General features: G+C 29.9%; 197 protein-coding genes, 19 tRNA genes and 1 other RNA gene (2 of these 217 only partly in view). 33 read left to right on the top strand and 184 right to left on the bottom strand.

What is annotated here, in order from left to right:
- From AACL07_RS01380 to AACL07_RS01360, 5 genes are all read right to left on the bottom strand, one after another.
- On the bottom strand, positions 1 to 2,376 hold the 5' portion of the coding sequence (locus AACL07_RS01380) for an ABC transporter permease (RefSeq protein ID WP_338983996.1). 1,980 nt of this gene lie to the left of the window's left edge; only the first 2,376 of its 4,356 coding nucleotides appear in the window; its start codon is at positions 2,374 to 2,376; its stop codon lies beyond the left edge, outside the window.
- 46 nt (positions 2,377 to 2,422) lie between these two features.
- The gene (locus tag AACL07_RS01375; protein WP_338983994.1) at positions 2,423 to 4,114 is read right to left on the bottom strand and encodes a DAK2 domain-containing protein; all 1,692 of its coding nucleotides are present in this window, start codon (positions 4,112 to 4,114) and stop codon (positions 2,423 to 2,425) included.
- A 19-nt stretch (positions 4,115 to 4,133) separates the two neighbouring features.
- The gene (locus tag AACL07_RS01370) at positions 4,134 to 4,442 is read right to left on the bottom strand and encodes a hypothetical protein (protein ID WP_338983993.1); all 309 of its coding nucleotides are present in this window, start codon (positions 4,440 to 4,442) and stop codon (positions 4,134 to 4,136) included.
- Positions 4,443 to 4,566: 124 nt separating this feature from the next.
- Positions 4,567 to 9,954, bottom strand: coding sequence for an ABC transporter permease (locus AACL07_RS01365; protein ID WP_338983991.1), 5,388 nt, complete (start codon positions 9,952 to 9,954; stop codon positions 4,567 to 4,569).
- Between the two features lie 142 nt (positions 9,955 to 10,096).
- On the bottom strand, positions 10,097 to 12,430 hold the full coding sequence (locus AACL07_RS01360; RefSeq protein WP_338983989.1) for a hypothetical protein: 2,334 nt from the start codon (positions 12,428 to 12,430) through the stop codon (positions 10,097 to 10,099).
- Between the two features lie 93 nt (positions 12,431 to 12,523).
- Here AACL07_RS01360 and AACL07_RS01355 point away from each other — a divergent pair, with 93 nt between their 5' ends.
- Positions 12,524 to 13,006 carry an isochorismatase family protein gene (locus tag AACL07_RS01355; RefSeq protein ID WP_338983987.1) on the top strand — a complete coding sequence of 161 codons (483 nt, stop codon included), beginning with the start codon at positions 12,524 to 12,526 and terminating at the stop codon, positions 13,004 to 13,006.
- Positions 13,007 to 13,065: 59 nt separating this feature from the next.
- Positions 13,066 to 13,263, top strand: a complete 198-nt coding sequence (gene rpmB, locus AACL07_RS01350; RefSeq protein ID WP_338983985.1) for a 50S ribosomal protein L28 — start codon at positions 13,066 to 13,068, stop codon at positions 13,261 to 13,263.
- Between the two features lie 98 nt (positions 13,264 to 13,361).
- Here rpmB and AACL07_RS01345 read toward each other — a convergent pair whose 3' ends face one another.
- Positions 13,362 to 16,052, bottom strand: coding sequence for an HAD-IC family P-type ATPase (locus tag AACL07_RS01345; protein WP_338983983.1), 2,691 nt, complete (start codon positions 16,050 to 16,052; stop codon positions 13,362 to 13,364).
- A gap of 46 nt (positions 16,053 to 16,098) precedes the next feature.
- Here AACL07_RS01345 and AACL07_RS01340 point away from each other — a divergent pair.
- Positions 16,099 to 16,183, top strand: a tRNA-Leu gene (locus AACL07_RS01340).
- Between the two features lie 37 nt (positions 16,184 to 16,220).
- On the opposite strand, the gene AACL07_RS01335 is transcribed toward AACL07_RS01340, so the two are convergent.
- The 9 genes from AACL07_RS01335 to rsmD all read right to left on the bottom strand — a co-directional run bounded on the left by AACL07_RS01335 (position 16,221) and on the right by rsmD (position 23,972).
- Entirely contained in the window at positions 16,221 to 16,883 is a 663-nt protein-coding gene (locus tag AACL07_RS01335) for a ribulose-phosphate 3-epimerase (protein ID WP_338983981.1), read from the bottom strand.
- 1 nt (position 16,884) lies between these two features.
- Positions 16,885 to 17,736, bottom strand: a complete 852-nt coding sequence (gene rsgA / locus AACL07_RS01330; protein ID WP_338983979.1) for a ribosome small subunit-dependent GTPase A — start codon at positions 17,734 to 17,736, stop codon at positions 16,885 to 16,887.
- Positions 17,729 to 18,817 carry a serine/threonine-protein kinase gene (locus AACL07_RS01325; RefSeq protein ID WP_338983977.1) on the bottom strand — a complete coding sequence of 363 codons (1,089 nt, stop codon included), beginning with the start codon at positions 18,815 to 18,817 and terminating at the stop codon, positions 17,729 to 17,731. The genes rsgA and AACL07_RS01325 overlap by 8 nt, the downstream gene beginning before the upstream one ends.
- A gap of 83 nt (positions 18,818 to 18,900) precedes the next feature.
- Positions 18,901 to 19,395, bottom strand: coding sequence for a hypothetical protein (locus AACL07_RS01320; protein ID WP_338983975.1), 495 nt, complete (start codon positions 19,393 to 19,395; stop codon positions 18,901 to 18,903).
- A 93-nt stretch (positions 19,396 to 19,488) separates the two neighbouring features.
- Entirely contained in the window at positions 19,489 to 19,884 is a 396-nt protein-coding gene (locus AACL07_RS01315) for a hypothetical protein (RefSeq protein ID WP_338983973.1), read from the bottom strand.
- Between the two features lie 90 nt (positions 19,885 to 19,974).
- The gene (locus AACL07_RS01310; protein WP_338983971.1) at positions 19,975 to 20,742 is read right to left on the bottom strand and encodes a PP2C family protein-serine/threonine phosphatase; all 768 of its coding nucleotides are present in this window, start codon (positions 20,740 to 20,742) and stop codon (positions 19,975 to 19,977) included.
- Positions 20,743 to 20,837: 95 nt separating this feature from the next.
- Positions 20,838 to 22,427 (bottom strand): ABC transporter ATP-binding protein/permease, encoded by a 1,590-nt coding sequence (locus AACL07_RS01305; protein WP_338983969.1) that lies wholly within the window; start codon positions 22,425 to 22,427, stop codon positions 20,838 to 20,840.
- Between the two features lie 105 nt (positions 22,428 to 22,532).
- A complete protein-coding gene (gene gmk / locus AACL07_RS01300; RefSeq protein WP_338983967.1) occupies positions 22,533 to 23,405 on the bottom strand; it encodes a guanylate kinase in 873 nt (290 codons plus the stop codon).
- A 12-nt stretch (positions 23,406 to 23,417) separates the two neighbouring features.
- Positions 23,418 to 23,972 (bottom strand): 16S rRNA (guanine(966)-N(2))-methyltransferase RsmD, encoded by a 555-nt coding sequence (rsmD, locus tag AACL07_RS01295; RefSeq protein WP_338983965.1) that lies wholly within the window; start codon positions 23,970 to 23,972, stop codon positions 23,418 to 23,420.
- 65 nt (positions 23,973 to 24,037) lie between these two features.
- On the opposite strand from rsmD, the gene def reads away from it, so the two are divergent.
- From def to AACL07_RS01265, 6 genes are all read left to right on the top strand, one after another.
- A complete protein-coding gene (def, locus tag AACL07_RS01290; protein WP_338983964.1) occupies positions 24,038 to 24,622 on the top strand; it encodes a peptide deformylase in 585 nt (194 codons plus the stop codon).
- Between the two features lie 60 nt (positions 24,623 to 24,682).
- Positions 24,683 to 24,838: a hypothetical protein gene (locus AACL07_RS01285; protein WP_338983962.1), complete on the top strand. Its 156-nt coding sequence runs from the start codon at positions 24,683 to 24,685 to the stop codon at positions 24,836 to 24,838.
- Between the two features lie 115 nt (positions 24,839 to 24,953).
- Positions 24,954 to 26,318, top strand: coding sequence for an alanine--tRNA ligase-related protein (locus AACL07_RS01280; RefSeq protein ID WP_338983960.1), 1,365 nt, complete (start codon positions 24,954 to 24,956; stop codon positions 26,316 to 26,318).
- A 308-nt stretch (positions 26,319 to 26,626) separates the two neighbouring features.
- A complete protein-coding gene (locus AACL07_RS01275) occupies positions 26,627 to 28,408 on the top strand; it encodes a ribonuclease J (RefSeq protein ID WP_338983958.1) in 1,782 nt (593 codons plus the stop codon).
- Entirely contained in the window at positions 28,392 to 29,954 is a 1,563-nt protein-coding gene (locus tag AACL07_RS01270) for an APC family permease (RefSeq protein ID WP_338983956.1), read from the top strand. Before AACL07_RS01275 ends, AACL07_RS01270 begins: the two co-directional genes overlap by 17 nt.
- Positions 29,955 to 29,977: 23 nt before the next feature.
- Positions 29,978 to 30,625, top strand: a complete 648-nt coding sequence (locus tag AACL07_RS01265) for a nitroreductase family protein (RefSeq protein WP_338983954.1) — start codon at positions 29,978 to 29,980, stop codon at positions 30,623 to 30,625.
- 51 nt (positions 30,626 to 30,676) lie between these two features.
- Here the strand turns inward: AACL07_RS01265 and AACL07_RS01260 are convergent, their stop codons facing one another.
- Entirely contained in the window at positions 30,677 to 30,811 is a 135-nt protein-coding gene (locus AACL07_RS01260) for a hypothetical protein (protein WP_338983952.1), read from the bottom strand.
- A 26-nt stretch (positions 30,812 to 30,837) separates the two neighbouring features.
- Entirely contained in the window at positions 30,838 to 31,221 is a 384-nt protein-coding gene (locus tag AACL07_RS01255; RefSeq protein ID WP_338983949.1) for a hypothetical protein, read from the bottom strand.
- Positions 31,222 to 31,421: 200 nt separating this feature from the next.
- On the opposite strand from AACL07_RS01255, the gene AACL07_RS01250 reads away from it, so the two are divergent.
- Complete coding sequence (locus AACL07_RS01250) at positions 31,422 to 32,333, top strand: hypothetical protein (protein ID WP_338983947.1); 912 nt, start codon at positions 31,422 to 31,424, stop codon at positions 32,331 to 32,333.
- Positions 32,334 to 32,506: 173 nt separating this feature from the next.
- On the opposite strand, the gene AACL07_RS01245 is transcribed toward AACL07_RS01250, so the two are convergent.
- The 13 genes from AACL07_RS01245 to AACL07_RS01185 all read right to left on the bottom strand — a co-directional run bounded on the left by AACL07_RS01245 (position 32,507) and on the right by AACL07_RS01185 (position 52,872).
- On the bottom strand, positions 32,507 to 34,462 hold the full coding sequence (locus AACL07_RS01245) for a DEAD/DEAH box helicase (protein ID WP_338983945.1): 1,956 nt from the start codon (positions 34,460 to 34,462) through the stop codon (positions 32,507 to 32,509).
- 1 nt (position 34,463) lies between these two features.
- Positions 34,464 to 36,032, bottom strand: coding sequence for a site-specific DNA-methyltransferase (locus AACL07_RS01240; RefSeq protein ID WP_338983943.1), 1,569 nt, complete (start codon positions 36,030 to 36,032; stop codon positions 34,464 to 34,466).
- Between the two features lie 74 nt (positions 36,033 to 36,106).
- Positions 36,107 to 36,835: a hypothetical protein gene (locus AACL07_RS01235; protein WP_338983940.1), complete on the bottom strand. Its 729-nt coding sequence runs from the start codon at positions 36,833 to 36,835 to the stop codon at positions 36,107 to 36,109.
- Positions 36,836 to 36,837: 2 nt separating this feature from the next.
- Positions 36,838 to 38,898 (bottom strand): ABC transporter ATP-binding protein/permease, encoded by a 2,061-nt coding sequence (locus AACL07_RS01230; protein WP_338983938.1) that lies wholly within the window; start codon positions 38,896 to 38,898, stop codon positions 36,838 to 36,840.
- A 96-nt stretch (positions 38,899 to 38,994) separates the two neighbouring features.
- Positions 38,995 to 41,577: a DUF262 domain-containing HNH endonuclease family protein gene (locus tag AACL07_RS01225; RefSeq protein WP_338983936.1), complete on the bottom strand. Its 2,583-nt coding sequence runs from the start codon at positions 41,575 to 41,577 to the stop codon at positions 38,995 to 38,997.
- 1 nt (position 41,578) lies between these two features.
- The gene (dcm, locus tag AACL07_RS01220; protein ID WP_338983934.1) at positions 41,579 to 42,901 is read right to left on the bottom strand and encodes a DNA (cytosine-5-)-methyltransferase; all 1,323 of its coding nucleotides are present in this window, start codon (positions 42,899 to 42,901) and stop codon (positions 41,579 to 41,581) included.
- 155 nt (positions 42,902 to 43,056) lie between these two features.
- Entirely contained in the window at positions 43,057 to 46,095 is a 3,039-nt protein-coding gene (locus AACL07_RS01215) for a DEAD/DEAH box helicase family protein (protein WP_338983932.1), read from the bottom strand.
- Between the two features lie 140 nt (positions 46,096 to 46,235).
- Positions 46,236 to 47,012, bottom strand: a complete 777-nt coding sequence (locus AACL07_RS01210) for an MIP/aquaporin family protein (protein ID WP_338983930.1) — start codon at positions 47,010 to 47,012, stop codon at positions 46,236 to 46,238.
- Positions 47,013 to 47,114: 102 nt separating this feature from the next.
- The gene (locus AACL07_RS01205; RefSeq protein WP_338983928.1) at positions 47,115 to 48,221 is read right to left on the bottom strand and encodes a hypothetical protein; all 1,107 of its coding nucleotides are present in this window, start codon (positions 48,219 to 48,221) and stop codon (positions 47,115 to 47,117) included.
- Between the two features lie 18 nt (positions 48,222 to 48,239).
- Positions 48,240 to 50,003, bottom strand: coding sequence for an AIPR family protein (locus AACL07_RS01200; protein ID WP_338983926.1), 1,764 nt, complete (start codon positions 50,001 to 50,003; stop codon positions 48,240 to 48,242).
- A gap of 331 nt (positions 50,004 to 50,334) precedes the next feature.
- Positions 50,335 to 50,751, bottom strand: coding sequence for a hypothetical protein (locus AACL07_RS01195; RefSeq protein WP_338983924.1), 417 nt, complete (start codon positions 50,749 to 50,751; stop codon positions 50,335 to 50,337).
- A gap of 245 nt (positions 50,752 to 50,996) precedes the next feature.
- Complete coding sequence (locus tag AACL07_RS01190) at positions 50,997 to 51,548, bottom strand: nucleoside 2-deoxyribosyltransferase (protein ID WP_338983922.1); 552 nt, start codon at positions 51,546 to 51,548, stop codon at positions 50,997 to 50,999.
- Positions 51,549 to 51,660: 112 nt separating this feature from the next.
- Complete coding sequence (locus AACL07_RS01185) at positions 51,661 to 52,872, bottom strand: AIPR family protein (protein WP_338983921.1); 1,212 nt, start codon at positions 52,870 to 52,872, stop codon at positions 51,661 to 51,663.
- A 285-nt stretch (positions 52,873 to 53,157) separates the two neighbouring features.
- Here AACL07_RS01185 and AACL07_RS01180 point away from each other — a divergent pair, with 285 nt between their 5' ends.
- From AACL07_RS01180 to murQ, 4 genes are all read left to right on the top strand, one after another.
- Positions 53,158 to 53,934, top strand: a complete 777-nt coding sequence (locus AACL07_RS01180) for a MurR/RpiR family transcriptional regulator (protein WP_338983920.1) — start codon at positions 53,158 to 53,160, stop codon at positions 53,932 to 53,934.
- A gap of 94 nt (positions 53,935 to 54,028) precedes the next feature.
- Positions 54,029 to 54,514 carry a PTS transporter subunit EIIB gene (locus tag AACL07_RS01175; RefSeq protein ID WP_338983919.1) on the top strand — a complete coding sequence of 162 codons (486 nt, stop codon included), beginning with the start codon at positions 54,029 to 54,031 and terminating at the stop codon, positions 54,512 to 54,514.
- 24 nt (positions 54,515 to 54,538) lie between these two features.
- On the top strand, positions 54,539 to 55,723 hold the full coding sequence (locus AACL07_RS01170; RefSeq protein ID WP_338983918.1) for a PTS transporter subunit EIIC: 1,185 nt from the start codon (positions 54,539 to 54,541) through the stop codon (positions 55,721 to 55,723).
- Between the two features lie 18 nt (positions 55,724 to 55,741).
- Positions 55,742 to 56,644, top strand: a complete 903-nt coding sequence (murQ, locus tag AACL07_RS01165; RefSeq protein WP_338983916.1) for an N-acetylmuramic acid 6-phosphate etherase — start codon at positions 55,742 to 55,744, stop codon at positions 56,642 to 56,644.
- A gap of 254 nt (positions 56,645 to 56,898) precedes the next feature.
- On the opposite strand, the gene AACL07_RS01160 is transcribed toward murQ, so the two are convergent.
- The 6 genes from AACL07_RS01160 to AACL07_RS01135 form a co-directional block, all read right to left on the bottom strand.
- On the bottom strand, positions 56,899 to 57,534 hold the full coding sequence (locus AACL07_RS01160) for a hypothetical protein (protein ID WP_338983914.1): 636 nt from the start codon (positions 57,532 to 57,534) through the stop codon (positions 56,899 to 56,901).
- Between the two features lie 449 nt (positions 57,535 to 57,983).
- A complete protein-coding gene (locus AACL07_RS01155) occupies positions 57,984 to 58,184 on the bottom strand; it encodes a hypothetical protein (protein WP_338983912.1) in 201 nt (66 codons plus the stop codon).
- 94 nt (positions 58,185 to 58,278) lie between these two features.
- On the bottom strand, positions 58,279 to 59,091 hold the full coding sequence (locus tag AACL07_RS01150) for a hypothetical protein (RefSeq protein WP_338983910.1): 813 nt from the start codon (positions 59,089 to 59,091) through the stop codon (positions 58,279 to 58,281).
- An 85-nt stretch (positions 59,092 to 59,176) separates the two neighbouring features.
- Entirely contained in the window at positions 59,177 to 59,722 is a 546-nt protein-coding gene (locus AACL07_RS01145) for a nucleoside 2-deoxyribosyltransferase (RefSeq protein ID WP_338983908.1), read from the bottom strand.
- 31 nt (positions 59,723 to 59,753) lie between these two features.
- Positions 59,754 to 60,713, bottom strand: a complete 960-nt coding sequence (locus tag AACL07_RS01140; protein WP_338983906.1) for an ROK family protein — start codon at positions 60,711 to 60,713, stop codon at positions 59,754 to 59,756.
- A 230-nt stretch (positions 60,714 to 60,943) separates the two neighbouring features.
- Entirely contained in the window at positions 60,944 to 62,008 is a 1,065-nt protein-coding gene (locus AACL07_RS01135) for a glycosyl hydrolase family 18 protein (protein ID WP_338983904.1), read from the bottom strand.
- 123 nt (positions 62,009 to 62,131) lie between these two features.
- Here AACL07_RS01135 and AACL07_RS01130 point away from each other — a divergent pair, with 123 nt between their 5' ends.
- Positions 62,132 to 62,965: a hypothetical protein gene (locus AACL07_RS01130; protein ID WP_338983902.1), complete on the top strand. Its 834-nt coding sequence runs from the start codon at positions 62,132 to 62,134 to the stop codon at positions 62,963 to 62,965.
- 94 nt (positions 62,966 to 63,059) lie between these two features.
- Here the strand turns inward: AACL07_RS01130 and AACL07_RS01125 are convergent, their stop codons facing one another.
- Genes AACL07_RS01125 through AACL07_RS01105 form a run of 5 tightly spaced genes read right to left on the bottom strand, consistent with a single transcriptional unit; the run spans position 63,060 to position 69,808 of the window.
- Entirely contained in the window at positions 63,060 to 64,481 is a 1,422-nt protein-coding gene (locus tag AACL07_RS01125; RefSeq protein WP_338983900.1) for a glycoside hydrolase family 1 protein, read from the bottom strand.
- Positions 64,471 to 65,364, bottom strand: coding sequence for a hypothetical protein (locus AACL07_RS01120; RefSeq protein ID WP_338983898.1), 894 nt, complete (start codon positions 65,362 to 65,364; stop codon positions 64,471 to 64,473). Before AACL07_RS01120 ends, AACL07_RS01125 begins: the two co-directional genes overlap by 11 nt.
- The gene (locus AACL07_RS01115) at positions 65,339 to 66,286 is read right to left on the bottom strand and encodes an ROK family protein (protein ID WP_338983896.1); all 948 of its coding nucleotides are present in this window, start codon (positions 66,284 to 66,286) and stop codon (positions 65,339 to 65,341) included. Before AACL07_RS01115 ends, AACL07_RS01120 begins: the two co-directional genes overlap by 26 nt.
- A gap of 1 nt (position 66,287) precedes the next feature.
- Entirely contained in the window at positions 66,288 to 67,166 is an 879-nt protein-coding gene (locus AACL07_RS01110) for an ROK family protein (protein ID WP_338983894.1), read from the bottom strand.
- A gap of 11 nt (positions 67,167 to 67,177) precedes the next feature.
- A complete protein-coding gene (locus tag AACL07_RS01105; RefSeq protein ID WP_338983892.1) occupies positions 67,178 to 69,808 on the bottom strand; it encodes a glycosyl hydrolase-related protein in 2,631 nt (876 codons plus the stop codon).
- A 100-nt stretch (positions 69,809 to 69,908) separates the two neighbouring features.
- Between AACL07_RS01105 and AACL07_RS01100 the strand changes: the two genes are divergently transcribed.
- Positions 69,909 to 70,742, top strand: a complete 834-nt coding sequence (locus tag AACL07_RS01100; protein ID WP_338983891.1) for a hypothetical protein — start codon at positions 69,909 to 69,911, stop codon at positions 70,740 to 70,742.
- A gap of 7 nt (positions 70,743 to 70,749) precedes the next feature.
- Here the strand turns inward: AACL07_RS01100 and AACL07_RS01095 are convergent, their stop codons facing one another.
- The 6 genes from AACL07_RS01095 to AACL07_RS01070 all read right to left on the bottom strand — a co-directional run bounded on the left by AACL07_RS01095 (position 70,750) and on the right by AACL07_RS01070 (position 78,046).
- Positions 70,750 to 72,882: a fructose-specific PTS transporter subunit EIIC gene (locus AACL07_RS01095; protein ID WP_338983889.1), complete on the bottom strand. Its 2,133-nt coding sequence runs from the start codon at positions 72,880 to 72,882 to the stop codon at positions 70,750 to 70,752.
- A 208-nt stretch (positions 72,883 to 73,090) separates the two neighbouring features.
- Complete coding sequence (locus AACL07_RS01090; RefSeq protein WP_338983887.1) at positions 73,091 to 75,118, bottom strand: PTS transporter subunit EIIC; 2,028 nt, start codon at positions 75,116 to 75,118, stop codon at positions 73,091 to 73,093.
- 30 nt (positions 75,119 to 75,148) lie between these two features.
- On the bottom strand, positions 75,149 to 75,697 hold the full coding sequence (locus AACL07_RS01085) for a hypothetical protein (protein ID WP_338983884.1): 549 nt from the start codon (positions 75,695 to 75,697) through the stop codon (positions 75,149 to 75,151).
- The gene (locus tag AACL07_RS01080; RefSeq protein WP_338983882.1) at positions 75,685 to 75,954 is read right to left on the bottom strand and encodes a hypothetical protein; all 270 of its coding nucleotides are present in this window, start codon (positions 75,952 to 75,954) and stop codon (positions 75,685 to 75,687) included. The genes AACL07_RS01085 and AACL07_RS01080 overlap by 13 nt, the downstream gene beginning before the upstream one ends.
- A 2-nt stretch (positions 75,955 to 75,956) precedes the next feature.
- A complete protein-coding gene (locus tag AACL07_RS01075) occupies positions 75,957 to 77,108 on the bottom strand; it encodes an SIS domain-containing protein (protein ID WP_338983880.1) in 1,152 nt (383 codons plus the stop codon).
- A gap of 134 nt (positions 77,109 to 77,242) precedes the next feature.
- Positions 77,243 to 78,046: a hypothetical protein gene (locus AACL07_RS01070; RefSeq protein WP_338983878.1), complete on the bottom strand. Its 804-nt coding sequence runs from the start codon at positions 78,044 to 78,046 to the stop codon at positions 77,243 to 77,245.
- A gap of 106 nt (positions 78,047 to 78,152) precedes the next feature.
- Between AACL07_RS01070 and AACL07_RS01065 the strand changes: the two genes are divergently transcribed.
- Complete coding sequence (locus AACL07_RS01065) at positions 78,153 to 79,001, top strand: class II fructose-bisphosphate aldolase (RefSeq protein WP_338983876.1); 849 nt, start codon at positions 78,153 to 78,155, stop codon at positions 78,999 to 79,001.
- A 56-nt stretch (positions 79,002 to 79,057) separates the two neighbouring features.
- Here AACL07_RS01065 and AACL07_RS01060 read toward each other — a convergent pair whose 3' ends face one another.
- From AACL07_RS01060 to AACL07_RS00965, 20 genes are all read right to left on the bottom strand, one after another.
- Positions 79,058 to 79,636, bottom strand: coding sequence for a hypothetical protein (locus AACL07_RS01060; protein WP_338983874.1), 579 nt, complete (start codon positions 79,634 to 79,636; stop codon positions 79,058 to 79,060).
- Position 79,637: 1 nt separating this feature from the next.
- On the bottom strand, positions 79,638 to 80,225 hold the full coding sequence (locus AACL07_RS01055) for a hypothetical protein (protein ID WP_338983872.1): 588 nt from the start codon (positions 80,223 to 80,225) through the stop codon (positions 79,638 to 79,640).
- 129 nt (positions 80,226 to 80,354) lie between these two features.
- On the bottom strand, positions 80,355 to 81,551 hold the full coding sequence (locus AACL07_RS01050; protein WP_338983870.1) for a phosphoglycerate kinase: 1,197 nt from the start codon (positions 81,549 to 81,551) through the stop codon (positions 80,355 to 80,357).
- A gap of 134 nt (positions 81,552 to 81,685) precedes the next feature.
- Positions 81,686 to 82,696 (bottom strand): hypothetical protein, encoded by a 1,011-nt coding sequence (locus AACL07_RS01045; RefSeq protein WP_338983868.1) that lies wholly within the window; start codon positions 82,694 to 82,696, stop codon positions 81,686 to 81,688.
- Between the two features lie 2 nt (positions 82,697 to 82,698).
- The gene (locus AACL07_RS01040) at positions 82,699 to 84,954 is read right to left on the bottom strand and encodes a glycoside hydrolase domain-containing protein (RefSeq protein ID WP_338983866.1); all 2,256 of its coding nucleotides are present in this window, start codon (positions 84,952 to 84,954) and stop codon (positions 82,699 to 82,701) included.
- Positions 84,947 to 86,122, bottom strand: coding sequence for a hypothetical protein (locus AACL07_RS01035; protein WP_338983864.1), 1,176 nt, complete (start codon positions 86,120 to 86,122; stop codon positions 84,947 to 84,949). The genes AACL07_RS01040 and AACL07_RS01035 overlap by 8 nt, the downstream gene beginning before the upstream one ends.
- Before the next feature lie 173 nt (positions 86,123 to 86,295).
- Positions 86,296 to 87,096, bottom strand: a complete 801-nt coding sequence (locus AACL07_RS01030) for a glycerophosphodiester phosphodiesterase family protein (RefSeq protein ID WP_338983862.1) — start codon at positions 87,094 to 87,096, stop codon at positions 86,296 to 86,298.
- 198 nt (positions 87,097 to 87,294) lie between these two features.
- Positions 87,295 to 87,660, bottom strand: coding sequence for a hypothetical protein (locus tag AACL07_RS01025; RefSeq protein ID WP_338983861.1), 366 nt, complete (start codon positions 87,658 to 87,660; stop codon positions 87,295 to 87,297).
- 128 nt (positions 87,661 to 87,788) lie between these two features.
- Entirely contained in the window at positions 87,789 to 89,066 is a 1,278-nt protein-coding gene (locus AACL07_RS01020) for a phosphatase PAP2 family protein (RefSeq protein WP_338983858.1), read from the bottom strand.
- Positions 89,067 to 89,158: 92 nt separating this feature from the next.
- On the bottom strand, positions 89,159 to 90,979 hold the full coding sequence (typA, locus tag AACL07_RS01015; RefSeq protein WP_338983856.1) for a translational GTPase TypA: 1,821 nt from the start codon (positions 90,977 to 90,979) through the stop codon (positions 89,159 to 89,161).
- A 33-nt stretch (positions 90,980 to 91,012) separates the two neighbouring features.
- On the bottom strand, positions 91,013 to 91,825 hold the full coding sequence (locus tag AACL07_RS01010) for a hypothetical protein (protein ID WP_338983854.1): 813 nt from the start codon (positions 91,823 to 91,825) through the stop codon (positions 91,013 to 91,015).
- A gap of 12 nt (positions 91,826 to 91,837) precedes the next feature.
- On the bottom strand, positions 91,838 to 92,752 hold the full coding sequence (locus tag AACL07_RS01005) for a J domain-containing protein (protein ID WP_338983853.1): 915 nt from the start codon (positions 92,750 to 92,752) through the stop codon (positions 91,838 to 91,840).
- Positions 92,753 to 92,758: 6 nt separating this feature from the next.
- Positions 92,759 to 93,427, bottom strand: coding sequence for a M48 family metallopeptidase (locus AACL07_RS01000; RefSeq protein WP_338983852.1), 669 nt, complete (start codon positions 93,425 to 93,427; stop codon positions 92,759 to 92,761).
- 105 nt (positions 93,428 to 93,532) lie between these two features.
- Entirely contained in the window at positions 93,533 to 94,939 is a 1,407-nt protein-coding gene (locus AACL07_RS00995; RefSeq protein WP_338983850.1) for a glycoside hydrolase family 1 protein, read from the bottom strand.
- A gap of 9 nt (positions 94,940 to 94,948) precedes the next feature.
- Positions 94,949 to 97,549, bottom strand: coding sequence for a glucose PTS transporter subunit IIA (locus AACL07_RS00990; RefSeq protein WP_338983848.1), 2,601 nt, complete (start codon positions 97,547 to 97,549; stop codon positions 94,949 to 94,951).
- 73 nt (positions 97,550 to 97,622) lie between these two features.
- On the bottom strand, positions 97,623 to 98,420 hold the full coding sequence (locus AACL07_RS00985) for a hypothetical protein (RefSeq protein WP_338983846.1): 798 nt from the start codon (positions 98,418 to 98,420) through the stop codon (positions 97,623 to 97,625).
- A gap of 356 nt (positions 98,421 to 98,776) precedes the next feature.
- Entirely contained in the window at positions 98,777 to 99,271 is a 495-nt protein-coding gene (locus AACL07_RS00980; protein ID WP_338983844.1) for a phospho-sugar glycosidase domain-containing protein, read from the bottom strand.
- A gap of 166 nt (positions 99,272 to 99,437) precedes the next feature.
- Positions 99,438 to 100,220 (bottom strand): ABC transporter permease subunit, encoded by a 783-nt coding sequence (locus AACL07_RS00975; RefSeq protein WP_338983842.1) that lies wholly within the window; start codon positions 100,218 to 100,220, stop codon positions 99,438 to 99,440.
- A 1-nt stretch (position 100,221) separates the two neighbouring features.
- Positions 100,222 to 100,929: an ABC transporter ATP-binding protein gene (locus AACL07_RS00970; RefSeq protein WP_338983840.1), complete on the bottom strand. Its 708-nt coding sequence runs from the start codon at positions 100,927 to 100,929 to the stop codon at positions 100,222 to 100,224.
- On the bottom strand, positions 100,930 to 101,523 hold the full coding sequence (locus tag AACL07_RS00965) for a hypothetical protein (protein WP_338983838.1): 594 nt from the start codon (positions 101,521 to 101,523) through the stop codon (positions 100,930 to 100,932). It abuts the gene before it with no gap.
- 92 nt (positions 101,524 to 101,615) lie between these two features.
- On the opposite strand from AACL07_RS00965, the gene AACL07_RS00960 reads away from it, so the two are divergent.
- Positions 101,616 to 101,810 (top strand): hypothetical protein, encoded by a 195-nt coding sequence (locus AACL07_RS00960; protein ID WP_338983837.1) that lies wholly within the window; start codon positions 101,616 to 101,618, stop codon positions 101,808 to 101,810.
- Between the two features lie 26 nt (positions 101,811 to 101,836).
- Here the strand turns inward: AACL07_RS00960 and AACL07_RS00955 are convergent, their stop codons facing one another.
- From AACL07_RS00955 to rbsK, 11 genes are all read right to left on the bottom strand, one after another.
- Positions 101,837 to 102,931, bottom strand: a complete 1,095-nt coding sequence (locus AACL07_RS00955; RefSeq protein WP_338983835.1) for a MupG family TIM beta-alpha barrel fold protein — start codon at positions 102,929 to 102,931, stop codon at positions 101,837 to 101,839.
- Between the two features lie 164 nt (positions 102,932 to 103,095).
- Positions 103,096 to 103,899, bottom strand: a complete 804-nt coding sequence (locus tag AACL07_RS00950) for a hypothetical protein (RefSeq protein ID WP_338983833.1) — start codon at positions 103,897 to 103,899, stop codon at positions 103,096 to 103,098.
- Between the two features lie 47 nt (positions 103,900 to 103,946).
- Entirely contained in the window at positions 103,947 to 104,072 is a 126-nt protein-coding gene (locus AACL07_RS00945; RefSeq protein ID WP_338983831.1) for a hypothetical protein, read from the bottom strand.
- A 156-nt stretch (positions 104,073 to 104,228) separates the two neighbouring features.
- A complete protein-coding gene (locus AACL07_RS00940) occupies positions 104,229 to 106,511 on the bottom strand; it encodes a PTS sugar transporter subunit IIC (protein WP_338983829.1) in 2,283 nt (760 codons plus the stop codon).
- A 39-nt stretch (positions 106,512 to 106,550) separates the two neighbouring features.
- On the bottom strand, positions 106,551 to 106,856 hold the full coding sequence (locus AACL07_RS00935; protein ID WP_338983827.1) for a PTS sugar transporter subunit IIB: 306 nt from the start codon (positions 106,854 to 106,856) through the stop codon (positions 106,551 to 106,553).
- Between the two features lie 300 nt (positions 106,857 to 107,156).
- Positions 107,157 to 107,780 carry a hypothetical protein gene (locus AACL07_RS00930; protein WP_338983825.1) on the bottom strand — a complete coding sequence of 208 codons (624 nt, stop codon included), beginning with the start codon at positions 107,778 to 107,780 and terminating at the stop codon, positions 107,157 to 107,159.
- Positions 107,781 to 107,847: 67 nt separating this feature from the next.
- A complete protein-coding gene (locus AACL07_RS00925) occupies positions 107,848 to 108,165 on the bottom strand; it encodes a PTS lactose/cellobiose transporter subunit IIA (RefSeq protein WP_338983823.1) in 318 nt (105 codons plus the stop codon).
- A gap of 38 nt (positions 108,166 to 108,203) precedes the next feature.
- The gene (gene lepA / locus AACL07_RS00920) at positions 108,204 to 110,009 is read right to left on the bottom strand and encodes a translation elongation factor 4 (RefSeq protein ID WP_338983821.1); all 1,806 of its coding nucleotides are present in this window, start codon (positions 110,007 to 110,009) and stop codon (positions 108,204 to 108,206) included.
- A gap of 75 nt (positions 110,010 to 110,084) precedes the next feature.
- Complete coding sequence (locus AACL07_RS00915; protein WP_338983819.1) at positions 110,085 to 110,357, bottom strand: HPr family phosphocarrier protein; 273 nt, start codon at positions 110,355 to 110,357, stop codon at positions 110,085 to 110,087.
- A gap of 1 nt (position 110,358) precedes the next feature.
- A complete protein-coding gene (locus AACL07_RS00910) occupies positions 110,359 to 111,936 on the bottom strand; it encodes a PTS transporter subunit IIC (protein WP_338983817.1) in 1,578 nt (525 codons plus the stop codon).
- A 13-nt stretch (positions 111,937 to 111,949) separates the two neighbouring features.
- The gene (gene rbsK / locus AACL07_RS00905; protein WP_338983815.1) at positions 111,950 to 112,864 is read right to left on the bottom strand and encodes a ribokinase; all 915 of its coding nucleotides are present in this window, start codon (positions 112,862 to 112,864) and stop codon (positions 111,950 to 111,952) included.
- A gap of 108 nt (positions 112,865 to 112,972) precedes the next feature.
- Between rbsK and AACL07_RS00900 the strand changes: the two genes are divergently transcribed.
- Positions 112,973 to 113,743, top strand: coding sequence for a MurR/RpiR family transcriptional regulator (locus AACL07_RS00900; protein ID WP_338983814.1), 771 nt, complete (start codon positions 112,973 to 112,975; stop codon positions 113,741 to 113,743).
- 36 nt (positions 113,744 to 113,779) lie between these two features.
- Here the strand turns inward: AACL07_RS00900 and AACL07_RS00895 are convergent, their stop codons facing one another.
- The 3 genes from AACL07_RS00895 to proS all read right to left on the bottom strand — a co-directional run bounded on the left by AACL07_RS00895 (position 113,780) and on the right by proS (position 116,790).
- The gene (locus AACL07_RS00895; protein WP_338983813.1) at positions 113,780 to 114,298 is read right to left on the bottom strand and encodes a DUF402 domain-containing protein; all 519 of its coding nucleotides are present in this window, start codon (positions 114,296 to 114,298) and stop codon (positions 113,780 to 113,782) included.
- A gap of 113 nt (positions 114,299 to 114,411) precedes the next feature.
- Positions 114,412 to 115,353: an alpha/beta fold hydrolase gene (locus tag AACL07_RS00890; protein ID WP_338983812.1), complete on the bottom strand. Its 942-nt coding sequence runs from the start codon at positions 115,351 to 115,353 to the stop codon at positions 114,412 to 114,414.
- Between the two features lie 9 nt (positions 115,354 to 115,362).
- Positions 115,363 to 116,790 (bottom strand): proline--tRNA ligase, encoded by a 1,428-nt coding sequence (proS, locus tag AACL07_RS00885; protein ID WP_338983810.1) that lies wholly within the window; start codon positions 116,788 to 116,790, stop codon positions 115,363 to 115,365.
- A 117-nt stretch (positions 116,791 to 116,907) separates the two neighbouring features.
- Between proS and AACL07_RS00880 the strand changes: the two genes are divergently transcribed.
- Both AACL07_RS00880 and AACL07_RS00875 read left to right on the top strand, forming a co-directional pair.
- Positions 116,908 to 117,438 (top strand): hypothetical protein, encoded by a 531-nt coding sequence (locus AACL07_RS00880; protein ID WP_338983808.1) that lies wholly within the window; start codon positions 116,908 to 116,910, stop codon positions 117,436 to 117,438.
- Positions 117,439 to 117,508: 70 nt separating this feature from the next.
- Positions 117,509 to 118,264, top strand: coding sequence for a hypothetical protein (locus AACL07_RS00875; RefSeq protein WP_338983807.1), 756 nt, complete (start codon positions 117,509 to 117,511; stop codon positions 118,262 to 118,264).
- A gap of 30 nt (positions 118,265 to 118,294) precedes the next feature.
- Here AACL07_RS00875 and AACL07_RS00870 read toward each other — a convergent pair whose 3' ends face one another.
- Together AACL07_RS00870 and AACL07_RS00865 are read right to left on the bottom strand one after the other, a co-directional pair.
- The gene (locus tag AACL07_RS00870) at positions 118,295 to 118,546 is read right to left on the bottom strand and encodes a hypothetical protein (RefSeq protein ID WP_338983805.1); all 252 of its coding nucleotides are present in this window, start codon (positions 118,544 to 118,546) and stop codon (positions 118,295 to 118,297) included.
- 75 nt (positions 118,547 to 118,621) lie between these two features.
- Positions 118,622 to 118,710 (bottom strand) — tRNA-Ser (locus tag AACL07_RS00865).
- Between the two features lie 141 nt (positions 118,711 to 118,851).
- Here AACL07_RS00865 and AACL07_RS00860 point away from each other — a divergent pair.
- Together AACL07_RS00860 and AACL07_RS00855 are read left to right on the top strand one after the other, a co-directional pair.
- Entirely contained in the window at positions 118,852 to 120,783 is a 1,932-nt protein-coding gene (locus AACL07_RS00860) for a hypothetical protein (RefSeq protein WP_338983803.1), read from the top strand.
- A gap of 69 nt (positions 120,784 to 120,852) precedes the next feature.
- Positions 120,853 to 121,245, top strand: coding sequence for a hypothetical protein (locus AACL07_RS00855; RefSeq protein WP_338983801.1), 393 nt, complete (start codon positions 120,853 to 120,855; stop codon positions 121,243 to 121,245).
- Positions 121,246 to 121,268: 23 nt separating this feature from the next.
- On the opposite strand, the gene tsaB is transcribed toward AACL07_RS00855, so the two are convergent.
- The 4 genes from tsaB to AACL07_RS00835 form a co-directional block, all read right to left on the bottom strand.
- Positions 121,269 to 121,817: a tRNA (adenosine(37)-N6)-threonylcarbamoyltransferase complex dimerization subunit type 1 TsaB gene (tsaB, locus tag AACL07_RS00850; RefSeq protein ID WP_338983799.1), complete on the bottom strand. Its 549-nt coding sequence runs from the start codon at positions 121,815 to 121,817 to the stop codon at positions 121,269 to 121,271.
- 67 nt (positions 121,818 to 121,884) lie between these two features.
- The gene (locus AACL07_RS00845; protein WP_338983797.1) at positions 121,885 to 124,317 is read right to left on the bottom strand and encodes a fructose-specific PTS transporter subunit EIIC; all 2,433 of its coding nucleotides are present in this window, start codon (positions 124,315 to 124,317) and stop codon (positions 121,885 to 121,887) included.
- Positions 124,318 to 124,459: 142 nt separating this feature from the next.
- Positions 124,460 to 126,532, bottom strand: coding sequence for a fructose PTS transporter subunit IIA (locus AACL07_RS00840; protein WP_338983795.1), 2,073 nt, complete (start codon positions 126,530 to 126,532; stop codon positions 124,460 to 124,462).
- Between the two features lie 97 nt (positions 126,533 to 126,629).
- Positions 126,630 to 127,436, bottom strand: coding sequence for a MurR/RpiR family transcriptional regulator (locus AACL07_RS00835; protein ID WP_338983793.1), 807 nt, complete (start codon positions 127,434 to 127,436; stop codon positions 126,630 to 126,632).
- Between the two features lie 70 nt (positions 127,437 to 127,506).
- Between AACL07_RS00835 and AACL07_RS00830 the strand changes: the two genes are divergently transcribed.
- Complete coding sequence (locus AACL07_RS00830; RefSeq protein ID WP_338983792.1) at positions 127,507 to 128,427, top strand: type I phosphomannose isomerase catalytic subunit; 921 nt, start codon at positions 127,507 to 127,509, stop codon at positions 128,425 to 128,427.
- Positions 128,428 to 128,454: 27 nt separating this feature from the next.
- Here the strand turns inward: AACL07_RS00830 and tsaE are convergent, their stop codons facing one another.
- The 3 genes from tsaE to AACL07_RS00815 all read right to left on the bottom strand — a co-directional run bounded on the left by tsaE (position 128,455) and on the right by AACL07_RS00815 (position 131,859).
- Positions 128,455 to 128,859 carry a tRNA (adenosine(37)-N6)-threonylcarbamoyltransferase complex ATPase subunit type 1 TsaE gene (tsaE, locus tag AACL07_RS00825; protein ID WP_338983790.1) on the bottom strand — a complete coding sequence of 135 codons (405 nt, stop codon included), beginning with the start codon at positions 128,857 to 128,859 and terminating at the stop codon, positions 128,455 to 128,457.
- A 79-nt stretch (positions 128,860 to 128,938) separates the two neighbouring features.
- Entirely contained in the window at positions 128,939 to 130,900 is a 1,962-nt protein-coding gene (tkt, locus tag AACL07_RS00820) for a transketolase (protein ID WP_338983788.1), read from the bottom strand.
- A gap of 89 nt (positions 130,901 to 130,989) precedes the next feature.
- The gene (locus AACL07_RS00815; protein WP_338983786.1) at positions 130,990 to 131,859 is read right to left on the bottom strand and encodes an HAD family hydrolase; all 870 of its coding nucleotides are present in this window, start codon (positions 131,857 to 131,859) and stop codon (positions 130,990 to 130,992) included.
- Between the two features lie 107 nt (positions 131,860 to 131,966).
- On the opposite strand from AACL07_RS00815, the gene AACL07_RS00810 reads away from it, so the two are divergent.
- Together AACL07_RS00810 and AACL07_RS00805 are read left to right on the top strand one after the other, a co-directional pair.
- The gene (locus tag AACL07_RS00810; RefSeq protein WP_338983784.1) at positions 131,967 to 132,854 is read left to right on the top strand and encodes an ATP-binding cassette domain-containing protein; all 888 of its coding nucleotides are present in this window, start codon (positions 131,967 to 131,969) and stop codon (positions 132,852 to 132,854) included.
- Complete coding sequence (locus AACL07_RS00805; RefSeq protein ID WP_338983782.1) at positions 132,847 to 133,641, top strand: ABC transporter permease subunit; 795 nt, start codon at positions 132,847 to 132,849, stop codon at positions 133,639 to 133,641. The genes AACL07_RS00810 and AACL07_RS00805 overlap by 8 nt, the downstream gene beginning before the upstream one ends.
- A gap of 28 nt (positions 133,642 to 133,669) precedes the next feature.
- On the opposite strand, the gene AACL07_RS00800 is transcribed toward AACL07_RS00805, so the two are convergent.
- From AACL07_RS00800 to AACL07_RS00745, 12 genes are all read right to left on the bottom strand, one after another.
- The gene (locus AACL07_RS00800; RefSeq protein ID WP_338983780.1) at positions 133,670 to 135,274 is read right to left on the bottom strand and encodes a CTP synthase; all 1,605 of its coding nucleotides are present in this window, start codon (positions 135,272 to 135,274) and stop codon (positions 133,670 to 133,672) included.
- Positions 135,275 to 135,341: 67 nt separating this feature from the next.
- Positions 135,342 to 136,085, bottom strand: a complete 744-nt coding sequence (locus tag AACL07_RS00795; protein ID WP_338983778.1) for a hypothetical protein — start codon at positions 136,083 to 136,085, stop codon at positions 135,342 to 135,344.
- 10 nt (positions 136,086 to 136,095) lie between these two features.
- On the bottom strand, positions 136,096 to 136,551 hold the full coding sequence (locus AACL07_RS00790) for a hypothetical protein (RefSeq protein WP_338983776.1): 456 nt from the start codon (positions 136,549 to 136,551) through the stop codon (positions 136,096 to 136,098).
- A gap of 34 nt (positions 136,552 to 136,585) precedes the next feature.
- Complete coding sequence (gene gpmI, locus AACL07_RS00785) at positions 136,586 to 138,172, bottom strand: 2,3-bisphosphoglycerate-independent phosphoglycerate mutase (RefSeq protein ID WP_422397426.1); 1,587 nt, start codon at positions 138,170 to 138,172, stop codon at positions 136,586 to 136,588.
- Between the two features lie 25 nt (positions 138,173 to 138,197).
- Positions 138,198 to 139,010 (bottom strand): HAD-IIB family hydrolase, encoded by an 813-nt coding sequence (locus AACL07_RS00780; protein WP_338983772.1) that lies wholly within the window; start codon positions 139,008 to 139,010, stop codon positions 138,198 to 138,200.
- 1 nt (position 139,011) lies between these two features.
- The gene (gene tpiA / locus AACL07_RS00775; protein WP_338983770.1) at positions 139,012 to 139,752 is read right to left on the bottom strand and encodes a triose-phosphate isomerase; all 741 of its coding nucleotides are present in this window, start codon (positions 139,750 to 139,752) and stop codon (positions 139,012 to 139,014) included.
- Positions 139,753 to 139,823: 71 nt separating this feature from the next.
- Complete coding sequence (locus AACL07_RS00770; protein ID WP_338983768.1) at positions 139,824 to 140,927, bottom strand: hypothetical protein; 1,104 nt, start codon at positions 140,925 to 140,927, stop codon at positions 139,824 to 139,826.
- A 22-nt stretch (positions 140,928 to 140,949) separates the two neighbouring features.
- Positions 140,950 to 143,121 carry a hypothetical protein gene (locus AACL07_RS00765; RefSeq protein ID WP_338983767.1) on the bottom strand — a complete coding sequence of 724 codons (2,172 nt, stop codon included), beginning with the start codon at positions 143,119 to 143,121 and terminating at the stop codon, positions 140,950 to 140,952.
- A 114-nt stretch (positions 143,122 to 143,235) separates the two neighbouring features.
- Positions 143,236 to 143,994 carry an adenylate/guanylate cyclase domain-containing protein gene (locus AACL07_RS00760; protein WP_338983766.1) on the bottom strand — a complete coding sequence of 253 codons (759 nt, stop codon included), beginning with the start codon at positions 143,992 to 143,994 and terminating at the stop codon, positions 143,236 to 143,238.
- Positions 143,995 to 144,005: 11 nt separating this feature from the next.
- Entirely contained in the window at positions 144,006 to 144,479 is a 474-nt protein-coding gene (locus AACL07_RS00755; RefSeq protein ID WP_338983764.1) for a Pycsar system effector family protein, read from the bottom strand.
- 120 nt (positions 144,480 to 144,599) lie between these two features.
- Positions 144,600 to 145,322, bottom strand: a complete 723-nt coding sequence (gene nagB / locus AACL07_RS00750) for a glucosamine-6-phosphate deaminase (protein ID WP_338983762.1) — start codon at positions 145,320 to 145,322, stop codon at positions 144,600 to 144,602.
- A 21-nt stretch (positions 145,323 to 145,343) separates the two neighbouring features.
- Positions 145,344 to 146,060, bottom strand: a complete 717-nt coding sequence (locus tag AACL07_RS00745) for a hypothetical protein (protein WP_338983760.1) — start codon at positions 146,058 to 146,060, stop codon at positions 145,344 to 145,346.
- 61 nt (positions 146,061 to 146,121) lie between these two features.
- Between AACL07_RS00745 and AACL07_RS00740 the strand changes: the two genes are divergently transcribed.
- Entirely contained in the window at positions 146,122 to 146,958 is an 837-nt protein-coding gene (locus AACL07_RS00740) for a bifunctional 5,10-methylenetetrahydrofolate dehydrogenase/5,10-methenyltetrahydrofolate cyclohydrolase (protein ID WP_338983759.1), read from the top strand.
- A gap of 31 nt (positions 146,959 to 146,989) precedes the next feature.
- Here the strand turns inward: AACL07_RS00740 and AACL07_RS00735 are convergent.
- The 20 genes from AACL07_RS00735 to AACL07_RS00640 form a co-directional block, all read right to left on the bottom strand.
- Positions 146,990 to 147,065, bottom strand: a tRNA-His gene (locus tag AACL07_RS00735).
- Between the two features lie 32 nt (positions 147,066 to 147,097).
- A complete protein-coding gene (locus tag AACL07_RS00730; protein ID WP_338983757.1) occupies positions 147,098 to 149,155 on the bottom strand; it encodes a 2-oxo acid dehydrogenase subunit E2 in 2,058 nt (685 codons plus the stop codon).
- A 52-nt stretch (positions 149,156 to 149,207) separates the two neighbouring features.
- Positions 149,208 to 150,485, bottom strand: coding sequence for a hypothetical protein (locus tag AACL07_RS00725; protein ID WP_338983755.1), 1,278 nt, complete (start codon positions 150,483 to 150,485; stop codon positions 149,208 to 149,210).
- A gap of 71 nt (positions 150,486 to 150,556) precedes the next feature.
- The gene (gene leuS / locus AACL07_RS00720) at positions 150,557 to 152,971 is read right to left on the bottom strand and encodes a leucine--tRNA ligase (RefSeq protein ID WP_338983753.1); all 2,415 of its coding nucleotides are present in this window, start codon (positions 152,969 to 152,971) and stop codon (positions 150,557 to 150,559) included.
- 14 nt (positions 152,972 to 152,985) lie between these two features.
- Positions 152,986 to 153,765: an SDR family NAD(P)-dependent oxidoreductase gene (locus AACL07_RS00715; protein WP_338983751.1), complete on the bottom strand. Its 780-nt coding sequence runs from the start codon at positions 153,763 to 153,765 to the stop codon at positions 152,986 to 152,988.
- Positions 153,758 to 154,420, bottom strand: a complete 663-nt coding sequence (gene pgsA, locus AACL07_RS00710; RefSeq protein WP_338983749.1) for a CDP-diacylglycerol--glycerol-3-phosphate 3-phosphatidyltransferase — start codon at positions 154,418 to 154,420, stop codon at positions 153,758 to 153,760. Before pgsA ends, AACL07_RS00715 begins: the two co-directional genes overlap by 8 nt.
- Before the next feature lie 111 nt (positions 154,421 to 154,531).
- Positions 154,532 to 154,608, bottom strand: a tRNA-Ile gene (locus AACL07_RS00705).
- A 3-nt stretch (positions 154,609 to 154,611) separates the two neighbouring features.
- Positions 154,612 to 154,687, bottom strand: a tRNA-Phe gene (locus tag AACL07_RS00700).
- Positions 154,688 to 154,692: 5 nt separating this feature from the next.
- A tRNA-Asp gene (locus AACL07_RS00695) sits at positions 154,693 to 154,769 on the bottom strand.
- A 2-nt stretch (positions 154,770 to 154,771) separates the two neighbouring features.
- Positions 154,772 to 154,847 (bottom strand) — tRNA-Met (locus tag AACL07_RS00690).
- A 12-nt stretch (positions 154,848 to 154,859) separates the two neighbouring features.
- Positions 154,860 to 154,952 (bottom strand) — tRNA-Ser (locus AACL07_RS00685).
- A 47-nt stretch (positions 154,953 to 154,999) separates the two neighbouring features.
- Positions 155,000 to 155,076: transfer RNA gene (locus AACL07_RS00680), tRNA-Ile, on the bottom strand.
- Between the two features lie 19 nt (positions 155,077 to 155,095).
- Positions 155,096 to 155,172 (bottom strand) — tRNA-Met (locus AACL07_RS00675).
- A 5-nt stretch (positions 155,173 to 155,177) separates the two neighbouring features.
- Positions 155,178 to 155,253 (bottom strand) — tRNA-Ala (locus tag AACL07_RS00670).
- Positions 155,254 to 155,260: 7 nt separating this feature from the next.
- Positions 155,261 to 155,337, bottom strand: a tRNA-Pro gene (locus AACL07_RS00665).
- 47 nt (positions 155,338 to 155,384) lie between these two features.
- Positions 155,385 to 155,461, bottom strand: a tRNA-Arg gene (locus AACL07_RS00660).
- 175 nt (positions 155,462 to 155,636) lie between these two features.
- On the bottom strand, positions 155,637 to 157,145 hold the full coding sequence (gene glpK / locus AACL07_RS00655) for a glycerol kinase GlpK (protein WP_338983747.1): 1,509 nt from the start codon (positions 157,143 to 157,145) through the stop codon (positions 155,637 to 155,639).
- Positions 157,146 to 157,158: 13 nt separating this feature from the next.
- Complete coding sequence (gene glpO, locus AACL07_RS00650; RefSeq protein WP_338983745.1) at positions 157,159 to 158,313, bottom strand: type 2 glycerol-3-phosphate oxidase; 1,155 nt, start codon at positions 158,311 to 158,313, stop codon at positions 157,159 to 157,161.
- An 11-nt stretch (positions 158,314 to 158,324) separates the two neighbouring features.
- Positions 158,325 to 159,098, bottom strand: coding sequence for an MIP/aquaporin family protein (locus AACL07_RS00645; protein ID WP_338983743.1), 774 nt, complete (start codon positions 159,096 to 159,098; stop codon positions 158,325 to 158,327).
- A 140-nt stretch (positions 159,099 to 159,238) separates the two neighbouring features.
- Positions 159,239 to 159,314 (bottom strand) — tRNA-Cys (locus AACL07_RS00640).
- A gap of 70 nt (positions 159,315 to 159,384) precedes the next feature.
- Between AACL07_RS00640 and AACL07_RS00635 the strand changes: the two genes are divergently transcribed.
- Both AACL07_RS00635 and AACL07_RS00630 read left to right on the top strand, forming a co-directional pair.
- Positions 159,385 to 160,917, top strand: coding sequence for an APC family permease (locus tag AACL07_RS00635; protein WP_338983741.1), 1,533 nt, complete (start codon positions 159,385 to 159,387; stop codon positions 160,915 to 160,917).
- Positions 160,910 to 162,439, top strand: coding sequence for an amino acid permease (locus tag AACL07_RS00630; RefSeq protein WP_338983739.1), 1,530 nt, complete (start codon positions 160,910 to 160,912; stop codon positions 162,437 to 162,439). Before AACL07_RS00635 ends, AACL07_RS00630 begins: the two co-directional genes overlap by 8 nt.
- A 62-nt stretch (positions 162,440 to 162,501) precedes the next feature.
- Here the strand turns inward: AACL07_RS00630 and AACL07_RS00625 are convergent, their stop codons facing one another.
- From AACL07_RS00625 to AACL07_RS00585, 9 genes are read right to left on the bottom strand one after another with little or no spacing between them, the layout of a single operon-like run.
- Positions 162,502 to 163,707: an AEC family transporter gene (locus tag AACL07_RS00625; protein WP_338983737.1), complete on the bottom strand. Its 1,206-nt coding sequence runs from the start codon at positions 163,705 to 163,707 to the stop codon at positions 162,502 to 162,504.
- Entirely contained in the window at positions 163,707 to 164,918 is a 1,212-nt protein-coding gene (locus AACL07_RS00620; RefSeq protein WP_338983735.1) for an acetate/propionate family kinase, read from the bottom strand. Before AACL07_RS00620 ends, AACL07_RS00625 begins: the two co-directional genes overlap by 1 nt.
- Complete coding sequence (pta, locus tag AACL07_RS00615) at positions 164,919 to 165,890, bottom strand: phosphate acetyltransferase (RefSeq protein ID WP_338983733.1); 972 nt, start codon at positions 165,888 to 165,890, stop codon at positions 164,919 to 164,921.
- Entirely contained in the window at positions 165,890 to 167,704 is a 1,815-nt protein-coding gene (gene lpdA / locus AACL07_RS00610; RefSeq protein ID WP_338983731.1) for a dihydrolipoyl dehydrogenase, read from the bottom strand. The genes pta and lpdA overlap by 1 nt, the downstream gene beginning before the upstream one ends.
- 8 nt (positions 167,705 to 167,712) lie before the next feature.
- Positions 167,713 to 168,981, bottom strand: a complete 1,269-nt coding sequence (locus tag AACL07_RS00605) for a dihydrolipoamide acetyltransferase family protein (RefSeq protein ID WP_338983729.1) — start codon at positions 168,979 to 168,981, stop codon at positions 167,713 to 167,715.
- 17 nt (positions 168,982 to 168,998) lie between these two features.
- Positions 168,999 to 169,988, bottom strand: a complete 990-nt coding sequence (locus AACL07_RS00600; RefSeq protein WP_338983727.1) for an alpha-ketoacid dehydrogenase subunit beta — start codon at positions 169,986 to 169,988, stop codon at positions 168,999 to 169,001.
- The gene (locus AACL07_RS00595; protein ID WP_338983725.1) at positions 169,988 to 171,103 is read right to left on the bottom strand and encodes a thiamine pyrophosphate-dependent dehydrogenase E1 component subunit alpha; all 1,116 of its coding nucleotides are present in this window, start codon (positions 171,101 to 171,103) and stop codon (positions 169,988 to 169,990) included. The genes AACL07_RS00600 and AACL07_RS00595 overlap by 1 nt, the downstream gene beginning before the upstream one ends.
- 1 nt (position 171,104) lies before the next feature.
- The gene (locus tag AACL07_RS00590) at positions 171,105 to 172,115 is read right to left on the bottom strand and encodes a lipoate--protein ligase (protein ID WP_338983722.1); all 1,011 of its coding nucleotides are present in this window, start codon (positions 172,113 to 172,115) and stop codon (positions 171,105 to 171,107) included.
- A gap of 1 nt (position 172,116) precedes the next feature.
- Positions 172,117 to 173,472 carry an FAD-dependent oxidoreductase gene (locus tag AACL07_RS00585; RefSeq protein ID WP_338983720.1) on the bottom strand — a complete coding sequence of 452 codons (1,356 nt, stop codon included), beginning with the start codon at positions 173,470 to 173,472 and terminating at the stop codon, positions 172,117 to 172,119.
- Positions 173,473 to 173,696: 224 nt separating this feature from the next.
- Between AACL07_RS00585 and AACL07_RS00580 the strand changes: the two genes are divergently transcribed.
- Positions 173,697 to 174,098: a cytidine deaminase gene (locus tag AACL07_RS00580; RefSeq protein ID WP_338983718.1), complete on the top strand. Its 402-nt coding sequence runs from the start codon at positions 173,697 to 173,699 to the stop codon at positions 174,096 to 174,098.
- A gap of 25 nt (positions 174,099 to 174,123) precedes the next feature.
- Here AACL07_RS00580 and AACL07_RS00575 read toward each other — a convergent pair whose 3' ends face one another.
- The 38 genes from AACL07_RS00575 to ssrA all read right to left on the bottom strand — a co-directional run bounded on the left by AACL07_RS00575 (position 174,124) and on the right by ssrA (position 212,072).
- A complete protein-coding gene (locus tag AACL07_RS00575; protein WP_338983716.1) occupies positions 174,124 to 175,836 on the bottom strand; it encodes a cation:dicarboxylate symporter family transporter in 1,713 nt (570 codons plus the stop codon).
- A gap of 7 nt (positions 175,837 to 175,843) precedes the next feature.
- Positions 175,844 to 177,172 carry a CoA-disulfide reductase gene (locus AACL07_RS00570; RefSeq protein WP_338983714.1) on the bottom strand — a complete coding sequence of 443 codons (1,329 nt, stop codon included), beginning with the start codon at positions 177,170 to 177,172 and terminating at the stop codon, positions 175,844 to 175,846.
- Positions 177,173 to 177,285: 113 nt separating this feature from the next.
- A complete protein-coding gene (locus AACL07_RS00565) occupies positions 177,286 to 177,456 on the bottom strand; it encodes a hypothetical protein (RefSeq protein ID WP_338983712.1) in 171 nt (56 codons plus the stop codon).
- A 71-nt stretch (positions 177,457 to 177,527) separates the two neighbouring features.
- Entirely contained in the window at positions 177,528 to 180,473 is a 2,946-nt protein-coding gene (locus AACL07_RS00560) for an extracellular solute-binding protein (protein ID WP_338983710.1), read from the bottom strand.
- Positions 180,443 to 181,402, bottom strand: coding sequence for a spermidine/putrescine ABC transporter permease (gene potB / locus AACL07_RS00555; RefSeq protein ID WP_338983708.1), 960 nt, complete (start codon positions 181,400 to 181,402; stop codon positions 180,443 to 180,445). The genes AACL07_RS00560 and potB overlap by 31 nt, the downstream gene beginning before the upstream one ends.
- Before the next feature lie 5 nt (positions 181,403 to 181,407).
- Positions 181,408 to 182,460, bottom strand: coding sequence for a spermidine/putrescine ABC transporter ATP-binding protein (gene potA / locus AACL07_RS00550; RefSeq protein ID WP_338983706.1), 1,053 nt, complete (start codon positions 182,458 to 182,460; stop codon positions 181,408 to 181,410).
- A 291-nt stretch (positions 182,461 to 182,751) separates the two neighbouring features.
- Positions 182,752 to 183,945 (bottom strand): carbohydrate ABC transporter permease, encoded by a 1,194-nt coding sequence (locus AACL07_RS00545; protein WP_338983704.1) that lies wholly within the window; start codon positions 183,943 to 183,945, stop codon positions 182,752 to 182,754.
- Complete coding sequence (locus AACL07_RS00540; protein ID WP_338983702.1) at positions 183,945 to 184,865, bottom strand: sugar ABC transporter permease; 921 nt, start codon at positions 184,863 to 184,865, stop codon at positions 183,945 to 183,947. The genes AACL07_RS00545 and AACL07_RS00540 overlap by 1 nt, the downstream gene beginning before the upstream one ends.
- Positions 184,865 to 186,661: an ATP-binding cassette domain-containing protein gene (locus AACL07_RS00535; RefSeq protein WP_338983700.1), complete on the bottom strand. Its 1,797-nt coding sequence runs from the start codon at positions 186,659 to 186,661 to the stop codon at positions 184,865 to 184,867. The genes AACL07_RS00540 and AACL07_RS00535 overlap by 1 nt, the downstream gene beginning before the upstream one ends.
- Position 186,662: 1 nt before the next feature.
- Positions 186,663 to 187,982 (bottom strand): ABC transporter substrate-binding protein, encoded by a 1,320-nt coding sequence (locus AACL07_RS00530; RefSeq protein ID WP_338983698.1) that lies wholly within the window; start codon positions 187,980 to 187,982, stop codon positions 186,663 to 186,665.
- Positions 187,983 to 188,028: 46 nt separating this feature from the next.
- On the bottom strand, positions 188,029 to 188,937 hold the full coding sequence (locus tag AACL07_RS00525; protein WP_338983696.1) for an HAD family hydrolase: 909 nt from the start codon (positions 188,935 to 188,937) through the stop codon (positions 188,029 to 188,031).
- An 18-nt stretch (positions 188,938 to 188,955) separates the two neighbouring features.
- On the bottom strand, positions 188,956 to 189,267 hold the full coding sequence (gene trxA, locus AACL07_RS00520; protein ID WP_338983694.1) for a thioredoxin: 312 nt from the start codon (positions 189,265 to 189,267) through the stop codon (positions 188,956 to 188,958).
- A 26-nt stretch (positions 189,268 to 189,293) separates the two neighbouring features.
- Positions 189,294 to 190,118 carry an HAD family hydrolase gene (locus AACL07_RS00515; RefSeq protein ID WP_338983692.1) on the bottom strand — a complete coding sequence of 275 codons (825 nt, stop codon included), beginning with the start codon at positions 190,116 to 190,118 and terminating at the stop codon, positions 189,294 to 189,296.
- 71 nt (positions 190,119 to 190,189) lie between these two features.
- A tRNA-Leu gene (locus tag AACL07_RS00510) sits at positions 190,190 to 190,274 on the bottom strand.
- A 44-nt stretch (positions 190,275 to 190,318) separates the two neighbouring features.
- Positions 190,319 to 190,393 (bottom strand) — tRNA-Thr (locus tag AACL07_RS00505).
- A gap of 5 nt (positions 190,394 to 190,398) precedes the next feature.
- Positions 190,399 to 190,474: transfer RNA gene (locus tag AACL07_RS00500), tRNA-Val, on the bottom strand.
- A gap of 5 nt (positions 190,475 to 190,479) precedes the next feature.
- Positions 190,480 to 190,555 (bottom strand) — tRNA-Glu (locus AACL07_RS00495).
- 3 nt (positions 190,556 to 190,558) lie between these two features.
- A tRNA-Asn gene (locus AACL07_RS00490) sits at positions 190,559 to 190,633 on the bottom strand.
- 122 nt (positions 190,634 to 190,755) lie between these two features.
- Entirely contained in the window at positions 190,756 to 191,652 is an 897-nt protein-coding gene (locus tag AACL07_RS00485) for an RluA family pseudouridine synthase (RefSeq protein WP_338983690.1), read from the bottom strand.
- A gap of 12 nt (positions 191,653 to 191,664) precedes the next feature.
- The gene (locus tag AACL07_RS00480) at positions 191,665 to 192,585 is read right to left on the bottom strand and encodes a type II CAAX endopeptidase family protein (RefSeq protein WP_338983688.1); all 921 of its coding nucleotides are present in this window, start codon (positions 192,583 to 192,585) and stop codon (positions 191,665 to 191,667) included.
- 50 nt (positions 192,586 to 192,635) lie between these two features.
- The gene (locus AACL07_RS00475; protein WP_338983687.1) at positions 192,636 to 193,133 is read right to left on the bottom strand and encodes a PTS glucose transporter subunit IIA; all 498 of its coding nucleotides are present in this window, start codon (positions 193,131 to 193,133) and stop codon (positions 192,636 to 192,638) included.
- A 14-nt stretch (positions 193,134 to 193,147) separates the two neighbouring features.
- Entirely contained in the window at positions 193,148 to 194,863 is a 1,716-nt protein-coding gene (gene ptsP, locus AACL07_RS00470) for a phosphoenolpyruvate--protein phosphotransferase (RefSeq protein ID WP_338983685.1), read from the bottom strand.
- A gap of 109 nt (positions 194,864 to 194,972) precedes the next feature.
- The gene (locus tag AACL07_RS00465) at positions 194,973 to 195,236 is read right to left on the bottom strand and encodes an HPr family phosphocarrier protein (RefSeq protein WP_338983683.1); all 264 of its coding nucleotides are present in this window, start codon (positions 195,234 to 195,236) and stop codon (positions 194,973 to 194,975) included.
- A gap of 34 nt (positions 195,237 to 195,270) precedes the next feature.
- On the bottom strand, positions 195,271 to 197,442 hold the full coding sequence (locus tag AACL07_RS00460; RefSeq protein ID WP_338983681.1) for an ATP-dependent helicase: 2,172 nt from the start codon (positions 197,440 to 197,442) through the stop codon (positions 195,271 to 195,273).
- Positions 197,435 to 198,100, bottom strand: coding sequence for an RDD family protein (locus tag AACL07_RS00455; RefSeq protein WP_338983679.1), 666 nt, complete (start codon positions 198,098 to 198,100; stop codon positions 197,435 to 197,437). The genes AACL07_RS00460 and AACL07_RS00455 overlap by 8 nt, the downstream gene beginning before the upstream one ends.
- A gap of 22 nt (positions 198,101 to 198,122) precedes the next feature.
- A complete protein-coding gene (locus AACL07_RS00450) occupies positions 198,123 to 199,094 on the bottom strand; it encodes a glycosyltransferase family 2 protein (RefSeq protein ID WP_338983677.1) in 972 nt (323 codons plus the stop codon).
- A gap of 50 nt (positions 199,095 to 199,144) precedes the next feature.
- The gene (asnS, locus tag AACL07_RS00445; RefSeq protein WP_338983676.1) at positions 199,145 to 200,503 is read right to left on the bottom strand and encodes an asparagine--tRNA ligase; all 1,359 of its coding nucleotides are present in this window, start codon (positions 200,501 to 200,503) and stop codon (positions 199,145 to 199,147) included.
- 7 nt (positions 200,504 to 200,510) lie between these two features.
- Complete coding sequence (locus tag AACL07_RS00440; protein WP_338983674.1) at positions 200,511 to 201,731, bottom strand: alpha/beta hydrolase; 1,221 nt, start codon at positions 201,729 to 201,731, stop codon at positions 200,511 to 200,513.
- Positions 201,732 to 201,736: 5 nt separating this feature from the next.
- The gene (locus AACL07_RS00435; protein ID WP_338983672.1) at positions 201,737 to 202,531 is read right to left on the bottom strand and encodes a hypothetical protein; all 795 of its coding nucleotides are present in this window, start codon (positions 202,529 to 202,531) and stop codon (positions 201,737 to 201,739) included.
- Positions 202,512 to 203,486, bottom strand: a complete 975-nt coding sequence (gene tsaD / locus AACL07_RS00430; RefSeq protein ID WP_338983671.1) for a tRNA (adenosine(37)-N6)-threonylcarbamoyltransferase complex transferase subunit TsaD — start codon at positions 203,484 to 203,486, stop codon at positions 202,512 to 202,514. Before tsaD ends, AACL07_RS00435 begins: the two co-directional genes overlap by 20 nt.
- Positions 203,487 to 203,489: 3 nt before the next feature.
- Positions 203,490 to 204,203: a purine-nucleoside phosphorylase gene (gene deoD, locus AACL07_RS00425; protein WP_338983669.1), complete on the bottom strand. Its 714-nt coding sequence runs from the start codon at positions 204,201 to 204,203 to the stop codon at positions 203,490 to 203,492.
- Between the two features lie 104 nt (positions 204,204 to 204,307).
- On the bottom strand, positions 204,308 to 205,309 hold the full coding sequence (locus AACL07_RS00420; RefSeq protein WP_338983667.1) for a hypothetical protein: 1,002 nt from the start codon (positions 205,307 to 205,309) through the stop codon (positions 204,308 to 204,310).
- Positions 205,309 to 206,235 (bottom strand): ABC transporter permease, encoded by a 927-nt coding sequence (locus tag AACL07_RS00415; protein WP_338983665.1) that lies wholly within the window; start codon positions 206,233 to 206,235, stop codon positions 205,309 to 205,311. Before AACL07_RS00415 ends, AACL07_RS00420 begins: the two co-directional genes overlap by 1 nt.
- Entirely contained in the window at positions 206,235 to 207,479 is a 1,245-nt protein-coding gene (locus tag AACL07_RS00410) for an ATP-binding cassette domain-containing protein (protein WP_338983664.1), read from the bottom strand. Before AACL07_RS00410 ends, AACL07_RS00415 begins: the two co-directional genes overlap by 1 nt.
- 115 nt (positions 207,480 to 207,594) lie before the next feature.
- Positions 207,595 to 208,224, bottom strand: coding sequence for a tRNA (guanosine(46)-N7)-methyltransferase TrmB (gene trmB, locus AACL07_RS00405; protein WP_338983662.1), 630 nt, complete (start codon positions 208,222 to 208,224; stop codon positions 207,595 to 207,597).
- Positions 208,224 to 209,645, bottom strand: a complete 1,422-nt coding sequence (locus AACL07_RS00400; protein ID WP_338983660.1) for a magnesium transporter — start codon at positions 209,643 to 209,645, stop codon at positions 208,224 to 208,226. Before AACL07_RS00400 ends, trmB begins: the two co-directional genes overlap by 1 nt.
- A gap of 10 nt (positions 209,646 to 209,655) precedes the next feature.
- Positions 209,656 to 211,623, bottom strand: a complete 1,968-nt coding sequence (locus AACL07_RS00395) for an EAL domain-containing protein (RefSeq protein ID WP_338983659.1) — start codon at positions 211,621 to 211,623, stop codon at positions 209,656 to 209,658.
- 34 nt (positions 211,624 to 211,657) lie between these two features.
- Positions 211,658 to 212,072, bottom strand: a transfer-messenger RNA (tmRNA) gene (gene ssrA / locus AACL07_RS00390).
- Between the two features lie 84 nt (positions 212,073 to 212,156).
- Between ssrA and AACL07_RS00385 the strand changes: the two genes are divergently transcribed.
- Complete coding sequence (locus tag AACL07_RS00385) at positions 212,157 to 212,576, top strand: hypothetical protein (RefSeq protein ID WP_338983658.1); 420 nt, start codon at positions 212,157 to 212,159, stop codon at positions 212,574 to 212,576.
- Between the two features lie 59 nt (positions 212,577 to 212,635).
- Here AACL07_RS00385 and AACL07_RS00380 read toward each other — a convergent pair whose 3' ends face one another.
- From AACL07_RS00380 to AACL07_RS00365, 4 genes are read right to left on the bottom strand one after another with little or no spacing between them, the layout of a single operon-like run.
- Positions 212,636 to 214,795 (bottom strand): hypothetical protein, encoded by a 2,160-nt coding sequence (locus AACL07_RS00380; protein ID WP_338983656.1) that lies wholly within the window; start codon positions 214,793 to 214,795, stop codon positions 212,636 to 212,638.
- A complete protein-coding gene (locus AACL07_RS00375; RefSeq protein ID WP_338983654.1) occupies positions 214,779 to 215,531 on the bottom strand; it encodes an ABC transporter ATP-binding protein in 753 nt (250 codons plus the stop codon). Before AACL07_RS00375 ends, AACL07_RS00380 begins: the two co-directional genes overlap by 17 nt.
- Positions 215,532 to 215,539: 8 nt before the next feature.
- Positions 215,540 to 217,237, bottom strand: a complete 1,698-nt coding sequence (locus tag AACL07_RS00370) for a hypothetical protein (RefSeq protein ID WP_338983652.1) — start codon at positions 217,235 to 217,237, stop codon at positions 215,540 to 215,542.
- A complete protein-coding gene (locus AACL07_RS00365) occupies positions 217,227 to 217,973 on the bottom strand; it encodes an ATP-binding cassette domain-containing protein (protein WP_338983650.1) in 747 nt (248 codons plus the stop codon). Before AACL07_RS00365 ends, AACL07_RS00370 begins: the two co-directional genes overlap by 11 nt.
- Before the next feature lie 165 nt (positions 217,974 to 218,138).
- Between AACL07_RS00365 and AACL07_RS00360 the strand changes: the two genes are divergently transcribed.
- Complete coding sequence (locus tag AACL07_RS00360) at positions 218,139 to 220,001, top strand: lipoprotein (protein ID WP_338983648.1); 1,863 nt, start codon at positions 218,139 to 218,141, stop codon at positions 219,999 to 220,001.
- Between the two features lie 185 nt (positions 220,002 to 220,186).
- On the opposite strand, the gene smpB is transcribed toward AACL07_RS00360, so the two are convergent.
- The 5 genes from smpB to secG form a co-directional block, all read right to left on the bottom strand.
- Complete coding sequence (gene smpB, locus AACL07_RS00355) at positions 220,187 to 220,630, bottom strand: SsrA-binding protein SmpB (protein ID WP_338983646.1); 444 nt, start codon at positions 220,628 to 220,630, stop codon at positions 220,187 to 220,189.
- Positions 220,631 to 220,722: 92 nt separating this feature from the next.
- A complete protein-coding gene (locus AACL07_RS00350; RefSeq protein WP_338983645.1) occupies positions 220,723 to 221,352 on the bottom strand; it encodes a hypothetical protein in 630 nt (209 codons plus the stop codon).
- A 70-nt stretch (positions 221,353 to 221,422) separates the two neighbouring features.
- A complete protein-coding gene (locus AACL07_RS00345; protein WP_338983644.1) occupies positions 221,423 to 221,836 on the bottom strand; it encodes a hypothetical protein in 414 nt (137 codons plus the stop codon).
- A 101-nt stretch (positions 221,837 to 221,937) separates the two neighbouring features.
- Complete coding sequence (gene rnr, locus AACL07_RS00340; protein WP_338983642.1) at positions 221,938 to 224,034, bottom strand: ribonuclease R; 2,097 nt, start codon at positions 224,032 to 224,034, stop codon at positions 221,938 to 221,940.
- A 1-nt stretch (position 224,035) separates the two neighbouring features.
- Positions 224,036 to 224,323 carry a preprotein translocase subunit SecG gene (gene secG, locus AACL07_RS00335; RefSeq protein WP_338983640.1) on the bottom strand — a complete coding sequence of 96 codons (288 nt, stop codon included), beginning with the start codon at positions 224,321 to 224,323 and terminating at the stop codon, positions 224,036 to 224,038.
- Positions 224,324 to 224,378: 55 nt separating this feature from the next.
- On the opposite strand from secG, the gene AACL07_RS00330 reads away from it, so the two are divergent.
- On the top strand, positions 224,379 to 224,774 hold the full coding sequence (locus AACL07_RS00330; RefSeq protein WP_338983638.1) for a rhodanese-like domain-containing protein: 396 nt from the start codon (positions 224,379 to 224,381) through the stop codon (positions 224,772 to 224,774).
- A 52-nt stretch (positions 224,775 to 224,826) separates the two neighbouring features.
- On the opposite strand, the gene AACL07_RS00325 is transcribed toward AACL07_RS00330, so the two are convergent.
- The 6 genes from AACL07_RS00325 to AACL07_RS00300 all read right to left on the bottom strand — a co-directional run.
- Entirely contained in the window at positions 224,827 to 225,978 is a 1,152-nt protein-coding gene (locus AACL07_RS00325) for a lipoprotein (RefSeq protein WP_338983636.1), read from the bottom strand.
- A gap of 192 nt (positions 225,979 to 226,170) precedes the next feature.
- Positions 226,171 to 226,395, bottom strand: coding sequence for a helix-turn-helix transcriptional regulator (locus tag AACL07_RS00320; protein ID WP_338983635.1), 225 nt, complete (start codon positions 226,393 to 226,395; stop codon positions 226,171 to 226,173).
- Positions 226,395 to 227,327, bottom strand: coding sequence for a DNA-binding protein WhiA (gene whiA, locus AACL07_RS00315; protein WP_338983633.1), 933 nt, complete (start codon positions 227,325 to 227,327; stop codon positions 226,395 to 226,397). The genes AACL07_RS00320 and whiA overlap by 1 nt, the downstream gene beginning before the upstream one ends.
- Positions 227,328 to 227,347: 20 nt before the next feature.
- A complete protein-coding gene (locus AACL07_RS00310) occupies positions 227,348 to 228,493 on the bottom strand; it encodes a prolipoprotein diacylglyceryl transferase family protein (RefSeq protein WP_338983631.1) in 1,146 nt (381 codons plus the stop codon).
- A gap of 27 nt (positions 228,494 to 228,520) precedes the next feature.
- A complete protein-coding gene (gene trxB / locus AACL07_RS00305) occupies positions 228,521 to 229,441 on the bottom strand; it encodes a thioredoxin-disulfide reductase (RefSeq protein WP_338983629.1) in 921 nt (306 codons plus the stop codon).
- A gap of 14 nt (positions 229,442 to 229,455) precedes the next feature.
- Positions 229,456 to 230,686, bottom strand: partial view of a prolipoprotein diacylglyceryl transferase gene (locus tag AACL07_RS00300; protein ID WP_338983627.1) — the 3' portion only. 140 nt of this gene lie beyond the right edge of the window; the window shows 1,231 of its 1,371 coding nt (coding positions 141-1,371); the start codon falls outside the window, past its right edge; its stop codon occupies positions 229,456 to 229,458.

The following is a 230,686-nucleotide window of genomic DNA, read 5'->3' as shown; positions in this document are numbered from 1 at the left end:
GTCAATATATTTTCTACCAATAAAACGCTCTTGTTCAACTGATCAATTTCCATCATTATCAATATCTATGTTGTCTCCGTTTATATATGATTCATGATTTGTTTTATCATCCATAAATGAAGTACTTTCATTGAACATATTGTTCATAACTGGAATTGCTTTCATTTCCATAGAAACTAAGAATGTTGCAAAAGAAAATAAAATTATTACTATAGTAAATTTACCTTTTGAAATTGATAAGAATGCAGCTTGCAATTTAAAGGTAAATGCAAATCTTGTATTTCTTCATATTCTAGTTGATAGCTTATGAACAAGAACAAATGGAAATATTAATGGCATCAATGCTCAATATCATCATGGGTGTTTTATATTTACTGGTTTTGAAACCGGTTTCATTAAGTCTAATGGTTTTTCACTTAAAAACTTTAATAGTATTAAAAATATAACACCAGTAAATATGAACGGAATTACAAATAATAAAACGAATAAGAATACTGGATGTGCATAAATTTTATCAATGCTAAATGCCCCTATTCCACCAAATTGTTTTTCAACAGCATTAATTTGTAATGGGAAAGAAAATAAATAACCAGCCACAAGTCCAATAATCATTAATAAAAATACTTTTACAGTTGATGGAATACACAACTCTCAAGTCTTATATCCATTAGATTTAAATACTCCTAATTGTTTACGTGTTCTTGTTAATTCTTCTTTTTGTGAATACAACATAAACACTGACGCCAAGAAGAATAAGATAACACCAATTACAGAATATATAATTGTCATTAAGTTAACCATTGTTATCATTTTCAATTGTGGTGATTCATCTTTTGTAAAAATATTACCCGTATCAATTACAAATATATTTTGTTTACTATTTGATACATCACCTAAAAGATAAGACATAACCACTGATTGATTTGCGCTATCATCAACTTCCAAATAGAATGTTGATTTCATTTCGAGAGGACTTTTATTTGTACCAACAACCGGTTTATTTTCATCTTGGATTACTGCTAGTTCTGTGTACAACTCATTGAATGCATTCTCTCTAATATATAATTCACCAGAAAGTGTTGATTTCGATTCAAACATTGAATAGTTATACGAATCTTTTTTTGTAGTGATTCCATTTAGTTTGTATGCTACTTTATCTGTATTACCAAGTTCAATTTTTACATTCCCCGCAGTAAATTTGTTGTCATATTTTTTTATTGAATTATAAAAAATATCATTCCCAGCAGAATCTAATCCTATCAAATTGTCGCCATCTGTAACTTCGCTATTTTTCTTGTCAAAAACTAAGTTATTGATTTTCTTAGATTCTTTGTCTTTATTGTGAACCTCTGTAAAGTTAACGGGTTGTAATTTGTTTGATCCAATTTTTGCAAGTGTAAACAATGTATTTTCACGATTATATTTAATTGGTAACCCTTGATCAATCAGTTGTTCATATACATTTGTTTGGATCGAAGCTCAAATATCTCTGAACATATATGTACTTTCAGATCCTTTTTTTCTTGTGTTTACATTATAGTAATTTAAAAATTCTGGCTTAAATACATTGCTAATTTTTGCTTCTTTAAATGCAGTATTAAACTCATCTAGTGCTTTGTTTTTATCACTCGATACTCCATTTAGTTCTTTTGTTCAAGTTGAATCAAATAAAAAATTATACCCAACAATATCAGAAATTATATTTATATATACTGACTTGATACCTGCTTCACTATCGTCTAATACATCACCACCAATTGATGTATTGTGACTATAATGTTGATTTGCCATAACAGTATAGTTAAATATTTCTGCTAAGTATTTAGTTTGGTTTAAAAGTTTTTCAGAATTTTCAAGGTTTTCTTGTTCTTTCGGGTTTTCATCTAATACAATTTCAAGTATTTTTAATGTTGCATCATATGCATCTTTAAACCACGGGTTGTATAGAAACTTACCAAAATCAACAACATCACTCTCTTCGCTAATTGATTCAAATCCTATTCACATAGATTCACCACTTGTTGGTTTTAGTTCAATTGAATTTGGGTCCGTTTCAAATGCATCACTATATGTTTTGGCAACTACATTTCCTTTACTAAAGTTAATTGCTATTTTTTCTAAAAATTCAGATGAAAAATCATAAACATCATTTTTTATCATGTTTGATCCAGCGACCTTATTTCCTGTAAGTTGCACAGTGTAATCTCATTGATTTGTTTTTTTGTTTGTTTGATAAGCCATTAATGAGATTTGTAGTGGAGCCGGCAACATTGAAAGAATCACAATTATAAACGTGATTAAAAACAACAAAGTCCCTAGAGTTTCAAGTCAAGAAGTTACGAATAATTTTAGATATGATTTTAGTATTTGGCGCATAGAGATATTTTATATAAAAAAAATGCCTTTGTTGGCATAGTTTTTATTATTCAATTGCAATGAAGAATTTGTAGATTTCTTGTCCACCTTCAATGATTTCATATTCAACATCAAAGTTTTCATCTAAGTATTTTTTCAAGAAGTTGACTTCTTTGAAAGTTGCTTCTGTACCTTGGAATATTGTTATAATTTCTGTTTTTGGAGTTATATATTTATCAAAAACTTTTTTGAAAATTTCTGTTGAGTCTTTTGAAGAAGCAAAGATTTTTTCATTAACTAGAGCTAATAAGTTACCTGATTTAATATTTACACCATTCAACTTAACATCGCGAGATGCTGTAGAAATTGAAACTGACACTAAGTCTTTTAATGCTTTATTAATACTTGTTGAGTTCTTTTTAAAGTTCTCTTCTTTATCTAAGTTTAAGTACGCAACCATACCAGCCACAACTGATTTAGTTGGGATAACGTGAACTTTTGATTTTTTCTCAAATGATTTTGCTTGGTTAGCAGCCATTAATATATTACTGTCGTTTGGTAAGATGTAAACTTCTTTAGCATCAACTTCGGCAATAGCTTTAATGAAGTGTTTTGTTGATGGGTTCATTTTTGATCCACCGTTAATAACATAATCAACTTGTAACTCTTCTTTAAAGTAATCAAGAATATTTTTTGAAGGAACAACAGAAATAACTGCTGTATTTTTTAATAATCTTCTTGGTTTTTCAACTTCAGAATCAATGATTGTCATTGTCTTACCGTCTCCAGAACCTTTTTTAATTGATGGGTTTCCACCTTTAACATGCTTATCAGATTGAAGTGTCATGTTTTCAACTTTAATCTTTTCAAATTCACCGTATTTTTGTAATGTTTCTAATATGATTCCTGGTTTCAACGCATGTGTGTGTGTTTTTAAAATGTTTCCATCAGCTACAACAACAATTGATGAGTTTCCAAATGATTCAAAAGTAGATCTAATTTCTTTTACATTAATTGTTGAGATGTAATCTTGAGAAAGAAGAACAACAGCTTCTGTACAGTAACCAAACTCTTCATCTTCAAGATCCATTTCGACGTTTCCACCTTCGTTATCTTCAAGTTTTTTTGATCTAGCTAATATTTTTTTTGTTCTTAAGAATTTTTCCATTCCTTCGAAGAATTTAACAAGTCCAAATCCACCTGAGTCAACTACTCCAACTTTTTTAAGAACTGGTAGTAATTCTGGAGTGTTTTCTAAAGATTTGTTTGAGGCCACAATAATTGCTTCTCATAATTTTTTTTCTGTAATTGTTGGGTTAGCTGCAAAAGTTTCAGTAATTGATTCTGATGTTTCTCTAATAACAGTTAAGATAGTACCTTCTACGGGTTTCATAACTGCGTCATACGCAGCTATTTTTGATTGTTCGAATGCTTTTACTCAAATTTCTGCTGTTGCTTCTGTTTGACCTGAAAGCCCATTAGAAAAACCTTTAATAATTTGTGAAAAGATAACTCCTGAGTTTCCACGTGCTGACATGATTAGTCCACGTGAGAACTTAGCCATTAAGTCTCCAATGTTTTCAAATGATCCATTTTCTAGATCAGCGAATCCATTTGTACATGTAAGGTTCATATTTGTTCCAGTATCTCCATCTGGAATTGGAAATACGTTTAGTTTATCAATTTTAGGGTAATGGTTGTAAATGTTATTTACTCCACTTTCTAACATATCTTTTAGTGTTTTTGTTGCTTGTGACATTGTGTATTATATTTCCTTTTTATTTCTTCTTCTTTGCTTTAACTTCGTCAACAAAAACGTTAACTGAAAAACTCTTTTTAAAATCAACTAATTTGTCAATCTTAGGTTTAACTCTATCAATAACTTCTTGTGAAACAGCTATGATATTTAATCCTTTAATTAATGATAAGTGAATGTTTATTTCTGGTTCATCATCTTCAATATCTATAACATGAATTGGTTCTTCATCTTTTGATGATTCAACTGACGGGTGTGTTAGTTGCAATACACCAGGTATTGTCAAAAGTTCTGAAGTAATTATTTTATTTATTTCTTTAATTAATTCCATAGGGTCTCCTTTAAATTTAAATAGTCTTATATATATTATATAATTTTCATTTAAAAATCAATACCAGTATATTTTGGGAATTTGGGTTTAAAAAAAGACTTTATAAAAGTCTTTTTTTAACTAATTAAGATAATGTTGTCAGCCTTATTTTGAATGCTCTATTTAGTGAAATTAAGCAAGCTAATAAAGATATTAAAATTACCCCTAATATAATAATAACTGGTACATATCATGCAAAAATGAATGGTATGTAAATACCTAATGATTTTAGTGATTCAAATAATATCGACGTTATTAGAACACTGATTCCAAATCCGAGACCAATAAATATTCAGTTGGAAATAGTAGATATAGATAAAACACTAAATAATATCGATCATTTTGTGTATCCAATTGCACGCATTGTTACAATGAATCTATTATATTTTGAAACAAATATATCTGCCATAATTGCTATAACCAATACTGTTATTATAATAATTCCAGTAATCAAGAATAACGACACAACTAATATTGTTTCTGCTAAAGTTATTATCAACCCAAGCATAGAATCAACAAAGTCGATTTTGCTATATGTAATAGAAAGATTATCAGTAAACGCTGTATTACTTTTTTGCTCCATGTGAGACATGAATATACCTGGAGTATTTTTTTGAACACCACTAAATCCAGACGTTACTCCGTATGCCTCATCAAAAGTTGAATACTTTGTTGTAAAGTCTAAGTTTTGTACCACTTGTTCAAGCGGGTTGCCATAACTAGTAAGTTGATCTTTCATATAAAAGTTTTTTTCATTTATATTTGTATTGTTACCGTCCTTATCAAGTCCGTTCATTTTATTTAAAATCTCTCTTGGCCCTAATGTTTCAAATACTGGCAACACTGTTCCAGTACTTGAACTCTTTATCTCTCTTAACTTATTACCATGAAAATTATAATTAACTGGTATATATTTTGCTGTGCTTCTATTTGTCAATAAGTTTACGATATCTTGATCAGCAATTATAATATCAGTATTGTACGTATTGATCGTTCCTTCGTTTACCAATTTAACTTCATTTAAGAAACTAGGAAGTTTTGTATCTTGTGAAACAATTATTGGTGCTCCAGATGTATCAATCTTTTCCGCTGCTCAACCAAAGTTTCTACCAAGTTGGTCTAATGACCCTGGAAATGTCGCTCCTGTTTCAGGGTTTATCGATGCTCTACTTGAGTACAATAAATTGAATGGTGAGATCCATATTCATTCATCATCTTTTGACCCTTCATACATTCATGCATCTTTTGCTATTTTTGGAACATTGTTAGAGTTTATTTTTCCACCTCATTTTATTCCGTTTTGTTTTCAACTATCTGCATAATTTGAATCATTTATATCCATAAGAGCATCTGTTCTTGCTGATGTACCGGTTAATAATTCAATTTCACGCCCATCTAATTTAGACTTTGGTATAAACAGTTTCATGTTAAATGAATTGTATTGAGGTCGTAATTCAAATCTTAAATTTTCTTCATTAAACCCACCATCAAAGTATGAATCAATGAATCAACTTGAAGATTCAGATATTTTATTTTGTTTAATATCAAATTGTAAGTTATGCGTGAACTTTGATGGACTGATATCGTTCGCTGGTAAGTATTCGTTTGTTTTCCATTTTTGATTTTTTATATCATCAATTGGTGTTCCGATATTTACTGCATCTCTATTATCATAGACTCATGCATTGTTTGGAATCACTTCCCCATCTTCAGAAAATAACTTTAATTGCTTAGAGTTTAGAGAATCTAACTTTGGGTTTGATTTTTTAAAATTAAATACTTCATTTGTTTTTAAGTTTGTTATTACTGGTATGTTTAACGTACGTGTAGACCCATCGTATATTAAAGTGCCATTGTATGTAATATTTTTGTCTTGGTTTGCAAGAGGATTATCGAACAAATTGTTCAGCTCTTTGTATGTATTGTAATTATTTACAAACACTCTGTCTTGATTTTTTATATCATCAAGTACATATGCATTTTGATTTGATTTTAATCCAGTAATTGATATTTTTTTATCATTAACCAAACCACTCGCATTGGTACTTAACGTTTCTTTTGTTGGAGTATAATTTTCTGTATTTACACCAATTGTAAATTGACTCAATCTATTTGGTGATCTTTTTAGAAATTGCATCCCTGTATTTGGTAAGAATGTCATTGCTAAAAATAGTAATTTTTCTTTTCAACCATTAGCGGCCTCCACTTCTTCTGGCGGACCTTCAGGAAATACATTTTCGTTTTTAATCAATAGGTTAAGTAACTCAGGGATCACTGTGTTAAATAGTGCTGAATTATCTTTTACTTGTTGCGCTTTTGCTTTGAACTCAGTTGTGGCAGATTCACCAGAATATGGTTTACCATTTACTGGGTTATTATCAGCGGCTCAGAAGAAATTAGAGAATCTCTCAAATGTTCCTGGTGAAAATGATGAACCATTTATGTTCATTATTTTCCCAAACACTGGATAAATCATATTTAAAATGAACTCCTCAGAACTTTTATTTGATGTGTTTTGAGATCTTAACATATATTCTTCTTGTCAAGAAAGGTCACCCTTTCTTCCATGTACTGCATTATTATCTAAAACAATATTTGGAAATAGTGACGCGTCTCAATTTAAGTCATTAAACATTTGTACATCATCAAATAGTAAATCGGCAGTTCCCTCTTCTGATAGTTCTTCATCAAATTTATATTTTGATTCTGAGTATTCTATTCCCTTAGTTGCAGTTAATGAAGGTTTAGACGTAGGAAGTGAAGAGATTGGTGTCGAAATGTCATATATGTTTTTATAATTCATATACTTTGTTGCATCACCAACATAAACGCTTAACACTGATGGTGTAAGTGCAGAAACTGAAATAACAATAATAGCTATAAATGTAGAAAATGTAATAACAGCAATTTGTTTTCAACCTCTACCAGATATCTTCAATGCAAACCTGTATTTGAATGGAATTTTATCAAATGATTTAAATTTAAAGTTAACGATAGACTTGGAACTTGAAGATGATTCCTTATTTATTATTTCAAGTGCGCTTTTTCTTGTAAGTAAAACAGTTATTACATATGAAAATAATACAGATCCAACTAGGAATACAAGTCAAACAATTGCTAACACTTTTCAATTAAACACAAATTCATACAGAGTTGATGAAAAGTAATTTGAAAATATTTTTGAAATCACTTCTTGGAATAGTCCTGCTCCAACTCAAGCTAATGGTACAACCAGTAATCCAATAATCAATGAATAACCAAGGTACGATACACCAATTTTTTTGCTATTTATACCCATTGCTTTTAAATAACCAATTTGGTTTGAGTTTGAATCTACGACTTTCTTAATTGTGAACAACAATGTAATAAATGCCATGACAATAATTATAATTGAAGATATTAAACTGAATATTGTTACGATAAACAAAATTTTTGGTTGAAGCTCTCAGTTTAAATTAAAAGTAGTTGATTCAAATTTTTTAATTCCATTAAATAAACCTGAATTTTCATCTTTGTTTGCAAACATTGTATTTAGCTTTTTTTTGTTATTAAGCAATTGTCTATCAAATTGTTCAATTTTATTTTCAGTTATTTCAGGTGAATTTCCTTTTTCCACATCAGACATAAACATTAATGTTGATGCTAAAAAGTCTTTGTCGTTACCAGCTGAAATTATATTCCTTACAACCATTTTTGGAGCGTACACAATTACTGTGTTTTTTACATCTGATATTGGAATTTCAGGATCACCCAACGGATAGTATGTTAATGCGTCAGAACCAAAACCAGAAATAACGAAGTTAGTATTTCCAATTTTTAATTTACTTCCAATACTATAATTATTAATTAGTGCAAACTGTTGAGATATAACAATTTCATTAGAACTATTAGCATCAACACCTGCAAGTATTTTGTAGTTAAATTCATTCTTGTCATCATGGACAACAAATCTAAAGTTTAACTTCTGTACTTGATCATAATAAAACATTTCCTCACGGACTATTAAATCTAATTCCGCTACACTTGCAGACATTTCATGATGCATCATATCCATTGAGTATATTGATTTATTTAAATAATCCCTATCAACATAGTTACTTTTTTTACCACCAAATTCCGATACATACTGTTGACCTTTATTTAATTTTTCAAATGGCATAATTCTATTTTTTGAGCTCAAAATATCAAATTCATTATCTTTAAAATAAACGTTAACTGGGTTTGCAACACCTCTTAATCCATCTGGGTTTGTTATGTCTTCGCTTTTTGCATCTGAATCAAATGTTACAAATTTATCACCTTGAGTAATGTTATTAATACTTTCCTGTACAGGATAAACTCTTTTGTCTTCTTGTGAAAGGATATAATTATTATTTTCAATACGTTCCCCAACATTAGATGGTTTTAATTTCGAACCAAAAATATAGTTAAAAGTTAACTCTTTGTTGTATTCAAGAGCATCACCCAAATTACCAATTTCTACCAGACCAGAAATGTCATATCAATTTAACTTAAGTAATTGTTTTTCTTCAGCAACTCTATTAAATTCATTGAAAAATTCAACAAACTTTTGTCTTGCTTCGTCGTCATCATTAGGAAATTGAGTTGGATCTTTTCAAAATTTTAATTTTTCAATTTCAGGATCATTAAAAACAATATTTTGTGATGTTATGTGAAATGTTGAAATTTCTTGTAACAAGAAATAAGGTATTGTTTCAAGCGCATTGAAAATGTATGTTTCTACATTGGTTAGGTTTAATTTTGTCAATCAAGGAGTAACCTGATTATTTCCAATGTTACCTAGTTCCTCACCAACTAGATCATTTGGTCTTCTAAAATCAACTCCAAGTTCCAAATTTTCTTTTGATCAGTACTTGTAAAATAATGAATCATAATTTTCAAAGCTATTATCTTGAGATATTAATTCCATTTCATCATACAATGATTGAGCCAATAATATAGTTGTTCTCAATACAAAATTGGGAACGGAGAATTTAGACTCTCTACCTGCTTGTTTAGATACTTTGAGAACATTATCTAATGTGCTATTGAATTGAAAATCAAGTGCATTACCGAAAAAGTAATCTTCTCCAGTGTGTCTATTTAAATTATACTTCGCAAGTTGTCTTCAAGTTCATGAATCATCTGTGGCTCCATTTCATATGTCACCAAACTTTTGTTTAACACTTCCGTCTTTTTCAAAAAAGGCAGATGTGACAAAGTTGTTTTCACCCAATGGGTTGCTCTCATTGTCTCCAAGCAACTCAGAGTGGTTATTCAAAACAATGTTGAATGACTCTAAAATTGGCTTATTATTTTGACCAACAATATAGTTGTTTCTTTCTGGTAAAAAATCAAGAATTGATATAAATGTCTTGTTATTGTCTACTAAGTTTGATTCATCAGTTTTTCTAATATACGAATAGTCAAACTTTTCAAAGCTACCAACCACTTCATCATAAGCGCGGTTCATTCTGCTAGTTAAAGCATTAGTTGTTACAAAATAAAATGTAGATAAAAATGACAGTAAAATCAAAATGAAAAATTGAATTTTATATTTTAAAATTCCTTTAAATCCTTGCTTGAATAGCAGTCAATTTTGTCTCATGTTTTATTTATCCTATTTTTCTAAAGTTAATTATTTTGTATTCAACTTCCTCAAAAGAACTATTTCTTTTTGGAAGAACAAGCTCAACTTCATATTTTGTATGTGTATTATCGCTTTGATTGCGATATGTAATTTGATATGTAATTTCAGAATCTAATCTAGAGTCAATAAAGTTATTGTACGATATGATATCTTGACTAAAATTTGATGGATCTAAATAGTCCTTATATTTATTTCCATCTGTCGAGCTCGGTATTGCTTCCGATAAAAGTCCAAGTAATTTTTTAATTGTTGACATCAAAGTTGTAATTGTGTCTCCACTATCTCCGTCCCACATTTTTGAAATTGAGCCCAATAATCCGCCATCTATAAATGACGAACCATCGTTTGTAATTCCTAACATTTTAAATGCAAACTCTCTTGCTGTCATTGAATCTTCTTCGGGGTTTGTTATATGTGTAGCTCTTACACCTCTATAACCCGAAGCAATCATCCTAGCACCAATAATTAAGTCTGTTGGATTATCACCAACACCGAATGCGCCAACTGGTTGTTTAATACCAAGGGCATCCCTGAACTCATACTCACTTACTGTATTTTTTGTTATGACTAATTCAATTGCAGATTGCAATTTGAATGCTAAATCTGGTGCGCCACCTAGAACGGAAAATAACCTCGATAATATCTCTCCAACTTTTACAAAATTGAACAATTCAATATTCATTAAATCTGAAATATTATCAATCCCTGACTTGTTACCTGTTACTAAATTTATAATTTGGCCAAGTAAGTTACCGTGTATTAATTGAGTAATTGGATTATCTAAAATTCCAATTTCACCAACCTTCGCAAAGATTTCCAATACTGGGTCAATATATTCACCAAGTCCATTTTCATTTAAGATTGAAACAATTCAACCCGGGTTTAGTGAGAAGTCTGTAAAGAATTTCCCAATATTGTTATTAGCTAGTGCCGAAGATATTAAATTACTCAGAGAATATGAAACTGACCCATCTAAAGTCACAAGTGGTATTTCTAATGACTTGAAAACTTTTTGTGCTATTGAATCTAAAAGTAAATTAAGTATCGGAACAAACAAACCTTGTTCATTTGCAAATTTATTATTGAATTTACCTCACTGACCTGAAGCTTGTACACCCGGAGGCAGGATCATCAATGAAAGATTCATCTTTTCTATATAAGTGTTCTCCACGTCCAACTTATCCAAATTAGTGTCATTATCAACTTGGAATAATATCTTTAAAATTCTTGAGACATCATATGAATTCTTATCATTTTCGTTATTATTGAAAATTTCAATAAATATACTCAAGGTGGAACTTATTCCCAAACTCAATTTGTTAGTATCCACAAATTTAGAATTTACTTCATTAAATACTTCCATGTTTGTTTGCGTTATTGAGAATAAGTGATTGTCATCCACTACATCTTCAATATCAAGCACGTACTTGTCAAATGATTGAATTGTTCAACCAATCCCATAAATCATTTGAATAATATATTTTATAGAACCATTGTTGAAAGAAAACTTTGCATCAATAATTTTTGAAAATACACTTGTTGCATATTTTTTGAAATTTGCATAAGCCGCTGGTTTAGGTGGGAAACCACCACCCTTATTTCATTTCATTAATTCCTCAAGTGATTGTTCTTTTGGGTTACCACCCATTAAAGAATCTAACAAGAATACAAAATTAATTTGTGTATATAGCTTTAATTCACTAAAAGTAATTTCTTTATTTTGCAAATCATCAATCAGAGTTCTAACTGGGTTATACTTTGTTACAGCAGATAACACATTATTTAATTGTTCTAACGTTCCTTGTGTATTTGCAGTAATTTCAATAAATTCTAGTGCGTTTTGAATTAACCTTGGTGAAAATCCTTCACCAATGATTCCATAGACAGTATCAAATACCCCACTAATAAATTTGATTGTATCCCCTAATGATTTTTCACTTTTTTCACCAACATAGTTCTCATCCGTGTTTTGGTCAAAATTAATTTTTGAAAACTCATCCAGGTGGTTTTGGTCAAAAAACATATTCAATTGTTTTTTGACAGATATTGTATCGTTGTTATTACTCTCAACACTACTAATTTTCATTGAGTTCATTGCTGTTTCAACATCTTCTCTATAAAAATTATTTAAATTAGCCAGTATCGCTGGTTTAAAAAAATGAGAAGTTGACTTAACAACTTCGTTTATTTTATTTTTAACACTTACTTCAACTGTATCGATATAATTACAACTAACTACAGTTGCGGCTGACGAAGCTGTTAAAACTATTGCAGTTAGAGATAATAATAATTTTTTCATAATATTGATTATTAACAAAAAAAAAAAAAAATCAACCGTTTCCCACATATATAAAAAATACATTAATATATACATATATTAGAGAGGTTATATATGTCTAAATGCTTAATTGTTGTAGATTATCAATACGATTTTGCACACCCCCGCGGTGCGCTTTATGTAAAGGATGGCGAAACTATTAGAGAAGGAATTATTAGTAAAATAAAAGAATACAAAGCCAACAATGACTTTGTAGTATTCAGTGGTGACTTCCACCCAGAAAAACACATTTCATTTAAATTTTGACCAGCACATTGCGTTCAAGATACACAAGGTGTCAAATTTATGGTTGATGAAAAGTTTGCAGATTTAATAATTAAAAAAGGAACTAAAGTAGATTACGATAGTTATTCTGCTTTCTATATCGGTAACAAAGTAGATTCGGGTTTAGATCAATGATTAAAGACTAACCAAGTAACAGAAATAGAAGTTTGTGGTTTAGCACTTGACGTTTGTGTCGGAGCCACTTATGTTGATTGTGTTAATTTCGGATACAAATCAACAATATTAAATGAACTAAGTAAATCAATAATGTAATTTATTTTTTTGTGCATTTTATAAATAAATAATGTATTATTATTTTAATGGAGATTAACATGGCTAGAAGAGATGATTTAACTGGTAAAAGTGCAATGAGTGGTAACAACCGTTCACATGCATTAAATGCTACAAAAAGAAAATGAAACTTAAACTTACAAAAGATTAAAGTTGTAGATGAAACTGGTCGTGTTATGACTATTAAAGTTTCAGCTAAAACTCTTAAGACTCTTAAAAAAAGAAACCAATTAGTTTAATTATAAAAAAACAATCCTTCAATGGATTGTTTTTATTTGTCTTATTAATATCGTGTCCACTATGAATCAAACAAAATAAAAAAGAGCTAATGCTCTTTTTATCATAATCATGTTTTAGATATTTTAATATATGCAAACTTCATACCTTCAGCTAATAATCATCCAAGGAAAATTAATCCAACAAGTACTGCGTATCACCACATATTTTTACCTTGCATTAAAGTAAACTCAAAATCAATTGCACTAAATATAATTGCCACAATAAATGCAGCAACTGCTGTTATTGCAAGTGTCAATACAAATTTAGTTGATGGTGTTGATTTAAAGATTGATACTTTTGATGTTCTATAAACATACATTAATACTAAGTGAGTAAATATCATCTCGAAGAAGAAACCAGTTTGGAATTGCCCAATTGTTGGAGTGGCCGCATGTGAGTCTGCTGCTAGCGCCACTACTTCTTTTTGAATTTCTGTATTCATATCAAATCCGTACAGCATAATTGCAAAGTTAATAAAACTTACAATCATAACTACTAGACCCGTTACAAACATGAATATCAATGCCGATTTAGTTGATCATCGTTGTGGTTTTTTAACAACATTGTCATCAACTTTATCCCATACGAATGCTAAGTTTGATCCAACAAATAATAAGTTTTGGAATAACAGTTGTAATGAAGAAACAATTTTAAAGTTAAAGATAATTGAACCCAATAAGATTGTGAATAACAATCCAATGTTTGCAGCTAAAGTTACTTTTACAAACTTGTATGCATTGTGGAATGTCTTTCTACCAATCATGAAGGCATTCTCTAAAACTTGTAAATCATTTTCTAACATAATCACGTCAGAGTTTTTCTTAGCAAGGGATGTACTGTTGTTAACAGCGATACCTACTGTTGCTTGTTTTAAGGCTGCTGCGTCACCTATTCCATCACCAATGTATGCAACATTATGATGATGACTTAATTCAGTTATTACAGCCGCTTTTTGTTGAGGAGTCATTTTTACATATATGTTATATGCTTCATGTGACTCTTCAACATTGAAGTCACGTGCGTCTAATATGTTTAATGATTCAAGACCCATTTGTGCAGCTACGTGAGTTGTCACATGTCTTGAATCACTTGTTAAAACTTTAATATCAATTTCATGATCGATAAAAGTTTTAATAACTTTTTGCATACTTCCACGTAATTCATTTTCAATGATAACGTATCCTTCAAATACATAATCATTGTCATCTATGGCGTGATCTTTTGTTTCGACAGACGCCACTAACAATACTGTATATTTTAAGTTTTCACTATCATTTAAGAATGCTCTAATTATTTTAGTGTGTGTGTCTGTTATTTTTTCTATCTTATTTTTATTTTTTACATATTTTAAAGATGAAAGAATTGTATAAGGTGAACCTTTGATTAATTTAATTTCTTCTTTACCATGTGTAAGTACGGCTCCAGAAAATCTAGATTCTGCTGAGAACTCAATTGTTTCTTCAAGTGCAAATCCTTCTTGATCTTCTTCTTTTGTTAAGTGAGAAAACATTTTAATAATTGCTTTATCAATTGGATTGTTAGTATTTCTTTGATGACTTGCAGACAAGTGAAGATACATATTCAAATCATCATTTTCTTTTTTGTTAAAATCAACTACTCTAATAATTTTTAAATCATCTGATGTAATCGTCCCTGTTTTATCAGTTCCAAGAATATCAATAGTTCCCATTGTTTGAATTGTTTCTGGGTCTTTTACAATAATAGATTCATCTACTAATTTTTTATTACCTTCTTTTAAGTTAGATGCAATAACTGATGGTAGTGCTTCTGGGATTAAAACTACAGCAATTGTAAATGAAAATATAATTGCATCAATTGGTTCTCATCCACTTATAAATACACTTAATAAAATAAAGATTGGTAAAACAGATAGCACTAGAATAATAATAATATTGATTATTGTATGTACACCTTTTTGAGCGGCAGAATGATCATGGTGGTCACTTGTTTTATCAACTAAGTGTTTTACATAGTTATCACTTCCAACATTTACGATAACCGCAATTGCAGAACCACGTTGAATAACGGTTTGAGCAAATAAGATATTTTCTAAACTTGTTATCTTTTCAACTTCACTACTAAATTGTGAAGTTTTTCTTGAAAGTTTTTGTACACCATTAATAAGTGATTCGTCAACACGTAAATGCTCTGATCACAATATTCTACAATCTGCAGGTATAACTTCACCTTCAGTTAATAGAACAACATCACCAATTGTCAATTTGTGTTGCTTTATCATTTCAGATCTTTCTTTTAATTCAGTAAAATCTAAATTTGTTAAATCTCCGACTCTACCTTCTAAGATAAGATATTTATTTTCAATTATAGTTCTTTGTTTAATCTCACGTTTGTGAGCATCAAATTTTGCAAAGTATTCTGTTAATCCTGCAAGGAACACCATACCAAGAACAACTAAACCAGATATTAAAACTACCGGGTGTTCTCTTTCAATTGTTGCAAATAGTATTAATTCTGTTAAAGATACGGCTCACAGCAATAATGCAAATGGTGTAATTAAACATTTGATTAATACGATCACATGCTTAAATGGTTTAGTATTTATTTTGTTTCTCCCATTTTTATCACTGAGTTCTCCACGCTCAAATGAATCTAATCCAATTGGGGCTTGGATAACTTCTTCTATATTATTTGTTTTCGAAACCTCAAATAGGTATTCTTCTTTTTTGTAGTTTAAATCTGTTGATGCTACTTTATTTTTTATTTTCATATATATAATTATATAGTGTTTATAATAAAAGTGAAACATGAGAAATGCTCCTTTGGCGGAATAGGTAGACGCATCAGATTCAAAATCTGACGAGGAAACTCGTGTCGGTTCGATTCCGACAGGGAGCACCAGATGAAATACAAAAATCACCTTAAGGGTGATTTTTTATTATTTTAATTTTCTAATTCTTTCTATTAAGTCATGTCTATTTGCAAGATAACTTCCAGATACAAAATATTCAACTCCAGCTTCTCTTGCTAGTGGGAATGTTTTATCATCGATCCCACCATCAATTTGAATTGAATAATTTAAACTCTTGTCACTTCTTTTTGCAACTAAAAATTTAACTTTTTCAAGTACCCCTTCAATAAATGATTGGCCACCAAAACCCGGGTTAACACTCATTATTAAAATGTTGTCAGAATACATTAATAAATCATCAGATAGTTCTTTTACACTTGTTGGTGGGTTAATAGCAATTGATGATCTGATATTTGATTGTTTTACATAACGTAACAATTCAATTAGATCATCTTTTTTCTTGAATGCTTCAAGGTGGAATGTAAGTTGGTCAACACCAACTTTTATAAAGGGTGCTAAATACTCTTTGTAATCCCCTATTATTTCTACCATCATGTGCGCATCAATTTTAAAATTGAATTCTGCATTTATGTCTTGTAATACTTTTGGTCCAAAAGTTAAGTTCTTGACAAAATGAAAATCCATTACATCATAGTGAATTCATTCAATTCCTGCTTTTTTAAATTTTCATAATTCTTCACGTAAGTTAAGAAAGTTTGAATTTAAAATACTTGGTGCAATTATTGCCATCTTATACCTCTTTTAAAAATTTAATATAGTCTTCATAAATGAACATTGGAAATTCATTTCTCTTAACAGCTTCAACAACATAACACCCTTGTGTCTCTTGTGTATGTAGACAGTCGTTGAATTTACAATCGGTGATATGGTTTTGAAAAAATTTATAACTATGTGCCAACTGTTGTTGTGTAACACCTTGGATATCAAATGAAGAAAACCCTGGTGTGTCACATATGAACCCTTCTTCAAAGTTATATAGCTTTGAAGAAGTTGTTGTATGTCTACCTTTGTTAGTGTATTCACTAACATTTTGAACACGTTGAACTTCGTTTTGTAATATATTATTTAATGTTCTTGATTTACCAGCACCAGTCATACCCGTAAATACATTTAGACCTTTTGATATTTCTTTTAAGAATTCGCTGAATTCTTTTGAATCATGCATGTTTGATATTTGGAAGGTTTTATAACCTTGATTTTTATATTCATTTACAAATAAAGAAATTCCAGCATCTTCACCTACAATATCTTTTTTTGTAAATAGAAGAATTACATTTAATCCCATAACTTCCACAAGTGCAATATATTTATTTAAAGTAAATAAATCTTTGTCCGTAATTGTAAGCGAAGTAACAATAACTACATTATCTACATTTGCAACTCTTGGTCTGTATAGTTCATTTTTTCTCGGCATTACTTCACTTATTAAAGTGATTTCACCTTCTTGATGAACTTTTACAAAATCTCCAGCAACTACTGTTTGTTTATTAAATAATAATTTTCCTTGCAATCCTGCTTGTAGCAGTTTACCTTCTTTATAAACAAGACACGATCTTCCTGTTGTATTGATTACTCTATACATTGATTATTACCATAATCATAAAAGCCAATAGTATTGACATAAAAATAGCTAAGATTGAGTAAATGAATACTGGCTTCATACTATTGATATCTACAACTCCGACTTCTATAATGTTCCTTTCTTTTTTTCAAATTTTTACTTGGTCATCAAATTCAGATTTATCTCATCTATGAGATAACTTGATTGGTTTTGCATTTGGATTAGTACCTAGAGATTCAAGATCTCTTTTGATTTCATCCATTGTTTTATATCTCTTTGACAAATTTTTTTCTAATGATTTTAGAATTATGTTCTCTAATTCAATTGAAATATTTGGATTAATAAGTGATGGTCTGATTGGATTTACCTTACATTGGTTAAATCTATATCATTTGCTTTTTTTTGCCATCTGTTTTGAATCGTGCATTCAAAAAGGTGGTTCTCCTACCGCTGAAGTGTAAAGGCATACGCCTAGTTGATAAATGTCACCTTGTGATGAAATTTTATTTCATCTAAAGTATTGTGGGTCCAAATGTGTTGGTGTACCAACTTTAGACTCTTTTGCAAGATCAGTACTTTTATCTGTAAATGAAATTCCAAAGTCACCTAATTTTGGAGAACCAAATTTAGTCAACATTATATTTCCTTCTTTTATATCTCGGTGAATTATGTTTAGTTTGTGTGCATCAGATAATGCAGAACAAACACGAGTATAAAATAATTTAATTTCAGATTCATTCATGTAAAAGAATCTTTTATTAAATTCAGAAAGAGAACCCCCGCTCACTAATTCAGTTACAATACATCATGTTTTTTCATCTTCAAAAACATCATATAACTTTATAACATATGGGTTAATTGATAAACTGGCAAATGACTCTTTTTCAACAAGAAATCTTTCTAATGAAAGTTCTCCTTGAGCTGGATTCATTTTTACAAACTTCATAGCTAAACTTTGTTTGTTTATTTTATCAAAAGCCTCGTATACAGAACCAAATCCTCCTGAACCGATTTTTTTAATAATTTGGTATCTATCATCAAAAACATCACCTGCTTTTATATCAAAATCATCTTGATTTTTAGGTGAATTTTTTGTAGCCATCGTAGAAACCTCATTACATTAATTATATAATAATTAGACTCTTTTGTATAGTTCTTGGCTTATGCGTCACCGCCTTAAAGTGATTACTTAATTTTTAACTTATTGAAATCATAAATTTTTATAAAAATACATGCAAAGATTACAGTCACACTATATTGGATTGAATCAATAATCAATTCACGAATTGCATAACTTTGGTCAAATAGCAAATATGCATACAACACATATAAAAATACTCAAAGATATGCAACGATAATTGCAATGTATCTTACCTTTGTTAATTTATAAACTAAAAGTAAAGTTGTGAAGATTAATGCTTTTATAAGTATTGTTATTGGGATATAGATAAACATACCTGAAGTCATATCTAAAAAAATAGATGACAGTATTGAAGAAACAATTAAAACTGGATTAATTAAGCTCCCAAATAATGAAAATAAAATAACATCAGAAAATTGAATTATTGAACTACCAGTGGCAGTTCCTATAAAGATTGTGATTAAACCTATAATGTACATTACGGCCGTCAACAACCCAGTGTATGCAATGTTTCTTGTTGTAAATATTCTTTGTTTCATAATATTAAGTTTATCTTTGTTTTCAACCAATTCAATTAAAAAATGGAATAACTAAATATTCCATTTTTATTCTTTACATGTATTAATAAAATATTAATTTTTCTTTGAAGTAATACCGACCAAACCAAGTATTCCACCAATCAATAGCGGTATAGCTATTAATCCATTGAATATACTGAATATGAAGAATAAGACACCAAACCCACCAATAACAATTGCCATAATAAATGTTGTTAAAGATAATCCTTTTGAAATATCTTTACCTTTAATTACTTTCATTAACATAATTATTGACATCACAAGTAATGCGATGTGAAATCCCGAAAAGATCACTAAGAAAACTGTGGAAATAATTGCAGCAGCAACTAATGATGCGTCTAATGAACTAGCAGCAAACATGGCAATTATTACAATTAATGTTCCTATCAATGTGATTATTACTGATATTAAAACCAAAATAATCCCCGATAGTACTAAACCTTTTTTCATATATTTATAAACTCCTTTTAATGGGTAAATTCTAGTTGAAAAAAAAGTAAAAACAACAAATTAGTGTTATTAATAAAAAAACAGAATATTTTATTCTGCTTCGATGATTAATATTGATAGATTATCTGTAGACATATTGTCTTTAGCGTCCTCAATAATTAACTGACCTTTTCTTTTCATTTTCATTTTTTCATTTAATAAAGTTGCTACAACCATTTCTTCATCGACATAGTCATGAATACCATCAGTTGTTAACATTCAAGTTCCACTGGGTGCAGCATCATAGATATCAATCTTTAATTGTTTCTTAGGTCCAAGTGCACTTGTAAGAACTTTTCAGAATGTTTGTTCTGTCATTCTTTGGTACAACATTGTATTACGAGCTTGATCTTTTTCTTCTTCAGTTGTTGTGTTCTCTAAGTTTTGATCAATTGTAATTTGAGTTAATGTTTCGTTTTCAATATTTAGTTTATGAGTTCTTGAATCACCAACATTTACTACAAACGCACGTTCTGTATCTAAAAACAATACAGCTGTTAATGTTGTCCCCATATCCAATGTTTTTTTGTGTACATTTGAATATTTAATCATCACTTCTAACACTTCATTAACTGTTCTTCTTAATCAACTTTTTATGTCATCTGAATCTGTCATTTTTTTAAAGTTTGCTTTTTTAAACAAAGCTACAAAGTTAGTAACCGCTAACTTTGAAGCCACATCACCACTTGCATGACCACCCATACCATCACACACAATACCAAGAGCTTGTCCTGTTTTGTTTTCTACAAAATCTAAGTAATCTTGATTTGATTTTCTATAGTTACCTATATCTGTTAATTGAACTGTTTTAAATTTCATTTTGATCCTTTGTTATATATTTCATATTTATTTTACATTATCTACTAAGTTAATAATTCAAATAAAAAAAGACTTTTAAAAGTCTTTGATTTATTTTAAGATTCTCATTTCATTTTTCTTGATGAGATGAATGAGTATACCCCAACTAATAAAATTGCTATACCTACGTATAATCCCATTACTCAGTCAAAGTTGAATTCAACAACTCCACCAGTCATAGAAATATCACCGTCTGTTCAAGCTTTATTGAACGGTTCTAGACAATATTTAAATAAGTTTATATACGTTGCATATTTCAATACATTAGAACCTTCGATCATTGATGTCGGTAAGAATGAACCTGACAAGAATGCCATTGGCATATAAATAACGTTTGAAACAGCCATATATGTTGTAGTTGATCTAAAGATTGATGCAAGCATTAATCCTAAACTAATTGATGATATTAAAATTAATAATAAGAATAATATTGCCGGTCCACTTAAATTAGCTCAAGCTATTGCTCAACCAATGTCACCTCAACCAAACATAAATCCACCTATTAATAAAGTTCAGAAGAAACCAAGTGCCATTATTATTATTCCGGTAACATTTACAGTTAATACGAATACGAATGGTTTAATGTTTGTGGCACCAATTCTTTTCATTAAAACACTGTTTTTGAAATCTAATATAGTTTGAGGAATAATAAATATTCCACATGCAATAATTTGCATAGCAGCTAATGCTCCAATAATTCCATGAACAGTTCCTGAACCAAATTGTTGGAACGCAAACCCTTGTAAAAATAATAGAATAACTGGAAACATAAATACGAAGAATGGAACAGCTCCACCTTTTAAATAATATTTAAGTAACAACTTAGATAAAGGTACATTTTTACCTTTTGCTTTTTCATCATTTATGATTCTGTCTAGTTTATTTTTCTTGATACTTTTTTGTTGTTCTGCAATTGCAGCATCTCTTTCATCATTTGATTTTGCTTTGTGGATTGCAAATTTTTCTCAAGTATAAGCATGTACTGAACCGTGTTTTTTAACAATGTCAGCTACAAGTCCTTCTTCAATAATTACACCTTCATGAATATAAATAAATCTCTCACATAATTCTTCAACTTCACTCATCATATGAGTAACTAAGATTAATGCTTTCCCTTTATCTACAACTCTTTCTTTAATATGTTTAAAGATTTCACTTCTAACTTCGATATCAAGACCAGTTGAAACTTCATCTAAAATAACCAAATCTGGGTTGTGAATTAAACTTAATAAAATGTTCAACCTTTGTTGTTGTCCACCAGATAATGAAACAATAAATTTGTTTTTAAAATCTGATATTTGGTATGTTTTTAACAATAAATCTAATTCAGATTCTTTCATCGGTATTGAAAATGTTTCTAAATAGTATTTCAACATATCAATAACAGTGATTCCAACTGGGTATTTAGATTCTTGAAATTGTAATCCAATTACCATTTCATCTTGTTTAACAACTTCTCCAGTTGTTGGTTTTCTAATACCACCAATAATCTCAGATACAGTTGATTTACCAGAACCATTTGCTCCGATAATACCAATTCTATCACCTGGATTAATCGTGATACTCACACCCTTAAGTGCTTCTTTATCTTTGTATTTTTTTACGACGTTTTTTATCTCTACTAACGGTTTGTTTTTATCTATCATATTTCCCCTATTTTTATTCTTTGGATAATTGTATCAAACTAAATTCTCTTATCTTTTTTTTTTTTTTTTGTCAAAAAAAATACTTATAAAGTATATTTGTTTGTATTATTTCTTTTTTATCGCTTCAAAGAAATTAACTTCTAGCATGTAGTATTCAATCATTGAATCAACGTATTCTTTTGATTTAATTGTTGATAGTTTTTCTGTTTTTAAAATGTATGCATAAATTTTATCAGCTATAAATTTGAATAGGTATTCTTCAATAACTGCTTCATCAAATTTGATTTTATTCATTTTTAAATTTGATTTTCACCCTTCAATAAAGAATGAATATTTATCATTTACATATGACATAACTTCTTGTTCTAAAACATACCTGTAACTATCTTCTGATGTACCAGTTGCAATAGCATCTTCGTAAAGAAGCACATCATGTATTTTTGCAATAACATCACTAATCTCATCATTTTCAATTACATAGCTATATTGATCTTTTAAAGGGATTTCAAGCAACGCTTTGTTTAAACGTTCTTTAATTATCTCTTCAGATTCAGTACCACGTTTTCTTAATCTTTTTTCTAACTCAGTTAAGCTAGGTGGCACTAGAAATATTGAAACTATTTCAAATTCTTTTTCTTGTTTCAATACTTGTGTAGCACCTAATACTTCAATTTCTAGAACAACGTTTTTACCTTGATCAATTTGTGATTTAACATAATCTCTTGGTGTTCCATAATAGTTACCAATAAATTTAGCATGTTCAATGAATTCTTTCTTTTTAATTTTTTCTTTAAATGTTTTATCGTTCATAAAGAAATAATTGACACCTTCAACTTCGCCAACTCGTGGTTTACGAGTTGTAGCTGAAACTGAGTATTTTAAGTTTAAAGATTCATCTTTTGCAAGTTCAATATTAATCGCACCCTTACCAACACCTGATGGTCCTGAAATTATAATTACTTTTCCTTTTTGTGCCATGTTTGTATTTCCTTAATCTAATTCTAGTCTTCAAATATATAGATGTGTCTTCTTATATTTTTTATACTTTAATAATACTAAATTTTTAATAAATTGTGGAGTTAAAAGTGAATTTGATTCACAAATGATTATTCCAAAGTTATTTAAAATGCTTGTGTTGTTAATTGATTCAAAAACATTTTCATAATAATCAGTCTTTGAATATGGTGGATCTATAAACATTAGATCAAATCCATTATCTTTATATTTGTTTATTAAGTCTAAATAGTCTCTATCTAGAATTGAATAACTTGTGTCATCTATTTCTTTTAAATTGGCTAAAATTATTTCTCGTGCATCTTTGTTTGTGTCGTTAAATACAACGTGACCGGTTCCACGAGAAATACATTCAATTCCTAATGCACCAGATCCAGAAAACAAATCCAATACTCGTTTGTTTTCATAAACAAAATAGTTGTTAATTATATTAAATACATCTTCTTTAACTCGAGTTAACGTAGGTCTAGTATTGTCACCTTCTAGAGTAACTAATTTTCTGCCTTTATATTTTCCTGCAATTACATTCATTATTTCACCTTAGAGTTTATTATAAAGAAATAATAGTTATAATGAAAATAACCAAAGGAGTTAACATGAAATTATTAACAAATGAAACACCATCTAATTCTTGATTAACTTTTGATACAAATAAAGAAGTTATTCGCAGTAAGTCAAAAGATTGTAAACTCCCTCTTTCTAAAGAAGATGAACATACAATGAATAAGCTAATTGATTTTGTTGTATATTCACAAGATGATAAATTAAATGTTGAAGGTTCAAAAGATTATCTAAGACCAGCAGTTGGATTAGCGGCTCCTCAAGTTGGTGTTAATAAAAATATGTTTTATGTTAGATTCCAATTACCTGATGAAAAACTTGAAGAATACGCAATGGTAAATGCAAAGGTTGTTGCTCGTTCAACACAAATTGCATTTCTTGAAGATGGCGAAGGATGTTTATCTGTTGCAAAAGATCACAGAGGTATTGTTCCTCGCCCATACAAAGTTATGATCACTGGATATGACAACATAACAAAAGAAGAAGTTACACTAACTCTTAGAAGTTATAAATCAATTGTATTCCAACATGAAATAGATCATCTTCATGGTAAGTTGTACTATGATCACATAAACAAGAGAAGCCCAGATCATGTTGGCGATGGTTGAATTGAACTATAAAACGGTTGATTTTTAACTCCTAAATTGTTAAAATATATCTATATTTAGGAGTTAAAAAAAATGGCAGAAAAATCATACGATTACCAATGCTTTAAATGCGTTGCAGAAATTGAAAAGGAAAACTTAGGTGGAATTCACCAAATAATGGTTAACAAAATGAAACAAAGTTTTGCAGCAGGCTCTGGTGAAATTCACGTTTGTAAAAGACACAAATAAACACACACAAATAAAACAGCTTGCTTAATCGCAAGTTTTTTTATTTGTTCTAACCTTTCTTTTAAAAATATATTTTTAATATAAAATCTACCTAATACTTAGAAGGATGCACCTCATGATTACAAATTTTAAAAAATACGAATCATTTGAATTTTCAAAAACAAAATTTATTGGACATGAAGTTTTAAATTCTAAATCAACTGTTCTTGGATTATTTAATTCAAATTGTGAACCAGTACAAACCTTAACTGAACATGGGTTTATAATATTTGACAACACCCCTTTTTATGCACTATCAGGTGGACAAGATAGTGATATTGGAACCATTGAAGTAAAAGGTAAATTTTATGATTTATTAAACGTTCGTAAAGACATTGTTTATGGGTATTTTATTCATGAAATTAATTTAGGTACATCATATGTAAATATTGGAGACATATTAGATTTAAAAGTTGATAAAGTGTTTAGAGATCAATCTTCAATTAGTCACTCAGCCCTCCATATTACATGACAAGCAATTTTAGATTTAACTAATCACACAGATGAACAAGTTGGAAGCAAATTGAATAATGAAAAATTCCAAATTCAATTTGCACTTGATGATTTGATTACTGAAAAAATAACTACTCAAGCAGTTAAGTTTGTAAATGAAAAAATCATACCTAAAGAAATCGAAACTAACGTTTACTATCTATCCCAACAAGAAGCTATTGATAAAAAATACTTGTTTGGTTTTACAAAAGTAATGAACAATGATTTAGTACGTTTGATTGAATTCCCAGGTTTTACAACAGAACCATGTAGTGGGACTCATGTTAAAAATACAAGAGAAATAAAACAAGTTTGATTTACAAACTATGACAAAAATTCAAAGCGTATTGCAATTGATATGACCGCAAACCCAACATACGCAAAGTCATTCTTTGATGAAAAATTGATTGGCCGTTTTAATCAAATGAAATCGATCATCAATAAAGGGTTGGAAGCCGGACTTAAACACAACTTTGAAAGTGACGTTAAGCACGCTCAATCGTTAACAAATGTTTGGGATTACAACTCAATTAAAGAGCTAAACTCAATATATAAAGAGACTACAAGTATTGTAAATAAATACTTAAAAAGTTTGGAAACTGAAATGTTAAAAAACTTTGGAGATCAAAAGTTAACTTTCAAAACAATTGGTAATTTTAATTTATTTAATTTAGATAACGAGATGTATTCGAATAAAGTTTTAATTGCTAAAGCAATTAAACTTTCTAACGAAACGCCAGATCAAGTTATAGTTATTGTTAATAAATTTGATAGCGGCTCTAATGCAATCATCATTCGAAATAAATCATTGGATTTCAATACAAAAGAATTTAATCAATCAACAATCTTACCCAACACCACTTTCCGTGGCGGAGGAACTGATTCAATGATTCAATTGGTTTCACAAAATGCAGATGATGGATATAAATTAATATCTTTATTAAGATAAAAATAAAAAAAAGACTTGCTAAGCAATTCAGTTTTTTAGCAAGTACAAGCCCCTGTTGAACAAGTGCAATTAGCTCCGCAATTACAGTTTGCTGAAACTTTGTTTTCACAGTTGCATGCGTTATCTTTTGAGAACATATATTATTATCTCCTTTGTACATTTAGTACTATTTAATTATATATGTGATATCATAAAAATACATTAATAAATCGAGACGAAAAATATATATTTTTTTGAATAACTTAACTTAATCAAACCAAATTCAAAAGTATTTTTTTTAATAACGATTTTAATAATTAAGGAGTTTCATGGAAACAAAAGATAAATTCATAAAGGCTGCAAATGCTGAGAAAATAATTAAAAGAGTAGAAATAAAAAACAATGACAAACCCACAACTGTGTTTGCACTTGGTGGTCTAGAAGAAATCGGAAAGAACACTTATGTTATTGAATATGACAACGAAATCATGATCATTGATGCTGGGGTAAAGTTTGCTTCAGAAAATGAACCAGGAATTTCAGCCATTGTTCCAGACTATACATACCTACTAGAAAACCAAGATAAAATTACTGGTTTATTTATTACTCATGGTCATGAAGACCACATTGGTGGAATTCCTTACCTTTTACAAAAAGTTAAGATTCCTGCAATATATGCACCAGAATTGGCAGCTGAATTAATTAAAGAAAAATTAAAAGATTTCAAACTACAAAACGCTACAAATATTTATGAATACGTTGAAGATGATGTTTACAAATCAAAACACATGACTGTTAGATTTGCTGCAGTTAACCACTCAATTCCAGATGCTTTTGGAATACATGTTCAAACACCTAATGGTTCAATCTTTTCAACTGGAGATTACAAGTTTGACTGAACACCATTAGGTCATACTGCAAACATCCAAAGAATGTCTGAATTTGGAGAACAAGGTCTTGAGTTATTATTGGCCGATTCAACAAACGCCGAAGTTGAAGGATACACAATTGGTGAGAAAGCCGTTATGTTGAATATTGATTCACACATCTTACAAGCTAAGGGTCGTGTAATTATCGCTTCATTTGCATCAAATGTACATAGATTCCAAGAGATGATTTTACTTGCTAAAAAATATTCTAAACGAGTAGTTATCGTTGGATGATCACTTGAAAGAATGATTAAAGTAATTAAAAACTTGGGTCATTTAGATATTGATGAAAAAATGTTCATCAAACAAACTGATATTGATAAATATCCTAAAAATCAAGTAATAGTTATTTGTACTGGTTCACAAGGTGAACCAATGGCTGCCCTTTCTAAAATGGCAAAACAAGAACATAAATTTATGAAAATAGTTCCAGGTGATACAGTTATATTTTCTTCATCACCTATTCCAGGAAATAGAATGGATGTTGAACACGTTGTTAATCGCTTAACAAAATTGGGTGCAAGAGTTATTACAAATAGTTCTTCTAATTTAATACATACTTCAGGTCATGCTTCTCAAGAAGAACAAAAACTTTTATTTTCAATATTCAAACCTCACTACTTTATGCCAATGCATGGTGAGTATAGAATGTTAAAACTTCATGCAGAAACTGCTACAAAAGTTAACGTTAAAAAAGATAACACATTCGTTATTGCTAACGGTGACACAATTGTCATGCAAAATGGATTAGCTAAACTTGGTAAACGAATTCCAGCTGACGCTGTTTATATTGATGGAAAAGATTCAACTGGTAAAGCATCAAACGTTATTAAAGAACGTACAACCCTTTCAAAAGAAGGATTGATTATTGTTGTAATTTCAATTGATTCAAAAACAAACAAAATGTGTTATCCACCAAAAATAATTTCACGTGGATGTTTCTATGTGAAAGATAGTTTTAATGTAATAAATGAATCAATTAAAATTGTTGGTAATTCAGTTAATGAATTACTTAAAACAAATAAGGTTACATTTCATTCAATAAAACAATCAGTTAGAGAATCTCTTTCTCCATATATATTTAGAGCAAAAAGAAGAAACCCCCTTATCATTCCTGTAATTTTAAATAAAGTCCAAGAGGACAAACCAAGAGCTAAGGAGAAAAATGAAGATAAAAAATAAAACCAAGTCAAATGAGATTGGTTTAATTAGTGGAATATGAATGGTATTTAGTTTAATTGCTGGAATATCATTTACGCTAATGTTTAGTGACCTTTATAATCCTAGTGACCCATCTTCATTTATTGGGTACCATATAATATGGATTATATTATTAGTATCAATATTCTTGTTCTCGTCAGCGTGAGCTTACATTAAGTGTTCAAGAATTCACAACAGTGCCAACGGTGGTGGTGGACAATATGTTCGAACTGCATTTGGTTCATTCTGAGGAATGTTCTTTAACTTTGTTTCACTATTGTGTATTTCAATCGTTGTTGTAATCATGGTTGTATCTTCATTGAGAATGAGTCTTGAATCAATTGCTAAACCCGTGTTTGGTAATTGGACAAAATTAATGTTAGATGTCTTTGGACTACTAGCTTGTGCCATCGGAGCTACAATAGCTGTTCTTGGGATTGGTAAATTCAAGTCTGTATCTACAATGATTGCATACACTACTTGAGCAATTACTTTACTAATTTTAATCTTTGGTATTGTTCTAATATTTTTACCTTCAGATCAAAAAGTACCTGAAGAACTACCTACAGAAGTTCACAGCAGCATTACTCTTAAATCATTTGTAAATGTATTTATGTTAGTAATGTTTAGTTTTACTGGGTTTGAAACTTTCATCAGTACTGGATCTGCTATTAAAAATAGAGAAAAAAATATGCCAATTATGATTCTTGTCGGTCTTACATTAACAACCCTATTCTTTATTGCGTTTTCATCAATCATTATTGCTTCAGTCGTAAATGACTTCGCAGGTAATCCAAATGCTAATATGTTTGGTAAATTCAATAGTGTCTTTATTCAAAAAGGTGGTTGATTCATTGTAGTTGCATGTACTTTTTTAAATAGATTTAACACAATGACACAACTTGGATTTTATGGTTCTAATATTTTAGAACCACTTGTAAAAGAAGGTTATATTTCTAAAGAAGTTTTCTCTTCTAAAGAGATGAAAAATAACGTTAATAAAAAACTTATTCTTACGTTTTTTATTTTAAATATTATCTTTGCGACTATATTTTTATTACTACCAGATTTAATTGAAGGTATTAGTGGTGAACCATCGCTAATTGGTTATGGTACACTTGCAAGTGTAACCTCATTGATATTTGCCTTTTGTTATATCTTAGTAATATTGAGTGCAATTAAGTTTGGGTTCAAAAAACAATTGAAGGTTAATATCTTTGAATACATTATTTGAAGTATTACAATTGTTGTTTTTGCAAGTATTGGAATTTATACAATTGTTGAAATGTTTATTGATTTTGCAAATGGTATAAAAACAAATGACTTACAAGCATGACTATCTCCATTGATTCAAATTTTATTTATTATCATGACTATCGTTATTTCACTTATACTATTCTTTGTAGTGAAAAAGAAAATAATGAAAAACATGTCTGAACAAGATTTAAAAGAAATGGAAGAATATCAATCAATAACATTTGAGATTTTAGAAGATCCAAAATTAAGAAAAACAGAAAACAAAGCTTAATATAAAAAAACTATGAGGTATTTATGAAAGTAAATGAATTACTACTAAAAAGAAGAAGTGCTGCATTATATGATGTGAACCACAATATATCTGATGAAGAAATATTGACAATTACAGAAGCTATGAGACTCTCTCCTTCTGCATATAACTTATTATCATGAAGAACAGTTGTTGTTAAGAGAAATAAAGAATTACGTGATGTGATGTTACCTATGTTTTATAATCAAAAAAATGTACGTGATGCAAGTGCAATAGTATTTATCATTGTTTCAAACTACGATAAATTCCTTGACAATGATATACCAGATCTAATTAATAGACTTGTAGATAATGACGAAGAAAGAAACCTTAAATACGAAGAGTTTTTAACTAAAAGCCTAAACATACACAAGAATGATTCTAAACTAGCCTCTTGACCCCTTAAAGAAGGTTATATAGCTCTAGGAACATCTTTAGCCACAGCTGAAGAGATTGGAATTGATACTTGCGCTATTGAAGGAATGTCAAAAGAAAAATTGACTACATTTCTTCAAACGAAGAAGCTAATTGAATCAAACGAAGAATTAGCCACAGTATTGTTACTTGGAAAAATTGATCGTAGTCAGAAAAAATCATTTAAAGAAAAAAAGATTAGACTTGAAAAAGAAAAGTTTACAAAAATTATTGGATAAAAAAATGAACCTAGAATAAGTCACAACTTATATATGGTTCATTTTTTATTGCTATTTATTATTTATAAGTAAGTTGACTTGTTTTTTCAACTCATTGATAGTTTCTTCTTGTTTCTCAAATTTTAAGTTGTATTCTTCTTTTAAAGATTTAACAGCAATGGCTACTGCTATGTCACATTTACTCACGTTGTATAAATACTCCTTAATTATTTTTATGTTTTGCTATTTATAAGTAAGTTGATTTGTTTTTGTAATTCATTATTTGTTTCTTCTTGTTTGTTAAACTTTTCTGAGAACTCAGATTGTTGAATACCGAACTTTTCCAAGAATTCAGTTTGTTGAATATTTATTTTGTTTGAGAATTCAGTTTCTTGTTTTTCAAATTTTAAGTTGTATTCTTCTTTTAAAGATTTAACAGCAATGGCTACTGCTATGTCACATTTACTCACGTCGTATAAATACTCCTCGATAGCTGTGCTAAATACTTTTTTAAGCGCCTTATTATGTAGCGATTTCATAAGTACTAGTTCTGTATCATCTGGATATATTTTATCATTAATTAATTCATCTCTTTTTACAACATATGTTTTAAACATTTTTGTTATGAAAAGATTTATCTCTACAATGTCTAAGTTCATCGATTATTTCTAATATACTAATTTCAATTTTGTCTTCCATATATACCCCCACTTTCTATAACGACTTAAAAATTAAAATTAGTTCAAAGTGTTGAAAATTGTGTTTGTGTGAATAAAAAAAATAGGTGTAAAATATTACACATGGGAGAAAATTGAAAATGTACAATTCACAATTATCACACGTTAGATCTTCTATTAAGTTATTTAATATAATGGGTCTAATATTATCAATAATAACAACGTTAGCAATCTTTGGTTCAATCAGTCAATACACATCACTTGGTACTCCTGATAATGCACCACAGTTTGCAATCTTAATAGTTGCATTAACACTACCATGTGTGGCTAATATCTATTTCACTTTAATAATCTTAAACTTTGTTAAAAATTCATCTGATGATGAATTGATAGCTAATCGTTACATCTTAAGTGTATTCTCTATTGGAGTACAAGGTATATTAACTCCATTCATGTTAAGTAACTTACCTAACATTCAAGTTAAAGATTCAAGCGCTAGAAAAAATCCTAAGTTTGTAATCGGAAAACATTACGGAATGGCTGGATTTATTATAAGTGCTATAACAGCTTCAATCCTTGCACTATATGCACAACAACTTGGTGTGTTAACAGATGACAGTGTATTAATAATGTTTTATGTATTAGCCGGTATTGGTGGTATTAGTTTAATATCTATTCCACTATTCTGATTAAAAAGTTCTGAAGAAGCATTTGCAAATAAAACTGGAATTTATTCAATTCAAATAGCATTTTCTATCATTGCTTTAGTAGTTGCTACTATAACAGTTATTTGAATTATGTTAATGGCTGTTTTAAGGTTATTACAAAACATTAGTAACGCAATGCAAAACAGAGATAACATTTTCTTCTTTATGCTTAGCCTATTAATGGTGTTCATGTCATTTTGATACGTACAATTTGTTTGAACAATTTGTATCACTACACTAAAAGGTATTTGAACATCTCCTAACTCAGATATATTAGATTACCAAGTATATACAAAACTTGATGAAAGAAAACAATACGAACAAGAACAAAAATCAAATAGATAAAACAAAAAAATAACCGTGATACAGTGACAAAAAATAGTAATTCTTAGAAAATAAAAACGAGACAATTTTATGTCTCGTTTTTATTGTGCTTAATATATCAAAAAATAACAATAAACATTATTGGATTGTTTTTGATATAGAGAATATATTTGTGCAAATATCATTACATAATATTAGGTGAATGAACTAATAAATTCTTCTTTAGTAAGGTTGAATTTTTTTCCATTTTCGTATTTCTCAATGTTTCAAATGTTGTCTTCCAAAATTGGAATATAGAAAGTTTGCTTTGTGAACTTAGACGCTCACAAATAACACCTTCCCAATGCCTTAACTTTTTTCTTATAGTCCATTTCATCAATTGATTTGTCTTTTCTTTTGTTAAAACTTTTAACTTCAAAAATATGGTTTATTTTTTTCTTATCCGTTAAAACAAAATCGGGATATGAGCTCTTAACAGTGTCATTTATGTATTCAAATTTAATTTTTGAATTAGGGTAATAGTTTCTCGCCCAAATTGGAACATTCAATTTTGAAAGTATTTTTGCAAATATTTTTTCAGCTTCTGAGTCGAAGTGGAATTCATCGTCATCATCTTCATTGCTAATTATTTCTCAAACCTGATCAGATAAGTTTATTTGTATGTTAGTTTTTTCAAAATAACTTTCTTTTTGTAGTCTTTCAATTGGCCCAAGCATAATTGTGTGTTCATAATTTTCCGTCATTCTTTTACTTTCTTCTGAAATTTTTTCTGAGTATTCAGAAAAGTTAATTCAATCATTAAATGTCGTAATTTCTTTTCAGCAAGCCTCTTGTATATCGGGATCAATTTTTTTTCAGTCTCTATATTTGTCAAAAATAGATTTGCTCTCTTCAATAACTTCTTGCTCTAAAATAAATTTATTAACGTCAAAATTGAATGTCTTATATATTTGATTTAAATCTTTTAATTTAGACGTTCGAACTTCAAATATGTCTTTAATAAGTTTTACCCTTTTAAATTCCCTCGAAGGTTTGCCGGTATCTCCTCAAATGAGGCAAGATGAAGCAAGATCTCTTTCTGGGGAGTTTGATTCATAATTATTTCAATTTAATAAAATGGGGTTTCTCCTAACGCGGCCAACGATTTGATCTGTAAGAGTTTTAGATTTTGTATTTCTTACCTGAAATAAAACGCAGGCTCTAGGTATATCCCAACCCTCTGTTATAACCATTTTAGAAATTATAACATCTATAAGGGAATCACTTCTTCTTGCATATTGTTTTCACTTAACTTTTTTATTTTTATTTGATATTTTTTGAATTTTATCATTTGTCTCATATTTTTTAACATCATCAGCCAAATACATTCAATGTAGATTTTTTGTAGGGTCATTTACTATTTTTTTTATTTCTTTAAATTCATTTGCGCCCTTGTCCTCGTTTGAAATTTGAATAATCATGCAAGGGTTTATATTTAATAAGTTGTTGTACTGTTTTTTTAATTTTATAAACTCTTGGACTGCATCTTCAAGTTCGTCAATTAATCCGATCCCACGAATCTTCTTTTTCTTTATTAAAAAAACACGTTCGGCATCCTCCTCTCTTAACTCAACATCTACCAAAAATTTAGTAGGTTGTGGTGTTGCGGAAACATTTAATGTCTTATCGAAATATTTTGATAATTTGTCAAGATTGTTAGTCTCTATATGACATTCATCTTTTATTAAATAAATTTTTTTTTGCTTATTCTTTAAACTAGTTAAAAATATATCAAATGGTGCTCCAAATATTTTTCCATTTTTTTTATACAAATCTCTCGGCAAAGAATAAATATTTTTATCATCGGGTATATAAACTCCTGATTCCTGGGTTCCAGAAACGTTAATCAAAAATGGCTTTAATTTAAAATTGCTTAATGATGCTTTGAGAAAAGTATTGTGATTTTGACTGGCTAACTCACTTTTTGATAATGATGAAACAATAAAAACTGCATCTTTCTCATTTGACAAAATTTCTTGAATAAAATTACATATCATTATTGTTTTGCCCGAACCTGTCGGAGCTTTAAAGGTTACAATGTCCTTCTTTCCAAAAAATCTAATTATTTTTTTCACATTTTCTTCTTGTATTCTTAACACATCGGGATTCATATTATTTCAATACCTTACTTGTCACTTCGAAGTTATTGCAAACTCAGTCTACTTTTTTATTTATGTTCATTTTTTCTGCAATATCATAATTTGATTCATCAATAACATCAAATACCTTTTCCGAATTATTTTTTATTTTTTCAATGTTAAATGTTTTTAGAGAACCACCTAAAGGATTATTTTTGAATTTACCAATTCAATCAAAACCATTTTCACCCTTGGAAGACTTGCCTAACATAACTTTTGAAAGTCTTTCATATGTAACGTCCTTTGCGATCCCATTCGGATGCATTTTTTCATCCACTTCATTGTTAGTACAAAGTATAAATTTTCTTTTTCCATTATCTTCAAAATTTAACTCAGCAACAGCATGTCCGGTTGTACCCGATCCAGCAAAAAAGTCTAATATAATTGCGTCTTCATTAAAAGGAACAAGTTTGATCAACTCCTTTATCATTGACGTAGGTTTTGGATATTTAAAAGATATCATTAATGATTTTAGTTCCTCGGTAGCCATTGTGTTACTGTATTTAAAATCAACAAAGTATAGGGATGAAGTCGCCATTTTTTTCTCTTTTTTAATTAACTTATTCGTCTTTTGTTCAAATTCATAATCTAAATATTGCTTCTGATAAATCAAACCATTTTTTCCATAAATTATTCCCAATTTCTGTGCAGCATCCATCCTGGCTTTTCCTCACCTTCAACAGTAACGCTCACCAGAGGACAAAATTGGTTTGTATATCATTCCATCCAATTCATATTCAAAATCTAATGATTTTGAATATTGTATTCCTTTAGGGGCAGTGACATAATTATTTGTATGATAAGGCCCCATTCCATCATCATCATTTTTGTTGTATCTATTTGCAGTTGTATCTTGGCCTTCCAACTCTTCATTGTTTGAATATATTAAAATATAATCATGCCTCTGCGCAAAACCATTGGAATCGTTTTTACCCTTTGTAGTGGTCGTTCTTGGCAAACACCCCCTAAACGCAGATTCGCCAAAAATGTCGTCAAGTAGACATTTAACATACGCCTGGTTTTTATCATCAATTGAGCAAAACAATACGCCATCATCAGATAGTAGGTTTTTAGCAACTAACAATCTTGGATGTAACATAGATAGTAGATTTGGTCGTGAAATATTATTTTCATAATTTGTTTTTGCAAATTCACCAAGGTCGTTAGATCCATATGGTGGGTCAATGTAAATTATGTTTATTTTGTTAAAATAATTTATTTGTAAATTAAGGAGAGCGTCGTAGTTATCGCCAATAATTAATTTGTGGACATTTTGATCGTCACTTGAAATAAATGACATTTCTTTATCCAAAGCTAAATATTTAATGTCTTCTCCCATTTTTTCTAATCTTTGCTCATATACAATTCCAGTCTTATTGAATGTGGTACCCATTGTCGCAATTGCGTTCATTTCTTGATTTGTTTCCGCCTTTGAAATAATTTTTTCAAGAAATTTGTAATTACTTTCTTCAAGAATTTTATCAGAAACCTTTTGTCTCAATTGATTCAAAATTTCTTTTTTATATTGTTGTAATTTTTGCATATTAATCTCCTAATAATATCTTATATAAATAGAACTTATTAATATACGATTAAGTAACAAATATATTAAATTAATTAAGAGTTTAATATATTTGTAGTTATCTCATCATCTGATTCATCACTTGTGATTGAATCAACTACTGGTTTAGGAGTTGATTTAGAGCTTTCTATTTCGTTTTTCTTAGAAATACTTACATAAACTGTTGTTTGTTCTACAAAGACGTTATATGCAGCCATAGCAACTATTAGAGTAACTCCAACTAACATAATTGTTAATTGGAAAGTTGTTTGTCAACTAGGATATCAGGTAGTGCTTCCGTGTCATTCTTTATTGATCAATACTGGTATTGCTTGAAAGTAAGCAACTCAGTATAGAAATATTAAGATCAACAATATAAGTGAAGCTACTAATATAATTGATGCATTAATCAATCTTCTTTTTTTACCGATAAAACCAATAAATCTAAAATGGTTAACTGTAAACCCAATTACAATTACAAATCATATTAGAAATGAAATTAGTAGTCAATCAGATATTGTTGAAAACAATTGAGCTGATTGATTAATTGTAGTTGGTGCAAATGTGCTTGTATTTTTTGAATCAAAGATATGACTAATATATGCTAATGAGTTTTCATATTTAGCTATCAATCAAAATGTTTCACTTTTACCTTCGGCATTGTTATATTGAAAACCCATAAATATAGAAAGTGCAAAACTTAATACAAATACTACTACCACTAAATATAAAGATGTCTTTCAGTTTTTAGAAGGACTAAAGATACTGATAAAATTATTTTTCATAATTATTCACTCTCCTTACCGACTTCATATAGTTCTTTAAATAATCCCGGAACTTTAATCAATTCATTAAATGTACCTGTTTGAACTATTTTTTTGTTTACATCTAATACAAATATTTTGTCATAGTTTTTAATTGTACTTAGTCTATGTGCAATTGCTATTGTTGTTTTACCTTCAATTAGTTTTTCTAATTCAAGTGAAATTTGTTTTTCAACTAAGTTGTCTAAAGCAGAAGTGGCTTCATCTAAAATAATTAAACTTGGGTTCTTTAAAAAAGTACGAGCAATAACCATTCTTTGTTTTTGTCCACCACTTAATTGTTTTCCACCTTCTTGTAAGAATGAATCATATCCTTCTGGCATACTCATAATTAATTTATGGATTGAGGCTTTTTTACAAGCTTCAATTATCTCTTCGTCAGTTGCATCTTTTTTAACATATCTTAAGTTTTCATAAACTGAAGCAGATAAAATTTGTGGTTCTTGATCAACATAACCTATGTTGTCCATTCAGTTTTTTAAATCAATATCTCTAATTTCTTGATTGCCATTGATTGTTATTTTCCCACTGAACTCTTCATAAAATCTCATGATCAATCGAGTTACTGTTGATTTACCAGAACCAGATGGTCCAACGAAAGCATAAGATTTACCTTTTTCTAAAGTTATACTTAAATTTTTAATTACTTGTTCATTTGGATTTGAAGGATATGCAAATGAAACATCATCAAATTCAATTGTTTCAATAATGTTATCTCTAACATATCTTGGGTATTTGATTTTGTTAATTTTGTTATCATCTCCAATAATATCTCCAATAGTTTGTGATGATTTATTTGTAGCATTAATACTTTGTAGTATTGTGTTTAATTGAAAGATTGGTGTAACCATTACAAAGATACCTGCGGTAAATGAAGAGAACACTGTAATTAGTTTTTGAGTATTATCTCCAAAGATAAATACTCCAAAAACCATTGATGATAACGTTAAACAACCCATTGCTCCAATTATGATTCCTGGAATAACAGATATTGCTAAGTTTAGTTTTTTATTTGTTTGATTGTTTTTTTCAGTTTCAATATTGTTTTCTTTAATTTCTCTATCTCAACTACCACTTGATTTAACAAGTCTAATTGCAGCTATTTTTTCAGTAATAGCTGAATCGTGCTTTGATCTTTCGATCATTGATCTTTTAACTGGTTTTGAAATTAAAAGAACAACAATCAGAGCAATAAGTAATGTCACCAATATTAATGCAAACATTAACATTGAAATAATTAAATCAATATATGTAAGCATAGCAACTGAACCAATTGTTGAAAAGATTATAAATACAAGAATAATCGGAGCAACCTTTAGTTGTTCTGCAATATTCTTACAGTCTTTTACAATAGCTTCTGTAATTTTACCTTGTGAGTTTTTATTATAAAATTCTACATTTTTATATAGCAATGATTTAACTAGTTTATTTTTTAAATCAGTGTTCGCGTCTTCACTAATCGACCCACAAAGAACATAGGCTACATACATAAACACAACTATCAAAAAGATACAAGATAATAATATTCAAATTCAATCAATCTTTTTAATCTCAAACATAAAGAATTGTGCTCGTGCTATTCCATCTTGTCCAATAGAAATATAACTAAAATAGTATTTCTGAAGGACGACATTGATAACTTCTGGGTTTACAAGATATTCGGGACCCTCAAGAAATTTGGTTATAATCGCAAGGTCCTCAGGGCTTAGATTTACTCCACTATCGACTAAAATCTCTTTTACAATATCTACCATCATTTCCGGGTTGTTAAATGAGTTCATCATAGTTTCAGCCACTAGTAACGCAGTTAATTGTCTCGCTATAAATATGTTAAATACAGAAACAACTGAAACTAATAATATAAAGAAAATAACAAAAAAAGCTTTAACACTATGTTTTCTTCAATAGAAAAATCATATGCTAAAGAACCCTTTGCTCTTCTTAAAATTAGTAGATTCATTTAGCTCATTAAATTCTGCTAAATATTCATCTTTTTGATATCTTATAAAAAAATTGTTTTCCACTTTTACCTTTTTGATATTGAATGATTTCGTATTCGTTATATATAAATAATAATATCAAAAAACAAACTTAATTGTTAAAACCGAAATATTTATTAATTAATCTTTTCAAATTTCAGCACAAATATTAGCTATTTGTTTCGTTCTTCTTTCGATTATTTCTTTATCAAATCTTTCTACAGTTGTAAGATCTATTAAATCTAGGTCATTACCGGAATATCCAACAAATTGAAATGAATCTGCAATTTTTTGTTCTTTTTTATAGATGTTAATTTTTTCTTTAAATCTATGATTTTTTCCTTTTGAATTTGAATTCTTTTCAATACACATTAGATTACCGATTTTATTAAGATATTTTGTTTTTCATTGTTTTGCTTCTTGTAAATTAATACTAAAATCACTTCACTCAATAATATCTTCAAATCACTTATCATTCGGTCTTTGGGGCACGATGTGTTCTAGGGATTTATTTAAATATTTTGTGTCGATGTAATTATATTCTTCGCCGAATAAGTCCATATTGTTTGACAATCAATTTTCAATTCTATAGCCAATTAGTGTCGCAATTTTTACTGATATGTCTGAATTTTCTAAACTATTTTTAAATCTATCAATACTTACCCTATTGTTCGATTGATCCTCTTGACCATTAACCAGTAATTCTCTCATGTATACGTCAGAGATATTATCCTGATTTAGTTTTTGTGTAACATTATCTACAAATGATGATAGTGATTGCCCTTTATAGTTGGAAACCTGCAATCTAACTTCGTACTTTTCTATTTCAAACAAAGTTTTTCTTATATTATTAACTATTGTTTTATCATTTTTAAAATTTTTGTAGTTAAATAATAGAAGAGTTTGCATTATTAAAGGATAGTATATCTCTCTATTTTCGAACATTGATAGTAAATCTTTGTATCTATACGTCTTAGACTCGGGGTCATTGTAAACTGCGCTGTCTGAAATTGACAAAAATAAATTTATGTACTCACCAATATGTTTAAACAAACTTTCGCATTCATCAATTGTTGATAGGTTTTTTTCATCCGTAAACTTTGAGGAGATTATTTTTTTAAAGTTTTCGAACATTGATGACGATGAATAATCTTCGCCATTGAATCTTAAAAAAACATTGATGAAACTATTCATGGTATTGTCTGGGTTTTTTAATTTTCTGAACTTCGAAGAAATAAATTCATCATACATAGATTGAAGTATTGTTTCTTTTTTATCGACCAAATTAATATCAATTTGCATAAACAAAAAGTTTTTCACTAAATCCATAACTGATAGCGGTAGCGATTTGGTATTTAGATTTTCAAATAATTTATATTCATTTGAAACATTGTCAGAAGTAACTACAATGTTTAAATAATTTACAACTTTCAGATAGACATCGTTTAAAGATTTATCATTGAGCGGTTTTAACTCTCTAAATATTTCCACAGAATTATCAAATACATTACTCTTAGTATCACTTATTGTTGCACCTCTCATTGCACAATTGAAAGCTCTTAAATCAGGATTAGAGTCAATTCTTATGAATGATTTTGTTATTGAGTTTTCACCATTTATTATCTTAAATATTCCATGTAAAACATTTGGGACTTCATAACCTTTATAAAGGTAAACATTATAAATGTTTCTCAATATTAAAAAACATGTCGTAAGCCTTTGTTGTCCATCAATTAATTTGTATATATTTTTATTTTTTGGTGCGTGCAATACTATACTTCCAATATAATGATTTTCTCCTTTTTGAAGCTTAATCAAGTCATTCAATAGTCCCAATGCTAATTTTTTATTTCAGTTATATTGTCTTTGATAAATTGGGACAGTAATTTTTGTAGAAATTCCTGGTTTTAAGAAAAACTCTGAAATGAAAGCCCCAAATAAATATGAACTTGATTTGATTGAGTCGTTTTCAAATTTATATTCATCTTCAACAACGATTTTATTTTTTTCACTGGAGAATGAAAAATCACCATCTGTGAACATCTTCTCAACTTCGTCTTCCAAATAGTATCTACTCCAATCATTTTTGAATAAGTACTTGTAACTTAGTTTAATTATTTTTTTATCATCATATACTTGTTTAACTTTATACGTTGATAAAATTGATTTAAGTGAAGTATTTGACTTCATGTCATCCATCGAATCAAAGTAAAATTTAGGGCTATCTACAAATAAATCGGTGGCTGTTTTAATTACATCAAATTTTTCATTGTCGGTTTTTTTTGTTTTTATTTCATTCTGAAGTACTGCTACAAATGCAAGACCATTATAAAATTCTCATTCATCTTTAAATGAAAATTCCTTTTTCCCTCCTAATCTATCAATAATTGTTTGCTTTGTCTCGACAACTAAATCACTTCCTGGATCTACGCAAACTGTAAATTCAAACTTCATTATGTCTGCTATTTTTTCAATAAATGAGTTGCTATTCAGTTTTATAAACCCAAGCGTTATCCAAACTCTTAGCACCTGTTTAAATGTCGAATCCTTGCCATCTTTTATTTTGAAGATTTTGTCACCATTAACTTTTACTTTGAATTCTGTGTTTTCATTACCTAGCATGAAAAATAGTTTGTCACCTTTTTTAAAAAAATTTATTGCTTGATAGTCTTTCAAGTAACTGTTGAAATTGGTTCCTATGTTTCACATTTTTAATTTATTCATATTATTTTTCTCCGATGTTTATTAAGTGATGTATCAAACTAACCAAAACATTCACAACAATGCTGTTACCTGCTTGTTTATATAGCTTTTCTTTTTTTACTTCTTTATTTGATACCATTTTTTCATAATCACAATTTTCAAATCCCATTAGTACAATTGTTTCTCTTGTTGTTAGGAATCTATATTTTGCTTTATTTTGCTGATTTTGCAGAATTGTGCCTCTTAAGTCGACAACTCCAGCATTTGGGTGTCTATCTTGTTTCGTTGTTATCGTTCTACACCTAGGTAAATAAAAGCCATCATTTTTTTTAGTGTAATTTATATGGTTTGATTTTGATCTTTTGTCTATCTCAACACTTTCCTTTGAAAACAACAAGTAATTATTTTCAAACATCCTTTTTCTACTTGGTGTCCTATTGGGAGTTGCCTCAATTGCTTCATTAGTATATTTATAACTTTCGCTATTCACGTCGTTTACATAATTTAGGTTAAGTACTTCAGTCATATTTTTTTTGATATTAAATTCTTTAGATACATCTTTAGGAATATTTAGTTCGACAATTTGACCACTATTTTTGAATGTATCAATAAATTCATCTCCACCGTCAAGGACACTCAACGCATACACTCTTTGTCTTGACTGGGCAGACCCATATTTACTTGAATCCATGATGTAAGTTTGCGTATTATACCCAATGCTTTGCAAAAATGACAGTCACTCAATAAAATCGCCTTTGTTTTTTTGTGAAAGCATTGCTTTAACGTTTTCTAAAAAAAGATACTTTGGTAATTTTTGTTCATTTTTTAAATCAATTAATATTCGTTCAATTTCTCATAGTAATCCAGATCTTGTGCCTGAACCTCTAGCCATTCCTTTGCCATATCCATGAAAGCTTCCTGCAGTAGACAAATCCTGACACGGGAAAGAATACGTAATGAGATCAATATCTCCTGATTTTTTTATTAGTGACGACCCGCTTATTTCAGTGATACTTCCTAAATTATTTGTATTTAAGATAGAACTATATAACAACTCTCTTGTACTTCTAGGCAGCCTTTTTACGCAGTCTTTATCATATGGGGTTTTGCCATCGTTCGATAAGGTAAACTTGTCAAACAAATCATTCATTACATCATCCGTTAAACCATTTGCAATGTTTTTGTTGTCGTAATGTATTGCGTTGTATGAAATATTTGATCAAATATCTCATTCACTTATTGCAACTATTTCATAATCAATTTTTTTATTTATTTTAAGTATTTCTAAAGCCTTGTGTTGCGCACCAATGCCTGCAAATGTTTCAAAAACTCTTATTTTTTGCATAAAAAAATCACCCATGGTCCTATGGATGATTATGGATTTTTTTTTTTTTTTGTCAAGAATCACTAAGATAATGTATTTTTTTCTTTAAACCACCAACATACCTATTGAATATAATGTTAAAACTTAATTATTCACTATAAGTTAATATTGTTTACCTATTTTAATTTCATTAAATAAAAAATATTATTTTTATTTTTCTTGATATTTCAATATTCCCTTACACCATTGATTTTTTCCACTTCACCAATGTAAGTGTGTATTTTACCACCAGGTGTGTTTTTATATAATTTTGTATCTTCGTAGCTTCTATAAAGTAATTTAACCGTTGTGCTTTCATCTAAAAATGTTTTTTGCCCTGGTGTTGGGTTTAATTTTCAATTTGGATCCGCCGCTCATTTTAAAACTTTAGTTTCATAGTTATAGCTATTTTCATACCCGTGAGTTGTATCGCTATCGCTTTCGCTGGTTCTAATTATTATTAATTTTTCACTAGCATAATTATTTACACTTGATTGCGAGTTTGTTAATAAATTAATTTCAGGATTTGTTAGAAACAAATTTTGAGCCGTCATGAATGACATTTTTAATCCCTTTAAATCATTGACCTCATTTGGCAATAATCTCTCAAAATTTAATTTGTATCTTAACAACGCGCATATTTCTTTGTATAGGCCACCTTCAAATAATGTAGTTCAAACACCTTTTTCACCTTCAATGGCAAACGCATCATTGATTAACCTATGAATGTATACATTATTTGTTGTTTTTTTATCAATGAAACACTCGAACATTTCTTTAATGATTCATTCTACATTTATCAATGATATCTTTAAAAATCCATTTCTTTCCAAATTTGTTGCATCACTAAAGCACTCGTTTGAATAAAGATTATGCGTTGACACTTTGGTTTCATTTAAATAATTTCTTAATTTTTCATAAGTTGAACTAATTTTATTTTTTTTGTAATTCGCAAATGTTTTAAATGAAAAACTATTTCCACTACTTTCAAGTTGTTTTAAATATTTGACAATTCTTTTTGCTGATATTTTTGTAAAGTTGAAATTAACTCCATCTGGTAGATAATTATTTATTGAATTTATGTTATTTATAGTCTCTTTTAAAGAAATGTTTGGATTTATTAATCTAACAAATCCTAATGGATCATAATATTTATTCTTTTCAGTATTAACATTATTTACAAAGTCAAATACTTCTAATTTTTTATCCGGTAGCTTCCTTAATCCTCTGCCTAATTGTTGAATATAAACTATTGATGAACTTGTTGGCCTCAGAAAGATAACGTTATCAATACTTGGAATATCGACACCTTCATTAAACATATCAACAGTACATAAATAATTAATTTCAGCATTTTCAAATTGTGTTCTTATTTTATCTCTATCAATTGTTTTTAAGCCAATCCATTGTTCATCTTTTTCAGAATATATTTGAGAAGCAATATATTCTGACCTTTCATTTTTTGACCTCAAGTAATCACTAACATTTTTTGCGTGTTCAATTGATGCGCAAAAAATTAATGTCCTAGTTGTAACGTTTTGTACCCCGATATACTCAATAATTGATTTATATACAAAATCATTTCTTTTATCCGTTGATAAAAAATTTGTTAATCTTTTTTCATCAGTAATGTCAAAGTCAATAGTTTCCGTTGAATCGTCTTCGATGAAGTAATAGTTAAACTTTGATAATAAGTTTTTTTCTATTGCTTCAAATAATCTTAATTCATATGTATAACTATCTCCAAAGTACTTGGAAACATCAACGCCGTCCATTCTTTGAGGGGTTGCTGTGATTCCTATTATTTCGTCGCTATTTGACTCAATTGAATCAAATATTTTTTGGATTGAATTTGCCTCCATGTGATGTGCCTCATCAAAAATTACACAATCAAATTTTTCCTTAGAAATTTTCTTTAAAAAATCGCCCTTTAGTGTATTTGGGGTTGCTAAAAATATTGAATAATTACTTGAATCAAAATTGTGTATATTAATCTTTGAATTGTATAGCTCTGCGAATTCGTCGTCTTCGATATCTAAGATGTTTTTAAATGTGTTTTTTGCTTGTTCTAAAATTTCTTTTCTTGGTGCAATAAATAATACTTTTGGTGTGTCAAAATCAGAACCTCTAATTTCATTTACATAAAACGCTACTGTAGCAGTTTTACCAGTTCCGGTTGCCATAACTAATAAATGTTTGTGTTTACCATTTATTGTTTCATTTTTAATTTGCTTAATTGCTTTGCTTTGATACTCAAAAGGAATATAACTTTTTTTTGATTCTTCCTTTTGTTTTAAATGAATTAATTTTTTAGATTCTTCAACTTTCATCCTTTTTAATTCATTAGTTTTGAAAGTCATAATATTTATAATTTCATTTATCTTATCCATATCAGTTTTAAAGTTAATAAAATTATTTTGATTAAAAAGTGTATTAAATTCACGTTGCTGTTGATCGTATATTCTCTTGTCTGCAAACTCTGAAATTTTTACATTATATTCTTTTCCAGTAAGTGTCCCCGTTTTTGTGAAATTTGAAGATCCAATATACAAAGAGCCAAATCCATTTTGTCTTTTAAAGTCATATGATTTCGCATGCAATCTTTCGGTGTTATTTGAAAATGAATCTTCCAATACTGCAATAAAATTATTTGGATAATTTTGAACCAATCATTTTATTTTTTTAATTGATTCTAAATTTGATATTCCATCATATGTAGTTGTGATAATTCTTATAAATAGATTATTGTCATTTTTTACATGGTTCAAAAGTTGATTTAACATTATTGATGATATGAATGGGGAAATTAGATCAAACTCAGAAGGCATTGTTGAAAATTCTTTAAATAACCTTGATGATATAGGCTCAGTAAATAACTCCGTAATCCCTAGTTTTAACGTTGTAACATCATACTCATCACTTTCAAATTCTGAATATATTTTTTTAGTAGTAAACTTATCGACTTTATTTGTAATTAGATTGTTTATAAAATTTAACCTATCTTTTTTATCAGATATGTTTGAAATTTCACTTTGTATTTTAAACAAATATTGTCTAAGAAGTCAGTCATTGACTTCATCATCTTTTAATCCATTGTCGTAATCGGTAATAAAAAAATATTCTTTTTCATTTAAAGAATTTGTTAATAATAAATCTAATATATTTTTATTATTCATATTACCAGTTTAACAGACAATGAAACACTTTGCATATTTGAAATAATTTATTAGTATTCACATCAATTATAATTTTGCCGTCAATACAACAAAAAAATCGCCTAAGCGATTTTTTTAATATTAAGAATTTATTCTAATAATTAAATTAAGAATAATGCTCCAACAACTGCTCCGGCAGCTAACGGTGCTACAACTGGTACTCATGAGTAACTTCATTGTGCGCTAGCTTTTTCTCCAGGCATTAATTGGTAAACTACTCTTGGCATTAAATCACGTGCTGGGTTTAATGCGAAACCTGTAGTTCCACCCAATCCGAATCCAACAACCATAATTGCAAGTCCTACTAATAATGGTCCAAATGAACCAATTCCAGCAGCTGCTCCAATTGCGTTTGGTGTTCCAGCAAATCCTGAGAATCCACAAACGATCGCAACTAATACTGCAGTTCCTAAGAACTCAGCAATAAATGCGAATGTTTTATTGTTTGTTTCGTTGATTCCTGTAACGTGCATACCACGTACGTTTGCTACTTGGAATTCATCTCCTGATTTCATAGCTTCTTTAATAAAGTTAAAGAATACTAAGTTACATAGGATTTGTCCTAATGCTGCTCCAACTAATTGAGCTAATATAGCAAGCGCAATTCATCAAGCAAGTCCATTTCCAAATGGATCAAAGTTTGATCCAATTAAAACTGCAAGTGATACTGCTGGGTTTAAGTGTGCTGCTCCACCAGATAGTAGTGCAATGAAAGCTGCTACTGCAACTGCAAAACCATATCCGATTGAAATAGCAGTTCATCCAGCATTTTCACCATTAGTTTTTTTGAATACTACGTTGGCAACTATTGCGTTTCCTAGTAATACTAGTAATGCAGTACCAAATAATTCTGTAAGAATTAATGTTGTTAATGTCATAAATTTACTCCTTATTTATTTTGTTTTTCTGTGAAGTCAAGAAATTAAAATCACTTAATAGAATTATATAATAAATTATTATATTTTTAAATTTATAAAAAATTAATCAATATCATTAAAAATTTTGTTTTCAATAAGCACTTTTTCTATAATGCTTTTTCTAACATTTTTAGAAAAATTTACCGACTTCATAGAGACATCATTTCAATTAGTGTTTATCAAAATATTTGATATTTTTTCTTTATCTTTTAATATTTTTATTCCATATCCTCTTTTATATTCTGTTTCAGAAAAATAATCAAGTAACTTTATGTCATTAAACGTTGTGCTTGGTAAATAAAAATCACACTTATTAATCATTTTAACATTTCGTTGATCACTTGAATTGATACCATCTGAAATAGAAAAAATTTCAACATAATCGCTCACGCTTCTTTTAACTGTGACCGGGATTAATTCACAATTTTTCTTTGTTCAAATTTGGAAACAAACATTTAATTTTACCTTTGTTCCATCGGGATATTCGAATAATTGTAACGGTAACTCTTTACTATACAATAACTCAAGACCCTTTACCCTATTTTTTGGCGTCCCTTTACCATCGCTATTAAATAGCGGTGGAAGTATAAATGCTACAACATCAGCAAATTTACTAGCGTGATTAATGAAACGCAATGCCATGTTTCCCCTTAACCCAAAGGGCGGATTTCCGAAAACAATATAATCCCCATCTAATTCAGGAGCATAATCTAAAAAATCTATAATTTTATACTCATCGTCAATACCCTCTGTTAATTCGATTCCAATTCTTTTATCTTTATCCAACAACTTAAAAATATTACCAGCTCCGGCACTTGGCTCAATTATTTTAAAATCTTCTATATCTATTTCGATTTTTTTTAATTCAAATTTCAAAATCTTAAAACATTCTTTAGCTAATTTATCAGTAGTGTAAAATTGATCAAGCATTTTTTGGTTATTGTGTAGTTTTTTATAATTTATTTTTATAATATCTATATCTTCATTGGAATCAGAAATTAGATTTATCATTTTTTTTAAGTCAAAAGTATATTGAGTTGGAATACTATTTAATTTTTCTCATCTTTTTATTGTTCCAATATTTACACTTAGTAATTCACTTAGTTTTTTTATACCATATGAATCTTTTAAGATTTTAAAACTATTAAAGTTATTTTCCGCTAAATTCATTTATCTATATTCCTTAATTTATTTATTTTTTATCTCTTCAAATTCTTTAAACATAATTTTCTGAAAATCAGAACTTGTTGAAATACTTCTCAAATTTTCTTTCTTTTCATTATCATTTTTAATATAAATATTTAAAATAGTAAAAAAATCTTTTACTATTTTTTCAACCCTTTCAGGTGTCACAGGATCCAATTCCAAATATTTTATATAATATAACGATATAATATGATATCTAAAATTTGTTTTTGTAGCTTGTATTTTATCTAATGAAAATCCTTCCACGACAACGGCTGATTTATTTATGTATTTTAATATATTTCAAGACATATAAGTAACATTTACCAAAAACATTTGGTTATCTTTAAAAAATACTTTTTCAAAATTTGCCATACTATTGAAAAATATTTTAGTTCTATTTTTGGCAATCGCAGGGATTTTTTCTTTAGTTGCGGCGTAATATTTTGCAGTCGAATCTGGCGTAATAATGAAATTTTTATCAACATTTTTTTTATTTGAATAATACTTACGTCTTCTTTCAAAAAATAAACCTTTGGCTTTGAAGTCGTGCTCTAATGATCTCAATATTTGTTGATTTGCCATTTGGGTAGATGTATTCATTTGATTTTGCGTATTTGAAGCCTTAATTATTTTTTCACTTTTTTTGTCATCTTTAGTTTTAATAATTTTTATTAAAACTTTCCTTTTGTCTTCTAACTTCATTACATTTAAATAATTTGGGTTTGATTCCAATGATTTTTTTATTGAACCAACAATTGAATAAGATGTTTGCAGACCATTTATTATTTGAGGATTAACTAATTCAATAGAATCCCCTATAGGTGTCCCCATGTCCTCAGCAATAATTGTAATACCGTTATTTAATCATCAAAAATCTAGTTCGTTTTCAGACATAATTGTATTGGAAATATTCTTATTAATATCTGTTGAGTTTTGAAAAGCCCTAACATTACTTTCAAATAGAAATTCATTTATTTCATTATTTTCACTAATAAAATTATAATAATCATAAACGGTAGACAGCATAACATATCCATCATTTTCCGTTCCAGAAAAAGTATCGATAAGATTCTTTTTAAAAATTAAATTTTTGTTAAATGGTTTTGAAAAAATATTATCTTTAATAAATTCTAAATCATTTTCAATTACGGAGATATTTTTTTCAGATATCCCTATCTGACTTGAAATATTTTTTAAAAAGTTATTTTTTGTTTGTATATAGACATTATCACCTTTATCGATATCATTAACATCTCCAATATTACATATATTTATTTCCACTTTTACTGAATTGTCAATTGGTCTTTTTTTAAGACAAGATGAAATTAGTTTCTGTCTTATTTTTAGATTTTCATTTTTTGTTTTTAGTTCACCATTAAAAAGTAATGGTAAATAAGAACTTAAAGAATTAAGAGTTGTCATCGGTCAAGACGAATTAAATTTTGATTGATTTATTATTATATTAATATTTCAAGGAACTATCCCCTTTAGTTGTTTGAGGTCTTCATCGACGGCAATGAATTTTCTGTTTATATAAATGGCAATAGCATCAACAGCAAAGTCTTGACCGCCATCAGTGAACATGTGCTCATAAATTGTTTCAAGGGGTTCAGAAATATTTTTTGAATTCAAAATCGAATGCATAGAAACAATGGTGAACTTTGACGAGTCGTCAAGACTGCCATATTCATCAGGAATAACTTGATCTAAAATTTTTAGAGCAACTTCCCTTTTAAAATTTTTTATTTTTTTGTTAGCACTCACTTAATACCTCTCTCAAAATGTTATATTAATATCTTATATCTAAATTGCTGTTTTTAAATATTATAAGAAAATAAATGATTCTATTTATTTTAAAATTTTCTTTTTACTGAAGTCAAGTGATCTACTTTAAATCTAAAACCTGATATAACTGCAAATATGTATTTATCCTTATTGTTTATAATTTGTTCAACCACTAACCCAAATTTCATATACAGCTCTGAATCATTGCTATCTAATTCAGAGATAACAAAGGCACCATCTCTTACACAGTTATAATCAACTTCAAAGATCAGAGTTGTAACTAACGATAAAGAGTAAAGTATTACAATTACTAAATTTCTTTAGTCATATTTCAAAAAAGAAATTTATCATAAAATTCCAATGATCTTTCGATATCTTTTAAGACCCTAAAATATTCATTAGATATATTCAAGTGATTGCCAACTTGTTCTAACACATTTTCAATTTCCGTCTTTTTATTCACCAATAATGACAAGTGATCATCGGTAAGAATCACAATATATCCACCATCTATTTTAATATTTTTTATATTATTATAAGAAATTTTAGTATTTTCTTTTGACAATTCTATTAAAAATATCATAATTGAAAATCTAATTGATATCGCAACAATTACATCACTGAAATTATAAGAAAGAAGAACAAATAATGTCGATAGTGCGGGGAAAAATATCATTTCAATATTCATTGCAATATTAATATTTTCATTTAAATTTAAGTTTTGCATTTTTTAGTTGTATCTTCATATTTATACTTAACATCTTCATATTTTTTATTTAATTTTTATTTATCCTACTTAGCGCTCCTAGGTTACGCATTAATCTATATACGCTGATACACATAATTATTCACAATATAAACAATACTGGAACTATTGTTAATTGATTGCTTTCCATATTTATCACTCCTATTTAATGAAATTGTAGTTAATTTATTCAGCCAAACAAAAAAAACAACTTAAAAGTTGTTTTCTTATTTTCAAATATTTTTGATATCAAATTGTTTTAGATAATCTTTTGTATCATTGTTAACAATGGCTTTTATAGCTTCTCTTGCTGACTTGTGTGAATCACACACAATAATTTGTGGGACTTCGCCTTTAACTAATTGTTCATAGAAGAATGCTCCAGAAAACATTTCGTTTAATCCAAATCCAGGTATTTCATTTCCAAATGATCCTGATTTAAATCTAAAGTCAGACACAATTGCAAATAAGTATTTATCTTTATTGTTAATAGCTTGTTCAACTGCTAAACCAAATTCCATATGAGTACCTGAATCATTGCTATCTAATTCAAAGATAACAAAGTCAGCGTCTCTCACACCGTTGTAATCAACTTCAAAGATCTTTTTGTTAGTTGGTCTTTCGTGTTTAAATTCATCTGTGTCAATTGGATTGTCAACTATAAATGAAGGAAACATTTTTCTCAATTCGTTTCCTTCATTTTTTCTTGCTGCTTGTTGTGCTTCATTAAACATGCTTCCAGCATTGTAAATGTATTTTTTGTTAAAAATCAAACTCACATCTAAGACGAGCGATTTGCAAAAAAAAAAAAAAAAGACGATTTTATTCGTCTATTTTATTTATCCTGAACATTTGCTACACATCAAAACAAAAAACACATTAGTTTATAAATTAACTATTTGTTTCAAGCATATGTAGTTTTACTTCTTTCTCAAGAACTCTTCACAGCGTCTTGTCTTTTCCAATTGTTTCCGGAGATCGCTTATCGGAATCGACAATTATATTCAATAACTCTGATTTAACTTTTTTAAAAATTTCTATTGGATCAACCTCATTTTTTCAAATAAATTTAGAGCCTTCGGTATTGTAATCAATCAAAGATCTAAAACTAGACAGTATTGGAAATAAAATTCCTTTATGAACAATTAAATTATTTTTTAACTTAGTTTTAGTGAACGTTGTATAGTTCACAACTTTTTTTGCTTCAGCTTTTCCTACAGAAATTGCTCATTTTTTTTGATTGATATCAATATTTGAATAAAGTGTTTTTTCAATTTCTTCATACAATTCAAATATTTTTGGAAATATATTTGAATATATTAATGGTGCCTCTTGAATTTTTTTAGAATCGCCTTCATCCGAATATTTATTAAAAAATTTTGTTTGCGATACCCCTTTCCCGCTATACGAATGTATCGGAAATGTCCCAATTTGAAAAAGGCTTAAATTAAACACATTAGTAACCGCAATGATATCTCTGATATTTATTGTTTTATTTGGAAATTTTTTGTTTTCAAACATTTGATAATATACAAAATCGCTCCACGCTTCTTTTGTAATTAAATTTTTAAATCCATCATACTCGTCTCTTTGTTCAATTAAAGACTCCATCGTAACTTTCATTGATAGGTTTCTAGACTCTGATAAATCAATAATAAATTCTTCTAGTCTATCACCTGTAAAAATTTCAACAAATACATAACCTTCCAAATCTGGATTATCTTTTAGTTTTTCTAAAATAATATACAAAGTATGACCACCATCTATATTTCCATTAATTTTTTCATTTTTAAAAGTTATTTCAACTTTATTTTCAATATTGTTAAAAACGACATCATCCGCTGCAAATAGGATTCCTTTATTGTATAAGTGGAATGATGTGGGGTCATCTTCCAAACTGTGTTCAATCGCTTTACCTACACTTGTATTTGTATTTTGAAATCTTGGATTTGTTTCCATTCATTCAAGTATGTTTTTTTCATTATTTAATAGGGATTTTAATTCTATATACATAATATATCTTGTTAAATTTGAACCACTATCATTTGGTTCTTTCATTTTTTTAAATTCTTTCACATTGAAAGAAAATTTTTCTTTTCTCATATTTTTTTCCTCTTGAGTTTTTTTTTTTTTTTGTTTAACAAAAAAATAGAACAAATAAATATTTGTTCCATAAATTAATAAGTAAAAGAAATACACAAAGTATCGTGACAATTTTTGTACTTACCAAAGAATTATTTTATTGTAATCGCACTGATACATAATTCTGATTTATGGCGTCTTTGTTAGACATAAATAATTTATCACAAATTCCCAGTTAAGTCAAATAAAACGGATAATGACGTATATAATTTTCACTTTATGGTTAAATTAATTTATAGGTACAAAATGAAAAAATCAGCTTATCAATTTTTAATTGAAAACAAAGAAAACGAGATATTATTGCAAACAATTTACAAAAGATTATCTGAGCACCTTAGTTTGGACATTAATGAAATTGCAAAAGAAAGTTTTATTTCTAAATCGGGTATTACTCGTTATTTTACAACTCATGGTTTTGATGGTTTTAAGGAATTTAAATATATTCTTTTAAACGAAGACCAATCATTTGATAACACTATTTCTAAAGAAGAAATAGAAGATGAAATAATGTTTAAACCAATTCAAATAACCTCTTCTTTGAATGAAGAAAAAACATACTTAGATTTAATTAAAAAAATCAAAACTGCAAACACAATTTATATTCATGCAATTGGTGGTAACAACTCTGTAGCATATGAACTCCAAACCCGTTTAGAGCGCTTTGGTTTTAAAACGACTTTTACAACCGATACTCATCTTATGTATGTAAAAATAATGAACGCTAAAGAAAATGATCTTTTAATTGTATTAAGTTATTCTGGAGAAACCAAAGAAACCCTAAAGATAGCAAAAGCTGCAAAAGAAAGAAATATTACCATTGCATCAATTACAAGAAAAAGTGAGAACTCACTTTCTAAATTAAGTGATATACAACTGTATACAGATAGCTCTGATTCAGTAGTAAAAATTATGGCATTAAAATCAAGAACTTCTATGTTCTATATTGTATTTAAGCTAACCATCTTAATTTATTCAAGTGATATTAAAAAATATAATTCAATTCTTAAAAATAATATTTATTAGAACTAGTTCCAAATTATGGAACTATTTTTTATGACACTCCATTGCATTGTGTTGCTGTTTTTATAATACAAAATAAACATATAGGAGAATACTTATGGCAAAACCAAAAGATGTCGCATTACAAATTAAACAAGTAATTGGTGAAGAAAATATTATTTCTTACACAAATTGTATGACTCGTTTACGTGTAAAAGCAAACCCAAGCTTTGACAAAGATGATCTTAAAAAGATTGATGGAGTTTTAGGATTGATAGTTGCTGGTGACGAATATCAAATAGTTCTTGGACCAGGATTTGTAAATAAAGTTGCAACAGAATTTGCAAAAATAGTTACAATTCAAAGTTCAGGACAGATTAATGAGAATTTAGATATAGGCTCAGATAAGTCTGCTGCCGAAGTTGCAATTGAAACTAAAAAACAACTTCGTGGAACTGGTGGATTACAAAGTTTCTTAGCAAAAATATCAAAAGTCTTTACCCCTTTAATTCCAGATTTTATTGGAGCAGGATTGCTAACAGGAATTGCAGGAATTTTGTCTTCGACTGTTGGGGGTGATTTTACAGGTCACGAAACACTATAAACATGAAATAATGTTTTAGGAATAATGTTAACCCTTCTAACAAATGTGTTTATCATTGCTGTTGGTTGAAGAATGGCGGAAGAATGAGGAAGTAATCCCGGAATTGCTGCAACAATTGCAGCAATATATACACCATTTGCAGGAGCTGCAATGGCTGGATTATTCATTCAACAAGGTGTTGACGGTTATAACTTTTTAGGAATACACATTTCTAATATTGAATCTAATTGATTATCTGTTGGGTTTGTAACCTATGGGACATCCGGAATTGCTGGTATTGGTGCTCCCCATGCTGGATTAATTGGAGCTATGATGGCAGTTGGAATTACAATTGCTATTGAAAAACAATTTAGAAAAATAATGCCAGGTGCATTAGATACAATATTAACTCCTGTGTTTGTTATATTCACAATGTTAATGGTTAACTTATTTTTAATAATTCCATTAGCTGGATATATGTTCACAGGAATTACATGATTGTTTAACAACTTATATACAAATCCATTTGGAGCATCAGTATTGGCTGGTATATTCTTATTTGCGGTCGTATTTGGGGTTCATCAAGGATTCTTACCAATATACTTTGCATTAATTGAAAATACAGGTGTTAACGGATTATTCCCAATACTTGCTATGGGTGGAGCTGCGCAAGTTGGTGTAGCAATTGGTTTATATATGATGTCTGAAAAAGGATCATTGCTAAGAAAACAAATTTCGGGTGCTATTATCCCTGGTTTCTTAGGAATTGGTGAACCATTAATATATGGTGTAACTTTACCAAGAATTAAACCGTTTGTTGTTTCATGTATAGCATCTTTCTTTGGAGGTTTCTTTATTGGGGCTGTTAGTTTCTGAGGTGGTGTTCAATTAGGTATGAACGCCCCTACTGGACCTGGTGGTTTAGTTGCCACAATTATGATGACAACAGCTGATGGAAACGTATTGGTTGGAGTATTCGTATATTTAGCAGCATTAGTAATAACTTATGTATTAGGTGCAGCATTTGTTATCTTTGCTTATTCAAAAATATCAACTAATGGTGTAACAAAAACAAAACAAATTTATAAATCAGATATTAATATTGGTTTAAAAATTTGTTGAACACTATCTTTTATAACAATCATCGGACTATTTGTTCCATGAATTGTTTGATATAACAAATTATCAACTCAACAAAAACAAGAATTGAAAGGACAAAAAGTTGAATAGCTTTTTGAAAAATGAAAAATGAAAAATATTAACTTAAAAAATATTGATACAGAAAAAAGAAACTCAAACTCAAAAGGTCTTGATCTTAAAAGTACAGTTGAAGTTTTAAAAACAATCAATAATGAAGATAAAAAAATAGCTATTGCTATAGAAAAAGAAATTAATGTAATTGCAAATATTATTGATTTAATATTTGAAAAATCACTTAAGACTAATGGCCGCCTATTTTATGTTGGTGCTGGATCATCAGGAAGAATTGGAGTACTCGATGCTTCAGAAATGCTTCCAACATATGGTGTTGGAGATAAAATCTTTGGTATCATGGCTGGTGGCGATAAAGCACTAAGATTACCTATTGAAGGCGCTGAAGATAATGAACAATTAGTAATTGATGATTTAAAGAGCTTTAACTTTAACAAAAATGACTCTGTAATCGCAATTGGAGCATCAGGAAGAACACCTTATTGTATTTCTGCAATCAAATACGCAAAAGCAATTGGTGCTCTTGCAATTGGACTAAGTATGACTTCTAATTCCGAATTTAAACAACACACAGAACATGCAATTGAAATAGTTTCTGGACCAGAAGTCGTAACTGGTTCAACACGTATGAAGTCAGGTACCGCTACTAAAATGGTTGTAAATATGATTTCAACCACTCTAATGATTAAGTTAGGAAAAGTATACGACAACTTAATGGTTGATTTAAAAGCCACAAATGAAAAATTAGTTTCTCGTACAATTGGTATTGTACGAGAAATAACAAACGTTGAAGATGAACAAAAAATAAGAACAACCTTAGAACAATCAAGTTGAGATTGTAAACTTGCAATTGTAATGTTATCTAAGAACTTAAATGTAGAAGAAGCTAAAAAACAATTAGAAATTAACAATAACGTTTTAAGGAAAGTAATTAACTAATGTTAAGTGAATTCAAACCTTGAAAACGCAACACAATAATATTGATGTTTTTAATATCAATATTATTTTTTATTGTAGGATCAATATTATTTGGTCTTGTGTCCATATATATCGCCCTTCCATTTTGAATTACCTCAGTTGTATTATTATTAGCAACAACAATTGTTTGGGTGGTTTTTAGTAAACTATAAAAAAATAGTGCTTTATTAAACTCTTCATCTCACTAAAAATTAAATATAATAATTTGTTCTTTATTATTTTTTATTTTTATTTATTATCTTTTTAAGACTAGCATCCATATGTGGTCTGTAGTTCGCAGAAAAAATACCAACCTCTTCTATAATGAATTCTTTATTATTTTTTATTTTCTTAAAATTAATACATTTATCAACAAGAAACCCTACATCATCTTTAGGTTTTAGTTCAAGGAATAAAAAAGCAACTTCAATTGATAAAGGGTTTATTAAATTATCAAGAACATAATCAACAGGTCTTCTAAATTTGTCTTTATACTTTGAACCATAACTTTTAACATAATCAACAACTAAGTTTTTTCAAAATATTGTATTATCCATGTAGTAATGTTCAATGTTGACAAATAGCATTCTTTCTATTTGGCTATCTTCACCTCAAATGTTTAGTCTGAGCTTTTTGTTTATCTGACTTATTAAATTTTTGAGATCGTCAAATTTAATACTACGTGAGATTTGTTGTGGCTCCTTTACTTCTATTGTTGTTTTTGTTAATTTAATATTTTTACTTTTGTCCAACGATAGCTTTTCAAGTTTATCTAAATATAACTCCGAATTAACTGTATGAGTTTCTATTTGGTTTAATGCCATGAAAGTCGCCTTACCAAATCTAGTGCATTCAATTTTTTTTATAACCATATTATCTTTTTTTAGTAAAAAGTCAGGACTTTCCGTTTTCACTATTTCAATTTTTATACTATTTTTAAAAAACAAGCTTATATACGCTTTGATCATGGAAAGTTCAATGGCTAACTTTGGGGGGATTTCAATTTTATCCACTTGACGCATGCTCGAATCAAAAATTTCTCTAGAAAATCAATTTATAAATAAAAAATCATCACTATTAATAAATTTAATTTTGGAAATGCCCTGAACATTGAATATAAAGTCGGACTTTGTTATTGACTTAATATGTTCATTATTGTTTTGGATAAAACCAGCAATTGAACACCTAAGTGAAATTATTGGTTGACTCTTTATAAAATTCACTTACTCCACCTTTTCCTTGTAAAAAAACGCTATCATCCTTATTCATTTTTAATATTTTGGTAAAAGTATTAATGTTTACTAACAAATAACAATTTAATTTAATTATATATATTGATCCATTTGTTTTGAATTTTTTTTACTAATTGCCCTACACACAATATCAGCTTCACCGGTTCAGGTTTTCCTGGTCATGGATAGGGATTTGGTTTAACTTTTGAATTTGGATCATTAACTATTTTATATTCCGTTACACCAGATAATAACAATGTTCCTTTAATATCTTTAACTCGAACAAACATTGTTTTCTTTAATTCAGAATTTAAAAACCCCTTTTATAGTCAGCTTCTCAACAAGCAAAAAGACGATTTTATTCGTCTTTTTGCATTTAATTATTTAAGCATTGTCTTTTATATATGTAAAACTAATCATTGTTGAATTAAATAAACCCATTTTCTCACCATAATCACTTGCACTTATTATTATTGATAATTTTACAGATTCAAGTTTTTGCATTTCGTCAATATTATCTTGTGTAAATTCAGTCATTGTCCCTGGGATATAAAGTTTTGAATTAGTATCTAAAACACTCGGCCCAAAAATAAGTGGTGTAGTTCTACCGATTTCAGAATTTCTAAATTCCTCATAGAATCAAGTTTTTAATTGTAATTTGATGACCTCAATATTTGAATTAGGTCATCTATACATTGCTCTAGGTGGCATCACATAATTTTGTAAACCTGGTTCAGTACTAAAATCTAATGTCTGAAAATCAAGTACTACAAACATTCTCAATTCACCATATAGACCTTTTTCAACACCTGTTTCATTTGGTACAAAGACTGTATCTACTCAAATTTTACCAGCACCATTTTTTCCATATGTATCATCTGCAGTTAGGGGTTCTCCAGTGATTGCATTAGTTCTACTCAAAACTTCTAAATCTAATCACGAAACTTCTAATCCGGCCTTGCTAAGAGCGGTTGCACCAGCTCCTTGAAATTCTGCCTTACTATCATTAAGCCCCAAAACAAAGTAAGGTAATTTTCTTAATACTTCAGTGCTTCCACTAGCTTCAGAAATGTCTATTGTTTCAGTTTTTTGTTCATTGTTATTATTAATTTCTATTATATTATTTGCACTCATAACAACTCCAGCAGATGGAGTTATTATCATTGATGCACTTAATAAACTTAATAATATATTCATACTAATCCTTTCCAACCAACCAACCATTAAATTACTATTCAATAATATTTTATAATAAAAAACCACAGTTAAAATTCTGTGGTTCCTATTTTCAAATATTTTTTATATCAAATCGTTTTAGATAATCTTTTGTATCATTGTTAACAATGGCTTTTATAGCTTCTCTTGCAGACTTGTGAGAATCACACACAATAATTTGTGGAACCTCACCTTTAACTAATTGTTCATAGAAGAATGCTCCAGAAAACATTTCGTTTAATCCAAATCCAGGTATTTCATTTCCGAATGATCCTGATTTAAACCTAAAGTCAGAAACAATTGCAAATAAGTATTTATCTTTATTGTTAATAGCTTGTTCAACTGCTAAACCAAATTCCATATGTGTTCCGGAATCATTGCTATCTAATTCAAAGATAACAAAGTCAGCGTCTCTCACACCGTTGTAATCAACTTCAAAGATCTTTTTGTTAGTTGGTCTTTCGTGTTTAAATTCATCTGTGTCAATTGGGTTATCAATTATAAATGAAGGAAACATTTTTCTTAATTCGTTTCCTTCATTTTTTCTTGCTGTTTGTTGCGCTTCATTAAACATGCTTCCAGCATTGTAAATGTACTTTTTATTATTTCTCATATAGTTATTTCTCTAATATAGTTTGATTGTGTTATTCAACACTATCAAAGTTGTCTTTACCATATTCATAAATACCTTTAGCTCCAACTCAACTTTTTAATGATGAAGTTCTAAGTTTTAAGTTTTCTAAAAATAATGGGATTGTAAATCTTTCTAATTGTTTTTGAATGATATCTAATAATGGTTGTCCTAAATTAGATACACCACCAGATATTACAATTGTTTTTACATCAAGTGTATGAATAGTAACTGCCATTGATTTTGCCAATGGTTCAAGTCTACTATTAAAAATATCAATAATTTCTTTATCTTTATTGTTGAACAATTCAACAATATCAATTACTTTTAAATGTCTTTCGCCTTCAGCTAAATAAAGTTTATTTAAAGGTCCTTTAGAAATTTTTGCAACTCTATTTATTTCTCTTTCAATTCCTCGGGCTGATGATATTAAATCAACACATCCTTCAGCTCCACAAGTACATTGTTTTTCATTTTGAAAACCACCACCGTGGCCTGGTTCTGATGCAAGTCCTGTATTATCTCCAACAACTAATTTGTTGTTATAAATAATTCCGCCACCAATTCCAGTTCCGATTGTATAAAGAGCCATTGAACTTGATTCACCTTTTAAACCAATACTTCATTCTCCGTAAGTAGCTGAACTTGCGTCATTTAATACAAATACTTTTTCTTTATTAAATATTTTTTTAGCTTCTTCTAAAAGTGGGTAGTTTTTTCAACCTAAGTTTGTAGCAATAAGCACTACTCCGTTGTTCATATTTAATAAACCAGCAATAGCTATCCCAACAAAATCTAACTCTTCTAAAGTCATATTGTGTTCTTTTAGTTTTACCTCTGATCCATCTTTTATTTCTTGTAATACATTTTTATTTTTACCTGTTTTAATTTGGAATCTATCAACAATTTCATCTTTTACAAAGATTACACATTTAGCTGTAGTTCCTCCTAGATCGATACATAGTGATTTCATATAATTTTCCTTTCATGAACTCTACTTATATTTTATATGATTTGTAATAATTTTGTTATATACGAGCAAGCTTTATGGGAAAATTTTCTAACTTTAATTGTAAATTTTGCAATAAAAACAAAGCGTAAAAATTTAATCTTAAATTGCTATTGGTTTAAGTTTATATCTCACATTAAAACATACGCTAAACCAATTAAAATATAAAAACCAGTATTAACTGGTTTTTTAAATTAAGCATAAAACTCTTTTAAATAATATTCAATAAAATTATAATTTGTATTTTTATCTCAGTTTATAGATCATGTCATCAAACCTTTTAATTTGATATCTTTTGCGGCAAGTAGTTCTGTAGCTTTTTTTATATCTCCAGTTTTCACTTGTCCGTTAGCTGCCGCATCTTCATTTGAAGGTAATCCTCATATTAATTTATTTGCATCAATTTGATAAAAGTTATCTACACCTTCAACAATATATTTAGCAATTAGGTATAAAAATTCTCCTTTTAGTTCAGCATCATTTTGAGGCAATCAATAAATATCTAAACCCAATTCTACTCTGTCTTCTTCTTGTAAGTTTATCCCATCACCTGCTTGGTTATAGAATTGTGGACTTACATAATCGTAGTAACCTTCTAATTTTTCTAAATACGGTAGGTAACTTGTACCAACTTTATTTGTTTTTAAATATGGGAACTCTGGGGCCATTGAAATAATAAATTCTCTACCTTGTTGTGCAAGTGTTTCTTTGATTTCAATTAAAGCTTCAGGAATAACTGTTTGGTTATCTGCTTCGTCAATCGCACTTTGTTCTAGGTCAATATCAATTCCATCAAATCCAAACTTTTCAACCAATCTTAATATTTCATTTTTAAATTCATCTTTTTGATTAACGGTTAATGAAATGTGGGCATCTGCTCCACCTAATGATAAAACCACTTTTTTACCTTGTGCATGTAATTGTTTAATTTCATTTGCAAAAAATTCATCTTTTTGGTCTTGATTCATTTCAGGATGAGTGGCCACAAGTGGAATAAATGTTGGCATTTCACCTAAATTATATGATTTCATAAATGAAACATTTATGACTGTATATTCACTAGGAACCTCGGTTAAATCAATGTATTTTGCTAACCCCCCTTGGTATCCAATGGCATCATCAAAGTTGTGTCAGAACCCAACTAAAATTTGATCTTCTTGTAAGTTTATTAAGTTTTTATTGTTACTGTTCAGTGTTGTTGTTGCAGCACTTCCGCCAAGAAGTGTTGTTGTTGCTACAAGTGCTAATAATGTGTTCATATTTTTTTGTTCTCCTATAAGTTATAAAACTTTCTATTATTTTAACATTTTAGATAAAATAATCCAATATTTTTAGATATTTCACAATATTTTGGTAAAATATATTCATAATGAGATATAAAAATGAAAAAATTATTAAGTTCATTAGGTCTTGCAGCTATTTCGGTATCTGCAATAACTAGTTCAGTTGTTTTAACAAACAACGAAAAAAACATTAACATTAGATCTTTAGACGTTGAAGGACAAGATATTAGTGTTGGTAATAACGGTATTAGAGGAATGGATAAAGCGAGGTATATGACATTTGAACCCAAGTCATTAGGTGATACATACATTGCTTCTGCAGTATTATCAATATTAAATGAAAAAGGAATTAGTGCTCGTTGAGAAGATAAAATGTTTGATGTAACTTTAACAAATATGAAAGATGGTAAACCCGTAACTCAAGAACAGACTAGTTCTGGTCTTATAGGTGCAAACACATTATGAATGCAGGTTAACATTAAAACAAACGAAGTTTCAGAAGCACAAGGTCTTATTGGAGAAATGCATTTTACATATTACATGAATTTCCCGCCACTAGACTTGAATGATTCTATTTTGACAAACTTCATATTATTTGAAGATCATTCATATGACTGATATTCTGCAAATGACCTTCAAGGAATCATTATGCAAGCAGACGTGTGAATTTATGAACAAATAATGAGAACACATGGTTCTGATATATTATATGACACACCCTATTCACAAGATAGAATTGATCACCACACAAGTAGACCAATCTATATTGAAGAAACTAGTCAATTATTTACACAAGATATGTTAGACAATATGTTAAATGGTGAAAAAATTAATCTTAAGTTTCAGTACTTTCCAAATGAAAAAGGTGAAAAAACAGGCATTATAGGTTCAACAATTGTACATATAACTTTCGAAAAAGGTAAAATGCATTAATAAAATTAAAAAAAGAATGAAATTAAAAATCATTCTTTTTTATTTGTTTGCCATTGCTTAAAATTTTTATAAATAAAAAAATAAGATTTTCATCTTATTTTGTAATACTAATTCGTGTTAGTAATTCGTCTTGAATTTCAATTTCATTGCCATTTGTTATAACTTGATTCATTCAATAACCAGATTCTTTAATTGTTTTTTTACCTGTTTTTAAATCTAAACTTACAAACCCATATCTGTTTTTAAATGAGTTAGCCCAAGATCAACAATCTATAAATGTTCATGTATGATATCCAAAACAACTACTCCCTTCAGTTATAGCTTTATGTAATCAATAAAGATGTTCTTTATAGAAATCAATTCTATATGTATCATTTATCTTTCGGTTTTTATCCATATATCTTTTTTCATCTTCGACACCCATTCCATTTTCTGCAATAAATCATGGAATGTTTTTATATTCATTTTTTATAGTCATTGCAATATCATAAATGGCTTCAGGAAAGATTTCTCACCCTCTATAAGGATTGATTCTTCTATCTTCTCAAATGTAGTCCTCAAATCAATTTCAAGGCTGTGGTGCGCTTTTATTTGTTGAAGCCTGTACTCGTGAGGGTTGATAGTAGTTAACTCCAAGGAAGTCAACTATACCATTTTTTAAAATAGTTTTATCTTCTTTGCTTAGTTCAAACATTTCATTTTCTTTTGTAAGAAAATTTATTAGTTCTTTTGGATATTCACCTTTTGTAACAACATCTAAAAAGAATCTATTAAAAATTAATTCACGTAATTTTGCAGCTTCAATATTTTCTTTGCTTTTGTCTTTTGGATATGATGGTGTCAAGTTTAAAATTATTCCAATTTTTTTAATGTTGTCACCTTTAAATATCTTTTTGAATTCAACCACAGACATTGCATGAGCGATCATCATATTATTAGCCACATCAATAAAACGGTTAAAATCTTTTACGAATGGAAATCAGTGTCCATGTAAGTAATGATTTTCTGAAGCAGCTACAGGTTCGTTAAATGTTGTAAAATGGTCGACAACATCTCCAAATTGTTCAAAACAAATTTTGGCATATTTTGAAAATGCTTCTGAAGTATCTTTATTTTCTCATCCGCCTTTTTCAAAAAGTGTTTGAGGTAAATCAAAGTGATATAAATTAACTACTGTTTTAATATTGTTATTTTTTAATGTTAAAAAATAATCTCTATAAAACTTAACTGCTTCTTGATCAACTTCAAAAGTTTCAATGTTTTTAATTAATCTAGTTCATTGGATTGAAGTTCTAAAACTGTTTAGTTTTATTTCGTCCATTAGTTTTATATCTTCTTTATATTCTTCAAATGTATTGCAAGCTTTATCTGGTCCAATTTCGCCTCAAAAATCTTTTTTATTCGTGTTGAATCAATTATCAAATACATTTTCATTTGCTTTATTTTTTGTACCCTCTGATTGTGGTCCGCTAGTGGCTGCTCCAAATCAAAAATCTTTATTAAAGTTAATTTTCATATTCTTCCTTTTTGCTCTTTACTTGAATTGATAAATCAAATGTTTCAGATTGATTTGGTTTTAAAGTTAAGATTCCTTGCTTGTTTCCTAAACTTGAATCAATAATTTCACCCGAATAATCAGGCAATCCTCATCAAGGTTCAATGCAAACATATTCTTTTTTCTTCCCCATTTGTCACAATAAAATATTAGGATCATTTTTATTGTCAAACGATATTTCTAATATTGTTTTTTTATTTATTAAATTTAAGCTTCTTATTTTTGAATTAAACGCCAAATATGTATTTCCCTTTTCAGAAAAGTTTAGCTCATTTAATTTAAACTCTTTTAATTTAATGTTGTACTTAAAATCACTTTTCATAAACCCACTGTTATAATTTAGACCATCGCTGAATAATTCATGTGCTGGAAATTTAATAACAGAGTCACCACTAACACTAAATGATGGATGATATCCAAAATTGTAATACATCAATTTATTATCAATATTTTTTATTGTTGATCTAATTTTTAATGTTTCATCAATTTCAAAAATATCAATCATTATTTCAAATTTGAATGGATACTTTTGAAATGAGTTGTTATCGTAAGTAGTTTTAAAAGAAATACAATTTTTAGTTTTGTCTTCCAATATTCAATTTAATTCATGTAAAAATCCATGCATTCTAATCTTATATTCTTCATTGTTATAGGTGTACTTATCATCATTTAATTTTCCACATACTGGGAAAAGTATTGGAAACGCTTCTTTTCAACTGTCTTTCAAATTGTAGATTATATTTTCACCTTTATATTTTATATATTCAATCTTAAGATTACTGGGATTCATACCGACTTCATAACCGCCTATGTTGTAGTTATTTTTTAAAATTATCTTTTCCATACTCATATACACCACGAGCTCCGACCCAGTTTGTTAACGCAGATATTTCTGTTTCCAGTGTATTTAGAAATAATGGAAGCACAAATCTTGATAGTTGATTTCTTAAAATTTTGATCAAACCCTCACCTAAGTTTGATACACCTCCAGAGATAACAATTGTTTTTATATCAAATGAGTGAATAGTTACTGATATCGATTTTGCTAAAGGCTCAATTGCATCATTAAATACACCAATCACTTCTTTATCATTTGAATTGAACAAGTCAACAATGTCAATTATTTTTAAGGTGTTTTGTTTTTTGAACAGTTCCCCTAAAGCACCTTTAGATTTACTTGCAACTTTATTTAATTCTCGCTCAATTCCTGTTGCAGACGAGATTGGTTCAATACAACCCTCCAATCCACAAGGGCAATCAAATTCAGTTTGAAAGCCTCCACCATGTCCTGGTTCCGAGGCTAGTCCTGAGTTATCACCAATAACTAATTTATTGTTGTAAACTAGACCACCACCAATTCCTGTTCCAATTGAGAACAATGCCATTGATGTTGTGTTACCAGAAAGACCAATTTTTCACTCACCATATGTTGCAGCACTGGCATCATTTAGAACAAAAACATTTTTGTTATTAAATAGTTTTTTTGACTCTTCTAAAACTGGATAATTATTTCATCCTAAGTTAGTAGCTAGTATTGCTGTCCCAGTTTTCATATCTAATAAACATGGAACCGCAATTCCAATGAAATCAAGTTGTGTTAAGTTAACGTTGATTTTGTTTAATTCCACCACACATACGTCAACAATGTTTTTCAAAACATTGCTTCTATCAAGAGTGCCAACTTCAAAATTATTAGTAATTTCATCATTTTCAAAAAGTACGCATTTAGCAGAAGTTCCACCAATATCAATACACAATGCCTTCATATTATTTACCCCTCTTCACTAATTGATTTGCGCCAATTAAATTTGAATCATTCAAAAATTTACACTTATCAATTTTAAAATTTTGAATCATACCAGACCCCGCATAAAGTTCACTTACTTTTTTATTTAACAATTTAAGGAACAATTCATTTGCGCTTATTGCTCCTCCAATTAATACCTTGTCCACGTCAATTGTAAAAGACACATTTAAGATGGCTCTCGCAAGATTTAAAATTTGTTTATCAATGATTTCTTTTGCTACCTTGTCTATAAGATAACAATCATATATTTCTTTACCACTTTTTGAAGTGTTAGATATTTGTTCGTACTTATTTGTTAAAAAATACATTCCAGCAACTTCAGATAAGTTTGTGTACTTTCCATTATAGTTGTGTTGGAAGAAATACCCAACATCACCTGCAATCAGATTTGATCCTTTATGAATTTTTCCATCAATTACAATTCCACCACCAATTCCAGTTCCCAAAACTAATATGAAAAGGTTTTTGCTGCCAACCCCGTTACCTTGTGTGATTTCGGCCAATGTTGCGCACTTGCCATCATTTTCAATGTAAACTGGTTTTTTAAATCTTTTTTTAAATTCATTTATAAAATTAATTTTGCTTAAGTTTTTAATTGCTGACAGTCCACCAATGTTACCTGTTTCGGAATCAACTAATCCAGATGAGGAAATACATATATTATCAATCATTTCAAAATCATTAATACTTTCAATATATTCCACTAACTTTTTCAGCAGTTCTTTTGACTCAATATTTCCACTTTGGTTATATTCGATTGTTTCTTTTTTGACAATTTTTTCATTTTTAAAGAATGCAACTTTAGTAGACGTTCCTCCAAGATCAAAACATAAATTCATATCTTTGCTCCTTACACTGATTTTCCTGGTAATAAAATTGAGATGATTTGATTTTGTTTCACCTTAATGTCTACAACACCAGAAGTTACAACTTCTTCTTTTAAATTTATAATTTTTACTTTTGATTTTTCACCGTTTAACAAAACATTGAAATTAATCTCTTCTTCTATTGGGTTATAACCTCTGATTATTACGTCGTTACCATTTTCAGATTTTTTAACACTTTTCACAATAAAGTCATTGTTAGAAATGCTAATTTTATTTTTAATAGTTGAATTTTTGTCCGCAAAATCCAAGAAGAATCTATCAAATTTTTTGTACAGGTTATTCAAATTTTGATTTTGATAGTACATTGGTTTCGCGATATACTCTTGCCCTTTTACAAAATGGTTAACACCATCTCTCAGGTCGATCATGAAATTAATTTCATAATCATAGTTATAAAGTTTTGACTTATCTGTTTTGATGTTATATTCGCTAGTACCGCTAGCTCTACCTGGTCTTCACAATAAGTTATTTCTTCCTAAAACTGAGACACTTCTAAATAGTGTTAGTGCTAACGTATTTTTACCAATCATCTCATATTCATTTAAACCGTTTACATAAAAGTAGTGGCTGTTTTTCAAACCTACAACGTTTTCAAAAGATTCAATATTAACTGGTGCTTCTTTTCAACCTTCTTGTTTTCAGTTTTTAAATGGCTTATTAATTCTTGTAGATGCACTATAACATTGATCAAATGAACTTTCATTTGTATCAATGTTAGACTCACTAATCAGTCTTCATCTAATTTCAGTAGATAAGTTTTTTGTATTTAGTTTTACATCAATTGTTGAATCTTCAAATTGAAGCAATTCCAAAGTAATGCTTTGTTTTAATTTTTCAGTACTTACTTCAGATTTTGGTACTTCATATATAAGTTCAATATTAAATCTTTTAGCGTTGTCTTGTTTAATTTCTGTAATTTTTGATGAAACTAGTTTATTTATTAAAACCTTATTTTCTTGTTTGGGTGAGTAGTCATATGAATCTCCGGCATCAACTTCTGCCTCTAAACTTAATTTAATTTTTTTATTGTTTGTTTTATCTGCGATTAGAATTTTGTTTTCTTTTATTTTAATATCTAAATTAAAATCATTTTTTGATTTAGATATTATATTTTCTTCTTTAACTAAACTAATAATTTTAAAATCACTTGGTTGAATTTTTAAATCAGTAATCAGTAAATCATATTCATAGAACGCATCAGAATTTGAAACGTCTTCACCTTTTGTCGAAGCTTTAACGACCATACCGTCAGATTGTTTCCTCTTATCAAGGATCGAGAAATTTACTTGCTTACTTTCTGAATCAAAAAGACTAAAATCTTGTTGTTTTGTGAATATTGTAATTTTTTTATTAAATACAGTTTCTGTTAAGTTTGTATTGTATATTATGATTTCTTGCTCTTTTAATTTAATGTTGTTTGCAATGTTTTTTAATATCTTAGTTTTAAGTGATTCTACGATATCTAATGACTGTTCAATTCTATTTAAAATGTCATCATTTGTTCTATCACTGTTGCATCCGCCCATACTATCGTGCGCTTGAGATATTAGGATATTTTTAACAACTTTGTCTATAAAATCTTTTGCATATTGTTTTGAGTTTATGAATCACCCTACCATTAATGGCTCTAAGTTTTTGTATAATTCAACTTCTAGCTCTTTCATTTTAAGTTTTATATCTTGTCTTTGAGAACCAATTGTCTTGTGAATTCTTGATAAATATGGTGATTTAAGTTCTTCATTTATCTCAGGAACAGACACAATGTTTTTATTCAGGTCTTCAAAGAAAGAGTCATAATCACTCAATACTCATTCGTCGTTTGAATTATTATTTATTGATTTAATAAACTCTTTTAGCCTTTTCATAATTGGCGCTTGATCTCCACCAAGTGGAACTAATAATCTATTTGTATTTGGAGACTTGTTTTTTAACTCAGAAACTAAATCTTTTGTATTGTTCAAGAAGTCTTTTGCAATTTGTTCTATGTCACCATCTTCCATTTTTAAATATGGAAAGTTTGCACCAAATGGTCAATATCCATATAAAAAGTTATAAGATAAAACTTTGCTTCCATCAACACCTACTCAATTATTTATGATCCCATTGTTTTCTAAAATGTTTTTGGACACACCCCTTCAATATATAAAATTTTTCAATCCAAATTGATTATATATTTGTGGCATTTGTGAATTGTGTCCAAATGAGTCCGGAACATACGCAACGCCAAGATGATCTGCTCCTATTTTTTTACACTCATTGATTCCCACTAATAAATTTCTAATAATTGATTCCGATGTTACATTGTAAAAATCAGGTTGTGTATATCAGGGTCCTACGATAAATCTTTTTGACTTAGTATACTTTATTATTTTTTCTTTAATTTTTTCATCTTTTTCATATTCTAAGAAGTCATCAATTATTGAAAGTTGGCCATCATATGTGAATGTGTCGATCTCATCATTTTCTAACATTGTTAGTAATTTTTTTATATTATCAAATAGTAAAATGTCACTATCTTGTTTAGTGAAATATCATTCTTTATCCCAATGTGTGTGTGGCACAACGTGTATTTTTCATTTATTTTTGTTTTCCATATTCTTTTTCTCTTCAAAAATATTTTATACTTTTTGGAATAGCAGATATTCAGTATTGAATTATTACCAATTTTTTGGAATAATATTCCAGGAGATACTTATGATTCTAGACCTACACAAACTTACAGAAAAACAATTAGAGTTTTACAAATATAGCATAAAAAATATAGACAATTTTATTAACATGACTGTTAAAGAAATTGCCGAGACATATGGATGTGGGATCAGTTTTATTTACACATACTTTGACAAACTAAAAATATCTGGAATAAAAGATTACATATCTAAACTAACAATAGAAACAAATAGCAAGGACAACATAATAAAAAATGTACTTGAGCCCTCAAGTATAGATGACCAACTTCTTGCGATAAACATTCAACAACAAATTGATGACTACAATAAAATAAAAAACCAAGTAGAAAAAATAAATCAAATCAAGGAATTATTTTATTCATCTAAAAATATATATGGTGTCGCATTTGGACACTCAAAATTAGCGATTGAAGATTTAATTGGATTCTATTCTTTTGTTGATCCAAAAATCGAACTTACAAATAGTGAAACAATTAAAAAAATTGAACCCAATTCAGTTGTTGTGTTTTATTCAGTCAGATTTGTAAATAAAAAATTCAAACAAATTTTAAAACAAATAGATGAAGTTGAAAATGTTAAAAAAATCTTAATTACAAGTAGTCCTAAAAAAGGTCTTGCTTCTATTTTTGATGTTGTTTTTTATGTAAATAACGTGATGCAAAAACAAGAAAATTTAAATTTCAACTATTACCTTGGACCACTTAATTGTTTTATAATGTTTAATAATTTTTTAAAATCTGAAATTTTTAAAGACAATAAAAAAGAGCTCCTTGAAAACAAAATGTTTTTGAAAGAGACTCTTGGTTGAACTGATTATTTAATTGCGAAAGATATTTAATTAAATATTAAATTTCGTTTTCGCCATTATCTTCTGGTTTTTCAAATCAATTTTTTGGATTAACCATGTAAACAAATCTTGATTTGAAGTTTGTTCTAAATTGCCTTGCTTTATATGATCTAATTGCTTTGCTTCCAACAATTCCTTGTTGTTCAAGTGCTGCAATTTTTTTTGCTTTTGCTTCTTTTATTGCTTCTTCATATTCTGGTACTCTATTTCTTAGTAAACCATATACAAATGCAGTAAGTACTGCACCAGATGCTACGGATAGTATTCATAATAATCCGAAGAAACTATTTTCCATATACCCGATGTAAGCACCTAAAGGTGAACCTAAACCACCATAGAAACTTATTCCAAATAAAGACACTAGTGCACCAGCAAGAACAGATCCTGCCATGTTTGCCGCAATTGCCTTCAATGGTGTTTTAAATGCAAATGGAAGAGCACCTTCTGTAACTCCTACCAAACCCATTGGTAGAGCTGCCTGCCCTGCTGCAATTTCTGTTTGTGAGAATTTTTTTCTAAATATCATTGTTGATAATCACATTCCTAATGGTGGTACAGATATCGCTGCTTGAACTGCAGTTTGTGGTACAAAGTTTGGATCACCATTTGCAAGTGTTGTTGTAAATATTACAGTCGCAACTGTTAGTGTTGTTTTATTTATTGGTCCGCCTAAGTCAATTGCCATTAGTGCTGCGAATAACATCCCGACACCAAGACTTGCTCAAATTCCACCAAATTCATCTAACTTACTTAAACCCATAAATAGCATTGCCATTATTCATGTCATCGGGCTTCCGATAACATATACAACTATTAAGAATGTTAGAAATGATGTCACTAGCGGAACCACCATTAGTGACGATACTGGTTTAATAAATGGGTGTCATTTTATGTATCTCATTCCACGAACAAGATAACCAACTATAATCCCAACTGCCAGTCCCCCAAGAAAACCAGCACTAACTTGACCATTTAATTCACCAGGTAGATCAATTAAAGTAAATTTAGACATCAATGCCCCATCATTTATGAAGTAACCACCGATCAATGCGGCAGGCATTGCTGGTTTACCACCTAGTTTGAACGCAAGAAACATCGATAGCATTGGAACCATCATTATTAGTCCAATGTGCCCAAAGTTTCACAATGCTTCTACAAATGCATTTGGAAAAGCTCAGGTACCACCCTCAATATTACCACCAGCTGCCATTGCGTTTGGTATCGCCATCAATATACCACCAACAATTGTTATTGGTATCATGAAGCTCAGTGCTGACATTACTGATTTCCCAAGAATATTTCCTTTTGATTTATCAGTATTACCTATTCTAAGTTTCCCCAATTTTTGACCTTTACCATAATCTACTTCGGCTGCAAATGCATTTTCAATAACCTGTTTAGCATTCTTTATTGCAGGTCTTGTACCAGTTTCATATAATTTTTTTCCAGAAAAAGGTGTTTTGGAAATTGTTAAATCAGCTGCAATTACAACACATTTAGCATTTTGAATTTCCTTTTCTGTAAGTACGTTTTCTGTAATTGCACCCCTAGTTTCAATTTTTATTTTATATCCCATTTGATGTGCAGCTTCATATAATGCATCTCTTGCCATGTACGTATGGGCAATACCTGCAGCACATGCAGTAATACCAACTATGTCATAATCTTCATCACTGCTTTCATTAATAAATACAGCATTAATACTATCATTAATTATTTTTACTTTATCTTCGCTACTAGCTAATTTGAAGTTATTTAATTTATCTTCGCTACTAAATATTGTTGAAATTTTTGACAACACATTCAAGTGTTCGTCAGCTTTTGAATCTGGTACAAATATACCGACTGCAAAGTTAGTTTTTTTTGCATCTAATGAATCAAAGTCAGAGTCATTAAATTCAACAATGGCCAAAGTTACTTCGTTGATAAACTTGGATCTAGAGTGCGGAATCATCAATCCGTGCTCAAACGCAGTGCTGCCTTCCAGTTCACGACTCAATATATCTTCAAGTAACTTTTCTTTGTTGGTAGTTCTTTTCTCATTAGAGATAAGTTCAATCATAACTTTAAATAAATCTTCTTTTGTTTCAATGTTATCAACTTTGCTTATTAAGTTCTTGTTTAATATCATTTTGTCTCCTTGTAATTATCGAACATCGTTTGCATACAAACCCATTCATATTTACATTTTATTGCTTTTGAAAAAAAATAATACCATTATGGGTGACGATTCAAATTTTGGAATATTATTCCACACAATTAGAAAAATAGAAAAATATTTTTTTGCTCAACTACCTACTAAATTAATAAAAAAACTAAACCGAAGTTTAGAGTTTTATTTATTTTCCTGTTTGTCTTTTTACTTCATTAAACAAGTGTTCAACGTCGGTTCCAATAATTAGTTGTAATCCTTGATCACCTAATCTTTTGACTCCATATGCGCCTATTTGCTTGTACTCTGAATCTGTTCCTATTTTATTATCTTTTACAGTTAATCTTAATCTAGTTGAACAATGTTCAATTATTTGGAAATTGTCTAGACCAACAACTGCAATAATTTTTGAAGCCATTGTTCCATATTTATCAACTTTTTTTGATGGTTTATCATCTGATGGTTTATCTGTTGAACCTGTTGACATGTCTGTTGGTGGGACACTTGATCCCCCATCTTGTTCACGTCCTGGTGTTTGAATATCCATTTTGATAATTGTAAAGTAGAATGAGAAGTAGTATAGCGGAGCCATTGCAGCTGCTAATGCTAACATTCATAGTGGGTTAGATAGAACACCATATACTCCACCATTAGCCATTCCTTCAAATTTTGACATTCCTCATGAGTTCATGAATGAAATTACATAATCGATAAATCCACCTGAGAATCCAAATCCAATGTGCATGTGCATTGCAATTGCAATCGCTGCAAATGTTGCAGTAAAGATAGCGTTATATGCTCACAGAATTGGTCCTACAAAGATGAATGAGAACACAATCGGTTCATCAATTCCTGTTAGGGCAGCCACTATAGCAACTCCTCCTAGGAATGAAATAACTTGTTTTCTATTTTCTTTAGGAGCCGCTACTACCATTGCAGCTGCAGCAGCTGTTAGACCACCTCAGTACATTGGGAAGTAACCTGTTTGGAATGTCCCAGATACTAACCCTCTTTGGAATGAATTTATATCTCCAAAGACTGTCACTTTACCATTTGATGCATTACCAATGATTGTCCCGTTTGATCCAGAAATTTTAGTTGGATCTCATACAAATCAATTTGACCAGTTATCAGCTGTTATTTGAGATTGGTCCAAACCAACTCATCCAGCTTCTTGAACTATGTTTCTAATTGCAACTAAGAACTCTTCAGAACCTACACTTACATTTTCAACTGGGAAGTTTTCTGGAGATAATACAACTTTTCCATCTGTATTAACTAAGAAGTTCTCAATTGGCATTTGGAATCATAAGAATGTATTAATAATGTGGTGTAGTCCAAATGGTTGCACTATACGGTTTATTAATGCATATAGAAATGCTCCTGGAATTGCTCATGCGTCCCCACTTGATATTAGTGTTCCGAACTTAACAAGCCCATATTGGAATCATGGTCAGATGATTGCAAATGCAAATGATAGCGGAATAGCTAGTGCCATTACCATCATTGGAACGAATCTTCTTCCACCAAAGAATGATAGTGACATTGGTAATTTAGTATCTTTAAATTTGTTATATACGTAAGCTGACATACAACCAGCAACTAGTCCACCTAGAACACCAATATTTAAAATATATGTTCCTCCAGTGATTATTTTGTTACCGTTTGCATCTAGTGTCATGGTTTGAACGTAAAATAGTTCCGAGAAACTTTTTCCGCCTTCAACTCATTCTTTTACTATCTCACCATTAACCACTGATTCTTTTTGAACCATTGAGTCAAACGTAAGTACGTTACCATAAATTAATGCAGGTAACCCACCTTCCATCAACATCGCGGTTAACGCTATGTAAAGAACAGCCCCAACTAGTGCAGCCTCTCCACGGTTATCTTTTGCCAAACCAAAGGCAGTTCCAATTGCAAAAAACAAGGCAATATTGTCAAACGCAATAGCTCCAGGTTTTTGAATTATGAACCCAAATCAAAATGCAAAGTTACCGTTTTCAGCCGTTGCACCTGATAGATCAATTGACAATTGACCAAAGCGGTTCAATAGAGCCGCGAATGGTAATATCGCAATTGGGAACATCAATGACTTACCTAACCTTTGTAAATCGGCTAGTGTCTTTGATCAAAAAGCTCTTCCTTTGCTTTTTGATTCTGTCATCAATTTATCTGATTCAGCAGAAGAGTTTAATTGAATATCTTTATTCATATTATTTTCCTCCAGTGATTGATATTTGATTTATTGGTTTTTAAATTTTAAAATTATATTATTCATATTTACTATGTCTGTGACATTTAGTATTTGAAATTTGTTGTTTCTTTGTTCTTCGTTTATAAGAACAAACTCTATGAATAATGCATTTTTTGATAATTCGTAATACGCTTTTACATATAAGACATTTTTTAATTTGATTACAGTTTCATATGACTCTGTTCATTTTATTTCTTCTTCATTAATTGTCATCTTAATTTGTTTTGGTTCAAATGGTTTTTCCATTTTTAACTTTCTAAAATCTAGAAGTTCTTCAATAAATACAACACCATTATTTATTCGAGTTTTAACATAAACCGAATTTAATTTAGAATTGAACAAACCACTGTCATATACTAGAACATCAATTTCTAATGTTTCTAGTTCTTGTGGTGTTGCTTTATTTGAAGCTTCAACAAACTGGTTCAAAGATTTTAATCCACCTTGTTTTTTAGAAAGGCGTCAAATGATATAAACAATAGCGGCCGTTATTAAAATTATTATTGAAATAATTAATCCAATTGCTAGCTTATTCATTTATCAATTCCACCTGCCAACATAGCAATACAAAATACTGCAATCAAAACTATAAAAAACAAAATAAATATTCATAATCACATTTGGAATTGTTTAAACACAGATCCAAGCATTGTCTTTTTTGTAGTTTCAAATCCTTTTTTTGATGCTTCTATTTTTCAATCTTTTATTTTCAAAACAAAAAAGTATATCAACGGGAGCAATGAGACAATTGCAATAATCCCAATTACTAAAAATGTTATCTGTAAATCATTCATAATTATTTTTTGTGAATTTTCACACCTTGAACTACTCTGTTAACCAGACCAGATGGTCATGGATTATCAGGCGATTTTTTTAAAAATAGTGATTTGTGAAATGCATAAAGTTGTGCAATTGTTATATATGCAATACCAAGAAATAAGTTGATATCTCCTTTATAACCAAGGTCAAAATATTTGTCACAGTTTTCCATTGCAACTTTGTCATTTTCATAATCTAGTACTACTATTTTTTTAGCTTGTTTTTGAGAATATAATTCTTTCAATAAATCAAAATCATATTTTCTTTTGTACTCATCTTTGTTCATAAAAAAGAAAACAATTGTTTCATTATTTAAGATTGATTTTGGTCCATGTCTAAAACCCAAGGGTGTGTTAAAAAACGTTGTAACTTCACCGGCCGTTAGTTCTAATACTTTTAAATGTGATTCTTGTGCTATCCCATTAAATGTACCAGATCCTAAAAACACAATTCTTTTATGATCTTCATTTGCAATTTCAATTAAGTCATCAAAGAAGTTACTATAGTTTTGTTCAATAATTTTAGAAGTGTTAACCACTTCTTTTGATATTTTGTCCAGCTCATCTAGAGAAAATACCAAGTATGCAGCCATCATCATTCCTGTATAACTTGATGTCATTGCAAATGACTTATCATTGCTTCTTTCGGGCAATGTAAGTGTATAGACATTTTTTAGTCCATTACCTTGTTTTGCCAATCCGCCGTCTTTATTACAAGTAATAATTAAGTGTTTTGCATTTTTCGAATGACTGCTAACCATATTAAATGTTGCTATTGATTCGGGTGAATTACCACTTCTTGCAAATGATACAAGAAGTACATCTTCGTCTTTTGAAATATATTCTTCAATGTTTGAAACAATGTCAGTTGTTGCAATTGAAACAGCATTTTTATTTTTACCTAAAAATGAATTAACAATTGCATTTCCCACAAACTCACTTGTTCCTGCACCAGTGAATATAATTCTCGTTTTATCATTAACAATATCGTTCAGAAATAATGTTAACTCCTGTTTTTTACTTTTAACCAATTCTAAGATTTCTAATAAAATTTCTGGTTGTTGTTTGATTTCGGTTAGAGTATATTCTCCACCGATTTCCTTTAATTTTTCAATATTGAAATTGTGCATAACAATATTCCTCTCTAAATAATATTTTTATTCCCGCCACCATCCATGGAAACTTTTCCACATTTATATTGTGAAAAAAAAAAAAAAACTATCAATGAATAATAGTTCTATGCTACCAAAGTAAAGTTGCGATACTAAAGTTTACCCTCAATAATTTGGAAATATAATACATCAAAGAATTTAATAATGTAACTTTGTCGCATTGAATAACTATCTCATAGCTCATCTTCAATTTGAGGAACCAAAAAGTAATTATCAACATTCTGTGAAATAGCTCCTTCAATTCCTAAAATTCCAAATAAATAAACATCTTTGTTTTTAATTTTTTCTGAAGTACTCAACATGATTGGGTTCATTCCAGATAAAGATATTATTATCACCAAGCATCCTTGTTCAAGTTGAGATGAGTAACCTTCAATCAAATTTAAATCATTTTCTAAAATTATTTCTTTTTTTGACATTCTCATTTTTTGCAAGAAGTTGCGACTTGCATAATAAGCCAGGTTTTGAGCAAAAATATAAATTGTTTTTGATTCCTTAATTTTAGAAACTAATTCATTTATTTTTGTCATATTTGAAATTAAGTTTTGTTCTAATAACTTAATGTAGTTAATTGAGATTTCTAAATATTTTTTTTGAAAAGAATTTAAACTATCAAATTCTTTTGATATAACCAATTCTTCGTTTTTAACTTGTTTTGTAATTGAATGATTTTTGATTAAATATTTTAATTCAGCAAAACCAGACAATCCTGATTTATTTAAAAACTTGATTATTGATGGTTTTGACGTATTACACAATTTAGAAAACTCTAACAATGTTAGATCTTTTATTTTATTTTCGTTGTTAATTATCGCCATATAAATAGAGTGGTTGATTGTCCCAGTTTCATTACCCACTATTTCTTTCATTTTTAAAATATATTTTTCATTTTGCATTGTGTGTCCTCACCACTATTATATGGCATATATTTTTTGCCTTTAGTAAATATCCTTTACCATAGTAAACGAGCAGTATTCATATGATAAAGAAAAAGGTGGTTATATGAAAACAAGTTTAAAAAGTGAGTTACTAAAAGCTCGTAAAGGTGGTTATGCAATTCCTGCATTCAACTTTGATGATTTAGAAATGATGAAAGGAATTGTTGAAGCAGCTGAAGAAGAAAAGTCACCAGTCATTTTAATGGTTACTGAATCAGCTGCTAAATATATGGGAATAGATTATGTCTTTGCATTAGGTAAAACAGTTGTTGAAAAATCAACTGTCCCTATTGTTTTACATTGAGATCATGGTTTTGATTTAAACCTAATCAAAAAAGCGTGTGATGCTGGATTTACAAGCGTTATGTTAGATGCTTCAAAAGAAACATTTGAAGTTAACGTAAAACAAACACAAGAAATTGTAGCATATGCAAAAAGTAAAGGTGTTGAAGTTGAATCAGAAATTGGACACGTTGGTGGAAAAGAAGATGATCGCACAAGTGAAGGTAATGGTTATACAAATATTGATGAAGCTGTTGAGTTTGTTAAAAAAACAAACATAGACGCATTAGCAATTGCTGTAGGAACAGCACACGGTGTCTATAAGGGAGCAATAAAGCTACAATATGACATTATCACTAACATAGCAAGCAAAGTGGACACACCATTGGTATTACATGGCTCAAGTGGTGTGCCTCTTGAAGATTTACAAAAAGCAATTAAATGCGGAATCACAAAAATAAATATTGGGACCGATTTAAAAATGGCTAACGCAAACGCATTTAGAAATTGATTAAACGAAAACCCTACTGGATATGATGCCCGAGCATTTGGTAGAAAAGGGATCGATGCAGTAAAATCAGAAGCCAAAAAAAAGATAAGAGCTTTTGGTTCAAGCAATAAATCAGCATAAAGATTTATTAACTATAATAAAAAAAATAATGATTAATCATTATTTTTATATTATTTTTAAATTGTTATGACCTCAAATTCACTACCCACATAAACAGACACATGTGAATCTGTTGGGGTATACAACCCATGTGTTTCGGCTATTATTCCATATGAAATAAATGTATATGCCCTATTATAAGTGACAGACATTCTAAACTCAGAATCTAAATAATACTGTCCAATCATTGCATTAAAATGCTCATCAACAACCGCATCTGTATTTCTAATGTAATCTGCCTTGTTTCAAAAGATGGGATCTTGTAAACTTTTTGGTGTAAATCAAATTGTTTCTTCAATTTTTTGATTTGTATCTATTACTTGTTGTTTATTTGTGTGTGTGTAGTACGCTTCATCACTCAAATTAATTCCAACAAGTTTTGTTTGTTCAATATTTAAAACATTATTGTCTATCTTTATTGTTTCGAATTTCATACCATCAACATAATCACTATAGATCACATCTATTTGAGGTGACTCAACTTCTATTATTGTTCTCTCCACGCGTTCATCTTCGTTTATTGATGAAGCTGAAGAAGCATTTATTGCTATTGGCAATAGCGAAATCGGAATTATTAACATATATAAAAACTTCATACTATAACTCCATTAGCGTAATTGTTTTTGGTGTGTACAACTCTACTCGAGCATGTTGTCCTCAGATTTTTTCCATTTCCATACGAATTCACATTTCAAAAGTTCAACTTCCATCTTTTTCTTGATAATATGTATAAGTTAAATTAATGTCTACAATTAACTTTGATTTAGGTGTTCCAAACTCTAAATGAGAAAGTTCCACAGCATTAGATGATATCAATTCGTCTCACGATGTTATTTTTTTATTTATCAACTTATTTTTATAACTGTTAGGTGATATGTTATCAAATGCTTTGAAATCACCTAAATCTTCTCCAGATTTTTCAACAGATATATGTGATGGTCCATTAAAAATAATTGTATTAAAATCAGATGGATTTATATTTCCTAGATTTGATTTCACAGAATATGACCTCCAATCTCCCACGTTATTTTTTGCCTCAATATAATAAAGGGGTTCTTCAATTAATATTTCGTGCGGTTCTTGTGCAAAGTTTTCAATATTATCTACATTTATAACATCGTTTACAACCGTGGTCCCAACAGATGAAGTGTTCATAATTGCTAATAAACTTAATAATGTTTTCATAAATTATTATCTCCTTGAACAAGGCTTACACTTATTCAAAATTAATAATATACTTATTTTTGAAAATTAATAATGAAAGAGCTTACTAACTAAACATAAAAAAACAACTCAATATGAGTTGAATTTATACTACTTATTTTTAATAGCTTCAATACCTGGAAGAACTTTACCTTCCATATATTCTAGTGACGCTCCACCACCTGTTGAGATGTGTGTGAACTTGTCTGCAAATCCTAATTGGATTGCAGCAGCAGCAGAATCTCCACCACCAATTAATGTAAAGGCTCCGTCTAAGTTTGCAATTGCTTCACAAACTCCAACTGTTCCAACTTTAAAGTTTTCCATTTCAAATACACCCATTGGTCCATTTCAAACTACAGTTTTAGCACCTTTTAATTCGTTTTTAAATAGTTCAATTGATTTAGGACCAATATCTAATCCCATCATATCATCTGGAAGATCGACTCCTGAGAATGTAGCTTTTGAATCTTTGAAATCTGTATTGTTAGCTGAATCAACTGGTAAAATAATTTTTCCATTTGCTTTTGCTAAGTATTCTTTTGCTAATGCAACTTTGTCTTCTTCACATAGTGATTTACCAATGTTGTGTCCTTGTGCTTTAAAGAATGTATATGCCATTCCTCCACCAATTAAAATTTTGTCTGCTTTTTTTAATAGGTTATCAATTACACCAATTTTGTCTGAAACTTTTGCTCCACCAATAATTGCTATAAATGGTTTAGCTGGTTTATCGATTCCAGCTGCTAATGCTGATAATTCTTTTTCAACTAAGAATCCAACACAGCTTTCTTTTATGTTTGATGCAATACCAACATTTGAAGCATGTGCTCTATGTGCTGTACCGAATGCGTCGTTTACAAATACTTCACCTAATGAAGCTCAGTATTTACCTAATTCAGCATTGTTTTTTGATTCGCTTTTAACAACTTCACCATTTGCAACATCTTCAAAACGTGTGTTTTCAACAACTACGATTTCTCCTGCTTTTAATGATTTGATAGCTGTTTCTAATTCTGCTCCACGAGTTTGTGGAATAAATTTAATTTCTTTTTTTAATAATTCCCCTAAACGTTTAGCCACTGGTGCTAAAGATTTTTTAGCTTTATCAGCTTCTTCTTTAATTCTTGATAAGTGAGAGAAAAGAACAATTTTTGATCCTTTTTCAATTAAATGTTTAATTGTTGGGATTGCAGCTTTAATTCTATTGTCTTCTGTAATGACACCATCTTTAATTGGTACATTAAAGTCAACTCTAACTAGAACTACTTTTCCTTCTACTTTTACATCATGTAATGTTTTTTTCATGTTTAATAACTCCTTGTTTAATGTACTAATTATAACAACTACAAATAAAAAGTATTCAACTAACTCAATAAAATTTAACTTTTAAATAATAAAAACTACCGAGGTAGTTTTGTTTTTAAATACATTATAAATATTTATCAAGAAATTTCTTTGACTTGATTATTGTTATATAAAAGTATGTAATTATAAATATAGCCAATATTTATACATATAAATATTGCTCCATATCCTCTTGTAAAATCTTTATCTAACCAAGTGATTAAATTACTTAGATTAAACCCAATTGAATAATTATCATTATTGTTATATTTTATATATTCAATCATTGCAATAAAACATGAAACCAACATTACTATGCATATCATGTTGATGATTATTGGCAGCGCCATTTCAATTAATCTTATTTTGTATTTATACAGTTTATTTCTTTTGATATAAACATATGAAATAAGGGCAATGTTAATAATCATAATACTTATCAAAATTCATAAAAGTATGTTCGAAATTGAACCTGGGTTAAATGATGTTTTAGATGAAATAAAATCGTAATTATAAAAATCTCAAATATGATTTTTGAAAAATATACCTCCAAACAATAACGTTGTTAACAATATAATTAATAATGTATTAACAACATACATTGAAATCATGTATGGATCAAATCTATTATTTTTTTTACCTTTAATCAAAAACCTAATTTTTTTATCAATAATATATACTGATTGTTCGTCTTGCTCTATATCTTCACTTTTATATACGAGTTGATTAATTTCTATTTTATTTTCTGCTTGTAAGATTAAATAAACATTTCTATAAACCTTAAATTTATATCATCTTAAACTTTCACATACAATTATTGCTGTGAAAGTTAGCCAGTATATTCATATACATAGTTCTTCTAAGTCTCACAATCTAGGTAAAATAAATACGCGGTTGTACAATAGAATTTCAAAAATAATTAGAGTTAACAATATGAATATAACAGTTATAAAATATGTAAATTTTATTCATCACTTGTTTGTGATTTTTATTTTATCCTTATTTTTATTAATGTATTTAAGGTCAAAACACATGTCAATAATAAAATACGAAGTCATAAACGCAAGTAAAATAACCGAAAGTTTCAACACTACAATAAAACTCATAATTAATATTTCTCCAATGTTTTCATAAATTCGAATACTTGCATTGCCACTGGTTTTTTGTAGCCTACATTTGGAGTCATGTATAGGAACTTTCAATTTTCACCAACATTTCATTTATATGAATTGTTATTGTGTGCGTATTGTGTGATTCCGATATTATTCATTGCCTGATTTATCATTTTTTTGTCTTTCTCAGATTTCTGAAGTGCGTTGAATTTATAGACATTTTGAACAGCTTCAATCATTGCCAACATCCTTACACTATAGTGAACACCGTTTTGATTATCTCCGCCATATATCAAAAATGATTGGCCAGGTTCCCTAACTTCATCACCTGTTTCTATTGAGTTAAAATCTTCAGTCATAAAATAATCATCATAAGTTTTATCATATGCCCATCTTAAAAAACCATTTAAGTTTAGTTTTCTACCAAATAAAACATTTCATAAACTTTCGCTAATATCACTTGCCATATATGAACCTGGATAATCACCATAAGTAGAATAAAACATTGTGGATTTATTATTATTTTTTCTTTTTGTTATTGAATTCTCAAGTTTTTTTCATGTCGTGTTGTCAACGGCGCTATTTATTTCTCTTGTATGGAAAACAAATTGATCATATGAATTAATAAAATTATTATTCAAATAGTTTTCATTCCCAAGATCAATTGATGATCTTCATCCAACAAATGAATTCATACCAATTGGAGTAAAGTCTGAGTACTTATTTTTTCCATAGTCATTTACATCGTCGATTACTTCTTGAACTGCATCCATTGATTTTTCATTAAGTTCATCAGTGTTAAGTAAAATTCTAATTTTATTCCCATTTTCTAAAATGAATCTTTTTTCTTTATAACCATTGTGCATCATATCGATTAGACTCTTTAAAAGTGGAGTAATTATTTTTTTGATATACATATCAAAATCAGATTCTGGTTTACCACTGTTACTGTTTATTATTTTTGCGGTTCAATCAACTTGTGGACCCTTTCCATCAACACTATCTTTTGGAACAACTCAGCTAGAAAATTTACCATTTTCAAATAAACTGATATCAAGTGCCGGCAATCCAACCTCTGTTAAAATATCTAAATATTCTGCCATTGAATTAAATAAAAAATTAAACTCAATGTCATTTTCATATGAACTCATTATGCTTTCAAATGATTGTTCTGAAATAAGATTTTCAATCTCTGATATAGATAAGTCATTTTTAAAATTTGCAGTTCATTGAATTATTTGTTTGTGATAACCCGGGGCAAATGCAAAAGAAGCATTCGAATCTTTTAGTGGTTGCAAAAATTGTCTTAGATAATTTTTAGCCATATCATCTCTTACGTATGCTGCTCTATGTGCATCGTCAGGACCCCTGTCGATTGGGGTTTGATAAAATAGTGAACTATCATCATATCAATAACTAAGACTATCTGCAGGGAATGTTTGAGCTGTGAATCCAAATTTATCTGATTCCTTTTCATTTGGATCATTCATTATCAAATCCCTATCAGAAATCTTCACTTTAAATTCTCTATCAAAATTTAACTTTTTTTCATTAATTTCATATGAAACTTTTAGTTTCATTTTTTTTAATCCAGGATTAACCTTGTGCCCAACTTTCATTGAAATGTATATTGGTTGAACATCATATTTCATCTCATCTAGTTCTGTTATTCCAACGGCGTCTGGCACATACAAAGTTTGATCATATAGATGTTTTGAATTTGAATTTGCTGGTTTAGGTGTTTTTATGAATTTATTAAATTTTGCTCAACCTACAATATTTTTATCGTCTTTAAGACTATCGTTATTTGATAGTTTGAATTCATCACCTGATAAGGTAACTTTTAAATTTTTAATTTTGTTTGATATATCCTTATTCATCAAGACAAATTGCAAGTTAATCGTTTGACCTTTTCAAACAGATTTAACAAATGTATTACCGTCACATTTCAGTGCATTGCTTTTATTACCAAAAAATGATTTTCCATTGTTGGTGTCGACGTATGAGGAATAGTGAAATAATGATTCCCCTAAAAACCCAGCCAAATTTTCATCTTTTTCGAAGTTAGTGGTTTTGGTTGTGCTAGAGCAACCATCTTGAAATAAAAAGTCATCTTTTAGATCTTTTGGGATATTTGACCCAATGTTACCGACTCCATAATCAAGAAACCTTGCACACGATGTGATAAAAAACGAAAAGCAGAATACGCACAATATTGAAGCCAATATTAAAACACTTTTGAGGTTATTCATTGCTTATTTCTCCAATGTCTAAATGAAATCCTGGTCCGTCATTTATTGATTTTTGGTCCAAAGAAACCCTCATATCATCAATAAGTCAAATTTCTATTCATGCTGATATTATTTTTCCACCGCCTGTTGTACTTAGACTCGAAAGGTTATCATTGTCTTCTAACGGCATCAAAGAAGAATAACTCTGTTTAATTTTTAAATCAATGTTTGTTTTATTATCTATTTCAATGCCCAGTGCCCCCATTGACTTAATGAGTTTGCTTCTAAAAAATTCGACAAGGTATGGTTTTATTTCTCATACTAACGTGTTCGGATTAAATAAACTTTTTAATTCAAAATTAGAATAGTCAAAACCATTATTTATAAATCATTTTGAATTCACTTTTTCAAATTTGCTAATATAAAAATTAGTGTCAGTATCTAAATTGAAAAATCCTGCTCTTGTAGTTTTTGGCAAAAGATCAAATAATTCTTTTCTAAAAACTATAGAGTTATTTATATTGTTGTAGTCACTTTTTGAATAGTCACCATTTTGTTCAATGTATTTATCTTCCGTTTGACTAAATCACTTTTTATCAAAATAGTTAATGTCATTTTCAATACCATTGTTAGTTAGTTGTCTGTTCATTTCATTAATTAACGTATTTGATTTAAAGACTTCATTAATTGCTGATGTTAGTGAAGAAAATTTGTTTATTGAATCATAATTATCACTTATTCAAATTTTTTCTACCAATGAAAGCTTTGGCCTAAAGTCATAATTAAAAATGACCCTACCGCTATAAGAACTTTTTATGCTCGGAAGTATCTCTACACTAAACCACAATACTGTTTCTTCAGCATTGTTTGTGTCGTTGAACTTAAATTCAAAATTATTGTTTTTTTCATAATCACCATAATATATTTTGATTTCTAAATCATCAATATTTATAAAATTAAAATTATTAAATATTCCTTCTTGTACCATCGACAATATTGAGTTTCCATATCCATCATCATATGATTTCATTCTTGACATTTTCAAATCAATGCCATCAAATAATTTATCTTTATCAATAATGTAGTTTAAGTTGTATGAATTTTCATATTTGAAAACATTGTCAACAATTATTGCTGTACTTAAAGTGATACTAGGTACAATTGCTAATATGGCGTAAATCTTTTTCATATTTTTTCCCTGACATAAACAAAAATTTTCAAAAGACAATTTAATATCTTTTGAAAATATAACTATTAAAAATATTTTATATTTTTTTTTTTTTTTGTCAAATATCGCCTGGAAACTAAACATTTTTAATAAAATAAAAACAAATATTTCTATTTGTTTTTAAAATTACGGGTCTATATACGATAATAATCAACATACGCACCATTATAGTAACTCCTATTTTCTGCAATTTGTTTGCTTATATCTCCGTCTTTGTCTAAAAAGTACATAAATACAAATGCGCCATTTTTAATTAATTTTTTTAAAGACTTTTTATGAGTGTTGTTTTCCGGTATTCCAGTAACAACATATTTCATTTTTTTACTATTCAAAAAACTAATTTGATCGCTTTTGCTTCTTAGTACTCCGTTGTAATTAACCATTAATTTACTAGAATCTTTTGAATTATCAATTGTTTCTTCATTTAATGCTTCCATCAACAGTCTGTCGTTAAACAAAAATTCATCACTAAATTTATTTAATTCTTGATTTTTATCCGTAACTAAAATTGCATCGTTATGATCACCAAATCAAATGTTTATTCATTCCATTGTTAAAGCGGTGTACTTCTCAAATAATTTATAAGATTCAAAAACTTCTAATGTTGGAGGGTTTTCATCATTTACTTCCCCACTAAAATTTGTCATATTTTGTCACTTATTTCAATCATGCACTGCCACAAATTTTTTATCACTCGTTAACCTTATGTCTAATTCAAAGAATCTAAATCCCATGTTATACGAATTTTCTAATGCCTCAAGTGAGTTTGTATACTTTATGTCATCTATTTCTCCACCAGCATGAGCAATTTTTACAAAATCTTCAAGTTGTGGTGGGTCATCATCTTTACTTTTGCATGAAATAATTTGAATTGATGAAAATAGTATAAGAAATAGTATAAGAAATGAAATTGTTGTATTTTTAATTATCTTCATTTTTTTATATTACATTTTTTATTTAATATTTGTAATAATTTAAAAAATAAGATGAACAACAATAATGTAGGTGGTGATGTTACTGCCGCAGTTCAAAATGCAATAATAAAAAACCCACCAAATTATTTAATAAATTTGTGGGTTTAAGTGTTTGGGATCTATAAATTTTAATTCATAGTCCTTTAATATTTTTAAGACCTATATTAGGCCGTTGGCTTTTAAGATTTTTTCTAATTCGTTTAATCTTAATTCTGTCGCTAAAAGTTTTGAGTTAGTTTCTTTAAGTTCAATTTCAGTGACTTTGAGCATTTCTTCACACACTTTTGTAAAAATTGGCATTTTAATCTCCGTTAACAATTCCTTTTCAGCATCGTCTATGGATTTATTATATCTTTTTTTAACTTCGTTGTCTTGTTCGTTGTTTGAGATGCTTCTATCAACAAAGTACTCATTTACTTCTTTATGAACTTCTTCTAGATTACTTGTTTTTTCATCTAGTACTAGTTTATGTTTGTCATCGATGTGGGCTTCAATTTTTATTATGATTGTTTTTAATTTTTTCATTTTTATCTCCACTATCTACAACGTCACATGAAAAGTTTTTGTGCAAAAAAAATAAAAAACAGTGAAACTGATTTTATTTTGAACTTTAAACAAAATTTAAAAAGACCAACTTAATTGGTCTTTTTTGCTTATGAAATTATTTTGCTTCACCTTTTATACTTGTTTGATTTGTCTATTCTACTTGTTCTTATTTTTGCCACAGTTCAATATATGTCATCAATTTTAATACAAATAATAGTTGTGTTTTTGTTTTCAAAATAATCAACTTCTTGTTTGGTTGATTGTTTTTTTCAAATCAATGAAAGAACAAAGTATGTAACATGATCTACTAAATAATTAATTGGTTTGAATAACAATAATAAGAATGTAGTTGTAAACATTAAATCAGTTAGATAATGTGTTCTTGAAATAATTTGCATCACACCCATTACTCCCACATTAAATACAAAGATAGAAAATATTAATCATTTTCATCATGTAATAGTTTGTCCTCTTTTTTCGTTCATAAACAATAATAAGAATGTATAACCAATCATTGAAGCCGAACTCATATGTCCAGATGGAAAAGCTACATCATCTCAATGAGTATCTCCATATTCTCCACTAAACATCGCTTTTCAATATTCAGAATTGAATCCGTTAATTTCTCATCACTCTAAGTATTCTGCATTTGACGAATCATTAAAACTTGATATATCTCAATCACTTGGTAATTGTTCTAGTACGTTTTGAAAATCAACGTGTACAAAATACGGTCTACCTCAAAATGTTTTTAATGTTGGGTCTAATGATCCTTGAACAATACCAAATACAGCAACAGCTTTAATTCCATCGATTCAATAGTTTCTAGTTAGTAGGTCCTCTCTTTTTGAAAATCTTAATCTCATGTATAAAACTACACAAATCATCATTACAACTTCAATACCGATTTCTAAAGACATGACAACTATTACATGTACTCGTTCTAGTCCAAATCAATAGTCTCTACCAGCTCCTAATCCAACATCAAGGTCAGCCATACCTTTTGTCACAAACGCAAACAATATAACATAGGCCACAATAAATACAATATATATTGTAGAAATAATAATTGGACCTTTAGATTGTTGTTTTCCATATTTTTTATTTAATGTCTCCATTACTATTCCGGCAATTCCAAATATAAATGGAACAGTCATTGTGTAAGCTAGTTTATCTCAAAACATACTCAACCAACTTATAAACCCATTATCATTTAGATTACCAAGCGCTTTAGCAATTGGCAGATCTCATATACTTCCAACAACGAATAATATAATTGATGTAATCAACGCAATTATTCAAAGGATCTTAAATGTTTTATTACTTTTACAACTTGACGTTGTAAAGCTAGAGTACTTTTCTTTTTGTAAAGGTTGATTAATCATTGTCATCCCCCTTAGGTTAGTTTGTATTGTATATTAAAAAATTATAAAAAAAAGTCATTACCATTTTTAGTGGTTATGACTTTTTTAATTTATTATTTCATATCGTATTTATGTTGTTTTCTATCGTTTTCTTTTAATCAACGTTTTCTTAAACGAACATCAACAGGAGTTACCTCTACTCATTCATCTCATTCAATAAACTCAAGAGCCTCTTCTAAAGTGAATTTTCTAGCAGGTGTTAGCTTAGTTGATTCATCAGTTCCTGATGAACGTGTATTAGTCAATTTTTTACCAGTTGTTGGGTTAACGTTTAAGTCATTTGCACGTGAATGCAGACCAACTATCATCCCTTCATAAACTGGAGTTTGTGGTCCTAAGAATAAAGTTCCACGTTCTTCTAGATTAGATAGAGCATATGGTAAAGTTACACCATCTGTCATTGAAACTAAAACTCCATTTTTTCTTGCTGGAATTTTACCTTTGTATTCTTCATATGCTTTAAATGATTTAACCATTATTCCTTCACCACGAGTCTCATTAACAAATTCAGATTTGAATCCAATTAATCCACGTGTAGGAACTTCGAAAGTAATTTTGTCACGTACTCCATTTGAGTCCATGTCTAACATTAATCCTTTTCTTAAGTTCAAGTTATTAATTACTGTACCTTGGTATTCTGATGGTACATCTAAGATAACTCTTTCAACAGGTTCTAATTTATTACCTTTAGCGTCTTTTTGGAAAACTACCTCTGGTCTAGAAATTCCTAATTCAAAACCTTCACGTCTCATTGTTTCAATTAAAACTGATAAGTGAAGTTCTCCTCTACCATAAACTTTAAATCCATCAGCTGATGATTCACTAAGTGATCCAACACGTAGTCCAACGTTTACTTCAAGTTCTTTGTCTAGTCTTTCTTTAATGTTTCTTGTAGTTAGCATTTTTCCAACTTTACCAGCAAATGGTGAAGTGTTAACTAAAAAGTTCATTGACATTGTTGGTTCTTCAACAAGGATTGGTTGCATCTTAACAATTTTATCTGGTGCACAAATAACATCACCAATAGTTAAGTTATCAACTCCAGAAATAACAACGATTTCACCAGCTTGCGCTTCGGCTACAGCTACTCTACTCATACCTTGATATACGAATAATTTATTTAGTTTACCTCTTGTAACTGTTCCATCATTTTTAAGAACACTTACAGTTTGACCTTCTTTTAATGATCCTTGAAATAATCTTCCAATTCCAAGTCTTCCGATAAAAGAATCATATCCTAGTGATGATATTTGTAATGCAGTATCTTCTTTTGCTTTTGATTCTGGGTATGCCCCGACTTCTTTAATTATTTGTTCAAATAATGGTGATAAATCTTTTGATGGATTTTCCATTGAATCTTGAACAATACCTCTTTTAGCAATTCCAAACATTGTTGTAAATTCTAATTGTTCATTGTTTGCATCAAGTTCCATGAATAGTTCTAGAACTTCATCTACAACTTCCATAGCGCGTTGGTCTGGTTTGTCAATTTTATTAATTAATAAAATTGGTTTTAATCCAAGTTCTAATGCTTTTGAAAGCACAAATCTTGTTTGTGGCATTGGTCCTTCTGATGAGTCAACCAATAGGATAACTGTATCTACAGTTTTCATAATACGTTCTACTTCTGAAGAAAAGTCGGCATGGCCTGGTGTATCGACGATGTTGATTTTGAAATCCTTATATTCGATAGCACAGTTTTTAGAATAGATTGTAATTCCTCTTTCACGTTCTTGATCGTTTGAGTCCATTACTTGTTCTTTTACTTCTTGGTTATCTCTAAATATTCCTGATTGTTTTAAGAATGCGTCAACCAGTGTTGATTTACCAGCATCAACGTGGGCAATAACGGCAATATTAATAATTTTTTTCATGTTTGCTCCTAAGTCATTAATAATAATTGTATATTAGTTATTTAATAAATGTGTCTTAATATTGTCTATATTTTCAGATTCAGTTATTTCGTTTCACTTATCATTTTCATATTCTAATAGTTCATCTATTCTTTCATCTCCAATATTGAACTCATCTAAAATACTTTCTGCGAAGTATAAGAAGAAATATATTATTGTTCCAGTATCTCTTGCGAAATGTAAAATTTGATCAGTAGTATAGTCAATCAATTTTGAAAATGACTGAACTTCTAATAGTTCGCCATAAAGTGTAACTGTTCAATTTAAAATGTCGTACATCAGATCAATCAATTCACCTGCTGGTACATCTTGTTTTGGCATTTCTTTTTTATAATATGAAGACAATGTTTTAAATGTATCAGTTGGTAAAGTTTGATTTAAGACTAGTGTTTTAAAATAAGTTGAAGTTTGTAGATGAATAAATACCAAGTGTGAAGCTAAAATATCAAAAATTATTTCTTCATTATTAGATGTTAATTTTTCAAAGTAATTATCTAGTTCATCTAAAAAAACACGAAACACACCAGCAGTTGAAATTATTTTTGAAAATGTGTCTTCCAACTCTAATCTTTTTTCAAAGTTATCATTTTTCTTTTCTAAATATTTTTTATATACTTTTGTAAAATCCAATTCAAATTCTAATATTGAACTTGAATTACTTCAAACGTTAATGGCATCATATGTAAAACTTGTAAGTCATGATTGTCTTGATTCAGCTGAAGCGTGCAAGTATAACAATTCAGTTTTAATTATTTTAAAAATTCTTTTTTCTCAAAAGTCTTTATTTCTAACAAATTTTAAGTCCATATTACTCCTTGGCTAATCTTCGAAATACTCATCAAGTATTGCTTTGTGTATATTTATATTTTGCATTACAACGTGTGCATCAGGTTGTTTGTTTACATCAGGATGATATTGTTTTGCAAGCTTTCTATAAGCTTGTTTTAACTCAGTTGGATTTGAATCAGCATTTAATCCAAAGATCTTAAATGCTGATTCAATTGAATTGTTCATATAAAGTGTTTGAGTTTTTTCAACGAACTCATCTATGTCATCAAATGTTTGGTCCATGCCAATTGTTTGGACGAAAGTGTGTTCTGTTCCGTATTGCTCTTTATATCCAATCATAGACAATGTTAATTCAGTCGATTCTTTTAATATTCTTGAAAAATAAAATGAATCATTTAAACCTAAGTCTAGGAATTCATTTATTACAGTTTCATTAATTGATTCATTTGAATAAACGGTTGATTTTTTAATGATACTCTCATATCCATTAATTAACTCAGTAGTTATTATTTCTATATACCTTTGAATCATTCTCACATTAGTATCAAACTCTTCAAATTTACTTTCAACTATTTCATAGAATTTTTTTGCACAATGATATCCATATTTTTTTAATGCAATTAAAGTTAATTCAGAAAGCAAAGGACTATACATTTTGTATAGCTCTTCTTTAATGTTTAAAAAGTGACTAATACCTGGAACTGTAATAAATGATTCTTTGATATCCATTATTTTTATTAACTTACTAAATTGTTTGTTAATAAATTCACTTCTTTGAATTGAATATAATTCAATCAACATATTTTCATATGCTTCATTTATAACTTTGATTATTGCGTTGTCATATATTGTAATTTCAGAATCTGTTTTAGTTCATTCAATGAAGTACTCATCAATGTTAATTCTTTTATTATCTTGTGATTTAGTTTTGTTTCAAAATGCCATATTGCCCTACTTCAGTAATTTAGATGCTTCTTTATAATTTGGATAGTTTTTCTCAACAAGGTATCAAAAATCCTTTGAGTGATTTTTGTGTTGTGTGTGTGATAACTCATGAACTATAACATATTCTAAACACTCAATTGGATAATGTAATAAAGTTATGTTCAATATTATTTTATCAAGTTCTGGGTAGCATACACCTCACCTTGATTTCATATACTTAATTGATAGGTTTTTAATATTTAGTTCACTTCTTTTTGAGTGTTCAATTAATTTTTCATTAAACAAATCATAATAAAGTATCGCTAGTCTTTTGTACGTATGACTTATAAACTCATCTTGATTATCATACATCTTTACGACATTTTTATTTTTCAATGATTTAGTTATATTAGAAGTTATTATTTCAAAATCAACATATTCACCAAATATCTTAACTTTTAAGATGTTTCCATCAACTATGAAAGGATATCTAGACTTTTGGTTTTCTTGCATCAAAAGAATCTTTTTGATGTTCTTGTACAAAAGTTGTTCTATTTGTCAGTCTTGAGTGTATACGGGTGCAGAAACGATAATCCTTTGATTATCAATTCTAAGTCTAATACTCTTTTGATCTTTTACCTCTAAGAAGTATTCAACTAGATTTCCACCATAACTTAATTGCTTTTTTAATTTCATATTATTATTATAGTACTCATGACAAAATATATTGTTAGTTTATATAAAAGTAAAATTAGCAAATAAAAAACCTCATATTATTGAGGTTTTTTATTTAATAAATTTCTAATCTAAATCTTCACCATCAGAAGATATTACTTTTTTATATCAATGGAATGAATCTTTCTTATATCTTTTAAAATCACCATTGCCTTCATCATCTCTATCAATATATACAAAACCATATCTCTTTTTTATACCTTGGTGAGTAGAAACTAAATCAATTGCGCTTCAAGGGTTGTAACCTATTAAATCAATTCCTTCAGTTAATATTTGTGGGATCAATTTAATATGTTCACGTAAGAAGTTAATTCTGTATTCATCATGAATTTTCCCATCTTTTGTTAGTACATCTTCATGTCCTAGACCATTTTCGGTTAACAAAATAGGAAGTCCATACCTGTCATTTAATTCACGTGATGTTTGTAAAAACCCAGATGGGTCAACACCTCACCTAAATTTTGTTTGCTGCAACTTATCGTTTTTAAAGGCTTTAAATACATCAGGAATATCAAACGCAAGTTGTTGATCTGAACCCTTTAAAACAAGTTCTTTGACTTCTGGTTTTTCGACAGTCATTGAATTATAGTAGTTATAACCAATAAAGTCAGGTTTACCTTGAGCAATGATTTCCATATCACCATCTTTTATTGTAGGTGCAATGTTGTTGCTTTCAAATCATTGTCACACAGTTTGGTTGTATATTCCTTTTACTGATAAATCTAAATACAATCAATTCCTAATTGCAGATGTTCTATATGCAGCGTTAACATCTTTTGGATCACATGTCTTTGGGTATACAGTTGCAATGTTTGGGGCTGGACCAATTTTTCCACCTTTTTTCCCAAAGTTATCATGATACATTTTCATAACTTCTGCTTGGGCAATCATCATATGATGATTTTGTTGATACATATTTTTTAAATGTTTGTAACCATCAGTTACTTGCACAAGCCCTAAGACGTGTCCGAACATTATCATCATATTTTGTTCATTAATCGTCAATCAATATTTAACTTTCCCATCAAATCTTTCAAACAACGCTTTTGAGTATTTAACAAATAATGGTATCGCTAAATCCCTTTCATCTCATCCACCTGCATTATGAATTTCCAGTGGTAGGTCAAAATGTCAAATTGTAACTATTGGTTCAATTTTGTATTTTATTAATTCATCAATTAAATTTTCATAAAATTTCATACCTTTTTCATTAATGTTCCCTGTTAAGTCAGGCATGATTCTTGGTCATGAAATTGAAAATCTATATGACTTAAACCCCATTTCGGCCATTAACTTAACATCTTCTTTTCAATGATTATAATGATCTGAAGTTGTTGCAAAATTTGAAACTCCTGGTTTTTGAGGAATTAGGTCTTGGATTGATTTTCCTTTTCCATCCGCATCAGTTGCACCTTCAACTTGGTATGCACTTGTTGATGCACCTCATAAAAAGTCTTTTGGTATTTTTTTCATATTATTCTCCTATTTATTTTTTGTAGTTTTTTGTTTTGGTAGAGTTGAATTTAGTGAGTCTAAAAATCCATATCCGATTTCAATAGAATAAACCCCATTATAGAATGTATTTTTTACAACCTCACCATATTCGCTCAAGTTGTATTTTGCAGAAACCATTTCAAATGTTTTTTCAAAATTATCTAAATTACTTTTTTTAACATCTGTAAAGTGGTTTTTGAACTCCTCGATTTCAGTGTTTGTATTTTTAATTAATTCACTTATTAAGTCTTTTTTTGTATTTAAATTGTATTCTTGATACTTTACTTTTTTAGTTGTGAATTTTTCCAATAACTTATTGTATTTCTCAGAACCTTTTTCTAGTTTTAATAACTTTTCTTTAATTGAAATCAAACTCTCATACATTTTGAATTTATTTGAATTTTCTTTTTCTTCAATCATTTTATTTTTATAATCTAGCTTTGTAATTGTTTGTAAATATTTTTCATACTTTTTGTAATCATCTTTTAGTGAATTAACATTCTTTAAAAGTTCGTTGAATTCTTTTTCAATTTCTGATTCTATTATTTTTTTATCATCACTAGTTGAGTTTTTGATTGACAAAGTAACAGTTTTTTTAACAGCTTGTTTTGAAAGTTTATATTCATTTTTTCTTTCTTTAAAGAAAAATAATGTTAACCCAAATGCAGCTATCACAGCAGATAATCAAGAGATCAGCATGATTCATCATTTATCTCCATATGCAACCATACCAAATGGACCACCACCAGGCATAGATGTTGGATGTAGATTTAAGTTACCAGCAACCAGTCCACCAACAAACGCACCCGCAAGACCAAATACAAATGGTCTAAATCTTGGTAAGTTAATTCCATAAATTATAGGTTCTGTTACTCCAAATAATCCACCAACAATTGAAGCGTATGCTGATTTTTTTAAATTATGATTTCTTGTTACAATAGCCACCGCAATTACTGCACCAACTTGTGCATAGTTACCAATTGACATTCCGGCAAATAATTTAGCGTCTTCTCAATTACCCATTAATATTGGTAAATATATTGGAACAGCTACAGAAACGTGCATTCCTGTTAATACAAGTAATGGTCATGAAACTGCAAATATTGCTGTTCCAATTCCGAATGGTATTTGACCAAGCTTCAACACTATTCATGCAAGTCCTGATTCAAATAGACCAAGTAATGGTCCGAATATAAATCAAACTGAGAATATTGTTATTAAAATAACTAACATCGCTCTAAATATAATATCCACAGATGAAGGCATTCAAGTTTTAATTCACTTATCTGCAAATAATATAACAATTCCAGCCGCGATATATGGAAGAACTGTTCCTTCCATTCCACCAATAAGTATTGGTGTATCTCCGATTGCAAACAAGAATCAACCTTGTTTCATTCCGGCACCGAAACTAACAAATTCTCCAAAATTTGCTGAACCGATATCGGCTGTTATATCTTTGGCGCCAGTCGGGAAGAACGCTCTTGATAAGAAAATTAAACCGACAGCTATGGCAAATAATGTATTACCCTTAAACATCTTTACCAAGTTATACATAAAGAATATACCAATTGAATTTATAAATATTTTACTTAGTAAGAAAAATATACCAGAGATCATATCTGCTTTATATATTTGTTCAATTCCACCAATTGGAGTTACAGCACCTGTTTGTTGCAATATTGTATATATTGCACTGAACATACCACCTGCAAGTAATAAACCAAGCGCTGGTCCAACAACACCAGTGATTGTTGGTAGAATTCTTTTCTTGAATGGAATTCTTTCTTTTTTTGTTTCTACATTTTTGTTTGCTCAATGATTTTCTCTTTTCTTGAATTCATCCATCACCTTGCTAACTTCACCACCAATTATTATTTGTAATTGTTCACCTGAATATTGAACTCCTTTTACGATTCCAATCTTCTTTAATTCTTCGACATTTACTTTTGTTTGATCTTTGATGTTTGCTCTGAATCTTGTCATACAATTAAATACATTACTGTAATTTTGTTGTCCACCTAGATTTGCAAATATTTCCTCAGCAACTAAATGATACTTACCTTTGAATGAATCTATTTTTAATACGTCATCATCTAATTTTTCAACACTAACCTTTTCTTGTAGTTCTATTGAAATTTCGGCAACTAATTCCCCTTGTTTTGCGTTTGATTTTAAAATTTTCACTTTAGAAGAATACCCTTGAGGTATCTCAAATACAATTGGTGTTTCAGTTGATAAATTACTATCCTTTATATTTTTCAGATTAACAAAAACTATTTCAGAATCTAAATTAACCTTTTGGTTTACTTTTACTTTCAAATCAAAAGGCTCACCATTTAATTTAACCGTATCAATACCAATGTGCATTAATGCTTTTTGATCATTCACACCAAAATATATTGCATGTTTTGTATCAAAAATCAAATCAATGTTTGCACTTTCAAATGGTGACTTGAAATTTTCTCTACTTGGTTTGAAGACAATTCCGTCACCTAACATTTTTTGTGAAAACATCTCATCACTACATTCAGTTATATTTTTAATTTCACCATCAGCTGGTGCATATATCTTAATAACATTTAACATTTTACTATCTCCTTTAACTTAGTATCTCAACTATAGTCGAAAGGTGTTGTCTTTTGGACAAAAAAATAACTACTTAAAAAAATGTTAAGTAGTTATCAAATATAGAAATCATTAATACTTCAAGCAACATATTTCTGAAAAAATAACCATCATATATTTCCCCATGTGAAAAGATAAATTTATTTTCAACATAATTTATTTTATGTTCTTGACCCTCGGTTGTAATTGCGAAAAGTCTATCTTGGCCTATTTCTTTATTTGCCATAAACAAGAAATCATACAAAGAACTATTTCCTGATCCAGAAAAAATGAACATTACTGGTCTCATACTAAATCAACTTAATTCATTTATTTTAGTTACGTTTCCAATTGTATTCATAAAGTTTTGCTGCTCATTGAAAATTTGACAGTTAACACCCTTTGCTTTTAGATACTCACAAATAAATGATGTCGACTTTTCCATTTGTCTACTTGGAACAAGTATTAATTGTTTTGTTATCGTTATCTGTTTGCACAATTTCTCAAAGTACTCTTTATTCTCATAAAATGTTTTTTCAAGTTCACTGTAATGATACGTTCATTTGTTAAACTCCTTGCCGATAGACATTCCGCTAATGCTATCAACCTCAGATTTATATTTACCATATTCTATTGTAGATCTTTCTTTAAATTGTCTATATCCAGAAAACCCAAGTTTTTGACAAAAGATTGTTATAACCGGTTCACTCACGTTACATAAAGAGGCCAATTCTTTTTGTGTAAGAAAATTACCAATTTTAAGTTGATCCAAAAAAATTATCGCAATATGATTATTTGTATCTTTTTTTTGAGTATATTTTAGGTTGTATAAAAGCGCAACTACTGATTCCATTAATCTCCAACAAGTATATATATGAATAACTATTTAATAGTTCTTATTATATATTCATTTGCATTATGTGTGCTTTATTTTAAACGATATATTTTTCGCATTCCATATTGATATAATTAATTTAATGAGGCTCATATGATTCAAGCATTTATAATTTTAGGAGCAATATTTTTCTGTGTACCATTTCTTGTTTGAATAGTTGTTCGTTTTTTAGACAGACAAAGAAGTAGACCAATATATTACAAAAAAAAGAATCATTGCCTATACTTTCTTAGGTTCATTTTTATTAATGATTCTATTCTTTACCCTATCTATTGTTCTTTCAATATAAAAAAATGGATTTTAAAAATCCATTTTTAATTAAATCTAAATCTTGATCATGCACCAACGAAGTTCATTAAGAACAATTCACCTGGTTGTATTTTTCCAATAGTGTTGTATTGTTTCTTTGTATCAGCATAACCATCAACTAAAATGATGTGTAGTTCACCTTTGTAACTGGCTCCATTGTTGTTAACAATAACAACATCACCTTTGTTGTAAGTTTTCTTACTATCACGAGGTTTGATATCGGCACTAGACCATATTACACGTGACATAGTTGAACGAATAAAGAATTCAGTAATATCTCCACGTCTAAAGTGTTCTTTATAATTTGCAATTTCTTGTTCTGGCTTTGTAATTGACTTATCTCATACAAGACCAAAAGTTATTTCTTCTCTATCAACTTCAGATACTTTTTTTAATTCTTCTTCAGTTGCAAATGCATTTCCAAATAATACATTGTTTATTGTATTGCTGTAGAATAAAACTCTGTGAATATAATTCTCTAAAAGTTGATTGATTTTCAAAGTGTCTCAACACAATTTTTTCTTTTTCTAAAGTTGATAGCATGTTTGATTTATTACCTTTAATATTGGCCATAAAAAAATTCTCCTTGTATACATTTAATGATATGTTTTTTTATCATTTTGTATACTTAGAGAATTATATTCACAGAGTTTTATTCTGCATTTTTTAAATGTTCATATCCATTTTTTCGAATAACGATCATCCACCAATAAGTGATGGAATAGTTAAAATTATTAATACCAAATATTTTCATAAATATGAATAGTCATTGTTAATTAATATCGTTTTATAGTCCCACAAAGAAGATGGTGTCAAATAGCGCAGGAAGCTAGCAGATATACTGGATACTTCTGACAAAAATCCAAATAATGCAAAAATTAAATTTATTGAAATAAATACAATTGAGGCAATGGAAATCATTCTGATAAGTGAAAAAATCAATACACCAATCGAGGCAATAAACAGCCCATATAAATACATGCCTAGATCTAATTTAAATAACACAAAAAACATATTTGCATCAAAATCTTTATATGAAATCGTGATTAAAAATTGAATAATCATCATTGGAAAAACAACTAAAAATAATGAAACAAACAGATTAATTATTTTAGAAATATAAATTTCGCTTCTTGTTATTGGAAGTGTTAAATAGTTTACGATTAATCCCCTGTTTATTTCGACATGTAACGTAACAAACAACATCACAAATACGTATATAGTTAGCCCTATTATTCCAGTAATGCCATATAGTTTAGAGGTATCAGTCATAATATATATTGCACCCGATACGGATCCGCTGCCATTTTCATTTGATCATTTAAAATCATAAAAATATCTAGTTAGCGCCATTGCCAAAATTACACCAATTAGCAAAATTACAATTGTCGTCAACGTAATAACAAATGTATTTTTAAAATTTTCTTTAAATAATTTAAAAATTTTCATATTAATAATTCTCTCTATTTTCATAAATATTTTCAATTAAGTCATTTAGGTTTTGATATTTATTTTTGACATATTCCATATCTTCATAATAGAAAATTTTGCCTTCTTTTATTACAATTAATTTTTCACAAAAATCTTTCACATCCGATATGTTGTGTGAACACATGATAATAGATGAGCCTTCATTTTTGAGTTCAATTATAATTTTGTTAAATTTATTTTGAATCAAAGGATCCAAACCATTTGTAGGCTCATCGAGTATCAATATTTTTGGTTTAGTCATTAAAGCAGCAATTATTGAAACTTTTTGCTTATTACCTTTTGACATTTTTGATATCTTTTTATTCACATCTAAACTGAAGTAATTTATTAAGTAGCTTAAATATTCATTTTCAATATTATTCTTAAATGTTCTGATAAATCTGAAATAACTTTTTGCAGTTTTGCCGCTAAACAACTTGTCATCTCCAGAAATATATCCAACATTTTGCATCACTTCACTGTGGTCTTTCTTGCTGTCTAACCCATCTATTTTAATGCTTCCAACATCCGGAGTTATAAATCCCATAATTTGCTTAATTAGTGTGGATTTGCCCGCCCCATTTGCACCTATGATACCAATAATTTTGTTTTTCTCAATTAATAAATTAATATCATAATTACCATAATTCTTTGTAATATTTGAGATCTCAATTATATTTTTGTTCATTTATTTTTCTTGTTTAAATGAAATTGAGATAGGAGTTGTAGCTGATGTTACTGTTGTAACCGATCCTTGCGATGCAGCCCTTACCTCCGAAACTAACACAATATCAGCAAAACCATCATCACGTTTAGTTAGTGTTAATTCAGTGTTTATAGATGCTTGTTGGTGACCTCATCCATTATCTGCTCTATGTTGATAATAACCATTAAAAACTATTTTTTTATCATGATTTTCGTCTTTTGCATTAAGTTCCATACTTGGCTTAGTTAGTGGGTTTTTATTTGTTTCATATCTAAAAGTACCATTTGCAGTAACATATTTTGCATTTGCAACAATATAATCATAAGTGAATAGTGGCTCCATAATTTCTAAAGCGTAGTCTTGTGTTGAGCCCAATTTAAATGTTTTTGAATCCGAATGCTCTCCAGCACTTCCTCCAGAACTCACAGAAACTCCACCTAAATTTTTGGATTCAAAGTTAATGTTTGCAAATTCAATTGAATCTAATTCTGAATTGGATTGTAAAATTTCAGCCGTGCTTATTGATGGCTGAATTGATGACGTTGTTAAAAATAATGTAGTTAATAATAATTTCATAATATACCTCCATTCGTACACCATTATTATAGCATTTAATATTTTTTTAATATTAATACCTACGTTGATATAATTAATTTAATGAGGTTCATATGATTCAAGCATTTATAATTTTAGGAGCAATATTTTTCTGTGTACCATTTCTTGTTTGAATGGTTGTTCGTTTTTTAGACAGACAAAGAAGTAGACCGATATATTACAAAAAAAGAATCATTGCCTATACTTTCTTAGGATCATTTCTATTGATGGTTTTATTCTTTACTCTATCAGTTGTTCTTTCAATATAAAAAAATGGATTTTAAAAATCCATTTTTTAATTAAATCTAAATCTTGATCATGCACCAACGAAGTTCATTAAGAATAATTCACCTGGTTGTATTTTTCCAATAGTGTTGTATTGGTTATTTGTATCAGCATAACCATCAACTAAAATGATGTGTAATTCACCTTTATAACTGGCACCGTTGTTGTTAACAATAACAACATCACCTTTGTTGTAAGTTTTTTTACTATCACGAGGTTTGATATCGGCACTAGACCATATTACACGTGACATAGTTGAACGAATAAAGAATTCAGTAATATCTCCACGTCTAAAGTGTTCTTTATAATTTGCAATTTCTTGTTCTGGTTTTGTAATTGACTTATCTCATACAAGACCAAAAGTTATTTCTTCTCTATCAACTTCAGACACTTTTTTTAATTCTTCTTCAGTTGCAAATGCATTCCCAAATAATACATTGTTTATTGTATTACTGTAGAACAAAACTTTTGCTTGACTGTCAACTGGAAGATCTCTACAAAATTCTAAAGTAACCAATTCTTTTTGAACAGCTGCTGGACCTTGGTTACCATTGTGTGAACCAATGAATGCAAGTGTTGATAAGTTTTTGTCTGTATATCTTTTTGTTGATTCTACAAAGAATTCTCAGTTGATTGCAGTATTTTTTTGTGGATAAAAATTATGTCCACCTTGTAGTCTTGTAAGTACCGGTTTGTAATCTAAAACATTATCCACTAACGAATCGTTACCAGACATGTTTAATTGAATATCTAGGTCATAGTCATTATGTGTAAGCGCAGCTAAATCACTTGCTAATGCAGGTGAATCGAAACGAACACTATCAATTCCCATTTCTTTTAATTTTCTAAAGTCATTCATTGGAACATCCAACATTTCAAGTGATGGTAAATGTACATCAGCCAATACATAGTATCCTAATGATTTTGCATATTTAATTGCATCAATAACTTTATCTAAATCTTCTTTTGAGTTTTTCATTAAGTGAATGAAACTAACAAATACAATTTCGTAATTATATTTTTTAGCTAATTCTAAATATTTTTTTGTTTCTTCTAACTTTGCTTTTTCTGGATATATGCTTATTCCAATTTTTTTCTTTTCCATACAATAAATTCCTTATGTTTATATTTTACTATTTTATCTGACAAGTTAATACCCAAATCATAATTGACTAGATAATGCATTGTTTGGTCAGTTAAAAAAACGCCTGCTGGTGCAGACGTTTTTACATTACTAAATTAATAATTTGAGATATTTATCAAATTGTATTATTCAGCTACTCTTCTTGTAAAGAAAGAACTAAATATTGCAGAATTAATAATTCCGTGTTCTGTACCTTGTTCGGTTGGTTCTACAAGAATTTTTACAGCATATTTTTCATTTGCATTCATGTTGTCAAACACTTCTTGTGATAATATTTCACCTGTGTCTACAAGATAAACACTTGTAACTTGGATCTCACGCATAGCAAATCAAAGTGCAGTTTCGGCATTATCTTCATCAAACATGGCATGACCAATCAATTCTCTCATAAAAGATACCCCTACTATATAATTGTCACCACCGAATGATCCACCAACTGGTGCAATTGCTCTACCATCATATTGTTCTAGATCTCCGTATTTATAGTTTATTGTGTAAAAGAATGTCGTTGATCCAAAGACACCATTTTCATTACCTTCTTCTGTTGAAGATAAATCAAAAGTTAATCTAACTTGACCAGCACCACGCGCACCATTTACATCATGGTATTTAGGTACTTTATTTCCATCAACAAGTCTTAAGTTTGTAACTTCAAAGTATTGGCCTTTAATTTCAAGTTGTTGTTCTTTAAAAAATTCGATTACACTTCTAGGTATTTCGCTATTCACTAATGACTCTGGTGATACAACGCCGTATCTTGAGTCAATTTCTAAACTTGAGAATGCATAATCTTTTAAATCAATTCCATTTTCAATATTATAGTTTGATGTTGTTTTATTGATATTTGATTCATTTCCTAAAATAATAGGTGTAGAAATTCCGGTTACAATTAACCCAGTAATCCCCAATAGACTTAGTAATTTTTTCATTTATTTTTCCTTTTTCTGCACTTCCTACCCACCCACCAAGATGTGGACTATGAGCCATCAAGTTCGTTATTAAATTCAGGTAAACTTATCAATGAAAAAACTTCTCAGTTTTTGTTTGAGCCTTTTATTTCATAATTAAAGTTAATTTTAATTTCTAATAACAGATTTTTCATAGTTTTCAAAAATTAGTACATGTTACTCCATATAAATATTATATACCAATAATTTGCATATGATAATTTATTATTGTTTTAAAAAATTAACGATAATTATTTGTATAAACTATTTACGTTAATGAAAACAAAAATGGACCAATGGTCCATTATTTATTATTCAGTTTCTGGTGCACTAGGTGCTTCACTGTTTTGTGCGCTTTGACCGAAGTCAGCAGCAAACATTTTATTTTTTGATTTATTTTTTTCTGCTTTAATTGCTCAAGCATCATGTTTTGCAGCAGCTTTCGCATCACGTTTTGTACGTAGGTCTTCTGCTTTTTGTGCATACACTGTTTGTTTTGCTAAAGCTTTTGTCATCTCTTCTTCTTTACGTTTTTCTAAAACCTCTGGTTTCATACGCTTAGCTCAGAATTCTGCATTAACTTCAACATTATCTACAACTGTTTCACCTTTTGTAATTAACGCTTCATATTTATATTGTGTATCAATTTCAAATTTATGATTTGGATCAACATAATAAAGCATTTCTTGTTTGTATAGTTCTGGGTTATTAGTTCTTAATTTTTTGAAGTATAGTAAGTTATCTAATAATATGAACGGTAAGTACATCATTATATCAATTGCAAATATTATAAATATTGGAATCAACGCTTTTATATCAAGTGTAATTAATACAGATGATAAGAAGAATGGTGCTGTTCACGGTGCTGTTAGATATGGTAATTTAACAACTCCTCATGTCATAAACAGATAGGCAATAATAACATTGACCACCGGTGCAAACATGAATGGAACTATATAGACAGGATTTAATATCAGTGGGTAACCAAAGATTACCGGTTCACTTATATTAAACACTCCAGGAGGAGTTGAATATTTAGCTAACTCTTTTAACTCTTGTCTTTTTGAAAACATTAGAGTCATTACTAATAATGGTAGTGTTGCTCCAGCTCCACCAATGAATGCAAATCCATCGAAGAATGCTCTAGCAAAAATTCCCATTTCTCCAGTTTGGAACGCAAGGTCATAACTGTTTAAACTTGTTACTAATGCTGAGTTAATTCCAAATACCATCAAGAAGATTGGATCGAATACCCCAGCAATAACGTTTGTTCCATGTATTCCAAAGAATCAGAAGAATGAAACAACCATTACGAATAAGATGGCAACTCAGATACCTGAGTCTCCAGTTACCAATCCTAAGAATCAAGATGAGATAAATGAGAATATAGCAGCTGCCATACCAAATGAACCTGATCCTAAGTTTACAACTTGGTAGTTAATAGATAGAATAAATGCTCCACTTTCATCATCAAGAATTGCAGTTAATTTTGTGAAATCATCAAATCCAACGATTTGACCTTTTCCTGTACCCAATGCTTGTCCGAGCCCTGAAACAACACCATCTAATGAATAACTTGATGTCATAATAGCTGAACCAATAGTTGATAATTCTGAGTTTGATTTCCCATCTAAGAATTGAATTAAACCATCAAAAGTTTTTATATCTTTTAATTGTGTAATTAATTCATTACCAAATCAAATTCCAGCTGGAATATCTCCATCTTTTGCATTGGTGTTGATTCCGTCTAAAATATTTGAAAGATATAAATCTCCACCTTTATCTAATGATAAGGTTCAAGATGCTCCACCTTGTACGTATAAGTCACCAGTTACAATGGCTGGCGCAAACACCAATACATTTATTCCTGCGACAATTAATAATGTAATTGCTACGGGCAAGAATACTGCAAATGATTTTCCTACAGCTGGTGGTACACCATCTGGAAGTTTAACGTTAAGAGCTCTTACCTGTGTCAATTTAATAAATATCTCTGCACATAACAGTCCAAAGATAATTGCAGAGATAAGTCCTTTTGCATCCATAAAGAATGCCACTTCTCCCATAGTAGATAAACCAAATCCAGCCATTGAAGTTAAACCTGTAATGATTGGGTTATTATGGTTTCTACTAATTGCTATAAAGTATCCCAATAAGAATGCTGCATATAATGACATCATTCCAACTGTGATTGTATTTATGTGACCAATTGCTAGTCCCATAATTGTTGAAGTTTGACTTCAACCTATTCCTGCATCAAACTTAGCTAAAGTTGCTGCGTCACCAGCTAAGATATTTGTAATATCTGCAGGAAATGCATCTGGGTTTGCAGCTCAAGCTAACATCCCCAATAACGAAACATATCCAGATCCAGCTCCACCAAAAACAATTGCATTAATAAGTACTGATAATGATCCCGCAATAATTAATGGAATCATTGTACCGAACGCATCACGGATAGCACCCATGTGTCTTTGATTTCCTAGTTTACCCATGAATGGAATAATTTTATCATTCATGATTCTCTTAGATTTTTGTCCAAAAGATTCTGGATTGTCTTGTCTTAAATTATCTGTGTTTAATTTATCAGACATGTATTTTCCTCTCTATTTTTTTGTTGTTAAATTTTGTTATTACATTCCTAAAATTTTGTGTGCAAGTTCAACAGCTTTATCACCTTTACCAAGTGCATAAATTTGTGAAGGTATTACTTCAACTGGTATTTTAGTCACGCTTCTGAATTCATTTAAAACATATGAAACTTGAGGACCAATTAAGCAAATATCTCATTGATCAAGTTGCGGTTTCCCCATTGCAGTGCTCATTGCTTCTATTTCATAATCTAACCCGTTTTTACGGCAGTGGTCTTGCATTTTTTTAACCAACATACTTGTTGACATCCCTGCAGAACACACTAATAGAATTCTTAATTTTTTCATTTGTACAATTTCCTTTTGTGAATTAGCATAAGAAAGATATTACCGTCTTATAAGTAGACTTTACTAAAAATATCGCCCCATTACAATATATAATGATATTAATTAAGAGGATTTAAACATGCACCCAATTATTTATTTCTCATTTATCCCTATTTGTATATTTTTACTTTTTATTCTTGTTTCAATGCTTATCGAAAATAAATGAAGATATCGTATTCCATATAAAAATATAATCCTAATTACTTTGGGAATGATCTCAGGTATTTGTGGGATTATATTTACAATTCTGGGGTTTGTACTTTAATATAACTCTTCTGCAAACTTCAAGAATCGTTCAATTTTCTTATTAGTTGCTTCATGTTTTTCTTGCGGGATTATCCCTAGTTCCATTTCTATTTTCATCATTTGAACTTGAAATGAAATCTTTTGTCTTTTTGCATAAACATTTTTAATGTGTCTTTCTAGATAACCGGCAACTGACGCCATACCTGTTGTTAAGTTAAAAAACTTGATGTGAGTTACAGTGTTTGAGTTGTTTGTACTAAATTTAAGTGACCTAATAAATTGTTGATCATTTGCATATCAAATGATTGCAATTTCTTTATTTGGAATTAATGTAGAGACTTTAGAAATAAGTTTATTTGATTTACCACTTGTACGATAATATCCACCATTTGTTAGGTCTTCTGCTTTTAGACTTGCGTGCATACTGCTTGCAGCTTCGCTTAAAAACAATTGAAACACTTCTTGAATTGGTCTTTTTAATTTTTTATTGACTATTAATTTATTTGCACGAGCTCGCTCTTCAGTAACTGATCCATAAATTCTTTTATCAAATTGTTCTTTTAAATTATCAAATTCTAAATCTAATTTATTAATTTCTTCTAGATTAGTAATTGTAGACTTGTATGTATCTTTTGCCATAATGTCCTCGTTTGTTTTTAAAATTTTAACATATAATTTTTCAATAAAAAAAATCACTTTTGGGTGATTATTTTGTTATTTTTTTGTAAACATCTACAAACTCTTTTGCCAATAGCATTATTGTTTGTGTGCTTAATAATTGATCTTCAGCATGCATGAACAGTACTGGGATTTGGAATTTTTCTCCACCAGCTTCAGCTGATACAATATCCATGTGTGCGTGACTTGCTTGATTCATATGTGAATCAGCTTCTGCTAGTGCAGCTTCTGCTTCTTTAAATTTTCCCTCTTTAGCGTGGAATATTGCTTGCATTGCAGAACCTTTTGCATCTCCAGAAAATGCTATTATTTGGAATGATACTTCTTCAAAGTTAATTTTACTCATTTGTTTAGACCTTTCATAATCGTGTCTATATTATACCACTAATCGTCAACTCTTAGTACTGCAATGAACGCTTCTTGTGGGACCTCGACGGAACCAATTTGCTTCATTCTTTTTTTACCCTTTTTTTGTTTCTCTAAAAGTTTTTTCTTACGTGTAACATCACCACCATATAGATAACCTGTTACATCTTTTCTCATTGCTTTTATAGTTTCGCGAGCAATAATTTTTGAACCGATGGCTGCTTGAATGGGTATTTCAAAGTTTTGTCTTGGTAATATTTCTTTTAATTTTTTAACTAATATACTTCCACGACCTTGTGCAAAGTCACGATGAACAATGGTTGATAGCGCATCTACTAAATCTCCGTTCAATAAGATATCCATTTTAACTAACTTAGAAACCCTATTCCCAATGAAGTCATAATCAAATGATGCATAACCTTTTGAAATTGATTTTAGTTTGTTAAAGAAATCAAAAACAATTTCATTTAATGGCATTTCATAAATAAGTGTTCTACGAGTGTCATCAATTACTTCCATATCAATGTAGATCCCACGTTTTTCTTGACACAATTGCATCAAGTCACCAACCGACGCTTCTGGAGTCATTATTGTAGCTTTTACATATGGTTCTTCAATTGTTTTAATTGTTGAAGGATCAGGTAATTGTGCTGGGTTATCTAATTCTAAAACAACCCCATTTGTTTTTGTGATTTTATAAATAACTGAAGGCGCTGTTGCGATTAGGTCTAAGTTGTATTCTCTTTCTAATCTTTCTTGGATTACATCCATATGTAACATTCCTAAGAAACCACATCTAAAACCAGAACCAAGTGATTGTGAAGTTTCTGGTTCATATACAATAGCTGCATCTGACAATGAAATTTTTTCAAGCGCTTCTTTTAGATCTTTATATCTCGCTGTATCAATTGGATAAACTCCACAATATACCATTGGATTTAGCTTCTTATATCCTTGTAGTGGCTCTAAAGTTGGGTTATCAACTAAAGTTACAGTATCACCAACATGAACATCTCTCACGGTCTTGATTGATGCAGCAATTCACCCTACTTCTCCTGCTTCTAAAGAATCTTTTTTAATTTCATATGGTGTTTTAACTCCGAGTTCAACAACATCATATTCAGCTTCAGATTGGACAAAACGAATTTTGTCTCCAACTTTTACACGTCCAGAAAATAACCTAACTGAGACCATTACTCCACGATATTTGTCATAGTACGAATCAAAGACTAATGCTTTTAATGGATCACTATCATTTGCTTCCGCAGGTGGTGGCACTTTAGAAACTATTGCTTCTAAAACGTCTTCAACATTTAATCCAGTTTTTGCAGAGATCATTGGTGCATCACTACAATCAATTCCAATAATGTCTTCAATTTCTTTTTTTACACGATCAGGGTCTGCTGCTGGTAAATCAACTTTATTGATAATTGGTATTATTTCTAAATTGTTTTCTAAAGCTAAATAAACATTTGCTAGAGTTTGAGCTTCGATACCTTGTGAAGCGTCAACAACTAAAAGTGCACCTTCACATGCAGCCAACGATCTTGACACTTCATATGTAAAATCAACATGTCCTGGTGTGTCAATTAAGTGAAACACATATTCTTGTCCATCTTTTTTTGATGTGTATTTTAATTGAACAGAGTTCAGTTTAATAGTGATTCCACGTTCTCTTTCAATATCCATTGTGTCAAGCAATTGTTGTTGCATTTCTCGTTTATCAACTGCACCTGTTAATTCTAAAATTCGATCTGCAAGTGTAGACTTACCATGATCGATATGGGCAATAATTGAAAAGTTTCTAATTCGTGATTTTTCCATATAGTTATCTTACTTTAATGTCTTTGATTAAAGTAAAAAAATAATGAAGACTGACATCTCCATTATTTTTAAATACTAAATTACTTTGATAAACTTGTTTGATTCTAAAAAGCTAACCATTTTTTTCAGTGCATTTACTTCATCAACACCTTTGGCTTCCAATATAAATTCATTGTCTTTTTTCATAGCTAACGAAGTCATGTTTAATATAGATTTAAGATTGGCATTTCTACCTTTAAATAAAATCGTAAACTCAACATTGTACTTTGATGCTTCTTGAGCAATTAATGAACTTGGTCTTGCGTGAATTCCTAGTTCATTAATAACAATACCTTTAACACTTTTCATATTATTGGTTTTCTACTTCAGACGGCACAACGTCTTCTTTAACTTCTTGAGTTATTTTTGCTTTCTTAGATTCCTCTTTTAATAATTCAGCTTGTCTTTTTAGCTCAATATATTTTTCAGGATTATTTTTTCTATCTTTGATTTCATGAATTATTCCATCAACCACTAATGCGATTGCAACAATAATTACTGTTGCTAAGAATATTCATTTACCAACTACACCAGCTGCTGACACGAATGCGGCGGCAGCTGCTAAGAATAAGTAATCTGATTCTGCTCAGTGGAAACCTTGAGTTGCAATTACTTCACCATCTAACATGTTGAAATCAATTGCCATTGCATAGAATACAACTGGAACTATTGAAATGATCAATCCATTTACAAATCCACCAATTAACGCTGCAGGTCATCCACCTTTAACGTTTGCAAAAGTAGCTGCCACTCCTCCACAGAAGAAGTGAACTACAATTCCCGGAATAACTACCGCAGGGAATAGCTCTGCGTTGGCGGAGTTCAACCCAAAGGTTACCCCCAGACCAATTAGACCTGCTGTAAATGAAGCCAAGAACCCTAATAGAACTGATGTCGGTTGGAAATATAATCCAACAGAAACGTCAACTCCCATTTTTGCTCCAGGTATAAATCTTGCAGAAATACCTTCTAGTGCTGGTGCTAATTGACCAACCATCATTTTAATACCCATTACTAACACTTCAAATCCTGCTGTAAATGAAAGTGCATCGATTAATATTTTTGCTGGAATTGATGCGTCTGAATTAAATATTCCGCCAGTTGCTAGTGCATCTTTTCCTTCAACAATTCATACTGGAATATATATTGCAGAGAACAGTACTAACATTGTAAAGAATACAGCAAATGTACCATTTGAGAATATATTTAATCATCCTGGGAATTTTAATTCTTCAGCTGATTTAAATTTGTTTTTTGATAGTTTTCCAAACAACATTCCAGATACTCCACCTAAGAATAATCCAACAGAGTTACCATGACCGATGTACATTTTTTGTTCACCAGTAATTGTTTCCATAAATGGTTTAGATAATGCTGGTGTTACAGTCATATATATTGCTAAGAATATTGCACCAGCTAAGATCATATATCACGCATCAGCTGATAGGTCTAAACCTGCTCATATAAATAATAATGATAAAGCAACAGCTAAGAACAATGTGTGGTGTCCTGTTAAAAATATGTATTTAAAACGTGTTGCACGTGCCAACGTTACATTTAATGCAATTCCGAAGAACATCATCAATGATGCAACAGTCGCAACTTGTGGTGCATTTGAAAGTATTGAACCTGCAAGTGCATCTGAGTTAGGAAGAACACCTTCTGCACCAACTAACAATCCAAATGATTGTGTAAATGCGTTAAGAGTTGTTCCCATTAATGTGGCCCCTGCTCCAAGAGCAAAGAAACCAGCAGCTCCAAGAATGGTTGCAATAACCGTTTCTTTAAACGAGCGCCTAATTAAGATATTTCCTAGAAGCACAAATATAGCAATTAATATCGCTGGTGCCCCAAAGAAATCCTTAATAAAATATAAAAATTCGTTCATAGTTTATTTCCTTTTATTTAAATTTTTCTACATCACTACGAGTAGCGATTGATACTTGCGCACCTGGTTTTGAAACCGTTAACGATGATGCTCTTGATGCAAAATCCAAAGCTTCTTTAATTGCTTTACCAATTGCAATTTCTGATATGTATGACCCAATAAATGTATCACCGGCAGCCGTTGTATCTACTGCTTTTACTTTGTATGCTGATTGTTCAATTGTTTCATTTTTATCAATATAGATTGATCCATGAGAACCCATTGTAACTATCAGTGCAACACCATGTTCTAATACAAATTCTTTCGCTTTAACTTTTAAGTCATTTATATCTTCACCATAAGTTAAACCCATTAATGTGTATAGTTCTGTTTCGTTAGGAACAATTAAGCTACATTTTTTAATTAAGTTTTTGTCTAACACTTGTGCTGGACCAGGATTTAAGACAATCAATTTGTTTTTTGAATGCGCATATTCAATGAATTCTGTAATAAAACTAATATCCATTTCTAATTGAGTTACAACAATGTCGCATTCATCAATCATTTTTTTATGCTCACTTGTCAAACTACCTTTTTTTCATTCAACATTAGAACCAGGAACTAACAATATAACATTGTCTCCATTGTCATCTACAATAATGTTTGCCATTCCAGTGTTTTGTTTATCTCCAACAAAAACCCCTTGAGTCTTTACTCCAGCAGATTTTAAGTTTTCAATTGAACCATGTCCAAATTCGTCATCTCCAACTTTTCCGATCATAGTAACATCAGCGTTCATTCTACCCAAAGCGTATGCTTGGTTAGCGCCTTTACCACCGAAAAATTTGTTCATTTCATACCCCATTAAAGTTTCGCCTTTTAATGGAAGTCTTGGTGATGTAAACACTAAATCAATATTTACACTACCTATTACTAATACTTTCTTCATCTTATTTCTCCCTACTAATATAGTAATACAACCATCAAATAAAACATTATTTTCCAAAACTTTAATTTTATATAAAAAAATTTTCCTTATAATATTTATAGAGGTATTATGAAAATAAATATTAAAGAAGAGCGCCTGACACCTACTGACAAACACATCATTAGGGCCTTAAATAAAGAGTTAGAAAACATTGCAGGCATGCCTATTGAATCATTGGGAAAAGAAATTAGTGTTTCTATCTCGACAATATCAAAGTTTGTTAAAAAGGCAGGTTTTGAAAATTATCGGAAATTCCAATTTTTCTTACAGAAATCTCTTGATCATAAAAACAATCAAGAGATTTACACGAAGATTTCTGAAAGTAAAAATAAAGAAATACTAACAATGAAGAATCATGATTTTTATGCAATTGAAGAAACAAGTAAATTGATTAACAACTCTGATTTAAATCTTGCAATTAAATTAATTAATAAAAGTAAAGTAATCTGATGTTTGGGACACGGAAACAGCTACCTAGCTGCTCTTGATTTTTCTAACTCATTAAACCTAACTGAAAAAATATCATTTACTACAAATGACATCTCTGGTTCAATAAATAGAATAAAAATGTTAAAAGATAGTGGCCTAGTTATATTCTTTAGTGAGCGATTTAATGATAAAGAATATGATTCGTTAATTGAAAATGTATTGTCAAAAAATAAAGTAAAAGTAATTGTGTTTACTGCAAGCAATAAAGTTTTTATCAACAATAAATCTGTTGATGTTGTTATAAACTTTTATGCATTTGAAAGAGAAACAAGAAACACACTAATTAGAAATGTTAAAGTACAACAAATATTTTTAAACAATTTTGTTATATCTAAACTAAATAAATTTTAATAAATGAAAGTTCACCTTAATTTGGTGAACTTTTATTTATTTCTTTTGTACACACTCAGCATATAAATCTTCTATTAGTTTTTGATTAAAGAAACCTTCTTTTTTCTTTATCATTTCTTTTAGTTCATCAATTGTCTCTCAAACAATTTTTACGATTTCTGGACCATACTCTCATTTGATTCTATGAGCATTAAATTCTTTTAAATCCAATATTCTAAATGACATATCTTCATATACTCGAATATCTAAATCGTAATCTATATATTTAATTGTTCCGTCTTCATAAATATATGGAGAAGCTATATTACAGTAGAAGTTTATTCCATTTTCTTTAAACATACAGATGATGTTATATCACTTTTCTTTAAACAATATTCACAGAGCAGGATCTTTAGTTACTCACTTTTTACCATTTTTTTCTGTGATTAAAATATTGTTATTATTCAATATAATGTATTCATCTGTCTCTTTAAATACTATTGGTTTTGCCCAACTTCTGTAAAGTAGTCCATTATGTTTATATGCGTGCACAAGGGTTTTATCGTTTAACTTCATGTAAACTCCTTTGCTTTCCAATATGATTATAACTCATTAACCACCATCTATGTTGAGTTAGGTAAAAAAATGCATACCTACCGTATGCATTTTTTTACCTAAAACTTATAGCTTTATTCTGGTTTTAGTTTTGGTTTTGTAATTGCTTTATTCATAAACATTAATGTTTCTTCCATAACTTTATCTTTTGTTACATCAAATAAAATTTCATGTCTTACATTTGTATATAGTTTCATATCAACATTCAATCCATGTTTCTTAAATTTGTTATATGTCTTTTTAACCATTTTTCCATATTTACCAACCGGATCATCTTTACCAGATACCAACATTATTGGAAGCTCTTTATCAGTTGATTCAATTTTTGATATTGTCTGGTTAAACATTAATCCACTAAATAAATCTTTAAATGCAGAAGAAGTAAACACAAATCCACACAATGGATCTGCTACAAATTTTTCTACATTGTCTTGATCAACACTTAATCAATCACATCCATGTTTCGAATTTTTATATTTTTTATTTAATGGTTTATAAGACAGTTTGTAAATAAAGTCATCAATGTGTTTTTCACCAAATTTCTTTTGGTGTTTTTTAGCAACACTATGACCTACTTTAAGTTCTAATTTTGAATATCAAGAAGTCCCTGAAAGAATAACATTTTTAATTGTTTTAGGGTACAAGATAATATATGTTCTTGCTAAAAAACTCCCCATTGAATGACCCAACATTGAAATCGGTAAATCACCATAATGACTAGAGATAAAGTTGTTTACCATGTGTAGGTCTTCAACCAATTTTGCTCAACCACGTTCTTTTGCAAAATAACCTAAAGGTTGTTGTTGGAGAGCTGCGGTTTTTCCATGACCACGGTGATCATTTGCAACAACTATTCATCCATTTTTATTTAAGTAAGTTGCAAACTCATCATATCTAGCTGCATGTTCACAACTACCATGAACAAGTTGTAAAACACCCTTTGGTTCTTTTACTTCATCTCAAATATATAAATGTAATTCATTATCGTCATTTGACTTTATTTGTAATTCTTTCATTTTTATCTCCTAATAAGCACGTGCAAAATAAACCATTTTGTCTGTTGGTTTATTGCAGTTAAAACATTTTGATTCAACTTGCTCAACACCGTCAGGTATACATCTTGAGTTTGTAGATGTTTTTTTCTTAACATCTTGTTCACATTCTACTTCACAGCAAAATGGAACTAAAACAAAACCAGATTTTTTATTAATAATATCTTGATATTCTTTGATTGTATTTGCTTTGTAAATTCTTTTATCTAAATTATTTTTAGCGATATTGAATATATTTTTGTCATACTCAGCCATTTGTGTAGTTACATATTTTTCAACTTCATCTAACTTAACTGAAACTTTATCTCTTATATCTCTTCTTGAAATTGTTACAGATCCATTTTCTAAATCCCTAGGTCCAATTTCAATTCTTATTGGCACACCTTTAATTTCTGCTTCTGAAATTTTGTAACCAAATGATTTGTCAGTTTCATCAATATTAACTTTGAATGTTTTTTGTAATTTATCTACAATATTTTTTGTAGCTTTTAACACTTCGTCAGTATCTTTAATTTTAATTATTTGAACTTGTATTGGTGCAATTGAACTTGGTAGCACTAATCCATAATCATCTGAATGAGACATTATTATTGCACCAATAATTCTAGTAGATACACCTCAACTTGTTGAATAAGCAAACTCTTCTTTTTGAGACTTGTTTTGGAATTTAATATCAAAACCTTTTGTAAAGTTTTGACCTAAGTAATGTGATGTACCAGACTGTAATGCTTGTCCATCATACATCATGGCTTCAATTGTATAAGTGGCGTCTGCTCCAGCAAATCTTTCATGTTCTGTTTTTTCACCAGTAACAACTGGGATCATTAATTTTTCACGGGCAATTTTTGAATAAACATCTAAAATGTCTTTAGTCATCTTTTTAGCTTCATCAGCATATGCGTGAACAGTATGTCCTTCTTGTCATAAAAATTCAGAACCACGTAAAAATGGTCTAGTTGTTTTTTCTGCTCTCATAACATTTACTCATTGGTTATACTTCAATGGTAAATTTCTATGTGACCTGATTTCATTTGATCAATGATCTGCTATCATAACTTCACTTGTTGGTCTAATAAAAAGTCTTTCTGATAATTTTGTATCACCAGAATGTGTAACTGTTCATAGTTCTGGAGCAAATCCTTCAACGTGTTTTTTTTCTTTCATCATTAGTGATTCAGGAATTAGTAATGGGAAATAAACATTATCAACACCCAACTTTTTAAATTCGGCATCAAATATACTTTTAATGTTTTCTCAAACGGCAAAACCATATGGTTTGTAAATTACTGTTCCTTTTAATGGACCATAATCTATTAGGTTTGAGTTTTTAATAACATCCGTATATCACTTCGCAAAGTCTATGTCACGAGAAGTTATTTTATCCATTTTTATTGATGCCATAGCAACCGCCTTAAACTAATTTATTTATATTATTATAGTTTATTTGCAATAAATATAATAATAATCTTTATACCAAATCCAAGTCTTTTGATTTCAATTAGATATAATCATTCTATTATGAAAGAAAATAAAGTAACCAAAAAATCATTTTTCCGTAACTCAGGAGAAAAGAAAATTCTAAGACACGCCAAAGAAAATGATGTTAAAAGTTTTCTTTTTTACACTGATGTTCAAAATACTATTTTTATTTTAGAAAATGGAATTAATCCAGTAAACAACATCAAAGATAAAATACACACTGAATATATTGTTTGATCATATTTTGAACATAGTGAATCAATTGGTTTGGAGTTTGATAATTCAAGTAGATCTTCTTTTTGAAATTGAATTGACGAATCAAAAGCTGATATCAAAAAAATTGTTGTTATTGGTTTAGACCCAATTACATTAAGTGATGTTACAAAATACGATTGATCATATGATAATAATTCAAAGGCATTTGCAATCAATGAAGTAATTGATGTAAGTGCCATCAAGTGAATAATGGTTAAAGACAAAGTTGAATTCAATAACATTAAGTTACGTGTGGAATCTTTAAACTTGTCTATCCGTGTTTTTTTAGGAGATAGCGGTTCTGCAATTGAATAAAATATAAGTACACATTATCTAATAGCAATAAATAAAAAGAGTATTATTTTAGTAGATGGAGACCAACAATATGATTTTATATGCAGCATTAACAGCGTCAGATTGAATAACTTTATTTTCAGCTTTGGCTACCCTATTGATTTCAATTGTTTCTGGGGTCTTTGTTATCAAGTTTAATATTTGATCAAAGAAAAAAGAAGAAGCAGCTGAAATTGCCAAAAACGAAGATAAATTATCTGAATTAAACAGACAATTTCAAACTGATATCTTTTCAATCAATAGCGATATCACTAAAGAATCAATCCACGTTTTAGATGAATCATTTAGAACAAACATTGCAAAAAATAAAGCTAAACAAAAGTTTTCAAAAAATACTAAAGACGACATCGAAGAACTACACGAACGTGTTTATAGATCAAGATTAGAATTAGCGTCATTAATTGAAAGACATATTTATAAGTTTAAAAATATCTTGCGTGAAAAAGAAATGCTTATAACTCAATACTACAAACACAAAATAATAAATGATGAATATGTTAATTCATATCCTGATACAAATAGTGAAATAATTTACAAATGTAATCTATGTCAACAAATAATAGACATAGACGGCGAATGAAAAAAATATTTAAAACTATCAAATGTGTTCACCAAAGAAGTTAAAGACCTAGCAAACATAGAAGTAGATTTTACAAAACAACTTGAACAATTTGTAGATGACTCAAACAAACTAGAACAACTAATTGGTTATGGAATAATATTGTCTAAAGATTTTAAATTTTATTTAAAAGATGAATTTATAATGTTTCATACAGATTGCTTTTAAAAAAACTATTCATGCGAATAGTTTTTTTGTTTAAACTTTTAATAATTTTTTTATTTCAATTCAATCAATTTCTGAAACAGGAATATAAATATGTCCATCGAAATATAAGTTTCAGATATTGTCATCTGTTTCATCATTAACTTCTTCTATATAAATAATTTTATCTAAATTAATTATTGATCCATTGGTTGGTTGTTTTGCATTAGATAAAGTTGATTCTTCATCTCCAGAACTTCTATAGAAATAGTTTACAGTTTGTCTTTCTTTTAATTTATAAAACATATAGTCTCCTTGTATTTAGAATAATTATACTCCGATAAAAAAGAAGTCCTTTAAGACTTCTATAATATTCTATAATGGCGGATTGAGAGAGACTCGAACTCTCGCGCCGTTGCCGACCTAACACCTTAGCAGGGTGCCCTCTTCACCAACTTGAGTATCAATCCAACTCTCAAATATTATAGCAATGTTATCAAAGATTTAAAAATACTTTATATTTACATTATATAAATAATTATATTTTCAAATCTATGTCATTTGGCGCATAAAGGGATTACAATATTTTTTATATTGAAGGGAGAAATAATATGAAAAACTGATGACTTGGAGTTAAGGCCGAATTCGGATCTAGAATAGGTTCTTCAAAAAAAAGAATTGTTAAATTCATTGGTATATTATTTGTTCCAATATTATATGCTGTAGTTTGCATCTTAGCCTTTTGAAATCCAATTCCTGGAATTGGAAAAGCACCTACCGCTTTCTTAAATACAGAACACCGAGTTTATGTTGCGACAAATATGGAATTAGATGATTTGTTTGGTGAAGGAAAAGAAGTTGCAGCTGGTTCTACTGGTTTAATGCCCAAACTTGGAATCCTATCAGAAAATGGAACAGATATCATAAATGCAGATATCATCACTGAAATCCCAAAAGACTTTCAAATATATGAAAATAAAAGCTTTACAAAAAGCGATGTTAAATATATATACAAAGCAAATACTTGAGATGTAATCGAAAGAACAATGTTAGTTAAAACTGGAGATAATAAATATCAAGCAGCAAAAGCAATTTCAGATGAAGAAATATTATTTTCAAATATAACTAAATTTGATGGGGAAGAAGCTGAAAGTAATTTTAAAAATCCAGATTACTATTTACAAATGAAATTAGAAAATAACCTACTTGCAAATCTATTAACTAAATTTGGTTTAGCTTTAACTGGGGATGTTTTTAACAAGATAGATTTAGTACCAGTTAAAATGTGAACAACATTTGAAAATAACTTTATATTTGGATATTACCTGAAAACGTTAGATCAATTCAAAAGCGCGATTCCTTCAATGATTTTAGAAAAAGGAATTGATAGTATTGATTTAAATATTTCTAGTGGAACAATATTAGTTGGTGAGTTAGAAAAACTAAAAACTATAGTTCAGGGAATACCAATAATTGGTGCAACATTAGAATCGCTAGTAGACAAAGCAATTGCTAAAGTTAATGCAATTGGTGAAATAGTTGAAGCCGACATAAACAACATTGTAAAAGAACTAGTTAGAGATGTTGTAAACATCTTTGGACTTGGTGGTAAATCTGGTGATATTGTTGATGTCGAAATTCAAGGATTAACTAACTCTGGTGGTGACATGATTGCTATTTATGGTATTGGTCTTGGAGAGTTCTTTATCTTAATCGGAATGTTTGTTGGAACACTGATGCAAACATTTATTTATGATAGAGCTAAACGTGTACATAAATTAAATTCAGTACAATGATATTTATCAAAAACAATGTTGATGTGAGTAACTGGAATGTTACAAGTTACACTACTTGTACTTGCGGTAACTGCAGCAGGATGACACATAATTGGAGCACTTGCAATATTTGAACTATGACTATGGTTGATGATATTAGAGACCGCCTTTGTAGTGACCATACAAGCAGTATGGTTCTCATTAAAAGATGAGACAATTGGTAAGTTTATTATTGTAGTTTATATGGTTTTAAACTTAGCAAGTGGTTGAGGAACATTCCCATCATTCATGCAATTTGGATTCTTCAATGTAGTAAGTTACATTACAGAATTTAGATATGGACTACATGGTATGACATCGATCATTTATTCAGGTGGTGGCAATGCCACATTCATCTTAGAACAGTTCGGTATCTTATTGGCATTCATAGCCTTCTTCTTAACTCTTGGAATGCTTGTTTCAAGAAATAGAAATAAAGAAATGTACTTTGGATCTTATCAAGGTAAAAAAGTATATAGCTGTTTGATTGATTTAAATAAAGCTGAATTAGCAGAACAATTTAGAACACCTACTAAATCTAATAAATTCAAATACAACTGAAAATCATTAGGTGATAAACCAATGTTTGATCTTGTTGAAGCCGTTAGAAAAAAATATCCTTTTGAAGGTCAATTTAAAAAATTCAAAGAAAAAGAAAAAGATGTTGTTTTAAAACCTAATCAATCTGATGATGAAGTTATTTCAAGAAACGACGATACATTAGCTTAATCTATAAAAATTTGATTTAATTCAAATTTTTTTTATGTCTTTTGACGTTATAGATATTAGAGGTGAAAAATGAAATTAAAATTTATAATTAATATCATACGAATTAAAAATAAAAACAAGGTCGTGGTTGGGATTAACTCAATGTTAAGAGAAATATACATTCAAGAAAGAGACACTTTGATTAATGATAAAATATATACAGATCCAAATGAGCTACTTGTTATGAAATCAAAACACAACCAAGCAGTTAGAGATTCGTTTAAGGAGTTGTTATTTGATATGAGTAAATGTGATGTGGCAGTTGCAACCGCCGTGAAACCGTTATTAGAAAGATTAAAAGCACAAGAAATTTCCAATAATAATTTAAAGATTCAAATTAAAAATCAGATCGAAGAATCACAAGCACAAATTGACGAACTTAAAACACAACTAATGTTGTTAAGCAAAAAGTTGAATGACTAATAATCATTCAACTTTTTTTATGTTTAAATTGCTTTCTTAATATAAATTGGATTAAAGTTCGTAATATCTTTTTCTAAGATAAAGTTCTTTTTAACTTCTTCAAAGTTTTTTACATAATTAATTGAATCCGTATTTTTTACAATATTAGTTGTTGGTAGTTTATCATCTTGCAATAAAGCTATCTCATCAACAAATTCGCCATTAGATAAATTTGCAAAGAAGTGTTTGTTCCCTCTAGCATCAATGGCCACGGCTGTTTGTTTTATACCAGCCATTAGCTGCATTGTGTTTATTGAATAAACCTTTATATCCTTATTGATAGTTCATATGGTTTTAACGATAGATAACCCTATTCTTACCCCTGTAAAGGTTCCTGGACCCTTTGTCACATAGAAAGTGGTTAATTCATTTAATCGAACGTTTTGCTTGTCTAAAAACTGTTTTAAAGTTATATCTATAACATCACTTATTTTGTTTTTAGCCTCAACTATAATTGAGTCCTTTAAAACATCATCTACTAAATAAGCTAAGACTATTTTATTATTTGTTGTATCTATAAACAGTGACTTCATATCTATCCTTTTTTGTTATTGTATTACAAATAAAAAAAACTATCCGAAGATAGTTAGATTTATTTAACTAAGCTGTAGCTGATTGGTATTTTGCTACCAATGAACCTCTAATTCCATTTTGGAATTCGCGGTACTTATCTGCTTTAGCTTTTTTCAGTTCTTCAATAGCATCTGCTTTTGCATCACCTTTTAGTTCTTTTGCTTTAATTGTTGTTTTTGAAGTTGTGTAGTCTGATTTTGCTGATGCATTAAACGCTTTCACTTCTCCACTATTAACTTTCATTAACGCTTTTTCTTCTACTTTAATTTCTGAGTATGCCACTTTTGCTTTTGCAACAGCAGCTTTATGATCTTCAATTATAGTTTTGATTTCTGATTTTTTAGCTTCAATTTTTGAAGTATCTTTATTTGCTTTTAATGTTTTGATTTCTGATTTGATTTCTGAAATTGCTTCACGTTTTGCGTTACCTAAACCAGTTAAGTATTCAACGTGTGCTTCTTTAACAGAAGCCACTTCTCCAGCATCTGCCATTAATCAGAATCCATAAATCAATGTAGTTGTAGCAACTCCGGCTCCAACTGCAATAAAGAAGTATAGAGTCATTATTCCGTATGGAACAGCACCTAAGATTGCAACAATTGGTCCACCATGGGCAGCCATGTTTGTTACAAGGAATGCTCCAGCAATCCCACCAGCTACTGCTGATCCGATTACGTTAGATACGATTGCTCTTTTTGGGTCACGAATTGCAAATGGTATAGCACCTTCTGAAATTCCGATTGTTCCCATAATAATAGCAGCAATACCCATTCCTCTAGTTTCTTTATCAAAGAATCTAGCAAATATTATTGTTGTTAATCCCATTGCGATTGGTGCAACAGGAATTGCGGCAGCCATAGCTCCCATTGGTTGGTTTACACCTTCTGTTACTAATGCAGCAGAAGTTACAAACGCGATTTTATTAATTGGTCCACCCATGTCAAATCCTGCCATGGCTCCAAGTAGAATACCAAGTGCTAATCCAACTCCGATTCCAACACCGTCAGTTCCGTATGCACTTTTAATTGCACCTGAGAACTCACCCATTACTCATCCGATTGGTCCACCAATTACATAAATAAATATTACTGATATTAATATACCTGCAACTAGAGGTATGAAGAATATTGGCATTGCTGCTTGTAATGATCTTGGTACATTTCATGAATTAATTCATTTTACAAAGTATCCAACAGCTAATCCTGCAATTATTGCTCCAATGAATCCCATTGGTGTTTCAACAGTCATGTCTCCAATTGGCATTAATAATTTTGGATCATTCCCAATGAATGCTCCTACCATTGCTGGTGCAATAGCTGCACGACCAGCAATAGAGTTACCAATAAACCCTGCAAGGATCGGAATCATTAATGCGAACGCTGTTCCACCAATTTTATCCATAATTGCTAATGGGTTTCATGGGAACTGAGCAGCCATGATTTCTTTTCCGTCATTTCCAATTACACCAGTTCCAATCATTGGTCCGCCTGTACCAGCTTCTGGTCCTCAAATTGCTTTTGCAATCCCGATTGAGAAAGCTAAACAGATTCCTCCAAGAACAATAACAGGAATCATGTATGAAATACCTGCAAGGATGTGTGATAACACTCCTTGTTTTTCACCTGTTGCTTTTCCTGAAGTTTTGAAATCTCCTCCGGCTGTTCCAGCTAAAGTAGTACCATTTTTAATGGCGCTTTCAATTGTTAATTTTGTTTCATGAATTGCTTTTGCAACTTTTACTTTGTAGAATTTTTTTCCTACAAATCTTGAACTATCAACATTTACATCAACTGCAAATAAGACAACATCAGCTTCTTCAATTTCTTTTGCAGTTAGTGGTGTACCAATTCCTTTTGAACCATGAGTTTCAACACGAACTTGGTGCCCCATTTTTGCACCTTCTTTTATTAATTTATCTTCAGCCATGTATGTGTGGGCAATACCTACAACACATGCACTAATTGCGACAATTTTTAAACCACCGGCACTAGGAGCAGTTGTTTCAACTGCTTTTGCTTTGATGTCAAAAGCTTTAAGAACTTGATCTTCTGTTTTTGCACTTATAACTGCTGATTTAAAATCGTCATTCATAAGTTTTGTTGCAATGTCACTCAATATTGACATATGCTCTTCACCTTTACCATCTGGTACGATTAGAGCGAATAAGTATTGAGTTGGTTTTCCATCCATTGAATTTCAATCGATAGCTTCTTTTAATTTAACAACTAAGCAAGCTGCTTTTGTTGTTTCTTTAATTCTTGCATGTGGAATTGCGAACCCATCTTCGAAACCTGTAGAGCTTTCTTTTTCTCTATTTTCAAATCCCGTAACTAAAGCATCTTTACTTGTAACAATGCCAAGGTCAGCTGCTTTTTGTGCTAAGAATTCAAAAGCTTCTTTTTGAGATTTCAATTCAACATCTAAGAATATATGTTTACTATTTAAAATATCTTTATTCATATTTCCTCCTAATAATATTTTATACATTATATTCACGATATGAATAAGATTTTTTGTTATATCAAAAAAGGATAAATACATAAAAACTCCGCTAAATTTTATGCGGAGTTTTTATGTATTTAATTATTTATTTTAATAAGTGTTAAACCGTTTCTTTAGGTTGTTCAACAACGTCTTTCTTTTTTCCTTTTTTAAAAATGGCTTTGAAATCACTTGATGACATCTTACCTTTAGATTGAACTTCAACTAAGATTCTAAATAAAATTATGTGACACACTGTACCAATTGCGATTGCAATTATGTATCATAAAATTCCAATAAAGTTACCTGATTGGTCAGTTACACCAGCAAACACAGCTATGATTGGTCCACCCCATGCTCCAACATGACCTTGAACCATAAACATACCAGCAAACATACCAGCAATACCTGAACAAATAATGTTTGGTACAATTGCAGCTCATTTGTATTTTATAGCAAATGGTATAGCACTTTCACTTACACCCATGAATCCGAGAATTGTGGCATTTATTCCCATTTCTTTATCATCTTTAAATGTAGTTCCAAATATCATCGTTGAAAGTCCTGCACCTAGTGGTGCTACTGCAAATGCTGCAGCAGAACATCCCATTGCTAATCCACCATCGATTGGTATCATTGCAGTTGCACCAAATGATGCTATTTTGTTAATTGGTCCACCCATATCAACTCCGGCTAGTAGTCCCAGGATTAGACCTACAACTATCATTCCGGCACCAGATCTTTCAAGTGAAAGGATACCTGTATATAGATAACCAATTGCTATTCCAATAATCGGTCCAAATGTAAACATTCAGAATATTGCAAATGTCAGAGTTAAGAACACAGGAATAATAATGATTGGCATAATTGGTTGAATGTATTGATTAATTCTTCATTTTGTATTAATTCATTTAACTGTATAACCTGCACTTAGTCCAAATATTACAGCTCCAAACACATTCAGTGGTTGCATTACACCATTTATTGACGCGGACACTCATTCTCCGTCAATCATTTGTTCTACATTGATATCGGCAAAATAACCTTGTCACACTAGTGCTGGATTATTACCGATCATAGTTAATATGAACGCAGGAGCAATAGCGGCTCTACCAGCAATTGAGTTGGCAATATACGCTCCCGCGATTGCAAACATTACTGAAAATCCAATATTTGCAAATTCATTTAAATGTCAAGCAAATACTCAAAATCCTTCTAGACTTTCTTTTTTACCTAAATTAACGCCTGCAGCATTTGCAGCTCCTGCAATAATCGCAGATGTTAGTCCAGCAAATACGATGAATGGAATCATATATGAAATACCAGCCATTAGATGTTGAACTCAACTTTGTTTTGGAGCACCATTTTTCATTTCTAGTTTTGTACCATTGCTTGATGGCGCATACAAGTATGCTTCTTCAAGTGATTTTTTAAGTTCTTCTTCGGCAAATCTCAAAGTGTTCTTTGTACCTATTTGATAGATTTTTTTACCTACAAATCTATCTTTGTCAACTGAAATATCTATCGCTAGAAATACAACATCTGCTTCTTCAATTTCTTTATCTGTAAGTTTGTACTCTTGACCTTTTTGTCCTTGTGTTTCAATTCTTACATTTCAACCAAGCACTTCTCCAGCTTTTAATAAAGCCGTTCTTGCCATATAAGTATGCGCCACACCCGTGGGGCAAGCAGATACACCAACAACTTTTATTACATTACTTCCAGTTCTAGCTTCTTTTATTGTGGCTTCTTTTATTTCAAAAGCTTCAATAAATTGTTCTTCTGTTTTTGCATTATTAATTGCTGATTTAAATTCGGGAATCATTAATTTTGTGGCTATATCACTCAATATTGATAAGTGCTCATCGCCCTTACCATCGGGCACTATTAGTGCAAATAAATATTGAGTTGGTTTTCCGTCCATTGAATTTCAATCGATTGCTTTTTTTAACTTAACAACTAAGCATGCTGCTTTTGTTGTTTCTTTAATTCTTGCATGTGGAATTGCAAACCCATCTTCAAAACCGGTAGAGCTTTCTTTTTCTCTATTTTCAAATCCTGTAACTAAAGCTTCTTTACTTGTAACAATGCCAAGGTCAGCTGCTTTTTGCGCTAAGAATTCTAGTGCTTCTTTTTGTGATTTCGATTCAACATCTAAGAATATATGGTTAGTATTTAAGATATCTTTATTCATATTTCCTCCTAATAATATTTTATACATTTTATTCATGTTATGAATAAAATGTTACCAACTTTACAAAAAAAAAAAAAAACTTCCATTTATCGAAAGTTTATTGTTGTTCTCATTTTCATTGTTCAATAACATCTGATGATATCGTTTCTGAAGCAATTACTGATTTAAATATTAATTCTCAAATAGCGATTCCACAAATTCTTGATGTGAAAGAAAATGATCTAAATTTTGCATCTGTTGAATGAACTTCAAATACTAAGTCAGCAGATGATTTTGCAAATGAATCAAATTGACCAGTTATCAATATTATTTTTACATTCTTAGCTTTTGCTTTGGTTAGTATTTTAGATAGCTCGTCTTTATCTCCAGAATAAGATACCGCAATAATTACATCGTTTGATGACATAAAGTTTATGTTAATCAATTGTTGATGTCAGTCTGTTGCAACCATTATTGTTTTACCAATTTTTGATAACTTATGTTCAATCTCAATTTTAGTTGTAATATTTCCACCAATTGCACAAACGTTAATTCTATCTGAATTTAATATAATGTTTGTAGCGGTTTTTATATCTTCATTGCTTACATGAGATAGCGTTTCGTTTAAATCAGTTATTATTTGACTTGCATTATCACTTAGGTTATTTTGATCATAGTTACTTTCAAAATATGTTTTAACTTCTAAGTTCAACATGTTTATAAATTCTTTATAGTTTTTTAAGCCTATAGTTTTAGTCACAAATCTCGTAACACTTGGTTGACTTGTTTCAGATACCTCTGATAACTTTGTTATGTTCATTTTAAATTCTTTATTCTTTGTTACGTGATTAATTACTGTTTTTGAAATTCTGCCTTCGATTGAACTATCGAATTTAGAATGTTTATTTAATTGTTCTAAAATCATATTTTCCTCAGTCTTTTGTTGATTTTTATTATATAGCAATTATAATACATATATTCAAGGGGTAAATATAATGAATATTTTTAAAATAAAACCATCTTTCTCAGAAAGACCATGAGGTGGACAAAAACTAAAATCATTGGGATACGATATTCCAACTGATAAAAAAATTGGTGAGGCATGAATAATTTCGGCTCATGAAAATGGAATGGGTTTTGCGATTGATGGTCAATGAACTGGAAAATCTATAAAAGAGATATTTAAATCAAATAGAAATCTATTTGGAAATATCAAAGGAAACTTTCCCCTACTAGTAAAAATACTTACACCAGAAGATAACCTATCTGTACAAGTTCATCCCGATGATGAACAAGCAAAGAAACACAATGATCTTGGAAAACCAGAATCTTGATACATTCTTGATTGTCCTAAGGACTCAAAATTAATTTATGGACACAACGCAAAATCCAAAGAAGAACTAACACAAATGATACATGATGGTTCTTGAAAAGATTTACTTGTAGAAGTTACTGTAAATAAAGGTGATTTCTTATATGTTCCACCAGGAAAAATACATGCTGTAACTCCTGACATTGTAGTATATGAATTACAACGTTCTTCAGATATCACTTACCGAGTTTATGACTATGATAGAAAAGTTAATGGAGTTGGTAGAGAATTACATATCGAAGATACAATATTGGCTACAACAGTTCCTGATTCAAAAATTGATGTTTTAAAAAACAAGACAAAACTAATTCACTCAAACGAATACTTCTCTCTTTATTTATACGAAGCATCTAAAGAAACTAAACCATTTACTCTAATTGAAAAAGCGGGATGATTACAAATTACTGCGATTGACGGTAAAGGTCAAATCAATGGAATTGATTATGAATTTGGAGATTGCTCAATAGCATGTGATTTAGATTCGACTTCTTCACTTGATATTAGTGGTGATCTAAAAGTATTAATCTCATGAATCCAATTATAAAAAATGAATCATTAATAGATTCATTTTTTATTTCTTAATTATTTTAAACTCTCTCGTATCTTCATCAATTACAGTTATTGATATCTCTATCACTTTTCCATAGTCATTGTAGTTTATATCTAAGTTATCAGGTCACTCTATGACATTGATGGCATTTTCAAATGATTCAATAAACATATCTAGTTCATCTAACTTTGTTAATCTATATGCATCCATATGATTAATGTTAAATTTATTTGTTTTGTATTGATTCATTATATTAAATGATGGCGATGTCACACTTTCAATTACACCCAATTCTTTAAGTAATTGTTTTGTAAAAGTAGTCTTACCAGATCCTAAGTCTCCATTAAGGAGCACAAATGTATTATCGTTTAATTCTACTGCTAGTTCTTTTGCAAGGGTGTTTAATTCGTTTAATTTAATTTTCATACTACCCTCATTAAAAATATTATATATGTTGTGCTAAATAAAAAAACACAAGATTAATCTTGTGTTTGGCTGTTAATAATTATTTTCAATTTTTAATTCTTGCAACAATTTTGTTTGCTTCAAATCCAAAGTCATTTAAGACTACGGCACCATCGGCAGATTTTCCAAATTGATCAACAGTAATCATTAATCCATTTCTACCTGTAAACTTGTGTCATCCAAATGATGAACCAGCTTCAACTACAATATATTTATTGTGTGTTGAAGGCAATATTGATTCTTGATATTTAACATCTTGTGCTTCGAATAGTTCAACACATGGCATTGAAACAACTCTAACTGATTTTTTATCTGCTTCCATTAGTTTTGCTGATTCAATAGCAAGTTCAACTTCACTACCTGATGCAATAAAAATATAATCTGCTTTTTTACCTTTTGTTTCATAAACAACATATCCACCTTTTTGAGATTCATCTCAACATGAATTTTCTAATTGTGTTAAATCTTGTCTACAGAAACTTAATGTAGCTGGAGTTTTCTTTAAGTTAAATGCAGCAACATATGATCCGATTGTTTCTTTCATATCTGCTGGTCTAAAGTTATAAAGATTTGGCATTGCTCTAAGTGATGCCAAGTGCTCTACTGGTTCATGGGTTGGACCATCAAATCCAACAGCAATTGAATCATGAGTTAAGATATGCAATACAGGTAATTCTGATATTGCTCCTAATCTAATTGCGTTACGCATGTAATCTGAAAATACTAAGAATGTAGAATCAAATGAACGTAAACCACCGTGTTCTTGAATACCGTTTGAAATTGCTGCCATAGCAAATTCACGTACACCAAATAAAATGTTGTTTCCACTTGGTGTTTCATTATTGAACTCACCCATGAATCCTTGAACTTTTGTAGCAGCAGTTAAATCTGCACAACCACCAAGCATGTTGTTTGTAAGCTCTTGTAATTTTTTAAGAACTTTACCATTACTAATTCTTGTAGCTTCTTTGTTTGTATGTAGTAATTCTTTGAAGTCTTCAGCTTTAACAGTTTTTGTTTCAAATATTTCTTTTCATTCAACTGGGAATTTTGTTTTAAATTCTGATTCAATTTTTAATCATTTATTTAAAGCCTCATCTCCACGTTTGTTGAAGTTGTCTTGTCATAATTTTTTAACATCACCATTTACTGTAAATGGTTCTTCTTTGTATTCAAACTTATCACGCAATCCTTGTACTGCTTCTGGTGAGAATGGAGCACCATGCATTGCTGGTGTCCCTTGTTTTTCATGACCAAATCCAATAATTGTTTTACATTCAATAAGTGTTGGTTTTTTATTTAATTTAGCTTGAGCAATTGCTTTATCAACTGACTCTAAGTTAAATCCATCTTTTACAAAAATGTAATCTCAATTTTGAGCTTCACATCATTTTTTCAAATCTAGTTTTTGTACTTTATCAACTGGAGTATCTAATTGGATGTCGTTTGAATCATATAAAACAATTAGTTTATCTAGTTTTTGTACACCTGCAATTTGCATTGCTTCAGAAGTAATCCCTTCTTCTAAATCGGCATCTCCACATATTACATATGTGTTGTGATCAAATAATGGTAATCCTGGCTTGTTGTATTTTGCCGCTAAATGTTTTTCGGCGATCGCTGAACCAACAGCCATTGCAAATCCTTGACCAAGTGGTCCAGTTGAAGCATCAACTCCTGTAGTCATGTGTGATTCTGGGTGACCTGGTGTTAATGAGTTTAATGATCTAAATTTCATTAAGTCATCTTTTTTAATATCAAATCCTGAGATGTGTAATAGTGAGTATAGTAATGCACTACCGTGTCCTGCTGATAAAATGAATCTATCTCTATTGATTCATTTTGGATTTGTAATTGATGCGTTAAAGTGATTTAAGTATAGTTCATGTGCTAATGGAGCCGCAGACATAACCATTCCTGGGTGTCCTGATTTCGCATTAGTAATTTGTTCTATACCAATCATTCTTAAGTTTGTTAAAGAATATTCTTTTAAGTTTTTCATTTGTGACCTCGTATATAAATATCTTATATTTATTAATTAATATTTCAATTTTTAAATAAAAAAACTCCTTTGAGGGAGCTTTGTATTACTTACTTGTTTGTTATTTTTTTAATGTAATTTGGGAATCCATCATCTTGTACTGTGTCTGTTATTTCAAATGCATGATCTTTAATTTCTTCAATTGCATTTCCCATAGCAATTGAATACTTGTGATTTTCAAAAACACTTAAATCATTATTTTGATCTCCAAAGTAAACAACATTACTTAATGTAATATTTTCACCTTCATTATCATTTATAATTTCAATCAAACCTTGTAAACCACTAAATTTATTAACATCTTTTACGTTTAAATCTAGTCCGTGTTCAGATCACCAAGACACATCTATATCATTTGAATATTTTTGTAAGATAAATTCAATTTCACCTTTAAATTCAGGGTTAGTTAATTCAACTGTAACTTGTGCAGCATCCGGAAAATCCCCTGGTGATTTGCAAAATACAATTGAGTTTTCACCTTCATCTTGTAAAATTTCTATAAACTTTTCTTTATCTTTTTCATTTGATATATAAATTTTATCTGCCGTTTCATTCATAACCATTAGGTTAACTCCGAATTGATCTAACTCATTTTGTATTTCAGCAATCATACTTTTTGATATTGTCTTTTGAATGTATGGTGTGTTTGTAGAAAAGTCAAAAATACAATTACCATTTACAGCTACAAGGTATTTTGTATATTTAGATTTACCTGCATCAAATTGCTCAGCAATGTGATCTACAGTTATGTATGAGTTACCAGTATTGAATACAAAATATATATTATTTTCGCGTAAGGTTTTAATTGTTTCAATAACATTTGAAGATACAAATCTATTTACTGATGGAGTTCTATATGCGATTGTTCCATCGATGTCACAAACAACCAATTTTATTGCATTATTATCAAGTGTAAGCATAAGTCCTCGTTACTAAAATTATACACTTAACCCTTTATAAATGAATTAATGTATTTAACATGTTTGCTGTGTTAAATGTGTTATATTTGTAAAAAGGAAAATTATTTATGAGCATTATATCTGTTAAAAATTTAACAAAAGTATACAAGAATAACTACGGTATTCACGACATAAATATCGAAGTAGACAAAGGAACATCGTTTGGTTTCTTAGGGCCAAACGGTGCTGGGAAATCAACAACAATTAGACACCTTATGGGTTATATAAAAGCAGACAAAGGAACTGTAGAAATGTTTGGAACTAATGTTTGAAAAGAATCACATTTAGTTCAGCCAAAAATTGGATATCTTCCAGGTGAGATCACATTCCCTGAACAAACAAATGGTTTAGATTATATTAAAATGATTTTTTCACTAAGGGAACAAACAAATTGAGAGTATGTTGAAGAGTTAATTCAATACTGACAATTTAATCCTGATATTAAAATCAAGAAAATGTCTAAAGGTATGAAACAAAAAGTTGCTCTAATTATTGCATTCATGCACAATCCTGAGTTACTTATCTTAGATGAACCAACTACTGGTTTAGACCCATTGATGCAACAAAAATTTATTGACCTTGTTATTTCTGAAAAAGCAAAGGGAACAACAGTATTTATCAGTTCTCATATATTTGCAGAGATTGAAAAAACATGTGATCAAATTGCAATTGTAAAAAGTGGAAAAATTGTTTCTGACTTTGTACTACAAGAACTGGTTGACTTAAGTGATAAAAGATATGTTGTTAAGTTTTCAAAAGAAGCAATTGACTCACCTTTCTTACGTGAAAATATTAATAAAAATGTTGCCAGATACAAAGTTCCATATAACGAAGTTGAAAACTTTTTCAAAGAAATTAAGAAAGTTGATTTTGTTAGTTTAAAAGAAGTTCCCTTTTCATTAGAAAAATATTTCATGGACTTCTATGACAAGAACAAGGAGGTTGCACATGTTTAGTTTTAAAATTTATAAAAACACAATTAAACAAATGTGAAAATTCTGAAGTGTGATTACTATTGGTGTTCTGACATTGACAATAACTATGTTAGTTATGTTTGCAGATAACGGTGGATCACATTCCCCTAGTGAAACTCCAGAGGGTACGCCTATTGAGATTAATTTATATTTAATGGTTTTACCTCAATCTTTCTTTGGAGCAACTGGTATTGGATACCAATTACCAATAATATTTATAATTATTATTGGTAATAGAATTCTTGCAGCAGAAGTTGAAAAAGGATATTTAAGTTACCTACTATCTTCACCACTATCAAGAAATAAAATAGTTACTTCAAAATTGTTAGCATTTCTAACATCTGTAATTCTTTATTCAGTACTAACAACTATTGTTGGTGTTGTAACACTTTCAGCCACTGGTGAAGGTACTATGATTTCTTTTTGATTAGTTAACTCACTTGGTCTTGGATTGTTGTTAGTAACAGCTGCTGGTATTTCATTCTTGTTCTCGTCAATATTTGACAAAGGTGCTTTGTCATTATTGGTTACTAGTTCTATTTTAGGGATTTCAATAATTTTTGGGATGTTTGGGATGTTATTCGAAACTACTCTTCCTGCATTGGCTAATTTAAAATATGTATCTTTAAATATTTTATATGACACTACATTTATTAAATATGATGACGTTGGCACTTGAATTGGCCAATATATTGGGATGTTAATCATATCAATTGGTTTATTTGTTGGAGCTGTAATTTACTTCAAAAATAAAGACTTACCATTATAAAAACAAAAAAACGGATTTGATTCGTTTTTTATTTTATAGAAATTATTGCTTTTATAAACCCGTCAAATAATGGGTTTGGTTTTGACAACCTTGAAGTAAACTCAGGATGATATTGTGCTGCAATAAAAAATGGATGATCTGTAATTTCTACAATTTCAACTAAGTCATCTTTTTTATATACACCAGAAATTTTCATTCCTGCACTTTCAAATTCGTCACGATATTTATTATTAAATTCATATCTGTGTCTATGTCTTTCAATTGCTTTTGAACCATATAACTTTTCAGCTTTTGTCCCTTTAACGATTGTTGTTTCATATTCTCCAAGTCTAAGTGTTCCACCAAGTTGGTCTTTGTTGTTTCCTTCAATTAAATGAATAACTTGGTTTTGAGAATCTAAATCAAACTCTGATGAGTTTGCATCTTTGTGTCCTAAAACATTTCTAGCAAACTCAATACATGCAATTTGCATTCCTAAACAAATTCCTAAATACGGGATTTTGTTTTCTCTTGCATAACCTGCAGCTAATACCTTACCTTCGACTCCATCAATTCCAAATCCACCAGGGACAAGAATTCCATCACTGCCACTTAATTGTTCATCAATATTTGTTGCAGTCAGTTTCCTAGAATTAATTCAATTGATTTTAATTTGTGCGCTATTTCAAATCCCTGATATTTTAAGTGATTCACTAACTGAAAGATACGCATCTTGTAGGTCAACATATTTACCAACAAGTGAAATAGTAACTTTGTTTGTTGAATTTTTTTTCTTCTCACTAGCTTCAATTCAATCTTTAAGATTTGGTTTTAAATTAACGTTCATTTTTTCAGAAATAACTTCATGAATATTTTGTCTATGTAATGCTAAAGGAACATCATAAATTGACGCTTCATTTGCACCTATTATCACTTCTTCTGGTTTTAAATTACATAGGTTAGAAATCTTTCTTGTAATGTTTGGTGGCACCGGTGCGTCAACATCACAACGAGCAACCAATATATCTGGCTGGATTCCGTGTGATAGCATTTCTTTAACTGAGTGTTGAATTGGTTTAGTTTTAAATTCTCCAGTCACATTTAAGTATGTTAATAATGCAACGTGTACAAATAATGTATTTTCTTCTGGTAGTCTACTTTTAATTTGTCTAATGGCTTCAATGAATGGTTGTGACTCTATATCACCAATTGTTCCACCTATTTCTACAATAACAAAATCAACTTCGTTATTATTTGAACATGCATATATTTTTTCAATTATCTTTTCTGTAATGTGGGGTATTGTTTGAACAGTTTGTCCTTTATATTTACCTTTTCTTTCATCATTGATAACTTCTCAATATATTTTTCCAGCAGAAAATGATGAAGTTTTTGTAAGGTTAGTGTCAATAAACCTTTCGTAATGGCCAAGGTCTAGATCTGTTTCTCCACCATCGGCAGTGACATAAACCTCTCCATGTTCGACAGGATTCATTGTTCCTGGATCAACATTTAAATATGGATCTTGTTTTTGCATAAAAACAGATTTACCTGCAGATTTTAAAATTGTACCAATCGAGCTTCCAGCAATTCCTTTACCTAAACCAGATACAACTCCTCCTGTTATAAAAATATATTTTGTTTGTTTTCCCATAAGTTCCTCTTACTAATAATAAATATTTTATATTTTTAAATAAAAAAAGACCATTATAAATGGTATTTTATTTATTGTTTGTTTTGTCGGTCATGAATACGACCCCATACATAATGTCTTCGCCTTCTTCAATCTCGTCATTTACAAAATAACCCAAGTATAGTTCGCTCGTCTTATAGTTAACAATTAATTTTAATCTACCTTCAAAGTTTTTAAGTTTAGGGTTTTCCAACTTAGCTTCAATGTTAATTTCTTGAATATAAGATAAATCAAGTTTTAAAAGCTTGTGTTCTCTATTTATTTCGAAACTATGACTAACCATTTTTCCGACTGCTAGTTCATGGCTGTTTATTAATCCAGTAACTTCTCTTGTGAAGAAGTTTTGTTCAAGTTCAAAAACATCTGATAGATAAAATGCGTCACTTTGTTTGTCTTTATTTTCAATAATTCAATCAAAATTTTCTTTTGAAATAACCCTCATTCTTTTTATAAATTCAGGATCTTTTATGAAGTCATTTCTCAATCATACTAATTGTTTTGTTTTTAAACACTTATTCAATTTTGTAATACGTATATTTTTTATATATGCAATTAGTGGCGTAATTGCAAATACAGAGAAAAACAATGTAATCAAAACCGAACTTAAAACAACTACTAAATTAATCCATTCAGAAAATCCAGCATGCTCTAGTCACAATTCACTGATTAGTATTTCGACAGTAATTGGTAATCCAATGTGTAGCATTAATTCATAAACTTGGTCTATGATACTTTCTTTTTTATACTCATGAAATTTTATTTGTTTATGCATATTTATCCTTTTATTTTAATTTATATGTGTCACTTTCACGTGTGTAGACAATTAATTTATTATCAATAATTTCTTTGAATTTATATACACCGTGAAAATGGTATCCTGATTCGTGTAACTTATCTTGATAGTTTACAAATGTAATAAGACCTGTATTGTTTGCAACATATTTATCAGTTGTCTTTTTAATGTCTTGTGTTACATTGTGATGATATACATTAGTATCGTCTTTTTCAACATAGATTGAATATCCTGATTGGATATCTTTTTCCTTTTTTTGAGCATTACTTAAGTTTACAAATCATATCTTGTGATTTGCATCAACTTTATATGTTCCAGTTAAAGTGGATATCCCATTTTCATCAGAAAATAGTGCACTAACAATGTCTGCAATAACACGATATGTAACTGTGTCGCTAGTTGATATTTCTTTTTTTTGTTTTATTTCTTTGATTGAGCTGCTCATATATTTCCTTAAAATAAAAATAGAAATTTACTTTCTATTTTTTGATTAATGACGGTTGTGTCATTTCTTTTGGTACTTCTACATTTAATAAATCCAAAATTGTTGGAGCAACATCAGCAATACCTGCATCTTTGTCCCTTAACTTGATTGTTTTATCTGTAATAATGATTGGTACTGTTTGTGATGTGTGCTTCTTGTTTGGACCACCTTCAGCGTCAATCATAACCTCTGCATTACCATGGTCCGCTGTAATCAACATTGTTCCATTGTTTGCTTTAGCCGCGTTATATACACGCTCTAATTGCTTATCTAAAGTAGCTACAGCTATTTTAGTTGCCTCAAGATCACCCGTGTGTCCTACCATGTCACAGTTCGCATAGTTTAATACAATCAAATCAAATTTTTGACTTTCAATTTGTTTAACTAATTGATCTGTAATTTCTGACGCAGACATTTCTGGTTTTAAATCATAAGTTGCAACTTTCGGTGACAATATTAAATCAATGCTTGAATTTGGTAAAGTTATTTCTTCTTGTTTAGCTAGACCATTTTTAAAGTAATCTTTACCACCATCAAAGAAGAAAGTAACGTGAGCAATTTTTTCAGTCTCAGCGATTCTTAATTGGTTCATACCTTTAGAACTAATTCATTCACCTAGTCCATTAATAACTTCAATTGATTTGAAACCAACATGTGGAGAAGTAACTGAATCTGAATATCTCATCATTGAAACAAAATGAATTTTGTCTCCAATGAATTTTTCGTTTTTAAAGGCAGCATCTTTTCAACCAATAAAACTATTGTTTGTAACTATTGATGCTAATTGAATTGCACGATCTGGTCTGAAGTTAGCAAATATAACTGCATCACCTTCTTTGATAAATCCGTTTTTTGCAGATGCGTTGTATGCGGGAATAATTCCTTCATCATCTTTACCTGCATCATATTGTGATTGAATGTATGCAGCTGAATCAGTAAATGACTCTTTGATAGTTCTTTGAGTTAAAGCATTGTATGCCTGAGCAGTTCTTTCAAATCTTTTGTCTCTATCCATTGCATAGAAACGTCCAGAGATTGAACCAACTTGACCAACACCTAATTTTTTAAATAATGCTTCTAGATCTTTTAAATAGTTAAGTGCAACTTTTGGTTTTGTATCTCTACCATCTGTGAATAGATGAACATAGATTTCTTTAACACCTTTAGATGCACCAACTTTTATCACTTCGAACATGTGGTTCATGTGTGCATGAACTCCACCATCTGAAAACAATCCCATTACATGTAATGCTGAATTGTTTGTTTTAACTAATTCAAATGCTTCATTTAAACCTTCGTTATCTTTGAAAGTGTTGTTTGCGATTTCATTATTGATTAATGAAAGAGATTCAAATTTAATTCTACCTGCACCTAAGTGTATGTGTCCAACTTCTGAATTTCCCATTTGACCATCTGGAAGTCCAACTCATTTACCTGATGCATGTGCAGCGACTCATGGATATTCTTTTTTTAGTTTTTCAACAAAAGGCATTCCAGCTTGTGTAACTGCATTACCTTTTGAGTCTTTGTCAATTCCTCAACCATCTAAGATTGTTAATATAACTTGTTTCTTTGACATAATTACTCCTATTATTTTTATTTGTTTATTACTTGTTAAAAACTAATTCTTCAATTGTTTTTGCGACACAACCTTCAGCGTCTGTGTATTTTGATATTTGAGTCGCAGCTGCTTTAGCAGCATCTCCTGAGTTAGCTGGACAAACTCCATAACCCGCTCTTTTTAAAGAAGCAACGTCATTTGCGCCATCACCCATTGCTAAAACTTCACTTACATTTACGTTGAATAACTTTGCAAAGTAATCTACAACATAACCTTTGTTAATGTCTTTAGCATTGATTTCTGCAGTTTTCGCGCCTGGTGCTCATTGAACGTGTAATCCTTGTTTTTCTAAATCAGCTTTATTAGCTTCTGTAAATCCTTGGATTAAAAATTTGTAAGTTGGTCTAAATTCTTTAACATCAGTTGATCTGATTTTAATTGTATTTGGTCTTGCAAACTTCAATTCATAATCAACTAAACTTTCTTCTTCACCATGTACTGCTTCTTTCTCATCTGAAAAGTAACTCATACCAATTAGGTTCTTGTTACTTTCAATATAGTTTCACAATCATTTTGTAAGTTCAGCTGAAATTAAATTTGTTTCTATTTCAATACCTGTATTTAAGTTTCTAATATTCGCACCATTAAAAGAAGCAATGAAATAGTCATCATTAATTTTTCCTAATTTTTCAAATTCATTTTGCTTTGCATAATAAGGTCTACCAGTTGCAAAAACAACTTTTACACCATATTCTTCATTTGCTTTTTTAATTGCTTCAAAATTTCCAGGGTGTGGCCCACCACCAAAAATATGGCATGTACCATCTAAATCTAAAACTAAAACCTTAACTTTTGACATACTATACCAATAATGCTAAGAATGACTCAACTTCTAATGAAGCTCCACCAACTAATGCACCATCAATGTCTGGCTGACTCATGATTTCTTTTACATTATCTGGTTTAACTGATCCACCGTATTGAATAACTACTTTATCAGCTGTTGCTTGGTCGTATAGATCAGCAATGATATCACGAACTGCTTTACATACATTTTGTGCAATTTGTGGAGTCGCAACTTTACCAGTTCCGATCGCTCAAATTGGTTCATATGCAACAATAACTTTTGAAGCATCTTCTGCACTAACTTCTGCAAAATCAGAAACTAGTTGTGATTTAACAAAATCAATTGTTTTACCTTTTTCGAATGTTTCCAAAGATTCTCCACAACATAACACTGGTGTCATGTTTGCAGCTAATAATGCTTTTACTTTTTTATTAATGGTTGTATCTGTTTCGTTAAAGTATTCTCTTCTTTCTGAGTGTCCTACTAGTGCATAACTAACATTAACGTCTTTTAACATTGGAATTGATACTTCACCAGTGAATGCTCCTGATTGTTCAAAGTGAACATTTTGTGCTGATACAATCAAATTTTTTGAACTTGATTTAACTGTGTTTAAAAGTGTTGCAGAAACTGCAACTCCAGCAATTAAGTCTGGTCTTGTTTTAAATCCTTTTTCTGCTTTTTCCATAAACTGTTTAGCTTCTGAATTTGTTTTGAACATTTTTCAGTTCCCAATTATTATTTGTTTTCTCATATAAAAACTCCTTGTATATGTACTAATTTTAATATAAAAAAGTAGTCTATGTAAGACTACTTTGAAATTATTTATTTGATAAAGCTTATACCACTTACAGATAGTTGAGACTCAGCTGTAGATCACATTGCATTTCATGCAGTTGCATATGCTGTGGAAACATTTTTAAATGAAATTTTAATATCTGCTTCAGAAATTTTTGTTTTAACAAAAAATTTGTTTTCATTCCAATTTTGATTTCCAGTGTAATCATATTGTTCAAATAGAACTTCTCCGTTTGTTAAATCAACGCTGAAATTCACATTTTCGAAATTAATTTTATCTTCACCCGCTCCCAAGCGATCACATCTCATGTAACCTGAATAATTGAAGCTGAATTTTTTATAGGTGTCGACAAACGCACTTACGCCAAGTTTTGGAGTTATTACGAATTCATGTTCATCAAAATCCACTTGTGTACTGTTGTAAGCGTGTGCATATGTGTCTTTACTTTCTCATGATTCATTCAACTTATAATTATAAGAAAATTTAACTTCAAGTTCTCCTTTAAATATTTCAGATTCATCAATGGCTCTAACTGTAGCGGACTCATAAGTTATTTTGTCTACATCAAAACTATTTGAACTTGAACTGTCAATTTTATTTAGTGTTAAAAAATTTTCAATTATTGTATTTTTATCTATTAACTTTATTTCTCCTATTTGTCCATCCAAATTTGAAATGTCAATTTTTTCAACTGGATTTTCTCCGCCTTCTTCATTTTCATTTTTTAGATTAACATTTACCGCCATAACTCCTTCAAACATGCTATTTGTGTCCTTAGCAATGAACCTTGCTTTATAGTCAACAGATTCTCCATAATTAGGCCTGTCAAAATTTATGCCAGTTGTGATTCATTCATCTTTTTCTAAAAATAAGTATGAATTCAAAAAATTATTTACTCAATATAATTCTGAATTTGCAACTACAATTTCAGCAATTACAGCTTCTTTAACCTCGTCTGTAGTTTGGTTTTCATTCATAAAACCAAGATCTAGTGAAACATCATTCATTTTTTGAGTTGTCAAGTTAACAACCTCAAAATTTTGTGAAATCATCGCTTTAACCACATCATCCACAACCGCAACATTACCACCATTATTAAATAGGATTGATATTATTATTAAACTTTTCATATTAATTTCCTCTTTACTCTATCTATCTTTGTTTTTTTCTATGTTTATATACAAATATTATAATTCCAATAAAAATTATTGGAATAGAAATTGAGCAAATAATTATTCATATTGGAGTTGATACCTTTTTTATACCAACAGTTTCAGTAAGAAGGTCAATTTTTTGGTAAAACGATCCATATACTTTATTTGACTCCTTTGAGGATTCAACTCTTAAAAAGAATTGATGATTTGATTTCATATTTTCAAATAAATCACTCAAGTATTTTTCATCTACAGTTTCTGATTTGTAAATTGTTGTATCTTTAAATAGTTCGATATCACTTTCTGATATATCGGGAACATAAATTTTTTGAATTAGATTTTGTTTTATTGTGTTAAGCGAATCAGATGCGCTTTGCCTATTAATTTTTATTTCTAGCATATCTTGTTTTATATTGCTAATATTGTGTGCATCTTTTTTATAAATTAAATTAAATTTATTCTCATTAATAAAGTTACCGAATTCTTTGATTCCTGTCATTTTTATTTCCACCACGCCAGTTGCTTTTAGGAATCTTTCAATTTGATTCATTTGATCAAAAATGTTTTTATTGTTAAAAGAAAAAATAACTTGTGATTTTATATTTCGACTCCAATCTGGTATTACGATATTAGCACCATTATTCATGGTGTCAAATTGGTCTTTTATGTGGTTGTTTATTTGAATATACATATTTCTATAATCTAAATTATCAATACTAAGATTTTGAGTCTTAATATTTGATAAATTAATTAATTTATTTTTGTTATTTTCTTCTCATTCATATTGGTTCTCGTTTATTTTTTTTCCAAAATATGTCTTATTTTTGTTATTTACTTTTTCCATATCTATTTTTTCTTTGTTGTTATATCAACCAACATTTTTTGATAAAAAATTAGAAAAAACATGGCCGAATTCATGAAAAAATGTTCCAAAAGGTATTTGGTTATAACTATTTAATGAGTCATTTATGATATTGTCGTTACCCAACACTAATGAATATTCACTTGTGTATATGGTAAGTCCTCCAACATTTGGTCTCTCTGAGTTTAATCAATTATTTTTATTCTCATACACGGTTAGACCTTTTCAATAAAAATATATTCCATCAGTTTTGGTGCTATTCGTTACATAGTCAATATAGTTAAACATTGTTTCAATTGAGCGTTTAATTGAATTTAATTTTTCCTTTGTCGCATATTCAGATACAATAACGTCATTATTAAAGTTTCTATTATGTTTTATTACCATATTATTAACTGTATTCTCAACTTCAACCGTTGAAATGCTTTCACTTTTAACAAATGTATTTTCTCTTAATTTTTCGTCAATCTCACCAAATGATTTTTTATATACTGCAGGTGGTTCATGTTCTGGTTTTAAAATGTGAAAAAAATCTAAATAAATGGGACTTATCAAGTTTGTGATTTTTTCAACATCCAAAACTCTTTCGAGACTGCCAAAATTCAGCTCAATAACCTTTGTATAATTCAAAGGGTTATTTTTGTCTCCATATACCCACGATGATATTGAGGACGATAAAAGATTCAAAATATAATTTTTTGACTCAATTGGAATTTTCGGCTCATTAATTGGAGCAGTAAATATCAGATCGTTTGAAGATAAATTATACTTATTAAACGACCCCGTAGAATCATCAATGTAATTTTTTAACTCTGTATTACTAGCATCTTCATTGTATTTTTTAATTTCTAAAACAGGTAAAACATTTAAAAAATAATCATTTAGAACATTTCAATAAATATTTTGATTTCTTTCAATATCTATGTTACCAATTCAAAATTCAAAATTTTCTGCAAAAAATTCAGATTCATTCATTAATGAATATTGACTATTGGCTAACGCACCAAGTAAAAAAACATACTTAAAATTGTAACTATCATTTTGTTGTAGTTTGTTAAATTCATCATTTGAAAGGAGCGGGCCTATATTTTCCAAGATCATATTTTCCACTTTACCTATATTAGTATCTTCTATATTTTCTAAGTGTTTAAATATGTAGTATGGTAAAAGTATCTCAGCAAAATTATTTTCATTTTTGTAATTATTCTTTAGATCAACCTTCTCAATTGAATCGTCCGAAAAATAGAACACGTTGGAACTCGAAATGAATGAATTAATTATTGCAAAAAATATAAATATTATCTTCATACTTTGATTATAGCAAAAAAAAGAGCACAACTTTATACGCCCTATTTAACTTTTATCCAAAATGAAATATAAAATATTCACCAACAACATTTCCTTAAAAAGAAAAGTAAAAATTTAATCTTGATAGTTATTAGTCAACCAATTATTAATTTCTATATTTATTAAATTGTATTCATATACTTTCCCTTCTATAGCATTACAACCAACTTCTTTAAATCAACTAATTGTTTCAGAAAAACCTAATTCCTTTATGTGAATAATTAAATTTATATAAAAATTTTCAGAAATTAATATTTTATCAAATCCACTTCTTCCAGCTACAGATGATAGTTTTGAAGCAAATGAAACAGATTCTCCAATTCAAATTTTATCGTTTAAACTTCCTGATTCCCCACTTACTCCTGCCTTAATTATTAAAGATTCAGAAGCGGCTATCCCAATTCCAAATTCAATACATGGAAGTGATTTTGATTTTAGTTCTTTATTCAAAACTCCCATAAATGTATTTATGGCTACAGATGTATTATAGATTTCATAAAGATCTTCTCTATTTGGAGTCGAATATATTCCATAAACACAATCGCCTCTAATACCTATTTGCCTATAATTTTCATCTATTTTTAGAATTCTAATTATTTCACTGCAAAATGCACGCATCATCTTCGCAATTGTTGTATCTTTTATTTGACCAGTAAATAACTTTGTTGAATCAACAATGTCAACAAAAATAGCCGAAACTCATGCTTTTTTTCCATTCTTAAATGATCATTGATTTTCATCCTTTGGAATTTTAGAGTCAATCACTTCAACTTCATTTGGTGAATCTAAAATATTTCTAATTCTATTTAAGCCATTTTTATAATCATACAACATATCTACAACTCCTATACAACTGCTAAAATAATTCCTATAAAAAAGGCAACAAGCGAAGCTATAAAAAATGAAATTCCTCATTTTAATAGATTGTGTTTCCTTGTGCAAATTTTTGAATTAATTACTATTTGCTTTTTATACTCTTCTTTTAATTCTTCATTAGTTACTTCGACAAATATATCTGTTTTGGAAATATCTTTGTAATATATTTTTGATTCTTTACCGTTGTTATTCCTTTCTTTCTTTTTGGATTTTGGAAATATTACACATATAAAAATAATAATACCAGTTATTATTAAAAGAAAAAATAATAAAAAGAAAAATGTTGGTCAAAAACTAACAAATAACGCGCTAAAGACATTACCTGCAATAAAGAAACCTAAAAATAATCCCGATACTGTTAAAAAAATTTCAGATTTAAAATCAAAATTTTCAATTTGCCTTTTTATAATGTTGTAAATATCTTTTAACTCTTTTAATTCCATGTCTTGGTTCTTTCCTTATTGTAGTCCTGGGTAATTGTTAAGATTTTATTAACCTTACGACACTCTACACATGTACATTGTAGATAATGCTTGGCATGTTTGTTCTTTAATAATTTATATTTAAAGTTTTGAAGCTGCTTTTTCATCAATGATGATTGTTACATCTTTGTGGTTTTGCAATAATGTACATGGTCAACTTGGGTCAACTTTTCCATTCACTAATTGAGCAATAGCGTCAGCCTTAGACTCGCCTAAAGCAATTAATAATATTTTTTTTGCAGACATGATTGATTTCATACCCATTGATATTGCCTGTGTTGGCACGTCTTCTTTTTTAGCAAAGAATCTTGCATTAGATTCAATTGTTGATTCTACCAAATTAACAATTGATGTTAATGAATTAAAGTCTGCTGGTGGTTCGTTAAAACCAACATGTCCATTTGTCCCTAATCCTAAAAGTTGTAAATCAATTCCGCCTTTAGCTGCAATTAATTCATCGTATTTATTTGCTTCTTCATTCGTACTGATTGAACCACTTGGAATATTTGTGTTTTCTTTTTTAATATTAATGTGATCAAATAATTGTTTTCTCATAAAGAAATCATATGATTGATCATCTGTTGGTTTTAATCCTTTGTATTCATCTAGATTAAATGTTGTTACATTTGTTCAATCAATTTTTTCACTGTTTGTTCTTTCAATTATTTGGTTATATGTTGAAATTGGTGTTGAACCAGTAGCTAAACCCAATACTGGTTTATCCTTGTTTATAACTAGGTCTAAAATAATTTCAGATCCTAATTTACCTGCTTCGATTTCGTTTTTTACTTTCAATATTTTCATAGTGTTTCTCCTTTTAATATTTTAATACATTTTATCTAAGATATTATTTCATGTATCAAAATAAGTATATAGATTTGGAATGTCATCAACACGTCACTCTCTTTGTCTATTCATTCTTGATAACATAACATAAGTTAATAATTTATTTTTACCTCTAACAAGGTATTGGACCTTTTTGCATTCAAGAACAATCCCATATTGTTTTGGGATCATGTTCACAATATCGATGTACTTAATTTTGTGTTTTATTTTTTGGTCTTTGTCTGTAATTATTATTTGATCTGTTGAGTAATAGAAATCAAATGTTCCAATTTGTTCTAGTTCTTTTTTTCCATCAAAGAAATGCAAGTTACAACTTGATTGAAATAAGTTAACCGATTCTTTATCTTGGGTTGTGAATTTTACCTGCATTTCTTTTAAAGGTCTTCAAGTTGTAAAAACCAATTCTTCAAGTTGCCTTACAAATTTCTTTTCTCTTTCACTTAATTCAATTTTCATTTTTTTAATTATTTTATTGAATCTTCAAATAAAAATTTCTGATATCGAAAAGTTATCTCTAACTCATTTAAATAAAACTCAATGTTTATAGTCAATATAATCACTATCATCTTTGTATTGTTTTTCTAACTTATTGATTTTAAATTTATTTGTTTTAAGTACTGTTTCAGGATTTAAAAAAGGATAAAGATCAGATCTTATCTTTTGAAAGCTTGGACTAGCATTGTGATTAACAAACATAAATTACCTTTTTAAATATATAAATATTATAATCTATATATCTTATCCTTTGGAGGTGTACATGAAATTGATTGACGGAGCTTTGTTAGCAAAAAAATTAAACGAACAAAATAAAACTGAATTACTTAAATTTAGCACTAAAGCTAAATTACAAGTAATTCAAGTTGGTAGTAATTTTGCTTCAAATAAATATATTGAATATAAACAAAAAAAAGCTATTAACTTAGGAATTGACTTTGAACTATTAAACTTTGATGAAAGCATTTCAGAAAAAATTGTAATAGATCAAATTATTAAATCTAATAATGACAAGTCAATTACAGCAATCATTGTTCAACTACCACTTCCAAAACACATTAACTCATTAAATATAATAAAGGCCATTAGCCCCATTAAAGACGCAGATGGGTTCACTCCCGTGGCAATGGGTGAAACTGTTCTAGACTTACCCATAAATCCCCCCGCTACTCCCAAAGGAATTATGAAATTAATTGATTCTGAAGGTATTGATTTAGTAGGTAAAAATGTTGTAGTTATCGGTAGAAGCAATATTGTTGGTAAACCGGTTGCAAACATGTTAATCAATAGACAAGCAACTGTTACTGTTTGTAATACAAAAACAAAGAACATTGACTCATATATAAAAAATGCTGAAATTATAATTTGTGCTGCCGGTTCACCAAACCTAATCAATAAAAGCAACATCGGACATAATCAAATCATTATTGATGTTGGTTCTAATTACATTAACAATAAATACTGTGGTGATGTTAACTTTGACGAAGTAAAAGATTCAGTCTCACTTATCACTCCTGTTCCTGGCGGTGTTGGCCCAATGACGATATGATCTTTATTTGATAATGTTATTCAACTACATAAATTACAAAATAAAAAATAACACATAAGTGTTATTTTTTTTGTTTTCAAAATGGGGCGCCCGAAGGGGATTGAACCCTCGAATGTCGGAACCACAATCCGATGTGTTAACCATTTCACCACGAACGCCATAACCAAAATAATTATACATTATTTTAGTTTTAAGATAATGTTAAAATTTCTGGCGTCTGTAACAAGTATTTTATTCAATTAACAAACTCATTTGCACTCTCAGCGCTTGCGGCTCGTTGATCATAAGTAAGAATTAAATTCATAGATGCTTTACTATACATTTTTCCACCAAACTCAAATGGTTTTTTAACAATTTTACTCATTGCAATAATAGCCACATTATCATTTGATAATGTAGGTTTCATAAACGAAGCCGAACCCACAAATGTTCCAATTTTAATTGTTGATTTTTCTTCAACTAATTTTCTACCCCTTCTAATATCTGAAGTGATTCCTATTAATTGAGTACCAAGTTCTTTTATTGATAAACCATTTGCAGTGTGGATTACTGGCACTACTGACTTTTCATCTGTTTCAATTATTATTCCAATATCGTGTTTTTTAATTGGTCTTGATTGTTGAGCTGCTTGATCAAATTTGGCATTAAATGCTGGGAATTTTTCTAGTGCATTTGATAAAGCCTTAACTACAAAAGACATTGACGAGAACGGGAAACTTGAATCATTTTCGCGTAACTTAGATTTTAGTTTTATTATTCTAGATACGTCAACACTTGTTGAGATTGTATCTGGTTGTATATTGCTTTTAACCAATTGTAGTTGGTTTCTACTTGATGGAGTTGGTTCAAATTCTTCAAGACCAAATAATACATCGGCATCTGAAAAACCTTTGTTTACATCTTCATCAAAATCAATTGTGTTGTAAACATCTCTGTTTACTTTCTTAGTAAGCAGTTCTTGTTTTAATAATAAAATTTCTTTTTGTAGTTTTTCCACATCATTGTTTGGTGTTCTGTGTTTTATATTTTTTGCAGCTGATTTAACAACATTAGAAATTTCATTCTTTGTAATCTGTTTTTTTACATCTTGTTTTGGAATGTTTGAAGTTTGTTTTGTTGTAGTTGATTTAGCAACATTTTTATTTGTATTGTTGTTTGTCTGTTTTGTTGTGGGGTTACTATTTGTTTGTAAGTTAAAAAGTGGTTTAGTTGTTTGTTTTGTTAAAAAGTTTTTAGTTTCAACTGGTTGTGGGACCGTTCCCATAACTGGTTTAGCACTTTTATTTTTATTATTAAATACTTCATTCTTTAAAGTTGGGTGTTTTTGTTTTGAAGTTTGCGCAACTTCTTTACTCACAACATCGCTTCTAACTGGTGTTGCTGCACTTGAAGAATCAATTAAACCAGATTTCGGTTGTTTTGGTTTTTTAACCTTAACTGGTTGTGGTCTATCTACTTTGAACCCAGATTCATTTTGTAATGTTGCTCTAATTGAAACTCTTTTAATTTTTGCTTCTTCATCTAATTTTTCTTTTAGTATAGATTGGTCACCAGTGACTGAAGGAAGTCTTTTTTCAACTCTGTCGTATATTCCATTTAGTTTTAATCAAATAACAAAATCATGTCTACCATCAATTGTGTTTTTGTATTTTGACATAATTACATCACCAGATTTGTGATCTGTAATTTTCAACTCACGATTAAAGTGAACCGGTATTTCGATTCCCTCAATATAGTCTTCACTTTCCCTTGAAGATTTCTTTGATCTCATTCCGCTCTCGAGAACTTTGCGTCTTTCATCCAATGAGTTCGCGCTTTCTAATACATTATTTTTTTGTGTGTTGTCTTGGTTTAGAATTTTTCTTTCTGTATAAGTTAAATTTGATTTTGACTTAGACTTAATATCTTCTAAAACTTTTTCTTTAGGTGATGATGGCAATGTTACGTTTGTGTTTATTGAATTAGTAACAAACGTTGAGTAGTTATCTGTTTCAGTTGTGTTTACTGAATCGATATCTAAAGTACCTTCAGTGTAATCTTCAACTCTTTGGTTTATTATGTTTCTAAATGTTTTAGGTCTACCCTTTTTGTCTAGTGACGTTGTTGCATCTATTTTTTTGTTTTCTACAACTTTATAATTTTCTTCTTCCATGATTTTGTTCATTCTTTGTTCTACAAGTTCACGAAATTTAGGTTTGTTAGATTCAGGTGATTTTTCGAATAAATTTTTATTTGTTTTTTCAGACATTTTGACCCTTACGATTATTTTAATATTTATATTATATACAAAAAAATAAGGTTTATTCAAACCTTACTTTTGCGTTTACTACACCTTTTTTTACTAGCTTTTGATAACGCTTTGACTCTTTGACATTCCTTAGAACAACTTCTGAATCTTTTTTAGAAAGATTGTTGATCATTTCTTCAAATCGTTTATTGTATTGTCTTTTTGCAATATTGTTTTCTTCAATGTCTCAAAGTTTTTCTGCAAATATTTGCATCTTTTCACGTTGGAATTCTTCAATCTCACGTTCATGATATTCTTTTGGAACTAACTTTAACTTACGTTTAAAGTTAGTTCATTGTACTCTATCGTGAATTCTGACCTTTTTCTTTTCTTGTCTAGCAATTGCTCTATTTGCACTTCTTTTTGCCATACGGTAATCATGTTCTTCTTTTGAAAGTGATACATCATTTAAATCATGTCATCTATAGTATTTAGAGTTGTTCAACGCAAGATATCCGAGTGTGACCCCAACAAAGACCCCTGTAATACCCAAACATGCAGCAATAGTAACTAGTACATACGTTCATTGGGCATTGTTGTGAGAGAAGAAAACAATTTCTGAGCCACCAATGACATTTGTTCCATATTTTAATTCATATTTATGAAAATCCAAAAATCAATATGGGTAGTAGAATTGAGTATTGAACCTGGCATCAAAATCAATTATTCCAATACCATTACCATTGTGAAAAATCCCATCTCATCCAATTGGTTGATTCCCACTATAAATAAATTCAAAGAAATCTGGACCATATTGTTCAAAACGTAATTCACCTCTTATCATTACATAAACCAAATAAGCTACTGGATATGCACAAACACAAAAAATACCAAATCTATTAAAGTCTTCAATTGACATATAAACATTTCCTGAAGTCGTAAAGAATTGTGTCACCATGAACAATGGGATTACTAAGTGTAAAACAACAGTCGATACTCAGTTGATTGGTCTATATGCCCCAATCTCATCTGGTGACGCTAAAAGACCAAACCAGAAAACAATAAACGTAACAGTAATATAAGTTGTAATCGCAATTTCCAAACCAAGTAGTCTTTGTGTTCCATAAATTTTTTGTAAGAATATAGTCACAATAAGATAAACAACAACAATGTAATTTGACTGTGTAGTTCAAAATGCATAGTAAATGTTTATTCTTTCAATTGTTGGAATTCCACCTAAGTTATACTTAGGAAATCAAATTTGTGAGCAAAAGTCAAAAATTAAAAAAAGAACTAACACATTAAGTATCACTAGTTTTAATATAAAGTCTAAATTTTTACTGATTTTCATTTATTTCGTTTCTCTCTATTTATTTATTATATTTAATTTTTGTGAGCAAAAAAAATAAAAATCAAGTATTTCTACTTGATTACGAAGTTAACAATCTTATCTTGAACTGCAATTTCTTTTATTATTTTTTTATTTTCTAATTGAGTTTGAATTGAATCAATTTTTTTAGCCATATCTAAAATTACATTTGACTTAGTCCCACGAGCAGTTTCAAAAGTTGCACGTAGTTTACCATTAATTTGGACTGCAATTGTAACAACATTATCTACTAATTTTTTGTCATCGAATGTTGGTCATACTTGATCACACACTGAATTCTTTTGTCCAATTTTTTGTCATAACTCTTCACAAATGTGAGGCGTAATTATTGACAACATAATTAGGAAGTTTTTAATGTGTTCAATATAAACTTGTTTTTGTTGTGAATATATTTCATTTACAAAAACCATCAATTGTGAAATGGCAGTATTAAATTTATAGTCACTAATCATTTGACCAAAGCTTTTAACCATCTTGTTGTACGCAACATCCAATGATCCATCATTTGTTTTTGAAATTTCAAATGTATCAACCATTCTATATACACGATCAATTCACTTACGTGCACTATCAAGTCCACTTTCACTCCATTGTAATGAAGCTTCGATCGGTCCCATGAATGCAATAAATAATCTAAGTGCATCAGCTCCGTGAGATTCTATAATATCATCTGGGTTAACAACATTACCTTTTGATTTAGACATTTTAGTTCCACTATTATCAAGCACCATTCCTTGATTAATCAATTTATTAAATGGCTCTGGAGTTGAAACAATACCAAGGTCAAATAATACTTGGTGTCAAAACCTAATGTAAAGCAAATGCCCAACGGCATGTTCTTGTCCACCCAAATATAAATCAACTGGTAGTCATTTTTTAAATAATTTTTTTGCTTCTGGAGAATCTATATTAATAAATTCATTTGGACCCTTGGCCAAAATATAAGCCAAGTGATATCAAGATGAACCAGCTGATTGTGGCATTGTGTTTGTTTCTCTAACCAATTTTTTGTTATCCAAATCAATGTTCAATCATTCTTTGATATTCGCCAATGGTGATTCACCAGTACCTGATGGTTTGATGTAATCTGTTTTAGGCAATTCGACTGGTAATGACTTTTCAAGTAGAACAATATTTTGTTCGTCATCAAAAGCAACTGGGAATGGTTCTCCATAAAAACGTTGTCTTGAAAATAATCAATCACGTAATTTGTAGTTAACTTTTATGCTTCCTTTGTTTTCTTTTGACAGTAACTTTACTAATGTCTCTTTTGCTTTTTCAAAATTCATACCTTCAATTAATTTTGAATTCACATATTCTGATTTTCCAATGAATGCTTTTGATTCATCTTCCGCTTTTAAAACAAATTTAATTGGTAGTTTGAATTTTTTGGCAAACTCTCAATCTCTTGAATCATGTGCTGGTACTGCCATAACAATTCCTGTTGCATAATCATTTAATACATAATCACTAATCCAGATTGGTACTTCTTCTTTTGTAATTGGATTAATTGCGTATTGACCAATGGATACACCTGATTTAGGTTTTGATTCATCTTGACGTTCAATATCTGATTTAGAAAGAGTTTTTGAAACATATTGTTCCACTTCTTTTTTCTTAGAATCAATCGTAATCTCTTCCACTATTTTATTTTCTGGAGCTACCACTAAATACGAAACACCATAAATAGTATCAATACGAGTTGTAAATACGTTTAGTTTTTTATTAGTGTTTTTAACATCAAACTCAATTAATGTACCTTCCGATTTTCCAATTCAATTTTTTTGTAAATCTTTAATTGATTTTGGCATATCAATATCATCAAGACCTTTTAGTAATCTATCTGCGTATTCAGTTATCTTCAAAACTCATTGTCTCATTGGTTTCTTGAAAACTTCAAAGCCACCAACTTCAGAAACCATTTTTCCATCGACATTAATTACTTCTTCATTTGCTAATGCAGTTCCTAATTCGGGACATCAATTAACATTAACATTTCTAATTTCGGCTAGTCCTTTTTTATATAGTTGAATAAAAATTCATTGTGTAGTTTTATAGTAATTTGGATCAGATGTAATTATCTCTTTGTTTGGATCATATGAATATCCCATTTTTTCTAATTGAACTCTAAAGTTTTCAATATTTTTAATTGTAAAATCTCTTGGGTCATTTCCAGTTTTAAGAGCATATTGCTCAGCTGGTAATCCAAATGCATCATATCCCATTGGGTGCAAAACATCATATCCATTTAATCTTTTAAATCTTGAATAGATATCAGTTGCAGTGTAACCCTTTGTGTGGCCAACGTGTAGTCCAGCACCTGAAGGGTATGGAAACATATCTAAAATGTATGCTTTCTTATCGCTTTTATTTTTAGTGGCAAATGCATTATTTTCTTTTCAAAATTTTTGTCATTTCTTTTCAATTGCTTTGTGTGAAAATTCCATACAACATATATCTCCTAACGTTCTTTTTGGTATTTATATATTTTTTTAAGTACTGTACTTCTTGGTGCGATGTTAATTCCAAACTTTGCCAGTTTATTCATTTTTCCAATGATAATAACACTCTTGTTTGTTTTTAAACATTTACGCAATGATTTGATTGCATATGTTCTCGTACTCATTACTTTGACTTTTGAATAGTAAGTCGCATCAATTTGATTTGAACTCCTATTTCAAAAATCAGTCTTTAGTGGTCCGGGGCAAATTGTAATTACACGGGCTTTAGATTTCGCCATTTTTAATTCTAAGTTAACAGCTTCACCCAATGATGTAACATATGCTTTTGATGCATAGTATCCAGCAAATACAGGACCCGGTGTGAAAGCAGCCATCGAACCAACATTGATAATTCTTCCAACATTTTTTTCTTTAAATATTTTTACAAATTCTTTAGTCAATATGTGAAGTGCTTTAATGTTTAGATCAATCATATTCATTTCAGATTGTATGTCTGATTTTTCAAACATACCTCAAACACCATAACCTGCATTATTAATTACAAGTTCAATGTTTTTATCTTTTACTTCTTCAATTAATTTAAAGCAGTTATCATTATTGCTCAAATCCATATTTATGGCAACAACTTCTCGTTCAGAGTGTTTTTTTTGTAATTCACCTAAACTATCTGTATTTCTTGCAACACCAATAATGTCATAACCTTTCGTTAATAAAAGGTCACAATATTCAAATCCTAACCCTTTTGATGCACCAGTAATAAGCGCTCATTTTTTATTCATCTTTTTCTCCGTGACCTTGGTCTGATGCAATACTAAATAAAACTTTTCTATTTAATATCATATAATTTAGCGCGGCCGCAATTGATAATATTGCAGCAATGTATGTTGGAATCATAACTAATTGATTTATTAAACCAAACTCACCATACAATCATGTGTCACCGCTAAAGCTTGATAGTCCAACAAAAAATAAAATTGACATCCCAAGCATTTGAACTGCAGCTTTATATCTACCTAAATTATTAGCAGCCATTATTGTTTTTTGAGTTGCCAACACTTGTCTTACAACATCGATAATAAAATCTCTACCAATAAAAATCAATACTATTCATAAAGGTAAAATTCCAATTACTGCAAATACAACTAATATCAAGTTTGTTAAAAGCTTATCTGCGATTGAGTCAAAGAACTTACCAAAGTTAGTTACTTGATTATATTTTCTAGCAATATATCCATCTAACATATCTGATAATGAAGCTATGATAAACAATAATCCCGCTATTAAATCCGAGAGTGCTAGTGAATAATTTCCCGATGTAAATTTTGTTGTTATCACATCTCACCCATGACCATTGGCTGGTCCTAAAAATATCATAATGATTATCATGGGTATAAAAATCAGTCTAATTAACGTTACTCTGTTTGCTCAATTCATAAATAATTTCCTTACTACTATTATATACACTAATGAAATTTTATTAATTAATAGGTATTTCAAAAAAAAAAAAAAAAAGGATTTCTCCTTGTTATATTTCGTATTCATAAATGGTCGAAATAAGTGGACTCGAACCACCGACCTCTCCGTTATCAGCGGAGTGCTCTAACCAGCTGAGCTATATTTCGAAATGGTGGTTTTGAACGGAATTGAACCGCCGACACATTGAGCTTCAATCAATTGCTCTACCAACTGAGCTACAAAACCATTATTGGCGACCCCAACGAGACTCGAACTCGTGATCTCCTCCGTGACAGGGAGGCGCGATAACCAACTTCGCTATGGGGCCATTGGTTGCGGGAGCAGGACTTGAACCTACGACCTTCGGGTTATGAGCCCGACGAGCTACCAACTGCTCTATCCCGCGATATATAAAAAATGGCGGAAGATGAGGGATTCGAACCCCCGCTCGGGTTTCCCCGACTCTCGGTTTTCAAGACCGACCCCTTCAGCCAGGCTTGGGTAATCTTCCGTATAATTTTTATAGTCCGCATAGCGAAGCCTATCTGGCGTCGAATTTGGTGGACATTATTGGACTTGAACCAATGACCGCCCGGTTATGAGCCGGGAGCTCTAACCAACTGAGCTAAATGTCCAAAATGATTAATATAAATATGGTAGCGGGGGCGAGACTTGAACTCGCGACCTCCCGGGTATGAGCCGAGCGCTCTAACCAGCTGAGCTACCCCGCCATATTTGGTGGACCCGATCGGGATCGAACCGACGACCCCCTGCGTGCAAGGCAGGTGCTCTCCCAGCTGAGCTACGGGCCCAAATAAATGGTCGAGAAGACAGGATTCGAACCTGCGACCCTTCGGTCCCAAACCGAATGCTCTACCAAGCTGAGCCACTTCTCGTTATATAAACAAATATTTCTGGTATGAATATTTGTGATGTTTCTAGCTGGTGCGCCCTAAGGGACTCGAACCCCTAACCTTTTGATCCGTAGTCAAACGATCTATCCAATTGATCTAAGGGCGCATATGAAATATCACAATTATTATATATAATTTGTATCTAAAGATATAGACAAAATAAATTATATCTTAAATTCATTACATAGATATACCCTTTTAAAAAAATAAAATATATAGACAAAATAAAAAACCCCACCTTAATACAATGTGGGGTTATTTAATTACTTATTATATTAAAACTATTCTATATCTTTTAATCAAGAGAAAGTTCTTTCGACAGCAGTACTTCAGCCTTTGTTTAATCAATCGGCTTTTTTCTTATCAATTGTTGGTTTTAACTCAAAATCATTTTTATAATTTTTTCTGATCTCATCAACATTTTTTCAATAGCCAACAGCAAGTCCAGCTAAATAAGCAGCACCCATTGCAGTTGTTTCAACATTAACAGGTTTAACAACATTTGTTTGTGAAATGTCAGCCTGGAATTGCATTAAGAATTTATTCTTAGATGCGCCACCATCAACTTTTAAAAATTTTAAATCTTTTTTAATATCTTTTTGCATAGCATTTACAACATCATTTGCCTGATATGCAATCGCCTCTAATGTGGCACGAACAATGTGTTCGCGTTTTGTTCCTCTATCTAATCCGAATATTCCACCACGAGAATAGGCATCTCAATAAGGTGATCCCAATCCCGTAAATGACGGAACAACATAAACACGTCTATCATCTGTTACTTGTCCGGCATATCATTCTGTTTCAACGGCGTTGTATACAATTCTTAAGTTATCACGCAACCATTGAATTGCAGATCCCGCAACCATTACAGAACCCTCTAGAGCGTAAGTGATTTTTCCGTCATATGCACACGCTATAGTTGTAAGAAGGCCATGAGTTGACATTACTCTTTTTTCACCTGTGTTCATTAAAATAAAACAACCAGTTCCATAGGTGATTTTTGATTCCCCATCATTTAGACATAACTGCCCAAACAGTGCTGATTGTTGATCTCCAATTGAAGAACAAACTGGGATTTGTGTCATGTCTTGTTTACTAATTAAACCAGCATAACTTTTTCCATATACTTCAGAACATGATTTAATTTCTGGCAAAATACTTCTTGGTATATCAAATAATTCTAACAGTTCATCATCTCAGTCATTTGTGTGAATGTTATACATCAATGTTCTTTGAGCATTTGCGTGATCGGTTATAAAAACCTCCCCTCCAGTAAGTCTATAGATTAATCATGTATTGATTGTCCCAAACATTAACTTACCTTCTTTTGCCAGTTGTCTTGCACCTTCAACATTGTCTAAAATTCACTTAACTTTTGAACCCGAGAAGTACGGATTGATTATTAATCCGGTTTTTTCCCTTACCATGTCAACATCTTTTTGACCCATACTTTCACAATATTTAGCTGTTCTAGTATCTTGTCAAACAATTGCATTATAAATTGGTAACCCATTTTCTTTATTTCAAATAACTGCAGTTTCTCTTTGATTTGTTATTCCAATTGCAGAAATTTGTTCACCAGTAATATTTGCTTTACCAAGCGCTTGTGTAAATGTTGATCTCTGAGTGTTTCAAATTTCATTTGCATCATGTTCCACTCATCCATCTTTGGGAAAGTATTGTGGGAACTCTGATTGAGCTATTGAAACAATATCTCCCTTCTTATTTGTAACTAGAGTTCTAGCACTTGTAGTCCCTTCATCTAGTGTTACGATGTATTTTTCCATTTTTGTCTCCTTATTAACTCAAAGGTAAAATTGTTTTTTCAATTGGGTTTCAATCTTTTTTCTTATTTAATTTTTCTACTTTTTCAACAAGTCCAATTACATAATCGGCAATCGCTGGAGCTGATGCTATTGCTGGAGATTTCATTCCGGCAACACTTATAAAGTGATCATCACCTTTTGCTGGTTTAATTCAAAAATCATTTTCAGTTGGTTCAATTGGTCTTGATCCAGATAGTGTCATACATGTTTTATTCATGTTGATTGACGGGATTAGTTTTTTTCCAATTTCTCCAATGAAGTCAAATTGTTTTTGAGTAACCAATCTTGTTTCATCCTTTGGTACATTGTCTTCAGCCGTTGGACCAACCAATACATGTCCATTTAACATTGGTGCAACAATTACACCTTTACCATGAATTGTAGGAACCATGAACACAACTGAGTTCACAATACCAGCTTCAGTTTTTTCAAGAATTCTATATTCACCACGTTTTGTAACCAAGTTAAAATCTGGGTGTCCAGCCATTTTTGAAATTACGTCTGCATAGTGTCCAGCAACGTTGATTACAAATTTTGAATTTATAACTTCACCTTTGCTCGTTTTTATTTCATATCCATCTTTTGATTTTTTGATATCAATAACTTTTGAGTTAACTTTTAATTCAGCTTTGTTTCTAATTGCATTAGTAAACAAAGTTTTAGTTAGTTCAACGGGATCAACCGCAATTGAAGAATTACATACCAATGCACCAATTGCTTCTTTTGAAATATTTGGTTCTCTTTTTTGTAATTCTTTGGCGTCAATGATCTCCATCTCTTTTGCTTCTAATCCATTTGTTAAACCGCGTTCATATAACATATGAACATGTTCCATTTCTTCAGCAGTAAACGCTACAATTGTTGAATCAATTCTTAAGTATGGGAATTCCATTTCCTTAATTCAATCTTCATATCTTAATTTTCCAGCTACATTTAAACGTGCATTCAGTCTTCCTGGTGTTGGGTCAAATCCCCCATGCACAAGTCCTGAGTTACCAGCAGATGTTTCCATTGCCACTCGAGCATTTGCCTCTAAGATTACTAAGTTAATATCGTATTTGGCAAGTTCACGTGCAATCGAAGCACCAATGATCCCTCCACCAATTATGCAAATATCGTATTTTTTCATATATCTCCTTTTTATAATGTTGTTAACAACATAATACCACCAGCAATTAAACCACCTGTTAATGGTGCTACAACTGGTATTCATGCATAAGTTCAATCAGATGCTGAACCTGATTTTTTAAATAACAGCATGTGTGCAATTCTAGGTCCTAAGTCACGTGCTGGGTTAATGGCATAACCAGTTGTTCCACCAAGTGAAAGTCCAATTGATAGCACAACAATTCCAACAATTACTGGTCCAATATATCCTGGCGCATTGTATGCACCAAGACATAAGATTGCAAACACTAATATAAATGTTGCTATCATTTCCATTAAAAAGTTTAATGGTATTGATTTAGTTGTGGCCCCAGTTGAGTGCATACCCAACACGTTACTACATCCAAATTCACCATCTTCTAATGTCATTTTGATATGTTTAAGATATAGAACATCTAATAAAAGTTGTCCTAAGAATGCTCCTATAATTTGAATAAACATTATTCCAATAAATATACCTGTCATTTGTTCTTGTGACACACCATATTTTAAAGCTGTTCCACTCATATCGGCGAACATCACTCCAAGTGTTACTGCCGGGTTTAATCAACCTGCTCCACCCGCAAATGCTGAAGATATTAGAGCTGCTACCGTTACTGCAAAACCTCAACCAATCGTGATTGAAAGTCATCCTGCGTTATTACCTTTTGTTCCTTTCAAAACTACATTAGCTACAATTCCATTACCTAATATAATTAGTAATGCTGTACCAAATAGTTCTGTAAGAATTAAATTTGTTATTTCCATAAAGTTTCCTCCAAAATTTATTATAATCTTTCAAATATTATTTACAATATATAATACTTTATTTGGAATTTTTTATTTTTATACTATAATAAAAGACAAATAAAAAAACTCTCATTTTTCTGAGAGACTTTGTTTCAAATTGGAGGCGCTAGTCGGATTCGAACCGACGATCAGAGTGTTGCAGACTCATGCCTTGAACCCCTTGGCCATAGCGCCATATTTAATATATTATACAAAATTTGCAATTAATAATAGGTATTATATATAAAAGCAATGGAGGCTCAATATGAAATTATCAAGTAAATCAAAAGAATTTTGATCAATGTTTTTATTGGTTGCTGGTATTGTTATCGGAGCTGGTATTTATTTAAAAAATAAAGAATTACTGGCTCAAACTGGAAACCCAATTGTTGCAACTGCACTTTGAGGAATTGTGGGATTAGTTTGTATTATGTCTGTTGTGGTGTTTATTGAAATATCAAAATCCACTTTAAAATCAGGTAATGGAACAATGGGTAACTGAGCGAAGATATTTTTAAATCGTCGTATTGCCTCTTTCTTTTCTATCATTTATACATTTGTTTATATGCCAACTACTCAATCAGTATTTGTTGCTGGTGTTGTCGGTTATATGATTCAAGCCATTGGTGTTCAATTAACACCACTTGAAATAATGGCAATCTACTTAGTATGTTGTATATCACTATTAACTCTATTTGCATTTGCAAATATATATTCTCCAAAACATTGTAAAAATTTACAAGTGTTTGGATCAGTATTTAAGTTCATCCCATTAATCATCGCTATGATTGCTGGATTTATTTTATGAGGAATGGGGACTGAAAACTCATTTGAGTCATCTGAAAGCTTAGAAAACATTAAAGCACTTTCATTCTTGGGTGGATTTGGAGCAATTCTTTTTTCATTTGATGGTTACGTTTATATTGCAAATATGCAACAAGGTGCAAAACACCCAGAACAAGTTCCTAAGGCTTTAACTGCTGGTATGATTTTTGTTACTGTGTTTTATATTTTAATTGCCCTAGCAACTTTTGGTGGTGGTAACGGAACAATTGAAGGTGTTCTTTCAAAAATATTTGGTGGTGGTAAAGACGCCGAACAAGTTGCGTGAGTTATGGCAAACATAATTATGATGCTCGTGTGTCTACTATCAGTTAATATGTTTACTAACTTGGGTATGACCGAAATATTTAGTGATTACAATTGTAAGATAATTTATATCCCAAAATCAAAAGCTAGTTTCAAGTCTGCGGCATTTTTGCAATTGGGTTTAACAATTACATATTTTGTTATTGTTATTGTTCTTGGAACAGTTGCTCCTCATGGTGATTGAAAAGGAATTCACTCTGTACCTCTTGGAAGTGAAGCTACAGACCTAAGAGCATATCTTGATCAACCAGCTTATTTTGTAAATTCATTTTCATCGGCTACAACAGTTATGGTTTTTATAATGCTAAATATGTTAATAATCGGAGCAATGATAAATAGATTCACACGTAAGGTGGATGTTCCAAAAGTTAAGTTCTTCTGACCTGCTGCAATCATTTCAAGTGTAATGATGGTTGTCTTTAATGTTTTTGGTATAGTTGCATTCTTGATTCCTCCGAGTGGTCAAACATTTATTGAATCAAATGGATTTATCTTTTTATTAATATTAATATTTTGTGTAGCTTACGCTACTGCAGTGTTCATTGCTCAAGAAGTATTCTTTGCAAAAAAAGATCCATTCAATGGTTTTGAAGGTGTTGTTGATGATAACCTTTTAACAAACAATTGAGTTGAGGTTGAAAATGAATAATACAAAAAACAAATCTAAAGCTTATGAATTTTGATCAATGTTCTTATTGGTTATTGGTATGGTTATTGGAGCTGGTATTTATTTAAAGAATCAAGAACTACTATCACAAACTAACAACCCAATTGTTGCAACTTCACTATGAGCCATTGTTGGTCTTGTCCTTGTTCTTAGTGTTGTTGTTTTTATTGAAATTTCTAAATCAACAATGAATAAAGGAAACGGGACCCTTGGGAACTGATTAAAATTATGAATTGGTAGAAAAACAGCAACTCTTTTTTCAGTAATGTATTCTTACATTTTTATACCAGCTGCCGTTACGGGATTTATGACTCCCGTAATAACTTATTTCCTTATTACATTAGATGTATACATTAGTCCTTTATCTCAACTGTTTATTTACTTAATCGTCGGTGTATTTTTATTAGGTGTAATTTATGCATCGAATGTATGATTGCCAACTGTATGTAAAAACATTCAACTTTTTGCATCAGTCTTTAAATTCATACCATTATTCGTCGCACTGATTGCAGGGTTTGTTTTATGGGGAGATGACTCTGCATTTGACAATGAAGCATACAAAGAAAGCGCAACAGCAATTACATTTTTGTCAGGGTTTGGAGCTATATTACTTTCATTTGATGGGTACGTTTATATTGCGAACATGCAAAAAGGCGCAACTCATAAAGAGCAAGTTCCAAGAGCATTGATTGCAGGGATGATATTTGTATCACTATTTTATGTATTAATGGCTGTAGCCTTATTTGGTGGTGGTGACGGTTCTATTGTTGGTGTGTTGTCAAAGATATTCGGAAACACTGAAGGCGGTCAAAGAGCGGCTATTATTGTAGCAAATACAGTGATGATGTTGGTTTGTTTCACATCTACAAATGTTTTTATAAGCGTTGGTATGACTGAAATGCTAAGTGACTATAATGCGAAAGTAATTTTTTTACCAAAAGAAAAAGCCACATTTAAAATGGTTGCACTATTACAATTTATTGCAACATCATCATTTTATATAATATTAATCTTACTAGGTACCTTCGTTCCTCGTGGTGACTGAAATGGAATCTATTCTAATTTTACTGATTGACATAACAACCCTACAATGTATATGAATGCGTTCGGTGACTTTGTGGGTCAAATGGCAAGTGCACTAACGGCGTATGTTTTCATTGCAATTAACGCATTAATTTTTGCAGCTATGGTTAATAGATTTACAAACAAAGTTAAAATTGAAAAAATCAATTCATATGTATTTTGACCAGCTGCGATTATTTCTTCTACAATGTTAATTGTTATAAATGTTATGGCTATAGTTACATTTATTATCCCTACAGATAATAGTCAACCATTCCATACTACAGGACAATTTATATTCTTGATATTTTTTATTCTTTCGATAATTGCCACAATTATACTGTGAGCAATTCAAGAAAAAATATTTAAAAAATACCCTGAAATATATTCAAATACAACTGAAAATATTGATGAAAATATGAAACTTAATAACTGAGATTAATCTCCAATAAAAAGAAAACCTTAATTATTAAGGTTTTCTTTTTATTTAAAATTGTCTATTAACTAGGCCAATACTGCTGTTTGATCAAATATACTTAATTCACTAATCACAGCACTCACAACTGTTCAGAATGGAATCGTAATGATTCCACCGATAATTGTAACTGTAGCTATTTGTGAAGCTAAGTTTTCTTCTTTCTCATATGCAATTGCATAACCCACAACTGTGTTGGCTGTTGGCGCTGCAATCATAATTACTCCTAACATAAATGCTAAGTTAGGTATTTTTCATGCACCCGTAGCATCACCTATTCCTGCTGCTGCTAAGAATATTAAGATTACAAACAATGGTGCAATGATCATTTTCAAGAAAAATGCTCACCATACTGTTTTATTTTTAACTGCTGATTTAATATCACCATTCGCAATAACTGCACCGATTGAAAATCAAGCCAATGGTGTTGCTAATGCTTTTAGTAAATCAAGTGTTTTATCTACACCTGGTATTCACATGTCAAATCTTAGAATTGAATAATATTCAGTGTTAGTTTCTGATCCTGCATTTCAGTCACTTACTGGCATGAATTTGATTCCCGGTATTAACTGTGTTATTCAAATAATAAATCCGGCAACTGTTGCAATAATAATTGGATTTTTTAATAAGCTAATTATTATTTCTTTTCTACTTTTATTAGCAATTGATCCGTTTCTTACAACCTCGCCTTCTTTTGCACTTGATGCTTCGACATCTGTTGACATTGGGAAATTATTTTTTTGTACTATATATACCGCCGATGAACACATGAACAATCAGTAACCTACATTAATAACACTTGAATAAGTGTTGATTTCTGCTGCATACTCAGATTCAAACAATGAACTTAAAATTGGAATACCAAAGTATATTGCTGACGAGAATGCAACCGTCATTGATAATGTATCTTGAGCATCCTTATTGTTTTTTAAAAAGAATAGCCTTGAACCATATGTAATCAATACATAGAATAATAAGCTTGCGCACATCATTACCATTTTTTCTGTGAATCCATCTTCGCCAGATAATTCAGTCATAAAACTTTTTAATATTAGAGATGGTAGTCCTACATAAATTACTAATTTTACAATTGCCTTTTCTCAACTTTTAAATATCAGATTCTTTTTTTGAAAAAAATATCCAATACCAATAACTAAAACTGCAGCTACCACAACCCCTCAAAATGGAAGGCTTGAAAAAATTCCCTTGGTTACATCCGCCACTGAATAAAACATTATTTTGTACTCCTTAAATATATTTTTGAAATTGTGTCCAAACAGATCATGAGTTCCTCATTTGTTTTAATTGCATATACTTTTGATTTTGATTTATTTGTTGATATCAACTTATAGTCCTCATAGTCGTTTGAGTATGCATTTAATTTCTCATCAAGTTCTAACCCAAGTATATTAACTCTATCTAATACTTGTGTTCTAATGAAATCAGAATTTTCTCCTATACCCGCAGTAAATACAATTGCATCAATTTCACCATTCAAATAGTTTGCATACTTAACCATGAAGTCCGCAACTATTGTTGTGTACTTATGAATTGCAATCTTTGCATTTTGATTTCCACCATAGAACGCTTCTCTAACATCTCTCATATCTGATGATATTTTTGAGATACCTTTTAATCCTGAATTTTTATTTAACATCGTTGTTATTTCAACTACATCTTTTTTTAATTCTTTAGACATATATTCAATAATAGAAGGATCAATGTCACCGCTTCTCGTACCCATCATTAATCCAGCTAATGGTGTTAAACCCATTGTTGTATCAAATGATAACCCTTCTTTAATAACCGCCATTGATGCACCATTACCTAAATGACACACAATTGCATTAACTTTACGACAATCCTTTTTCAATATAGTTGATAGATTTTTTAAAATATATTGATAACTAATCCCGTGGAATCCATATTTTCTTACACCATGATTTTCATACCATTCAATCGGCGTTGTATATAAGAAGTTTTCTTTTGGAATTGTTTGATGAAACGCAGTGTCAAAAGAAGCTACTAATTTTGCATCTGGCATTATCGCCTTAACGGCATCAATCGCAACAAGAGCTCCTGGATTATGTAAGGGTGCTAATTTTGTAGAATCTACAATTGATGAATAAATATCATCGCTAATTAATGAAGATGAAGAAACCGTACCACCATGGACAACTCTAAATCCCACACCTTCAATGTCATTGTAATTTTCAATTATTTTCATTTCGATTAATTTATCTAAAATTAATTTTAGTGCCACTTTATGATTTGGTAACTTATCATTGAACTCATGTTTAGTACTGTCGTATTTGAACGATCAAAAACCGTCAACTCCAATTCTTTCAGCTAAGCCTTCTAAAATATCTTTTGGTTTATTTTTATCTTGGATGTCATAAAGTCTAAATTTAATTGAACTACTTCCGGAGTTAATTATTAATATCATTTATTTTTTCTCCATTGCTTGAAAGATTGTTATTATTGCTGTATTTTGAACATCTTCTAAAGTTGCTCCACGACTTAAGTCATTTACCGGATTATTAAATCCCATAATGAATGGACCAATAGCATTGTAACCACCCATTCTTTGAGCAATTTTATATCCAATATTTGCTGAGTTAATGTCTGGAAATACATAAACATCTGGTCTATTTTTTTTCATTTTATTTCTAGGCATTTTCTTATCTCTTACTTCTTTATCTCAAGCAGCATCAAATTGAATTTCACCAACGATATTGAAGTTGTTGTTTTGACTATTTAATATTTCAACTGCTCCACGAACACGATCAACGTCTTCACCAGAACCAGAACCAGCAGTTGAATAACTCAACATCGCAACTTCAACATCACTAAATTTAAAAGCCTCACCAAACTTTGCAGTCATCTTAGCAATGTCTGCGAGTTGTTGACTTGTAGGTTTGATGTTAAGAGCGCAATCGGTGAATAAATAATTTTCCTCACCTTTGTTAATAATAAACACACTTGCCGCAAGACTTAATCCAGGTTTAGTTTTAATAACTTGTAATGCTGGCCTAATTGTATCTGCCGTTGTATAAGTTAATCCAGATAACACACAATCAGCTTCACTCATTTTTACCATCATTACTGAAATGTAATTTGTTTTGTTCATCAACTTAGTTGCGTCATCAATGTTTGTTTTTTCTTTTCTTAATTCAATAAATTTATTAATGTATGGGGTTTTATCAATTTGATCAAGTGAACAAATTTTGATTGATTCATTTAATCCTTTTGGGATTTCACTTGATTTGTTAAATAACATAACTACATTTGCAATTTTGTTATTAGTTAAGTGATTAGCGACTTTTTGAATTTTTTCTTCTCACCCTTCAGCAAATACAATAGTTTGCTTTACATCTGTTTTAATTAAGATGTTTTCTATTTCTTTAACACTGTACATTAGAAGTTAATCGCCTTTCCACTTTCAAGAGCTTCAGCTGCTTCACCAATTGCTTCACTCATTGTTGGGTGGGGATGTATTGAACGAGCAAGTTCTGTGATTGTTCCCTCACATTCAATTAATGTTGTAATTTCTGAAATCATATCTGTCGCTCTATTTCCAATAATGTGGGCACCTAAAATAGTTTTATATTTAGGTTCTACAATTAGTTTTACAAATCCAGTAACATGGTCGTCAGCAAGAGCTTTACCAATTGCAGAGAACGGAAATTTAAAAGCTTTATATTCAACTCCAGATGATCTCAAGTCTTGTTCTGTTCTACCTATCATTGCAATTTCTGGTTGTGAATAAATACAACTGGGAACTTTTGAATAATCCATTATCATATCTTCAGCCCCTTTTTTACCTGCCTTCATTGCAATTCTATTTGCTGTAACTACAGCAGCATGTGCAGCAACTTGAGCTAACATAGCTTTGCCTACAACATCACCAATGGCGTAAACACCTTCAATGTTTGTTTCACTATATTCATTTGCGTTGATTGCTCCACGCGTTGTAAGTTCAACACCAACTTTATCAAAATCAGATGTTACAACTTTTCTACCAACTGACTCTAATACAAAATCAGATGTTACTGTGTTTTTAGACCCTTCAAATTCATATGAAACGGTATTCCCATCCATTGAGTTTACTTTCGCATTTGTAAGTATAGTTACTGAATATCTATCCCTCATATATGCTGTCATTAGCTCAATCACTTCTTCATCTAATTGGGGAATGATTGTTGGTGAACCTTCAATTACTGTTACTTTTGTACCAAGTGATGCAAACAAGCAACCAAACTCAATACCAATAACTCCACCACCAATAATTGTTAATGATTTTGGTATTTCTTTTAATGAAAGAATTGAAGTCGAATCAATTAAGATACCTTTGCTTCTGGCTTCTTCAAATCCTGGAAGTGGTAATTTAATTGGAACTGAACCAGTTGCAATAACTATATTTTTTCCACGAAATTTTTTTCCATTAACTTCAATCACTTTTGCTTCTAACGGTGTTGCAATTCCGAACTCACGGTCAACACCGTTTTTTTTCAATAAGTATTGAACACCATTTGTTAACTTAGAAACAACATCATTTTTTCTTGATACTGATTGTTTTCAATCAATAGTTGGTTTTTGATCTGATGGAAATACAATTCCTAATGATGCCGCTTTTTTTGTAATCTCAGTATAAATTTTAGCCGTTCTTAAAAGCGACTTTGTTGGAATACACCCAACATTCAAGCAAACTCCACCATAATATTCTTTTTCAATAATTAATGTTGACAATCCTAGTTGAGCACATTTGATGGCGTTCATATAACCACCAATACCAGCACCGACTACAATTACGTCATATTCTTTATCCACAATAATGTTATTTGTTTGTGGTTGAATAGATTGTGTTTGATTAGGTTTAGGACCACGTGAAGGTATCACATCATTTGATACAGGTGTCGAACCAACAACTGATGCATTTTCTTCTTTATCGTCCGCCACGGCCTTAATTGATGGTTTGGAAACAATGTCTACCCCTGTACCGTTATCGATAACAACCACAATGTCTCCAACTTTAATTTCTTGGTTTTCTTTAATATTTAGTTGACTAACCACACCAGCTACTGGTGATGGTATTTCTGAATTTACTTTGTCAGTTTCAACAAAGAATAAAGGATCACCTTCTTTAATTGTTTGTCCAACTTTTACAAGTACTTCAACTACTTTTCCTTCGGTAAGTCCTTCACCGATGTCTGCAAATTTTACGTTATACATAATTCTCCTTAAATAAATAGCAACGCTGGTGCTTGTAAGTAAGCTTTTAATTTCATTAAAAATCTACCTGCATCACCACCATCAATAATTCTGTGATCGCATGTCATAGAGAACGGCATTATTCAACCCGCTTTAATTTCGTCTCCGACAAAGATTGGTGTTTTTACCATATTACCAACTCCAAGAATTGATGCTTCTGGGGAATTAATAATTGGTGTTGCATAATCTAACCCAACACTACCAAAGTTAGAAATGGTAAATGTTCCTTCACTCATTTCTTTCATTGAAAGTTTTCCTGCTTTAGCACGTGCTGCTAAATCGGTAATTTGATTTGCAATTTCAAACACACTTAAGTGGTTAACGCCTTTAATAACGGGAACCATTAACCCTTTTGGTGTGTCAACTGCAATACCAATGTTGATGTTGTGCATTGATAATATTGAGTTATTTTCTTTATTTATACGAGCATTAATGTTTGGCATTTCTTGCAATACATTCGCAGCCGCTTTTACAATAAACGCTAAGTAAGTTAGTTTAATACCATTTTTTGTTGCATGGTCTTTTAATTGATTTCTCATATCATAAGTTGGTGTTATGTCTATATTAGACATTCCCGTAAATGCAGCATTCTCCGAACTTGATCGCTCCATTGCTTTTGCTATAGCTTTTCTTATTCCATTCATTGGAGTTTCAGTTCAAGTTAATGGTGAATCAATGCTTACAGTTTTTTTGTTAACTGCGTTTGTTGTCACTGGTTCAACTTGATTTTTGTTTGTGTTATTTGAATTTATATCTTCTACCAATATTCTTCCATTGGGTCCAGTTCCACTTATTTGTGATAAATTAATACCTTTTTCAGTGGCAACCTTTCTAGCCAACGGCGATGCTTTGACATGTTGATTATTTGATAAATCAACTGTTTGCTTTGGAGCGTCACGACTAATCACTTCATTTGAAATTGGTGTTGAACCAACAACTGAAGCATTTATTTCTTTTTCTACTCGTACTTCTTTTTTAAGCTGTGCAACTGTTGATGATGACGAACCATCATCAATAATAACTACGGTATCACCAACCATAATGTTTTGGTTTTCTTTGATATTTAATTGTGATATTACACCAGCAACTGGCGATGGTATTTCTGAGTTTACTTTGTCAGTTTCCACAAAGAATAAAGAATCACCTTCTTTAATTGTTTGTCCCACTTTAACAAGAACCTCAGCCACCTTACCTTCAGTAAGACCTTCACCAATGTCTGCAAATTTTACGTTATACATTTTTCATTCTCCCAATATTAAAATTTATAATCAAGAACTTTTTTCATTGATTCAAATACTTTATATGGATTCACTTGATGGAATCCTTCACCTGCATCATACGGAATGATTACATCGTATCCTGTACATCTTGAAAGCGGAGCTTTTAGATATTCAAAACACACTTCATTAATTGTTGTAATAATTTCAGATGAAACCGAAAACGATCTTACGGCCTCATGCACTACAAGCATTCTTCCTGTTTTTTTAACTGACTCAATAACCATTTTTTTGTCTCATGGTTTGATTGATCTCAAATCTATTAATTCAATAGTTGAGTTTGGATGCGTTGTTTTTAACAGTTCAACTGCTTTTTGACAGTCAACTGTTTGTGCACCATAAGTTACAACAGTTAAATCATTACCTTCTTGTATTTTAAATGCTTCACCAATTGGCACAATGTAGTGACCTTCTGGAACTTCTTGTTTAAATGCTCTATATAATTTTGTAGGTTCAAAAACTATAACTGGATCTGGCGAATCAATTGCAGCCAAGATTAATCCTTTTGTATCATATGGTGTTGAAGGTACTACGACTTTAAGTCCTGGAATGTGTGCATATATTGCTTCTAGTGCTTCTGAGTGATGTTCTAACGCACGAATTCCACCACCCATTGGCATCCTAATAACCATTGGCACTGTTCACTTACCACGTGAGCGATTTCTCATCCTTGACACATTTGTAATGATATTTTGTAATGATGCTAGTCCAAGTCCTTCGAATTGCATTTCAACAACTGGTTTCATACCACCCATTGCCATACCTGCACCAACTCCAGCAAACATCGCTTCAGAGATCGGAGCATTAAATGTTCTTTGTTTACCATACTTTGCTTGTAAGCCTTGTGTTGCTCTAAACACACCACCATTTAGTCCTACATCTTCTCCAAAAACAATGACCGTGTTGTCGCGTTCCATTGCAACGTCTAATGCTTCAGATACCGCTTTGATACTATTAATTACTGCCATTAGTGGTGTCCTCCTATTGAGTTTGGATGTTTTGCAAAGAACTCTTTTGCTTCTGCTAGTTGTTCTTTGTGATCATCTTCAAGTTCTGCAAATTGATATTTGAAGATATCTTCAATTCCATAATTTTTATTTGCCTCTACTCATTTAAATTCCTCTGCCATTAACTGCGTTTGTTCCTCATCTAAACTTGTTTGTTTATTTTCGTCTCAAATACCTTTTTTAATTAAATAAGCCTTAACTCTTATTAATGGATCATATGGAACATGTTCTTCATATTCTCCTTTTGGTCTATATGAATCTGGTGAATCTGAAGATGAATGGGCACCCAATCGATAAGTATCAAATTCAACAAAGAATGGTCCACCACCACTTCTAACATATTGAACAACTTCTTGCATTACGCCAAATGATGCTAGATAATCATTACCATCTACTTTAATTGAAGGGATTGCTGTTGCCACTGCTTTTACGGCCATGTTTATAGACTTTGTTTGTTCATGTGTAGGCGTAGAAATTGATCACTTGTTATTTTCTGAAATGAATATAATCGGTAATTCATGTAACTTTGCAAAGTTCATTGCTTCATATGTTTCACCTTCACTCATCCCGCCATCTCCAGTACTTGTAACTGCGATACCATTTTCTCCAAAGTATTTCTTAGCAAACGCAAGTCCAGTCGCTAATGAAAACTGAGTTCCAATAACAATATTTGGTGGTAGTAAATTAACACCATCAGGCGCCCTACCTCCCGCTTCGTTTCCAGATCAATATAACATTATGTTTCTGATTTCTTGTCCCATAGTTAGTCATGCAGCACTATTTCGATAACCCGGTGCATAATGATCTGTCTTTTTATCTAGTGCATTGATGTATGCAACTTCACACGCTTCTTGACCTGTTGAAGTTAAGAAAGAAAGCAGCCTTCCTTGTCTTTGCATTTTATTTTGATAAACATCTAACATTCTAGATTTGTTCATCATTTTGTAAGCTTCTAATAATTCTTCGTCTGAAACCTCAGGCATTAAACTTTTGTTAATAATGTTCCCATCTTTATCCATCACTTTTACTGATTCATTTTTAAATGGATTAAATTGGTTTAAATATTTATAACTCATCTTATTTCTCCCTGTTATTAAATAGAACGTCAAGCAAAACATTTGATGTAATGTGTGGGCCAAAGAATGCTGTTAGATCTATTTTGTTTAGTACTTCGTTTATTATTTGTCTGTCATATTTCTTACCCAAAATCCTTACATACAAGTTATTAAGATTCTTTGTACTTAAGAAATCACCATAGATTTTAATTTCAGTTATTATTTGATTTTCAATATTAAAATTTATTTGAACAAAACCAACAGATTCAATGTATTTAGATTCTGATATTTGGAATGTTGAGTTTTTTTCGAAAGTTCATTTTTCACTTTCAAATTTTTCTTTTTGTATTAACTCAATCGCTTTTAATTCTTCTTTTGAAAATTCAATATGTTGAATTTTATTGTTTTTGTAAAATGAATCTAATAGTCCATTTTTGAAGTCTTCCAATTGTAGATTCACACCTAGTGTTTTTAATTCTGTATCAATATTTGTAACACGATGTTTTGCTGACATAACTTTTTGGTGTTTAAGTTTTTCTTGATTTACATTTAAATAATTTGAGATTTTTTTAATTTCAGAATTAAATAGCAACGTTCCATGTTGTAGAATTTTTGAATTTGCTCGCAATTGTGCATTTCCTGAGATTTTTTTACCATTAATTTGCAAGTCATTTCGCCCAGCAAATTCAGCTGAAAGTCCTAAACTATTTAGATATTCGATTATAGGTAATAGAACAAATTTAAACCCAATACCAATGTTGCTTGCAAAATCAATATATGAATAACAGATGTTTCCAAGATCATGAAACACCGTTCCACCTCCTGTATTTCTTCTTACGATTACGACGTTATCTTTTGTGGCTTCATCAATATTTACTTCGGCAAAAGTGTTTTGATTTCTACCAATAATAATTGAATTATCGTTTTGCCATATGAACAATATCGGTTCTGAAAAACCATATTCATATGTTAAAAATTCTTCTACTGCTAAGTTGTATTTAGCATTTGTGTTTTTTGAGACTAGCAGTTTCATATTATTTTTTGAAGAAGTTCAACCCTAGAACTTCAAGTCCTGCTAAAGTTATGAAGTTATATGGTTTGTTGAAGTGTGGTAAAAAGAATATATCTATTAATGGTATTTCATCAATTACCATTTCTTTTTGAATAGCCAGTGCAAACATATACATTACTTCTGTATGGTTATTTTCGCTAGCAACTTGAGCACCGACAATTCTTCTTGATTTTTTTTCTCAAATTAATTTAATTCATACTTGTTTGTATTTTTCCATAAACTCTGGTCGATCATTATCTGTGAACTCAATTGATTCAACTTCTATTCCAACAGATTTTGCATATGTTTCAGAAATTCCAGCCGCAGCCATATTGAAACCAAATACTGAAATACCATTTGCACCAGTAAATCCCGGAGCCTTCAAAGTATTGTTTGACGATATATTGATTGCAGCTACGATACCTGTTCTAACAGCCGTTGTTGCCAATTGTATTGGTGCAGTTTTTTTTGTAGCAACATTAAATACTGTCGAACAATCTCCGATTGCATAAATATCTTTATCTGATGTTTGGCAATAATCATTTGTAATTATTGCTCCGTGGTTATCTAAATCAACTTTGCCTTTTAGTGCTTCAGTTTGAGGTTTAACCCCAACCGAAAATACTACATAATCGGTTTTTATTTCACCTTTGTCTGTAACAACAACATCAACTTTATCTTTACCTTTGAACTCGACCACTTTTTGATTTAGTGCCATCGACACTCCATCTCTAACCATTCTATCTTCCATTAGTTTAGTTAATTTTTCGTCAAAGTAATTTGGCATAATTCTGTCAGATACATCAATCAAAGTTACCTTTTTTCCATATGCCGTAAACGCTTCAGCTAATTCAACTCCAATATAACCAGCACCAACAACTGTTATGTTTTTGATTTTTGGATTTAGATTAGCATCATGTATTGATTGTGCATGTGCATAATTTTTACAGATTTGTACCCCTGGCAAATCAATCCCTAGGATTGGTGGAATGACTGGTCATGTTCCTGTTGATACAATCAATTTATCGTACTTGTCTATAAATTCTTCACCTGTTTGTAAGTTTTTAATTGTTACTTCTTTTTTAGTTTTATCAATATTTATTCATTCATGTTGCGCCTTAACTATAATGCCTTCTTCGGCTAATAATTCTGACGAAGCATAGAATAAACCTTTTGGGTCTTTACAATCTCCTTTTACTCATAACGCAATTCCACATCCTAGAAATGAAATTACATCACTCTTGTCATATGTGACAATTTCTCAATTTGGGTTTAATCTTTTTAAAGTTCTTACTGCCACTGTCCCGGCGTGATTGGTACCCAATACTATTACCTTCATATATCTCCTGTTAAAACATAAATCGCAATTTTACTTAAAACTTACATACGATTTATACACTTATATTGTAAGACTTTTCTCTTGTAAAAAGTATTAGAATAATAAAAAATTGGAACAAAAAAAGTTAATTTAGTAAATTGTTACTAAATTAACATATGTGTTCTAATTTGGTTTCAATTACCATTTGTTTGTATTATAATTTAATTCCAATAGGAGATTTATATATGGAATTTAAAGCAATGATTGATGCTTGTGCAAAATACACAGGAACTAGACATTTGGGGCCAGAAATCAAAGTAGGAATGGTTGGCGCTTCACTGTTAACAAAAGACGGAAATCTATACACAGGTATATGTTTGAACAACCATTGTTCAATTGGTTACTGTGCCGAAAGACAAGCTGCTGGTGAAATGATTAAAATGGGAGAAACTGAAATTGTTAAAATGGTTGCCATTGACGACACCGGTAAAGTAATTCCACCTTGTGGTGTTTGCCGTGAATTTGTTTCTCAAATAAATCCAAAAAATGCTGATTGTGAAGTTATGTATTTAGACGGTAAAACTGATAAGTTAAAAAACTTACTACCCCACTACTGAATGGACCTTTACTTTAAAGATAGAAAATAAAATGATTACTTACGTAATCATTTTTTTATTTAATTAAAGCAATTTCATCAATATAAGTTTGTTTTGATTTTTCTTTAACTGAGATATATTCATTTTTTTTATTTATAACAAAATTTTTATACTCAAGTTTTAAGTTGATTTTTTCTTCTTTAGAAAGGTCTTTATTGTTTAGTGCTTTATTTTTAGTTGCAAACCTAATCGAAACTTCATCTTGCATTAAATATTTAAATTCTTTATTCGATCTAATTTGATGTTGTTTTGCTATTGCTTTTTTTGTCAGCAGTTGAGAGTCATCTTCGATCAAGCCCTCGCTTTTTGCAACGATTGGCATAACCGCGTTTGCACCAAGTACATTAACTCCAGTTCTACCCATATCAAATAAACCATCTAATGGTTGAATGATCGCAAGAACTGGTGCAATGAATGATCCGAATCCCATTCCACCCAATACACCTGTTGTAACGATTGTGGCAGTTCCTGGAACTCCTGCAATACCCAATGATGCTATAACAGTAATTAATAACGCAACAAAGAAGAACGGAACAATACCCATTGCATGCACCATTGAATCAGAGGCAGTACCAGTTCACAATAAACTAGCAGTAATACCTGCCTGGACTCCAGCACAAGCCATGAGACCTAATGTTGTAGACATAGACCCAATTGTGCTGACAACCTTGTTGTTGACCTTCATTTCGCTCTCTACGGTTGTTAATGTTGTTGGTAAAGTTGCTAATGCTGATTGAGTTGCGAAACCTTGTGTAAATGGAACTCATGCTCTTTTTCATCATTGTTTAACGTTGATACCTGATAGTAAAATTTGTAATGTAAGTATCCCAACACAAATTGCTAATGCTAAGTATCCAATACCAATTACTTTTCCGATGGAAGCCAAAGCTCCGATTGGCTTACCAATAATTGATGTTGTCAGCATTGCCATAACAGCTATTGGAAGTATCTTCATAAAGTTCATCATCATTGATGAACTAATTTTTCAAGCAACTTCAGTTCCTGCTCTAAATTTTGTCATTTGATCATTATTTCTTTTTGAAAGAATTCTAATTGACGCACCCATTAGTGCAGCAATTATCATTACTGGAATTATTGCAGTACCTGCAAGTGCTGTGATGATATTATTTGGAACATAGTCTCCAATTAATTCTGGAATTGGTTTCATTCCTGGTTTTTCTCCAGATACCACTTGTTCTGTTAAGTTTTGGCCATCTCCAATCTTAACTAAGTAACCTAGTCAGAAAGTGATAATGAATGCTATTGCTACATTTATCAAAAGCAGAGAAACACCTTTTAAAGTTATCTTACCCAAACCTCTAACGCCAGGTTTGGATGTAACCCTTAACACAGCAAGAAAAACTATTGGTATACACATCATCATAACTCCTGCTATGAAAATGTTTTTAAATAACGAAATTCAAATGATTGATTCTTTTATTCATAAGAACTCATCTTTGAATTCATTGGTAAGTTCGCCTAGTTCTTCACCAGGTTTGAACATATCTTTTGAGTCCGGGAATCCAATTGATGCTTGTACTATCACACCGAACACCAATCCAAGGGTCATCCCAATTAATACACGTCACATAAATTGTAATTTATATCTTTTTAAAAACACTCACAGACCAGCTTGTAATGTAATAAACGCCACAACAACAAGTAATGTCTGTCATGTTGAAATTGCAATAAAATCAGCAAGGATTTTATTGCTAAATAATGTATTCATATATCTCCTATTTATTTAACTTGGATAATGCAATGTGTAAAATATCCAATGTTTTTGAAAATGGTGGTGCATAAGGCATATCAATTTGTTCTAATACAACATCCACTTTTGTTTTTGTTCATATTAATGAAGCAACTCCATTAATTCTTAAAATAGAGTTATCGCTTCCAATAATTTGGGCTCCGATTAATTCTCTAGTTTTTTTATTCATTATTAATTTTAATGAGAGGTCAGTTTGCCTTGGCATATATGAAGGAAGGTTCTTGTCATTAATCAAAATCATTTGATAATCTATACCTTCTTCTTTTGCTTCTAGTTCCGTTAAACCACAACGTGCTGCATCTTTTGAAAATACTTTAACCATTGCGCTTTGGATTGAACCAGAAAATTCAATGTTCTTTCCTGAAATGTTGTCTGCAATTACTTTTGCAAATTTAGATGCAATAGTTGCTAGTGGTGAATAAATATCTTTATTTGTTATTAAATGTTTTGAAGTGGCACAATCTCCAGCGCTGTAAACATCTTTGATATTTGTTTCACCTTTTTTATTTACAAGTATTGCACCATTATCTATCATCTTTAAATTTGTATCCTTTAAAAAAGAAGTGTTTGGTTGAAATCCCACAGACATAATTACCAATTGAGTTTCGATCGTTTCACCATCTGAAAATTTAATACTCGAAACTTTTTTGTCTTTTGAAATGATTTCAACAACTTGTCTCGATTTAAAAACATTGATTCCATTTTGTCTTAATTCATTTTCTATTGTTGTTGATATATCTTGATCAAATGCTTTTGATAATATATTTTCTTTTGCTTCAATTAAGTTAATTTTAGCTTTAGATTTAGATAAAGCTTCACATACTTCTACGCCGATAAATCCCGCACCAATAACTGCAATTGATTTGATCGATTTATTAGAAACCATTTCTTTTAGTTTTACACCGTCTTCTAATGAAGTCAAATTGTGAACTCCATCACTATCAATACCAGGTATATTAGGTATTATTGGTTTTGCTCCAGTCGCGATCACGAGCTTGTCATATGTATCTTCAAAACCGTTTCCATAAACAACTTTTTTATCAAAATCTATTTTGTTGATTGATGAATCTACAACAACTTTTATACTGCTCTTTTCAAATTCTTCTATGCTTCTTGAAAGTAAATCATTTTCATTCTTAACATCACCACCGACTAAATAAGGTAGACCACAAGCACCAAGCGAAACATAAGATGATTTTTGATAAACCACAATTTCTGCATCTTGTAAATTTCTTCTTAGTTTTGCAGCTACACCCATTCCTGTTGCACTACCACCTATAATAATTACTTTCACTTTTAATATTTCCTTACCGATTAAAATTATTCTAAATTAATTAGAATAAAAAATATTATTTAAAAATAATATTTTTTTGATTGCTCTACAGCTTTTATAGAAGTTAAATAATTTTATTTTTCATAACGTTTGTTATGATTTTTAAATTTTCCAGACTCTTTCATCTCGTAACGTAATTTCTTTACTCGACCTCGAGCTCTTCTCTTTCTTCTTAACGCTGATATACCCAATGTAATAATGTCAATAAAAAGTGTTGATTTCCCATTTCTATTTCTTGCCATCATATTTATCCTCGCACAATTATTTTAAACTTTTATTTGGCAATAAAAAGAAAAATAAAATCCTAGGTCGGATTTTATTTTGATGCCCTAATTTCATTGAACGCTTCAACTATTTTATCGTCGTACTTTTCATTGTATTTAAAGGCTTCACCTTCTTTTGCAATTTCAAATCACTCATCTAAGAATGGGTACTCGAATTTTAATTCTTTAGAATTTTCCGTCTCAAGTCCTACTCTATATCCTGAGTAATCTAGTTGTAATTTTTGTATTTCTTCTTCTAAAATAAATGCCACTCATTTATGTGCCAACTCTGTATTTCTAGCATTGTTCGAAATAACCATACTATCAGTTCATTGGTTTGTAACTTGAGTTATACCATCAACCTCTTTGCCAACATAACCTTGTGCAAATGGTGGTGGTGTATCAACACCTAAATCACGATCAGCCATTCAAGTATATGTTGAGCTAACTAAATCACCGCTATAAAGCACAGCCACATCAAAGTTACCTGTTTGAACTTTTTCAATTAATTGATCAGTATATAAACCAACTGACTTGTATTTTATTAATTTCTTTAAGTCTTTAGTGGCAGTTTCGATTTGTTCATCACTACTTGGATTAACGCTTCCATTTTTACCAAGTCCGTACATTAAGAAGTTTTTCGGGTCTTCATTTAATGCTACATTCAATCCAGCTTCAGCTGCATCTCATAATATATTTCATGATAATTCTTTTGAGTCAATTGAGCCTTTTTCATCTGGTGTAATTTTTTGTTCTGCTAAAAAATTATTCACTGATTTGTTTTGTGTATTAAATGCGATTCTCACATCTCCTCAAAAGAATGGTGCAGCATACGCTGCAAGTGTACTATTGATATCAATGTCTTCATTTATAATTTCAGATTCTTGCACTTGATCAAATCAAGCTTTATCAATTGCTCCGTTACCACCATCTGGCACAATACCGTTTTCATTAACTTTCACATCAATATTTTCATTGTATTTATTTACTAGTTCTCAATCAATTGGCATTAAGTAATTGTCTTGCGCTAATTTAACTGCCATGTAATCTGAAGGAACCATTACATCATATCTAAACGTAATATTTTTGTTATACAGAATTTCATTTGAATCATATTGTTGGTAGTTAACTTTAACATCATATTTATCTTCAAACTTTTTAATTACAATCGGATCAATATAACTACCTCAGTTTCCAATTACAATGTCATAAATATTATTCATAACATATGCAGTTGTGATTAATCCAAATGATGTAATTAAAATAAATATTGTTGCAAATGTTTTTCAAGTTCTTTGAATATAACTTTTACCTTTTGAATACCCACTTTCATCATTTGATGGGAAGTATTTATTTTTTAATATTGTTTCTTCGTTTTTAATAAAGTCAATTTTAAGATTTAATTCTTCGTTTTCCATTCTGATTGATTGTTTGATTGCTTCAAGCAGTTCAACTCTTTTGTTTGTTAATTCTGAACTGTTTGAAACTTCGTCTCAAGAATGTGCTGAATCAAAATGTAACACCAACGGCACTTCTTTGAACACGCGTTTTTTTAGATCTTCTAAATTTATAAATAAAATTACTAGCTCTTCATCTTGAGTATGCTTCAATTGGTTAAGTTTAATTAAACTACCGTTTAATTTTCTTTTACTTTTACCATCTAAAATTTCTTGACGTTTGATTGTCAGGTTAATGATTTTTTGTTTTGATTTTTTAATATAAACTTCACCATGTTCTTTGTTAACCAAATCAGTTTTTAACTCTTCAATTCACTCTTGAATTTCTCTAGCTTTTTCTGCGTTGACAGATGTTTCATGTTTAACTTTTTCAATTAAATCTAATGCTTTTTCAATACGTTTTTCAAGTTTTAGAATTTGAGCTTCAATTTTTTCTGATTTGTTTTTATTTAATTCATTTTCTAATTTTGATTTTAAATTGTTCACTTTATAAACTAAAGAATCATGCGAGATTTGAGCGTTGGCTTCTCTTGTGATTTTTTTATTTAGAACTTCAATTTTTCATTCTAATTTAGAAACCCTTGCGTAGTAGTTTTTGTTTTTAACAATTCTAATTCTCAATAACAAAAATCTATACTTGATCAGATTAATAATATTTTTTGTTTTAACCTTTCTTGTTTCAGATTCAATAATTTGATTGTTCAATTCAATCTTATTTTCATATCCGTTAATTTTCTTAATTTTGTATTCACCCTTTTTAACGGCGTTTCTTTTTTTCTCAGCACTATATGAAATTCCTTTCACAATGTTGTATCCAAGGATTGCCATGAAAATAGTAATAACAAGCAACGTACCAAAAGCATTGATGTATGGTTGAATTTTTTTAGCAGTATAAATAAATGTTGAAACGTTAGTTTGATCTCCACCTGTGAAATATGAAATTATGAAGTCATCAAACGACATTGAAAAACATATTGCTGACGCAGTAATAATTGATGGAATTAATATTGGTAAAACAACTTTAAAGAATGTTTGGAACGGTGATGAACCTAAATCTTCACTAGCTGAAATTATGTTTTTATCCACACGTTTCAAAAATGGCATAACAGTAATAATTACATACGGAACGTTAAATGAAACGTGTGCAGCAATTAATGTGAATATACCAAAGTTGAATCCTAGTATAAGGAATACAACCATTAAACTAACTGCAGTAATGATATCTGCATTTATTAATGGTATGTTTGCAATAGACACTCATCTTGATTGTCTCTTTACAGATAACCTAGATAAACCAACCACGGCCATTACTCCAATCACAATTGAAATAATTGTTGAGGTAATAGCTACAAACAAACTAGTTGTAATCGATTTTAGGAACGGTGAATTATTTAATAATTCTCCATATCATTCAAATGATCATCCAGTAAAATCTGTAATATTTGATGATGAGTTAAATGAAAACAACATCATTACAAATATGGGGATGTACATTAATAATAGAATAATTACTAAATAACTTGATTGAAAGAATCTTTTCATTTTTTCTTTTTCCCCTCTTCAAATTTTTTAGATAATAGGTTTGATAATAAAATTATTATAAAAATAGTAATAGCCAACACAATTGAAATTGCAGCACCAAAACCAAAGTTAGTACCTTGTGTAAAATAAGATTCGATAATAGAAGTAATTAGTGTTATCTTCCCATCACCCATATATCTCACAATTAATAGAGACGTAGCTGATTGAATTAGAACTAATGAAAACGCAGTAATTACTCCAGGCATTGAATGTCTTAAAGTTATTTCTCTAAATGCTCTTCATTTAGATGCTTTTAGATCCAAAGATGCTTGTACATAAATTGGATCTTGTCCTTCTAGTGCGTTATAAATTGGAGCAACTGCAAATGGTAAGAACATGTAAACCATTCCTACAATAACTGCAAATTGAGTACCCAACATATTTCCACCAATTAAATGGAAGAACGATTGTAATCCGATTGATTTCAAAATCATATTTACTCATATTGGCATTGTTACCAATAACCAAATATTACGAGCCATAAACTTAGATTTCAATGTTGATAAAATATACGCCATTGGATAGGCAATTAGAATTGATATTAAGCTTGCTGCTAACGCTAGCAATATTGAAAGTGCCAGCATTCACACAAGTGATGTAGTTGTTACAAATTTAATGAAGTTATCTAAATTGAATTTGAAAATTGTTATGTTTCCTGTTGGTTCAATAATTGAATATACAACAACAGAAATGATTGGAATAACAATTAGGAAAATCATAACAATAAAAAATGGTACAAGTATTGGTCACACTTTTTTTGTCATTCTTTTTTCCAAGAATGCATTGAACTTTTCTTTTCTAGTTTTTTTGATTGGAGTTTGAGTTGTTGTTGGAACTACTTGTTCAGTTAACACATTTTCTTCCGTGTTCATTTGATCGTTAGTGTTCATTTCCATTACTCATCAATCTCCTTTCACATTATGTGAATATCGTCTCTTTCTCATTTAATTGATACTTCCATATCAAAGTCAAAAAACTGAGTAGTTTGAGCCATATAAGTTCTGTCTTTAGTTTTGATCACATACTCATAAACAGTACCTTTGAAAACTACATCACTAACTACTCCATCAAAAAATCCTTTTGATTTTTCACCAATAATAATATCTTCTGGTCTGATTACAATATCGATGTTAGCTTCTTCTGTTCCAAACCCTTTGTCATTACATGCAAAAGTTTTACCATCGAATGAAACTTTCTCATCTTCAATAAACATACCATTTTCAATAATGTTTGATTTACCAATAAAGTTAGCAACTCATCTATTTTCTGGTTCATTGTAAACTGATTGAGGTGTCCCAATTTGTTTAATAACACCATCGTTTAAAACAATGATTCTATCACTCAATGTTAGAGCTTCTTCTTGATCATGTGTTACCAATACGAAAGTAATCCCCACTTGTTCTTGTAGTTCTTTTAATTCATCTTGCATTCTTTTTTTAAGTTGAACATCTAGTGCCGCTAGCGGTTCATCTAATAGTAGTATTCTTGGTTTTAAAATTAAAGCTCTTGCGATTGCAACTCTTTGTCTTTGTCCACCTGATAAGTCTTGAACACGTTTATGCTCAAAACCAGCTAGTCCCATTTTTTTAATGTAGGCCCCAACTTCTTCTTGAACAATGTGTTCCTTTGTTTTTTTAATTCTCAATCCATAAGCAATGTTTTCGAAAACATCGTAGTGTGGGAAAAGTGCATAGTTTTGAAAAATAGTGTTTATTTCTCTTTTGTTTGTTGGAATTTTTGTAAGGTCTTTTCCTTCGAACAAAAGATCACCACTGTTTGGTTTTTCTCTTCCTGCAATAATATTTAATGTTGTAGATTTTCCGCACCCAGAAGGTCCTAATAGAGTTACAAACTCTCCTTCTCGGACATTAAAACTAATACCTTTTAAAATAACTTTTCCGTCATATTGCTTAGTAAGATCGCGAATTTCTAGAATTGTTTTATTCATTGAATTCTGTCTCCTTTACTTTTAAAATTTATTAATTTAAACGCGCAATGCTTGCGCCTACAGGGAGAGATTCTCAGCGCCTAATACGTCTTTTAATCATTCAATACGATCATCAATTACATCAAATAATTCTGCAATTAAATACTGTTGAATATTTATAACTTTACTTGATTTCATAATTGGTTCTCCTTTGAATTTTTTTGTTAGTTTTATTATATATAGTTGTGAATAAATGTGTTATTTTTTTATTTAACTTTTTAATATAAAAACAAAACCTGTAATGGTTTTGTTTTACATATTAATGTTTTTATTACCTTTAATGAATAATTTATTAAACACCAAACACAATAGCAACATTGGTATTGTTGATATTATTGTTCCAGCCATTTTTAGATTTATCGGGTCTTCTAATGCTGCGTTAGGTAAGTTTTCAGGGTTAATCAATCCTCATAACAACATTGGCAACGTTACTCACTGTGAATCAGAATTTAATATCGCTGTTGGTCACAACAATGAGTTTCATGATGATATTAAAGACAGCACCATAACAAGCATTATTGAATATTTAATATGGGGTATTGCGACTTTAAAAAAGTACTTACCCGTTGATAGTCCATCTACTTGTGTAGCTTTTTTTAATTGTGAAGGTATTGATCTAAATGCATTTGCAATTAGATATATTCCTACTATGTTTGCAGCAAACGGGACAATCAACGCCATGAAGGTGTTACCCATACCAAGTTGTTTCATAAATACTAATTGCCCAAGAATCAGCGATTCTCCTGGTATTGCTAATGCTGCAATAAAAATAACTGAAACAATTTTAATAAAGTTATTTTTAAAATTCGCCATTGCAAAACCTGCAGTCACAGAAATAATAATTTGCACCATAACAGATACTAACGTTATTAAAACCGAGTTCCACATTATTCTCGCAAATGAAACCTCATATACTTCTCTTTGATTTATAAAGTGTATTAAATCCTTATAAGGCTGAATTGATCAATGCAGCGGTAATATCGGAGGTACGTCACCTGATAGCAAATATTCATCTGGTGTCAGCGAGATATTTAACATTCAATAAAAAGGAAACACAATCACAATTGCTGAAATTGATAAAAATATAATTTGTAATATTTTATTTACCAATTGAGCTCTAGTATGTTTTCCGGCAAACTGGTTTGTTTGTTCGTTTTCTTTTTTGATTTTGCGAATGAATTTATAATTTGAAAGCTTGAATCAAATTTCATAAAAGAACTTTGAAATTAAGAAACTAATTAAATACAAGTACTTTGTATACTTAACCTTTGTTATCACCTCTTCTTGGAAGTGGTTTCTATGTTTTTTGATCGACAATCCAGATTCATATCTTTTTTCTAAAATAGAAAATTTTGTATTTTCATTGTTGTTTTTAAACTCAAAATAATCAGACTTCGTTTGTCTAATTTCATTGTTGAAATTTTGTCTGATTATTTTTTTGTTCATTACGTCTTTACCTTTTTGGCGATTATCATATTTGAGATTGTTAGTACAAGCACAATTAAGGTTAAGATAATTGCTGCTGCTGAAGACAGTCTATAATCTCTTATTCCATCGATTCCATTTAATCTTTCAAAAATATATGAAACTAAAGTTTGCGCTTCTATTAATGTTGTTTGGTTGTATGACTCAAATAGCCCAACGGGGAATATTTTAAATGAGGCAATAATTCCTACAGTTATTAAGTAAAACATTGTTTGTCTAACTAGCGGCAGAGTAATTTTGAACAACTGTTTAAAATTACTCATACCATCAATTGAAGCCGCTTTGTAATACTTATTATTTATTCTTACAAATGAACCAGTCAATATTAAAATCTGGAATGGCATTAAAGTTCAAAAACCAAAAAATAATATCATAACAAGTGCTCACCCTTTGCTGAACCAATTAATATTATCTATTCCAAATAGATTTAATATTGAATTAAATATTCCACCAGTTGGCGAAAAGATAATTGCAAATGCCATTGTCACTGCAAGTGTTGACGTTACATATGGAATAAAAAATATAAATTGAAAAAAGCTAAATGCTTGTTTGTTTAAAATGTTGCTTATATATTTTGAAATCAACATACTGAAAAATAAAGAAATTGGTATTACAGTCACCACAAAAATTAATGAGTTTCTCAAAGCTATCAAAAATGATTTGTCATTAAATAAAAGTTCATAGTTATTAAATGTAAAAGCATATGTTCAAAAACTTTCATATTCATTGGTTGATGATTTTGCAACCGAGAAAAATGCGAAGTATGAAAATATGATTACAAATACCAATGCCGGAGTTATTCATAATAGAGAATTAAATATTGAATTCTTATTTGTCTTTTGCTTTGAAATTAGTTTCTCTAAACGTAGTTTGAACCCCATTAGATTACCTCAATCAATTTTTGATCATCTTCACTTTCAAAAATTAACATCTTTTTGTTTTTGAAATCGAATTTGATTTCTTGTCCAATTTCAAATTCACAAGTTGAATCAAATACCCCAATAATAGTCGTGTTGTCGAATTTGATTGAGACATTTTTATTTTTTCCCATGTCTTCAATTAAAGAAACTTGTCCTTTAAACTTGTTTCCTAAAATAACATCCTCAGGCCTTATTCCAATAAAAACTTCACCGTTAACTTTTGTTTTAAATTCAATGTCTTGAATTTTGAATTTTGATTCACTAACTGTCACAGCAATTATGTTTGTCTGTGGTGAACCAACAAATTCAGCAACAAATTTATTTACTGGATTATCATAAATTTCTCTTGGTGTTCCAAATTGGATTATTTTGCCATTATTTAAAACAGCAATTTTATCAGACATACTCATGGCTTCAGATTGATCATGAGTTACAGCAATAGTTGTGATTTTCATTTCTCTTTGAAACTCTTTGAACCATCTTCTTGTGATGCTTTTTAATTGATAATCAAGATGCGATAAAGCTTCATCCATTAACAATACATCAGGAACTTTTACAATTGCACGAGCAATGGCAACCCTTTGTTGTTGTCCTCATGAAAGTTGATTTGGTTTTTTTTCTAACAACTCTGTTATGTCAACTTTAGCCGCAACATCTGAAATCATTTTTTTCATTACTTCTTTTGAATTTTTTAATTTAGATTTTAAAAGTTCATTCTCATTATTAAATTCTTCCACTGTATAAATTGTCGGCTCTAAACTTAAAGATAAAGTATTTTTATAATCTTGAAAATCAGATTCGAAAGTATAAATCATATGAGATATTATTGTTTTTGTTTCAGCAATTTCAATTTTGAAAGCGTTTCTGATCAATTCTATCATGTCATCTAAACACTCTTTTGATGTAATTTTTTTACATTCATCAAGTTTGCTTTTATCCTTTGCGACATGATGAATTTCAGAATTAAATAAGTCAAGTTGTGACTTAACTGATTTTTTATTTTTACTTGAAAGGTATTTATATTTAACCACCCATTCATAGTCGAATGTTTTTCAAATTGATTGGATGATTGTTTTTATGGTTTTGTCGATTTCTTTATTTTTTAAATTTAGAATTTGTGCTTTTACTTCTTCAAAAGTTTTTACATATTCATCAAAATAAAATACACGAACTTGGTCAAACAATGTTGATGTCATTCTCGAAAATAACGTTTCGTCATCTCTACTTATTTTCGCATTAACAATTGCTTCAACTTCTTCAGTTAATTTTTTTGTTATGTTGATATCATCAGAAAAATAACGTTCATTGATTTCTCTTATTTGTTTTTCTAATTGAAAGCAAATATTTTTTTGATACTCGTATAGCTCTTTTAAATTCCCTGAGTTGTTCAATAGGTTTATATTTCTTTTTATATTAATATTTTTTGTCTTAATTCTATTGTGTAAAGATTTTGATTCAATCAAAGGTAGTCCAATATTTTTTGAAACACTAAGGTGTGGATATAGTGCGTAATCTTGAAAAACATAACCTACATTTCTTCTTTGTGGACTTGTACGTGTAACATCAAAATTCTTAAAGTGAATTTGTCCTGATGTTGGTTGCTTTAATCCTGCAATAGAATCAAGTAATGTTGTTTTACCTGAACCAGATGGACCCAATATCGTAAGAACTTCTCCGCTTTCCACAACAAAAGAAACATTGTCAACAATGTTTTTGTTGTCATATTTAATTTTAAGATTCTTTACGGTTATGCTCATATTAATTTTCGTTCACTATTATTTCTCTTGATTTTGATGCATTTGTATACGCAGCTTTTGCGTCACCATCAAATAATTTTTCTATATCTCAACCACTATCACTTAGTAATATATTTACGACCATTTCATTAAAAATAAATTGGTTATAAAGTCCAGATGACTCATTTGACTCAATACTAAATTGATTTTTGGTTTGACCTTTAACCATTTTTAAAACCTCATCTTCTGGTGAATCTTCTTTGAATTTTATATTTTCAATTCCTTTTTTTGTTCAAGGAATATAACCTGTCGCACTTGTCGGTTCTCATATTTCATCTGAGTCCACCAAGTAGTTTATAAAATCTTCTGCTACTTTTTCTTTATTGCTATTTCCAGATTCTAATGCGATCAATCCATCACCTCTTTGTACCATAAAATTTTTAGTAGAAGGAATATTTATTATTCCAATATCATTATCTCACCCTTTGTCTCAGGAATTATAATATTTTAACCCTGCACTTGAAGCTGTAGACATTAATAAACTATTGTTTTTAAAAGCACCCGATGGTCTTGTATTGTTGCTGGTTACAATTAATGAATCTCTTATATTATTCAATTCTTGCATTAACGGATCAAATGTATTTGCTGCTTTTTTATTAATATTTAAAATATCATCATAATAGTTAAAAAAGTAATCAGGGTTCATTTCGCTTGTGCTAATTTTATTTTCTTTTGCAAATTGTAGATTTATTAAATCAGACATATCATCTATACCAAGAAATTTCTTTTTACTTTTGTCTAGTTCTTTTATTATTTCAAAACGTTTATCTCAAATTTTATTAACTAATTCTTCACCATCTTCACTAAACTTATAACCAATTTCGCGAAGTAGTTTTTTGTTGATCAATAAAACTGAAAACGATTTACCAATAGGAACCATCAATTGATTATCATCTTTGTCTTGTCCAAATTCTAAAAATGATTTATCAAATGCTTTTGTTTCATCAAATTCAATTGACATAATTTTTTCTGACCTGATTTGTTGAACGCGGAATGCTCTATCAAGAGATCCGTTTATAATGTCTGGTGCATATTTATTAGATAATAGTTCACGTTCCATATTGCCTTTTGAGATATTTTTTATTTCCACTTTAATTTCGTTTTCAGACTTAGCATTAAAATATTTTGCAGCATCAATATATCCAATTAAAGAGGTACTGTTAGGGCTTGATTCGATTCAAACTTCAACATTATCGTTTGGTTGTCCACCGCATGAAATTATCAACAAAGCTGAAGGCGTCATAATTGTTAATACAAAAAATAAACTTATTAACTTTTTCATGTGACCTCGTTAGTATTTAGATTATATAAAAAAAATAGTCGTTTGACTATTTTGTTTCACTTGATGAATCTACGTTTGTGTCAGCAGATTCGGCTGCTTCATCAGATAAAATTGTATTTGATGAGTGACTTTCGTCGACATGTTCTTCAACAAATTTAAGAATCTCTGATGCAATCCCATCATCTGAAGATGCTCTAAATTTTGCAACTTCTTTAATTTGATCTGGCGCATTTGACATTGCATAGGAATGACCTGCTCATTTTAATGCTGAAATATCATTTTCACCATCTCCGAAATATGCTACTTCTTTTGGAGAAATTTCATATTCTTTTGCAATTATTCTAAGTGCATGTGCCTTATCAACACCAGGTGCAGTAACTTCCAAAATTTTTGGATTTGTTTTAGGGTAGCTTGCACTTGAAGAAACATATTCTTTTTTATTCAAGAATTTTTTGAATATTACCATGTTCGCTGTTGAACCTTTGATAATCATTTTTGAAAATAATTCAGTTGGTAGTGTTGAACCATCATATTTTTCAACTGGTAATTTATTGTATTTTGACATTACTATTGTCACTAATGAAGCTTTCTTGTTTGAGAAAGATTTTTTACCATTTACACCATAAGCAAAAACAGTTAATTTTAATTCATTTACTTTTTTGAATATTTCTTTGATTTGTTCTTCAGTAAATGGTTTTGATTTTTCTTCTGTTAATATATCGTTTCTAAATTTAAATACTTTAGCTCCGTTTAAAGTAACGATGAAGTCATCGTATTTGAATCCATCAATTGATCTAGCAATTTCTTCAACACGTGAAACACTTCTTCCAGTATTGATAACAATTTTTACATTGTATTTTCTTGCAAGACGAATTGCCTCAATTGCGTCTCTACTTACTTCACCTTTTGAATTTAATAATGTTCCGTCAAGATCAAATCCTATCATTTTTATCATAATTTCGTTCCGCCTATTTTATTGATTGATAAATTTATTTAACATATCTTTTGAAGCAAATCCTGTGTGTGATCTAACAGCTTCTTTATTTTCAAAGATAATCATTGTTGGTATCGACATGATTGCAAATTTTTCTGCGATGTCTTTATTTATATCTACGTCAATTTCTATGAATTTAACGTCTTTTGTTTCTTTTGCGATTTCTTCAATGAATGGCTCAACCATTTTACATGGTCCACATCATGTAGCGAAGAAACTAACAAACACTTTGTTGTTTTCTGCAATTTCGTTTTCGAATTGAGACATGCTTGTAATATTTGTAATTGCCATTTTTGCTCCTGATTTGTTGCTTGTTATTATTCTACAATATTTTCTTTAATATATGTTGCAACACCGTCATTATTATTTGTTTTTGTTTCTAATTTTGCTTTAGTTTTTAAAATTGGAACTGCGTTTTGCATCGCTATTGGGTGATCGGCTTTTTCAAACATAGTTATGTCATTTGCGCCATCTCCGAATGCATAAGTTTCTATCTCTAATCCCTGTTTTTCAAGTTCTTTGATTACAGTTTCCATTCCGATACCTTTGCTTGTTGTTATTGGGGTTAATTCATAAACACGATTTGTGTATTTATGAAATTGTGTGTATTCGTATTTGAAAGTTTTGTGTAATTCTTCAACACTTATTTCATCGGCTTTTTCATTTAGTATGAAAGTTATTAGGTAAATATTTTCTTTTATTTCATCAACACTTTTAATTATCTTGAATTCTTTTTTTGTTACGTTTGCTCAATACTCTGTGTTCTTAGCATTCCCATAACTATATGTAATGTTGTCGGAAAAGAAATGAACTTTATATTTTCCGACTTCGCCATATGTCTTTTCAAATACATCTTTAATAATTTCTTTTGATACAAATTCATCAACAATCATTTTGTTGTTTTTAATGTCATATACTTGGCCACCATTGTGAGCAACTAAATAACCATCGTATTTTAAAATTCCTAAAACTCTAGCTAGCATTTTTACATTACTAATACTTCTTGCTGAAATCGGAACAAAAATTCCACCTTTAGAACAAAACTCATTTATGATTTCTTTTGTGTATTCAGAGAATCTATGATCATCACGTAATAATGTAGAATCAAGATCCGAGAAAACAACTTTGATTTTTTTTGACATAATTTTAATTCTCCAATAAATTTCTAAAATTATAACAAAAAAAAGACTAATAAAGTCTTTTGGTTTCAATGTGGTCCGGAATAAGGGACTTGAACCCCCACGTGTTACCACGCCAGATCCTAAGTCTGGTGCGTCTGCCAATTCCGCCAATTCCGGAGGAATGAAGGAACACATATTCCTTCGCATGTTTATTTCAAAACTGGTGCTGATGATAGGAATCGAACCTACAACCTACTGATTACAAGTCAGTTGCTCTACCGTTGAGCCACATCAGCATAAATGGTGGAGCATGAGGGACTTGAACCCCCGACCATCTGCTTGTAAGGCAGACGCTCTCCCAACTGAGCTAATGCTCCATTTATGGTAGCCTGTACGGGGTTTGAACCCGTGAATGCACGGATGAAAACCGTGTGTGTTAACCGCTTCACCAACAGGCCATTTGGCGGCTTTTGCAGGATTTGAACCTGCGACCAACCGGTTAACAGCCGGTTGCTCTACCACTGAGCTAAAAAGCCGGGTTTGTGTGTAAGAAAACTTACTCTAAAATAATAACATATTTTTATTTCTTAGTGAAACCATTTTTTTACTCAAATAAAAAAACTATTTTAAATTTATTAAATAGTTTTTCAATGTTAAATTATACTTCGTATTTTGATACGAAAGATTTATTGTTAAGATACTCAAATCCGTTATCAAAGTTGAAGAACGCAACTGATTTTGCGACTAGTGCAATTTCTCTTTTTGAACTTCTTTTAGCACCATATCTAAAATCACCTTCAATTGGAGAATTATAGTATCCCATGATTGCGCGAATTTGGTGTTTTCTACCTGAACCTAAAACTATATCCGCAACACCTCTTCTGAACTCGACAGACATTTCACACGATTTTAAACCATACTCTTCTTCAATAAATTCTAGTGAAAAAATTGACTTTTGAATTTCAGAATCATATCTCATAAATCCCTTAACTTCATTTGGGCCTTTGTATATTTTTTCTAATCTAGCAATATAACGTTTCTCAATTTTTTCTTTATCTTTAATAACTTCTAAAAAGTAATCTAATGCTTTTTTGTTTTTAGCATAAATCACAAGACCCTTTGTTAGCTTATCGATTCTATGAATATGACTTACAACAAAACTATTTTCTTTGTCTGGTTGGTATTCTTTTTTCTTGAACAAATATGATTTAACCATCAGATCTAATGAGTCATTAATATCTGAGTGAACCTCTAAGTTAGAAGGTTTATCTGCAATTAAAATGTTTGTATCTTCAAATACAATTTTTAAGTCTTTGTACGGTATTGAAACAAATTCATCCCTTACTTGTTCAATTGCGATTTTTGAATATATTTTAATGTTGTCACCAACTTGTAAAATGATTGAATGCTCTTTAACTTTTTTATTATTAATTTTGATATTACCTGTTCTAAATAATTTATAAATTATTGACAACGACATATCCTTTTGAACTTTCTTTACAAACTTAAAAATTGTTTGTCCTTCGTCGTTTGTATTTACTGTATATTCAATCATTTTCTATACTCCTTAAGAATTGCTAATTACTAATAATATATATGAAATTAAGTTTCATGTTATATGAATTATTATTGAATGACTAAGTGATCCAAATAATGTGAACGCTAGTGACATTAAAAATGATCCAAATATATATATCGGAAGCCCTATAAAGTCCCCTGAAGCCGTTGTGTGCATTGTGGCAAACGCAATTGTACTAATTGCAAGTGTTACTCACCTATTGCCGCTAAAGACCGCTATGAAGTACCTGGCTATCATTTCTTCAAATATAGGGGCAGCCACCACTACAAATAAAAATAACAATATGAAAATAAATATTTTACTTAATAGATTATCGTTTGCAGTTTGTATTAAATCTACAATTGAGTTTTGATTAACTGATTCCGCAAGACCAGTTTTCGACATTGCCCACGATCATAAATACATCAACGGAACAGCTACCATTGTTGCTATCAAGATTGTTAATCAAGATGTTTTAAATCCATTAAAAATATTTTCTCTAAATCCTTTTATTAGAAAAAACGCCAAAACAATAACAGTGATTTGATATATTGTTTGCAATATTGTTCCCAACAACATTGGGTCAATCCATTTTGAAAAAGGACCAATAAATATAGTTAAAAAGAAGAATGCAGTATTAGATCAAAAAAATATAATTTTGTATTCAGTGTAGAACTTAGTTCTTGTTGCAAACAAAAGTGCAGCTACTGAACATGCCATTGTTATTATCATTTGAATCATTGGATAAACTGAATGTTGGTTGAATGCACCACCATTTAGTAAAGAAAAAAGTAAACTCGTTACCAGTGGAATCAACAATGAAATCAACATAATTATTCCACCCTCTTTTTTTCAATTTGTTATCGAAAAAAAGTGAGATCACTTTGTGTCATCTAATATTAATTTGTCTTTTTGTTCTGAATTATTCATGTGTTTATTATATATATAAAAAAATCGCCTAAGCGATTTTAGAATTTGAATTAAGCAATTGTAGCGATTAATTCACCGGCTTTTACTTCACCAGTTTTAACTATTGTTAATGTTTTACCAGTCATTGATTCAGTCATGAAAATGATTGGTGTTTCAATTGATGGCACTTTTGGTGTAACAACTGCAAGGTCAACATTTACTAATGCTTCACCTTTTTTAATTTTGTTTCCTTGTGATACTTTGATGTCGAATCCTTCTCCACCTAATGCAACTGTATCTAATCCAATATGAATTAATACTTCAACTCCATTACTTGCTTTAATACCATAAGCGTGTCCTGATGGTTTGAAAACTGTAACAAGTTCTCCATCGATTGGTGATACGAAAGTTCCGTTTGCAGGAACGATAGCTAAACCATCTCCCATCATTTTTTCTGCGAACATTTCGTCTTGTACTGATGTTAGGTCGATTAGTTTACCGTCTACTGGTGCAAAGATTTCTAATGCACTTGTTGTTGATACTTTTGTTTTTTTTGAAAATAGTCCCATATGTTCTCCTACTATTATTTTATAACTTTTTTAACTAAATTTAATACTTCTTCTGTAGTCTCGCACTCTAATGCTTTTGCAACTAACTCTTGTGTTTCTTTAATTGTTAATTTTGACATGATACTTCTAGCTCTTGGAACTGAAGTTGCTGACATAGAAAACTCATCTAATCCAAGTCCCATTAATAATGGAATTGCATGAGGTTCTCCAGCCATCTCACCACACATACCTACTCATTTACCGTGTTTATGTGCTCCGTCAATTGTTAGTTTTAATAAATGTAATATTGATGGACTGTATGGTTGGTAAAGGTATGAAACCTTTTCGCTCATACGGTCTGCAGCCATTGTATATTGAATTAAATCATTTGTTCCTACTGAGAAGAAATCTGCATATTTAGCAAACTTATCTGCAATAACTGCTGCTGCAGGAATTTCTATCATCATACCGATTTCAAGATCTTTACCTACTTTGATACCTTCTTTTTCTAATTCTTTTTTACATTCCAAAGTAAATTCTTTGGCTGCTTTAAATTCATCAACTGTGGCGATCATTGGGAACATAATTCCTAACGGTCCAAACGCAGATGCTCTTAATAATGCTCTAATTTGAGTTCTAAAGATATCTTTTTTATCCATTGTAAATCTGATAGCTCTATAACCCAAGAATGGGTTATCTTCATGTGGAAATTGGAAGTAAGATAATTTTTTATCTCCTCCAATATCAAGTGTACGGATAACTGTTGGTTTACCCTTCATCAAGTCAACTACTTTTTTATATGAAGTAAATTGTTCTTCTTCTGTTGGTCAGTTTGAGTTGTCCATATATAAGAACTCAGATCTAAATAATCCAATTGCTTCTCCACCATATGCTAAAACATTTTCAACATCATTTGGAGAACCAATGTTAGCACCTAAGATAAAGTCTTTGAATCCATCTTTTGTAACTGTTGGGGCATTGATGAATTTTTTTAACTCTTCTTGTGAAGCTTTAAATGATTCAACTTTTTTCTCTCATACTTTTTTATCTTTTGGGTTGATTTCTATTTCACCAGTTGATCCATCCATTGCAATAATGTCGTTATCTTTAACTGAGCTTAAAATATCTTTTAAACCAAGTACCGCTGGAATTTCTAAACTTCTAGCCATAATCGCTGCATGTGAAGTTCTACCCCCAACATTACACGCAAAACCTTTAACCATTTTTGGATTTAATTGTGCTGTTTGTGAAGGAGTCAAATCTTCTGCTACTATAATTACTTCTTCGTTGATTGCAGCTAAATCAATAATTCTTACACCAAGCGCATGTTTTAATAATCTTGCTGAAATATCTTTTACATCAGCCGCTCTTTCTTTAAAGTATTCATCATCCATTGCTTCAAACATTGCAACAAAATTACCTGTAACTTCGTTGATTGCTTTTGAAACTGTATATTCTGATTTGTTAATTAATTCAAGAATACCTTCGCCAATTGCAGGGTCTTCAAGAATTGATAAGTGAGCCTCAAAGATTTCTGCTTTTTCCGCACCTAACTTTTCAAGAGTAGTTGCTTTTAGTTTAACTAGATCTTCTTTTGTTTTAGCCATCGCACTTTCGTACTTTGTAATTTCAGCTTTTGGATCTTTTGCCTTGCTATCATCGATAACAATTTTATCTTCTTTTAAGATAAAAACTTTAGCTATTGAGACTCCGTCAGATGACCCTATTCCTTTATAAATTTTATTTGCCATTAATATTTCTCCTAGTATCTTTTAAAATAATAACACTAATTTAATTGAATATTTAAGCAATAAAAAATGATACCAAGGTACCATTTTTTTGAAAAATAATTTCTTAAAATTAGATTAATGAATTTTCTTTCATAGCTGCTTCGATAGCTGCTATTGCTTCTTTTTCATCTGTACCATTTGCAAAAATTTCTACTTCTGTATTTGTTTTAATTGCCAATGCCATGATGTTCATGATTGATTTTAAGTTACCTTCTTTTTCACCAGATTTAATTTTGATATCTGATGTGAATTTTGAAGCTTCCTTAGTTAACACTGAAGCTGGTCTAGCGTGTAGTCCAACTGGGTCAATGATTGTTACTTTGATTGAAGTCATATAATTAATCTCCTTTATATGTATTAATTATATACTAATTAATTTTTCACCAAACATTAGAATTTAGCGGAATCATTTTTACTTTATGTCTCGGGTCTGTAAATGCTATAGATAAGAACTTACCTTGAATCGAAACCACAATACCTACTCCAAATGCAGCATGCTCAACCTTGTCACCCTTGATAACATCATTGGTGCTTTTATTAAGTGGTTTAGCTTCAACAACTGGAACAATGATTTTAGATGTCATGTCATTAACGCTAGATCCATGGAAGAATATATTAGATTCTAATTCATATAATTTAGGATCTATCTCTTCTATGAATCTAGATATGCTCAATGTTTCTCCTGCTAAGTGTGAATATTGTCCAACAGAATACATAATAAATAGCTCTTCCTTTGCGCGAGTCACAGCTACATAAAACAACCTTCTCTCTTCTTCAAGTGAGTTAATACTTATTTTTGAAAACTTAGACGGGAACACATTGTTGTTTACACCAACAATGAATACCACACGCTTTTCTAAACCCTTTACTCCATGAACAGTAGACATAACTACTTTATTTGCAACAACTTCATCTGTTATTTCGTTTGTAATATCAATTGCTTCGTTTTGCAAGAAGTTAACAAATATTTCTCTTGTGTCTTTAATATCATTTTCTAGCATTTCAATATATGAATCTAATTGATCATAGAACGTAAGTATGTTTGCTTTAGCTTCGACATCTTCTCTTGCAGTGGTATTGAATTGTAATTCATATCCAATTCTTGAAACAATATATTTCAAGACATCAACTGGCTTATCGTTATTATCTACCATAGAAATTGCTCCAACAAGCATTTCTCTAAAGCTTGTTAGGTTCTTAGATATAGTTTGAAGTTCACCAAAGTGTTCGACAAACAAATTTAATATTGTTGTGTTTTTTAACTTTGCTAACTCAACAATTTTTTCAATTGTCACTGCACCAATTCTCGGTACATGTTTAAATACTCTACCGAACGCAATTGCGTGTCCATGAGTTATCATTTTTATCATTGCTGACAAATCTTTAACAACAGACCTGTCTCTAAAGGCTAGTCCACCAAATATTTCAAATGGAATTTTTTGATTTTGAAATGAAGTTTCAAATGGTCTAGATATAGCGTGATTTCTATAAAGAATGAAGAAATCAGAATACTTGTATCCTTTATCAACTAATTCATTTATTTTATTTGCTATATATTTTGCCTCAAAATTAACAGATGCAGTTTCTTTAACGTGCACCACTTTTCCACTTTTGGTGTCTGAATAGATATCTTTTTTTTCTCTCATTTTATTGTGGTCAATAAAATTATTTGCAACATCTAATATCTTTTGAGTTGATCTGTAATTTTTATTTAAGAAAATTGTTCTTGCATTTTTAAAGTTTTTTTCAAAGTCCAAAATAATACTTAATTCACTTCCTCTTCATGAGTAAATGTTTTGATCTGGATCACCAACAACAGTTAAACAACTTCTATTACCTAAAAGTAATTTTACAATGTTGTACTGCGACGTTGATGTATCTTGAAACTCATCAACTAAAATGTAGTCAAACTTTTGAATTCATTTGGTTAATACTTCTTTATTTGATAAAAATAAATCTTCGACTTTTAAAATTAAATCATCAAAGTCAATTGAGTTATTAACTTTTAGATAATTCAAATAGAGACTATACACTTTTAATATTTGTATTTCTTTGTGGTTTGTTGCACTGTCAGTTGAACCATCATATCTTCAACCTTTTCATCTTGAAATATATCCTATTATTTCTTTCTCTTTCGCGTTGGTAACTAATCCATTTTCTTTTATTAAACGTTTGATAATAGTAACTTGATCTGATGAATCAATTATTTCAAATCCAGGATTTAATCCACAACTTGAATATTCCTCTCTTAAAACACGAACTCCAAATGAGTGAAACGTCGTGATGTATCTTGGTATCTTTCCAATTAGATCATTTATTCTTTCTTTCATTTCCTTTGCGGCTTTGTTTGTAAAAGTAAGCGCTAGAATTCTATTTTGATTTATATTTTCGTTTTCAATTAAGTGACCAATTTTTCCTGTAATTACACGAGTTTTACCAGAACCAGCTCCCGCTAGAATTCTAAGTGGTTTACCTAATTCTAATAGTGCTTCAACTTGTTCATCATTTAAAGATGTTATAACATCGTGCAATTTATTCATCTTTATCTTCCTTGTCATCTAATTGTAAATCTTCTTCATTGAAAACCAAAGGCATATCTTTAACCGCTTCAAAATCAGTATCAATATTTTTTCCTTTTGCTGGTGTTTCAATTCTATAAACTCTAATTCCTAATTTGATATCTATTCATGCTAAGTTATCTGCTTGAACATATATTGTGACCATTGTATATAATCCTCAAACAAAAAATACGATTAAACCAACTCGAGCAATTCAAGCTCAAGATAGACTTTTTGTTTGTCACACTACTTCGGCACTAATTACCTGAGATCCAAAAAATAAACAAGTTGGAATGATTATAAAAATCAATTCTCTAACTAGTATTTTTCAAAATTCAACTTTAGTCCCATCTTCTTTTAAGACAATGACATTTATTAACAGTTTAAATAACGTCCTACCCTTTAGCAGCGTTGGTATAAACACAAAATATGTAAGCACCAAAAATATTTGAATAGAAAATATGATTGCAGTTTTTGATATAGATTCATCCATTGCTCAAAAGCAAAGTGGAACCAGTATTTGTAATGCACTTACAAGAAATAAGTCTAAAAACCTAATTGCTAACAGCCTTCCTCAAAATGGTTTAACTAATTTCTTACCCATTAAAAAAGGAGGAACTGCATTTGAATAATCACTCATTGTTCCTCCTAATTATTTAAATTTATTTTGTCACTCGTCCAATAATTTTTATATGTGATTCAAAGTTTTCAACCATGTCTTGGAACTTTTGATCTTTACCTTTCAAGAATACTTTGTTTGTTTTCATAAATTTAATTCTTTTATCTTTCTTAAATTTAATATCAACAAAATCAATACCTTTTTTGATCAATACTTTGTTACCTTCTCATTGTAAGTTTCATAATCATCTATGTACTAACAATTTGTAGTATGCATATTTTACATATTCTTCAATTGACTTGTAGTTATTGATTTCTCTAAAGTAGTTAAATACATGTGTTCACTGGTTCACTGTATCAAACACTGAATAATCAACAGGTCTAACTGGGAATGTACTTCCGATTTCGTCAGCTACATAAATATATGTTTCTGCTAATGCAAGGAATTTATACACAAATAATAAATCGTATCTTTGATTTCTTCTGAATTTTAAACTGTTATCAACAATTACGGCTCTTCTAAAAATTTTGTTAAAAATTAATTCTGAAGTATATGCGAATGGTTCAAATTCAGTTTTCAATTCATAAACTTTATGATTTCTAACATATAGTGATGAGTCATATGATTTTGTTTTGTATTTTAAAGAAGTTGTAAATTCAATCATATCTGGTGAGTTTTTTGTTTCGACTAATGTCGCAACATCTTCAACAAAGTTATCTGAAATTACTTCTCCATCATTTATGAATTTTACATACTCACCTTCTGAAATGTTTAATGCATCATTTCAGCAGTTTGCTTTTCCTTGATCCAATGAGTTTTTAATTAGTTTAATGTTGTTGTTTTCTAACACCATTTTTCTAACTTCTTTATACCCAATTAAATCATCACCTTCTTCTAAGCTATCAACTACAATAATAAGTTCATAATTTTTTAGAGTTTGGTTTTTAATTGATTTAAGTGTCTTCTTAAAGTCAGACTCATTCAGTTGTGTTGTCATTATGAAACTTAATATCATTTTGAATTCTCCATGTGATTTGGTTATTAATATTATTTTATATTATTTTCTTAAAATAATAAATTTTTAGGTGTTCTTGGGAATGGAATTACATCTCTAATGTTTTTTGCACCAGTTAGGTACATAACCAGTCTTTCAAATCCAAGTCCGAAACCTGCAGATTTAAAGTATCCGAATTTTCTTAAATCAATGTATCATTTTAAATCTTCAGGATTAATTTTTAATTCATTACATCTTTTAATTAAATTATCATATGAATCTTCACGCTGACTTCCGCCAACTAATTCACCGATTCCTGGAACTAATAAATCAGTTGCAGCAACAGTTTTTCCATCGTCATTTAATTTCATATAAAATGATTTTATTTCTTTTGGATAATCTGTAACAAACACCGGTTTCTTAAAGTGTTTTTCACATATATATCTTTCGTGTTCTGTGGCAAGATCAATTCCAAATTCTATTTTAGATTCTTCAAATTTTACTTTTTTAGAAGCTTTAATTAAAATATCAATTGCTTCAGTGTATGTAACTTTTTCAAAATTATCATTTGATATTTTTGAAAGTCTATCAACTAAACCCTCTTCATAAAATGATTCACAATATTTAAGGTCTTCCAAATTATTTTCTAAAACGTATTTTATTACATGTTTGATTAAACCTTCAATTACTTGAATATCATCATTTAAATCAGAGAAAGCAAGTTCAGGTTCTACCATTCAAAATTCGGATGCATGTCTATTTGTGTGTGAGTTTTCTGCTCTAAAAGTTGGGCCAAAAGTATAAACAGAATTAAATGCTTGAGCCAACGCTTCTGCATTTAATTGTCCAGAAACTGTTAAGCTTGCTTTTTTACCAAAAAAATCTTGATCATATTTAGCATCTTTTCTTGTTGTAACGACAAATGCTTCACCAGCACCTTCTGCATCATTTTCTGTAATGATTGGAGTATGTACATAAACAAAGTTGTTTTTTACAAAGTATTCATGAATTGCAAATGATGCGGCAGAGCGAATTCTAAATGTTGATTGGAATGTTTTTGCTCTTGCTCTTAGTTGTGGAATTTCTCTTAAATATTCCATTGTGTGTTCTTTTTTTTGTAATGGGTATTCTTCAGCACAATTGTCTAATAGCAAAACTTCACTTGCAGAAATTTCAAAAGGTTGTGGTCTATTTGGAGTTTCAACTATTAACCCCTTGATTGAAACTATAGCACCAACACGTGTTTCTAAAAACTCATTAAACCCTTTAGTTTCTGGCTTGTAAACAATTTGTAAATCCTTTGCATAAGTACCATCATCTAAAACTAAAAAAGAAACAGCTTTTCCTTGTCTGTTAGATCTAACTCTACCAATCACTGTAATTTCTTTTTTCAGTTCTTTGAACTGTTTGTATATGTCAATTATTTTCATATTGCTCCTATTCTAATAATTTTGATTTAACGTCTCTTTTATCGTTTGCGTCATAAGTAGTTAATTTTCATTCTTCACGTGTTTCACTTGCTAATATTTTTTGCTCTTCTGTTAGTAAATCTAATCTTTCTAAAAAATCAATTATTAACTCATTATACTTTTTAAAGTGAATTCTAATACTTTGTGTATGTGGCGCTGATTGAAATACTTTTACTTGATCATCAACATGACCTTTATAATATTTTGATCTCTTAATTACGTACTCATAAGTTTCTTGGTGGATTGTTTGTTTATCATCTGCCGAATGAAAAAACATAGTTGGAAACAGTTTGAAGTCAGGATCGCTTGCGGCTTTATTTTTTATGAATCTGAATAAGTTAATATCTTTGTAACTCATAATTTCATCATCAATAATTGTTGATGATCTATCCATTCTCTTAATAAACTTATCAAATAATTCAACTTTTCTTTTTTTAGAAACAAATCAAGTTGCCTTCTTAGAAAAGTGTCACACTAATTTTGAAACACTTACATATCCACAATCTGAAATAACGAATTTTAAATTTGTTTCTTGAAGCTCTTTTGAATATTTTAAAGCAGTAAAGTTAACAATGAATGCACCCATACTTATCCCAAATAAACCCAACTCGTCAATTTGTCTATTTTTCTTTAATCAACGAATTGCTGTAATGTAATCATGTGTTTCATTAACACCAAGTGTTGTAACATTTTCTTCTGATTTACCATGACCACGAAAGTCAATTGCAACAACATTGTAACCAAGTTTTGTAAAAACTTTTGCGTGAAATGTTATTCAATATTTATTACCTGTAAATCAGTGACTAAGAACTATTCATTTTTTTGAGTTCGGGTTTGGCTCATAAATTAGTCCATTTAGTTTTGTTCCATCAAAAGAAAGTATATTAAATTCTTTTATATGTTCAGGATCGCTTATAACAAGTTCGGGTCTTTTATAATATTTTCTAACCATGTTGTTGTATTTATAAACTTCTAAATCAATGTATGGCTGTGGACTTGTTTTTAATATTTTTCTTTTAGCTCTTCCTTTGGCACTATAGTGCTTAACAAAAACACCGTAAAATTTAGTCAAAACTTTCCTAGTTTTGTTTACGATTGTTGAATGTTGTACTTGTCTTTGTACTAATTCATTTGTGCTTATATCTGAAGTGTCACCACTGTCAAATATTGTGTCTTTGTTTTCGTCCATAAAAATTAGCCTTTATTTTTTGTGTAAATATTTAATAAGTTTGAAATGATCATATCATTGAAGAATGTGTAAATTCCAACATCTGATATTTGAACTAAATCATTTTCTTTATTGTTTGATGTAACGATAACGTGTTTAACATCTATAAATTCTTTAATACCTTTTGCGGGTTCTTTAATACCGATGAAAATTATATTTCCACCCTTGCTTTTTATTTCTTGAACAAAGTTTTTAAATCTTTCTGATTTATAACTTAATGTTGAATAAAGAATGAAAACATCACCTGCGGTTGTTTGTTCTAAAACGTCTTTAATGATTGACTCTTCTTTGTCAGATAAAATTGGTCTAAATCCAACTTTGTAAAGTGTACGTCACAATTGTCTTGAAGGAGCAGAAAGTTCATTATCTCAATAAATAATATTAATGTTTTTTGATTCAGAAATAAGTTCAACTGTTTTTTCTAAACTGTTTTCATTGATTGATACAAACCCTTGGTTAATTATTTCGATGTACTTATCTTTTACGGTTACATCAAATGTTTGTGATCCACTTTTCTTCAATTGTTCTGCGTCAAATTTAATTGTAGAAAGAAGTTCTTTATAACCACTAACTCCAGCTTGGTTAATTAGTGCATAGATTGCACTGTAACCTGTTTTTGCCTCTTGAGCAAGTTTTTCAATTCTCATATTTTCTTCTGAGATTTTTACAAAGTGTACGTTTATGTATTCTATTAATTTTTTTTCTTTTGGTGTTAAGTCACTTGGGTTTATTTTTGCTACGTTAAGTGCGAATGATTGCATTTTTATGTTCCTCTTTTATTATTGTTCTAAATCCTAACATTCCAATCATTGCTGCATTGTCAGTACAGTATTCATTTTTTGGAATGATTGATTCTATTTTGTTTTCACTTGCCATCTTTGTGAATTTTGTTCGCAGCATTGAGTTCGCCGAAACACCCCCACCAAGAATTGCAAATTTTGGTTGATATTCTTTTATTGCTTTTTCTAATTTTTCAATTACATATTCAACACAAGTTTTTTGGAATGAATAAGCAAATGAATTCAGATCAATTTTTGTATCTGCTTGTTTTAATTTATGTAATAAATTTATTGAAGCTGTTTTAATACCAGAAAACGAAAAGTCATATTTATTTATATCTTTAGGTTTTGGTATTTCATATTTGGCTTCATCTGTTTTTTTGGCCAGCGCATCAATTGCTGGACCACCCGGGTAAGACAACCCCATTTTTATTGCTACCTTATCAAAACATTCACCTATTGCATCATCTTGGGTTGATCCTAAGATTTCAAATTCTAAATGGTCCTTCATAAGAGTTATCTCTGTATGTCCACCACTTGTGATCAAAGCAATTGCCGGGAATTCTATTTTGTTATCAATGAACGCACTATACACATGTCCGTGTAAATGGTTAAGCGGTAGCAATGGTATCTGTAAATATTGAGCTAATGTTTGAGAGACAACTTTACCGATTATCAAACTTCCAATTAAACCTGGGTTTGCTGTATACACAACATAATCAAGTTCATTAATTGAAACGTTTGATTTTTTTATAGCTTCTTCTAAAACTCAATTAAAGTTTTGAACATGTAGTCTTGAAGCAAGTTCAGGAACAACGCCCCCATATTCTTTATGGTCTTCAATTTGCGAAGAAATTATATTTGAAAGTACTTTTTCATTTTTTAAAACTGCTACAGAAAATTCGTCACAGCTAGATTCAATTGCTAATATGTACATTAATTATTTTTTTGCTTTTTTAACACAAGTCTCTAAAGCAACCTTTATCATTTCCATAAAGTTTTTTTCTCTTTCTTCTGGAGTTGTAACTTCATGTGTGATGAATGAATCTGAAACTGTCAATAAACAAGCTGCTTCTTTTTTGTTAATAATTGCATTTGTAAACAATGCAACGCTTTCCATTTCAACAATATCTAAATTATTTTTTTTGGCAAATGCTAATGAGTCTTCATATCTATAAAACACATCCGAAGAGTGCGCTGTACCTGATTGCATTTTTATTCCTAATTCTTTGGCAGTATCATTTAACTCATTGAATAATGACTCAGTCGCCGGAACAACATTGCCATCGATATTTCCAGCTATCTTTGGATAATTACTTTCTCCAAATGCGCTCTTAACATTGTAAACGTCATATACATTTAAATTAGCAACATATGATCCGCCAGAACCAACTCTGATTATTGTTTCTACGTCGTAAAATTTATATAGTTCATATGAGTAAATACCGATTGATGGTACACCCATTCCGCTTCCTGCAATTGTGATTTTTGTACCGTTATATGTTCCTGTGAACATTAACATATTTCTTACTTTGTTTACTACTTTAATATCCTTTAAGAATTTATTTGCTATAAACTCGGCACGAAGTGGATCTCCAGGCATAAGAACATATTTCGCAATTTCGTTTTTTTCTGCTTTTATATGTGGTGTCATAAAAAAATTTCCTTTCAACACTATATATTTTACATTATTATGGTGGTTATTTGTGTATTTGCTTTTTGATTTGGTAGAGATTTTTTTTGATAAAAAATAGAGGTTTAATCTCTATTTTTTGTTTTATCTGTTTTTTGAACTGTCTGTTTTGAAATATTTGTAAATGGTTTGGTGCTTGTTTTTTCCCTAGTGTGTTCGTCATATAATTTGGCAAGTTCATCAAATGAGTTTGAATTTCTAACCTTGTAAATATATTCGCTCTCAATTCTCTTAGAATAAACAGCACCTTCTTTTGTACGGAAAGTGGCAATTCCTTTTATGTACCTGTGTCCAAATATTAATCCCAAGAATATTGAAATATATATAAAGGTCATCACATATGGAACTCAAAGCATTCCACCCATTTTAAAGTCAACACTATATCCAGAATTATTATCGTATACCATGTCAGTGGCATTTACTCACCCAGCTTGAATTACGTTGAACATGTATCTATGTGGAACTAAATATAATATTGTGTTTAGCACATCATATTCTGCAATTACATAATATGGGAATGCACAACCCAAGAAATTTCAACATATGTTGAAGAACAGAACTGAAACAACTTGGCTTCATTCACTTGTATTTGATCACTCATTTAAAACATAAGCTGTTAGGTTTGAAAGAATAACTAATAAAAATAATCCACTTAAAACCATTAATCAATTAATGTTTTCAATATAGTTTTGTTGTTCGACAAAACCAAAGAACCCCAACAATAACAACATAGAAGCCACTATAAAAGTTATCGTTAATGAAACTAAAGTTTGAGCAATAATTCTTATCGAAAGATTTAATGGCATATTAGATAATCTATCGACTCACCTATTTCTTCGTTCTGAAATTAAAGTTCTATGAAATGAGTAAAGTGAGTTTCTTAAAATAGAACCACCAATTAATGCAATCAAAATAAATGGATCATTACTTTTAAATGTTAATCAAACTAATAGGATAACAAGTTGTAGTGCAATACCTTGCATTACGTTTAATCATGAGTTGAAATAGTTTTTAATACCAATTATATAAACACATCATAATTGTTTAAATTTAGTTTTAGTAAACATTATCCACCTCCTTCATCTGGAGGTGATTTAGATGACATTAGGCCTTCTAGTTCACCAATATTTCTTGCGTTTTTAATTTGGTTTATTCTTTCATATGATTGTTGAATTGTTGAATTGTTTGAAGATGTATATTTTGTACTATGATATTTTTTAGAATAAATAAAGATAAGAGTACACGACAAAATAACAATCATTAAACTACCTAAAAGATATGGTAGAAATTCATGTCCTGAATATCCGAAGTTAGCACCTTCTTGAATTTGGAAATTTGTTGATCCAATTCAACCAGACTGCATTATGTTAAGTGCATATTTTTGAGGGAATAGATATGTAATGTAAGTAAAGAATTCATATTGAGATAGCTCTGTATATGGAACTCCAAGTCCTAAAAATCATACACAAACATAGAAGAATATGTTCCCTCAAAATGATGCTTTATCTTGGCTCTTAACAAATTCAACAATTAAAAATGATATTAATAAACTAGTTACAACAAGCATTAAATATCCCAATAAGAACATAGGTCAATTTACATTTCCTAATATACTTCTTTGATCTAAATAAATCATCCCAAACGAAAACAGCGCAACAGATATAACAAAGTTAACCAATGTGTTAAATAAAATTATTGACATGATAAAGTTTCTTTTTGAAACTGGCGTCATATAAACCCTTGACATAAACCCTTGGTTTTTAAAGTTAAACAAAACACGAGTTACACCATGTGTACAGTTTCTCACTGTACCCACACCAATTGCAGACGCTAAAACGAAGGGATCATAATTAAATAATCCTGGATCTGTTTGTTTAAAAGTTAACCAAACTATCAATGTAATAAACGTTATAGCTCACCCATAAGTTATTGTGACAATATCTTTTCTATAATGATCTCATTGCATTTTAAATAAAATATTAAATGATTTCATTATTTAGACCTCGAAGCTTTTTTGATTTCTTTGATCTCGTCTTTGATTAATTTTTTCTTTAATTTATTTAAGTCTTTCTTTTCTTGTTGTGACAATGTTAGATAGTTTTCATTTTCTTCATACATCACTTTAAGTTGAAGCATTGGTAATAATTCTGTTTTTAAGAACCTAACAAATTCAGATAACCACGGATTAAACTTATTAAAAATTTCTTCATACTCTGATGGAATGTTTTGCTTTTTAAAATCCTTTAAGTACTTTTCGTGTTTTTTTTCAATTGATTTAATTGAATCATTTAATTTTCTTATTGCACTCTTTGTAATAAAGTTCTCTGAGTACTCAACCAATTTTTCATTGAATTTTTTAATTGATTGTGAAATGTTTGATAATGTTTGGTTTAGAATTTCCACTTCAGGTGTAAGAATCAACTTTGACATTTTTGCTCTAAACTTGGTGCGGTGTTCTGTGTAGTTATTAAACTTATCTGAAAATCTATCAACAATTGGTTTCATAACTGGATCTGGTGTTAAAGGTTTTACAGACTTTTGTTTAATCCTACTTATGATATCTAATGAGTAATCTGAATACGTGAAGTGTTCAGATTTTTTATGTTCACGAATAATGAATCCCTTATTCATAACAACCAATCTATCACATAGAAAATTAAAAGTGAAATCATCGGGATTTGTAATTACATATGACGCTTCAAATTCTTCTTTGTATTCTTTCATAAAGTTAAGAATTATTTCTTTATTATCCATTGACATAACCTGTGTTATTTCGTCAATGATAACTAATTCAGGTTTTGGGATGAACGTTAAAAATAGAGAAAACATTTTTAAGAATGTCTTATCGTTATTATCAACTTTTTTATTTAATGATTTTTCAATATCGAATACATCATATAACTTACTCATTCATTCATCATCTTTAACTTCAAATGATGTTGTGTATAGATTAACTATATCTTTGATTTTAATTCCGGTTGGTCACTCTAAAGATCTTTGAGTGTAACCGATTGCTTTTAATAAGTTTGTTTGTTTGAAGTTATATTCTACAATACCATTTGATGGAGCAACTTGGTTTCCGATGATACTTGCTAAAATTGATTTACCAGAATAACGCGGACCAATAATAGCTAGGGTTTCATTCTTTTCAATTTTTAAATTAATTCTTTTTAGTGCCCATACGTCTTTACCAAAGACTTTTGCAACACTATCTAAATTAACAACTCACCCAGCCATAAACACCCCACTAATGTACTAAAATTGATATTTGAATGTTATTACGTTATTTATATTTTAGTACATCCATAAACATATTGATATCTCAAATATAAAAAAATAGGAAATAAATTTCCTATTTTGTAATTATAATTTTGTTTATGTTTTTACCTGTTTCTGAAAATCTTTTTTCATATTCAGTCATTACATTATGCTCCATTTCTTTTGGATCATTGTGTAAGTTTGTTGTTTTATAAACTATATTAAATTTAGATTCTTCAATTTGTTCAAGACTGTATTCGTATAATTTATCATTATCAGTTTTGATTTCAATTGAACCATCATCAGTTAAAACTTCTCAATAGTTTTCTAAAAACTTAATATTTGTTAATCTTTTTTTAGCATGTTTAGATTTAGGTCATGGATCAGAAAAGTTAAGAAATATTTTGCTAATGCTTTTCTTTTCAAAAATGTCTAATAGGTTTTCTGCATACTTATTGATAAACAAGATATTTTTAATATCCATTTCGTTTTCAATAACATTTCTAAGCGCCACACCTATTACAGTTGATTCTTTTTCCATTCCGATTCAATTTTCATTTACTACTTTAATCGCTTTACCTTTAATAAAGTTCCCTTTACCACAACCAATTTCTAAATTAATTGGTTGTTCATTGTTGAAATTGTTTTTGTACTTATCAACAATGAAGTAATTTTTGTTTAAATCGATATAACCTGCGGTTCAATTTTTATGTCTCAATCTCATTAAATAACCTGAGTAACCAATGTGATGCATCCAACTAAAATACCAGCTGTAATAATTTCAACTACGGCAATTAAAATTGGCATCTGAATTGCTTGTTCTCTTCCACTACTTCTTAATGCCAATAAAGGAATTAAGGTTGCTAGCATAGTCACAAGCAATATTGCAACAAACATTCCAGTTGTGATTATGATTGTATCAATTACAACTTCTTCAATATTATTTGTCTTAAATATAACTTCAACAATTATTGAGTGAACAATTGCTAGTGCCATAAGCATCAAACAATTCATAAGTGAAACCACTAATTCTTTTCTTATCACGTGTAGTGTGTCTCGTTTTTCAATTTCTTTTAACGAGATACCACGATTAGTAATGATACTTGATTGCATGAAAATTAATGGGATAACTGAAAGATAAATTGATGATCCAGTTATTCCATAAAATACTGCTGGGTTATCATGTAGAGTTCCACTGTTTGTTGATTCGATCACTCAAAGCAACAATAGTGATGTAAGGATTGAAACAATAGCTACAGATATAATTGAAAGTACTCTATGTTTGAATAATTTGAAAACACCTGTTTTAAAGTATTCATCATCACTTGGTGTTAGACCACCAAGTTTATATATGTCTTCAGTAACTTCTTCTTCGATAACGTCTAATACGTCATCAACAGTTACAACTCCAACTAGTATTTCATCATTGTCTACAACTGGCATGTTGATGAACTCATATCGTCTAAACATCTCTACAACCTCTTCTTGGTCTTGGGTTGTTTTAAGACGCATCACACGATCATCCATTATGTCTTTAAGGTTCTTGTTTGATTTATTAAATAGAAGAGTTTTTGCTTCTAATCTACCTACTAAAACTTTGTAGTCATTTACAACATAAAATTCTTCAACATCTTTTAATGAGTCCAAGTTGTTTTCAATTTCTTCAATACATCTTTTAACTGTTCAACTTTCGTTTAGTGCAATAAAGTCAACTGACATAATTGAACCAACTGAGTCATCAGCATGTTTTAAGATTTCGTTAATGTCTTCTCTTGATTCTTTTGAAATAGACTTAAGTACTTTTTTAGCACTAACATCATCAACATCTTCTAAGATTTCAACAATCTCATCTGATGGTATTTTTTCAAATAATTCTTCTAAGTTTTTAAGTGAAAACTTTTCAATGATTATTTCTTTTAATTCTGATGATAGTAGTTCAAATAGTTTTGCTTGGTGTTTTGAATCAAAGAATTCAAATAACTTAAATGCATAATCTAGATCATCTCTATCTTCAATAGCTTCTACTATATCTGCGTCGTAGTAATCTTCAAAAAAGTCTACTAGTTGAGTTTTATCATTTCCTACAAATGCACTCTTTAGTTTTAATCTAATTTCTTCTAATTTAATATTTTCAGTTTTTTCCACAATAATCCTCTTATTTGCTTAATAAATATAGTAATGATTCACTGATCTCAGTTGGATTTTCAAATTGTCCAAATAGTTTACCTGTGAATAATTCTATATTAATTTCTTTTAGTTTCTTATATTCATTATATCTATTAATGTTGGTTGCTACAATCTTTGCCTCAATACTGTCAGTTATTGTTTTTAGTGTTGAAATGTATTCTGCATAGTTTTTAACCTCCATACATTTTTTAGCAATATCATTGCTTAAAAATACGTATGTTGGCTGATAAGCTGCAATGTTTGATAAGTCACTGTCCAACCTTCCGAAGTTATAAACAAAAGTTTTAATTCCAATATTTTTTAAGTGTTTTATATTCTTTTTAATAACATCAAAATCATCTATTTCAAATGAAGCATCAAATCCTAAATATAGATTTTGTCAATTTGAAACTTTTGTTTTCAATGAGTTTTTAAATATCGTTATGTCAAAGTTTTCACTTGCTAGAACTTGGTGATCATATTTTAAAAATACACATGAATTTTTCAACTGCATTTCTTTTGTAGCTAAACGCTCAAGTGAAATAGTAATCAAGTGACGCTTTAATAGTGATACTAAACTTTTTGAGTTTAATCTTTTTTCGATCTCACCTTCACCAGCATAAGCAAAATTAATTTTATCTACAATGTTGTCTACAAGATACATTTCATATGATTTAGTAGTTGTATCATAAATTGGATTTAGAGTAACCTCGGTTGTGTTTAGTGGTACTTGTTCTAATATTGTGTTTAACTGGTGACGAATTATCTCTGCTTCTTGAATTGTATCTATATTAATTACGTTGGCTTGTTCAGTTCTTAGGTGAACTTCTCTTTCTTGGTGGAACTTATTGTAAAAATCTAATATTTCTAAGTTGTTTGAATGCAGTCCAAAAAATGAAGCAACATTTTTTAATTTCAAATCAATATTTAAGTTTTCATATTTGAAACTCAAATTTACAGCGTTATAACTTTCTTCAACTTCTTTTAGTTGTTTTTTGAATTCATCAGAAATAGATAGTGAAAACTTATCTTCCATTAGCGGAATGAATGCTCCAAATGTACGATAATCTCTTTTAAAGAAAACTGCATTTTGATGTTTTTTAACAATCAAGTTATAAACTTGATCAGTTATGTTTTTTATAATTTCGTTATTTAATTTTTTATCAATTGATTTTTCGAACGTAACTACATCTGCTATAAAGAATGTGAAATATATTGCATAACTTATATTTTGAGATTGCACATTTTTTAATATCACTTCATTTGCAGAAGCGTTGTTTACATAATATTGGTTTTCATATGTAATTGTATTTTGTAAGTTAACAGCTGACATATGTAGTCTATTTATTAATGCAATCATCGCATATAAAACATAAGACAACATCAATCATATACTTACTAACGCTATCTCTCAAATGGCATTAGACTCAGTTGAAAAAACAGAAAAGAATCTGATAAAAATAAATACCAAACAACCAGTTGTGATTGTTGTCCAAATCATTCACGGTTTAATTCGTGTGAAGAACTTTCTTAAAACTGATAAAAATATAAGTGCAAGGTAAATAACTGTTATCAATATATAAAATCAAGCTACTTCCATTCTAGGAAATAAATTCCCATTTATAGTTGAAAGGTAAAACATTGATATACAGTTTGTAACCCCAACCATAATTCCAGATATGTTTGAGATAAATACAATTGCTACCCAGAAATACAAAACTTGAAATAGGTATAAAAACTCATTACCTTGTTCTGTTGTTCCGAAAAACACATATTTGAATAGTACTGTCATAAACAATGAAAGAGCTGATAATACAATTCCAATTGCTACATGATAGTATTTACCAAAACGTTGTAATAAGTGTTTTGTAAATCCTCAAACCAAAGCATAGACCAAAAGAATTATTGTTACATAAAGAAGACCATTAAATAAAAATTTAAATAAAATTTGTTCCATATTTAATCCCCCTTCTTTATTTAACATAAAAAAATGGTGGAGATGGCGGGGGTCGAACCCGCGTCCAAAATACACCAATTAATAACGTCTACAGTTTATTCAGTTCAAGAATACATTAAGAAGCGACTGAACTAACAAGATTACTCAATAATGTCGACTATAAATTTCGCAACACCCTATCGCCGCTTTTGGATGTGCTATCGTGCCTGGCTATTCACTAATCATTGGGACACGAGACCAATTCATAGTGTTGAGTGCTATAACTTAAATATAAATATTAAAAGTTATTAAACGGCTAAAGCCATTCCAGCTGATGCATTATTGATCATAAAAGCTGGCATTTCAATTTCAGTTTTTTTGTTTGCATTTAAGAAACCTAGTGGTATTATGGTCTACCAGACCGCTGCAGTTAGAAATCGAACATATCCTGTCGAAGCCAAGACATCCCCATACCATTATTATATATAAATAAAAAAACTAATATAAAAATTGTTTTTTTGGTTTTTATGACGTTATAGATATTGGAGGTATCTATGAAAATCAAAAGTGATAAAATTATTATAGAAAAACATTTCTATATATCAACTGGCGAGGTTTTAACCATTGGAAGAAATCTACTTGAGATAATTGATTTGTCTATACCAAGCAACATTAAAGAAAAGTTGAGGAACAATATGCGAAGAGAATATTTAAAAGATAGCAAAATGGTTCCATATACTAAAACAACAACCATTACAAAACCAGTTAGAACAACTGGCGATAAGGTGGGTGTTTGAGAAGCAAGGTATTGAGATCTTGAAGAAAAATATAATAAGTTATATGTTATGTTTGAAAGAGTTATTGAAGAGAATACTAAGTTAACTGACAGAGTTATTGTTCTAGAAGAAAGAATTGATTATTTAGAATCTAGACTAAGTAAATATGAACCAGTAGACAAAATGAAAACGGAGTAACTAAACTCCGTTTTCATTTTTTTAATTCAAATAATATCTTCACATTATATGACATTAATCTATTTTAATATTTTACGTTTTCATAATAAGTAACCAGCAAAGTAAAGTGCAATCATAACTATGAAGTGAACTGCAATTACCCATTCGGCAGATACAACTTTAACAAGTCTTGTACCTATTATGTTATTGTTATTGTCATAGACTGCTCTAAAGTCATAGTTTCTTGAAATTGGAGACATTGCTGATGTGCGCATATACGTTTCTATCAATCTATAGTTTTTACTTTGGATTGGTGCCATGAATATTAAATCCAATTGATTAAATGGATTTAATAAATATAGAAATGGATTTCTATATCCTTTTTTCATCAACTCTTCACTAGGTAACAATCCTTCTGTAAAGTCTTGTACTTCTCTAGTGTTTGAATTAGAACCTGATGCAGCAATGTTCAATCCATTATAAGGAATTATATCAACTGAAAATTCTATAATATCTTTATACCCAGGTTCCATTTTTATATCGTGTATTAATAGTTTATCATTCCCCAAATTTTTTATTTCATACGAATTAATTGCATAATATTTATATTTCTTAATGTTTTCAATTACTTCTTCATCGCTTTCATCTTCATACATTCTTCGTGAGCTAACTTCAATTCACTCCTTAAAGTCTTTCGATACATCTTTTGGGTCATTTACAACAACTCCAAATTTAAGTATGAAGTCTTCGATTTGTTTAAACCCCGGTTTCATTCTAATGCCTTGTATTGAAATTTCATAGTGATCACCTATTGGTTCTTCATTACCATATGCATTAAAGCGTTCAATCCCAGCAAATTTTTTGTTATCCCAACTTGCATCCTGTATTCTATTGTAAACTTCGCGATATGTATCATCCTCACCCATAACCGCAAGCTCTTGAAGTTCAGCTTTAAATTTTTCCGTTACATCTTCATCGCCTAATTCAAATCTAAGTTTTGATAACTCATCTAGAATTGTAGATAGCGTGATGTTAAAAATCATTTTTTCTAGAGTGTTATCATATAGCAACTTATTTTCGGATGCATAAGTATATGCCTCTGGATTTCTTCATGAAAGGTATCTCATTTGTTGTCTTCCATATATTGAAGATATTAGTTTTCATTCACTTGTAATATCATTGACAACATCTACAGTCTTTTTATATTTTTTACCTTTGATTTTCGAAATATATTTACTAAACATATTTGCATCATATTCATCAAAAGCAGGCATTCAATTTGGATTTGAGACTAAATTATTTGTCGGAATTACTTCCATTGCTTTATTGTAAAATTCTTCAATTTTTTTAAATTCAACAGATTTACCATTTTGTATTGGTGTGTATTTTTTTCAAAACGGCACACCTAGTCTAGCAACCCTGCGTGTATATGAAATGCTTCCAGACATTTGTGAATATGCACTCGCAACATTATTATATTCTTCAAGCATTTCAAATAAAAAGTCAGATTTAGGAATATTTTCTTCACTTGCTAAATCTTTAAAATAATCATCAAACATCAACATGCTGATCAATTCTTTCCTGTCATTATAACGTTTAACGCCGTTATTGATATTGCTACCGCCTACTCCAAATATAGATGCAAATCCCGTAATTCCCGGAGCTAGCGCAACAGTAACGATCACTCCATACACTATCATCTTACCAAATATAGCACCAACAATTAGTGAGACAAAAATTGTTAATAACGGAGTCAACAATAATAAGTATAGGTACCAGACAAACGGAACAACATATGCTTTTAGATAAATCATGTTTGATCCACCTGAACCAAATGAACCAAATATTAGTGAGACAAAAAGCATTATTAAATATGTTGCAATACACATTGTAAATATTCAAATTAATCTTGCCCCTGTTATTTGTCAGGCTTTATATCCGTATCTTTTTTCCAAATCATAAAGAGCTAATTCTTTATCTCTAAAAATTGGATTTACTGAAAACATAATAAATAGCAATGCCATTAATAGTCCAACAATTATATTAAATCAAGGCATTATTTCGAGTGTTATACCAGCATCAAACATTGATGTGAACACACTTATAATTGAACCAGTAAATATAATACCAATCGCTAGTGATAATAGTATGTATACAAAAATTCAATACTTTTTAAATCTATAATTAAATTTAAAAATATTAGCTGACAAGTTCAGTAATTTTTTAATCTCTATCTTCATTTAGGTGGTCCTCAATACTTATCTCTTGTTCAAAAGTTTTTTTAGCAGTGTTTTTATATAACGTTTTTAGATCACTTACTTTATCGTGTGGTTCATTGTAAACTATTTTTCCTGAGTCTAAAATTAGAACACGGTCAAGCAAGTGATTAACCTCATCAATTAAGTGAGTAATGATTACAATAATTGTTCCTTCATTTCTAAAGGCAACCATTGCTTCTATTATTTTTTTCTTATGTTCAACATCAACGTTTGCAGTTGGTTCGTCAAAGAATATTATTTTTGGTTTTAATAATAGACAAACAAATAGAACTAGTAGTTTTTTTTCACCACCAGACAAGTCTCCAATTTTCTTTTCTAAGAAATCATGGATGTCAACTATTCTTGACGCTTTTGAATATCTGTCTATGTAAAGGTCTTTTGGTATCATCGTTAACATTGTTATGTACGCAACGTAATCGGCCGCTCTCATGTTTTTTGGAAGATCACCACTTTCACTAAAATAAAATCATTCAGAGAAATTTATCTTGTCTTTATCAACACCGTTTAAACTAATCTTTCCGTGTGTTGTTTGAGTTTCTTGAAATATAACTTTTGTTAAAGTTGTTTTACCAACTCCGTTACTTCCCAATAGTCCATAGATGTTACCGCTAACTAATTCAAGGTCTAAATCTTCTAATATTGTTTTTTTATTATAGATTTTAGTAACACCTTCAATTGTAATTTTAATTTTTTCCATACAACCTCCTACTTATTCTTTCTTCTTCATAACAAGTAAGTTAGTGGAAGTAACCCAATTGATAACAATGTGTAGAATATATAAATTCATCAAACAGGTATTACTCTTGAAAATGAATGTGAAATAATTTCACCCTCTTTATTATGTTTATAGTCAATTTTTAAATTGCTATCAATAAACATTGAACCATTTCTAGTTTCCTTTAATGTGACTGCTTCTTGTAATAAATCATTTGATTTATAAGATGACTTTTGCATTAAAGCAAAATGGTTTAATGGGTTGAATATTAAGTTTAACTTATCGCCAATTGTAGGGTTGAAGCTGACATATCATTCTTTTCCACTCGCGCTGTTGTAATCAATATAGTTTGTAAATGTCTTCAAATCATTTGTTTCATTATTTTTGATAGTAAGTTTATTTGTCAATAAATTATGTGTTTTAAAAATTCAACCTATAATAGCCGTTGCATATACAAATGCATTTCGATTAGGATATACATCTTTTAAAATGTCATATGCATAATGTTGTTTGGCTCCGCTGTTATTTCCGTACTTTCCATAAACACTAATGTTTGCTATGTTGTAATAATCAAAGTTATCAACACTATCAAGTAACAGCATTTCATCAATATAGAACTTCAAGAGTTTGAACACATTTTCATATTCACCATTTTTACCCATGTTCGAAAAATCAATATCTTTTATATCATCAATAAGATCATATATTGGTCTATCAACCTTGCTAAAGTAACGATTATTTTTTTCAAGAAAAAATACATCTTCAATTTTTCACTTTTTATCTAAATCTTTGAAAGTTATCTTAAGATCATTAAAGAATTTTTCAACATTTAAAAAATCAGATTCCGGCGGAACATAACCATTTCCACTGCTTCTTATTTCGTAAAAAGTTTCGTAAAAATCATATCCAAAAGCTGTGGCACCATCTTCACTTGGTGATTGTGATCCCGAATAGAATTCAATCATCTCATTCAATATCACATCATCTTTTTGTTCATTTATTGCATCTTTATATCAAATACTATTGTTAACTGTTCAATCCAACTCATACATTTTTGTTTGACCAATTGATCCAGTTGTGGCATTTACCATAGCAACTAAATTAAATGCTGCCAATACCACCAACGAAAATATACCCTGTCTTGCAGGACCCATCAAAAATAATGCAAGTAATGATATCGTCAAATAAATAAATGCAAAAACTGTAGTTCAACCATATACATCAATAAACATTCTATGTGCAAAATATCCATATTGACTTGAATCAACAGATAAATATGCAATTAATGAAATTAATAAGTTTACAAAAATTGTTGAAAATATAACAACAACTAATCAAACCAATCTTGAATTGAATATTGAAAACTTGTTATAACCAGCTCTCTTTTCTAGTTCATCTATTTTATGTTTTTTATTACTAACAAATACACGAACAATTAAAATATTAATAATTAAACCAATCATTATGATTTGACCCAGCATCCCAAAAAATAAAAATAATTCAGCTGTTCCATCACTATTAATTTCACCTGCGCCAAACATTGCTTGAGGTAATAAAAACATTGCAATAGATAGCGCAGTTGTAATTAACACATAAATACCAAGCGTTATTCAAAAAGAAACTGTTTTAGCATTTCATTTAAGTTGTACTTTAAATAACTCAAATGAGTTTTTAATGTTATTTGACATGTTCTATATACTCCTTGATTCTTTCTGATTGCGTACTGTTATCAACTGCATATTTTTCAAATAGTTCAGTTACAGATTGTCCTGACTCTAATGGTTCATCATATTTAATTAATCCATCACTCATTATTACAATGTGATCTAAGATATCTTCTACCTCTTCTATTAAGTGAGTAATAACAACAACAATTGTGTCTTCTGATTTTAGTGTTTTAATTGTTTTTAAAATTAATTCTTTATTATTAATATCAACGTTTGCAGTTGGTTCATCAAAAAAAACAATTTTTGGTCTTAATAATAAACATAAAAATAAAACAACCATTTTCTTTTGACCAGCTGATAATGACTTTATTTTTTTATTTCATCATTTTTTGATGTTAATAATTTTCATAACCTTATCTACTTTTGTTTTATATTCTTTACCTGGTCTTTGTGCATAGTCATAACATCTACCAATGTATTCTTTTACTTGTGTATCTACTGGTAAATCAGCACTTTCACTAAAGTAAAATCACTCTGAATAATCAACGTCTTTTAACTCTTTATCGTTTAGTGTTACATTGCCGCCATCATAGTCAAAGTTTTGAAAAATCAATTTTGTAAGAGTGGTTTTACCAGCACCATTATTACCTAGAAATCCATATACTTTTCCAGCCTCAAAATTAGTTGTTACACCCCTTAGGGCATATCAACCATTGAATTGTTTTTTGACATCGTCAACTTTAATTATCTTTTTCATAGGGTTAATTATAAAGAGTTTTTTTTTTTTTTTGTACACGGTCCGAAAAAAATTACGAATTTTCTCATGCTTTTTGTATTTTTTTTTTTTTTTGTTAAAAGAGTTTATTATATATAGGTAGTCTATATATAAAATGGACAAACAAAAAATACGGAGAAAATATATATGAAAAAATTATTAGCACTATTAGGTGCTGCTGGTGTTATCGTTTCTGCAGGAGCTGTTGTAGTTTCTTGTGGTCCGGATGCACCAACAGGAGAAACACCAAGTGATCCTTTACAAGATGCTAAAGATTCATTAATTGCATTAATTGCTGATGCAAACAATAAAAAAATAGCTTACATATCTGAAGGTCTTACAACAACTCCAGAAAGTCTGACTTTGGAAATTTCTAAAGCGGAAGCTGTCGTTACGAACGGAACAACAGTTGAAGAAGTTGTTGTTGCGACAGATGATTTAAATAAGGCTTTAGTTAAGGCTGAGGCTGACGCAGTTATTGAAAGAGATTCTAAAGCACTTGAAATTGCTAAAGCTGATCTAAAATTATTAATCGATAAAGCAACAAAATGAAGTGATGATACATTAAAAGATTTAGAGAAATACGCAGAAATTAAACTTCAACTTAATACTGCAATTATTGCAGCGAACAACACTCTTTCAAACGAGGAATCAACTGTCAAAAATCTTGTAGACGCTAAAGACGAACTTGAAAAAACATATGCTGAAGTTACAGAAAAATTTGAAGAAATGGGAGACGTTGAGGAATTATTAGTTAGCGCTAAAACAAAACTAATGAACTCAATCTCAGAAGCAAACTCATTTGCTGAAGGCATTGAAATCACTGCACCCAAAACATTTGATGTTTTGAATAACCAACTAGTTAATTCTACAAAAATTCATGACGAAACTACAGAAGCAAATGAAATAAATATAAATAAAATTAAAGACGAAAAAGTCATTATTGACAATGCTTTAGTTAAGGCAAAAAAAGATGCACCTATTGAAGTTGCGGAAATAGCAGCGCTCGCGGAAGCAATTACTAAATTAAACGAAGAGTTATCAAAAGCGGAAGCTGCTAAAGGTGAATTCACAAACGCACCCAAAGCTACTGCAAAATTAGAAATTGCAATTGGTGAAGCGGAATCTAAATTAGAATCTAAAGATGTTCAAGAAGTTAAAGATGCAACAACTAAATTAACAACTGCAATTGGTACATTTAAAACTGATGCAGCTGCCGAGGAAGCGGAAGCTGGTGAGGCTGCTGAATTAGCGGAAGCAATTACTAAATTAAACGAAGAGTTATCAAAAGCTGAAGACGCTAAAGGTGATTTTACAAACGCACCCAAAGCTACTGCAAAATTAGATATTGCAATTGGTGAAGCGGAAGCTAAATTAGAGTCTAAAGATGCTCAAGAAGTTAAAGATGCAACAACTAAATTAACAACTGCAATTGGTACATTTAAAACTGATGCAGCTGCTGAAGAAGCGGAAGCTGGTGAGGCTGCTGAATTAGCGGAAGCAATTACTAAATTAAACGAAGAGTTATCAAAAGCTGAAGACGCTAAAGGTGATTTTACAAACGCACCCAAAGCTACTGCAAAATTAGATATTGCAATTGGTGAAGCGGAAGCTAAATTAGAGTCTAAAGATGTTCAAGAAGTTAAAGATGCAACAACTAAATTAACAACTGCAATTGGTACATTTAAAACTGATGCAGCTGCTGAAGAAGCGGAAGCTGGTGAGGCTGCTGAATTAGCGGAAGCAATTACTAAATTAAACGAAGAGTTATCAAAAGCGGAAGCTGCTAAAGGTGAATTCACAAACGCACCCAAAGCTACTGCAAAATTAGAAATTGCAATTGGTGAAGCGGAATCTAAATTAGAATCTAAAGAAGTTCAAGAAGTTAAAGATGCAACAACTAAATTAACAACTGCAATTGGTACATTTAAAACTGATGCAGCTGCTGAAGAAGAAAATGGTGGCGGTGAATCTTCAGAAGAAAACTTATTCTTTTACTACCAAGCTTAATAACTTATTAAACTAAAAATAATCCTATGGATTATTTTTTTATACTAAAATGCCCCATTAATACGCTATTCTAATGATTTGAAAGGTAATGACCAAATTATAAGTACCTTTGTTTTGTTGCTAACTAAAAATCAAAGGCCATTAACTTAAATTTAACAATATTAAAAAACAACTCTTTATTAGAGTTATTTTTTAATATTGTTTAATCTTCTTGATATATCTCGTTCTTTAATAGTTTCACGTTTATCAACTGTATTCTTACCACGAGCTAAACCAATTTCTAATTTAGCTAACCCTTCTTTTAAATATAGTTTTAATGGAACTACAGTTAAACGATCTTCTGCTATCTTGTGCACTCATTTGTCTATCTCATGAGCGTTTAATAACAAGTTACGAGTTCTTGTTGGTTCGTGTCCCTTTTGAGTCGAGAACTCATACTTAGGGATGTTCATATTAAGTACTTGTGGTTTACCTTTTTTCATTAATATATACGATTCAACAATTGAAGCATTGTTAACACGTAAAGATTTTATCTCTGATCCAAGTAAGGAAATACCAGCTTCATATGTATCTAGTATTTCATAATTAAATTTAGCTTTTTTATTAACAGCTATTATTTTTTGTCCCATGATATTTGTTCCTTGTTGTTAAGTTAATTATATACAAACAAAAACCACAAGTTTTAATCTTGTGGTTTTTGGCAACTTTTTAACTTGAATTATTATTGGTGATTCAATGATTTAAATTTATTTTGATCAATTTGAGTTTTTTGAATTGCAAATTCTTCACTTACTTTTGACTTGATATTTGATAAATAAACTAAATTATCATATATTGCTTTTTTTCTAAATTCTTCATCTAAAATAAAATTCAATAAAATTTGGTGTTGCTTAAACAATTCAAAGAAATGATTATATTTATCAGCTTTTTGAATTGAACTGTCACTTTCACCCCTAATACTATTGTTAATATCACTTTCAATGATTTCAGCAGTTTTTCAAATTAATGAAACTTCTTTTTTGTTTTTAACAGAAACATATTTTTTTAAAAATGAGTAGTCAATTTCAAAAGCACTAATTTTTCTGTCCTTTATTTTTTCGGATTTATCTTTAAGCTTTACTGTTTTTGTAAAAACTAGCATATCCACAAATAATTCACTTTTTTTATTTATTGAATTATTTGCCTTATTAAATCAACCATCCAATACTTTTTTATTATTGTTTATAAAAACATTTAATTCTTTTGAATAATTCAAAACGAATGAAATATATAATTTTTCGTAATACGATTCATCTAAACTTAATTCACAAGCTTTGTTGTTTATAAGTTCTTCTCTAAATTTTTCGTTCATATCAACCTCTCTATAAGTTAAACATAAATAATATACATATAATGTATATAATTATTTTACCAATATTTTATTACTTTTTCTTTTTAATCTTGTTTTTAGAATTAATATTCTTTGTTCTCCGGATGGTTTCGAAAGAATCTAAATACATATTTGAATTATCAACAAATTCGTCATAGTCATTATCATTAATTATAATTTCGGCATTTTCATCTGTAAGTCGATCTTGCAACAGTAATTTAGTCTCTAAAGAAAGTTTTATATTTTCTTTTGTTAACGATTCTATTTCTACGATTTTTTCAATAATTAAACCTAATGTCTCTGTTGTATTGGCATTAATTTTAGATGCTTCATTTTTATTTTTATTAGATTCTTCTTCAAGTAATTTATTTTTTTTAGTTGAACGAATAAAAGAAAATATAGAAAATGCAAATGTCACTAAGGCCAATATATTAACGAAGATGGACAAGTAATCATATCAATGCATTTATGTTTCCCATTTTATTATTTAATATTAATTTAAATAAATTTATTTTCAAGCATAAAATTAAATAAGGTTAAATAAATTTCAAAGTTACCATCCTAGTGTTATTTAGTTGGTGCAAACATAAAGTCGATCATACGTTTTTTAACGTCTGCGTCTTTTACTTTGATTTTTATTTTTTCACCTAGTTTTCACATTTTTTTATCGGCAGTTAACATAACTCCACCTTTTTCATCATATACAGCTCCAGGCATTGAAGAGATATGAATTAGACCTTCTACTGAGTTTGGCAATTGTACAAAGATACCAAATTTTAAAACAGCTGAAATTATACCTTCATATTCTTGTCCTATGTACTTTGTCATATATTCAGCCATACACATTTTATTAACTTCACGTTCAGCATTGATTGCTTTCTTTTCTGTTTCATTAATAATTTTACATGCACGATCTATAAAACTTTCTACAGCATCTAAGTTAGTGTTATCTTTTTGGATAACAAATTTTTTTAGATATCTATGAACCATTAGATCTGAATATCTACGGATTGGAGAAGTAAAGTGAGTATAGTATGGAACTGCTAAACCAAAGTGTCCAATGTTATCTTGTTCATATGCAGCTTTTTGCATATGGTGTAACAATGTAATGTTGATAACAGTTTTTCTTGTTTGATCTTCAACAGCTGCATCAATATCTTTTAAACCTTGCGATAACGCTTTTGGAGTTATCCCATCAGTTATATTAATCTTAGTATTGATTCCAAGCATTTTTAAATTACTAATTCATTCAACAATACTTTCTTCTTCTGGTTGTCCATGGTTTCTATAAACGAATGGTTTTTTTAAATCTAATACAACTTTAGCTACAGCCACATTAGCAGCCACCATGAAGTTCTCAATTAGTTTTTCACTTTCACCACGTTCTCTTGAAACAATATCTATTACTTCAAATTTGTCATTTAAAACAGCTTTTGGTTCTGGTATTTCAAAATCAATTGTTCCTTCAATTTTTTTTCTTTTTTCTAGAACTTGGTGTAGTTCAAAAGAAATATCAAGCATGTCTTGGATTTCTTTTGAATACTCAGTTTTTCTAGTGTCATAAAAGTCATTAACTTTTTTATAAGTTAATCTTCCTTTTGATTTCATGATTGATTCATACACATCTGTTTTTAGGTGTGTACCATCTTTATCAATTAAGATATCAGCGACCATACAAAGTTTATCTTCATCAGGATTTAAAGAACAAACTCCATTAGATAATACTTCTGGTAACATTGGCAATACTTTGTTAGCAAGATAAACGGAATTACCTTTATAAAGAGCAGCGTTGTCTAATGCTGTTCTTTGTTGTACGTAATAAGACACATCAGCGATAGCAACCGTTAATAAGTAGTTATTACCAACTTTAGCTACACAGATAGCATCATCTAAGTCTTTAGAGTCATCTCCATCAATTGTAACGATTGTTTTATCATATAAGTTTCTTTCCATACGCGCTTTGATATCTGGAGCATTCTTATTGATTGGTTCAGCGACGTTATCAGCTTCTTGTAATACGTTTTGATCAAACCCTGGTTTGCAATCATTTTCGTACGCTACAGAGATTATTCTATCAACTGCTTTATTGGCGTCTCCAATGATTTCTTCTATATAAACAAATAGTTTATTTTCTTTTACGTTAGATACTTTTACACGAATAATTAGATCTGGTTTTAATTTATATTTTGATTTGTTAACTAAAACAATTCTGTAGTTAATTAAAGCTTTATCACTTGGGATAAAGTCCAAAAACTTTTTATCTCTGCTTTCTTCTAATGTACCTACCATGAATTTAATTTCACGTTTAATTACATCAATTACGTTCCCGCGAGTTCTACCGTCATTTTCAGTAACTATATTAAAGATAACTGTGTCATAAGATAGACAACCATTTAAACCAACTCCTGGAACAAAAAAATCATCATCACCTACTTCGGGTTTGATGAATCCAAATTTTTTTGAATTGATTCTTATTGTTCCTAGTTGTTGATCTTTGTTAACTAAATAAACCATATTGTTTATCGAATAAACAACTTCATTTGTTTCTTCAAATTCTTTTAATGCTTTTGTCAAAGCATCGTTGTTCATATTTAATTCTTTTGTTAAGTCAGAAAAAGAAATTGCTTTCTTACCTTTCAAGATGTTTAAAATTTTATTTTTCATTTTATAGAATAACGTTCGTTAGGATGGCCATGATAATCGATATCAACGCTAAAGATATACCTAGACCAAACATTACTTGTGAGAGTGTTTTGTCTAGACCGCGTTCTTTTGAGTTGGCGAACAATTCATCATTCCCACCGTTAAGTGCACTTAAACCTGTTTGCGATTTTTTATTTTGGACTAACCCTACAATAATCATTACAATGGCTATTATCATACATATTACTTCTAATATGAATACTGCCATTTCTGTAGATTTAATCTGTGATTGTACCGCAAACAAGTTCATACACTTTTCTCCTTTAAGGATATGATACTATAATTTTAAGTATATAAGGTGATTTATGCAGTGACTAGATAAGGTATTTTCGTTTATTAATTTTTTATTTGGTAATTGATATTGAAAAAGAAAATTCAAACATAAGTACAGCACATCATTAAAGAAAATCTTAAATTCAGATAAATGACAAGTAATTGACTTAAGACCTAGTGCAGCATTTAAAGAACACCATTTAAAGGGTTCAATAAATATTCCAATCACCAATTTTAAACTAAAGTATTATGAAAAAATTAAGCTAAGAAAAAAGATACTTTTAATTAGTGAAGATTATAGAAGTAATCTAAATGTTTATTTAGATCTAAAAGAAAAAAGAATGCATCCCTTTGTTTTGTTTGGTGGATATAGTTCAATTAGAAACAACCCAAAACAAGATGACTTAACAGTTGCTAATTTAATATAAAAAATAATCCGTAAGGATTATTTTAGTTTTATAAATATATTATGTTTTTAAATTATGCTTGGTAGTAGAAAGCGAATAATTCGTTATTGTCGTCATTTGCTTCGATTGTTACTTCAACAGCTTCACCTTTGTAAACTTTTGATCCTTCTTTAACTGATACAGAAATTTTACCTTCAGTAATTGTTCCGAATTCAACTTCTTTATCGTCTAGACCTTCGTTTGCTGCTATGATTGCTGCTTTAACTGTTTCAACATCTTCAATTTTGTCTTCAGCAACTTTAACTGTTTTTACAGTTAAAACTGTATTTAATTCAACAGCTTCATCATCACCTTTGATTGCTTCGATTGTTACTTCAACAGCTTCACCTTTGTAAACTTTTGATCCTTCTTTAACTGATACAGAAATTTTACCTTCAGTAATTGTTCCGAATTCAACTTCTTTATCGTCTAGACCTTCGTTTGCTGCTATGATTGCTGCTTTAACTGTTTCAACATCTTCAATTTTGTCTTCAGCAACTTTAACTGTTTTTACAGTTAAAACTGTATTTAATTCAACAGCTTCATCATCACCTTTGATTGCTTCGATTGTTACTTCAACAGCTTCACCTTTGTAAACTTTTGATCCTTCTTTAACTGATACAGAAATTTTACCTTCAGTAATTGTTCCGAATTCAACTTCTTTATCGTCTAGACCTTCGTTTGCTGCTATGATTGCTGCTTTAACTGTTTCAACATCTTCAATTTTGTCTTCAGCAACTTTAACTGTTTTTACAGTTAAAACTGTATTTAATTCAACAGTATTATCTGCCTCTTTAATTTCAAATGTGAATGTAGTAATCACTTTTGTAGGTTCTGCTTCTTCAAATGCTTCAGGTGATTTAAATTCATCTGCTTCAAGTGACACAGTGTATGTTCCAACTGCCAATTCTTTTGGCGCTGTTAAAGTACCTGTTACTATCATTTTTGTTTCTGCATCAACTGTTGCTGCAATCATGAAATCACCCTCAACTGCTTTGTCATCTAATTTAACTGATGCTATTGCAATTGTTGATTCTTCAACTGCTTTGTCAAATTTTGTACCTTCAGTAATTGTGATTTCTTGTGTTGTTTCAACTGGCGCTGGATCAGTTCCACAAGATACAATAACTGCACCTGTAGAAACAACTAATCCGGCTGCTCCTAACATCGCTAATAATTTTTTCATATATAATTTCCTCTTATTTTTTGTTTAATTATTATTGCTATATCGATCATCGAGTAATAATATTTTTTATTCGATTTGTATGTTCTACTTTTCGATATGCTTATAGTAATTATCAAGTAAAAAAATACACAATCAAGTGAAATTGGTAATAAATTCTATTTTTTTTTTTTTTTTGTAATTAAAATTTATTTTCTATTTTTTAAACAATTCGTCTACATTTACATGTAGTCCTTTTGCTATTTTTTCAACCGCTTTTAATGATATGTTTCTATATCCACGTTCAGCATCAGATATATAGTTTTTATGTAAACCAGATTCAAAAGATAATTGTTCTTGAGACAATTTTCTTTCTATTCTAATTTTTTTCATATTTTTTGCAAAGATCATTATTATCTCTGGCGTATTCTTGTTTTCCATTAGTTTTCTATTTCCTTTACTTCTCTTTGAATTATTTTAAACAAATTACTAATACCAGCTTTTGTTATATCAATCCCCTCAATTCTCATTAGGTATTCTAATTCTGAATAAGATGACTCAGGGTTTTCTAATCTTATTTTACACAATGCTTGTATTTTTTTTGATAACTCTAAACGTTTCTTTGACTTGGTTAAATCATTAATTCAACCAATTTGTTGTTCAGCTGCTTTAGTTGTTTTCTTTTGATTGGAAACATCTAAGTTTATTGTTCTGTTTAAACTATTTTGAAAGTCTCTATCTATTCTGGTTGTTTCATATTTCAACATTGATTTAGTTGAATCGATATATCTTAGAAAATCAGATATCAATGTTGAACGTTTCATATAAATTACAAACTTGTTTTTTCTTGTAATTAGTTTGAAAGGAAAGCCTTTCAATATTTTCATCACATATTGTGCTGATTCAATTTCGTTAAATTGTAATTCTAAATGATAGTTTGTAGTTGTTGGTGAATTAACAGAACCACAACTCACAAACAAACCAGCAATATAAGATCTGTGGATTTCTTCTGTTTTAATTCATTCTTTAGGTATTTCAATTATTTTTTTTGCACCTTCGAAATCATACATATTTTGTTCTATTAAAAAGTTTTGGATTTCTCCAGAAAGTATCAGTTCATATACTTTATGTTTTTTTAATTTTTGAGATTGAATAATTCTAATATCAATATCACCTTGAAATATTACTTTTAAATGTTCATATACTGCACGTATAACTTTATTACTTGTAGACGACATTTGTATTGTCAAACCTTTGTTAGTAATAGAAAAAGTTGCATTGTATTTAATAAAGGCATTTAAAAAGGCGACAACTTGTCGTTTTTCAAATGTATGAGAAAGTATATCTTCTTTTACTTCTAGTGAAAATGACATATGTGTACCGCCTTTGTTAATTATTTACTTAAATAAAAATATTGTTTTTCATATTTATATTCAGGTCTTCTTAATATATATGGTGCTATAAATTGATAAAAAATAATCATAGCAAGACCCGCAAATGCAGTAAGTGAAATTAATGCAACAGATAATGGTTTATCATTCATTATAAATAATGAACCTTCAGCTTTGAACACTTCTAAACTTACACGAATAATATTTCAAAAGAATAAGTATGCCCCAACCTTAACACCGCTGTGTAGTACAAAGTAGCTATCAGGATTGTTTGCTTTATATAAGGCTTTTCCTTTTGATCAACGTGTTTTGTAACTATCTAAGCTTTCTTCATATTTTTGTCTTTCATCTGAATTTATTTTTTCAACAAATCCATTATTTCAGACACCTTGATATGAGTTAGGGAAATCTTTGTTTCAAAATATAAATGATCTAAATGTATCTTTTGTATTTATGCTAAATTCATCTTTATATTTTTTATTTGGTCCAGAAAATATAGAAACAAAATATGGTGCACCAACTATCGCAGCTCATGCTAAACCTAATCCAATTGATTCATATAAGAAGAATGGATGCATTAAGAAATAATCACCATCATTAACTGTTACCAAATTTTTTCAAAAGTTAGATAACGCATCAACTTGATCAGGTGTTAGTTCCATCATTGGATTTCCAAACAATTCATGGTTAGCGTAATTACCTCACCTTCCAATAGCTTGTGCTAATAAGATGTGAGGTAATATTGCATCAAGATATGCAAGTGTTGAAATCTTATATTTTCTTGTTACATATATTGCAACTGGAACAGTTCCAACTGCTGCAAATATAATTCCACCATGAATAGCCATACCAGCTTCTCAAAACGCAATTAAGTCTAAAAAGTTTTGTGATTTACTTGTATCTAGTTTTCCAAAAATTGAGGCACCAATCAAGGCAAGTGGAACAATAAACGAAAGTGAAATTATTACTTCAGTGATTGGAATTTTTCTAATTCTGCAAGATATCACCGACATGATAATTGCTACCAATATTGAAGATGATATTAAAAGCGCATATACCTGAAATGGCCCAGCACTTAATTGATCATCGAAAGTTCATACGCCACCTGGTTTTGTATACTTAGCTTCATCTCAGTTTCATCATTCCATTTTATACCTCCAAATTAATAATAATTGTTAGTCTAATTTTTCTAAATATTTAACTGCTTCTTGACCCGCAAGAGCACCATCGGCAACCGCTGTGGCAATCTGTCTGAACGGTGTAACTCGTACATCACCAGCAGAATATAATCCTTTGATTGTTGTTTCCATTTTTTCATTAACAATAATATTTTTTTCAGTGTTAACTAATTTTTTATCCATGAAGTGTGTTTCTGCAGTTTGACCAATGAATGGGAAAATTGCTGATACTTCAATTGATTTTGTCTCATTTGAAATAATGTTTTTAATTTCAACGTTTGCAACTTTTTTGTCACCATTAATTTTAGTAACAACTGAATCTAAAATGAATTCAATTTTTGGATTTGTTCTTGCTTTATCAACTGATTTTTTATCAGCTCTAAATTCTTGTCTTCTGTGGACTAAGTATACTTTGTCTACAAATCTTGTTAAGAAAATTGCTTCTTCAATAGCAGAATATCCACCACCAACTACAACTACTTCTTTACCCTTGTAAAATGCACCATCACAAGTTGCACAATACGAAACACCTTTTCCATATAGTTCAACTTCACCAGGAACACCAATTAAGTTTTCTTTACTTCCAGTTGCTATGATTAAAGCTTTTGATTCAATAACTTCAGCATTTTCAAGTGTAACTAAAAATGTGTCTCCGTCTTTTTCAAATGTTTCTAATCCTGAGTAAATAAAGTTTGCTCCCATCGCCATTGCTTGTTCATAAAATTTCATTCCAAGTTCTGGTCCAGTAATTGAAGTGTACCCTGGATAATTTTCAACTTCAGCAGTTCTAATTACTTTCCCACCTGGTGCACCCTTTTCTAAAACAGCTACTTTATATTCGGCACGACTTACATAAATTGAAGAAGTCAAACCAGCTGGTCCTGCCCCTGCAATTATTACATCAAATTTTTTGTTCATAATTTATCTCCTTGTTAATATGATTTTTCATACAATCATTCTGATTGTCTTCATTTATATGGTGCTATAAATTGCACCATAAATAGTGTGAACACAGATATTAAAAATATAGTTGCTAAGAATATATAGTTAACAACCATTGAACCTTTAAAGGTTAAATCAAATCCTGTTCTCTGGTGTTCTAAACTCATACGAATGATTGAATAACCCATTAGATATAACGAAGCTTGCACACCACTGTGCATCACCTTATAACCGTCTGGGTTGTTTAAATTATACAACATTTTAGAGTTCTTTGTTAATCCATTGACTATCTTAAATCTTGATCACTTGTATGGTTTTAATGCTTCTGCTTTTTCTATTTTAAGTTGTTTAATTTCTTCTTTGTCATGTGTTGATTTAATTTTTAGATTGTACTTATTTTTAATAAGTAAATATTCATTGCTTGCTTTTACTTGTATATCTTCGTGTGCAAGTAACTCATTTGAATACTGTTCTGATTTTTTACTATCAGGTTCATAAAAATAATAAGCTTTACGTCAAGCGTTAGCTTTTGTATATCAATACTTACCGTTTCCGTCTGTTTTTAAATCTAATTCACGTTGAACAGGAATTGCTAATAACTCATCTTTAGTTATTGCAATTCCTTTAATTGGAAATGCTTTAGGATTTTTCTTTCAAGGCTTTGGACCTGAGATTTTAAATACTCAAGGAACAAGGAACATGATTATAAAAAATAAAAGTAAGTCGGCAAATGATTCATATAAGAATAATGGTTCATGAAATGTATATCCTGTAATTAATTCAGATATACCATTTTCATCAAATTGATACATTGGATATAATCTAAATTTAATGAAATCCGGTAATCAATCAATTTTTCATAACTCATCTTCACCTAATGGATTTCCTAAAATTTCATGATTAAAGAGATTCCCTCATCTACCTATTGCTTGTGCTAATAAAATGCAGGGAACTATGCAATCTAGATAAACCCATATTGATATATGAAGTTTGTAACAAACTCGTCGGAGATATATGTATCCAGCAAATGATCCAAAGACCATACCACCAAACAATGACATACCAGATCTTCAAAACATAAAGTAGTTTCAAATTTTTCAACCATAATCAAAACCACCTAGTTTTCCAAAAAACGAAGCACCTATAATTGCACAAGGTAGTGCAATGTAAGTTAGGTTTAACATGTTACCAAGTGGTATTCTTTTTTTTCAAATTCTAAAA

The sequence above is a fragment of the Spiroplasma endosymbiont of Othius punctulatus genome (assembly GCF_964019505.1).
GTDB lineage: Bacteria > Bacillota_I > Bacilli_A > Mycoplasmatales > Mycoplasmataceae > TIUS-1.
Note: the sequence above shows the minus strand (reverse complement) of the source record. Positions and strands in the feature narration are given on the sequence as shown.